The sequence below is a fragment of the Bacillus sp. N1(2025) genome, from assembly GCF_053470005.1.
This window is the reverse complement of the sequence record NZ_JBLTJB010000008.1, coordinates 1-230686: the sequence shown is the minus strand read 5'-3', so window position 1 is coordinate 230686 and position 230686 is coordinate 1. Positions and strand designations below refer to the sequence as shown.

The following is a 230686-nucleotide window of genomic DNA, read 5'->3' as shown; positions in this document are numbered from 1 at the left end:
CGTGGATACGGCGCATTTCCCCCTGAAAAGCTGGTTCCGCTGTGAGCATAAAGCAGCCGCCCGTTCATTTCATACACTCGGAGAACTCGTCCACCCGCAAGGTTTATATGAAGTCCGTGAAACAATTTCGCGGCTTATTTCCCTGACAAGGGGCGTTACATGCCGCCCGGAACAAATCGTGCTCGGGGCGGGCACGCAATTGCTGGTGCAGCTGCTGACGGAACTGCTGCCAAAAGACGCGCTCTACGCCATGGAGAACCCGGGATATATGAGGATGTACCGGCTGCTGCAAAACCTCGGGAAAAAGGTTGCGACGATCAGCCTTGATGAAAAAGGCATGTCCATGGACGAAATCGAAAAACGCCGGCCCTCTGTATTGATCACCACGCCTTCCCATCAATTCCCCTCAGGCGTGATCATGCCCGCTTCCCGGCGGATTCAGCTTTTAAACTGGGCCGCCGAACAGAACGGCCGCTTCATCATTGAAGATGATTATGACAGTGAATTTAAATATGACGCCGATACGATACCGGCGCTTCAAAGCCTTGACCGGTTTCAAAATGTCATCTACATGGGGACCTTTTCAAAATCCCTTTTCCCAGGTCTGCGCATCAGCTATATGGTTCTGCCGCCCGGGCTTTTGCGGACGTTCAAAGAGAGAACGTATGACCTGCATACGTGCAGCACGCTTGCCCAGCTCGCGCTGAAAGAATTTATCGAATCAGGTGAATATCAGAAACATATTAAAAAGATGAAGCAGCATTATAAGAACATGCGGGAACGCCTCATTTCGGCTTTGGAAGAAACATTCGGAGATAGAATCAGTGTAAAGGGCGCCAATGCGGGGCTTCATTTTGTCACTGAGTTTGACTGCGCCCGTTCAGAAAAAGAGATATTGGCACGGGCGGATGCAGAACAGCTCGATCTGTTTGCGATGAGCCGGTTCCGTCTGAAAACGGGAAGCGATTCAAATAAGCCGCAGCTCATTCTGGGATTCGCCCGCCTGAAGGAGAGCGATATTCAAGAAGGCGTCTACAGACTTTACCGGGCAGTTTTCGGCGCATAAAAAAACCCCCGGAATTCGGGGACTTATTTACCAGCGGTCCGGCTCTGTCTGCAAAATCGCCTCCAGCAGGCCGGGAAACGCCGCTTGTAAATCATCTTTGCGCAGGGAATAATAACGGTGCTTCCCGTCTATGCGCACTTGGGCGATCCCCGCTTCCCGCAGCACTTTGAAGTGATGGGACAGCGTTGATTTAGCGACCCGGACATCAGCGCAGGTTCCGCACGTTTTTTCTGTTGTTTCCGCCAATTGTTTGACCAGCTCTAAGCGGAGCGGATCACTCAGAGCATGAAGAACCTTTGTCAGCTGTAAGCGTTCGGTTTCAGGATGGTTTGGAATGTTCATGAGTCAAATGTAACACATAAAAGCGGCGGGTGACAATTTAGGCGGTGAGGGTTTTTCCTTTACCATTCGCAGCGAAACATGTTACAGTTAGTTCGATAATATTCGAACTATAACAAATTAACCCAATCAGGAGGAATAACAATGATCGTCTTACAGGCTTACATGAAAGTAAAAGCGGATAAACGCGAGGAATTTTTAGGAGAAGCGCAATCACTTGTTCAGCATTCACGCGCGGAAGAAGGAAATGTGCAATACGACCTTTTCGAAAAAGTCGGTGAGGAAAATACATTCGTCATGCTTGAGCAATGGAAAGATGAAGAAGCGATGAAATTCCACAACGCAACTGACCATTTCCAAGGATTTGTGGCAAAAGCAAAAGAACTGCTGAGTGCGCCGCTTGACGTCGTCCGCACAGAACTGTCAGAGTAACGAAAGGATGAATGACATGAACGAAGTCCTTCAATTATTAACAGACCACCGTTCCATCCGCAGCTACACAGATGAACCCGTATCGGATGAACAGCTGGACCTTATCATCCAAGCCGCTCAAGCAGCGCCGACTTCCATTAACGGCCAGCAATTTACCGTTATAGCGGTGAAAGATAAGGAACGGAAGAAAAAAATATCCGAATTGGCGGGCGGCCAGCCGTGGATTGACCAAGCGCCGGTTTTCCTTTTATTCTGCGCTGATTTTAACCGCGCCAAAATTGCGCTTGAAGAATATAATGATACACCGCTTGAGATCACGAACGGTTTAGAGTCCGTACTTGTCGGAGCCGTAGATGTCGGGATTGCGCTGGGTACGGCAACGGCTGCAGCTGAATCAATGGGACTCGGCACTGTGCCGATCGGCGCCGTGCGCGGCAAGCCGGACGAACTCATTGAATTGCTGAAACTTCCGAAATACGTTTTCCCGGTTTCCGGTCTCGTCATCGGCCATCCGGCAGACCGCTCCGCGAAAAAACCGCGTCTGCCGCAAGCAGCCGTTCTGCATCATGAAACGTATCAAGAAGAAGATGTAAGAACACATATCGAGGCCTATGACAAGCAGATGTCCGAATACATGAAAAAACGCACCGACGGACAGGAAACGAGAAACTGGTCACAAGGCATCACCTCCTACTATAAGCAGCTTTATTATCCTCACATTCGTGAAATGCTTGAAAAACAAGGATTTAAGACGGATAAATAAGCGGATCAGCCTGCCGGAACACTCCGGCAGGTTTTTTCTATTTCTCAAACAAAAGCGTTGACACTATGTAAAAATTTTTGTTAATATTTTCATCATATACTCATTGGTTTTCTGTGAACCGATGGGTTTTCTATTGTGACGAAAGAAGGAATCTGGGCTTATGAATGATAAGAAAACGGATATTCTGCTGGCGGCAAGAAAGCTTTTTTCCGGGAAAAGCTTTTCGTCAGTTTCGATGCAGGCGATCGCAGAGGAGTGCAAAGTCTCCAAAGCATCTTTATATAAGCTGTTTGAATCAAAGGAAGACCTGCTCCTGGAGCTGCTCGACTTTAACCAGAAACAGATGGTAGCCGCCGCTTCATTATTGAATGAAGAAACAAGCCTCTCCCCTGAGGAACGGTTTGCCAAAAAACTGATGGCTGAGCTTGAAGGCTTCAGGCGCAATCAGCAGTTTTTTAATATGCTGATGTACGGAAGCCCCTCTTCCATTAATGAGCGGGTAAAACGGCATATTCACAGGGCCCGCTCCACCTTTATCTGCTGGCATCGCGATTCACTGATTCAGACGTACGGCGAAGACATTATTCCTTATGTATGGGAGCTGGTCATCGTCCTGCAGGGGCTCCTGAGAGAATGCATCACGCTGATTAAGCTGGAAAAAGAACCGCTCGCCCTGGAGCCGCTCACGGAGTTTATCATCCGCCATCTCAATCTCATCGTCGAAAACAGGACAACCGAAACCGCTTTGCCTCAGGAGATGATTGACCTTTATATCGCCTCCGCTTCCTCATTTGAGCCGAAAGACAAAACCGTATTGCTGGCTGAAAGCCTGAAGGAACTGAAAGAAGCCGTCTCAGCCCTTCCGGAGGAAAAATATGACGCCGCAGGACTCGCTTCCGCGGCGGCTATGTTGGAGAAAGAATCAGCGGACAAACAGCCGCGGGATTTTCTCATCAAAGCGCTCATCGGTTATTTGGAGCAGGCCGGACCGCTGCACCAGCCGCTTGCAGCCGTTAAAACATTGCTCAAACTATAAAGAAAGAAGGAATCAGCTTGAATAAGAGTATTAAAACTGCACCATACAACCGCTCTGTCATTGTCGGGATTCTTTTGGCGGGTGCGTTCGTCGCCATTTTGAACCAGACACTGCTTATCACGGCGCTGCCGCACATTATGAATGACTTCAATATAGACGCCAACAAAGCGCAATGGCTGACAACGTCGTTTATGCTGACGAACGGGATTTTGATTCCGATTACCGCGTTTTTAATAGAGAAATTCACAAGCCGCACCCTCTTGATTTCCGCCATGAGTATTTTCACGGCGGGCACCATTGTCGGCGCATTCGCCCCGAATTTTCCGGTGCTCTTAACGGCCCGGATTATTCAGGCGGCCGGCGCTGGGATTATGCTGCCTCTCATGCAGACGGTATTTCTCACGATTTTCCCGATGGAAAAGCGCGGCCGCGCCATGGGTATGGTCGGCTTGGTTATTTCGTTCGCGCCGGCGATCGGCCCGACGCTTTCCGGATGGGCGGTCGAAGCATTCTCTTGGCGGTCTTTGTTTTATATCATCTTCCCGATCGCAGTCATCGATTTGCTTTTAGCGATTATTCTGATGAAAAACGTCACGACATTACGAGAAACACAGATTGATATTTTATCTGTGATCTTATCGACCCTCGGATTCGGCGGTCTGCTTTACGGCTTCTCAAGCGCCGGTTCATCAGGGTGGACCAGTACTGAAGTGCTGACTTCGCTGCTTGTCGGAGCGGTCGCGCTGATTTTCTTTATCTCAAGACAGATGAAGCTTAAAAAACCGATGCTGGAATTCCGCGTGTTTTCTTTCGGGATTTTCAGCCTGACCACCCTGCTCGGAACGCTTGTTTTCGCGCTGCTGATCGGAACGGAAACCATTCTCCCGCTTTACACGCAAAAAGTCCGGGGCGTATCCGCGTTTGATACCGGATTAATGCTTTTGCCGGGCGCGATTGTAATGGGGATGATGTCTCCGTTTATCGGCCGGGTGTTTGACAAAATCGGCGGAAAAGGCCTTGCGATGACCGGATTCTTCATCATCCTGCTCACGTCCCTGCCGTTTATGAATCTGACGGACTCGACGTCTCTCATTTGGATTGTCGTCGTTTATACCGCGCGGCTTTTGGGAACAGCCATGATTATGATGCCGGTGACGACAGCGGGAATCAACGCCCTGCCGCGCCACTTAATTCCGCACGGCACAGCCATGAACAATACCGTCCGCCAAGTCGGCGGTTCTATCGGTACGGCGCTGCTGGTTTCCGTGATGAGCAGCCAGGCCGCGCACGCAAATGCGTCAACTCCGGCAAACGCCGCCCTGCACGGCATGAATGCGGCATTTGTCGTAGCCGCCTGCATCGCGCTGGCCGGCTTCCTCCTATCTTTTATATTGAAGAAAAAACCGCGTCAGCCCGAGCAGCAGCAGGCCGTTACGCGGTAAATCAAAAAGAACCCGATCACGTATGTGACCGGGTTCTTTTTTTACTTCTCGATTCCGTCTTTTACTTCTTTCACCATTTGCGCCATGGATTCCAGGCCGCCTCCTGATAAATACCATGTAGCTGAATCAAGGTAGACAACATGGTTGTTTTTCACGGCTTTCACCGATTTTACATAATCATTTTCAACCACTTGTTTTGTTGAAGATTTTGTGCCGATCGCTGTTCCGCGGTCAACGACAAACATGTAATCAGGGTTTGTTTTTGCGATATATTCATAGGAAATGCTTTGTCCGTGCAGTGAGGCTTCAATGTTTTTGTCAGCCGGTTTGACGCCGAACACATCATGAATGAAGCCGTATCTTGATTTAGATCCGAACGCGCTGATTTTGCCGTCGTTCGCCATCACCACTAACCCGTTTTTATCCGTGCTGCTTGTCTTTTTCTTCAGATCGGCAATGGATTTGTCAATTTTCGCAAGCTTATCTTTCACTTCATTTTCTTTGTTAAAGATTTTGCCGATCACTTCGGTGTTGTGCTTGAATCTGTCAACGTAGTTTGTATAGTCATCATCAAGATAAATCGTCGGCGCGATTTTTGAGAACTCTTTATAAGAATCAGATTGTCTGTGGGCGATAATGATTAAATCCGGATCAATATCCGCGACTTTTTCAAAATCCGGTTCTTTTAAACCGCCGGTATTGGCGTATTTATCACTTTTATATGAAGATAAGTATTTTGGAAGGTTTTGTTTCGGAAGTCCCGCCACGTGATCCTGTAAACCGAGTTCATCCATCGTGTCCAGCATTCCGAAGTTGAATACGACGACTTTTTTCGGATTCTTCGGCACTTTGACTCCTTCTTTGTTCAGGTCATCTTTGATTGTGATTGTTTCTTTTGATTTGCCTGATGTTTTGTCCCCGTTTCCGCATGCAGAAACAACAAAAATCGTAACTAGCGCAATGAATAGCAATGCGATTTTTTTCATGATTTTCACCTCATCTGGTTTTTAAGAAAAGTACACACCGATCCGCTGACTGTCAATCTCTTGAATCGGGATGGTCATATCATAAATATCTTCAAGCACGGAGGTTTCAATGATCTCCTCCGCCGGCCCTTCTTTGACGATCCGGCCGTTTTTCAGTGCGACGATATGGTCTGAATATACGGATGCGAAGTTGATATCGTGAATCACTACGACGACCGTTTTTCCGAAGTCTTCCACGAGCCGCTTCAACAGCTTCATCATTTCAACGGAATGCTTCATATCTAAATTGTTCAGCGGCTCATCGAGAAAAATATAGTCGGTATCCTGAGCGATGATCATCGCGATAAATGCCCTCTGGCACTGGCCTCCGCTGAGCTGATCGAGGTATTTATCCTTTAAATCATCCAGCTTCATATAACTGAGGGCCTGGTTGATATGCACCCAATCTTCATCCGTCAGTTTCCCTTGGGAATACGGAAATCTGCCGAAGCTGACCAGGTCTTTAATTGTCAGTCTGATATTGATTTGGTTCGTCTGCTTCAAGATGCTGATTTTTTTCGCCAGATCGTTGCTTTTACAGGCCCCGATCTCTTGCCCGTCGACCGTGATTTCCCCGGAATCCGTCTTAATCAGCCGGCTCATGATAGACAGCAGCGTGCTTTTTCCCGCGCCGTTCGGACCGATAAATGAGGTGAGCCTGCCCTTTTGAATGGATAGAGACGTTTTCTCAAGGACGACTTTCCCTCCGTATTGTTTGCTTACATTTTTGACCTCTACCATGATTTATTCTCCTTTAACAGCAGATAGATAAAATAAATCCCGCCGGCAAAATTAATGATGACGCTCAGCGTCGTGGAAAACGTGAACACTTTCTCCACGACGAACTGGCCTCCGACGAGCGCGACGATGCTGATCAGGACAGAACCCGCGATTAAATACGTGTGCCTGTAGGTTTTTAAAAACTCTCTCGCCAGATTGACGACAAGCAGTCCTAAAAACATAATCGGCCCCACAAGAGCCGTAGAGACAGACACAAGAATGGCGACGACAATGAGCATCTGTTTCACAAGCTTATCGTAGTCAATCCCAAGGTTGACGGCATGCTCCCTGCCGAGGGACAGCACGTCAAAAAACCGCGTGAACCGCCAGACATAAATGCCCGTCAGAAGAAAGACAGCACCGGCAAACCATAAAAGATCGGTGTTGATATTGTTAAAGCTGGCAAACATTTTGTCCTGAACAACCTGGAATTCATTCGGATCAATCAGCATCTGCATAAAGGATGACAGACTGTTGAACAGCGTGCCGAACACGACGCCGACAAGCAGAAGGAAAAACACGTTCCGCCCCTCGCCTTTAAACATGAGCTGATACAAAACGAGTGACAAGAGCACCATCAGCCCGACGGAGATGACGAAATTAAGATTTTTGTTCATCATGACGATATTCATTGAACCGAACAGGAACACGATGACGGTCTGAATGAGCATATACAGGGAATCGAGGCCTAAAATGCCCGGTGTCAGTATGCGGTTATTTGTAATCGTCTGGAAGATGACCGTTGAAAACGCGATCGCTCCTCCGGTAAGCATCATGGCAAGCACTTTGAAGCATCGTCTCGGCAGGGAGTATTCCCAATTGCCCAGTCCGTAGAACAGGAAGAATCCGATACATATCATGGCGAGCGCCGCCAGCAGCGTAATTTTTTTATTATGACTCATATGCTTTTCTCCTTAACAGCATATACAGGAAGATGCCGCTGCCGATAACACCGACCATCAGGCCGATGGAAATTTCGTACGGGAAGATGATCACCCTTCCCAAAATGTCGCAAAACAGCACAAAAACAGCGCCCAGCAGAGCGGTGTGGGGCAAGCTGCTCCTCAGGTTGTCCCCTTTGTAAATCGACACCATATTGGGAATGATCAAACCGAGAAACGGCAGCATCCCGACGGTCAGGATCACCAGTGAAGCGATGAGCGACACGATAATCAGACCGATATTGACGACGCGTTTGTATTTCAGGCCGAGATTGACGGAAAAGCTCTCTCCCATTCCCGCCACCGTAAATTTATCCGCATACACATAAGCGATGATCACCAGCGGGATACTCAGATATAAAAGCTCATACCGGCCTTTGACGACCAGTGAAAAATCTCCCTGCAGCCAAGATGACAGGTTTTGGATCAGATCGTATTTATATGCGATAAACGTGGCGATTGAGCTGACGATGTTCCCAAGCATTAAACCGACGAGAGGAATAAAAATCGCATCATTGAACTTGATTCTCTCGAGGATTTTCATGAAAAGGAAATTTCCCGCCAACGCGAAAACGAAAGCGATAGACATTTTCACAAGCGGACTCGCTGACGTAAAAAGCATTAATGAAATCAAAATTCCGAGCCTTGCCCAGTCCATCGTTCCCGCAGTCGTCGGCGATACAAATTTATTCCGGCTGATCTGCTGCATGATTAATCCGCAGATGCTCAGGCTCATGCCGGCGATGATAATGCTCACCAAACGCGGCAGCCGGCTGTCAAATAATGTACCTGCCTGTTCTTTATTTAAATGAAAAATATCCAGCGGCGACAAATCTTCTACACCGATAAATATAGAAGTACACGCCAAAACCGCCAGTAGCAAAAGTAAGTAACGTAGCTTCATGCTGCCTCCCTGCACCCATCACAAACGGTATGACTGATTGCCAAACAACTCCCATATATCCCACTCGTAATGATTATCATTATCAACGACAATTATAATCTTATCATCTTTCCAAGCGCAGTCAATACAGTTTTGCTTTCAAAAGCGGTCATCCGCGGGCCGTACACTAAATTGTCTTACAATCAGTCTATCAAGAATTTGCAGGATTTTCTATAACCTTCATTTGGCTGCTTATCATTTTTTGCACATGATGACACGCTTGAGGGAAACAAATCTGACAAACAGCGGCAAAATTCCTCCATGAAAATACAAATGTTCTCCCCACGTAGAAAAAATCCTTGATTTACATGTTTGAAAGAGAGATAATAAAAATTAAATTTGTGAGAAAATTTAAATATTAGGGGATGTAAATCATGAAAGTTGTAAAATTCGGAGGCAGCTCTCTTGCGTCAGGAGCCCAGCTTGAGAAAGTGTTTCAAATCGTGACGGCTGATCCCGCGCGGAAAGCCGTCGTCGTATCGGCACCGGGAAAACGCTTCTCGTACGATACAAAGGTGACGGATCTGTTAATCCGCTGTGCGGAGCATTATTTGCAAAAAGGTGCAGCACCCGGGCTTGCCGAAACGGTCATTGAACGGTACGCAGCCATCGCGCGGGAGCTGAACCTGGATTTCTCTATTATAGAAAGAATCCGCAGTGACCTATTCGCTCTCTTAAACAGCTGTAAAACCAATCCCGAACAATATATGGATGCGGTGAAGGCGAGCGGCGAGGACAACAACGCGAAGCTGATCGCAGCCTACTTCCGGCGCCAGGGCGTTAAAGCGGAATATGTAAGTCCGAAAGAAGCGGGGCTGTTTGTGACGAATGAACCCGGAAGCGCGCAGGTGCTCCCTGAGTCTTATGATCATTTGTACCGTCTGAGAAACCGTGAAGGCTTGATCATTTTTCCGGGATTTTTCGGTTACACGAAGGAGCATGAGATTGTGACGTTTTCCCGGAGCGGTTCTGATATTACCGGCTCCATTCTCGCCAACGGCTTAAAAGCTGACCTGTACGAAAACTTTACTGATGTGGACGCCGTCTATTCCGTCAACCCGTCAATCGTGCGGCATCCGAAAGAAATTAACGAACTGACGTATCGGGAAATGCGTGAGCTCTCCTATGCCGGATTTTCCGTTTTTCATGATGAAGCGCTGATTCCCGCATTTCGGGCCGGCATCCCCGTTCAGATTAAGAATACGAATAATCCGGATGCGAAAGGAACACGCGTCGTCAGCAGCCGCGACAATACGAACGGGCCAGTCATCGGCATCGCAAGCGACACGGGCTTTTGCAGCATTTACATAAGCAAATATTTAATGAACCGGGAAATCGGTTTCGGCCGCAAAGCCCTTCACATTTTGGAGGAAGAAGGGTTGACGTATGAACACGTTCCATCCGGCATTGACGACATCACGATCATCCTTCGGCACAATCAGATGGACTCAGAACTGGAACACAGGCTCGTCACCCGTCTGAAGCAGGAACTTCAAGCAGATGAAGTCACAGTCAGGCACAATCTGGCGCTGATTATGGTCGTCGGGGAAGCGATGCGCCATAATGTCGGCACAACCGCCAGGGCATCCAAAGCACTGTCGGAAGCCGGCGTCAACATCGAGATGATCAATCAAGGGTCCTCGGAAGTCAGCATGATGTTCGGAGTGAAAGAAGAACAGGAAAAACACGCGGTGCGGGCGCTGTATGACGAATTTTTCGCCGGAGTTTTACTCTCATAGGACACCGCCTCTTTTTTCTCTTGTCCACTAATATCCCTTACAAAGCAGCTTCTTTTACATATTGTATGGTATAGACAATATGGAGGTGAAGCTCATGTCAGGATATTCAGGAGTCAGCTCTTTCGCTTTGATCGTTGTTTTATTTATCCTGTTGATTATTGTTGGTACTGCCTTCGTTGGCGGTTTCTAAGCATCACTCCGTCTATATGAGGACGCTGCGGGTTTTGACCTGCGGCGTTTTCTTTTGTTTTCCGCCGCTGTCCGAGCCCGGCCGCGCAAAAAAAAGACTGCCGGGAACATTCTCGGGCAGTCTTTTCCTTTGTTCAGGTTATTTTCTTCTCACGTCATTCCTCTTTCAGCTACATGGAATTCAGCCTGATCTGTCTGGCCTGCACCTGTCACTGTAAAAATCGCGGCGGCTGCTAAACAAATAACAAACCATTTAGATTTCAATTTCATACAAACCCTCACTCCTTTGTATTTGTTTCCTTGCCTCTTCGACTTTCAGAAAATAGTCAGAAGAAATTTTAAAGCAATTTTGTTCATAGTAATATTTAGCTGCTTCTAGTGCTAAATCCTCTATATCGGCGTATAAATTTTTATCTTCCAGGTAACGGAAACACGCGCTGATTGTTTCCTCATCCGGTTTCGCCTGATACAGAGCCTGCAGCCATTCGAATTTTACCGTGTAAACGGGATCGTCTGTTTCTTTAGCATATTCATATCCCCGCTTGTGATATTCCGACGCTTTTTCTTTTTTTCCGAGTTTAAAGTAAATGAGTGTGATTAGAAAATATGCTTGAGGAAGAGAATTGACGATTCTTTGTGATTCAAATGTATCGACCGCCCGTTCAAAGTACGGAATCGCTTCACCGATGCGGTCCTGATTGTAGTAGCACAGTCCGAGGTTATACAGCGCCCTCCCGACAAGCTGCGCTTTTTGTTCTTTTTCGGCCATTTGCAGAGCGTGCTGAAAATGTTTGGCCGCCTGTTCAAAGCGCCTTTCATCCATTAAATTGACGCCGAATACAAAATGGCATTGAATGATCCGGACGTTATATGTGTCCTGCTCTACGTAAATTTCATAAGCGTTTTTTATATGTATCAAAGAAAAATACGTTTGTTTCATATGATAATAAGCTTCGGCCACTTTAAAATAAAACTCCGCCCGTTCCACGTGGTCCGATACGAAGGCCAGTTTTTTCTCAGCTTGTTTATAATATGTAATCGCTGAGATAAATTCTCTTTTATCAAATTCAAACATGCCTTTGAAAAAGTTGACGTAATAATCGAGAAGCCCTTTGAGGCCGGCCTGGCTGTTATCAATGTTATCAAGAATTTCCGACAGGGTCGGCTGGTCTTCTATCTTCAGTTTTTCCAGCGGCTCCAAGTAGTCCAGCATCAGCTGATGGCGAAATTCCATGAGGGAATAATAAAGCACTAAGTTTGAATCAGGCTCCATACGGTCAAGCTCTTGTTTGATCTCGGCTTTCAAGATCTCCGCATCCGGCACGCTGAATGTTCTGATGTATCGATACCACTCGTTAATTTTCTGCCCGACTGCTGAAGAAGGAATTAACCCGCTCTTCATTCCTTCACCCTCCCCATCCAAGACCTGTTTACCAGTTATTTTATCACGTTTCCGTCTCTTTCCATCCCGAAAAACACGCAAACTTTGTTTCGGCAGAGCGCAATTTTCCGAGTGGAGTTAAAACAGACGGCGGCCAGACGAGACCGCCGGTTTCAAGATTATTCATTTTTCGTATTCAGCGGAAGGCGGATTGTAAAGGTCGTGCCTTTTCCTTTTTCGCTGTCAATATCTATCGTGCCCTTGTGCATTTCGACGAGCTGCCTGACGATGGACAGGCCGAGTCCGTATTCGCCGTATGCCGTATTCCTCCGGGACACGTCCGCCTTATAAAACCGCTCCCATATATGCTCAATTTCCTCTTTGGAGATGCCGATCCCGGTGTCTTCGATTTCAATCACCGTTTCTTTATAGCCTTCATACCCGCGCAGCGTGATGTCTCCCTTTTGCGTAAATTGTATGCTGTTTTTCGTGATGTTGACGAGAATCTGGATCAGCCTGTCATAATCGGCGAACACTTTGACGCCGTCCTCCACTTGAATCCGCAGCTGATTTTGTTTTTCCTCCGCCTGCTGATTGAGATGCTCTTTAATAATTTCAAACACCTCGATGAGCGGCAGGCTGAGCTTGTCCAGTTTGATTTGCTGGGATCTGATTTTTTCATAATCCAGGTTTTCTTTCACGAGCCTGAGCATCCGCTTCGTTTCTTCGCTGATCAGCGAGAAGCATTTCTCTTTATCTTTTTCCGGGATGGTGTTGCTGTTAAGCCCCTCCACAAGTCCGTTAATGGTCGTCAAAGGCGTTCTCAGCTCATGGGAGACATCGGCGATAAATTGGCGCCTCCGTTTTTCGAGGCGGTCAATCTGCTCTCTTGATTGCTTCAGATTTTTGGCCATGGTGTTGAAATCGGACGCCAGCATGCCGATTTCATCGCCGCCGCTGTTCTTGAGCGAAATATCGTAATCACCGGATGCCACTTTTCCGGTCGCATCCCGCAATGTCTGAATCCGCTTGACGTGAAATTTAGATAAAAGCCAGCTCAGCAGAATCGTGATGATAAGGGTGCTGATGATCGCGTAAATCATATAGCGGTTGACCTGGCTGATCATCTGCTCGACCCCTCTGACGGGAGACACGAGCAGCACCGCGCCTTTAAATTGATCGTTGATAAAAAGCGGTTTTGCGACAAGCGATACTTCCAAGCCTTCCGTATTAAAACGGTTCATTTCCGCTCTGATCTGAACGGTTTTCCCTTGCTTCAGCATGTGCCACTCTTTACTTTTCAGCTTCTCGCGCGGCGGCATATCGTCAGGAAAAAAGTAAGGCTGCTGATGTTCATCAAAAATAATAAATCTGGTCTCGCGCGTTTTTAACATGTCCTGATACGGATACAGGCGGCGCAGATCAAGATCGCGGCTGTTCAGCTCACTTGTGATCTGTTGGGCGTAAGATGACAGCTCATCCACTTTATTTTGATACGCAAAATCTTTCACAAAGTGCGAAAACAGGGAAATGATGATGAAAAAGGCCAAAATCAAAATGCTGACATGGCTTAACAGCAGCTGATATAAGTATTTAATCCTCATCAAATTTGTATCCTACCCCCCACACCGTGTATAAAAACGGTTTTTCGACACTGGACAGTTTTTTGCGCAGCCGTTTAATATGAACATCAACCGTACGTTCATCGCCGTAAAATTGATAGCCCCACACCTGCTCAAGCAGCTGCTCTCTCGAAAAAACCTGGCGCGGGTTTTGTGCGAGATAAAAGAGCAGATCGAATTCCTTCGGCGTCAGATTCTCGACAGGTTTTCCGTGCAGAAACACTTCCCGCGTCTTCTTATTGATTGAAAAACACGCCGTTTCGATCAAGTCGTCGCTTTTTACGGCCTGCCCCGTCGCCCGGTATCTTCTGATCACCGCTTTAATCCGCGCTACTAGTGTCAGCGGGCTGAACGGCTTGGTGACATAGTCGTCGGCCCCCATTTCAAACCCGATCACCTGATCAGACTCCGTGTCCTTTGCGGTCAGCATAATAATCGGCACACTGCTCGTCTCTCTTATTTTCCGGCAGATCGTCACTCCGTCCATGGATGGAAGCATAATGTCCAGAATGACCAAATCCCAGTCCTCTTCCGTGAACCGCTGATAGCCTTCCACTCCGTCATGGACAAATTCGGCTTCAAATCCTTCTTTAAAAAAGAACATTTCCGTCATGGTGCATACGCTTATATTATCTTCTATCATTAATATCTTCATTTGTTCCTCCGCTTATCTTGACGCTTTTTCTTATAATAGCACCATTTTACCCGGATGTTTTCGGGTTTCACAAATGTTAGTTTTTATTTCATCACCCGGAAATAGTTTGTTCATATTTTTTTCATACATTTCTCCTACTATATACATATCGGATGGCCGGTGCTAAAGGAGGCCGGTTTTACAAGATCTGACATCCATACGGAGGAACAGACATGAACTTTATAAAAAGAGCCTTTTGGAGCATGAAGGCTAAAAAGGGAAAAACATTTTTGCAGCTGGTTGTGTTTTCAGTGATTTGCATTTTTGTCCTGTCCGGTCTTGCGATCCAGTCAGCGGCAAAGAAATTAAGCGAACTGGCAAGGCAGCAGCTCGGCGGGAGCGTCACACTCCAGGCTGACCGCCAAAAGCAAATGGCGCAGCAGCAAAAAGACGGTGAAAAGAGGACGTTTGAATCAACACCGATTTCCGTCTCAGATGCCAAGAAGCTTACATCTTTACAGCATGTTAAAAATTACAATTTCCTCACGACAGCGTCAGCAAATGCAGAAAGCTTTGATGCGATAAAAAGCTCAGGCGAATCAGCCGATAACAGTTCCGGCGCCGGCCGTTTTCAAGGCGGCGGAAGACAGATGATTTCAGCGGATATCTCGATCGAAGGCGTGCTCTCTACGGCATTGCTTGGTGATTTCACGGACGGGAGCTCAAAAATCACTGACGGACGCGCCATCACAAAAACAGATGCGGACACAAAAGTCGCCGTGATTAATGAAACGCTGGCAGATCAAAACAAGCTGAAGGTCGGAGGCTCCATTACCGTTTCCTCAGCAGCGGCTGATTCTGTGAAAACGAAGCTTAAAATTGTGGGAATCTATAAAACAACATCATCAGGAGACGATCAGGCACAGCATTTTTCATTCTTAAATCCTGACAATAAAATCTATACGCCTTACACCGCCGCGGCGGCGTTAAAAGGGTCTGATAACAAAAACAAAATCAGCTCAGCCGTTTATTATATGGATGATGCCAAATATATTGACTCATTCGTTGCGGCTGCGAAAAAAACATCTATAGATGATAAAACCTACGCGCTGACGACAAATGATCAGGTGTATCAGCAAATGGTCGGCCCGATTGAAAATGTCGCGTCATTTTCTAAAAACGTGGTATACCTTGTATCCATCGCGGGCGCGGTCATTCTTGGGTTGATCGTGATGATGTCGATCAGGGAACGTAAGTATGAAATGGGTGTCTTGATGGCGATCGGCGAAAAGCGCTGGAAGCTCATCGGACAATTCTTAACGGAAATTCTGGTTGTCGCGGTTATCGCCATCGGGATCGCATCCGTCACGGGCAGCCTTGTGGCGAATCAGCTCGGAAATCAGCTTCTTTCCCAGCAGGTCAGCTCAGCCGGTGATTCGCAGCAAACAAGCGGCTGGGGCGGAGGAGAAATGCTGCGGGGAGGCGGCATGTTCGGTCAGCATTCATCCGGCGCGGATGTCATCAGTACAATGCAGGTAAACGTCTCGCTGAATGACCTTCTGATTCTTAGCGGAATCGGCGTCGCAATTGCCGTCATTGCCACATTACTGCCGTCTGTATCAGTCATGCGGCTTCACCCTAAAACGATCCTGACCAAGCAGGAATAAGAGGAGGCAGCATAATGAGCCTATTAACCTTTCAACAGACCGGCTACTGGTACCAAGACAAATCACAGCCGCTGTTTCAGGATATAACGATCAGCTTTGAAAAAGGGAAGTTTTATACAATTGTCGGCGCCTCCGGAACGGGAAAAACAACGTTTCTGTCTCTGGCGGGCGGCCTTGACACACCTAAAGAGGGAAGCATCCTTTATAACGGAGAAGACATCTCCAAAATCGGATTAACCAAATTCAGAAATCAATATGTCTCTATCGTCTTTCAATCTTATCATCTGATCCCGTATATGACGGCGCTCCAGAATGTCACAACGGCGATGGAGATCACCGGCTCTAAGGAGAACAACAAAGATGCGTTCGCGCTCAGCATGCTGAAAAAAGTCGGCTTCACCGAACAGCAGGCCCGTCAGCGGGTGCTGACATTAAGCGGCGGACAGCAGCAGCGCGTTTCAATTGCGCGGGCTTTCTGCTGTGACACGGATTTGATTTGCGCGGACGAGCCAACGGGAAATCTCGACGAGGATACGTCAAAGGAAATCGTCCGGCTCTTTCAGGACTTGGCGCATAAAGACGGCAAATGCGTCATCATGGTTACGCACGACGAACAAATTGCCAAAGTTTCGGATATCAACATCCGCTTATCAAGAGGAAGTTTCACGGTAAAAGAAAACGGCACGGCCGTTTCCTGATACCGCGCCCCTGCCAGCGCAGACAGGGGCGCACCCTATATCCCCCTATTCAATAGAAGTGAACGTAAAAAGAGCGAGGGCTGCATCCCCCCGCTCTTTTTATTTATATCAGCTGTAAATAACGGTCCATATTTGATTGTCCGGCTGCTTTGATCAATTCTTCCGCCTTTTCCTCTTCCCCCGGCAAAGCGAGCCGGAGTTTGTCTTCAATGTCTTTTTCAGAAAGGCCGTTTCCCGGCGCTCCCTTCGGACAGTCGATACGTGTTTCATAGACATGACCGCCGGAAGCCGTAACCCGTACAATTGTAAAACGGCCCTTCGGAACGGCGTTTTCAGCCGGCAGAATTTGGTCATCGGAGCTGCGGTGAATCCGCTCAAATCCTTTTTGAAAGGATTCCGGAATCGGCTCGGATGTGAAATGTTCAACTGAAAAATCCTTACCGTGCAAAGCTAAGGTGATCACATATTCCACGCTGAACCGTCCCGCTTCGCCTGTTTTCGGGCGCCGTTCTGTCAATGCGGCGTCCCCGCCCGGCGGATAAATCACGTCGATCCGTTCCGTTTGGCCGAAAGTGAGACCATGTTCGGCCTTCAGCTTGAGAATGGCGTCCGCCGCATGATGAGCCGCCGAGCAAAACGGATAAACCTTAAACCAAAGTCCCGGGCTCACAATCCGCCAAGGTTTTCCCCACCCGTTTACAAGCAGGGTTTCTGCCCGTTCAAGATCGCCGTACAGTCCGAAAAAACCTTTCTCCCCGTCGAGCGCATGAACTGAGCCGCCGAAACCGGCCTTTGCAAGCGTTACGGCGAACAACCCGGCTTGAGCAGCCAGTCCGGCGTGGAGCGGCTTCATTTCTGTCCCGAATTGCACTCTCATGCCTCCGGAGCGGGCAGCCGCAAACCCGATTGCTTTCTGCAATTGGGTTTGATTCAGATTCTCCGCGAATCCGACGGCGCATGCGGCCGCAATGGCACCTAACGTTCCTGTATTGTGCCAGCCTTTCTCGTAATGATGCCTTCCAGCTGACTCACCGAGCCGCGCCATCACTTCGATTCCCGTCACATAAGCACCGAGAAAACGGCTTTTGTCTATACGGCCGGCTGATGCGGCTGCAATCAAAGCCGGAAGGATGACTGCGCTCGGATGTCCTCTTACATCAGAATGAACATCATCAAAATCAAGCGCATGTGCGATGAAGCCGTTAATGAGCGCGGATTGGGACGGCGCGGTTTTTTGATTTCTGCCGATAAGCGGCGCTATCGGCACCCCGCCTTCTTCTTCGGCCAGTTTTACCAGCTTTTCAACTCCTTTATCCCGTCTCCCCGCAAAGGCTGCCGCTGTAAAATCAAGCAGTCCTTTGCGCGCTTCTTTCATCGCTTCAGCGGATGTTTCCGGCACAGACGACATGACGGCCTGAGCAAGCCCGGCCGTCAGATTTTCCGTATTCAATCCGTCTGCTCCAATACGTTGACGGTCAGCCGGGCGAAAAACTCAGCCGCTGCCGGGAGCGCTTTTTCGTCGAGTGTGAAGGCGGGATGGTGCCATTCTTCTGTTCCGTTTGTTCCCATCCAGACGAAGAAGCCGGGGATTTTTTCTTGATATAACGCGAAGTCTTCGCCGCCGGGCGACTGTTCTGCCCGAACGGTTTGAAGCCCGAGATCTTCAGCCGTTTGTTCCGCCGCCTGAATGAAACGGGCGTCGTTCATCACTGACGGAAGGTAAGGATACCAGCGGAATTCGGCTTCTGCCCCGAACCCTGCCGCGATTCCTTCGGCAACCCGCTTCATATGTTTCGGAACAGCGTCACGCGCTTCCTTTTGAAACGTCCGGACGGTGCCTTCCATTTCAACATGGTCCGGGATGACATTCCAAGAGCTGCCGCCCTGAACTCTTGTGATGCTGACGACGGCATTGTGAAGCGAGCTGATATTTCTGCTGACAACCGTTTGCAGGCCGCCGATGATCTGTCCTGCCGCCTGAATCGGATCAATGCTGTTATCAGGGATTCCGGCGTGGCCGCCTTTTCCTTTAACAGTGATTTCAAAGCGGTCGACACTCGCCATCAGCGGGCCTTCTTTCAGACCGACCGTGCCCACGGGGAGGTCAGGTTTGTTATGCATGCCGAATATCGCCGATACACCGTCAAGCGCGCCGGCTTCAATGACCTGTCTTGCTCCGGCGGCGATTTCTTCCGCGGGCTGAAAAATAAACCGCACCGTTCCTTTCAGCTCATACTTTCTCTCATTTAATAAAAAAGCCGTGCCGAGGATAGATGCAGTATGGAAATCATGGCCGCAGGCGTGCATCACGCCGCTGTTGCGCGAAGCAAACGGAAGGTTTGTTTTCTCTTCGATCGGCAATGCGTCGATGTCCGCTCTGACGGCGATGACGGGGCCGCTTTTGTCTCCTTTGATTTCAGCGATCACTCCGGTTTGAAGTTTCGGCACATCAAGAACCGTGATTCCTTCTTCCTCCAGCCAGCGGCGGATTTTATTCGTCGTTTCGTATTCCTCGCCTGACAGCTCAGGGTGTTCATGAAGGTCGCGGCGGATATTGATTAAACGTTTGTTTAATGATTCATACGTTTCATTTGCCATTTCTTCTTCTTCCCTTCTTAGACAAGTTCGGCGGGCTCTCCCACTTGCTTAATGAATTTTTTCGTCCGTTCGTTCTGCGGATTGTCAAACAGCTCTTCAGGCGTTCCCTGTTCGATGATGCGTCCGTCTGCCATAAAAATAACTTTGTCGGCCACTTCACGAGCAAAAGCCATCTCATGCGTGACGATGATCATGGTTGTCTGTTTTTCGGCAATTGATTTGATGACTTGGAGCACCCCGGCTACAAGCTCAGGGTCAAGGGCCGAAGTCGGTTCATCCAGTAAAATCGCGTGAGGATCAACGGCCAAGGCGCGCGCAATCCCGATCCGCTGCTGCTGCCCGCCTGACATCGTAATCGGGTAGCTGTCCGCTTTGTGTTCTAAACCGACTTGCCGCAGCAGATCCATACCGATCTGTTCCGCTTCTTTTTTCGGTTTCTTTTGCGCGGTGATCAGCGCCTCTGTCACATTTTGCAGGGCGGTTTTGTTTTTGAACAGGTTGTAATTCTGAAACACCATCGCCGTCTGCTGACGAAGCTTATGAACGTCTTTGCGCGAATAGGACGCTGCATTCAGTTTTGCATCACCGATTTCAATGATGCCGTCATCCGGGCGCTCCAGCAGATTCAAACAGCGGAGGAGCGTTGATTTTCCCGAGCCTGACGGGCCGATGATGGCCGTGACTTCGCCGCTTTTGATCTCAAGATCGATCCCGTCAAGTACGGTAAGGTCTTTAAATGCTTTTCGAATATGTCTGACTTGTATCATCCTGAGCCTCCTCCTATGTGCGATAAGGCTTGCTGATCGCCCGTTCGAGCAGATCCTGCAGCACACTGTAAATAATCGTAAGAATCCAGTACATGACCGCTACGGCTAAATACGTCTCAAAATATTTGAGGTTGCCTGATGCGTACATTTTTCCTTGGGCGAACATTTCCATCACTCCTAATGTAAAGGCGAGCGATGTTTCTTTTAACAGGCCGATAAACGTATTTCCCGTCGCGGGAAGCGCGTTTCTGACGGCTTGCGGGAAAATGATCCGTCTGTACGCCTGGGATTTTGTCATTCCGACAGACAGACAGGCTTCAAGCTGCCCCTCATCGACTGAGTTGAGCGCCGCGCGGAAGATTTCAGCCAAGTAGGCGGCATTCTTCAGGCTTAACCCGATAATCGCCGCAGTTAACGCCGTCATCTTGCTCATTCCGGGAAAGAGCTGAGGCAGGCCGTAATAAATTAAGAAAAGCTGCACGAGCGTCGGCACGCCCCGGAAAAATGAAATATACACCTTTGACAGCTGGTGAAGCACAGGAACACGATTTTTTGTGATAAGCGCTAATATAAGGCCGCCGATCACGGCAAATACCATGGCCGCGACGGCCATTAGTAATGTGATCGGCAAGGCTTCGATTAACGCGGGAAAAGCTGAAAACATAAATCCCCAATCAATGCTGTTCATTCTCGATTTTCACCGCCGTTTCTTAATGCTTTGCTTCCGTTGTGATGTCTTCTTTAAAGTACTTTTCAGACAGCTTTTTCAGCGTGCCGTCTTTCCGCAGGTCTTCAATGGCTTTGTTTACTTTTTTGCGGATTTTATCGTGAGCCGCATCTTTCGCAAACGGGAAAGCGACTTTTTCATAGACAATCGGGTCTCCTGCTAATTTCAGAGGCAGACCGGTCTTTTTGATCTGGGCGATCAGGACGCTGCGGCTGTTTACATAAGCGTCAACCCGTCCGTAAGCGACGTCTTTCAGCGTGCCTTCTTGTGTTTCATATGTTTTCATGTTGATTTTTTTATCCGGGTCCTTGCTCTCAAGGTTTTTCGCGTGGTTTGAGCCCAGAACGGCCGCCACTGTTTTTCCTTTTAGATCGTTGACTGATTTGATGTCTTTGTTATCGTTTTTGACGACGATTTGAGTGCCCGCATACGAATACGGTTCTGTGAAGTTATACGTTTTCTTGCGTTCGTCCGTGACAGCGACCTGGTTAGAGATGGTATCGAGTTTGCCGGTCTGGAGCTCTCCCATCAGACCGCTGAATTCAAGCAGCTTCCAGTCCAGTTTCATGTTGATTTTTTTCGCGACGGCTTCCATGACATCCACGTCAAAGCCGGTCAGCTTGCCGTTTTCTTTATATGCGAACGGATAGCTTTGTCCGGTGGCGCCTACATGCAGTACGTTATCGCCGCCTTCGCTTTCTTTTCCGTTTCCGCATGCTGATAAGACCGCCAAAAGCGCGGCAGACAGCAGCAAAGCCCATGTTTTCTTCTTCATTGAAATCCCGCCTTTTCCTATTAAAATGTTAATCCTGCAATTGTTTTTTTAAATAAATGGTGATGTGCCCTTTTCCTAAATCCTTTTCGCCTGCACGGACGTAGCCTTTTCGCTCGTACATGCCGATCAGCCACGGATGCTTGTCCGCTGTGCCCAGTGACACGAAAGGCGCTTTTAATGTATCGCGGAGCACTGTATTCTCCAGCCACTCCAGCATGTCCGAGCCCGTCCCTTTTTTTCCGGTTTCAGGATCGACGGCGAACCACCAAATATGAGGGACACCGTACGGCCCGGGATTCGGCCCCCACGGCATCCGCAGAGAAATCGTCGCCAGAATCCGTCCGTCTTCTTCCAAAACGTAACAGGCGTTTTTTTGTATGTTAGTTAAAACGAGTTCCTTATCCGCCGTGGCAGCGGCAAAGTTGATGCCGAGCTTGCGGATCGGTTCATACGCCCGCAGTGTCAGTGAAAGCAGCTCATCAGCGTCTGCCTCCGTTGCGAGCCGGTATTGTCTTGACATGATGAGCCCTCCTTTAGCCGGCATATCGGTTTGCCGGTTTTTCCAGTCCGAAATGTTCTCTGAGCGTCGTTCCTTCATACTCTTTTCTGAACACGCCGCGTTCTTGTAAAATCGGAATCACTTTGTCTACAAAAAGAGTGAGACCTTCAGGCAAAAGCGGCGGCATGATGTTAAAACCGTCACAAGCTTGTTTTCCGACCCATTCTTCCATCTTATCGGCAAGCTGTTCTGGCGTTCCGACAAAGATATGATGGCCTCTTGAACCCGCCACATATTTGTAAAGTTCGCGGATGGTCATGTTATCGCGTTTGGCCATCTCCTGAACGAGCTTGAACCGGCTTTTAACGGCATTCGACGCATCCGCATCCAATTCAGGCAGCGGGCCGTCAAGCGGGCAGGCGGAAAGGTCGACGCCGCCCAGATAGTTTTGCAGAATGTTCAGGCCGACAGACGGAATGATGAGGTCTTGGAGCTCTTCATATTTTGCCTGCGCTTCTTCTTCGGTATCGGCAATAACGGGAAAAATTCCCGGCATGATCGCGATTTTTTCAGGATCACGGCCGAAAGAAGCCGCTTGTTCTTTAATAGATTGATAGAATTCCTGCGCGGACTCCAAATGATTTTGCGCGGTGAAAATGACTTCCGCCGTTTTGGCGGCCAGCGCTTTTCCGTCTCCTGATGATCCGGCCTGAATAATGACCGGGCGCCCTTGAGGTGTGCGGGCGACATTTAACGGCCCTCTCACGGAGAAATATGTTCCTTTATGGTTCAATTCATGCATTTTGTCTTTATCGAAAAATGCTCCTGATTCTTTGTCACGGATAAAGGCGTCTTCCTCCCACGAATCCCATAATCCTTTGACGACTTCAACGAATTCTTCCGCGCGCTGATATCTGAGATGGTGCTCAAGATGCTTTTCGCCGCTGAAATTAAGCGCGGTCGATTCAATCGAAGATGTGACGACATTCCAGCCCGCGCGGCCGTTGGAAAGATGATCAAGCGATGCAAATTGTCTCGCGATATGGAACGGTTCGCTGTATGTGGTAGACGCGGTCGCCGTCAGACCGATGCGGGATGTGACCTGAGCGAGCGCCGACAGCAGCGTAAACGGCTCAAAGCGCGTCAGCACATTCGGATGTGATTTGCCGTCTATTGATAAACTGTCCGCCAAAAACAGCATGTCCAATTTCCCCCGCTCAGCCGTTTTCGCCAGTTCTTTGAAATAATCCAAATTCATGCTCGCGTCCGCCGGTGCCTGAGGATGTCTCCAAGAAGCGACATGATGGCCGGTGCCCGCGAGAAACACACCGAGTTTGATTTCTTTTTTCTTTGTCATGATGGATCTCCTTCTATTCTGAAATACGGTTCGGAAAATATTAACACCACTAAACCTATATTTCCTAGTAATTTTATAAGAATAAATCAAAATGTACAATTGTCAGGCAAGTTTGTCAATGCATTAAGACAAAAATCATGATATTTAAAAAAACCCGGCGCACCGGCCGGGTTATTTCTTCGAAACTGTATAGACGGTCCCTTTGACCTTTTTCTTAATAACGGCAATGATAAGCAGCAAAACGGGGAACAGCACTTGAAATGGAAGATGAATATAGATCGGCACAATGTTTAAGCCTTCATTCATGTGTTCCGAAAAATTGCTTGCGATGCTGATGGAGAGAATCAGCACCCCCAATCCGACCGGGAAGACCAGCTGGGACGGATTTTTTTCTTTAAACAGCGTGGACACGCCCACGACAACCGCATATGTAAAAAGGCTGACTTTGAAAAAACCGCCGATGACGAGCACGAGCATGAAAAAGACATCCAGCCGGTCTAAAAACTCTTCCACTTTAATTGTCTGTATGGTGCTCAGCAGCGGAAATTGAGAGCGGAGCATTAAGTTGACGTCCAGCACACAAATATTAATCGCCACTGACATTGCCAAAATCAGGCCGCTGATGATAATCGCCAGAAATCCGGTTTTCTTCACCTTTTTCCGATCTTTTAAATAAGGGAAAATCATGACAAACACGATTAATTCACCGAACGGGATGAACATCGTCTGTTTAAACACGGAATAAATGACCGTTCCTGCACCCTCCGCTAAAACGGGCTGGAGAAATCTGAGGTTTATCGTGCCTGAGCTGATAATGAGGATCAGCCCGACGGCTGTCAGGAAATACATAATGCCAAACAGCAGCTCGCCGGCTCTCGCTATCACTTCAATTCCCTTTCTGACCGCAAATATCGCGGCGATCATCAGCATGGCATTCACAATTAAAAGCGGCGTGTCCTGGTAGGCGAAGGTGACAAGCATTTCGCCAAAATCCCGCAATACGCGGGCCGCGATATAAGCAAAATAGAGAATATAAAGAAGGGAGACCGCCCAGCTCAGATGTCTGCCGATCAGTTCGTTCATGTAATCTCTCGGAGAAGACTCAGGAAAAAATTGATACAGCGCCTGATAAACGTAGAAAAGCCCGAGACCGATAACGCACCCGAGAAGCACGGACAGCCACGCATCCCGCCCGGCCATCGTTCCCGGCGGGATCAATAACGAACTGCCCAATTCAAACAAAATGATCATAATAAACAGCTGACGCGTGCCGATTTTCGCATTTTCCATACGCTTCGCTCCTTTCTCCTCAAATCAATCATGCTCAAGCTTGTCTGAGAGAGGATTATTCCGCAAGCCCGTTCTTCTGATAATGACTTCCGTTTTGACATCTACGGGGAGATTGGGGAAATATTCTTCATCCCACTTCCCTTTGAACTTTTTCCATTTGTCCGGATGCTTCCGATAGATCAGGTCTCCGAAGCCGACGAAGTCATTCTTATGGGCTTTTATATCTTCAATCGATTTGGTGATATCTTTCTCAAGCTGCACGCTGAGCGCCTTTTGCATCGTCATCAGCACTTGCGGATCAGACAGATGGAAAGGGTATCTGACAGCGTCCACCAGCCCCTCGACCTGAGCATGCACGTGAATATTCGGTTTTCCGTTCGGAAAAGTGGCCGTCACCTTTGTATTCTGGCGGGTGACCTGCAGACTGATTGCATGCTTCACGTTCTTCCAATCCGCATTGATGAACGTATGTTTGATCCTATTGAGCAGCCATACAGCCCCCACACTGTCGTCATCCTCAATCCAGTAATCCAGCCTCCCATCCTTTTTGAACACCGCCAGTCCGTCCGCTGACAGCACTGCTTTCGGTTCAGTTGTCTGCGTATTTTCCATCGTAGGACCGGCTTTATCGTCTCCGTGCATTTCATAACCAGGAATAAACGGCGACCCGGCCGGAGAAGCGAGATCAATCAGAACGTCCTGAAGGCTGGTTTTAATGACTCTTCCGTATTGTTCCTGCGTGAAGCTGAGCGTCTTGTTCACTTTATTGGAAGGGATTTTATCAATCGGCGTCAGCACTTTAATAATGTCTTCAGCCTTGCAATTATGCGCGATCACAACGGTTGCGGTCGTCCTGAATTCGGTGTCGCGGTCAAGATTGTCCAGAATAAAACTGAGCCCTTCCTCTTTCGCCAGTTTTTCACTGAACACCACGAGATTCGTATGGGCAAAATAGAGCCTTCTGGACACTTTCATCGAGCCTTTTCTCAAAGCTTCCGTCATATTGTCTCCGGACACCGAATAGACGGAAACCGGAGGCCGGTCTCCCGCTCCGCCGCCCTGCAGACCGCCGGCCACATTTCCCGGATTGATAATTTGGAAATGAAGGACGTATTTTCCCGTTTCGGTCCGGTCAATACCGATGGCGGAGATCACCGCTAAATCGGTCAGCTCCCTTTTATCCCAGCATCCGGATACAAACATAAGGGAAACCATCGTACAAAGGATAAGCATCCATTTACGTCTTTTCATTACCGTCGCCCTCTTCTACATCTTTATTAACCATTCCTCTGGATGTCTCCGGTTTCGGTCTTTGATGTTCCCCTTGGCGCCTGTTGTTTTCCTGCACGAGCAGTCCCGGCCTTTTTTCATCCGCCCATAACGGAGCGCGGAGGAGGGAATCCTTCAGTCCGCCCGGGGTTAAAGGAGCGAGCGGGGACATATACGGAAATCCGAATGAACGCAGGCCGCACAGATGGACAAACATCATGATAATGCCCAGAATCAGCCCGTAAAATCCCATAACCGCCGCCGACAGAATAAAGAGAAACCGGATCAGGCGCGCAGATATCGCCATGTCAAAAGCCGGGGTCGCAAAGCTGGCAATCGCCGTCAGCGCGACGACGATAACCATGGCCGGGGAGACGATGCCGGCCTGCACGGCGGCCTGGCCGATGACAAGCGCTCCGACGATGGAAACGGCGGAGCCGACAACTCTCGGAAGCCGGACACCCGCCTCCCTGAGAATCTCAAAGGCCACTTCCATCGTCAGCGCTTCAATCACGGCCGGGAACGGCACCGTCTCCCGCTGGGCCGCGATGACAATCAGCAGCTGCGTCGGAATCATTTCCTGGTGAAAGGTCGTCGCCGCCACATAAATCCCCGGCGCCACCAGTGAAATGAAGAAGATCAAAACCCGCAGCACCCTGATGCTGGTGGCGATATCAAATCGTGAATAATAATCCTCAACGGATTGAAAAAATTGAATAAATAAGGCCGGCGCGAGGAGAACGAACGGCGTTCCGTCCACGACAATCGCAAATCGTCCTTCCAGCAGATTCCCCGCCACGACGTCCGGCCGCTCCGTATGATATACGGTGGGGAACACAGAAAACGGCGCGTCTTCAATGAGCTGTTCAATGTAGCCGGATTCAAGAATGCTGTCGATGTCAATGTGCTTCAGCCGCTTGCGGACTTCCTTAATCAGCTTTTTATCACAAATTCCGTTAATATACATCAGCGCGACATCCGTATTCGTTTCGTGTCCGATCTCCATTTTTTCAACCCATACATCAGGCGTTTTTACATACCTGCGGATCATGGAAATATTGGTTTGCAGAGATTCAGTGAATCCCTGCCGCGGGCCGCGGAAAGAGACCTGGGTGCTCGGCTCTTGAATGGACCGGTGCTCTCCCCCTTCCGTGCTGGCGATCAGCGCCTTGTCAGCCCCGTCGACAAAAATGAGTGTGCTGCCCGCCACCAGCCCGGCATAAAGACTTTTCCATTTTTCTTCCTCTTTCACCCCGCCGATCGCAAGCGTTTTATCGTATATCAGGCAGACCGCTTGTTCCGGCTGAACGGACGGGATGTCGATTAAATCCTCCAGAAGGGATTGGCTGACAAGCTGTTCGTCTACCAAACCGGCGATATACACAATTGCGGCCGGAAGCTCTTCTTTTCCGATTTTCAGCCGGCGGATGACGACATCGGCACTGTTGCCGAACCTCTCAGACAGTTTCTTCATATTTTGCTTTAAGCTGAGGGAGATCGGCTCATCCCGCTCTTTGTCCGGCTGGCTGTCCGCTTCTTTTCTGCCTTCATTGTCACGGTCGTTTTGATCGGCTTTTTTTTGTTTCTTCTGCTTAAAAAATGGCGGCATATCGCAAAAAACCTTTCCTCGTTTTTTTCATATTCTTCCTGTACGGCAAAAGATTATGCACGGCGGAAAGTCTGTATAAGTTCTGCGTAATCGAAAAGGATAAAAAGGGAGAGTGATGCGCATGAAAATATTGGGGGTTTCATTTTTTTTGCTTGCTGCCTGTCTGATCATTTCAGTGACGATGGATATGCTGCAAGGTTTCAGTTTCTATGGAGCGGTCCAAAACAACCTGTCCGCTTTTAAATTGACCACCTTCTCAGAATGGCTGATGCTGTTTTTATTCGCCCTCTTTTTAATCAGAGAAATGATCGTTTTATATAAATCAGGTAAAAAAGATGCCTGACAGGCGCACGGCTGTATTGTGTCAAAAAAGAACACATCCCTCCTTCTTTCGGAGTTCATGTGTTCTTTTTATTTTTCCGATGCAGATTGTTTTCAGATGACGATATTTCCGCTGTCCGTATCTGTCGCGTGTTTCACAATGACGCCTTTGATAATGCGGTTGCCGATGATTTTAGTACTTGCGGAGGAATTGGTTTGGATGGCGGAAGCAGAAGCGGCGGAAAGGTTGTTGATGGTATTGCCCGACACGAGGGAATTTGAGGCTCCGTTCAGATAGATGCCGATCGGGCTGCCCGCCGTTCGGTTGATCGTGAGCGTATTGTCTATGACTTCATGCGTGCCTGAATTCAGATACACGGTAACGATAAGCGGTGATGATTCAAAGCGGTTGCTGATGACAGAGGTTCCCGAGGATGTTGAACTGAAAATGGGATAGTTTTTGTAGCTTTTGAAGAGATTTCCCTTGATGACAGCCCTGGCGTCATTTGTCACAGATACGGCATAGGACTCCGCGGCGCCCTGATACGCATTCGGAATGAGCGTATTTCCTTCAATAACGGCATTTCCGCCTGTGACCCATATGCCCCGGCTGAACGATTTCAGCACATTTTGTTTCACGATGATACTGCCGGCCGACATGGTGATTCCGTCTGTCACCTGATTCAGAGTGTTATTCGTAAAGACGGCGTTTTCGGACAGCGTCGCCCGCATCCCCGTGCTTCGTCTGGTTTCGGAACGTCCGTTTTCAATGACATTGCCGTCAACGGTTACATCTTCTGCCTGATAGACGGAAATGCCCGTATTTTCAAATTGATTGATTTTGTTATGGGTGACGAGGACGCTTTTTCCCCTTACATCTATTCCGGTGGAAAAACCGGTAATCAGATTGTTGGAAATAACGGCATTGCTGCTGTCCTGTCCTTGTGACACACCTTGTCCGGCGATTGCGGTCCTTGAACCTCCGTCTGACCGAAAGAAGACATTCCCTGAAATGACGGTATGTGCCCCATACCCGTAGCTGATCGTGTTATCGGAATGATTTCCTTCAATTAACACATTATATCCGTTAAAATTGGTGACTGAGCTTGCGGCGTTTCCGGAAAAGAAGTTGTTGCGGACTGTAATATGAAGAGCTTCTTCATAATCTATATCGCCTTCTCCGTACGATTCAATATCGATTCCGAATTTCGGAGCCGTTCCGTTCCCTTGCCCGGCGTCTTCAATCACACATTCTTCCACCGTAACGGTATTGCAGCCGGTGATTGAAATGTTGTTTCGCCTTGACTGCCTGATCTCACAGCGGCGGATGGTCACCTGTTCTGAAGTTTCGTAATCACTGTTTGTTTTTAACCCGAGCGGGCTGACAATAATGCCGTCTCCCGTAAAATCCGAAATCTTCACATTTTCGATCAGCACATTGCTGCTGCCTTCAATACAGATTCCAAACCCCCATTCATGGGTCGAACGCAAAGGGACATTGGTATACGTGTGTTCATCCCGTTCGCCGATGATCCGGCCGCCGGTGATGGTGACATTTTCACGCCTGCCTATATAGAAAGCCGAATAGCCCCAGGAGCTGTTCGGCGCCACTTTAATCGTGCATTCCGGATCTAAAACGATGGTGAGATGGCTCGGCACGTTAATCCCGGCGTTCCGAAACGGCTGGCTGCTGTCCCCGCCAAGCGTGCCGTTGATTTTATACGTTCCGGGCGGAAAAAACACCGTATGACAGCCTTCGCTTACGGCCCTGGCCAAGCATTGATTGATGGCGCCCGTCACGTCGGTTTTTCCGTCTGCCGCCACACCGCAATCCGTAATATCCAATATACGATTCGGCAAGTGATAATCTCCTCCTTCCTCTCTTATTGTCATCTTATTCCGCCATATCCCGCTCCGCCTGTACATACTTTAAATTTTATTAAAAAAGTTTATAAAGATAGTTTAGTCAGATAATATAACAAAATAAGTCATTGGAATTAGGAAAATTCGTCTATATTCAACGTTTTAATATCTTTTCATTCTGGAATTTTTTGAATTCAGTATAAATTATATTGACACAAGTATTATATAAGAATATGATTTTTGTAATACACTTTTTTAAGAAAGGGTTGGCTCAGGTGGCATCTATTGATAAGGACTCTATAACAGAAACTGTGCCGCAACGAGGCTTTTTCGGTCATCCCCGCGGCTTGTTCACACTGTTTTTCACCGAATTTTGGGAGCGTTTCTCCTACTATGGTATGAGAGCCATATTGCTTTACTATTTATACACGGAAGTCGCTCATGGCGGTCTCGGCTTTGATAAAACGACCGCAGTTGCCATCATGTCCATATACGGGTCTCTCGTATACATGTCGAGCGTCATCGGCGGATGGCTGGCCGACCGGGTATTCGGCACGGCAAACACCGTATTTTACGGCGGAATTTTAATTATGTTCGGGCACATCGCTCTTGCCTTCCCTGGCAGCACGGCGGCGTTTTTTACCAGCATGGCTCTGATCATTATCGGAACCGGCCTGCTTAAACCAAACGTATCCAGCGTTGTCGGAGATTTATATACGAAGGAAGACGAGCGCCGCGACTCAGGTTTCAGCATCTTTTACATGGGGATCAACCTCGGCGGATTGCTTGCGCCGCTAATTGTCGGAACACTCGGACAGAAGTACAACTACCACTTAGGCTTCGGATGCGCCGCGGCCGGTATGTTCCTCGGACTGATTGTTTTCGCTCTAACGAGAAAGAAATACCTCGGCAAAGCAGGCTCCAATGTACCGAATCCGATTTCTAAATCATCAGTGATCGGCACGGGAATCGGAGTGGTCATCGCAGCAGCCGTTATCATCGTTCTGATCCAAACCGGCTGGCTGACGATCCAGCGTGTGATTGACACCGTCAGTATCCTCGGCATTGTCATTCCGGTTATTTACTTTATCGTGATGTTCACAAGCAAAAAAGCGACGAAAACGGAAAAATCACGGCTTGCGGCTTATGTTCCGCTGTTTGTTGCAGCGGCAATGTTCTGGGCGATTCAGGAGCAGGGCGCGACGATTCTTGCTTTATATGCGGATCAGCGCACGAGACTTTCCTTTGCGGGCATGCATCTTGAGTCTTCATGGTTCCAGTCTCTGAACCCATTATTCATTGTTATTTTCGCGCCGGTGTTCGCCTGGATCTGGATGAAGCTCGGCAAACGCCAGCCTTCAACACCGATTAAATTCGCGATCGGCATTATCCTTGCCGGATTATCATTTTTAGTCATGGTGCTTCCGGTTATGGGCGGAAGCGGCGAGCTTGTGAGCCCGCTTTGGCTTGTGCTCAGCTTCCTTTTGGTTGTGCTTGGTGAGCTTTGCCTTTCACCGGTCGGTTTATCCGTCACAACAAAACTTGCGCCTGCCGCTTTCTCAGCGCAGACGATGAGCATGTGGTTTTTAACAAACGCCTGCGGTCAAGCCCTGAACGCAAAAGTAGTCGGTTTGTTTGATAAGATTTCTGAAGCGGCCTACTTCGGCTCAATCGGTCTTGTTTCGATCATTCTCGGTATTATTTTGATTCTTCTGTCTCCCGTCATTAAACGGGCGATGAAAGGCGTACAATAAAAGAAAAGCCTGCGGAATCGTCCGCAGGCTTTTTTTATGCGTCTATCGTTTTAACTCCTCAAGTGTTTCTCTCCATCTCTTCAAGACATCTTCCGGTTCGTGGAGCTGGATGGCCGGTCCGGATGTCAGATCCGCGTATTTCGCCCGATCTTCCTTGACGGTGATCACGCGGCAGCTGAACCGTTCCCGCTCGTGTTTCGCCTCTTTCAGCGGCGGAAGCGCCTCACATTCCAATGTGACGTAATATGCGGCTCCTCCGTGCCAGGCGATGAAAAGCGCTTGTCCCGAATGCAGCAGGCTGCTTACGGTCGTCGTGTTTTTCCATAAGGCGAGCCGGAGATTTGTTCTGCTCACGGCCACGATTTCACCGGCGCTGATCATGGCCGCGTGCGGACGGCCTTCTTTTGTCACGGATTGGAGCACAAATGCGTCGTGCTGCTTTTTTTCAAGCTCCGTTCCGTCTAAAAGCGTGTAAAGCGCCTCCGGCAGCTGCTCCGTCAGCATTACGCTTTTCTTTCCGGAACAGCGGGAACATGCGTGGCCGTCTCCGTTTCTTTCGGATCAATTTTAAATGCCGGGTTGAATGCCGCCGGATTCGTGATGCTTTCCGGTTCACAGGATCTCCATGTGAAAAAGCAGGTTTGGCATTGGTAAATTTCCCAAGCGCCTTTGACCGGCGATTGGCTGACAGTTTCTCCTTTTTTCAATTCACAGCGCGGGCATGTTTTCATTGCAACCTCATCCTTTCTTATTGATTCATTAAGTCCATCAGTTTTTGTTCCCACTCTTTCGTTGTCAGCGGAGAATCAAGCGGCTGAGAATAATGGCCTCTTGTTTCCGGCGCGACAGGCGTTGTGGCGTCAAGAATCATTTTGTGTGTCATCCCTGCCGGATCAGACCCCGGGTCAAGCGGAAGGACGGACAGGTCAGGAATGATGACTGCATCGTGTTTCGGATGCATTTTCGTTGAGAGCGCCCACATGACTTGCGGCAGGTTAAACGGATCGACATCCTCATCCACGACAATGACCATTTTGCAGTAGCCGAGTCCGTGCGGCGTGGTCAGAGCGCGCATGCCGACCGCCTTGGCAAAGCCGCCGTAGCGCGTTTTCGTGGAAATAATGGCGATCAGCCCGTGCGTATACATCGCGTTCACGGCGACAATTTCGTTCGGATAAGCTTCCTTGAGCTGCTGGTAAAGCGGCACGCACGTATTAATGCCGATCATATAATCGCACTCCGTCCACGGCATGCCTAAGTATAAATGTTCAAAAATCGGATTGTTTCTATGATATACCCGTTTGATTTTGATCACCGGCATGCTGCGGCCGCCTGAATAATGGCCCGTGAACTCACCGAAAGGTCCTTCGTATTCCCGTTCTCCCGCAAGGATCTCTCCTTCCAGAACGACTTCAGCGCCCCAAGGGATGTCTAAATCAGACAATTTAGATTTGACGATTCTGTAGGGCTCCCCTTGAATCGCGCCGGCCATTTCATACTCGGATTGATCGTATAACAGCGGAGTTGATGCAGCTGTCGTAATCACCGGCTCACAGCCGAGCGCGATCGTAACGGGAAGATTCACGCCGCGTTCTTCAGCTTGGCGAAGATGAATCGCAATATCATGCTGAGGCACGGGCTGAATGCCGAGGCGGTCTTTTCCCTTTACCTGCATTCTGTAAATGCCGACATTCTGCTTGCCGAAATTGTCCGGATCTTCAAGATCGCGGGAAATGACACACGCTTTATCCAAGTAATAGCCGCCGTCCCCCTGGTTGATTCTGAATAGCGGAAGGATGTCGAATAGATTGATATCTTCCATTATTTCATTTTCATGAAACGGCGCGGTTTCTTCCCGTTTGACCGGCACCGGAAATGCATCGTACCGTTTGGCAAACTCAAAGAATTGTTCTTTTACAGGCGTATCTTTCGGCATGCCGAGCATCATCGCGTGATTCGGCCACGAGCCGATGACATTCAGAGCCACCTGCGCATGGTGATGTCCGTAAATATTGTTAAACAAAAGCGCAGGGGTTTTATCCCCGAGATTGCTGGCTGCACGCGCGGCGGCACCCAGATCCGGCTCCGGTTTTACCTCTTCGTTGACTGTTAAGAGCTGCCCTTCTTTTTCAAGAGCGGCGAGAAATTCCCTAAAATCCTGATAGGCCATTATCAGATTCCTCCTTTTTGTTTTTCAATTCCGTACCACCGTTTCGCTTCCGGCAGACGGATGCCGAACTGATCGAGCGTCCGGAACACAATATGATCTATCAATTCATCCATGTCAGCCGGCTTGTTATAAAATGCCGGCATCGGCGGAAGAATGACGGAACCCATTTTTGTAAGCGCTAGCATATTTTCTAAATGGATTTGGCTGAGCGGCGTTTCTCTAGTCAGCAGCACAAGTTTTTTCCGCTCCTTCAGGATGACGTCAGCCGCCCTTGTCAGCAGATTGTCAGCCATTCCGGTGCGGATGCTTGCCAGTGATTTCATGCTGCACGGAGCGATGATCATCCCGTCCGTTTCAAACGAACCGCTTGAAATCGCCGCCGCCTGGTCTTTGTGAGAATACGTATAGGATGCGAGTTTCTCGACATCTTTTAACGTATAATCGGTTTCATGTGTAATGGTGACATTTGCCCAAGGAGACACGACAAGATGGGTTTCGATCTCCGCGGCTTTTAAATATTCTAAAAGCCTGATCCCGAATATGGCTCCCGTTGCCCCGGTCATTCCGATGACGAGCTTCATATTGACCCCTCCTTTACGCTTGAAATATGGTGTCAAAACCATCATACTCCTGATATATCCATATGAAAAATATTCGTTAAATCTATGTATCATACCTTAAAGGTATAAAAGAAAGGAGCGCGTTCTCATGGATATCCGGCAATTGCGTTATTTCATCACCATTGCCCAAGAGCAGAAAATCACGACGGCCGCCAAAAAGCTTCATATGGCACAGCCGCCTTTAAGCAGACAGCTGAAACAGCTCGAAGAAGAATTGGGCGTCATTCTGTTTGACCGCAATAAAAAGAAACAAATGACCCTTACATATGAAGGAAATGTCTTTTTGAAAAGAGCGAAAGAGATTCTTCATAAGTTTGAGGATGCCATTATCGAGGTACAAGAGCTGAAGGAGGAGGTGGCCGGGACACTTGCCGTCGGGTCAACCATTTACTGCGCAGCGCTCATGCTTGAGAAAGTGTCACAGATGAAAGAGCGGTTTCCGCATCTCACCTTTAACATTTGGGAAGATGAACCCGTCTCACTGCTTGAGCTTCTGGAAACCCGGCAGATTGACGCCGCCGTGACCACCACCTTGATTAAAAACGACGGCATTGAATCGAAGGAGCTTGAAGACATTCCGTGTGTATTGGTGCTGTCCGAGCATTCAAAACGACTGTGCGGTGAAACGATTAAACTGAATGACATCGCCTCTTTGCCTCTGATCCTTTTGCGCACCGTCAATGGAAGAGGTGTGTATGACCAAGTCCTCCAAGTTTGTGAACAGTACGGTCTCGACCTTCAGGTTGTCTGTGAATGTCATGACTCCGCGACGCTTTTGAGCCTCGTATCGTCAGGGTTCGGCGCCACGATTCTGCCTTTGACGATGATTCCCGTCCATATGCGCTCGCATGTCAAAACGGTTATCATCGAAGACAACCCGTTTGTCATGACACCGGCCGTCATTTGGAGGAAAGACAGCTACCTGCCGAAGCCCGTCAAACAGTTTTTGGAATTATTTTGATCTCGGAACACGAAGAATTCCCGCTTATGAAAACCAATTACTTGACTCATACTAAAAAAAAGTTATCCTTTACAATTGGGAGCTATTTTTTCTCAATAAAACTACTCAGAAAAGTGGGGAATAAAGAAGATGAAAAAAGCATTATTCGCTTTGTTCATGATGGTCAGCATCGCAATGCTTGCAGCCTGCGGAAACTCACAGGACAGCGGATCTAAGTCAAAAGACGGCGATCTTTGGGCTTCTGTCAAGAAAAAAGGCGTACTGACCGTCGGCACAGAAGGAACGTACGAACCGTTTACCTTCCATAATAAAAAGAGTGACAAACTGACCGGATATGATGTTGAAGTGATTCAAGAAGTCGCGAAACGCCTCGGTCTGAAAGCTGACTTCAAAGAAACGCAATGGGACAGCATGTTTGCCGGATTAAACGCGAAACGGTTTGACGTCGTCGCCAACCAAGTCGGCAAAACAGGCCGTGAGAACCAATATGATTTTTCTGATAAATACACAACGTCAAATGCAGTCGTCGTGACGAAAAAAGACAGCACGATTGCGAAAGAGGCTGATGTCAAAGGAAAAACAGCGGCTCAGTCATTAACAAGCAATTACAATAAATTAGCGAAAGAAGCCGGCGCGAAAATTGAAGGCGTTGAAGGCATGGCTCAATCCCTTCAGCTCATTCAGCAGGGCCGCGCTGATCTGACTTACAACGATAAACTTGCCGTACTGAACTACTTAAAAACGTCCGGCAATAAAAACGTGAAAATCGCGTTTGAAGCAGGCCAGCCGCAGCAGACGTATTTCGCATTCCGAAAAGGAAGCGGCGAACTTGTGACTCACGTCAACAAAGCGTTAAAAGAAATGAAAGAGGACGGGACTCTTTCTAAAATAGCGAAAAAATGGTTCGGCGAAGATGTTTCTAAGTAACATGCCGGAGCCCGTGATTGCAACAGCCATTCCATGGGATTTGGTGCAGCAGTCATTCTGGCCGATTCTTTCCGGGGGAATCTATTACTCGATTCCCCTTACCATTCTTTCCTTTATTTTCGGAATGATCATCGCGCTGATTACGGCGCTCGCCAGAATGTCAAATATGAAACCATTGAGATGGGTGTTCAGCGTATACGTATCAGCGGTGCGCGGCACTCCTCTTCTCGTTCAATTGTTCATCATTTTTTATCTGTTCCCGACATTTAATATTACGCTGGACCCTTTCCCAAGCGCAGTCATCGCGTTTTCATTAAACGTGGGCGCCTACGCTTCTGAAATCATCCGGGCATCTATTTCATCCGTGCCGAAAGGGCAATGGGAAGCCGGTTATACGATCGGCATGACCTATCGCAAGACATTGTTCCGCGTGATCCTGCCGCAGGCATTTCGCGTGTCCATTCCGCCATTATCAAATACATTTATCAGCCTGATCAAGGATACATCTCTCGCGTCACAGATTCTCGTCGCGGAGCTGTTCAGAAAAGCGCAGGAAATCGGCGCGCAAAACCTTGATCAAATCTTGGTCATCTATATTGAAGCCGCCTTTATTTATTGGATCATCTGCTTCTTGCTGTCAATCGTACAGCACGTGATCGAACGGCGACTCGACCGTTATGTGGCCAAATAAGGAGGTTTCGATATGCTTTCCGTCAAAGGATTAAATAAATCATTCGGACAGAATGAAATTTTAAAAAAGATAGATATGGAGATAGAAAAAGGGAAAGTCATCGCCATTCTGGGGCCGTCCGGTTCAGGAAAAACGACGCTTCTGCGCTGTCTGAACGCGCTTGAGATCCCCAATCGCGGCGAGCTGGCATTCTCAGATTTTGCAATAGATTTCTCCAAAAAAGTGAAGCAGGCTGATATTCTTCGCCTCCGCCGCAAATCAGGCATGGTCTTTCAGGCGTATCATCTGTTTCCTCACCGCACGGCGCTTGAAAACGTCATGGAAGGACCCATTCAAGTGCAAAAGCGCGACAAGGAGCAAGTCAGAAAAGAAGCGATGGAGCTTCTGGAAAAAGTCGGACTGAAAGACAAAATGGATTTATATCCGTTCCAGCTTTCCGGCGGTCAGCAGCAGCGGGTCGGCATCGCCCGCGCGCTTGCGATTCAGCCTGAGCTGATGCTGTTTGACGAACCGACATCAGCGCTTGATCCGGAGCTGGTCGGCGAGGTGCTCAAAGTGATTAAGGATCTGGCGAACGAAGGCTGGACGATGGTTGTCGTCACCCATGAAATCAAATTCGCGCAGGAAGTGGCCGATGAAGTCATCTTCATTGACGGCGGCGTCATTGTGGAACAAGGACCGCCGGCCCACATTTTTTCCGCGCCGAAAGAAGAACGCACGCAGCGGTTTTTAAATCGTATACTGAATCCTTTGTAGGAGCGGGAGAAGAAGCGAAACACTGATTTCGCTTCTTCTTTTTTTTGGCGGTTATGCTACAATGACAATTAATGAAATTTTATGAAAGAAGGGACCTCTTTGAAGCGGGAATTCTTGATGCGCTGGACGTTTTATTTTGCCGGTCTGTTGATTTTGTCTTTCGGGGTATCGTTAACCATTAAAGGAAAAGCTCTCGGCATCAGCCCTTGGGATGCCTTTCATTATGGGCTTTTTCAGCATTTCGGGCTTTCTGTCGGCCAATGGTCCATCGTGGTCGGCGCGGTCATCGTCGCTTTAACCTGCCTGTTCACGAGGACGTTCCCGAAAATCGGTGCTATCTTAAACATGGTGCTGATGGGAATGTTTATTGATTTCTTTTCGTTTCTGCTTCCTGAGGCGCACGCTTTTTCCTTAGCGGCCGTGTTCTTTTCTATCGGATTGCTGCTGATCGGCTGCGGCGTCGGTATTTACGTATCAGCAGGGCTCGGCGCGGGCCCCCGGGACTCTCTGATGATGCTGATATCTGAAAAAACGGGCTGGAACGTACAATGGGTGCGGAACGGCATTGAGCTGACGATTCTTGCCGCAGCCTGGATGATGGGCGGACCGATCGGCGCCGGAACCATTATTACGGCTGTTTTGACGGGGCTGATTCTGCGTTTTTCTTTGCCCCAGTCCTCTAAACTGTTAACATACGCGATCTCCGGGCGGGCAACGTCCGTTCATTAAAAACAAAGCCGAAACGGTTTTGTTTTTTTATTTTCGGACAGCTTTCGTCTAATATGATAGGATGGTTTTGACAATATTTTCAGACGGAGGATCTGGACATGAAGATTTACGGAGTATATATGGACCGCCCGCTTTCTGCAGAGGAAGAGGATCGGATGATGGCGGCCGTGTCCGCCGAAAAGCGGGAAAAATGCCGGCGCTTTTACCATAAGGAGGATGCTCACCGCACCTTGATCGGCGACATGCTGATCCGCACCGCTGCGGCGAAGGCTTACGGACTTGATCCGGCCGGGATTTCATTCAGCGTCCAGGAATACGGAAAGCCGTACATCCCCGCGCTTCCGGACATGCACTTTAATATTTCCCATTCCGGGCGCTGGATCGTGTGTGCTGTTGATTCAAAACCGATCGGCATTGATATTGAAAAAATGAAGCCCGGCACGATTGATATCGCCAAACGGTTTTTTTCACCGACGGAATACAGTGATCTGCAAGCGAAACACCCCGATCAGCAGACCGATTATTTTTACCACCTGTGGTCGATGAAAGAAAGCTTTATCAAGCAGGCCGGAAAAGGGCTTTCCCTGCCGCTTGATTCATTCAGCGTCCGCCTTAAAGACGACGGCCATGTGTCCATTGAGCTCCCGGACGGGCATGAACCTTGTTTCATCCGCACATATGAGGCGGACGAGGAGTATAAGCTGGCCGTTTGTGCGGCGCATCCCGATTTTTGTGACGGGATTGAGATGAAAACGTATGAAGAGCTGCTGTAAGCATAGAAAAAGGAGGGTGTCCCCCTCCTTTTTTGTCAGCCTGATATTTCCGCCTGTTTCTGCAGCTGCTTTGCTTCTTGATAAATTTCTTCGAACAGATCCGCGATGTGTTCTTCTTCAACACATGAAAATGCGATTCGCAAATCGGTTTCATTAATGGATATCGTTCCGATTCGCCGGCGTTTATGTCTTTCAGCCGGACACACATGAAATAACCCGAGTTAAACGGATAAGGCGTCCATACGTCTTCATAGTGCTTGTTTTCTGCAAGAACGGCTTTCACTTTGTCAGCCCGTTTTTTCATGATGTTATATTTCAGCGATTTTTCTTTCTCGTATTCCGGTGACTGCATCGCCCGCAGCATAAACGTTTGGGACGGGTGCGGGGCGCTTGAAATCGTTCCCCTGATAATCCCTTTTGTTTTTTCCTCGAGCACGCGCAGCGCTTTTTCGCTTTTTGTGCTTGTACGTAATAAAACCGACGCGGAAGCCCCACGCGTAATTTTCCTTCGTCGCGCCGTCTATTTTCACGCAAAGCACCCGGTCGTGCACTTGGGCGAGTTTGCTGAAGATGGATTCCTGAATGGCTGTTTCATCGTAAAACAGATTATAATACGCATCGTCTACGAGCACGACAATCTCTTTGCCGGCTTCTGCCGCCTCCAAGATCACGCTGACGATTTCTGCCGCTTCCTCTTCTCCCGGCGTGTAGCCTGTCGGATTATTCGGGAAATTCAGCACGACAATCGCCTTTTCTTCCTGCTTTTTCAGCAGCTCGGACAGCCCCGCCGCATTAAAACGCCCATCCTGCTGAAAAAGCGGGTACGTCTCAATGGATGCCTTGCGCCGGACACCGAAAATGAAATTGTAATTTCCCCAATATTTATCAGGCAGAAGCAGCGCATCCCCTTCATTGACGAACAAGTCGGCAGCAATGCTCAGTCCGTGTGTTAAAGCGTTTGTCACGATCGGCGTGCTGATGTCTTTGCCGGCTAATGAAGGATTTTCGAGACGCATTTTTTTCAGCCATTCCTGTCTGAGCGGCTCTTTTCCCTGCGGCGGAGCATAATCGTAGATATCATCGGGGTTATAGGCGGACAGTGTCTCTTGAATATGGGAAAAGTGCATGGACTCGCCTTGTGAGGTGGCGATTCCGATCGTGGCATTATACTTTCCGGCCTTGGCTTTCGCTTCCGCCGATTGTGTCAGCACCCCTTTCGGATAAAACAACTCTCTGCCCAAATCAGAAAGCATATGAAGCACGTGCGGGTTTTCTTCAGATAATGTTCTGTTCAGCTCTTTTGCTGCATCATTCATGTACGACAATCCCTTCAAAATTATATTCCATCAAATCATAACATAAAATTTTTGATAAATGAGAAAACTCACGGGCGGATTTTGTTACAAAAAACAGACAGCGAATGCTGTCTGTCATATCCTATAACAATTGGCCTGCAGTGCTCCTGTTAATAATCTCATAGATTCGTTCCGCCACTTTTTCAGTTTCACTTAATATGAACATGTGGCCGTCCGAAAACTCATGAAATACGGGATTGCCGGCCCATTTTTTCCATCCGTCCGCATCTTTGATACATTTTTTATCTTTCCGCCCGTTAAAAATATGGACGGGTGATTGAATGATGTGAGAATCAGACGGACGGAAGCTTTCAAGCGCGCGGTAGTCGGATCTGAAAGAAGGCAGGAAAAATGACATGACCTCCTTATTCTCCACTAACTCCTGCGGCATTCCGCCCAGTTCAATAATATGGGCGAGAAATTTTTCATCATCAAGATGAGACACTTTTTTCCTTTCCACATGCGGCGGCTGAATGGCTGAGATGATCACGGCCTGCGGGTAAATGCCCTCCCGCTCCAGCTTTTGCGCCAGCCTGAAAGCGACCATGCCTCCCATACTGTGGCCGAACAGCACAAACGGGCGGTCAGGATGGAGATTCAACTCCTGCTTGTATAAACTGACAAGCTGTTCAAAATCCTCAACGGCGGACATTTGATTTGTTCCGTGTCCCGGCGGTTCCGCGGCAAGCATCTCACACTCACCTTGAAGATAGGTGTGGAGCGGGCGGAATGATGCGGAATAGCCTCCTGCGAACGGAAAACAGATAAGCTGCGTTTTTTCCGTGGTATCGAACGATTTAAAGAGCTGGACCATTGGCGGGCTTCCTCCTTTTCTATCGTGAAGTTGTCAGCTTCGGATGTTCCTTCCTTAGGAATTCGAGCAAATATGCCGCATTCCTTTCGAGACATTCTCCCTGAAGCATTTCTGCGTGCGTGCCGCAGCCTTTTTTCACACGGCATTCACCTGTCGTGGCTTCCTCCCACGCAGCGAGCCACGGCGGCATCGCAAAGTCCGGTTCTGACGTTAATAGATCTATATCCGCATTAACCGTGCCGGTACTGACGGTATGCACGAAATAAGAATAAAACGCGTTTGTTTTTTTGGCGAGACCTTCTTTGACGGCTTCGTTATTCAGCGCTTCATTGTCCCGGTTTACCTTCATCAGCGCCTGGACATCACTTTCTACGGTGCGGCCTTCTAAGTCGCTGACGCCTTGTTTTTTATAGGAATCGACCATGATCAGCCGCTCCACTTTACGTCCTTCGGCTTCAAGCTGTTTGGCCGTTTCAAAGGCGAGCGTGCAGCCTGCCGAGTATCCGAACAGCTTGACCGGTCCTTCCGGCTGGAGCTGATTGATCAGCTCTGTGTAGCGTTCGATGCGGTTGTCTTCTTCGATAAAATCAAACGCGCAGATTCGATAGCCGGACAGCTGTTTTGCCAGCGGCTGGTACATCAGCCCGTAACCGAGAACCGGCGGGAACGCAAACAGTGTGTCAGACTGATTTTTATTCATGATGGTGAGATCTTTCATTCCTTTTTCTTCACCGTGAAGCAGATAACCGGCAATGTCTGCGATTGTCGTCGCTTCGAATAACAGCTGCACCGGAATGTCCGCACCGAGCTCTTTTTTAATGCGCGACGCTGCCGTCATTGCTTTTAAGGAATGGCCTCCGAGCGCGAAGAAATCATCATGAATCCCGATCTGCTGTCTGCCGAGAATGTCGGACCAGATGTGCGCAATTGTTTCTTCCGTCGCGTTTCGAGGCCCGATCCATTCTTTCGCCGCCTGAGCCTGATCCGGTTTCGGCAGCTGCCGTTTATTGACCTTCCCGTTTGTCGTTAACGGAAGCTCCTCTAAGAAAGTAAAGGTTTGCGGCACCATGTAAGCAGGAAGCTGTTTTTTCAAGTGCCTCTTTACGTCATCAGCTGAAAGCGGCGTCCGGTTCACGAGGTAGGCATTGATTGATGCATCTCCGGACTCATGGCGGTCTGCAACAACGACCGCATCTTTCACACCCGGGTATTCCTGCAGCTGCTTTTCGATTTCTTCAAGCTCAATCCGGTGTCCGCGTATTTTGACCTGGTCGTCAATACGCCCGGCGTATTCAATTGTTCCATCCGGCAGCCAGCGTGCTAAATCCCCTGTGCGGTAAAGCGTTTCTCCCGGCTTGAACGGATTTGGGATAAACGTTTGCTTCGTCAGGTCATGACGGTTCAGATACCCTTTTGATACACCCATTCCGCTGATGCACAGTTCACCGACAGCTCCGAACGGCTGAAGCTGATTTTGCCCGTTCAGAATATAAACACTGGCATTGCTGATCGGCTTTCCGATCGGCAATGAGGAAATGGAATCCGGGATATCATGCACGACGTGAGCTGTCGCAAACACCGTGCCCTCAGTCGGCCCGTAGCAATTAATCAGCTTGCCAGGCCCCATGATCTCAAGCGCTTTTCTGACGTGAGGCACAGAAGCGCGCTCACCCCCGAATAACACACAGCGGAGCCCCTTCAGCCACTCCTCTCCCGCATCGGTGAGAAGATTAAAAAGTGCGGTTGTCGCAAACATGACATTGACATTCTCCTGCCGGATCAGATCAGTGAGCCGTTCTGTATCAAGCAGTGTATGTTCATCTGCGATAATGAGCCGTGCCGCATTCAGTATTGATGCGTAGAAATCAAAGGTAAATGCGTCAAAGGCGTAATTGGAAACAGATAAGAACGTATCTTTTTCAGAAAATGCCATGTAATCTACATGCTTGACCAATCCTTGAATATTGGCATGAGTGGTGATATTGCCCTTCGGCTTTCCGGTTGTGCCGGACGTATACATAATATACGCAGGATCATCGGGATCAACTGCGGCTGCAGGATCGCTTGCCTGTTCCTCAAACCGTGCCCGATCATCGATGATGAGTGTTGTTCCTGTATACGGCAGCTGAGCCGCTTTTTCTTTCATCTCCTGATGTGTCAGCAGACAGGCTGCCGCACTGTCAGCCAGCATGTACGAGATTCGGTCCTCCGGCAGCTTCGGATCAACCGGCAGATAAGCCGCTCCTGCTTTTAATACACCGAGAATGCCGATCACCAGCTCAAGCGAGCGCTTCGTGTACAACGCGACAACGGAGCCTTTGCCCGCACCTTGCTTTTGCAAACGGCGCGCAAGACGGTTCGCTTCCTCATCTAATTCACGATAGGAAAGAGTCTGGCCGGAATACGTAAGCGCCGGCGCATCAGGATTTACATTCACCGCTTCCTTGAACCAATCCGTCAGAGGCTTCGCCTGATGAGTCTGAGCCGGCGGGTTTAAGCCGGTAAGCAGAAGCTCTCTTTCCTTTTCATCAACAAGTCTGATCGTATTGACAGGCTGATCCGGCTTCTGGATGAGCTGCTGAATCGCTGTGAGAAGCTGAGATTTTAAGCGCAGGATAAACGCCTCATCAAACACATTCCCGTTATAGGCAAGCTTAATCAGCATCTCATCACCTGGAGAAGCCATCAGGTTGAGATCATAATTCGATTTCTCAAAAACGTGTACATCCTCCATATCAAAGCCGTTTTCACTGTTCTCTTCATTTTTTGCATCCTGAAGCGGATAATTTTCAAACACAATGATGTGGTCAATCAGCTTTGGCTGATCGGCCTGGCTTTGGATGTCATAGAGCGGCACATATTGATGCGGCTCAGACTGCAGCGATTGCTCCTGCAGCTGCTTGAGCAAGCCGTTAAATGTGGTATCCCCAGACAGCTTCACCCGCCTCGGAACAGCATTGATAAACAGCCCGACCATATGTTCAACGCCTTTGATTTCTGCGGGGCGCCCGGAAACGACTGTGCCGAAGATCAAATCGCCGGACTGCTGGTAGCGGCTGATTAATACACTCCAAACCGCCTGCAGCGCCGTACTCAAAGTGGTATGCTGCGATTTTGCAAGCTCGGTAAATGCTTTTGTTTCCTCCTCCGGCAGTGAGAAGAGCAGCTCTTTCGGCTCATAGCCGTCCTTTTGTTTCTTTCTTTGCTCCGCAAATGTCGTTTGTCCTTCAAAATCTTCTAAGTACTCGCGCCAGTAATGCAGTGATGCTTGTTTATCCTGCTTTTCAAGCCACTTGATATAGTCTTTATACGGTTTGACCGGCGGCAGGCTGTACGGCTTTTGTTCGCGCAGGGCATTGTATACCTTAAACAGATCCTGCACGACGATGCCGAAGCACCAGCCGTCCAAAATGATGTGGTGGTAGCTCCACACCCATTCAAAGCTTTCTTCCGATTTTTTGAAAATGGCTGCCCGCATCGGAATATCCCGCGTCAAATCAAAGCCCTTGATCTTATCCTGTTCTTTGTATTCATTGATTTTGGCTGTTTGCTCGCTGTCCGTTACATGTGTCAGATCGATTTCTTCGATCTGAAACTGCCGTTTTTTCAATACGACTTGGACCGGCCTTTTTACTTTTTCGTGAATGAACACGGTACGAAATACATCGTACCGGTCCATGATCACATTCATGCTTTCTTCAAGGCATTTGATATTAAAGCCGCCTTTTACTTTCATTGTCATTTGTTCGATGTAAAAGCTTTGGCCGGGATTCAGGAGAGTATGAAACAGCATTCCCTCCTGCATCGGCGACAAATAATACATGTCCTGAACCTGATCTTTGCTGAATTGGCTCATCTGCTCCGCTCCCCCCTTCTGTGATCTGTTTTTGTCACGTTAAATTCTCCTCAAGCATGTCAAAGATGTCTCCCATTTCATCCATCTCAAGATCCTGCGCGCTGAAATCGCTCGGCGTAAATTCTTTCTCCTCTTTGGCCGTGCAATGGCGGATGATCATTAAGAGATTGTCTTTAAACCGCTGCATCTGTGTTTCGACGGTGCTTCTTTCATATTCTTCCTGATTGTATGAGCAGGAAATGACGAAGCGGCCGCCTGTAACCATCCCGCTGAAGCTCAGTGCGTATAACGCCTCTGACTCTTCGCTGACTTGACGTCCCATATCATATGGAGACGGCTCAAACCATTCCGTTTTCACTTCATTGTCAAACTGCCCTAAGTAGTTAAAACTGATTTCAGGCGCGGCGCCTTGTTCTGTTTCATCGGATGACAGATACCGGAGAATCCCGTATCCTACACCTTTATCAGGAACGCGCCGCACCGTCTCTTTTACCGTTTTAATGACGGAAGAGATGCCGTCTTCCTTGCTGATTTGCAGAATCAAAGGATATTGGGCAGTAAACCAGCCGACCGTCCGTGAAATATTGACATTCGGTATGATTTCTTCCCGGCCGTGTCCTTCTAAGTTGATGCCGACTTTGCCGTTTTCCGTCCATTCACCGATCGTTAAGCCGAGCGCGCTGAGCAGAATGTCGTTGATTTCCGTTCCGTACGGATGATGAACATCTGTAAGCAGCTGTGCCGTTTCTTCCTCAGTTAATTCACATTTCACGGCCGCCGTATGTTTGACGAGCCGTTTGTTCGGATCATGGTCTTTCGGCAGCGGCCGGAGTTCTTCCGCATCTGCCTGCGCCCAATAATCCGCCTGCTTTTTCAGCTCTTCTGATTGCGCAAATGTGTTCAGCGCCTCCGCCCAATCTTTAAAGGAGTGGGTTTTTTGCGGGAGGACGATGCTGTTTTGCTGCTGCGCCTGTTTATAACCTGAAGCGAAATCCTCAAGCAGAATTCTCCATGAAACCCCGTCCACGACGAGATGGTGAACCGCGATTAACAGATGATCGCCTTGTTCTGTCCGGTATTGCTCCGCTTTTAACAGCGGGCCGTTCTCCAGATCCAGACTTCCCTGAAGATGATCGGCAAGCCGCTGAATCTGGCTTTTCAGCATATCCTCGTCAGTTCCGTACAGATCAACGATGTCAAAGCTTGCCTTGCATTCTGTGACAGGGAGGTATGTCTGAATGATGCCGCCTTCCCTTTCTTCACGGTAAACCATGCGGAGCGCATCATGGTGTTCAATCAATGCTTGCAGGGTTTTTTCCACCAGGTCCGGATCAAAGCCGTCTTTCGCGTGAAGCATGACGGATTGATTCCAGTGGTGTTTGTCCGTGAAGTTTTTCTCAAAGAACCAGCGCTGGATCGGCGTTAACTCCGCTTCGCCTTCGACAGGGCCCTGGTCGGCCTGCTTGCCTTCCGTCCGCTCCACATAAGAGACGAGTTCTTCGATGGTCGGGTGCTGGAAGAGGTCTTTCATCTCCAATTTATACCCGTGCTGGTTCAGGCGGCTCGCCATTTGGATACCTTTGATCGAGTCGCCGCCGAGCGTGAAGAAATTATCGCTTACGCCGATCTGGTCAAGACCGAGCACTTCCTGCCAAATGTCGGAAAGCAGCGTCTCCATCTCCGTTTCCGGCGCTTTGTACGCGGCGCTTCCCGCTTCAATGTCAGGCGCCGGCAGGGCTTTTTTGTCAATCTTGCCGTTTGCCGTGACCGGAAGCTCGTCCATCTCCACCCAGAACGCCGGCACCATGTAGTCAGGCAGCGTGTCTTTCAGCGCGGCTTTGAGCGCTTCAATATCGTCCTGCTGAGGCGCGACATAGGCGCAAAGCGCGGTATTGCCCGCTTTGTCTTCCACGGCCGTCACCGCTGCGTCATGAACGTCCGCAAGCCGGGCGAGGCGGACTTCGATTTCTGAAAGCTCGATCCGGTAGCCCCGCACTTTGACCTGCTGGTCAATACGCCCGATGTATTCGATCCCGCACTGCGCGTTCCATTTGACGAGGTCGCCGGTCCGGTACATGCGCTCGCCGGGCACGAACGGATCTGCGGTAAACCGCTTCGCCGTTTCTTCTTCACGGTTCAGGTATCCGCGCGCAAGTCCGCGGCCGGCCACGCACAATTCACCGGCAATGCCTTCCGGCTGCACCTGATCTCCGTCGCCGAGAATATAAACTCTCGTATTGGCAATCGCCCGTCCGATCGAAAGCGACCCTTCCTCCGGATTGATGACGCCGCTTGTCGCGACGACGGTGTTTTCCGTCGGGCCGTAGTTGTTGACGATCGTGTACGGCTGTTTCACCGCCCGCTTCAGCTTATCGCCGCCGACGAGAAGCATGCGGAGAGAGGTATTTTCCAGCTCCATAAATTGTTCGGCGAGCTGCGTAGGCAGGAAGGTGATGGTCACGCCGTGCTCTTCGAAATAGTGATTTAAGCGGGTGATATCCAGCCGGATCGCTTCGTCAATGACGTGAAGCTCCGCGCCGATGGTCCATGTCGGGAACATCTCCCAGATGGAGGCGTCAAAACCGAAGCCCGCGTATTTGGCGCTTTTATCATCCGCCGTCATGGCGAATGCGTCGTGATGCCAGAAGCACAGGTTCACCAGCGCATGGTGTTCGACCATGACACCTTTCGGCTGTCCGGTCGTTCCTGACGTGTAAATCATATAAGCGAGATGATCCGCCGTTGTTTCCGTCTGCGGGTTCGCTTCATCGTTTTCATCAAGCGGCAGGCTCAGAATGGAGCGTCCGCCGTCAAGCAGAATCGTTTCTCCGTTGTAGCTGTCCGGCACGTCCAGCGCTTCCTGTGTGAGAAGAAGCTTGGCGCCGCTGTCCAGCAGAATGTAGCTGATCCGCTCTTCCGGGTAGTCGGGGTCAATCGGCACAAATGCCGCGCCCGCTTTCAAGACGCCGAGTACGCCCGCGGCCATTTCCAAGGACGGTTTCGTCAGGATGCCGACACGCTCGTCAGCCGTGACGCCGCAGTCCATGAGAATGCGCGCGATCCGGTTCGCCCTTGCGTTCAGCTCGCCGTACGTCCATTTCGCGCCGTTATATGCCGCGGCCGGCCGGTTCGCGTAGCGGGCGGCCGTTTCTTCAAAGAGACGGTGAACCGTTTTGTCCCGCGGCACAGAAATTGTTTTTCCTTTCCATTCGTCAAGGAGGGCTTGTTTTTCAGCATCGCTGATCAGTGAAATCTCAGGCAGCTTTCTGTCCGGACTTTCTGCCGCTTGCTTCAGAATCCGCAGGAACCCGGCGCTCCACTTTTCAATTGTTTCTTTTTTAAACAGATCAGCCGCATATTCAAACTGAAGGCCGAGACCTTCTTGATCCGTAAAGCCGCCGAGTGTCAGATCGAATTTCGCCGTGCCTTGGTTCGACTCATACGGAGTGATGCGCAGGTTCTCCAGTTCCAGTGTTTCTTTATCCGGATCTTCTGTCGTCACCATGACTTGGAACAACGGATTTCGGCTCATATCTCTCGGCAGGTCAAGCTTTCCGATCAGATCCTCAAACGGATAATCCTGATGCGCCAGCGCGTCGAGATTGGTTTGTTTCACCTGTTCGAGCAGCCCGGCGAAGGTTTGCTCTTTGCGCGTTTCATTGCGAAGCGCAAGCGTATTGACAAACATCCCCGGCATTTCCTGAACTTCGGCGCTCGTTCTTCCGGCGGTCACCGAGCCGATAATGATATCGCGCTGCCCCGTGATTTTGCTCAAAAAGACATGGAACGCGGCGTGAAGCACCATATGAAGAGTCGCTCCCGATGATTCCATTAATTCACGCACCGCTTTTTCCGTTTCACGCCCCGCTCTGAAACGGACGGATTGTCCTTTAAAACTTTGAACCGGCGGACGGGGGAAATCGGTCGGCAGATTCAATTCAGGAAGCTCGCCGGAAAATGCGGAGAGCCAATAACGCTCATGGTCTTTCATCCGTTCGGCCTGCTCAGGTTCATTCTGCCAGACGGCGAAGTCTTTATAGTGCAGGTTCGGCGACGGCAGGCTCCCGCCTTTGTAAAGATGAGCGAGCTCTTTGACCAGCATGCTTCTGGATACGCCGTCGGCAATAATATGATGCATATCCAGCAGCAGCAGGTGTTTCTTTTCATTCAGTCTGACAAGAGCGGCCCGAATGAGCGGAGCCGCGCTCAGATCAAACGGCTTAATGAATGCCTGAATGATAAGATCCGCTTTCTCCTCGTCTGCTGCTTCAAAGATGTGCAGGTCGATGTCAGCCTGTTCTGCGATCTGCTGCATCGGGCGGCCGTTTTGATCGATAAAGGACGTCCGCAAAGACTCGTGGCGATTGATCATCTGATTGAGCGCTTCCTGAAGCCTTGAAATATTGACTTCTCCTTCCATCAGAAGAACGGACGGCATATTATAGCTGATTGTCTCCCGGTCAAGCTGGTTCAGGACGTACATCCGTTTTTGGGCGGATGATAACGGGTACGCGTCTGCACTGTCTGCCGGTGAGATCATCCGATATCCCTCAGATACCGCTGATTTTTCGATATATACGGCAAGCAGGCGGACAGTCGGCTGTTCGAACAGCGCTTTTAACGGAACCGTTTTGTCCAGTTCAGCCTGAATATTGGCGAGGAGCATCATGCCTTTTAAAGAGTGCCCGCCGTAATCGAAGAAATTATCGTCGATGCCGAGCGTATCCGTACCGAGTGTCTGTTTCCAAATGCGGCACAGTTTTTCCTCCAATTCCGTTTCCGGCAAGGCTGAAGCTGTTTGCGCCGTTTGGCTGACGCCCGGTTTCGGGAGGGCGTTTTTATCGGTTTTTCCGTTGGCTGTGAGCGGAATGCGGTCTACTTGCACGAAATAGGCCGGGAGCATATGAGACGGCAGTGTTTCGGAAAGCCGTTTGCGAAGCTCAGAGCCTTTCAGCTCGCTGCCGGCTTTATAGTACGCGCACAGTTCCGGCAGCCCGCCTTCGCTGACTGCGAGAACGACCGCCTCCTGAATGCCGTTTACGCTTAACAGCACGGTTTCAACCTCTTTTAATTCAATGCGGTAGCCCCGGATTTTCACCTGATCATCCGCACGGCCGATAAATTCAATCGTCCCGTCAGAAAGCCTGCGGACGACATCTCCCGTTTTGTACATCAGGCTGTCCGGTGAAAAAGGATTTGAGAGAAATTTCTCCGCCGTCAGCTGCGGACGGTGAAGATATCCTCTGGCAAGCCCCCTTCCGGTAATATAAAGCTCGCCGCTTGCGCCCGGAGGCACGAGCTGCATTGCTCCGTCCAATACAAGCGCGCCGGTATTCGCGATCGGGCGGCCGATGACGGGACGCTGCTCATATTGATCAAGGCGCTCCATATTGATCCGTCCGGCAATGGCGCCGATCGTCGTTTCCGTCGGCCCGTAGTGATTGATGAAGTCGGTATGGGCGTATACGTCATGAAACTTGCGGACATCGGACGTGATGATCTTTTCTCCGCCGAGCACCACTAAACGAAGCGGGCTGAAACGGCGTTCTGACGTAAAACGGGCTGTATTGACGATCATATGGAACAATGACGGCGTCAATTTCATATACGTAATGCCGTTTTTCTGTATATACTCACCAAGCTGATCAGGCGCGGTGTACGTCTCTTTCGGCACAATGTGCAGCTCTCCGCCCGCCTGAAGAATCGGGAATATAGCCGTATAGCCGAGATCAAATGCGTAAGAAGACAGCAGCACAGATTTGTCAGCTTCAGTCAAACCGGCTTCACGGCTGAACCATGTGACATAATTGATTAGATTGCGGTGCTCCAGCTGGACGCCTTTCGGTTTGCCCGTTGTTCCCGAGGTATAAATGATATAGGCAAGCTGGTCGGCGCTGGGCTTCGTTTCAAGCCGGCCGGCGCTTTCGTTCTGCCATTCTCCGTCTTCCATTACGATCGTTTTTCCTTTATAAACGGCGGCCGCGGTCATGTTTCTCTCATTGACGACCAGAAGCTTCGTTCCGCTGTCTTCAAGAGAGTAGCGGATTCTCTCTTCAGGAGTCTCCGGATCAATCGGGAGAAATGCCGCTCCGGCTTTCATGACGCCGAGAATCGCGGGAATCAAGTCGGCCGAACGATCCATCATAATGGCCACGATGTCCTCACTGCCCGTTCCGCAAGACTGAAGGTGGCGGGCAAACCGGTTCGAGCGTTCATCAAGCTCACGATATGTCAGACTTATTCCGCCCGCAACCGCCGTGAGATCAGGCGTTTTTTGCGCTTGGCGTTCAAACAGCGAAACAAAAGTGCCCTCAGGCAGATCCGCTTCCGTACGTTTTTCATCAGAAAGGAGCGCTTCCCGTTCAGGAGCGGACAGCAGGCTTGCGTCGGACAGCTGAATATCCGGATTTTCAGCGCAGGCTTTAATCAGATTGACAAAATGAGCGCTCCAGCGGCGGATGGTTTCGTCCGCAAATAAGGCTTTCGCGTAATCAAAGCTCAATCCGACCTCTTCTCCGCGTTCAGCCGCTTCTAAGGAAAGATCAAATTTAGCGACATGATGATGCATGGAGTATGAAGAAATCTCCAAATCTCCGAGCCGCAGGGCCGGGATATCCATGTTCTGCATATTAAATAACACGCTGAACAGCGGACTCCGGCTTGTGTCCCTCGTTAACGGCAGTTTTTCAATTAATTCTTCAAGCGGATAGCTTTGATGCTCAAAAGCTTGAAGGCTCGCTGTTTTCACCTCATCCAGAAATTGTTTGAACGTTTTTTTGCCGGCAGGATGCGACCGAAGCGCAACTGTGTTGACAAACATGCCCGGCACGTCTTGGAGATCAGGATGCTGTCTTCCGGCCGCCGGAGACCCGACTACGATGTCTTCCTGCCCCGAATATTTGGACAGCAGCACTTGAAAAGCGGCTAACAAAAACATGTACATCGTCGTATCCGTATCAGCCAGCAGCTTCTTAATCTGCACCGTCACCTGTTTATCAAGCCCGAAGATGACGCGTTCCCCTTCAAAACTGCGCTCGGCAGGACGCGGGAAATCAAGCGGCAGATCCAGCACCGGCAGATCGCCTTTGAACGTCTCAAGCCAGTAGGCTTCGTGCTGATCGAGATTTGCTTTTTCACGCTGCCAGACTGAAAAATCCTTATAATGAATCTTTGGCAGCGCAAGCTCCGTGCCTTGATAAAGCTTCGCAAGATCACCGATGAAAATGCCCATTGAGCTTCCGTCCGTAATAATGTGGTGCATGTCAATCAGCAGAAGATGCCGGTCTTCTTCAAGCCGGATCAGCTTCGAACGGACAAGCGGCGCGCGGTTGAGCACAAACGGTCTGATAAAGGCTTTTGTCAGCTCTTCTGCATCTTCTTCCCGGCCCTCGGCGGTTTCCAGCTCAAACGACACATTTTTATGAATGGTCTGCACAACTTCTCCATCTGCCATGTCAAACGACGTACGCAGTGTCTCATGACGGTTGATTAATGCCTGCATGGCCTCCTCAAGACGCTTTTTGTCTACTGATCCTTCCAGCAAAAGTACAGCAGGGACGTTGTAGCTCGTGCTGGCCTGTCCGAGCTGATTAAGGATATACATCCTGCGCTGTGCTGAGGAAACAGGATAATGCTTCTGATAAGGCGCTTGTCGGATCGGTTCAAACTGCTGCTCCTCCTCGCTCTCATGCTGCAAATAATGCGCAAGCTCCTGAATGGTCGGCTTTTCAAATAACACTTTAATCGGCACTTCTTTTTGAAAGTGCTCCTGGATTTTAGCGGTCATCATCATGGCTTTTAAAGAATGTCCGCCAATCGTGAAGAAATTGTCAGTCACACCCGCTTTTACACCGAGAATGCCTTCCCAAATGTCCGCGAGTTTCTGCTCCGCTTCCGTTTTCGACGCTACGTATTCTTTTTGAACGGCTTCAGCCTGAGGCTCAGGCAGCGCTTTTTTATCAATCTTTCCGTTCGCCGTCAGCGGAAACTGATTCATCTGGATGAAGTGCGCCGGAATCATGTATTCCGGAAGTGATTCCGAAAGCGTTTTGCGCAGGTCTTCCGGCGAAAGGGCTTGGTCTGCGGTAAAGTAAGCGCAAATTTCATTTTCATCCGCTTTATTTTTCCGGATCACAGCCGCAGATTCCGTCACATTCTCCGCCTGGCTGATTTTCGCCTCGATTTCGCCGAGCTCGATTCTGAAACCGCGGACCTTTACTTGGTTGTCAATTCTGCCGAGAAACTCGATCGTGCCGTCCGGAAGCCATTTCGCCAAGTCCCCCGTCCGGTATATCATTTCATCCGGTCTGAACGGATCGCGTACAAACTGCTTCTCCGTTAATTCAGGCAGATTCACATAGCCTCTTGCCACTCCGCTTCCGCCGACGCACAGCTCACCCGGCGCGCCGATCGGCTGGAGGTTGCGGTTTTCATCCATAATGTACGCAGTGGAATTTCCGATCGGCTTCCCGATCGGGACCGAGCCGTCGTAGTCCTGATCAATTAGAAAACTCGTCGAAAACGTCGTATTCTCCGTCGGCCCGTAGCCGTTCCAAAGCGACAGCTCCGGTGATGCCTTCCTCACTTTGCTGACGATATGCGGCACAAGCGCATCACCGCCGATGATGAGGTGCCTGAGCGTGTTAAACATGCCGGCATCCTTTTGGGCAAGCTGATTAAACAGCGGAGACGTCAGCCACATGGTCGTGATCCGCTGCTCTTTCAGAAATTGGGCGAATTGTCCGGCGTCAAGCAGCGTCTCTTTTTTCACCGGGTGCAATGACGCTCCGTTCAGCAATGCGCCGAAGACTTCGAAGGTTCCGGCATCAAAGCTGACGGCTCCCGTTTGCGCCATCCGGTCTTCTTCATGAACCGGCACGTAATTCGAATGTTTGACGAGCCTGATGATATTTCTGTGTTCAATCATGACGCCTTTCGGTTTGCCGGTCGATCCGGATGTATACATGATATACGCCAAGTCGTTGCCGCCAGCGGGGAGATTCAAGTCTGTTCCGCTTACCGTTTCATCCGCGCTTTCATCCAGCATGACGACCGGGACTTGCAATGCGCCCGCTTGTTCTTGATAGTCCTGAACTGTCAGCACGAGCCGAATCGAGCTGTCTTCCGCCATAAAGCGGAGACGGTCCTCCGGAAAAGCCGGATCAATCGGCACATATGCGCCGCCTGCTTTTAAGACGGCAAGCATTCCGATAACGGTTTCCGCAGACCGGTCGTTCATAATAGCGGCGGTCCGGCCTTTTTCCAGCCCGCTCTTCACAAGGTGTTTCGCCAGGCGGTTGGCCGCTTCGTTCACTTCACGGTAGGTCCATTCGCGTCCCGCTCCTTTTATCGCGATACTTGCAGGCGTCCGGTTTGCCTGTGCTTCAAACAAACGGTGAACGGTCTCCTCTTCCGGAAGCGCCGTTTTCGTATCATTGAATACCTCAACAATCTGCCGCTCTTCTTCACCTGAAACAAGGCCGAGTTCCCGCACGGGCGCGTCAGGCGTTCCGACCGCCGCTTTCATCATGCGGGTCAGATGATGCGCCGTTCGTTCGATGGCATCATGGGCGAAAGCCGCTCCGTTGTATTTGATTTTGACAGTCCATGTTTTTCCCGGATACACGATGAGATTGAAATCAAAGCTCGTCTGCTCAAAAGCATGTTCCACTTTAATGGAAAAGCCGAGTCTTTCCTCCATGCCCCCGTTTTCCAGCTCTTTGTCCAGCGGATAGTTTTCAAACGCGACCAAATGATTCAAGAGGCTGCCGTCCAGAGCGGAGCGCTTTTGAATGTCATAGAGCGGCACATAATCATAGCGCTCGGCTTCCACGGCGTTTTTCTGAACTGCCGCCATCACGTCAGAAAAGGCTGCATCTTTGTCAATCTTGATTCTGACGGGAATCGTATTGATGAACAGCCCCGCCATCGTTTCAATGCCGTTGATTTCTGAAGGACGGCCTGATACGACGGTGCCGAACACCACATCGTCTGTATAGTTGTATTTGCTGAGCACCGCACCCCAAACAGCCTGAAACAGGTTAGGCCCCGTGACTTGATGCCGGTTGGCGGTCTGCTGAATCTGCGCGACCAGCTCTTCATCCCAGACAAAAGAATATTCTTCATTTTGGTAGTCTTTCTTTTCTGGTGCCAGACGGCCCGGGAGCAGGCTCGGCTGTTCGAAATCCGCCAGGCGGCTGCTCCAATATTGTTCCGCCTCCTCATAATCCCGGCCTCCGAGCCATTTGATATAGTCAGAGTAAGGTTTGCCCTGGCTTCCCCCGGCGGGCCGGCCGGCACGAAGCGCTTCATAGTTTTGGAACAGGCTTTTCATCAAAACGCCCATACTCCAGCCGTCCATGACGATATGATGATTGCTCCAGACGAGATACAGCTCCTTCTCACTGAGTCTGAACACCGCCGCTTTAAAGAGAATATCCTTCGCCAGATGAAAGCCCTGCTGCTGCACGCCGCGTTTATAGCGTTCAATATATTCGGTTTGGCGCGCTTCATCTAATTGACTGATATCTTCATAGTGCACCTTCGTCTTCCGCTCCGCCAATACGACTTGGCGCGGTTTTTGAAGCTGCTGGTGCACGAATACCGTACGCAGGATGTCATATGTCCGGATCAGCTCATTGACGCTTTTTTCAAAAAGCTCCAGCTGAAAGCTTCCGTGAATCCTAAGCTCTAATTGTGTGAAGTAGGAGGAAGAATGCGGATCAAGCAGCGCATGATACAGCATTCCCTCCTGCATCGGTGTGAGTGCATACACCTTTTGAATTGATTTTTTGCTCATATGTCACCTCTGTCTTTTCTGTTAGAGAATTTCCATTAATTTATCAAGTTCATCAAGCGTCAGATCATCATCGCCAAGATCGCTAGGCGTAAGCTCAGGTCCGTCTTGGGCCAGGCAGTGATCTATGATTTTCAAGAGGTGCCCTTTAAAGCTGTCACTGAACGATTGAATGGTTTTTTCATGAAATTCGAGAGAATGATAGGCAAACGTCATCGTCATCTTCCCATTTTCTATAAATCCGACAATATCAAGCGCATTCGGCTTCTCTGTGTCAGGGCTCAGCGATTGTCCTGACGGCATCCCGGATCTTGTAAATAAGCCGGAATCCGACATCTCATTAAACTGGCCTAAGTAGTTAAAGCTGATATCCGGATCAATCTCAAATGAAAGATTCTCTTTATGCTCGGGCGCCGTTACATAACGCAGAATGCCGTAGCCGACTCCTTTGTTCGGAATGTGTCTGATGTCTTCTTTCATTTGTTTCAGCTGATATGAAAGATCGTCGGCGTGCTTCATCTCAAGGATCATCGGATACATGCTCGTAAACCATCCGACCGTCCGGGTGATATTCAAGCCGTCAAGAATGTCTTCGCGCCCGTGGCCTTCCAAATGAACGCCGATCGTGTTTTCACCCGTCCACTCTTTCAGCGCCAATCCGAGCGCCGTGAGCAGGATGTCGTTCATTTCGGTGTGATAGGCTTCATGTACGTTTGTCGTCAGCTGTTCAGTTTGTTCAGGCGTCAGAGAGAAGCTGACCGTTCTCGTATGTTTCATGCGCTGATCACCAGACTGCCTGTCTTTCGGAAGCTGAGTGCACACCTCTTTTTCCTCAAGCTCTCTCCAGTAATCCGCTTCTTTCAGAAACGCCTTCGTATTTGCGTATTCTTTGATTCTCTCGGCAAATTCGGCGAATGAATGTGTTTTCGGCGGCAGCGCCGGTTCATTGCCTTGCTTCAGCTGCGTATAAACGGACGTGAAGTCCTCCAGTAAAATCCGCCAAGATACACCATCCACGACTAAGTGATGGATTGCGAGAAGAAGGTGGTCTCCATCTTCAGCCCGGAAGAGCCCGGCCTTCAGCAGATGTCCTGTTTCCAGTGAAATACTGCTTTGAAGACGGTCTGCTTCCCTTTCGATACGGTCCTCATGGTCTTCAGCAGGTCCGTTCAGCTCAAAGACGTTCAGTTCAACAGACACATCCTCAAGTCCTCTGTAATACGGTTTTTGTTCACGATAAATCATCCGGAGCGCATCATGGTGCACCGTCAGGACATGTAATGTTTTTTCTGTTATCTCCGGATCAAAGCCGTCTTTTGCATGAAGCATGACGGATTGATTCCAGTGGTGTTTGTCCGTGAAGTTTTTCTCAAAGAACCAGCGCTGGATCGGCGTTAAGTCCGCTTCACCTTCGACAGGGCCCTGGTCGGCCTGCTTTCCTTCCGTCCGCTCCACATAAGAGACGAGTTCTTCGATGGTCGGGTGCTGGAAGAGGTCTTTCATCTCCAATTTATACCCGTGCTGGTTCAGGCGGCTCGCCATTTGGATGCCTTTGATCGAGTCGCCGCCGAGCGTGAAGAAATTATCGCTTACGCCGATCTGGTCAAGACCGAGCACTTCCTGCCAAATGTCAGAAAGCAGCGTCTCCATCTCCGTTTCCGGCGCTTTGTACGCGGCGCTTCCCGCTTCAATGTCCGGTTCCGGCAGGGCTTTTTTATCAATCTTTCCGTTTGCGGTGACCGGAAGCTCGTCCATCTCCACCCAGAACGCCGGCACCATGTAGTCAGGCAGCGTGTCTTTCAGCGCGGCTTTGAGCGTTTCGATATCGTCCTGCTGAGGCGCGACATAGGCGCAAAGCGCGGTATTGCCCGCTTTGTCTTCCACTGTCGTCACCGCTGCGTCATGAACGTCCGCAAGCTGGGCGAGGCGGACTTCGATTTCTGATAGCTCGATCCGGTAGCCCCGCACTTTGACCTGCTGGTCGATACGCCCGATGTATTCGATGCCGCACTGCGCGTTCCATTTGACGAGGTCGCCGGTCCGGTACATGCGCTCGCCGGGCACGAACGGATCTGCGGTAAACCGCTTCGCCGTTTCTTCCTCACGGTTCAGGTATCCGCGCGCAAGACCGCGGCCGGCCACGCACAATTCACCGGCAATGCCTTCCGGCTGCACCTGATCGCCGTCGCCGAGAATATAAACTCTCGTATTGGCAATCGCCCGTCCGATCGAAAGCGATCCTTCCTCCGGATTGATGACGCCGCTTGTCGCGACGACGGTGTTTTCCGTCGGGCCGTAGTTGTTGACGATCGTGTACGGCTGTTTCACCGCCCGCTTCAGCTTGTCGCCGCCGACGAGAAGCATGCGGAGAGAGGTATTTTCCAGCTCCATAAATTGTTCGGCCAGCTGCGTCGGCAGGAAGGTGATGGTCACGCCGTTCTCCTCGAAATAGTGATTTAAGCGGGTGATATCCAGCCGGATCGCTTCGTCAATGACGTGAAGCTCCGCGCCGATGGTCCATGTCGGGAACATTTCCCAGATGGAGGCGTCAAAACCGAAGCCCGCGTATTTGGCGCTTTTATCATCCGCCGTCATGGCGAATGCGTCGTGATGCCAGAAGCACAGGTTCACCAGCGCATGGTGTTCGACCATGACACCCTTCGGCTGTCCGGTCGTTCCTGACGTGTAAATCATATAAGCGAGATGATCCGCCGTTGTTTCCGTCTGCGGGTTCGCTTCATCGTTTTCATCAAGCGGCAGGCTCAGAATGGAGCGTCCGCCGTCAAGCAGGATCGTTTCTCCGTTGTAGCTTTCCGGTACGTCCAGCGCTTCCTGTGTGAGAAGAAGCTTGGCGCCGCTGTCCTGCAGAATGTAGCTGATCCGCTCTTCCGGGTATTCGGGGTCAATCGGCACAAATGCCGCGCCCGCTTTCAAGACGCCGAGTACGCCCGCGGCCATTTCCAAGGACGGTTTCGTCAGGATGCCGACACGCTCGTCAGCCGTGACGCCGCAGTCCATGAGAATGCGCGCGATCCGGTTCGCCCTTGCGTTCAGCTCGCCGTACGTCCATTTCGCGCCGTTATATGCCGCGGCCGGCCGGTTCGCGTAGCGGGCGGCCGTTTCTTCAAAGAGACGGTGAACCGTTTTGTCCCGCGGCACAGAAATTGTTTTTCCTTTCCATGCGTCAAGGAGGGCTTGTTTTTCTGTTTTATTCACCAATGAAAGCTCAGAAAGCTTCGCGGCCGGATTTTCCGCTGCGGCTTCTAACAGTTGAAGCCAGTAATGCTTCCATGTCTCTGCCGTTTCCGGTTTAAACAGCGCGGTGTTATATTCAAGCACAAACGTTAAGCCTTCGTCTGTGTCCTCAGCCGTCATTGTCAGGTCAAACTTGGCTGTTTTTCTGTCAAACGGATGGTGCTTCAGCTCAATTCCTTCCATGACCAGATTTTCCGCATTTGCATTTTGCATTGAGAATACCGCATCAAACAGCGGATTTCTGCTCGTATCACGCTGCACCTCAACCTTTTGCAGAAGGTCTTCAAGCGGATAATCCTGCGCGTCAAATGCATGTAAAGCGGTTTGTTTCACTTCTTTAAGATAGTCCGTGAACGTTTTGTCCGCTTCCGGATACGTACGAAGCGCGAGTGTATTCACAAAAACACCGATGACGTTTGTGAGATCCGCATGTGACCGTCCCGCAACCGGCGAGCCGACAATGATGTCATGCTGTCCGCTCAGTTTTGAGAGAAAGGCGCTGTATGACGCCAGCAGCACCATGTACATGGTAGAATCCGTTTGTTTCGCAAGACTGCGAAGAGCCGACGTCTGTTCCTCAGTCAGAGAAAAGACCAGCTTGTCTCCTTCAAAGGTTTGCACGGCCGGACGGCTGTAATCAGCCGGCAGCGTCAATACCGGAAGCTCGCCGTCAAGCTCCCGAAGCCAATGCTCCTCCTGCTTGCGGTACTGCTCTGATTGAATAAATTTCTGCTGCCATACCGCATAGTCTTTATAATGAATCCGCAGCGGCTCAAGCGTTTCGCCGCCATACAATCGGGACAGTTCATCTATCAGCACGCCGACTGAAGCGCCGTCCGAAATGATATGGTGCATATCAAACAGCAGCAGGTGGTCATGTTCAGCCAGCTTGACCAGTCCCGTTCTGACGAGAGGAAGCTGATCCAGGCGGAACGGCCGGATAAAGCTCTGAATAATCCGTTCAGCATCTTCTTCAGAGGCTTCATAATATTCCATGTCGATATCAGCTTCCGCCCATATGCGCTGAACCGTTTCTCCATCCTTTATGTCAAATGTCGTTCTGAAGGCTTCATGGCGTTCTGTCAGCTGTTTCATGACGGATTTCAGCTTTTCTGCATCAAGCTTTCCTTTTAAGCGGAGCACAGACGGCATGTTATAGCTTGTTTCAGCGCCCTCCAGCTGCTGGAGCACGAACATCCGCTTCTGCGGTGAAGAAACCGGATACGTTTCCTGCTCGGCCGCCGGTGTGATGCTCTCAGCCGCCTTCCGCTCAGCCCCTTCAATCAGCTGCGCCAGCCCCGCAGCTGTCGGAGAAGTGAACAGATCCTTTAAGGTAAGCTGCACGCCGAATGTCTTCTGGATAAGGGCCAGCAGTTTCATCCCCGCTAACGAGTGGCCCCCGATCTCAAAGAACTGATCATGGACGCCGACACGTTCCATTTGCAGCACCTCAGCCCAAATATCCGCCAGTTTTTGTTCTGTTTCATTGCGCGGCGCCGTATATGCCACGGCATTCGCTGCGGTCACATCCGGCATCGGCAGCGCCCGTCTGTCGATTTTTCCGTTCCCTGTAAGAGGCAGTTCATCCAATTGAATAAAGACGGACGGAATCATATAAGCCGGAAGATCCTTCGCCGTATGCTCCCTCAGCTCCCGGGAAGAGATTTCTCGGAGGCCGACAACATACGCGCAAAGAAGTTTGTCACCCGCGCCCTGATCCACAGCGAGCACAATGCATTCCTGAATCTGGTCATGGCTTTGGAGCTGATGCTCAATTTCGCCAAGCTCAATCCGCTGACCGCGGATTTTCACCTGATGGTCGATACGTCCGATAAACTCGATATCGCCATTCGGCAGCCATCTGGCCAAGTCGCCCGTTTTATACATCCGTTCACCTTCCTTAAACGGATGCCTTACAAATTTTTCTTCCGTCAGTTCAGGACGGTTGTAGTACCCTTCTACGAGACCTTCCCCGCTGACGCACAGCTCTCCCGCGATACCCGCCGGCTGAATGCGTCCGGCTGAGTTCATAATAAAGACTTCCGTATTGCTGACCGGTTTCCCGATCGGAACGGAGAGCGTATCCTCTTCAATGACATCCACCGGATGGTATGTCGCAAACACCGTGCTTTCCGACGGGCCGTACATATGAAGCAGTCTTCCTTTTCCGACTGCCGCCAGCGCTTTTTTGACATGTTCTACAGACGCTCTTTCGCCCCCGAACATGATTTTCCGAAGCGTCGTCAGACAGGACGGCTCCATATCAACAAGCAGGTGGAACAGGGCCGTCGTAATCATCAGAATGCTGACGTTCTCCCGTTTGATCACACGGGACAGGCGTGACATATCCAGCACCGTATCTTTCGGGACGATCACAAGCTTTGCACCGTTTAACAGCGAACCGAACATATCAAACATAAAAGCGTCAAAGACGTAGTTTGACAGACCGAGCACTGTGTCCTCTTCAGAAACAGTCAAATAGTTCGTGTTTTTTACCGTCCGCAAAATGTTGGCATGTGTGACGATGTTTCCTTTCGGCGTTCCCGTCGTGCCTGATGTATAAGTGAGATTGGCAATCGTTTTGGAATCAAACGGCAATGCTGGATTGCGAGAGTCCTTTTCATAGCTCGCCTCATCATCAGCAAGCACAATGACGCCTTGAAAACCGGCCTTTTCCGCAAGCGGCTTGAGGCTTTGCTGAGTCATGAGCACATTCGCCCCGCTGTCGCGGAAGAAATGCTGAATCCGCTGAACCGGATGCTCAGGATCAATCGGCACATAGGCGGACCCCGCTTTTAACACAGCCATAATGGAAACAATCATATCCATTGACCGTTCACACAGAACAGCCGCGGTTTTTCCGCCGCCTCCGACCGAAAGAATATGCCGCGCAAGCCTGTTGGCGCGTTCATTCAGCTGCTGATACGACAGGGTTTCCCCTTCGAACTGAAGAGCCGTCCGGTCAGGGTTCTTTCGGGCTTGTTCTTCAAAGATCTGCACGATCGTTTGCTCTTTCGGGTATGCCGTGCGTTCCGGGTTGAACCGCTGTAATTGAGTCAAAGCCTCCCGTTCAGAAAGCAGATCATATTCGCTGATTTTCGCATCCGGCTGAGCTGCCGCTCTCTCCAGCAGACGGACATAGTGCGCAAGCATGCGATCCGCAGTTGAGCGCTTAAACAGCTTCGTGCAATAATCCAAATCAAGCGCAATGCCTTCCGCTGTTTCCCGGGCCTGCATGGTCAGGTCGAATTTGGCGATGTTGAAGTTTGTTTCATGAAGAGACAGCGTCAGATTACCGATCTCCGGAATTCCGTCCGAAGCATTTTGCAGACTGAACATCGTGTCAAATATCGGATGCCTGCTCATGTCCCGGGGCACGTTCAGTTCCTCGGTCAGCCACTCAAACGGATAATCCTGATGAGAAAACGCATCCAGCACCTGCTTGCGCACATGACCTAACAAGCCGGCAAATGTCTGATCCTGCTTCACGGAGCTTCGCAGCGCAAGCGTGTTGACAAACATCCCGATAAGCCCCTCGGTATCAGAGTGGTTTCTTCCCGCTGACGGTGTTCCCACGATGATGTCTTCCTGTCCTGAATACTTAGAAAGCAGCGTATAGTATGCCGATAACAGCACCATGTAAAGGGTGGCTCCGTTTTTCTCGGCAAGCTTCTGCAGCCGTTCCCGCAGCATTTTCGGCAGCTTGGCGGACACGCGGTCACCTTCAAAGCTTTGCACCTGCGGCCGCGGATAATCAGGGAGCAGCTGAAGCACCGGCAGTTCGCCGCTGAAGACTTCTTTCCAGTACGCCCGCTCCTTCTTGTAGCCTTCTTTCGCCCGTTCCGCCTGCCATACGGCATAATCTTTATATTGAATGCGCAATTCAGGCAGCTGATTTCCGCCGTAGATGTCAGCCAGTTCCTTCAGCATGATGGAAATAGACACCCCGTCAGAAATCAGGTGATGCATATCAAACAGCAGCAGATGGCGATTGTGACCGAGCGTTTGCAGGCCGATTCTGAACAGCGGCGCCTCAGATAAATCAAAACGGCGCACAAAGTCCTTCATGACCTGTTCATTCGTTCTTCCGCGCGCTTCGATCATTTCAATATGAAACGGAACATGCTCGCCAATCACTTGTCTCGGCGTGCCGTCCTCTGATTGAAACGATGTTCTGAGCGCTTCATGCCTGCTGATTAAGGCAGAAAATGCACGCTCAAGCTTTTCTCGGTCTAAAACGCCCTCAATCATGGCCGCAGCCGGCATGTTATATCCGACTCCCGCGTCTTCAAATTGGCTCGCGATATAAGTCCGCTGCTGAGCGAGCGAAAGCGGATAGCTCGCCTGCTTCTCAGCCGGCTCAATTGCATTGAATGCCGGTCCTTCGTTTCGGTTTTCCGCATAATCGGCAAGCGCCGCAATCGTCGGATGCTCAAACAAGTATTGCAGCGGAATTTCAACGCCCATTTGCTTATGAATTTTCGTCAGAAGCGTCATGGCCTTTAATGAATGACCGCCTGACTCGAAGAAATGATCATAAATGCCCGCCTTGTCCATTCCGAGGACTTCCTGCCAGATGACGGTGAGCATTTCCTCCGTTTCATTTCTCGGCGCGGCATATTCGGATGAGCTGACAGCCTGCACATCAAGCGCAAACAGCTTTTTGCGGTCCGCCTTCCCGCTCGGCGTGAGCGGAATTTCGTCCGTTTTTGTAAAGTAAGCGGGCACCATGTAATCAGGAAGGTGCTTGGACACATACTCCCTGTACTCGGCAGGGTGAAACTCGGTTCCTTTTTCCTGAACGATATATGCGCAGACATCTAAGCTGCCCTGCTGATCCGGCCGTGCCAGCACGACGGCCTGCGCCGTGCCCGGAGCTTTTCTGAGCACCGTTTCAATTTCTCCCAGCTCAATGCGGTAGCCGCGGACTTTCACCTGATCATCTTCACGGCCGATATATTCGATCGTCCCATCCGGCAGCCAGCGCGCCATATCACCCGTGCGGTACATGCGGCCGCTTCCGTTAAACGGGTCCTGCAAAAACTTCTCTGCGGTCAAATCCGGAAGATTTAAATAGCCGCGGCCTACACCGTCACCCGCGATATACAGCTCACCGGCCGTGCCGTCGGGCTGAAGCCGCTGGTGCTTATCCAATATATACAGACGGGCGTTGCCGAGCGGTTTTCCGATCGGAACGTACGCCGCCTGTTGATTCATTCCGTTATCGGCTGACACCTGATGCACGGACGCATCTACGCACGTTTCTGTCGGCCCGTATACATTCGTCAGACGCGGCGTCCTGCCCGATTGATGAAAGAGCGTCATCAGCTGTTCAGCAACAGCCGCGGACAGGCCCTCTCCCCCAATGAGCATGTGGCGCAATTCAATTCCGCTGACATCTCCCGCCGCAACCATCATCTGCAGATGTGCAGGCGTTCCGTCAGTGGCTTCAATCCGGTTTTGACGATAATAGTCCAGCAGTGCCGAGCCATTCGTCACAGTCGTTTTCGGCACGATATAAAGCGTCTGTCCCAAAAGAAGCGAAGCGAATATCTGTTTGACGGACGCATCAAAATGAAACGGAGCCAAAAGCGCCATTCTTAACGTCTGCTCACCGCATTGATAAATCTCCTGCTGCAGTGATTGCACCAGATGATGAACTTGCCGGTGCTCAATCATCACGCCTTTCGGCCGCCCCGTTGTACCTGACGTGTAGATGATGTAAGCCAGCCGGTCTGATTGTGTGCTGACACCGTCCGCAGCCGTCTCATACTGAACAGCCTCGTCAAAATCAATCCGTTCGGCATCCGCTGCAGGCGCCTGTATTCCGGCTTCCGTCAGAACAGCCTTCGCTCCGCTGTCCTCCAAAATGTACTGAATCCGATCCGCCGGAAAGTCAGGATCTATCGGCACATAGGCGCCGCCCGCTTTCAAAATTCCCAATATTGCCGCAATGACACGCTCAGAACGGCCAAGCAGCACCGCGACAGGAGAATCGGCTGATATCCCGGCTTGAAGAAGACGTCCGGCAATACGTCCTGACTGTTCATGCAATGTGCGATAGGACAATGTTCGGCCTTCATACACAACCGCGGGTTTGTCAGACAGTGACTTCACTTTCTCTTCAAACAGCCCCGGAATCGTCATCTCCTTGCGGTAATTCACCGGATTGCCGGAGGCCCGTTTCAGCAGCCGCTCTTTCTCGGATTCAGAAAGAAGAGTAAGTTCATCAATTATGCGATCAGGAGATGAAATCGCATCTTCAATCAGCGTGATCAAACGTTCAGAAACAGATTCAATCTCTTCCCCCTTGAAAATGTCGCTGCGATAGTCAAAATCAATTGTCAATTTCCCGGTGTCCCATCGTTCCTTCACATGAATTGAAATATCATTTGTACCGCTTCCGCTGAAAATAGGGTCTGTCAGGAAGGACAGATTCTCTTTTTTCTGCCACTGCATCACCTGGTACTCCAGAGCCACCGTAAACAATCTGCTCAGCGAACTTTTCGAAGCGCGCAAATCATTGACAAGCAGGTTATACGGATACTTTTGGTGGCGGAGAATTTTCATCAAATCCTTCATCCGGCCTTTAACGAATTCCAAGAACGACTGTCCTCCGTCAACGCTTGTCCGCACAGGCACCGTAGATACGAACATCCCGAGCATCTGCTTTTCTTTCGCATTCGTCCGGTTTCCCATAAACGTACCCGTGACAACGTCATCACGACCGGTCACTTTGTAGAGATAAGTGATCAGAGCTGACTGGAACAGAGACAGTACGCTTACTTTATGCTCCTCGCAGAATGAATGAATGCGGCCATATAAGTCGTGAGGAATTTCTTGAGAAAACCGTTTTGCATCAAGACCCGCATCTGCCTGGCTCCGTTTCAGGGACACAAGCTCCGGCACGGTCTCAAACTGCCCGTTCCAAAAATCCCGATCCTTTTTAAACCGCTTCGACTGCACATATTCCTGCTCTGTCAGCACATGCTCAATAAAAGAAGGAATCTCCGTCTGTTCCTCACTTGTCCCGCCTGAAAGCTCCAAATAAATATCAGTAATCGCATTGCCCAGAATCGTCATGGAAATCCCGTCTGAAATAATGTGATGCACATTAGCGTAAAACCAGACCTCATTTTCACTGATCGTGTGCACGGAAAAACGGAATAAATCCTGATCATATAACGCCAGAGGCTTGCCAGCTTCTTCACGCCCCCATTTGGACAGCTCGTCCGCAGAGCAGCCGGCTTGCCTGATATCCGTGTGCCCGATAGAGAGCGGACGGTATTCGCTCACATATTGAACGGGCTCCCCCTCATCATCAAGCCGCAGACGGATTCTCATCGACTCATACCGCCGGACGAATTCCTGTATCGCTTTCTCAACGTAATGAGCCTGTACGCCGTCTTCAGAAATGAGTTTCCCGAAGCCGGCTAGATTTGAAATGCTTGTGTTCGGATAGAATTTTTCTGTATACCAGATACGTTTTTGAGCATTTGTTAAAGGATAAAAAGTTATTTCCATATGTGTGCGCCTCCCCTTTTTAAGATAAAGTTGTCAATTCTCCCTTAGAAACAGCCTCCCTCTATGTCCCTAACTCATTCTCAAGCCAAAAGAACCACTTACCTCCAAAAACGATCCCGATTCAATCACCGCCGAAATCCGTCATCCGTTCACCCGCGCAGTCCGAAATGCGGCATCAAATTTATGAGAAATCAAGACAAAAAGCCATTGATTGTAAGCACGAAAGGTTTACCTATTTCTGCATGTATTTCTATATATCTACTTACGTTCACTTTATATGAAAATATTGTTTTTATCACCGAAAAATGGGTGAAAAGTTTCATGCGGCACACCGAAAAAAATCCGACGAATCCAGAGGGTATTTTGCGGCATCCCGCAATTTATTTTCAAAAATATTATTTACGTAAAATTAAAAATCTTTAAACTATAATGAAAATCTGTCGAATATCCAGTTATGGCAGAATGAAAAAAATTTACGTACGTAAGCTGACCCGGAAAAAACAGCGCAAGAACCGAAACAGACAGCCCGAATGTTCGCAATATGATTTCATTAAACCGCAAAAAAAGCACTCTATTTTACATAGAGCACTTCAAAAAGATTCCTTTATTGCAGTTTTATCAATGTTGATTAATTCCATATAATCTTTTCCCCACTTATACATGGCGTCCAGAATCGGCATAAGGCTTTCTCCTTGCGCCGTTAAAGAATACTCCACTTTCGGAGGAACGACAGGGTAAACTTCCCTGTGAACGATCAGATCCTGCTCCAGCTCCCTGAGCTGATTCACAAGAATTTTGTGCGTAATATCCGGAATTAAAGCTTTCAGCTCATTAAACCGCTTCGTCCCTTCTTTTCCCAAGTGCCACATAATCAGCATTTTCCACTTCCCGCCTATCACGGCAAGCGTCAATTCCTTTTCGCAATTAAACGTTTTCTCATCCATTCGGCTCACGGACAATTCTCCTTCCTCTTACTTTTTGTACGGTCATCATCTATTCATACACGCTTACTTTTTCACACAACTTTCGTCAGTTTATACTACCACGCAGTTTTGCTGAAACAAAGCGCATTGCCTGCGGGGACAGTATCCTCAAAGTAACTATTAGACTTCAAAGTGCGTACTTCTCAACATGCGGGGCACTCTATAGAATGGAAATACATGAAAAAGAGGAGTGGATATAAAGTGGAATTACAGCTGGCATTAGACTTAGTAAATATCCCGGAAGCAATTGAACTTGTGAAAGAGGTCGAACAATATATAGATGTTGTAGAAATCGGCACTCCCGTTGTCATTAATGAAGGACTGAAAGCCGTGCAGGAAATGAAAACAGCCTTTCCTCACTTGAAAGTGCTTGCCGATCTTAAAATCATGGATGCAGGCGGTTACGAGATTATGAAAGCGGCAGAAGCGGGAGCCGACATCATCACCGTTTTAGGAGCGACAGACGACTCAACGATCAAAGGGGCGGTTGCCGAAGCAAAAAAACAGCAGAAAAAAATCCTCGTCGACATGATTAACGTAAAAAACCTTGAAACACGGGCAAAAGAAATTGACCAACTCGGTGTTGATTATATTTGTGTTCACACAGGTTATGATCTTCAAGCAGAAGGAAAAAATTCATTCGAGGAACTGACGGCGATTAAAAAAGCGGTCAAGAGCGCTAAAACCGCAATTGCCGGAGGCATTAAACTTGATACGCTTCCTGAAGCCATCAAACAAAACCCAGATTTAATCATTGTCGGCGGAGGCATTACGGGAGCTGACAATAAAGCGGATGCTGCTGCTAAAATGAAACAGCTGATCACACAAGGATCATGAAAACGACTGAATACTTACATGAAATACTAAATGAAATATCCCGCACCGCAGCATTAATATCCGACAGTAAAGCTGACAAGCTTGCGGATCTGATTTTATCGGCAGATCAAATCTTCACGTCCGGAGCGGGACGTTCCGGCTTTATAGCTAAAGCGTTCGCCATGAGGATGATGCACATCGGCCTGAACGCTTACATCGTCGGTGAGACGCTTACCCCTCCCCTCCAAGAAGGCGGTCTCGTCATCATCGGCTCAGGCTCAGGCGAAACAAAAAGTCTGCTTCATACGGCTGAAAAAGCCAAAAACCTTAACGGCATCATCACTGCATTAACGATTAACCCCGCTTCAAGCCTCGGCAAACTTGCGGATCTTACAATAACGATTCCCGGCTCTCCTAAAGAAGAGACCGGCGGAGACAGAAAGACGATTCAGCCGATGGGTTCTTTATTCGAACAAACTCTTCTGCTGTTCTACGATGCGGTTATTCTAAAAATCATGGAGAAAAAAGAATTGAATTCAGCAGACATGTTTACAAAGCATGCGAATCTGGAATGATTTGCTGACGGCCTTCTTATCAGATGGCCGTCTTTTTATCGTCCTGTTTCGCACGACACTCGCAGACGAAGATACCTCGCCGGTGAGCTTATCGCTATAATAAGTCAATTGACGATACGGCCGCAACCGTTCATTTCTGAATAAGGAAACGGCAAAAAACACTTTCTGATCGAATTTTTAATGAATAAAGTTGATTTGTGCGGATGGTTTTACAGATATTCAGCTGAATTGCGGCTGAGAAATATATTTTAACAGCTTTACAGCCGGCCGATTCTGCTTTATTCTTGGACCAGCTTAACAGCAATTTAAAACTGGAGGTGATTGATACTCTTGAAAACATTAAAAGCACTGCTGCTTGTTCTTATCATCATTGCCGGAGCAGTCGCGGCCCTGATCAAGGGTGATCTTTTCTCAGATAACGAGCAGACCGTTCAGAAGAGTGATTACGACAAGGTAATCCTATTTCCGTCCGATCGATATCCGGAAACAGCAAAGCATATTAAGGACGCGATAAAAGAAGGACATTCCAGCATATGCACCATTGACAGAGACGGAGTACATAAGCGGCGTGAGCAATCTCTTAAACATGTGCCTGTCAAAACGGGATACGATAGGGATGAATGGCCGATGGCGGTTTGTAAACAGGGCGGAAATAATGCCTCCGTAGAATATATTTCTCCGGCAGACAACCGCGGAGCCGGCTCTTGGGTCGGACACCAGCTTACCAATGATCCCGACGGAACGAGAGTATTATTTAAAATCAAGTAAAAAACAGGAGGAACAGCGCATTGATTAAATCATGGAAACCGCAAGAACTAGCCATTTCTTATCATCAATTTACAATCTTCCAAAAAGATTCAGAACCGCCTGTTATCGATTGGACCGATGAAGCTATTGAAAAAGGATATGCGGAAGCTGACGGAGCTGTTTCATTTGAAGCAAGGAGAAATACGAGGGCATTTATCGTCCTCAGGCTTAACACAAGTGAACCGGTACCATCCTATGAGAAAAAAGCGACTGTTCCCTTTGAGGCTGTAAAAGATGGAATTGAGATTGAAAGCGTGATGTCAAAGCGGCTTTTCTTTCATATTCCGAAAGGCCGATACAGCCTTACCTGTTATTCAGTGCCTGCCGAAATATCCGATCTTCATGCGGATACGTATATTATTGATGCAGCCGCAATGTAAAAGAAATCCCTGAGAGAATCATATTTCTCTCAGGGAACTTTTATAAACTTTTACCGTTTGTTTCAATTACATTCTGATACCAATAAAAACTTTTTTTCCTGATCCGTTTCAAATCTTTTTCATCTTCTTCATCTCGATTGATATAGACAAAACCGTAGCGTTTTTGATAGCCGTTCAGCCAGCTTAACAGATCCGTGAATGACCAGCTGCAGTAGCCGATGAGATGAACTCCATCACTAATGGCCTCTCTGCACTGTTCAAGATGGGAGCGTAAATAGTCAATTCTGTAGTCATCCTGAATTGAGCCGTCTTCTTCTATTTTATCGAATTCCCCCAGCCCGTTTTCTGTTATAAAAACCGGCAGCTCATAGCGGCTCGTTATACGCCGGAGGCCGATGCGCAGACCTATCGGGTCAATCGTCCAATCCCAATTACTCGTCACGAGATTAGGATTCTTTTTCGTTTTAAACAGCCCCGGTATACCGGTATCCTGGTTTGTCCCTTTCTGACCAGTCGTGTTCATTTTCCCCTCCGATACACCGTCAAGAGGATTTCTTTCGTACGTAATCGTCTGATAATAATTAACACCGATAAAATCCGGCTTGCCTTTCGCAAGCAATTCCATATCCCCGGCTTCAATGGCGGGCGCCCAGCCCTTTTCCTTTAAATAATTGAAAGGAATTTGCGGATAAGTCCCCCGGCAATACATATCAAGCCACCAATGGTTCATAAATTCCTCTGCGTTTTCAAATGCAGTTATGTCTTCAGGGTGACTTGTAAGCGGATAAGCCGGTGAATAAGCGAAGCTCGGGCCGATCAAACCGTCAGGAACATATTGTCTGAAGGAGTCAATCGCTTTGGCATTAGCTAAAAATGCGATATGATTCGCTGCATAAAATCGTTTTCTGTCCTTTACGCCGGGCGGATGTGCAGCTGTTATAAACCCGTTATGAAAATTATAATTCTGCTCATTTAACGTGACCCAGTATTTCACCTTGCCGGCAAATCTTTTGTATAACGCAATGCAGTAATCATTGAAATCATCAATAATTTTTCTTGATTCAAAGCCGCCGTATTCATCCATCAGCGCCTGAGGCAAGTCCCAATGATAAAGAGTCAGCACCGGCTCAATATCGTTAGAAATCAATTCATCGATCAAGTCTTCGTAAAATGCGACCCCTGATTCGTTAATTTCCCCTCTGCCATTCGGAAAAATTCTCGGCCAGCTGACAGAAAATCGGTAAGCTTTCAAACCCATTTCTGCCATCAAGGCGATATCTTCTTTATAGCGCTCATAATGGCCGACTGCTGTATCACCATTTGAGCCTTTAAACGTTTTACCCGGTATTTTCGTGAATAAGTCCCATACTGAAGGTCCTTTACCGTCTTTATTCCAGGCTCCTTCAACCTGATAGGCAGCCGAGGCTGACCCCCATAGAAATGTATCAGGGAACAGGCCCTGTTTTTTATGTATCATGTGTTTCATCCTCCTGATGCGTATGATATTGATATCATACGTTATGAAACGCGTTTCAGAGCAATCCCGATAAAAACAAAAAAGCATCCGGCTTGCCGGATGCTTAAGAATGATGATGCCGCTTTTCCAATTTATGAGGCGGAGGCTTCGGGACAAACCCATTTTGTTTCATCATGTTAAAGCGCCTGTCCATATGCTGTTTAATATGTTCTGCTTTTTCTTTCGGCAGGACCCCGTACTCAACATATTTGGATATGACATGTTTTCGTTTTTCGAGCACTTCTTTTTCAAGTGATTCAATTTCTTTTTTCTGCTGTTCCGTGAGTGACATTGTTGAAGGCATTTTTGTTCCGGCGGCGTGTGCCGGCATTGTGAAAACCATTGCTGTAATGAAAAACGCAGCTAAAGACAATGCAGCTTTTTTCATGACTCTTTCCTCCTTTAACGTTTGTTATATGTTGCTCCCCCATCCATTTTTTATGCAAAAAAAGAGCGAAATTATTCGCTCTTTTCAATCGATTCGTCCGGCAGCGCGTATGTGACATACGTTCCTGCTACAAAATCGTGGATTGACCGTCTGTCTTCTCTCATTCCGACCATGAATGCGCTCACGATCACACCGATTCCAAACGTCACGCCATATATCAGGCCGCCCACAAGCACTCTCAAAATCATAGTGAGAAAGCCTACCTGAGTTCCGTCTTTTTTGACGATGCGGATACCGCAGATCTTTTTGCCGATAACATAACCGTTCCAGTATACAGGGAGCAAAATACCATAAAGAGTCAAAATGATGCTGATCATTGCGCTCTCATTCGGATCTTTTCCTGTTGCCAGCATAAAAATAATCGCCAAAGGCACTGAAGTAATTAAATAGTCGAGTACCACGGCTCCCAATCTGATCCAAAATCCCGCCGGTCTGTAAATATTCATCGTGTTTCTCCTCGCTATGGCTTCAAAATCACTTTAATGTTGCCATCTTCTTTTTTGTCAAATATATCATATGCAGCAGGAGCTTCCGCAAGACTCATTTTGTGTGTAATGATATCCGTCGGATCAATTTCATTTTGTTCGATCATTTGATACAGCATCGGCATCAGATGAATAACGGGTGCCTGGCCCATTTTTAAAGAAACGTTGCGTGTGAAAAAATCACCGAGCGGAAAGCCGTCCGCTTCAGAAATGTATGCGCCCGTGAGCTGCACGGTTCCGAACTTCTTAACGGCTTCTGCTGCTGTAAGAATCGGACTGATCGTTCCGAACTGATTCGGTTTTTGCTCTGTTTTTTCTTTTGAAAGCGGCGTGCCGTCCATTCCGACACAATCAATCACTACATCCGCGCCCCCTGACGTTTGTTCATGCAGCAGTTTCCCGATCTCATCATGTTCTGAAAAATTGAAGGTCTCTGCTCCGTTTATGCGTCTCGCATGTTCAAGGCGGTGCGGGACTTGATCAACTGCGATAACCCGTTTAGCTCCTTTTTTCCACGCGAATTTTTGCGCCATTAAGCCGATCGGACCTGATCCCAGAATCACGACTGTATCTCCTTTTTTCACTCCGCTGTGCTGGACGCTCCAAAAGGCGGTCGGCATGACATCTGACAGAAGCAGCACCTGCTCATCTTCAAGCTCACTGTCTGCCGGAACCAGAAAAGAAGAGAAATCAGCATAAGGAACACGTAAATATTCAGCCTGCCCGCCGGGATAATTACCGTTAAACTCCGAAAAACCGAATAAGCCGCCGGCATCTGTATGAGGATTTGGATTAGATTCATCACACTGGCTTTCCATCTGGTGCTTGCAATAATGACATTCTCCGCAGCCGATATTAAAAGGAATCACGACCCGGTCGCCTTTTTTCAGCTTTTTGACTTGACTGCCCGTTTCTTCAACGATTCCCATCGGCTCATGCCCGACGATATAACCCGGATCGGCGGGTATTCCGTTTTTATATAAATGAAGGTCTGAACCGCATATCCCGGTTGCGGTGATTCGAACGATGACATCTCTCTCATCTTGAATGGCGGGTGCCGGGACTTCTTTCACTTCCATATGTTCTTTTCCTTGGTATGTCAGTGCTTTCACACTTGGTCAGCTCCTTTTTCATCACTCCTTCCCTTTTCACCTGCTTCTAAACTTGGCCGGTATGTTATTCGGCCCGCTGAATATCCCATTGAAAAGGATCTTCAAGCTGCGACCAGTCGGAATCGAACTCAGACGGCGTGAGCAGGCACTGATCCAATTCCTTTGTAATGGCTGCTTCATCTAAATCTGTTCCGATAAACACCAGGTTCGTATGACGATCTCCGAATTGGTCGTCCCAATCTTCCAGAATCTCCGGTTCCTGCTGTTTGATCTGCTCCTGCTCAAGTTTCGGCATTGCCGCCACCCAATAAGAAACAGGCTCAATCGAAACCGCCGGACCCGCCTGAGACATCAGCAGCGCAAGGCTGTTGCGGGTTGCGCACCAAGCAATTCCTTTTGCGCGCACAATGTTGTCAGGCATTGATTGATGCAGCCAGCTGTCAAAACGAGCGGTATGAAACGGCAGACGCCGCGAGTACACAAACGAAGTGATGCCGTACTCTTCCGTTTCCGGAGTGTGCGCTTCATGACCTGCCGTCAGTTCCTTTATCCATCCTGCTGATGAACTCGCTTCCTCAAACTCAAATAAACCGGTATTCAATATGTATTCGGCGGGCACTTCTCCGCGGACGGACCGGATCAGTCTGGCACGGGGCTGTAATGCGCGAAGGACCGTTTCCAGCTGTTCAAGCTCTTTTTCGCCCACCATGTCGCATTTATTTAAAATGAGCACATCACAAAACTCGATTTGGTCAATTAATAAATCGGCAATCTCCCGTTCATCCTCTTCTCCCGCCGCTTCCTTCCGGTCAAGAAGGCTGTCACCGGACTGGAAATCATGCCAGAAGCGGTTTGCATCCACCACGGTCACCATTGTGTCCAGCCTGCAGAATGTTGTCAGATCAATGCCCATTTCTTCATCTATATAAGAAAATGTCTGGGCAACGGGAATCGGTTCGCTGATCCCTGTTGATTCAATCACAATATAATCAAATCTGCCGTCTTTCGCGAGTTTCTCAACTTCGACTAATAGATCCTCACGCAGCGTGCAGCAGATACAGCCGTTGGATAATTCTACGAGTTTCTCATCCGTCCTTGACAAGCCGCCTCCCTGCTTCACCAATCCCGCGTCTATATTTACTTCGCTCATGTCATTGACGATGACGGCAATTTTTAAACCGTTGCGGTTTTGTAAAATATGATTCAAAACGGTCGTCTTTCCGGCACCAAGATAGCCGCTCAATACTGTAACCGGAATTTTTTTCATATAAATAGCCTCCTGACAAAATAGAATGGTTACGATTTATATCCCGCACCTGCCTTATTTTCACCATAATGTACATGGTTATAAATCGTAATCGTTACTATTTATTCTGATGTATTCTCCGTTGAAAATCAAGTGAAAAATAATCAATCATAAAAAAGACACGCTGTCATACGTGTCTTCCGCCTAAACTTAAATATCCGCAGGACTGTTTTCAGCGCCATAGCTTTTTCTCCAATAATAGCCTGCGGCCAGAACAAGCACAAATGCGAGCAATGCGATACATGAAAAAGAGATAAAACCGATCGCATAAGTTCCCGTCATCTGCTTCAATGATCCTAAAATATTGGGAAGGAAAAAACCTCCTATGCCGCCGGCCGCTCCGACGATTCCCGTCACCATACCGATTTCTTTTGCAAAGTGCTGAGGGACAAGCTGAAATACTGCTCCGTTGCCCATACCGAGCGCCATCATTCCGATAAACAACAGAACGATCACCGTTGAAAGCGGAGGCAGGCTGCTGACTCCCGCCATACACAGAGCCGCGATGACAAACAGTACAGCGAGAACTTTCGCACCTCCCGCACGGTCTGAAATCCAGCCTCCTGCAGGGCGAAAGAAACTGCCCGCTGCAACACATATTGTGACGAAATCACCGGCATGGATTTTTGACAATTGATATTGATCAACGAAAAAAATCGCCAAAAAACTTGATAATCCCACAAAACCTCCGAAAGTGACGCCGTACAAAAGACAGAAACACCATGTCTCCTTCTGCCTGAAAACGTGAAGGTAGTTTTTAAGCGGCTGCGGTGCGGGTTGTGCAGGAGAGTCCTTCGCCATGACGGTAAACAGTATAAAAACGATCATCAACGGAAGAAGCGCAATTCCCATTACACTGTGCCACCCAAACTGTTCCGCAAGGCGGGGACCGAACAATGTCGCAAACAAAGTGCCGCTGTTGCCGGCACCTGCTATCCCCATCGCAAGCCCCTGCAAGTGAGGCGGATACCACCGGCTCGCCATCGGAAGCGCGACAGCAAAACTTGCGCCCGCCACGCCCAGCAGAATGCCGATCGCATACAGCTCAGTCAAAGAACGGCCGCCGAATGCCCCCCAAAGCAGCGGGATCATTGTAATCAGCATCCCGATCACGGCTGTTTTCTTCGGACCGATCCTGTCCGTTAACACGCCTAAAATGATCCGAAACACAGATCCTGATAAGATCGGCAGAGCCACGACAAACCCTTTTTCAAAAGAAGATAACCCGAAATCCTGAGAAATATAAACGCCGAGCGCCCCCAGCATGACCCAAATCATAAAACTCACATCAAAATATAAGAAGGAACAGAGCAGAGTGAGCGGATGGCCGCTTGTTTTTAATTCCGACAGCTTCATAACATTCTCCTTTCCGGTCTTCTATCATTTCAAATTGCTGAATCAAGAATATATGACCGGCATTCACCGGAAAAGACATGTGTAAGATAATGCGACACATTTAATGCGTTAATCAGGCAATGTGCCATAATTTCTCATAGAGAAGCAAAACTTACAGGCAGCTGCAAAGGAGGTTTGGCGAATGAAGAAACAACGATTAATTGCAGCAGGGAACGGAATGGCCGGAATCCGCTGTATTGAACACATTTTAAAGATGAACCGTGACATGTTTGAGATTGTTATTTTCGGAACCGAACCTCATCCCAATTACAATCGAATTCTCTTATCATCCGTTTTACAAGGTGAGGTTTCGCTTGATGACATTACGCTGAATAGCCGCGAATGGTACGAAAAAAACGGAATTACGCTTTACACGGGAGAAACGGTTGTACACATTGATACAGAACGGCAGGTTGTCACAACGGATCGGAAGCGCAGCATGACTTACGATCATTTCATCGCGGCAACTGGCTCCACTCCTTATATTCTCCCCATACCCGGAGCAGAGAAAGAAGGCGTCTGCGGCTTTCGGACAATAGAAGACTGCCAATCCCTTATCAATGCGGCCGGCCGGTATCAAAAGGCGGCGGTCATCGGCGCCGGTTTATTAGGTCTTGAAGCGGCCGTCGGCTTACGGCAGCTCGGCATGGACGTCAGCGTCATTCACCACTCTTCCGCCATTATGCAAAAACAGCTTGATCAAACGGCATCCCATCTGCTGCAGAAAGAACTGGAGCGAAAAGGCTTAGTCTTTCTTTTAGAGAAAGACACGGCATCCATTACAGGAAACTCACGGGCGGAAGGCATCCGTTTCAAAGACGGTTCTTCCATAGAAGCAGACCTGATTGTCATGGCCGCCGGTGTGAGGCCCAATATCCGATTGGCTGCATCTGCCGGACTTTCAGTGAACCGAGGAATCATCGTCAATCAATTCATGCAGACGAACAAACCGAATGTGTATGCCGTCGGTGAATGCGCGGAGCATGACGGGATTGTATACGGATTGGCTGCACCGCTTTATGAACAGGGAAAAGTGCTCGCACAGCATCTATGCGGCGTTCCGTGTGAAGGGTTTCAAGGCTTTGCACAATCTGCGGCCTTAAAAATAGCCGGTATTGATGTATGGTCGGCAGGAAAGGTGCACGAGGATGAACACACAGCCGGCATATTGTTCCATGACGATCATGCAGGCACCTACAAAAAAGCACTCTTTGAGGACGATAAACCGGCCGGCTTTATTTTATTCGGGGACACGCGCGGTAAACAGCGGCTTCTCGACAGTCTTGTGAAGCAAAGGGACATTTCCATCGTGAAAAAACAGCTCATGGAACCCGATCAAGGCGGTATATCCTTTGAATCCATGCCTCCCCATGAAACCATTTGCCAATGCAGCTCAGTGACCAAGGGCTCCATTGAAGAAGCGGTGAACAAATATGGCTTAAAAACCGCGGAGGAAGTGAAGCACATGACAAAAGCGTCCGGGTCTTGCGGAGGATGCAGGCCGCTCGTCGAAGACTTGCTGAAGTATATGGCAAGCGATGATTACACAAAACCTTCCCGCCAGCCTTCGTTTTGCGGCTGCACCGATTTGACGGAAGAAGAAGTCATCGCCGAACTTCGGCGCCGTCCATTCACTGATGCCGCCGAGGTGATGGAAGTGATCGGCTGGAAAACAGAAAACGGCTGCCGCATTTGTATTCCGGCGCTTCACTACTACCTGGAAAGGATGCGGCCTGATTTTATGCAGTTCAATGAAATATCGGCAGAAGAGACATGCACCCTGATTCCGCAAATGTACGGCGGACTGACAAGTGCGGGAGAGCTCAAAAACATCGCAAACGTCATTGAAACATACGGCATCCCCGGCGTTTCAATTACTGACAGTCACCGGCTGAAGCTTTCCGGAATCAGGCCAAATGACCTTGCAAGCATCAGAAAAGCACTGAACATGCCGGTTTTCTCCCCCCGGCACCGCTGGACGATTCAAATCAAAGCATGTACGTGCGGACAGCATCGCTCCTTTCAAGAGCTGGCAAGCAGGATTGAACGAGATACCGACATGCTTGCCGTCCCCGCTTATGTATCCGTCAGCTTGTCATGTGAAAACAATTGCACCGATGTTTACATTCAGGATATCGGCGCGCTTCAGACACAAGCTTGCTGGGAAATTTATATCGGGGGCGTCCGCGGAAAACAAGCCCGCGCCGGCAGCCTTTTTTGTGTGACGAATAACGAAGACAGTACCGCCGCTATGATGAAAGGCCTTATTCAATATTATCGCGAAACGGCTCACTACAACGAAGCGATTTATCAATGGGTTGACAGACTCGGCCTCGTCCATATCAGAGAAATGCTGTTTGAAGAAGATATGCGGACACAGCTTCTGAAAAATCTCCGTTCAGACATATCCCTGCTGCAAAACCAGTCTGCCGGGAAAACGCCATACGAAAGGATGAAGCTTTTTGACTGAACCGATGCTCCGTTATTTCCGTGACAAACTGCAAGATGTCCAATCGGAAAAAACATATGAGACGCAATGCCCGTTCTGCAGCATGCAATGCAAAATGCAGCTTACGGAACAAACCTTCGCGGCACGGAAGAAATACACTGCAATCGGCATTGATAATCCGACGACACATGGCCGTTTATGTACAAAAGGCATGAATGCCCATCAGCATGCCGTGCACTCTTCCCGCATTACACGCCCCCTGCTTAAAAAAAACGGTGAATTTGTGCCTGTCTCTTGGGCTGAAGCACTGAATCGCATAAAGGAACAAATCAATCTGATCCAAACTGAACACGGCAATGATGCGATGGCCGTCTATGGGAGCGCCTCAATTACAAATGAAGAAGCCTATCTGCTTGGAAAGTTCGCACGGGTCGGCTTACAGACGAAATACATCGATTACAACGGGCGGCTCTGTATGTCTGCCGCAGCAACGGCGGCCGGCCAGACATTCGGCGCGGACAGGGGCCTGACGAATCCATTATCGGACATTCCGCATACACGTGTCATCATCCTGGCAGGCACCAATATCGCGGAATGCCAGCCGACGATCATGCCGTATTTTGATAAAGCGAAAGAAAACGGGGCTTACATTATCGCCATTGATCCCCGGGAAACGGCGACGACCAAAATAGCCGATCTTCACCTGAAAATCAAGCCCGGCACAGACGCCGCCCTGGCAAACGGACTCGTCAAAATCTGCATTGACGAACAGCTTACAGACAAAGACTTTATCCGCACACGCACAAACGGATTCAATAAGCTCAAACGGCATACCGACGCTTTGGATCTGAAAGAGATTTCCGAGCAGACAAGTGTGCCTTTGGAGCATATGCGAAAGGCCGCCGTGAAGTTTGCCAAGGAAACATCCGGCATGCTGTTTACAGCGCGGGGGATCGAACAGCAGACTGACGGTACCGCGGCGGTGAAAGCTTTCTTAAATATGGTGCTGATCACCGGAAAAATCGGCAAGCCCTTCTCAGGTTACGGGGCGATTACCGGTCAAGGCAACGGACAAGGCGCGAGAGAACACGGCCAAAAAGCGGATCAGCTTCCGGGCTACCGTTCTATCGAAATTGAAGAACACCGGGCGCATATTGCGAAGGTGTGGGGGATTCATCAGGATGAGCTGCCGCGAAAAGGTGTCTCAGCCTATGAAATGATAGAAAAAATAGATAACGGCGACATCAAAGGACTGTTTCTCATGTGTTCCAATCCGGCTGTTTCCGGCCCAAATGCGAATTTCGTCAAGCAGGCAATCAAGAAACTGAGATTTTTTGTCGCAGTTGACTTATTTATTTCTGAGACCGCGGCATTCGCAGATGTGATTTTACCCGCCTCCTCTTATTTGGAAGACGAAGGCACGATGACAAACGCAGAAGGCCGCGTGACATTAAGAGAAGCGAGCCGCACCTGCCCCGGCGAAGCGAAGCATGATTGGCAGATCATTTGTGATCTCGCATCCGCTCTCGGCAAGGGCCGCTACTTTTCTTATACGTCAGCGGAGGATATTTTTAATGAATTGAGAGAAGCGAGCCGAGGCGGGGTTGCCGATTATTCAGGCATCTCATACGACAGGCTCAGACGTGAAGGCGGCATTCATTGGCCGTGTCCGGAATCTGATCATCCCGGAACCGGGCGCTTGTTTACAGAATCATTTGCTCATCCGGATCAAAAAGCGGCATTAAGTGTGATTCCAAACGAACCACCTGTTCCTAAAGAGAAGCCGACAGCCGATTATCCGCTTTATTTAACGACAGGCAGAGTCATGTCTCACTACTTAACAGGCGTCCAAACAAGAAAAAGCTCTGCCTTGGCTGCAAGACATTTCGAATCCTTTGTGGAAATCCACCCAAAAACGGCGGCCGACTATCATATCGAAGACCGTGTTCTCGTGAAGATAGAATCCCCCCGGGGCAGCATCACGGTGCGGAGCAGATGGTCGGAGAACGTACGAAAAGACACGTTGTTTGTCCCCATCCATTGGTCTGACACGCAAAACGTCAACGATTTAATTGGTGAAGCCTTGGACCCGGACTGTAAAATGCCCGGTTTTAAGATGTGCGCGGTACGAATCAGCCCTATATAATTTTTCATAAAATTTTTAGATTTTTTAGTATTTTTTGTTACATTTCATAACATGCATCTTAAATATTTGTTTTTGCTGTGCTACGCTAAAAAAAACAAAGATAAGGAGCGGATCATCTGATGGGAAAAAAACAGCTAGTCCTTGTTGGAAATGGAATGGCCGGGGTAAGAGCGATTGAAGAAATACTGCGTGTTTCAAAAGACGAATTTGAGATTACAATATTCGGGGCCGAACCTCATCCCAACTATAACCGAATCCTTCTGTCAAAAGTGCTGCAAGGCGATACCGACATTCAAGACATTACGTTAAACGATTGGAACTGGTACAAAGAAAACAACATTCAGCTGTATACCGGTGAAACAGTTATCAAAGTCGACACGGAAAACAAAACCGTCATCACCGATGCAGACAGAATCCAGCCTTACGATGAACTCATCCTGGCGACAGGCTCTGTCCCTTTTATCCTTCCGATTCCGGGCGCAGACAAACAAGGCGTCACGGCATTCCGGGACATAAAAGATACAGACACGATGCTCGCCGCGTCAAAACAATATAAAAAAGCAGCCGTCATCGGCGGAGGACTGCTGGGTTTGGAAGCCGCACGCGGACTGCTGAATCTCGGAATGGACGTGTCTGTCATCCACCTCGCCCCATTCCTGATGGAGCGCCAGCTTGACGCAGCGGCGGGACGCCTGCTGCAAAACGAATTAGAAAAACAAGGCATGACCTTTTTCCTTGAAAAGCAAACCGAAGAAATTCTCGGTACTGACCGTGTCGAAGGGGTACGCTTCAAAGACGGCACAAGCATCGAAGCTGACCTGGTCGTCATGGCGGTCGGCATCCGCCCGAATACACAGCTTGGCACAGAAAGCGGCATTCCGGTAAACCGCGGAATCATTGTCAACGACTATATGCAGACTGACATTCCGCACATTTACGCGGTCGGTGAATGTGCCGAGCACCGCGGAATCGCATACGGTCTTGTGGCGCCGCTCTATGAACAGGCAAAAGTGCTCGCAAAGCATATTTGCGGCATTGAAACAAAACCGTATGAAGGCTCCGTTCTCTCCACTCAATTAAAGGTATCAGGCGTCGAAGTCTTCTCTGCCGGTGACTTTAACGAATCAGAGGACAAAAAAGCGATTAAAGTGTTCGATGAGCAGGACGGCATTTATAAAAAAATCGTCCTGAGGGGCAATCAAATTGTCGGCGCTGTTTTGTTCGGAGACAGCAGCGAGGGCGGCCGCCTGTTTTCAATGATTCAAAAAGAAGCCGATATCTCTGAAACCTCCAAAATATCAATCTTACAGCCTCTTGATCAGGAAGCAGGCGCAAGCATGACCGCGGCGATGAGCGACGATGAAATCATCTGCGGATGCAACGGCGTTTCAAAAGGCGCGATTATTCAAGCCATTCAGGAAAAAGGTTGCACATCAACGGACGAAATCAAAGCATGCACCGGGGCATCCCGTTCCTGCGGAGGCTGTAAACCGCTCGTGGAAGACATTCTTCAATATACACTGGGCTCAGAATTTGACGCGTCCGCGCAAAAAGAAGCGATTTGCGGCTGCACCTCACTGTCGAGAGATGAAGTCGTAGAAGAAATCAGAGCCAAAGGGCTGTCCCATACAAGAGAAATCATGAACGTGCTCGGCTGGAAAACGCCGGAGGGCTGCTCCAAATGCCGTCCTGCCCTCAACTACTACTTAGGCATGATTAATCCGGCTACATACGAGGATGACAGAACATCCCGTTTTGTGAACGAACGGATGCACGCCAATATTCAAAAAGACGGAACATACTCAGTCGTTCCCCGGATGTACGGCGGCGTGACCAACTCTCAGGATCTCCGCAAGATCGCCGATGTCGTCGACAAATATGAGATCCCGCTCGTTAAAATGACCGGCGGCCAGCGAATTGATCTCATCGGCGTCAAAAAAGAAGACCTGCCGAAAGTATGGGCCGAGCTTGATATGCCGTCAGGCTACGCGTACGGAAAAACACTCCGCACGGTAAAAACGTGCGTAGGCGAACAATTCTGCCGCTTCGGCACGCAAGACTCCATGGCACTGGGCATTGCGCTTGAGAAAACATTCGAAGGGCTCAATACGCCTCATAAGGTTAAAATGGCCGTGTCCGCCTGCCCTCGGAACTGTGCGGAATCAGGCATTAAGGACCTTGGCGTTGTCGGCATCGACGGAGGCTGGGAGCTTTATGTCGGCGGAAACGGCGGAACCCATTTGCGCGCCGGTGATTTGCTGATGAAAGTAAAAACGAATGAAGAAGTCTTAGAATATGCGGGTGCTTACCTTCAGTACTACAGAGAAACGGCAAACTATCTGGAGCGGACATCCGCATGGCTTGAGCGCGTCGGTTTATCTCATGTCCAATCCGTATTAAACGATCCGGAAAAACGGCAGGAGCTCAACGACAGAATGAATGAAACACTCTCTGTCCACAAAGATCCGTGGCAATACTTCCTTAAAGATAAAAAAGCATCTAAAGATCTATTCGAAAATGTCGTCACGACTTCATAAAACAGTAAGGGGGAACGGACATGGTTAATAAAGATATGACAAAGGTTTGCATAGGCAAAGTAAACGAATTACCGGAGGAGTTAGGAAAAACCGTATATATAGAAGATAAAGAGCTTGCCGTATTTAAGCTTTCTGACGGGAGCGTCCGCGCCGTCGAAAACCGCTGTCCCCATAAAGGGGGCGTCCTGGCTGAAGGCATCGTCAGCGGAGAATACGTCTTCTGCCCGATGCATGACTGGAAAATCTCCTTAGAAGACGGAAAAGTCCAAGAGCCGGATCATGGCTGTGTCAAAACATACGAAACACTGATTGAAGGAGAGAATGTATACCTCCTGTATTGAGCAAAGACCGGATCACTTTTTCAAGTGGTCCTTCATTTTTTAAATTGCTGAAGGGATGACGCCATCATGAAAAACGGAATCGTATATTTTGTCGGTGCCGGCCCAGGAGACCCGGGGCTGATCACCGTAAAAGGAAAACAGGCTCTGGAGAAAGCGGATATTATTTTGTATGACCGGCTCGCAAACCCAAAGTTTCTTGAATATGCCTCACCGGACTGCCGGTTCATTTATTGCGGAAAGCTGCCCGACCGTCATTTTATGAAACAGTCTGAGATAAATGCCCTGCTGATTGAAAAAGCGGCGGAGGGCTGCACCGTCGTCCGCTTGAAAGGCGGAGACCCAAGTGTGTTCGGCAGAGTCGGCGAAGAAGCAGAGGCGCTTCATCAGCACGGCATCCGCTACGAAATGGTGCCCGGCATCACCTCGGGTATCGCAGCGCCGCTGTATGCGGGAGTCCCCGTCACCCATCGTGATTTCGCTTCGTCCTTCGCGATGATCACCGCTCATGATACATCATTGCAAGGCAGGCCGAATCTCGACTGGGAAGGGCTTGCCCGAAGCGTTCAAACGCTTGTGTTTTACATGGGCGTTAAAAATCTGTCATTTATATGCCGGCAGCTTACGGAGTACGGAAAATCCCCTTCCGTTCCCGTACTCGTCATTCAATGGGGGACGTGGGGGCGGCAGCGGAGCGTTAAAGGAACGCTTCAGGATATCCATGAAAAAGTTCAAAGCCAAAACATCACCAACCCTGCCATTATCGTCATCGGTGATATTGTCAATTTTCAAACACACAGCTGGTTTGAAAGCAAACCGTTCATCGGGCGGCATATCATGGTTGTCACTCATGGCGATGAAGAACATACATTGACAGACAAGCTGCGCGAGTATGGCGCCGATGTTATTGAATGGCCGAAGCGGATCGTTAAAAAAATGCCCGCAAACGAAAACATCCTGAAACAGATCAGCACCTTTGAACAACTATTTTTCACATCACGCCTTGCGGTATGCGAATTCTTTGACACACTGGCTTTCAAGCAGATCGACATCCGCCGGGTGACCGCAAGCCTGAATGCAGCGACTGAAGCCGCAAAGACGGAACTGACAAAACGGGGCTTTCTCCTATCCGAATGTCAAATTGATTCTCCGCATTCACTCATTGTAGGAAGCCGTCAAGCAGCAGAAAACTTGTCAGACTCAAAATCATGCCCGTTTTATATCACCCATGAGCATATCGCGGATGAGCGGTTCACTTCCATGATCGAACGCACGATCAGTGAGTCTCCTCTGCAAATGATTATCTGTACGGGCAAAGAATCCGCTCAGCATTTGATCAGCGCCGGAAAACAAATCGGCATATCACCGGATTCGTCAGCAAACCGCCCTCCCGTCATCTGCATGGGCGAAGACGTCCCCGCCGGCTGCGGGTTTACCGCCGTGAAAAACCAGGAGCAGTTATTTGCGTTTATACGAAATGAAATGAAAGACATGCTCGTTCACAGCTGATACGCCGGAATGCTTTTCTGACCCCCCAGACTCAACATCGGGGGTCAGCCTTTTTTATTGTGTCACCAATTTTTTATGGTGAGTCGAATACATCGCCATCTGATCCGCCTGCGGGTCCAAATAGGCTTTGGCGCTGTTCACGGCGGTCGGCCCCTCCGTGAAACCGCCTGCAATCAATCTGAGCTTGCTTTCATAATGGGCGGCGTCACCGGCGACAAACACGCCCGGAAGATTCGTCCGCATATGTCTGTCAGCTTTAATCCTGCCTTCTTCAATCTCAAGCCCCCAGTCCTTCATCGGGCCGAGATCAATTTTAAACCCGTGGTTGATAATGAGCTCATCAAGCTTGATGTCTTCACAAAGTCCGGACTCAGTTTGGCAAACGGTGACGCTCTCGATCCGTTCCCCGGTGCCGTTGAGATGCTTCAGACGATACGGCGCAAGCACCCGCACGGAAGACCGCTTCATTTTCGCCACGCTGCTTTCCAAACCGCCGAACTCCTCCCTGCGGTGCAAGACGGTAACAGACGCCGCAATCGGTTCCAGCTCATTCGCCCAGTCAACCGCGGTATCTCCCCCTCCGGAAATCACGACATGCTTATCTCGAAACGCATCAAGCTTCTCTACCTTATAATGAAGGTTCTTTCCTGAATACCGGCTCGCATCCGCGCTGTCAAGTTCATTGACCTCAAGCGTTCCCATGCCGACGGCCAAAATCACCGTGCGCGTATAGTGCTTTTCCCCTTTGGAACTTTCCAGCACAATGGTTCCGTCTTCCAGCCGTTCAAATCCGGTCACCCGCTGATTCAACACGATATCCGGCTTAAATGTCGCAGCCTGTTCCTTCAGCTGTTTAATCAGCTGTTCTCCGGCAATCCCGGGTATTCCGCCGATATCACGGATGATTTTTTCAGGGAAAAACATAGACACCTTCCCCCCGAGCCGCGGTAAAAACTCGATCACTTTCGTTTTCAGCTCCCGCATCCCGCAATAAAAAGCCGCAAACAGGCCGATCGGGCCTCCGCCTATAATCGTGACGTCATACACCTCATGATTTTCCGCCATCGTTCTGCCTCCCGTTTATATCTATACTTCATATATCTTTAATTGAGAATCAATATCAATGAAAGTATAACACATATTGAGGAGCAGTGTTTATTCATTTCTCATATTGCGGGAAAGGAGTGATTCAGAAGTGAGGTTCTGAGATTGATAAGCGGGAAGGTATTAAAACTGAAACCAGTACGGCGACTGGTTTCTTTTTTATCTCTTTTTCATCAGCATGATATCGAGATACAGCTGGCACCTTGTCCTGAAGTCGTTTAAATTAATTGATGTCATGTCAAGAATCTGTTTGATACGGTAGTTCAATGTGTTTTGATGAATAAAAAGCTGTTCTGCGGCTGGTTTTGTTTTGCAGTTATTGAGGAGATAGATTTCTAACGTTTTCAGCAGTTCTGTACTGCTTTCTCTGTCTTTGGCTTTTAATAACGCTAAATCATTGTTTACATATTCCAGTGAGGCGTTTTTTTCTTCGATGCTTTCAAGATAGCGGTAAATCCCGAGCTTACTGTATTCGTACGGGATATTTTCCTGGTTTCCGGTAATTTCGGCGGCCTTTATGACTTCAAGGGCCTCTATATAACTTTTGCCGAGCTTCAGGATGCTGCTGTATTCATTGCCGATTCCGATATAGATGGGAGTGGGGATCTTCTGAAAGTGAAAATGAGTCAGCAGTTTGTGGATGAATTCAGATGCTGCCGAAGTGCCGGAGCTTTTTTGCGAGAAGCTTGCGACGACGATGACAATATTGGAATCAATGGTTAAGACGTGACTGACTTTATCCCGCAAATTCAAGTACGATTTGATGTTTTCCTTCACATCTTCGACTGCCTCCCCATCCCCATTTGCGGCGTGCAGGACGACTACTGAAAAAACCGACGGCAGCACGGCGTTCATCTTTTCCGCTTCCCGCCTGAACTCCTTTTCAGAGGAGAATTGCTGAAAGATCGCCCGTTTCACCAGGTCTTCCGCTCTCTCTTCTTTTTCCTGTTTCAGCCGGTTCGTTTTATAGATGATTTTTCCGACATGGAATGAAGTTTCATATAAAAAATCGAGCTCCTCGTCCGTCAAGTTTCGGTCGAGCTCCTGAATCCAGATGTAGCCCATCACTTCCCCTTTATGTTTTGCGCTTACAACCACTCTCTGATTCAGTCCGATACTGTCTATTTTTTCGACACGGAACGGTTCAGGAACGGTTTTCAGCTTTTCGATCACCCCGTCCTTCAGAAACCTTTCAAAAATCTGCACGGGGCATTTTTTTGAAAATATCGTCTGCTGGTTGGCGGAGTCGAAGTGATTAATGTAATAAGAATTATAGGCAAGCAAAAAGAAATCCGCGCTTTCCAGAATAACGGGCTTCTGCAATTCATAACTGATGAAATCAATTAATTTATCAATGTCCGTAAATGAAAAAACTCTCTCTAAAAGCTCTTCCATACCTATTTCTCCTATGCTCTTTTTATCTTTATCATACTCTGCGGGGTGACTTTTTGTATAGAAAAAAATTCACATATTCCCAAAACGGAACGATCCGAAAGCCTGTATCGTGAAAAGAGGAAAAAGGGCGGTCCCTTCTTCCTCTCGTTCCTTGCTTTTATTGAGAAAGTGTATCACGGTAATCATGAAACTGATCTGTGACATCTTTTGACGGAGCCTGTGTCAATAAGCTGACGACAAATACAGCGGCAAGGCTTACAGCAAAGCCCGGAATGATTTCGTACAAAAAGTCTGAAAGACCGGCATTCGCCCAAATGATTACGGTAATCGCTCCCGCAATCATGCCGGCGAGTGCCCCCCATTTCGTCATCCGTTTCCAAAATAAACTGAGCAGTACGACCGGCCCGAATGACGCGCCGAATCCCGCCCATGCATAGCTGACAAGACCAAGTATCGTGTTGTTTTTCTCCCAGGCGAGCACCAAAGCGATGATTGACACCGCAAGCACTGCCATTCTCCCCAGAAATACGAGTTCCTTATCAGAAGCCGAACGCCTGAACATGGACTTATACAAATCCTCTACTAAAGAACTGGACGTAACGAGCAGCTGAGACGAAATCGTACTCATAATGGCCGCTAAAATCGCAGAAATGAGAAATCCCGTAATAATCGGGTGGAACAGAATGTTGCCGAGCTGAATAAAAATGGTTTCCGGATCAGCCAGCTTCAGTCCGTGCTGGTGGTAATACGCGATTCCCGCAAGACCCGTAAACAGCGCGCCTAGTGCAGACAAAATCATCCATCCCATTCCGATCCGTCTGGCGCGTTTGATTTCTTTCACAGATGTGATCGCCATAAAGCGCACAATAATATGCGGCTGCCCGAAATAGCCGAGCCCCCACGCAAATAAAGAAATAATGCCAAGGACGGTCGTCCCTTTGAACATATTAAACAGTTCCGGGTTGACGGAACGGATATCGGCAACGGTTTCCCCCGGTCCGCCCGTATGAAAAATCGTCACAATCGGCACGAGAATAAGCGCCGCAAACATAATGATCCCTTGGACAAAGTCCGTCCAGCTTACCGCCAAAAAGCCCCCGAACAAGGTGTAGGCGACAACGACGCCTGTCACGACCCACAGTCCCGTGTGGTAATTCAACCCTAAAATGCTGTTGAATAAGACGCCTCCGGATACCATGCCGGATGATACGTAAAATGTGAAAAAGACGAGAATGACAAGACCCGAAAACAGTCTGAGAAGCTTCGTATGATCACCGAAACGGTTTTCAAGGAAACCCGGAATGGTGATGGAATTCCCTGCTTTTTCGGTATACGTTCTCAGCCTCGGCGCCACGAAAAGCCAGTTCGCCCACGCCCCGAGCACAAGCCCGAGCACAATCCAAGCGCCGCTTAATCCTGTCGAGAACATGGCGCCCGGAAGCCCCATCAAGAGCCATCCGCTCATATCCGCCGCTCCCGCGCTGAGCGCTGTGACGGCAGGGCCTAAAGAACGCCCCCCGAGCATGTAATCCGTCAGATTTGACGTCCGTCTGTAGGCGAAATAACCGATAAACAGCATACCCGCCATATAAATACAAATGGAAATAATCAACTGAATGTTTGCTATGGCATTTCCTCCTCCACTTTATATGTTTATGGTGAAATGGACACCCCCCGCGAGGAGGATGCCCATTCAGTCCCTCTTAAAACATTTCACTGATTGTTTTCGCCTGCATGTGGAGGGCCAAATAATCCGGGCCGCCCGCTTTTGAATCAGTGCCGGACATTTTGAAGCCTCCGAACGGATGGTAGCCGACAATCGCTCCCGTACAATTGCGGTTGAAGTACAGGTTGCCGACATGGAATTCCTGTTTCGCCCGTTCAATATGTTTGCGGTTGTTTGTAATGACCGCGCCTGTCAGACCATATTCAGTATTATTTGCCACTTCTAAAGCTTCATCAAAGTTTGACACTTTAGAAAATGCAACGACAGGCCCGAAAATTTCTTCCTGCATGAGTCTGGCTTTCGGATCAAGGTCAGCGAAGATCGTCGGCTTAATAAAGTAGCCTTTTGAATCATCTCCGGTGCCGCCGCTTACTAAACGGCCTTCTTCTTTTCCGATTTCAATGTAGCTCATGATCTTGTCGTAAGAACCTTGGTCGATGACAGGTCCCATATACACGTCAGCGCTGTCAGGGCTTGCCGTCACTTTTGATTCAGTGATTTCGATGACGCGCTCTAATACTTGATCATACACTTTTTCATGGACAACTGCACGTGAACCTGCAGAACATTTTTGTCCCGCGAAGCCGAATGCTGATGTAAAGATGGATTGAGCCGCCAATTCAATGTCCGCATCTTCGTCAACGACAACCGTATCTTTACCGCCCATTTCTGCAATGACGCGTTTCAGATGCTGCTGTCCCGGCTGCACTTTCGCCGCGCGTTCGAAAATTCTCGTACCGACTTCACGTGATCCCGTAAACGTAATGATGCTTGTTTTCGGGTGATCGACAAGGTAGTCTCCCACTTCCGCTCCGCTTCCCGGCACAAAGTTGACAACGCCCTTCGGAAGACCTGATTCCTCAAGCACTTCTACGAATTTCGCCGCGATGACCGGTGTCGCGCTTGCCGGTTTAAGAACGACCGTGTTGCCCGTTACGATCGGTGCCACCGTCGTTCCCGCCATAATCGCAAAGAGGAAGTTCCATGGTGGAATGACGACCGTTACGCCGGTCGGTGTGTAGACATATTGGTTTTTCTCGCCTTCGCGGCTGTTGACCGGCTTGCCTTTTGCCAATTCAACCATTTGGCGCGCGTAGTATTCCATAAAGTCGATGGCTTCCGCCGTATCCGCATCAGCTTCGTTCCAAGGTTTTCCCGCTTCCTTGACGAGCAGGGCGGAGAATTCGTGCTTTCTGCGGCGGACTTTGGCAGCTGCGCGGAACAAAACGGCCGCTCTTTCTTCAGGGGAGGTGTATCTCCACTCTTCAAACGCTTTCGCAGCTGCTTCAATCGCTTGCTCAGCGTGCTCCTGGGACGCCTTTGACACTTTTCCGACGACTTCTTCTTTATCAGCCGGATTGATTGAAACGATTTTCGCTTCCGTCTCTACCTTTTCACCGTTGATGACGAGCGGATAATCTTTTCCCAGATACTCATTTACCGTCGCAAGCGCTTTCTTAAATTCTTCAACGTTCGATTGATCTTGGAAATTCGTGAATGGTTCGTGTTTATAAGGTGTAGTCATTGTCATCTCTCCCTTTTTTACTTCTTAGTCATTCCTTTAAAGGCGAATGCGATGTTTGAGGGGCGTTCGGCGAGCCGTCTCATGAAGTAGCCGTACCAGTCATCCCCGTAAGGCAGGTAGACTCTCATGCGGTATCCTTCCTCCACCAGGCTGAGCTGGGTTTGCGAGCGCATGCCGTACAGCATCTGAAACTCAAAACGGTCGTTTGGAATGCCGTGCTCTTTGGCAAGCTGTTTTGTAAACTCGATCATTTTGTCATCATGCGTGGCAACTGCCGTATAATGTCCTTTTAAAAGCTGTTTGCGGATGAGTCTTTTATAATTTTCATCGACGTCGCTTTTTTCAGGATAGGCCACCTTTTCCGATTCTTTATAGGCCCCTTTGACAAGCCGCAGAAACGGATTCAGCGGGCTGAGGTCATCAAGATCCTTCTCCGTTCTGTACAGATAAGCCTGCACCACGGTGCTTACATATTCATACCGGCTCCGGAAGTCTTTAAAGATATCCAGCGTCTTCTGGCATCTCGTTTCATCTTCCATGTCAATCGTCACCATGACTTTATGTTTTTCAGCCGTCTGGAGGATTTTCGTCATATTTTCATAGACAAGATCGAGATCTATATCAAGACCTAAAGACGTCATTTTTAATGACACTTGGGAATTCAGCTGTTCATCAGCGATTAAGGCGATGGTCTGCATGCACTCCTCGGTGCGTTCTTTCGCGACATCACCGCTGTTTACAAATTCCCCCAAATGATCGACAGTAACTGACAGCCCCTGGCTGTTCAAATGTCGGATTGTCGGGATAGAACTGCGGAAATCCATTCCTCCGATGATTTTGCCGGCTGCCACACGGCTTCCCCAGCTTCGCGCCATCTTATTGAGAAAGCTGCTCTTGGATAAAAATAAGAAAAAATCTCTTGTAATCACTTCCAACCTTAACACCCCGCAATCTAAGAAGTATTTGTATGAGTCTATTGTAAATGGACAAAACATCCTCTCACAATATTCTAAAAATACAAAGATTCTGATAAATTTTTGTGGTTTTACCACAATCAGCTTCTTAGATAGCAGGCGGATTATGCCGAAAAAAGGCGGACGGAAATGACGGCAATCGTCAATTTCCGCCTTTTTCCCCCCACGCCTCTTCGACGGTCTGAATCAATAGCCGATTCAATTCCTCCGTTATGTCAGGTTTCGGCGTTTTGATCGTTTTGACATAGTGCCCGATGCGTTCTATTTCTTCTTCTATAAATGCATGAATGATCGTATTTCTCGGTTCCGGAGCCAGCTCCTGACCGCTTTTTTTCCTTGTAAGCAGTGTATTGATTTCAGAAATGAGCGCTTCATCCGTCAATAAGGCATCGGCCAGTACGGGAAATGACATCGGCGGTACGGAGCCGAATGTTTCAATCCATCTGCAGGCAAGGAGAGGACGCAGAACGTAAAAATACTTTTTAATCTTCACTTCACTGCCCCGCAGTTCCGTTTTTTCATTCCGTTTTGCCATATTGAGATAATGATAGATGCCGGCTTCAGGCGAAAAGGCGCGGATTTTCAGTTTTCGAAGCTTTTCAGCCACTGAGAAAGCTTCATAATAGATCATCTCCGAAGAGAGCCATTCCAAAAGAGGCGGATTTGATTTTTTAAAAAGCCTAAGCGCTTTTCTCAGTTCCCACCCGCTGATGTCAAGCATGTCATGAATCGGCTCTTCTATGACATCCCTATGCGGTTCGATCGAAAAGTACCATTCTTTTTTCGGCACATAGAGAAACCGTACATCGTAGTCGCTGTCGCTTGACGGAAATCCCCATGCGCGGCTCCCTGATTCTACGGCGTAAAGCACCTTGACGCCGTGCTGTGCTTCAATTCGTTTTAATTCTTCGATGATCCTTTGTTCCATCTGTATCCGTCCTTTTCCGTGATCATTCCTGAAAAAAGCCCAATTACTTGGGCTTTTCGCTGCTGTCAGCCTTTCAGATGCGCTTTCAGAAAGGCCAGCTTTTCCGTATGGAAAGAAGGTATGTATTCATGTCCGAAATACCGGTAAACCTTCAATTCTTTTTCCGTTTCCAGATGATTGTAAGCGGCAAACACCGTCGACGGCGGGGTCACGCGGTCAATCAACCCGATGGACATGAGCACCGGAACTTTTACGCGGTCCGCCAGATTCATGATATCAAAATAGGCCAGTGTATTCATCGCGGCCTTCTCCGTTTCAGGGCTGCCGTTCTTTCTGAAAAAGGAGTTAATCTCAAGATACGGCTCATCAAGGGCGACATCAATGGCCCGCTCAAAATTACTTAAATAAGGATAATCGGCCGCAACCGCTCTCGGAATGTCAGATAGTGCCGCCGCGGCGATTGAAAGGCCGCCTCCCTGGCTCCCGCCGATGACGGCGATCCTCGTTTCATCCACTTCATCAAAGCCGCTGATGACTTCCAAAGCCCGGACGGCGTCTAAGTACACGCCGCGGTAATAATATGTATCTTTATCTAAAATCCCTTTCGTCATCCAGCCGGGAACGTGTCCGTGCGGTGAGACGCTTGTATCTGTGCTGCTGTGCTGACCGCGGACAAGCATGCCGAACGCGGCATATCCGTGAAGCGCCCAATTTACGATGTCATGTATATCCCCGTCATAGCTCGCGTTATAGCCGTGATATTTCACGATGGCCGGATGCGGTCCTTGCCGGTCGGGAACGGCGTACCATCCCTCAATTTCCGCCTTGCCGAAGCTACGGTATGTCAGCCGGAATACTTTCACGCCGTCAGCCGGGTAGCTTTCAGCCTTCAATTCAGGCTTTGCCTCTTCCTTTGCAAGCTCATGTAATGATGATGCCCAAAAATCCGAAAAGTCATGAGGAGCGGTTTTATTTGGTTTATAGGTTTGCAGTTGGTCGAGCGGCAAGTCGTATAATTGCATATCCGATTATTCTCCTTTGTTTTATAAGATTTAATTTTCTGACTCTATCTTAACACGATTTTACACTCATTTTCTAAACATTTTAATAAACGTTTGTTTAAAAACAAAAAAGCCGTGCGCTCACAGCGTCACGGCTCTTTTTACATCGGCTGATACAGGTCCCAGCCGATTTTTAACGTTTCTACGATATAATCGGCTATTTCTTCCGGTTCCAGATTATCCGTCGCCACTTTTGAATTATGTTTATCATAGATGCTTTGGCGCTCGTTAAAGAGCTGCTGCATTTCATCCATGGAACGGTTATGCAGAACGGGACGGCTTTCAATCAGCAGATCAGCCCGCTGCTTCCAATTCTCCCATGATAAATCAAGATGGAGCACGAGACAGTTTTCAAGGCAGCACTGTCTGATTTCCTCTTGTTTAAACGAACCGCCCCCAAGAGACACGATCTTGAATTTCGTATTGCGGCAGATATCTAATATATAGTCCTTTTCAGTCTGACGGAAAAAGGCTTCACCTTTTTTCTCAAACATTTCAGGGATGGACATATTGAAATCTTTCTCAATCTGCAGATCAATATCAATGAAGTCTCTGTATAATTTCTTAGCGACCAGCTGGCCGATTGTTGTCTTTCCGACACCCATGAATCCGATCAGTACGATATTTCTTTCTCTTACGGGAATGGCACGTTTTGCGTTCATCTTCGGCGAAATCCTCCTAAGAAATGAAAAAGTTATGTTTATTATATGATAACTCAATATTGAAATATAGAGATAATGCAATGAAAGAAAACCCATCCTTTATAAGAAGAGATGAGTTTTTCTTTCTATCGGAGCGTAATGCGTTCCACCTTTCCGACAATGAAAATATAAGAAAAAGCCCCGATAAATGCGACAGCGCCGACAAACAGAATCGCTCCGTTATATGAACCGGTCGCAGAAACGATAAACCCGATGATAAGCGGGGTGATAATACCGGCCATATTGGCGAAAAAGTTAAACACGCCTCCTGCCAATCCGATTGTTTCGCTTGGCGCCACCTCACTCAGCATCGTCCAGGAAATATTGGACATGCCCTGCGCAAAAGAAGCAATGGATAAGATCGTCAAAACCGCAGGAGCAGAATCCGTAACATTCGCGAGCACGATGGAGCCTGTCAGCAGAAGACCGAGGATGACGGGCGTTTTCCGGGCAACGTTCACCGAGACGCCCCGTTTCATCATTCCGTCAGACCAATATCCGCCGAACAATACGCCGAAAAAGGCGGCGATATACGGAATTGATGCGGCGAAGCCGACTTTTAAGAAAGCCATGTGCTTTGCCTCCGCCAGATAAGTCGGAAACCATGTCAAAAAGAAGAACAGCGTGGAGGCTACGGCGAATTGGCCGATATACAAGCCGACAAGCTTGCGGTATTTAAGAAGCTGGACGAAATCCGGCCACGTGATCCTGCCGGCTGATTCTGACACCTCTGTCAGTCCGCCGCCTTCTCTAATATAATCAAGCTCTTCCCGGTTCACTTTCCGGCACCGATTCGGCTCGTGATACATTTTGAACCAGAAAATGGAGAAAACAAGCCCGAGCACCCCTGAGGAAATAAAGACGGCGCGCCAGTCAAATGCCGTTAACACCCAGAATAAAACCGGTGTGGCGAACGCCAGCCCCACATATTCTCCCGCCGTATAAGCACCCGTCGCAAAGGCGCGTTCCCGCCTTGGAAACCATGTCGTGACAATCCGGTTGTTTGCCGGAAACGCAGGCGATTCAGCCAGCCCGATAATCAGGCGGCAGCCGAATAAAAATCCGAAACTGGCCGCAAAAGCCTGCACTCCGGTGAAAACCGACCAGATCAATAAAGAAACGCCGTACGTCCGTTTTGACCCGAATTTGTCCAAAATGAGCCCGCCGGGAATCTGCATTCCCGTATAAGTCCAGCTGAATGCGGAAAAGACGACGCCCAAAAGCGCGGGGCTTATGTTCAGCGATGTCTGAATGGACGGGGCGGCGATGGATACACTGGCACGGTCTATATAATTAATCGCAGTGATAAAAAACAAAAGAATCAGTATCACATAACGAGCGCGAGTCGGTTTATTGCGGACGGGACTGAAGTCCGTCAGCTCCGTTTCATTTTTCAATGGCTTCTCCCCCCTTACTCGAATGAAATTAATTGTACAACACTTCGGTCAATTATTTAATACTTTGACGCAAAAAAGCGCTAAACAATTTGTGTGCCGCACTGACCTGATGCAGACACACCCCGCTTATAAAAAAGTGTCTGCCCTTTTCACCTGTTTATCCGCATCGCACCCGGGGAAAAAGTACACATATGATAGACAGTTACGGGAGGATTACCGATGAAACTGAGTTTTTGCACGACAGGTTTTAAAAAAAAGCATATTCTCGACATCATTTCTTTCGCGAAGGAGCACTCCTTTGAGGGAATCGAACTGTGGTACGGACATGCTAAACAATATATAGAGGAAATCGGCCCGCTCGACAGGCTTGATCAGCAGCTTCAGGAGGAAGGCATCGGGGTGCCTGCCATCAGTTTGTACACTGACTTCGCCACTCAGGATGAAAGGCAGGCGTTAAAGGATGTTCAAAGGGCATTAAGCGCGGCACGACAGCTGCACAGTCCCTTGATCAGAGTCTTTGCCGGCAATCTTCCTTCGCATCGGACGTCACCGGAAAAGTGGCAGCGTGCGGTTGATCAATTTCAGCAGGCGGCACGGCTCGCAGATGACTATGAAGTCGATATCGGGCTTGAGATTCATTACGACACGTACGCGGATACACCGGAGGCGGCGCTGGCATTTTTGGAGGGTGTCGGACATCCGCGGGTCCGCACCATTTTTGACGGCTCCAACCTACACGTCAATCACGTTGACCAAATGCCCGCTTTAGAAAAACTGTATCATACCGTCAGCCACATTCATCTGAAAAACTATCACTGGAATTTTGACAACTGGTATCTCAGCAAGCCAACTCCGATTTTTCAAGGAGATCTCGATCAAAAAGCATTTTTAAAAGAGCTGATGAACAGACAATATGACGGTTTTGTTTCTCTTGAGTATTTTGGAGAACATGCCTTTACGCATATAAAGGAATCGCTCCGCGAATATACGTCTGTTTTTTCCTGCTGACTCTTCGATCGAAGGGTCTTTTTTTGTATCATATAGAAAAAGGGGGATACATGATGATCATTTGGATAAATGGGGCTTTCGGTTCCGGAAAAACACAAACAGCGTTTGAACTGCACAGAAGACTGAAACCGTCTTACGTATATGATCCTGAAAAGATGGGGTTTGCGATGCGTTCGATGATACCGCCGGATATCGCTGAAGATGACTTTCAAAGCTACCCTCTGTGGCGGGAATTCAATTACAGCATGCTTTCCTATTTGTCAGATACATATCAGGGCATCATCATTGTGCCCATGACCATTACGAACGATCAATACTTCCATGACATGATCAGCAGGCTGAGACAGGATGGCCGGACCATTCACCACTTTACCCTGCTGGCTTCAAAGGAAACATTGCTGAAACGCCTGCGCACCCGAGCGGAAGGAAAAAACTCCTGGGCCGCAAAACAAATCGACCGCTGCATCAACAGCCTGTCTCATAGCCTCTTCACAGAACATCTCCATACAGACCAAATGTCTATTCAGCAGGTCGCAGAAACGATCGCTGCCCAAGCAAATCTGCCTCTTGAGCCTGATTCGAGAGGCAGCCTTCGAAGATTCACCGACAGATTGATGGTGAAGCTGAATCATATCCGCATCAAATAAAAAAACGTTTTGAAAACATGTTCCTGACCCATGCAAATGGGTCAATAAACAAAAAGTCCCTCTTAAGGAATTTTTTTCAAATGAAGAAAAAAATTTTAGAAACATAGAAGGTATTTTATGGATAATCATCTAATTATTAACACTGTAATACATTTCATTTGAAAAGGGAGTGCTCGAAATGAAATTCAAAAAAGTGTTAACCGGTTCTGCGCTGTCTCTTGCCTTACTGATGTCTGCCGCTCCTGCCTTTGCCGCATCACCAACAGCATCCGTGGAAAATAGCCCAATCTCAACGAAAGCAGATGCAGGCATTAATGCCATCAAACTCGTTCAAAGCCCTAACGGCAACTTCGCTGCTTCTTTCGTTTTAGATGGAACAAAGTGGATTTTCAAAAGCAAATACTATGACAGCAGCAAAGGGTATTGGGTAGGGATTTATGAAAGTGTAGATAAATAAAAATGAGATAAACAAAAACCTCCCTTTCAAAAGGGAGGTTTTTTCATTCTATTTCCACCAATCATCAAACATTGATGCCGGCACCTGGCGCTTATGCTCCGTACTGAGGTAGCGTTTTTCCAGCGCCTCAATCACTTCGGAAGAAACGTCCTTGCCTTCTAAATAATCATCAATGTCATTGTATGTGATGCCGAGTTCGGTCTCATCAGTCTGCTGCGGTTTTTCATCAAGCAGATCGGCCGTCGGTAATTTCAAATACAGGCGTTCCGGCGCGCCGAGCTCTTCTAATAAACGTCTGCCCTGGCGTTTCGTTAATCCGGTCAGCGGCAGCAGATCAGCTCCGCCGTCACCGTATTTCGTGAAGAAACCTGTCACCGCCTCGGCCGCATGGTCGGTTCCGATGACAAGCAGCCCCTCTTGTCCGCCAATGGCATATTGAGCGATCATTCTCATTCTGGCCTTTACATTTCCTTTGTTAAAGTCAGACAGCTGATCGCCCGTGTCTTTTTTGTACTGATCGGCGAACGCGCTGACAGCGGACTTAATATCAAACGTCCAAGATTTATCAGGCTTAATGAATTTGAGCGCCATTTGGGCGTCATCCTCATCCTGCTGTGTGCCGTGCGGAAGGCGGACGGCGATAAATTCCGCGTTTCCGCCTTCTTCTCTGATGCTTTCAGCTGCCAATTGGGCGAGGCGTCCCGCAAGCGTGGAATCCTGCCCCCCGCTGATGCCGAGCACAAAGCCTTTGGCACCTGTTTTTTTCAAATATTGTTTCAGAAAGTTCACTCTGTCCTCAATTTCTTGTTTCGGATCAATTGAGGGCTTTACATGGAGATCATTCATAATTTGTTTCTGGATGCTCATCCCAATCACTCCTCCTGCATTGTTTCTTTATGATTCATTTCCCGTTCATGCTGAAAATGAATCATGCCACTATGTACGACTCTCTGTTAAATATAGCACAGGTGCGGATTTTAAGTGAATCAAATACACCGGGATCAGCTGATTTCCACCCGCAGCGCCGTGATGCTGTCTCCGTTGCATTTTCCTTTTTCGATCGGACAGGATGAAAACGCGACGAGGAGATCCATTTCCGCACGGAGCCGTACATAATCACCCGCGTCAGAAAGAGGCGTTTCGACTGATAAGTTCCCCTTCTCATCGAGCACCGTGTTCATAAAGATGGCAAATGGGTAATGCATATGCGGCCGCGGCACCCCGAACGGCTCAAGCGCCCCGCTCATATTGTCATAGCACGTATCCTGGAGCTCGTCTTTATGCTTTCCGTATAAAAGCCTGTTCATATCCGGACGGCAGGCGGGAAGCAGCAGGTCATGCTTGCCGACTGTGTCCTCAATCAGCGTCAGCATCGGCTTGTATAAATTTGAATAAATATGATCACCCGTTTTTACATGAATGGACTGGTTGGCATCAATCGTCGCGCCCTGATCAAGATGTTCATAAAAGTCCTTGGCATGATACGCCGTGAAGTCAGCCACCTGCTGTCCTTCCACATCGACAACTTTTATAATCTGCCCTTTGTGAACCTTTAGACCAAGCCCTTTTTTCGGCGGTACGATAAATTGCTGTGTCATCAGACTGCTCCTTTTTTTCTTCTATTATGAACTCCGGCCGTTTGTTTCATGTAAAGCAATTTATTGGATGTATATTCCCCTTCTGACGGCTGCAATCTAAGCTTTGATAAAGGGGTTGAACTTCATGAGTAAATCACAGGACCAGCCTAAAGGAAATCTCGCTTGGTGGCAGCTCTCCTTAATCGGCGTCGGCTGCACAATCGGGACGGGCTTTTTTCTCGGGTCCAGCATTGCTATTGTCAAAAGCGGATATTCCGCGCTGATCTCATTTCTTATTGCCGGGCTTGGCACCTATTTTGTCTTTGAGCAGCTTGCGAAGCTTTCGGCTAAACAGCCCGAAAAGGGGTCTTTTTGCGCTTATGCGAGAAAGGCTTTCGGCACTTGGGCCGGTTTCAGCAACGGATGGGTGTACTGGTCGTCCGAGATGCTGATCACGGGAAGCCAGCTGACAGCGATCTCGCTGTTTACGAAGCATTGGTTTCCGAATGTGCCGCTTTGGATTTTCGCCTCCATCTATGCGGTGCTCGGTCTTTTGATTATATTTACGGGGCTGTCCGTTTTTCAAAAAACGGAAAATGTGCTCGCTGTTGTCAAGACGGCGGCGATTTTTATGTTTATCGTGATCGCCATATTGGCGCTGTGCGGTATATTTTCTCATAAACCGGATGTGCAGGTGCCGAACGAATCAAAGGATTTGTTCCCGCACGGAGCGATGGGGTTATGGACGGGACTGATTTATGCGTTTTACGCCTTCGGAGGAATTGAAGTCTTGGGGCTGATGACCGTACACTTGAAAAAACCGGAGGAAGCCTCAAAATCAGGCCGGCTGATGCTTGCCGTACTTGCGGTCATTTACGTCATTTCTCTCGGCCTGGCGCTGCTGTTAGTGCCGCTGGGCAAATTCACCGAACAGGACAGCCCGTTTATTACATCGCTGAAGGGTTTTCATTTAGATATCATTCTTGATATTTTTAACGGGATTTTTATTATTGCGGGATTTTCCACGCTCGTCGCCTCGCTGTTTGCCGTGACGACATTGCTTTGTACAATGGCCGATGACGGGGATGCGCCGAAATGCTTCAGGTTAAAGGAAAACAAAAAAATCTGCTGGCCTGCGCTCGGATTGACGTTTGCCGGACTCATCGTCTCCATCATCCTGTCACTGGTGCTGCCAAAAAACATATATGAACACATGACAACCGCGGCGGGCCTCATGCTTCTTTATACGTGGCTGTTCATTTTGTTCTCGGGCAAGAAACTGCTCGAAACGACAAAGATGGGAACCGCACAGATTGTTATCGCCCTTATGCTGATCGTCGCGGCCGTCTCCGGGACGCTGTTTGAGAAATCGAGCCGGCCCGGTTTTCTGGTCAGCCTTTGTTTTCTCGCCGTCATTGCGATCGTGACATGGATCGTACAAAAAAAGCAGGGACACAGCCCTGCCGGATCATAGCTTATTTCGTCGGTTTAAACAGTCTTTTCAAATAAGAAAAGGGACACTTTGACACTTGCGTCTCATCATCACGGAGGAAATATTGCTTCCATTCGAAATTGTCTTTTCCTCCGTACCACCCCAATCGGGGATGAAGAGGGGCTTCATCATACGCCTCTAAGCGTTTTCTGATCAGCCGGCTCATGTTTCGTCCGAACGCGGTTGAATCATTTAATCCTTCGAAAATCCATCTCGGCTGAAACGCCAGCATAAAAAACGGGAAGCTTCTGCTTTGTCTCGCTTCATGCGCAGGCGTCGCGCACAGAATAAAATACGGCTCGCCGTCAAAGCAGAACTCCCATTTATAATGTTCAGGGTCTTCCGGCATATCTTCCGGCCAGTCATTCGGGTCGCAGCCGCTCAGCCGGTTTAAAAAAGACCAGAACAGCTCTTCATACGCCTCAATGGAATAATGCTCAGCTAAATCCTCAGGCGTATCAAAAATCACAAGCAGCGACGCGTATCTTCCGGTATCCCTTGAGATCTTTCCGTACTCTGACAGCAACATCCCCACTTCCTCCGGGGTTCCCTCTTCGCGGGGATCACCCGCAAAGGATATCCGGAGCTGATCTGTCAAAAATCCCTGACGTCCGGGAATGCACGGAAACGTATCCGCTTTATCGCCTACTTTTTCTGATAGAAGCTCAAAAGCGATTCTCTGCCAATTTGGCAGATCCAATAACTTTTCCTCAAGGCAACTTTTTGTGTACAGCCCGCTTGCCATCGGCCCACCTCCAGTATCGTCATGATACGTTATGACGGAGATAGGCGATGGGTGACTCTTCTATTTATGAGATGAGCATTTGAATCCCCTGCCATCCGAAATAAAACCCGAAAACGATTAAAGACACACCCGCCGCTCCCGTCAGCCAGCGGAGCGCTTTTTCATGAAGGAGATTTCTGAAAGTGCTCGCGGCGACCGCCATGCAGAAATCCCAGATCAAAATGCCGAGAAGAATGCCGGAGCTGTAAATCAAAAGCTGATTTGCATCGAAGGATTCAGCGGTTTTGGCGAGAATGCTCCCGTATATGCCGAGCCAGAATAAAATGCTCAGCGGATTGGAAAGAGAAATAAAAAATCCCGCGCCGAATGTTTTGTAAAAAGCCGGTTTTCCTTTTCCGCTTCTGACATTCATGGCTTCCCTGATATTTTTTAACGTTTCGACTCCCGTATAGGTCAGCACGAAAAAACCGAAGAGCCACAAAAACGTTTTTACAAAAGGAGCGGTCAAAAATTGAGACAGCCCGAAATAGATCAGAATCATATACAGCCCGTCCGCGGCCATGGCGCCAAGACCGAAAATCCATGCATGCCAAAAGCCGTTTTTGATGCCTTTGTCAATTTGCGCCGCATTGACCGGTCCGACAGGTGCTGACAATGACAGCCCGAGAACTATGTAGCTTAAAAAGATGTTCATTGGCTTCCCCCTCATTCATGCAACTTGTACAAGTTATTCATGAATGGGCCGTGCTATGATACATTATTTTAATTTCTCAAGCTCGTCTTCCATCATGTCCGTCGCTTTTCCTAAAAAATCGAATATCAGCTGCAGTTCTTCTTCTTTATATTGCCGGCAAAGGCTGATCGTAGACTGGGATAAGGAGCTGAACAATTGTTTCACATTCGCTTTTCCTGCTGTCAGCGGCACGATGATCACCCGCCGTTTGTCTTCGGGGTCTTTTTTCCTCATGACATATCCCGCTTTTTCGAGCCGGTCAATGAGCGCCGTTACCGAACCTGTGCTGAGGCCGGTTTTTTTCCCAAGCTCGCCTGCGGTCATCGGGCCTGCTTCATTTAAGATATCAGCTGATTTCAAATCGGTCGGAAACAGACCGAGAGATTGAGCGGCCGCCTGATGAAAAAGGATCGTCCTTGTGGCCATCTTCCGGAATAACTGTATGGCGGTTTCCTCCGTCTCGCTTCTGGTATTTCTTGTTGACAACTGACAGGCCTCCCTATAAAATCAATTTATCTTGACGATCAAGATAATTTTCGGCAAATCTAATATGATCATAGCAAATTTAATGATCAAAAGTAAGTATGGGAGGAAAAAGCATGGAACAAACAGCCACGAAGGACGCCTCGACGAAGTTTGTCGTCATCGGTCTTTTGCTGGGCATTTTAATGTCGGCTATGGATAATACAATCGTTGCCACTGCGATGGGAAATATCGTGGCGGACCTCGGAAGTTTCGATAAGTTCGCGTGGGTGACGGCATCATACATGGTAGCCGTTATGGCCGGTATGCCGATTTACGGAAAACTGTCCGATATGTACGGACGCAAACGTTTCTTTTTATTCGGTCTTATTCTTTTCTTAATCGGATCTGCATTATGCGGAATCGCCCAAACAATGGATCAGCTCATTATTTACCGCGTCATTCAGGGAATCGGCGGAGGCGCGCTGATGCCGATCGCCTTCACGATCATTTTTGATTTATTTCCGCCGGAAAAACGCGGAAAAATGTCGGGCATGTTCGGTGCCGTTTTCGGCCTGTCCAGCGTTCTCGGGCCGCTTTTAGGCGCGCTCATTACCGACTCCATCAGCTGGCACTGGGTGTTTTACATCAACGTGCCGATCGGTATTTTATCATTGTTTTTCATTCTGCGTTATTATAAAGAGTCCCTTGAACACAAGAAACAGAAAATCGACTGGGCCGGCGCAATCACGCTGGTGGTTTCCATTGTCGGTCTGATGTTCGCTCTTGAGCTCGGCGGAAAAACGTATGATTGGAACTCCGTGCAGATCATCGGTCTGTTCGCTGTATTCGCCGTGTTCTTTATCGCCTTTTTTATTGTGGAAAGAAAAGCGGAAGAACCGATTATCTCATTTTGGATGTTTAAAAACCGTTTATTTGCTACGGCACAGATTCTGGCGTTCCTTTACGGAGCCACGTTCGTCATTTTAGCGGTGTTTATCCCGATCTTCGTTCAGGCTGTGTACGGAAGCACCGCGACAAGCGCGGGCTTTATTTTGACGCCGATGATGATCGGTTCTGTTATCGGAAGTATGATCGGCGGAATTTTCCAGACGAAAGTGCGGTTCCGCAATTTAATGCTGATTTCCGTGGTCGCTTTCTTTATCGGAATGCTGCTGCTTTCCAATATGACACCGGATACGGCGCGTACGATGCTGACGGTATTCATGCTGATCTCAGGATTCGGCGTCGGCTTTAACTTCTCACTGCTGCCGGCCGCGTCCATGAACGATCTGGAGCCGCGTTACCGCGGAAGCGCCAACTCAACAAACTCGTTTTTGAGATCATTCGGCATGACACTCGGTGTGACGATTTTCGGAACCATCCAGACGAATGTGTTTACCAATAAGCTCACAGATTCATTCAGCGGCATGAAAGGAGCGGGCGGCGCGATGCAGAACATCGGAAATCCGCAGGAGATCTTCCAGGCCGGCACGCGCGCTCATATTCCGCCGTACATTCTGGATCGCATTATTGACGCCATGTCGCAAAGCATCACATATGTATTTACGCTTGCGCTGGCGCCGATCGTCATTGCGGCCGTTACCATTTTGTTTATGGGAAAAGCGAGAGTAAAAACCTCTCAGGAAATGGCGAAAAAAGCGAATTAAAAAAAGCAGTACATGGCGCTTGTCATGTACTGCTTTTTTGTTTACTCTGCGAAATGCGGAGCGAGAATATCTTTCAGCACGTTTGCGCTGCGGCTGAATTGAGCCTGTTCTGTTTCATTCAGCTCAAGTTCCGTCACACCTGCGATGCCGTTCCGATTGACGACGGCCGGAACGCCGATAAAGACGTCGTTTACACCGTATTGGCCGTCCAGATATGTGCTGACGGTTAAAATGCTGTTTTCATTACGCAAAATCGCTTTTGTGATGCGGGCGAGGCTCATCGCCACTCCGTAATATGTCGCGCCTTTTTTCTCGATAATATGGTAGGCCGCGTTTTTCACATCGTCAACGATCTGATCCAGCTCGTCCTGTTTGTAAGCTGCATTTTTCTCCAGCAATTGCTGCACCGGCACTCCGCCGATATTGGCGTGACTCCATACAGGAAGCTCGGTATCGCCGTGCTCGCCGATAATGTGGGCGTGTACGTTTTGCGGAGCGGCTCCGAAGTATTCACTCAGCATATAACGGAATCGCGCAGAATCCAGTGTCGTGCCGCTGCCGATGACGCGTTCTTTCGGCAGCCCGCTGAATGTCCATGTCGCATAAGTGAGAATGTCGACCGGGTTTGTGGCAACGAGGAAGATGCCGTCAAATCCGCTTGCCATTACTTCACCGACAATGCTTTTAAAAATGGCGAGATTTTTTTCGACCAGCTCAAGTCTCGTTTCGCCCGGTTTTTGATTGGCCCCTGCACAGATGCACACGATATCGGCATCCTTGCAATCCTCATATGTGCCGTAAGACGTTTTGACCGGATGAGGCGCAAATGCCTTTCCGTGATTTAAATCCATGACATCTCCCATGGCTTTTTCTCTATTTACATCAATGATCACAAGCTCATCTGTGATCCCTTGGTTAATTAACGCAAATGCATAACTGCTTCCAACAAAACCTGCTCCGATTAATGCTACTTTGTTCACTCGTTCGTTCATCATGTATGCTCATCCTCCAGTGTTTCGTGGTGTCTGTTTTTACCTTGTGAAGTATTTCACATTTATATTGTGCAACACTTCACAAACTTTTGCAAGAGAAAAGTTTGATTTTTGGACAAAAAAATACCGGTGATGGTTTCCAGATTGTTGACAACATCCTAAAACAGAACCGTTTTAGGATGTTGTCATCTTTTCAGCGTGATTGATTTCCTAACAGAAGCAAGGGTTTGATGTGATGATGTCTCTATTCATTAATGCGGAAGATAACCATTCAAACCAGAGTTGTTATATAAACCATTCTGCACATAATCAAAGCCGGGATGGTTCTGTCCGGGCACTTGGGCGCTGCCATTGTTAAAAATCACTTTGGCGTCGGCCGTATCCGCATTCGCAGGCAGCGTCAGCGTGTAAATTCCATCTGCATTCTTAGTCATGGCTTTCCCCGGCCACGATCCGGTTAATTCTATGGCCCCGCCTCCATCATGTTTGTATATATAAGCATTTACATTGCCCCAATGATCCGGATTTTGATAGCCAATGATGTTGGTTTGGGACGGGTCTTTTTTGACAAACGTGTATTCTTGGGTTCTCGATGCACCCTCGCCGTTCGTTCCGGTTAACTTGACGTTGTATGTCGTGCCGATTGGATCTTCTTTCCCGATCGTTAATCGGTCTCCATCCTTAAATGCTGTCTCCTGCCCATTATTGATTTGGTAAACGGCTTTTGCTGTTTTCGCATTTGCACGCAGGGTGACCGTCAGCTGATCATTGAAAGAATGGACTGCCTCTGTTTGGTAATTCTCAAGAAAGACATGAGGCGCATTTCCAATATCGTCAGGATAAAGGACAGCCGCGGATCTGGCATTGATGGTGCCTGTCAGTTTGCCGTTCGCTACTTGAAATGAACCGGCGCCGGCCCTATTATCATACCTGCCGTCAGGCAATTTCGTTGAAGTATTGATGGTGACAGAAGATGATCCTGCATTTGCCAGCACAACGCCTTTTGAGCCGCGCTGATTCATAAATATTTGATTGTTGCCATTCGGATTTGAGAGTTCCTCAGGCTGCCCGGCCATTTCATTGTGAAATTGATTGACCGCAGTGATCGCCTGATCTTTAAATAAGGCGCTCCCGCGATCTCCTATTTGACTTTTTCCGGGAAATCTTACACCATTTCCTCCGCCCTCAGGCCTGGAAAAGAAAAGAGGCGTGCTTCCTGAGCGCGAACCAATCACTGCCCAGCCTAAACGAATATCGTCATCACTCATCCATGTAGACTCTTCATCATCATTGGCATACGTATCATGTGATTCCACCCATGTGACTAACTTGTCCGCAGACACGTCAGATGCATAATGGGAGATATTCGACACACTCAGATTACGGTTCTTTAAAGCGGATCTGATGGAATGCCCGTAGTTAGAAGCCGTCACATTCATATAATTCGCATAAGCAGTATCTCTGGACGCGCTGTCTTGCAGGATTTCTCCGTATTGGAACTCCGCCGATGTATTTGTGATATTCGGCCAAAATTGGCTGCCGTAATTCCCATCATCCGGAAGCTCTATATGCTTGGCGGCATCATAGCGGAACCCGTCTGCTCCGTCATTCAATGCTCTTTCCAAGAAACCTTTCAGGTAGGCTTGCACCTCAGTATTCTGAGTATTCCAATCATACAGCCCAAGCAATGCATTTTGAGTGATGTCCCATCGGTCCGACCAATTTTTAATTTGTGTGTTTCCATGGGTCCAGTTTGGAATACGCTTAATCTCATCAGAAATCGCGCCATAATCGCTGGTGGTATGATTGACAACCGCATCGACAATGACTTTTACGCCATACTTTTCCGCGGCTGCACACATGTCCTTAAATTCTTGTTCAGTGCCTAAGTAACGGTTGCCGATTTGGTACGATGTCGGCTGATAGAGCCAGTACCAGTTCGACATGCTTTTATCTCCTTGGTTCCCTTCCTTTACTTGGTTAATCGGAGACGTCTGAATGGCTGCATAACCCGCATCACGAATCTCTTTCATATTTTGTGTTAACGTATTGAATGACCAATTCCATGCATGAAGGATGGTCCCGTTTTTGACCGATGAATCGGTCACCTCATTCGATTTGTTTGCAGTTTCAGCGTTTGCACCCGCCGGGCCTGACAAAACCAAATGAAACAGCAATAAAAATCCGGCGAATAACGGCAGTAAAGAGGTTTTGAATCGTTTTTTAAACATTTTTGACACTCCTTATTTGATTTTTGAAGACTGACTGCGGAGTCAAAAATTCCTCTTACTCTTTCTTCAGCTTCCTCCTTTCAATTGTTGTGAAGACTGGATAATTCTGTTAACGCTTACATTTGAACTTACCACACACTCTCTATCAAAGCAACGCGGCAGAGTGAATTCAAATCTATATTCCTATCAAATTAAAAGACTTTTCTCTTATAAACAAAAAAAGAAACCACCATCAAGATGATTTCTTTTTTATTTCTTTTATCGCTCTTCTGTAAGACAGCTTCACAATGACATACCGAAGCAGAAACAGAATGCCTCCGCAGACGATAAAAAGAAAGATCATTTTCAGCCAAGCAAAGAATGTATGGGGAAACCCCCTGTCGTACATCGTAAGCGCCGCTGCCGCAAAAGTGACCGCAATTGAATCTATCCGCTGCTGCTTCACCCGCTTTTGCAGTTCTTCTTTGGTGTCTATTCTCGGCATGAGCATTCCCGACGCTCCCGCCCTGATGCAATAATAAACAATTATAATGAAGAAAACCGCCAAGCTTCCGGCCCATTCCCTAAACGGACAGTTCAGAACAAGTCCGCGTACGATGATGTCAAGCAAAGACAGTGTGCCCACAAGCATTCCGACTTCTGACCAAATCATTCGTTCTTTCTCTTTCACACTCTCACTCTTTCCATTCACGTTTGAAAGTCCGTTCCGACGCTGATTCATGACTTCCTCCCGTACTATTAAGAATGGCTTACAACTCCCATTATATCTTGCCGATTCATAATGATAAACCGAAATATCATTGACAAAAATATTAATAAGGACCCCAATTGATCAGGACGCCTATGCAAATAAACACGAGGCCGATGACAAACCAAATCAGCGCCAGCGGAATCATGAAGCGAAGCCACTTTACGTACGGAATGCCGCTGGCAGCCAGTACGGCCATCAGCACGCCGGAAGTCGGATTGACACAGTTTACGACGCCTTCTCCGAGCATGACCGCTTCAACCGCGACCTGTCTCGTGATGCCCATCAGATCGGCAAGCGGCGCCAAGATCGGAATAAATACGACCGCCTCCCCTGAGCCCGATGAAATCAGAAAATGAAGCAGGGCGCTGGAAATATACATCCCGATTGCGCCTGCCATCGGGCTGAAACCGTGCAGCAGTGACGCAAGTCCATTGACTACCGTATCAAGCAGCTTTCCATGTTCCAGGATAACGGAAATGCTTCTCGCCATTCCGACGATCAGCGCGCCGTAAACGAGCCCCTGACAGCCTGTAATAAATGTTTTTGCGACATCATTTGCCGCCATTCCCGCAATCAGGCCGGACACGATTGAGATAAAAATGAACACGGCGGCCATCTCTGAATCAGACCAGCCAAGAGTAAGCGCACCGTATAAAAAGCCGGCAAGCGACAAAGCCGCGACAGCCAGAATCAATTTATGGCGGACGGTAAACGGGACATGCTTGTCCTCCGGCTCAGAAACCTGCGGGAGTGAACCTGCCGCCGGAAACCAATCGTTCCCCAGCAGACTGGCGTCCTTTGCTTTTCTGAGTTTTCTCGTATACCGATAAATATATAAAATAGATGATAACAGAAAACAAATGTAGACGGCAATCCGCAGGCCGATACCGGAAAACAGCGGCAGCTCCGCGATGCTTTGTGATAACCCGAGCGGTGAAGGCGATAAAATCGTCGCGTTAAACCCGGCATAACAGCCGATATAAATGACGGCCGCTCCGGCCACGGCGTCCCATTTCAGCGAACGGGCGACAATCAGGCCGATCGGAATAAAACCGATCACGGAATTAACGACGATGCCGGTTGTGCCGAGGATCGAAAATAGAGATCCGACAATCGCAATAAACAGCAGCTGTTTTGTGCGGAACGTACTGATGACATTACTGATCAATCCATTGATGGCGCCCGTTTTCTCCAAAATCGCAATGGTGCCGCCCGTAAACAGGATTAAAAAAATAATCGGCGCGGAACTTGTCATCCCTTCCTGAATCGCGGTAAAAAAAGCGATCGGGCTGACAGGAGACTGGTCTAAAGAATGATAGCTTCCCGGGACGGCGGACGTCACACTGCCCTTTGTCACCCTGTCAAATTCCCCCGCGGGAACGATGTACGACGCTATCGCGCATAGTAAAGCGGCAATGAACAGCAGCACATAAGCATCAGGCATCACAAACAATTTCTTCTTTTTCAATACAGGTTCGGCCTTGGGAACAGCCATACCATCACCATCCTGGTTTAAATTTATAAACTATTCAGAAAATACAGATATGTGTGCTATATTATATACAGACCGATTGCCTGTTTTCAATATCAAAAATAAAAAACAGACAGCTTTTGAAGGAGGACTTACGGCATGAACAGACTCACAGAGCATGAGAAGCAAGTCATTATGGATATTTTTGACCACCTGCACGCCAATCCCGAAGTAAGCTGGAAAGAATATCAAACAACTGAATATCTGACTGAAAAACTGAAAGAGGCCGGCTGCCGGACCCGCACGTTTGATGATTGTACCGGTGTTGTCGGCGAAATCGGAGAAGGCTCGCCCGTTGTGGCTGTCCGGGCGGATATTGACGCGCTGTGGCAGGAAGTGGACGGTGTCTTTCAGGCGAACCATTCATGCGGACATGATTCACATATGACGATGGCGCTCGGCACGATGATGCTTTTAAAGAGTCAGCCGAAACTTCCGAAGGGCACCATCCGCTTTATTTTTCAGCCGGCGGAAGAAAAAGGCGGCGGAGCGCTGAAAATGATTGAAAAAGGCGTACTGGATGATGTTGACTTCTTATACGGCGTGCACGTGCGCCCCGTACAGGAAACGGCAAACGGCCGATGCGCACCGTCCATTCTGCATGGCTCAAGCCAGCATATTGACGGCCTGATTATCGGAGAAGAAGCCCACGGCGCGAGACCGCATCTCGGCCTTAACAGTATCGAAATCGCCGCTCTTCTCGTCCAAAAACTCAGCTTCATTCATCTTGATCCCGGCATCCCGCATTCCGTGAAGATGACAAAGCTTCAGGCAGGCGGAGAGAGTTCCAATATCATTCCGGGAAAAGCATCGTTCAGCCTTGATCTCCGCGCACAGACCAATGCCGCCATGGAGAAATTAACCGCCGAAACCGAAAGAGCCTGCGAAGCGGCTGCTGCCGCATTCGGCGCAAAAATTGAACTACAAAAAGAACACAGCCTCCCGGCAGCCGAGCGAAACAAGGAGGCGGAAGCCATCATGGCATCTGCGATCAGCGGCATTCTCGGAGAAAAACATGTGGATGAACCTCTTGTGACAACCGGAGGAGAGGATTTTCACTTTTACGGGTTAAAGGTGCCGAACTTGAAAACGACGATGCTCGGCCTGGGATGCGGTCTGGAGCCGGGACTTCACCATCCGCATATGACATTTGACCGAAGCGCCATCTTTACTGGCGTTGAGATATTAACGGCCGCCGTCCTCAAATCGTTTGAAGCTTAAAAAAAAGCAGCCCGTTACAGGGCTGCTTTTCTTCATTACTTCTTCAAATCTTCAATTGAATTGACGTTTTTCATATACTGAGGAACGACCAGACCCATCTTGACGCCTGTCAGACTCGTTCCTACATCTTCATATTTGCCTTTATATTTAGACGCATATGCCTTATGGGTATTCGGAAGCCAAGCAGACAATGACGCATCCGCGCTGCCTGTCGCAATCGCAGTCCACATCGGTCCTGCCTCCACTTGCGTCAGCTTCACGTCATAGCCGAGGTCTTGAAATACTTTTCCGACCACGTTCGTACTTGCGATTTCACTGTCCCACGCCACATAAGCCAGGTTGATTTTATCCCCTTTGACTTTATGAGCGCCTTTTGTCCATTGAGCTACTTGATCTTTGTGTTTTTTCACATATTCAGCAGCGGCTTTGGCCGGCTTTTCGCCTTCCTCAACGGCAATCATGACTTCTCCCATATCGTCCTGCGTCCATTTGAACTGGCTGAGAACTTTGGCCGCGTTAGGCTGTTCCTTACTGAAGCCGGTTCTTGTAATCGTATGAATCTGCTCGGCAGTTCCGTACGTTTTTTTCGGATCATCAAGGAACTTCAGCTTGTATCTGGAGAACATCCAGTGCGGCGTCCAGCCCGTTACGATGATCGGCTTTTTCCGGTCATATGATTTCTTCAATGTCGCCGTCATGGCAGCACTTGACGCCGTGACGACATTCCAGTCTTTCAATCCGTAATCGTTCACGGCCTCATCCGTCAGGGCCATGATCCCCGATCCCGGATCAATACCGATAATGGTTTTGTTCACCTGGTCCGCAGCCGTTGCCTTACCATCAGTCTGCGAACCGCAGGCAGCCAAAGAAAGAGCCAGCGCAGCGGTAACGCCGACACCGATGATTTTCTTAAGCATCAGGCATTCCCCCTGCTCTTCTTCTTCACTTTAATGTTTTGCGTGATACGGTCGAGTGTAATCGCTACGATGACGATCGCGATACCCGCTTCCACTCCGACACCGGTTTTCAACTGTGTCACGGCGCTGTATACTTCAGAACCGAGGCCCGGCGCACCGACCATGGCCGCGATAACGACCATTGACAAAGCAAGCATGATGCTTTGGTTAATACCGGCAAGAATCGTTTTTGTGGCAAGCGGAAGCTGGACCTTGAACAGACGCTGAGACGTCGTTGAACCGAATGCTTCCGTCGCTTCGATCAAATCAGCCGGAACTTGTTTAATACCGAGAACCGTCATGCGGATCGTCGGAGGCATCGCGAAAATAACAGATGCTACGACGCCTGGCACAACCCCGATATTAAAGAAGAAAATTGCAGGCAGCAGATATACGAAAGCCGGCATGGTCTGCATTAAATCCAGAATCGGTGTGACAATGCGGCGGACCGTTTCTTTCTGAGACGCCCATATGCCGATCGGAACCCCGATAATAATGGAAATCAAAACAGATGTGACGACAAGCGCCAACGTTTGCAGCATCGGCGACCAATAGCCCAAATAATCAATAACAAGGAATCCGATTAACGTAAAGAGTGCAATTCCTCTCGTACTGATCCACCAAGCGAGAGCTGCAAAAATAACAGTCAATAAAATAGACGGGATGAAACCCAAACCGCTCACAATCGCGTTTACGAAAGCGGCCAAACCGTTTGAGATTCCGTCAAAGAAACCTCCGAACGTCATGGTAAGCCAGTCAACAAACCGGTCAACGATATCTGCTAACGGAATTCTAGGCAATCTGTCCATTTACTTCACCCCCTGAACAGAAGAATCCTGAGCTTGTTCAGCAGAATCTTCAACATTTATATAATCGTTATTTCCTGAAAGCGCGCCGATTAATGCGCCTTTCACGACAATGCCTTTCATGCGGTCCTTATCGTCCGTGACGGCGATCGGAATATTCGCATCAGACACGACATCGAAAATTTCCGTCAAGTACGTGCTTTCGTGCACAGTCGTAAATTCAGTATTTAAAATATCCTGAAGCGATAAGTCGGATTCCACCGCTTTTTTCGCATCCGCCGCGTGAATGACGCCGAGAAGCTGTTTCTGTTTATCAACGGCGTAAATAGAAGAAATACCGAGATTCTTCATGAGCTGCAGCGCTACACGAGGCCCTTTGTCAATCCGCACGGTTTCAGCGCGCTTCATGATGTGGCCCGCTGTCAGAACTTTGGATAAATCAACGTCCTCAACGAATTTCTCAACGTATTCATTGGACGGGCTCATCAGAATTTCTTCAGGCGTCCCGATCTGAACGATGTTACCGTCTTTCATCAGCACGATTCTGTCGCCGATGCGCAATGCTTCATCAAGATCATGCGTGATGAAGATGATCGTCTTGCCGACAGAGTCATGAAGGTCTAAAAGCTCATCCTGCATGTCTTTGCGGATCAGCGGATCAAGCGCACTGAAAGCTTCATCCATCAGAAGAATGTCAGGATCATTCGTCAATGCGCGGGCAAGTCCGACACGCTGCTGCATTCCTCCGCTGAGCTGATCTGGGAATTGGTGTTCAAAGCCTTCAAGACCGACAAGTTTAAGCGAATCAAGCGCTTTTTGCTCACGCTCTTTTTTGTCGACGCCTTGAAGCTCCAGGCCGTATTCCGTATTTTCAAGAATTGTTCTGTGCGGAAACAGTGCAAATTTTTGAAAGACCATGCTGATTTTTTTCCGGCGCACTTCCCGGAGCTGGTCTTTTGACATATTTGTTATCATGTCACCATCAATATAAATATTCCCGGCAGTCGGTTCAATAAGCCGGTTTAACAGCCGAACTAAAGTTGATTTACCGCTCCCCGATAGACCCATGATGACAAATATCTCCCCATCATATACATCAAAGTTTGCTTGATTGACACCAACGGTTGATCCGGTCGCTTTCAGGATCTCTTTTTTGTTTTTTCCGCTGGACAGCATCTGAATGGCTTTTTTTGTCTGTTTTCCGAAAACCTTAGATACATTTTCGACTTTTATCTTAATTGGTTTCTCATCCAAATTCATATTTTCCCTCCATAATAAGCAATCTTTAATACCGTAACACGTTTGTAATAAGTCAAACAAACATCATAATCCCTTTTATTTTGTATCATTACTTTAAAAACATCCCTGTGTCTTATTTTCCTCTGGTATGCTTCTAAATACTCTCTAATCCTCCTTATTGAGGATAAATTATAAAGGAAACCGGGCTTTTATCAGGCTTGAGAACGTTTCCATCGAATGTGCTGCAAACTGATTTCCTATCCTTTTTTTACAAATACAAGAATTTTTTTGCGACATTGTCCCAGAAAAAGAAGTTTTCGCCTCCTGAAAATAAGGAATTTTAAGGAAAAATATAGGTCTGCCAACAGACAGCTCACTAAAAAAAGCACCCCAAAAGGGTGCTCATTGCGCAAGCTCTGTCTGTTTCGTTTCTTTTCCGAGAATAATAATGGTGATGACGGCAATCAGGATGGCCGCACAAAAGACGGCGAAAATTGCTGTAAACGAAACGTTCCGGGCTGCAAGCGATCCGACGAGAAGCGGACCGAAAATGCCGCCGATTCTGCCGACCGCCGCCGTTGTTCCGGAACCGGTCGCACGGATCGCCGCAGGATACTGCTCCGGTGTATAGGCGTAAAGCACGCCCCATGCGCCGAGATTGAAGAAGGACAGCAGCATGCCGGCCGCGAGCAGCATGGCCAATGAATCCGCGGCACCGAAGAAATAAGCGCTGCCCGCCGTTCCGAGCAAATAGATGACTAAGATGGTCTTCCGCCCCGCTTTTTCGATCAGCCACGCCGCAGAGAAATATCCGGGAAGCTGAGCAAGTGTCATCAGAAGGACGTATTCGAAGCTCTCAATCATGCTGTAGCCTTTCATCAGCATCACGCTCGGCAGCCATAAAAACATGCCGTAATATGAAAAGACGACGCAGAACCAAACGACAGACAGCAGCACCGTCGGCCGGATATACGGTTTCGTCCAGACACTTCCCGCCTGCCCGCGTATGCTTTTTTTCTGCGGCAATGCCTGATGCGCCGGTGATTCCGGAAGGCTTTTCCGCAAGTACAGCGCATAAAATGCGGCCAGCGCCGTTAAGAGCAGCGCGGCCTGCCAGCCGAATGACGGTATGACAAAGTAGGAAATCACCGCCGCAAGAAGCCAGCCCGCGGCCCAAAAGCTCTCAAGCAGCACGATGATCCGTCCCCGCTTTTCGGGAGCGGACGCTTCTGACACGAGCGTCGAGGCGACAGGCAGTTCCCCGCCAAGCCCCATTCCGATCAGAAAACGCAATATGAGAAAAACCGTCAATCCCGTTGCGAAAGCGGATATGCCGCTTCCGACAGAAAAGAATAACAGCGTGATCATAAACACTTTTTTCCGGCCGATCCTGTCGGCCAGCATTCCGAATACAAAGGCGCCCGCTGCCATACCGATGGAATTGACGCTTCCGATCCATTTCATTTGATCGGGTGTTAAATTCCAATCAGTGTGAAGCGCGGCGATAATAAACGATAAAATTCCGACATCCATCGCATCAAACAGCCAGCCCATTCCGGCAATCGCCAGAAGTTTTCGCGGAGTGACGGCAGGTTGTTTGTTCATAAGCAGCACCTCAAATCGAAAATGATTACCGTATAAGTTTACACCTGTCTTTACACATTGTCATTATCTTTTTTCGCAAAAAAATCCCGCTTGCCGTAAGCAAGCGGGGTGTGTGTTAATTCTTTAAGACTGCGTTTTTAATATTATCCTGAAGCTGTTGAATCCGTTTCGCGCCGTCTTCTCTGATACGTCTGTTCTCTTCTTCGATCTGTTTCGTTTCCTGCATACCGCTGACAATCGTGTTCCAAGACGTTTCAATCGTCTCAATGTCAATGCTCGGACGGCCTGCCATACGGGCAATCTCCACGCTTTGGTTTGAAATATTTTCAGCGTTGCGCTTCAGCATTTCATTCGTGCGGCGGTCAAGCTCGCTCATTGAATCAGCCACAAGCTTTTGCCGTTTGACTGTGACAGCCTGAATGATGCCGTTTTTGAAAATCGGAATCGTAATGACGAAAGCGGAATTGATTTTCCCGATGAGCTTCGTATTTCCGCGCTGAAGGAGGCGGATCTGCGGCGCCGTTTGCAGCGCCACCATCCGCGCCATATCTAAATCATAGACACGTTCCTCAAGCGCCTGAAGCCCGTCACGAAGCGTATCGAGCTGCATTTGCGCAAGCTGGTTTCCGCCTGCCGCTTTTTCTTCATAAGAAGGAATGAGCGCCTGCATTTCCTCAAGCTTCATCTGCCCGGCAACGACATACTTTTCAAGCTCCATGTAGTAGTTAATGTTGTTTTCATACATCTCTTCTAGCGTATGGTTCGTCTTTGCCATTTCATCTTTGTATTTTGAAATTTCGACGTGGATTTTTTCAATTTCTCCGCCCAGGGTGCGGTACTTTTGAAAAATCTTTTCAATCATGCTGTTGCCGCGTTTGAACATTTTAGCGAGAAATCCTTTTGGTTCATCGAAATCATTTTTGTCGAAACGGTCCATGATTTTTCCGAGCTGCGTCAGCATTGTGCCTGAATCCGTGACACTTGTTGTTTTCATCATATTTAAGATGCGGTCGGAGAACTTCGAGATTTCAACTGCCGGTTCTTTTCCGTACTCCAGCAGCTCCATTTGGTTTTTCACATCAATCTGCTGCGAAATACGCTGCACCTCAGGGTCTTGGCGCAGCTGCACCCTGATGTCATCTGCTTTTTGTTCAGAAATCTCTTCATTTTTATCAAGAACAAGCGGATTTTGATTTTCTGTCATGTTTATTTACTCTCCCTGCTTTTGCGTAATGGTTCTAAACAGCTTTCTTACGAGTGACGGCTCCTTATATTCCTGCCGAAACACCATGTCCTCCAGCCAATGGACATCAAATTGGCTTTCTTCAATATAATGCTCAATGTCCTGATGGCCCGGCGGATTATACAAGATGATATCGACGCCGAATTTATTTAAAAACAACAGAGCGGCGGCGTCAGAACGTGTGAGTTCGCCATTTTGTTCCGTATGATATAAAACGAGTTTCGGAACGGTTTGGGCGTAATCAAACGTCTGAATCAATTGCAGCAGCGAAGCGGGCAGGTTCGTCGCCTGGCGGAACAAATAGATTGCGGCATCCCTTGCCTGCTCCCCGGGCAAAGCCTTCAGCCCTGGGTTTCTGCACATGTCAGAAATCACATTGGCGATGGCGCTCTGCACGCCTGAAGGCAGATGCTTGTACTGCCAGATGTTGCTTCTTTTCAGCCTTTCCGCGTCAATCGCTCCTTCTTCGTTCAAAACCTGACTGTAGTGATACTGGTAGTTGGCTTTCAGCTCTTCCGTAAACGGAAAACTGCGGATCATGTGTGTCTCCTGATAGTCTGCGGCGGTATGGAGTCTGTTCCAATATTCTTTCGTATCTTTGGAAACCCCCATCACTTTCGCAAAAAGGTTCGGAACGGCCACCCGCTCCCTGTCCGCTTTAAATTGCGGCCGGATAAACGCCCGCTCCTTCGCAATGAGAAATAACTCATCATACGTCGTTTTTAATGTCACGGACTGCGGGGTATGATCCCTGAACTGCCAAGGCTTATACATCATAGATTCCTCATGGTTCAGCACATGCTCAATTTCTTTCGTTGACCGGTAGGCCGTCGTGGACGTTCTGTCCGGCTTTTCTTTCGGGAATGGCTCAAGGCCGCCTGTTGCGGGGAGCTTTATCACAAAGCTGAGTTCCTCATCCGGATCAATCAAGCTGAACGGATCTTCCGCAGCCGGATGAAACAATAGGACGTCACAGCCGATCAGCATGAGATAATAGAGAAAATAGAGCTGGCTTTTGGTAGCGTCTCCATACCACACCACCTTCGGCATCTCACGCTCTATATCGGCTTGTTCGAGCCATGGATTCAGGTGGTTCAGCGAAAACTTTGACACATCCAAGAGCACACGCCGGAAATCGGGATGATTCAGCCCGTTTTCATGCCGGTCCGCAAAGGTTTCCAAAAGCGTCATAAACGCGGTTCTCAGCCGGCGGTGCATAAGCGGATCAGCGTGTTTGGCAAGCAGCCTGCCTCCATCGAGAAACGCGACAAACCTGGAAACCGAAAGCCCTTTCTCTTTTTGATTGACCGAATGGATGTGCTGGAGCGCCTGAAACGTTTCAGGAGCGATAGTCTTATCCAGCGTCTCGCTTAACACATGGATGTTTTCATGAGAAGACAGCTCGAAAAGCTTATTGTAATACTCCGTCTCATCATAAGGAGTGCCCAAAATCCGGACGGCAAGCCGGGTAAACGCCAGCCCGTTTTCCCGCTCGTAACCGGGACGTTCCGGCAGCGGCCGCATCAGAAACGTTTCCCAGTCACCGTTTTCCGGCTCGGCCTTTCGGATCACCAATTCTTCCTGCTTCATCATTTTCCTCCTTTCTCTTCATGATTATCGGTACAAAAAAGGAAGGAAATGAAACTCTCCCTCCTTTTTTGTTTTATTCTTCTTTAGATGCAGCCGTTTGCTCCTGAACCTGCTTTTGTTTGTTGAAATAGTGGATAATAAACGTTACCACAAACGCAGCGATGATGATTCCGAAGAACACCACGTGCGGCATTTCATAATCAAAGGCGCTCGCCGCCATTTTCACGGCGATGATCCCGATCAGCACGAAAGCCGTGTTTTCAAGCTCAGGGATTTTATCAATTAAAACAAGGAATACTTTTGCGACTGTACGCATCATGAGAATGCCGAGCATACCGCCGATCAAGAGCACCCACACTTTTTCCGATACCGCAAACGCGGCCAGAATGCTGTCAACAGAGAAGGCCAGATCCATTAACTCAACTGAAACGACAGTGGCCCAGAAAATTCCGAACGTACGGACCATCCATGAATTTTTCTTCATGCCTTCCGTATCGTCATCACCTTCTCCGATCCAGAAATGCTTAATGACGAGCCAAGCCAGGTACAGCGCGCCAAGCACTTTGATCCACCAGAACTTAATGAGCAGCATTCCGATCCCGATAAAGATAAAACGGAAAATATATGCCCCGAACAATCCGTATGTTAATGCTTTCTTCCGCTGTTTTTCAGGCAGATGCCTTACCATCACCGCAAGCACTAACGCATTGTCGGCCGACAGCAGCCCTTCCAGCAGAACCAAGGAACCGATCAGCCCCCATGATACAGGGTCAGTCAGCACCTCACCCCACATTTTCCAATCAAAAAAGGAAGCGTAGGTCGACATAATATGATGTAGAAAATCCAAGTTTTTTCCTCCTATTTAGTAAAACGGTAATTTCCTGCTTACACCTGCAAGCCGTAATTCCGGCAAAGTGATGCCAGACCGCCGGAAAACCCGCTGCCGATGGCGTTAAACTTCCACTCAGCCCCATGGCGGTAAAGCTCACAAACGACAACCGCCGTTTCAATCGAGAAGTCTTCCCCTAAATCGAAACGAAGCAGTTCATTCTGGCTGTTTTCATCGACGACGCGCACGAACGCGTTAGACACTTGTCCGAAATTTTGGCCGCGCGCTTCCGCATCATGAATCGTGACGGTGATGCCGATCTTTTCAATATTTGCGGGTATTTTTGAGAAGTCGACGATAATTTGTTCATCGTCTCCCTCGCCCTCGCCCGTCCGGTTGTCTCCCGTATGGATGACGCCCCCGCTCGGGTGTTCCAGGTTATTGTAGAAAACAAAATCAAGATCATTTACACAGTTGTCATGGGCATCGACAAGAAAAGCCGACGCGTCAAGGTCAAAGTCATGCCCTCCGGAGTACTTGTTCGTATCCCAGCCTAAACCGATCACCGCTTTTGTAAGACCGGGGTTCGTTTTTGTCAGATCAACACGCTGTCCTTTCGCCAATTGAATAGCCATGTGCTGTCTCTCCCTTCTGTGTTTGATATGGTTCAGCCGATTTGCAGGCCGTAATCTGTCGCAATACGGGCCAGTCCGCCTTGGTAGCCTGAGCCGATCGCGGAAAATTTCCATTCGCCGTTATGTCTGTAAAGCTCCCCTGCGATAATGGCTGTTTCAATTGAGAAATCTTCAGCCAGATCGTAGCGGATCAGCTCTTCATTTGTCTCTTCATTGACAATGCGCACGAACGCGTTGGAAACTTGTCCGAAGTTTTGGCCGCGGGCTTCCGCTTCATGAATCGTGATGACGAATGAAATTTTGTCAATAGCGGCAGGCACCGCGCTCAGGTTGACCCTTACGCTTTCGTCATCGCCTTCGCCCTGGCCTGTCAGGTTGTCGCCTGAATGTGCGACAGAGCCGTTTCCGCCTTCAAGCTGATTATAGAAAATGAAATCATCGGGCGACGCGCATCTTCCTGCTTCATTTAATAGAAAGACGCTGGAATCTAAATCAAAATCATGTCCGCCGTCGTATTTGTTTGTATCCCAGCCAAGGCCGACAACGACTTTAGAAAGACCCGGATTTGTTTTAGTCAAATCTACTTTTTGTCCTTTTGCCAATGAAATTGCCATGAGTGCACTCTCCTTTTTATCGTTTAGGCGTATCGGTTAACGATATCGCCGATTTTTGTATCGTTTGTGCCTTCTCCTACTGCGGCGAATTTCCACTCGCCGTCCTGGCGGTAGATTTCCGCCGCGATCAGGCTCGTTCTGCCTGAATAGTTATCTCTTAAATTGTAAGTCACCAGTTCTTCGCGATTAGCCTGATCAACAACGCGGATGATCGCGTTTTGAATCATGCCGAAGTCCTGTTTTCGTCTGACGCAGTCGTAAATATTGACGACAAACACAAGTTTATTAATCTGAGCGGGCACTTTCGCTAAATCGATGAGAATTTGTTCATCATCGCCGTCGCCTTCACCCGTCAGGTTGTCACCCGTATGTACGACACCGCCGCACCGGCTTTTCAGATTGCCGAAATAGATGACGTTTTTGCTGTCTGTCATTTTATCATTTTCAAGCATCAGTACGGAAGCGTCACAGTCGATATTGGCACCGCCTCCGCCGAACAGCTTTCCGAAAAAGCCCCCGGATGATACAGGGTCCCAGCCGAGTCCGACCAGCAGTTTTGACAGGCCGGCTTTTCCTTTTGTTAAATCAATCCGCTGTCCTTTTTGTAAAGAGATCGCCATATGATTCACTCCTATTCTGTAAGGGTGCCGCTAAGCACGCCGCAAGTGCGCATTTTTACTAAATTCCGGGACAAGAATCCCGGTGTTTATTAAGATATACGTCTTTTATTATATCAAAGTTTCATAAAACATAAGAATTTTTGGCGAAAAACGGCGAAAAATTACTTCCTATATTCTCCTTCGTTCCGGAGAGAATAGAGAAAACAAAGAAATTGACGGGGACTGAACATTTTTCCTATCCTTGTAACAATACATGTCAGGAAAGGGGCAGACGAGTGATTGATTTAAGCATACTTGATCAGGCGCCCGTATCCAAAGGAAACGGGCCGCACGAGACGCTCCGCCGTTCAGCGGAGCTCGCCCGCCTCAGTGAAGGGTGGGGCTATAAGCGGTACTGGTTTGCCGAGCATCACGGCACAAGAGGGCTCGCAAGCGTTTCGCCGGAAATTATGATCGCTCATACCGCCGCAGCCACAACGTCCATCCGTGTCGGATCAGGCGGCGTGCTGCTGCCGCAGTACAGCCCCTATAAAGTCGCGGAAACTTTCCGTCAGCTTGAGGCGCTGCATCCGAACCGGATTGACCTCGGGGTCGGACGCTCACCGGGCGGCACAACGAAAATCCGGCTCGCCCTCACAGACGGGGTAAAGAAAAGCATGACCGAATTTAACAGGCAGCTTGAGGATTTATCATCCTTTCTGACAGATTCGATTCCCTCGAACCATGCTTATGCAGGAATAAAAACAGCGCCTTTGATTGAAACAGCCCCGCAGCTTTGGGTGCTCGGCCTCGGGGAAAACAGCGCCAGACGCGCCGCTCTTCAAGGTGCGGGCTATGTCTTCGGCCATTTCATTAATCCGGAACGCGGGGAAAAAGCTTTTCAGATCTATCGGGACCATTTCCGGGCCTCCGCCCATTTTTCCGCTCCCGCCTCGCTCTGTGCCATTTTCGTCATATGCGCGGCTACGGATGAGAAAGCGGAAGAACTCGCGTTAAGCCAGGATTTATGGCTTCTTCGTGTCGGAAAAGGCGCCGACAGCCGCGTGCCGAGTGTGGAAGAAGCGAAGGCTTATCCGTATTCGCCGGAGGATCGTAAACAGATAGAAGAAAACAGGAAGCGGATGGTGATCGGCTCTCCTGCCGCAGTGAAACGCCGTCTGCTTGAACTTTCCGAGCGGTATCAGACAAAAGAGATGATGGTGCTGTGCAACGTCTTTGATTTCGAAGCAAAAAAAGAGTCATATGAGCGTCTTGCTGATATATTTCTGTAAAAAAAAGCCGTCAAACGGAGCAGCAGATGAGACTGCTGCACCGCTTAACGGCGATTTTTTCGTTCTTTTCCTTTTTTAAACGCATTCCAAATCCCCTGCAGCGTAAACCCGAGCAGAAGCAGAATGATTAACAGTAAAGTGATTGACGGCCCCGGAGGCGTTCCGAGCTGGTACGAAGACGTCAGCCCCATGAACACACTGAAAAGAGAAATAATAATGGCCGCCGCAAACACCCATTTAAACCCTTTGGCAATACGGATTGCAAAAGCCGCGGGCAGTACGAGGAGCGCGGAAACGAGCAGCACGCCGATAATCGGAATAATGACCGAAATCGCCAGCCCCGTCACGATGCTGAATGACATTGACAGGAGGTTTGTGTTAATGCCTGATGTCTTCGCCGTCGCCTCGTCAAAGGTAAGCAGATAGAGCGGTCTGTTTAATATAATGAAATAAAGCAGAATCAGCAGGGTAATGCCTCCGATAATATAGACCTGCTGCTGGCTGACCGTGACAAGCGATCCAAATAAATATTGATCGATGCTCATCGATGCGCCGCCTTTTGACAGGCTGATCAGAAACATCGCAAACGACAGCCCGGCCGCCATTAAGATTGCGATAGATACCTCTGAATATGTACGGTACGCCCGCCGCATGTATTCAATGCCGATCGCTCCGATCGTGACGACAACAATGCTCGCCGCTGTAATATTGGTACTGAGAAAAAAACCGATGGCCACGCCCGACAATGAAATATGAGACAGCGTATCCGCCATCAGCGCCTGTCTTCTCAGCACGAGATATACGCCTAATATCGGCGCCATAATTCCGATCATGCTTCCCGCTAGAAAAGCTCGTCGCATGAATTCCAAGTCAAACATTTCCATCCGCCTTTTTCCCCCCTCTCAAGCCGTATAACTTTATCCAGATACTGCTGTACTTCGTTTTGTTCGTGTGTCACCATGACGACGGTGCGGTTGTGATTTTTCACTTGATGGTGCATAAATTCGTAGAAACCCTGTCTGCTTTCATAATCAACCGCTGTTGTCGGCTCATCAAGCATCAGCAGGTCCGGATTGCTCGCAAGCATTCTCGCAATGCAGATTTTCTGCTTCTGTCCGCCGGATAAATCGCCGATTTTCCGGTGGCGGAAATCCCACATTTCCACCATCTTCAGCGCGTTTTCCACCTCGTGGTGATCCGTTTCGTTCAATCGTTTAAACCATTTTCCTTTCGTATAACGGCCTGATTGCACAAGCTCCAGAACAGTGCTTGGGAATCCTGCGTTAAATGAAGAAATCTGCTGCGGAACATAGCCGATTGTCAGGCGTTTTCCGGCTGCATTTTTTTTACTGATCTCGGCCGTTCCTTCCCAAGGTCTGAGCATGCCAAGCATGACTTTCATGAGCGTCGATTTTGACGCGCCGTTCGGTCCTGTAATGCCGACGAATTCGCCGCTTTTGATTTCCAGCGACACGCCGTCAAGCACCGGTGTATGCGAATAACCAAAAACGATATCTTTTAATGTAACGAGATTCATGCTGACCTTCCTTTCCCGCATAGAAATAGTGTGCACCCCGCGGCGCACACTATGTTATTTAACCAATAGCGAATCTTTCAGTGCATCAAGGTTTTTCTCCATAATGTCGATATAACCGATGCCTTTATCCCGTTCTTTTTGGCTTAAACCTTCCAGTGTATTGAGCACTTCCGTTTTCGCGCCGATTTCACCGGCAAGTGTATCTGCAACTTTAGGCGATGCAACTTCTTCAAAGTAGATGATCTTCACATCATGCTTTTTGGCAAACGTTTTGAGATCCGCCAGTTTGGCCGCACTCGGCTCTTCTTCAGGAGAAAGGCCTGCAATCGCGACTTGTTTTAAGCCGTATTCTTTGGCGAGATAGCTGAATGCCGCGTGCTGTGTGATCAATTCTTTTTTCGCCGCTTTATTTAATGTTGTACGGTATAGTTTATCAAGATCCTGCAGTTTTGCAATATATTCTTTACTATTTTTCTCATAGTATGCTTTATTCTTCGGGTCCTGTTTTACGATCTGCGCCGTAATGGTTTTGACCTCTTTTTGCGCAAGAACCGGGCTGAGCCACACGTGAGGGTCCATGCTGTGGCTGTGGTCATGACCGCCGTGTCCATGTTCCTCTTCCTCTTCATCCGAACCTTCGAGTAAGTCAATTCCTTTTGACGCCTTTACAAACTTCGCATGATCAGAGCTCATGCTTTTTTCCGCTGAAGGAACCCATGTCTCCATATATTCGCTGTTGTATACGAAAAGATCGGCGTTTTGAATGCCGGCGATATCTTTCGGCGTCGGCTCCCAATCATGGGGTTCGACCGAAGACGGGATGAGAATGTCTACATCGCCTTTGTCTTTGACAATTTGTTTCGTGAATTCGTACATAGGATAAAAGGTCGTCACGACGTGCAGTTTGCCGCTTTTCGAAGAACCTGACGAACCTTTTGAAGATGAATTGCCGCAGCCCGCCGCGATTAAAAAGCATGCCGCAATGACAATGATTCCGCTCCATTTTTTAAACAAGCCGTTTCCCCCTGTTCTGTAAATCAGAATGATGACGATTTCCAAAGCGTACTTTCTCTTTCATTTGTTACCTATACCATAATAAAACGAAGTAATTACGTTTTGCAAGATATTTTTTTCTAAATTGATATCCGATTTACCTAAAAAGCCCCCGCCATGTATGGACGGGGGCGTCGTATCACATATCAGGCAAGCAGATAAACTCTTGTTTCATAAGGGCGGAATGTGATGCGGGATTCCGTGCCGCCGTCATTTTCATAGTTGCTGAGAAGCAGCTCGGCCCTTTCAGGTTCGGAGCCGTCCGGCCAATAAAAGGCGGCTTCTTCTTTCGATACGTTGCTGATGGACATGAGTTTTTGTCCGTTTGCCTGTCTTTCATACACAAACAGCTGCGGGTCATCAGGAAGCAGCAGGGTGTAGCTGCCTTTTATGATATCAGCATACTGTTTTCTCAGGCGGATCAGTTTTTTGTAAAAGTTCAATATAGAATCGGGATCATCCTGAGCCTCGGCCGCATTGACGGTTTTGTAATCGGGATTGACCTTCAGCCACGGTTCGCCCTCCGTAAATCCGGCATTCTTGCTGCCGTCCCACTGCATCGGTGTACGGGCATGGTCCCGGCTTTTCGCCATAATGGACGCCATGACTTCTTCTCTGTTGCGGCCCATTTCAAATACCCTTTTATGATACATATTGACGGTCTGAATATCTTGATAATCCTCTATTCTGTCAAACGGAGCGTTTGTCATGCCGATTTCTTCTCCCTGGTAAATGTACGGCGTGCCTTTCATGAAATAAAGCAGGGCGGCAAGCATTTTGGCGGATGCTTTGCGGTATGTGCTTTCGTCTCCGAAACGGGATACGATCCGGGGCTGGTCATGATTGCACCAATACAGCGTATTCCAGCCTTGATGTTCCAGTTTTTCCTGCCAGTCTGTGAGCACTTTCTTTAAATCGGACAGCTCAAGCGGTTTTACATCCCAATGCTCTTGGCCCGGCTTTTGATCAAGCTCCATATGCTGAAAATGAAAAATCATATTCAGTTCATGCTCATCGGTTCCCGTGTAGACGAGCCCTTCCTCAGGCGTCACTGATCCGGCCTCGCCGACTGACATCACGTCATATTTGGAAAATACCTCTTTCGTCATTTCTTTTAAGTAATCATGTATCCGTGCCCCGTTTGGCCGGAAAGGCTTCGGATCGGCCCGGCGGGCGATGTAATCTTCATATGGCGGCAAATATTCTTTTTTTGACAGAAGATGAAGCTGGTCTATTCGCAATCCGTCCACGCCTTTATCGAGCCAAAATCTCATCATCTCGTATACTGATTGCCGAACCTCGGGATTTTCCCAATTCAGATCGGCTTGTTTGACGGCGTTCATATGCAGATAATATTCGCCCGTATGTTCTTCGTACTGCCAGACGGATTGTCCGTAATCCGACACCCAATCGGTCGGCGGGCCGTCCGCGGTGCCCGGCCGCCAAATATAATAATCGCGGTATTTGCTGTCCGGATTCATTTCCGCCTCTTTGAACCAAGGATGCTCCGTGGAGGTATGATTTAAGACGAAATCCATCACAAGCTTTAATCCGCGGCTGCGGCATTCTGTAAGCAGATCGTGAAAATCCTCCATCGTTCCGTAGGATTCCATAACCGCTTGATGATCCGTCACATCGTAGCCGTTATCAACGTTTGGCGACGGGTAAATCGGGCAGATCCATATCACATCAGCGCCAAGTTCTTTTATATAATCGAGACGCGCGATAATCCCCCGCAGGTCGCCTATGCCGTCGCCGTTCGTATCTTGAAAGCTTCGCGGATAGATTTGATAGACAACGGCGTCTTTCCACCAGTCACTTGCCATAAAGTTTAATCTCCTTTATTTTTAATAGATGATTTCCTTGTTTTTATTAAATGTAAACAAGGTCTTCCCTATATTCCCCAAACGCAATATGACCACTTGAGCCACAGACCGAAAAATAAAAAAATCCAATTATTACAAGATATATTTACAAAATTGCAATAATTGGTTATTATTTGATTATTCTGAGTTATGAGAAGGCACTGCCTCAATTGAAGCAAAAAGCGCCAAAGACTTACTGGAAGAAATAGGGGACAATTACGAAGTTACGATTGAGTAGAGAAATCGAGAAGAACTTAGCTGTCCTAAGTTCTTCTCTTTATTGTATTTAACATTATCGGAAAGGATTAAATCATGATTAAAAACAGAGCGCTTCTTTTTGTTGTCAGCAGTAATTTTATACACAAATTAACTGAAAATATATATGACCTCGTTCTCCCCTTATTAATACTTTATTTCACAAACTCTCCAATTTTAATGGGGGTTTGCTACGCTTTAGGTTTTTTGGCGGATTTTCTTGCAGCATATTTTGGCGGTGCCGTTATAGATTCATATAATAGAAAAAAGGTACTTATCTTCATTTCAATATCCCAGGCATTCCTCATTTCTTTCATTCCGATCTTCCATGAATTTCAGATCCTAACGGCACCCCTTGTCTTATTTATTGCTTTTTTTATTGATCTGCTGATCGCGATGTATGGTTTAACTGACATATCTATCATTCCTGAAATCGTGAAAAAGAGTGATCTGCCCTCAGCTAATTCTTTTTCTCAGATCGCTTTATCAATAGCTACTTCAATCGGCCCTTCAATAGCCGGTTTATCATTAACCATATTTGGTTTATTTAACAGCCTATGGTTTACGTTTTCAGGTTTTTTGATCCTTATCTTCTCGCTTAGATTAATAAACTACTCAGATAAAGAGATAACAGCTGCTGCAACTCCTAAGGAAATTCTCAGGAAAAGTTTTGAGGGTCTTAAATATACCCTCTCGATTAAAGTCTACAAGCTGCTGACGTTATGGAACCTATTTATAAATTTAGGGTTAACAGGTGCGGTTCTCATGATTATGTTCAAACTCAAAGAAGAGCTTCATATCACGGAAACACAAATCGGTTTCATTTATACGCTAAGTGCTGCAGGCGGAATCATTAGCGGTCTTATTCTTCCCTACGTGCACCGTTTTTTCAAGTCAGCACATGCATTGTTTATTTCATCTTTCATGACTGCATTGTCTTTACTGATTCTTGCACACAGCGATCATTGGCTGACAATCGGAATTCTTAATTCCATTTTAATGGGGAGCATAGGTTTGAATTCCAGACTTGTAAGTTTGCTTTTTCAGACTCATGTCCCTGCTGATTATTTAGGACGAGTTTTTAGCGGTTCAAGGCTTATCTCAACATTACTGGCTCCCCTTAGCGTTTTAGCCGCAGGCTATTTTTCTCATAAACTTGGTACTTTGCATGTGTTCCAGGCAGGCTCATTTATTATAATATTGACAAATATTGTTTTTCTGTTCACTTCACTTCGACACGAAGACTGGCGTCTCCTAAAGGAAGAAAGTGACGTTAAAAATGAGAAATTAGTATAATTTTCACTCCAGCTGAGACGGATAAAGCGTCATGCCTCCGTCGACGAAAAGTGTCGTTCCGGTCACGTAACTCGCTTCTTCCGACACCATCCATGCGGCGGCCGCGGCGACTTCTTCCGGTTTGCCGAAGGCGTTCATCGGAATTTTTTTCAGCTGGGCCTGTTTATGTGTTTCATCTTCCAGATCCTTATTGGACTCCGTGGCGATCGTGCCGGGAGCGATGGCATTCACCCGGATGCCTTTGTCTGCGTAATTGAGCGCCATCGTTTCCGTCATCATTTTGATTCCGCCCTTGGATGCCGAGTACTGCACGTTTTCAGGGCGGGGTATTTGCTGATGAACGCTCGATATGTTTAAGACCGTTCCTTTTTTGCCGCGCTCGAGCATATGTTTCAGTGCCGCTTTCGCCCCCAAAAAGGTGCCGGTCACGTTGACGTCGATGACCCTTTGCCAATCCTCCAGGCTCATTTCATGGGGCATCGCTTCGGCTCCGTTAAAGCCCGAATTGTTGACCATCACGTCCACGCCCCCGAAATGCTCCTGCGCGGCATGAAACAGCGCCTGAATCCCTTCTTCTGAGGATACATCGGCTTTTACGGTGACGGCTCGGCCTCCCGCTTTCTCAATGATGTCCGCCGCTTCTTCCGCTCCGGAGGAATCACCGAGGTAGTTCACAACCACATTCATCCGCTCCTTGCCGAAGCGTTCGGCAATGGCCTTTCCGATTCCTTTCGAAGAACCTGTTACGATTGCTGTTTTTCCCTGTAAATCCTGATACATTGTCTCATTTCCTCCCTGATGTTAATACAGAGCATGTACCCGGTTTTGATCGGCTGAAAACAAAAGGGATCATAAAAAGAACGATGAAACCGAAGCTCCCCCGTTCTTTTTTCATTATGCGTAGTTGTTCATTTGCAGCCTTTTTTGCACGCCGACAAGCCTGCTGAAAAAATAAGATGCCGCTTTGTAGTTCTCCCGTTTATGAAAGAAATGAGCCGCGTCCTGAAGCAGTTCCTCTGTGTCAGCCAACAGCTCTTTTGATTCCAGAATGTCAAAATACTCTTTGAGCGAATCCTGTCCGCCTTCCCCCTTATAAAGCTCTTTAATCAGACGGAATTTCGTCAGATAGATCTCATCTTCCCATTCCGCCGCGCTTCTCATGCCCCGCGCGCAGCTGGCGGCGGCTTCACTGTATTTTTCCGTTTTAAAGTAGATATGCGTGAGTGAAAAAACAGCCTGGATGACCTGCCGGAAGCTGTGTGCTTCAAATCCGGCGGCCGCCCGTTCAAAATCCTCCGCCGCCTTGCAAAAGTCACCCAGACTGTACATACAGTGCCCGATATTATAATAGGCCGCAGCAATCATATATTGATCATCAAGCCGCTCCGCGTGCTCCAAGGCGCATTCGAGGTATTCCAGCGCTTTTTTATGCTGCTGGGCGTCCATCAGATTTCCGGCAATGATAAATTTGCACTGCACCCTTCTCATTCCGTACAATTCATATTTCTTGTAAATATCAAGCGCCTGTCCTGCGTAATTCATCGAAAAGAAAGTCTGCTTGATATGATAGTACACCTCAGAAATTTTATACAAAAACTCGGCTTTCTCTATGTCATCTTCCACATATTCAAGCTTTTCCTCAGCCCGCTTATAATGAGAAATCGCTGAGATGAAGTTTTTCTGCTTAAATTCATACATTCCCCTGAAATAGTAAAAATAATATTCCAGTAAGCCGGTCAGCTTTTGCTGGTTCATCTCAATCTCAGTGAGCATTTCAGAGAACGGAGGCTGGCAGTCGCCGTCTTTCATGGGTTTTAATTTATCCAGCATGATGCGGTGCCGAAATTCCATCAATGAAAAATACAACAATAAATCCTGGTTCTCTTCCATATCTTCGAGTTCATATTGAATCTCCCGCTTCAGCGCTTCAGCTTTATCGGCTTCAAACGCGCGGATCAGCTTATACCATTCATTCATCTTTACGGCCACTTCTTCAGATGGAATCTTGGATTTCATAGATTTGCCTCCTTCCTCCGACTACTAATTATGTTATATTTTATCATAGCAAATTTATGGCAGTGAGCAAACAAAGATTTTAACCAATTAAAGAAAGAGAGAATTCACCATGAAACTATCAGTCAGAATTGCGCTGCTTTTGATCCTCTTCTTTTCCGCAGACCTATGTTTTTCCTATGTGCAGAAAGAATTGAGGCCGCAGACGGCATTACAAGACAGAGCCATTCCAAACGCTCTTCATCCGCTCGTGAAACAGAATGCGGAGCTATTGCAGACGGCCGCTCTGAAAAAAGGCATCACCGTCGTTATCACAGAGGGTTTCAGATCAATTGAGGAACAAAACGAATTGTACCGTCAAGGACGTTCAAAAAAAGGAAATATCGTCACCTACGCAAAAGGCGGGGAATCTTACCACAATTACGGCCTTGCGATCGACTTCGCCCTGCAAAAAAAGGATGGAAGCCTGATTTGGGATATGACGTACGACGGAAACCGAAACGGCACGCCCGATTGGCTTGAGGTCGTATCGATTGCCAAAAAGCTCGGTTTTGATTGGGGAGGCGATTGGAGAGGCTTTAAAGATTATCCTCATTTACAAATGATCCCTGGCTAATAAAACCTTTTCTTTTTTCGCTTTTGCGCATCAATGTACGGAGGATAGACAGGCCTGTACACAAGCTTATATCCTTCATTGCCGGACGGCGTAAAATCGCGCTGCCACTCCAGCCGCAGATGGAAATCGGATAAAAAAGCGGCCTTTGCTTCTTCGGGAGTAACGGCCGGCACCGGATTGATCTTCTCCAGCTGCTCCGGGTCAATGTCAGGCGCCATGTAAGCTTCCACAAGCCCCGTTACGGGACTGACAAGTATTCTCGCAGCGCCGAACCGCAGCGGAATATCCTGATGCCATATGGAAAAATGGAAGCGGAACCTGCCCCTTCCGTCCGTTTTCACCGGGTTCATTTTAAAAAACTCGTCCGCTCTCGGATAAAGCTTGTATAAAAATTGAAGCGCGACGGCCTCACACTCTTCCGCAGAATAAAAGGCCGGGCCCTGATGCTCAATAAAAGATTTAAAGGCTGTCATTTTCCCTGTCTTTTTGTCCGTTTTCATCTTCATTGTATTTTTGTTGCTGCTTTCAAAATAGCTTTCGATACTCAAATCTTTCCGTTCCGGAACCGATCCTTTCCGCCATGTTGTTCCGATCTCATCCCCGAGATCGCGCCGGCGCGTCTGAACCATATCCGCGGTAAACCCCATTAATTCATCCAGGCTGATTTCCCGTTTATGTTCAAACGCGGGAAGCGGTTTTGCCGGCTCATTCCTGTCTTCGCAAAGCTGCTGATCCGGCACGATATCATCTTCACCGGCCGGATAGCTGTAAGCCGGCAGAATCGGTTCATAGACGAGACGCGGTATTTTCTCAAAATTGACCACATCATAGACGAGACTGAATGTCAGCACACTCATATAATGCGAGACGACTTTTTCCCGATCGACGAATGTTTCCGGGACGGGCGCTTCACCCTTATCCCCGTAATAGATAAACTGCACGACGAAGCCGCTCCTGGTTACATCAACGAAAAAACCTGAATCGGGAAGCGGCCGGCCGAGCACTTTTTTTGTATAGATAAATCGGATGCACCCATTGCGTTCTTCCTTCGCCTGAAAGATGAAATTCATAAAAGTAAGCGGGCGGTGTCTCGCCGCAAACCGAAGAGCCGTCAGCTTTAATTCGGCGTCTGACAGCTGCATGTCTGAACCCGGACAGTCGTTGCGTGAATAAGTAAGCAAAGATCCGTCGTCGCCCAGCTCAATCGTGACCGTTTTATCCGGCTGGTTACGATCTTTCCATATATAATAGGCTTTCGTTTTTTGTTTTTCATCATAATCTTCTATTTCAAGCTCATAGTGCGGCGGTATGTTCCCGATTTCCAGCGCTTTTTTTCTCAGATGTTCTTTCAGCAATGGGGTCATCCTTTCAGAAGAGTGTATAAAAAAGAACTGTTTTTTATTATATAAAAACGTCCTTATCCTTTTAAAGGGAAGAAAGTGCCTTTTATGTGTCTATTTTTAGCAAAGAGGGAAAAGAGCCGTATTCAGAGCGGCTCTTTTTCATACAAATGTCACATTCCCCGTGAAAGACCCGGGACGAACGCCCATGACCTTCAGCCTATTAAACTCGTGATCGCTTCTCCCGTATGAGCCTCAATAAACCGTGGGAAAACCGGCTTGTATACGAGCCTGTACACTTTTCCGCAGCTGTCGTCATCGTAACAATGGTCCCAAGCGAGCTCTGCTTTGATGGCCCGGCGGATCGCATCCTTCGCCTCTTCCATTGTCAATGAAGGAACGGGATCGATTTCCTGGAGCTCTTTCGGATCAATTTCCGGCGGCATATAAAAAGTGACAAGACCCGTCTTTTTGCTGACACAGATTCTCCCCTCTCCGAATCGCAAATCAACGCCGCCCGAACAAGCCTTATATGTAAGTCCCACGTTTTCTCCTTCATCATCCGGCTCATCATATTGAACCCGGAAATACTGATCCGCTTCCGGAAACATGGCGAATAAAAAGCGGATGGCCGTGTGATGGCATTCTTCCTCGGAAAACACCGGTTCGCCTTCAACTTTTATAAATGACATCACCCCGGTGAGCCGGTCCGATTCTTTATCATACCTTGTTTTCAATACGTGTTCATTCCGTTCTTTAAACAGACTTTCAAAGCTTTTATCTTCCCGTACGGATTTTGTTTTTTCAGGACGCCAGGCAATGCCGATACAGCCCTCTCCAAGATCGCTTTCCCTCTCTTTATAAAAACCGTCGTGCAGCCCGATCATGTCATTGATGCTCATTTTTTCCGCTTCAGGTGCAGGGCGTGAAATCGGGACATACGGCCGCGTGTCGTCTTCCAGCTCTTCATATTCGTCTATTTCTGCATTCTCTTCCTTCAGGTCGGCCGATATCGGCCGCGTCGGAGACACGATTTCATAGACGAGATGGGGCTTGTCATCCCCCTGCACATAGACGGACTGATGCAGTACGGTGAACAACAGCTCTGCTTCAATATGTTTGACAAAGTGAGCCAATGCTTCCCGCTTGTCCGCAATTGTTCCGGGTCTTACAAGATTATCGGCCTTCCCATGGTAAGAAAAGCCGGTTACTTCCCCTGTCAAAGACAGATCGACGTAAAACCCGGTCAGCGGGAGCGGCAGACCGTCAGCCATCTGAACATAGGAATATCTCACATCGCCATCATTGGCGGAGCCGCTGTTTTCCAATTCGAACTCAGCCAATGCCCCAGGACGATGGGTTTCTAAAAACGCCCGCATCCGTTTTTCTATGTCCGATTCCGAAAGAGGCGGCAGATCAGTCCGGAAAGCCGGACGGGATAAGTATTTCAGTTTTCCGTCCCGGTCTAATTCGACCATGATGCCGGCTTCCGGATCATTCTTATCTTCCCACCAAAACAGAACCTCATCTTCCTGGTATTCTTCCACATTACTCTCATAGCGGGCAGGTACGTTTCCGATTCGGAGAGCCAGCTGTTTCAACTCTTCTTTTTTCATCATAACACTTCCTTTTCTTCCAAAAAGATTGATGATTACCAAGACTCTTTTATACAAAACTAGTATAATTAACCTGTCTGTCTTCATGACTATCGAATTAATAACAACAGGGGGTAAACCAGATGTCCATCAAAAAAATGAGCGCCGTGTTTTTCATTCTGCTTCTCACGGCATTTACCGCCGCATGCAGCAGCGAAACGAGCGGCGGCCAGGAAAGCAGCACGGCGAAAGTGAAAATAAAAGAGACGGCATGGGCCGCTTCAGACGATACTGAACATCCGGCCGCGCTGAAAGTAACGGTCACCGTCAAAAATACGGGCAAAGACCCGCTTACCGTCAAAAGCAGCGACTTCTCGCTTTATCAGGATGACGCAAAAACAGCCAAGGCCGATAAGGAAGACTTGTTGCAGAGCGGCACGCTTCATGCGGGTAAGACAGTGACGGGCAATCTGTACTTCACGGCTGACGAAGGCAAATCCTATGAATTGGTATATCAGCCGCAGGCAAAAGACGCGAAGCCTTTATCTTATAAACTGAAAGTCAAAGGCACAGCCTCAAACGCAAAACCTGACCCGGCGGACGCATTATCCGCCTACATTGATGTGATGCTGTACGGCAAGCACAATAAAGATTTCACCCGCCTGACCGGTGTAAATGAAAAAATGACGGCCGCCGCATATCAGGAATCGGCGAAAGCCAGCTTTATCACCTCAGCAGGCATTTCACAAGAACAGGCGGATTCAAAAGCCATTACCGCTATTATTGACGCCATGTCATCAGCGCTTCGGGATAACACGGAGCTCAAGGTGCATACCAAATCCATGTCAGGCAAAAAAGCCGTCCTTGAAGCAAAAGTGACGCCGCTTGATATGTCTCCGCTTGCGGGCCAGCTGCAAGACCGCGTGCAAGACTATGCCGGAAAGCACCCTGATGCTGATGAAAACGAAATTGTCAGCCACCTTCTTTCTGTCTATCCGGAAGAGTTTATGCGCCTGAAACCGGCTTCTTCTTCCGTTACAAGAGAAATCGAGATGAAGAAAAACGCCCGCGGCCAGTGGTATCTGGATACAGACGCCGATCTGGAAGGATTGACAGAAGCGTTTTTGAAAACGTCCTGACAACAAGAAAGGAAATAGCGCAGGCTATTTCCTTTTTTTATTTTCACTTAAAGATGTCACTGATAAATTGAACCTCATCCTCGGTTAACTGCACATGAAGCGCGTCCAGATTGTGTTTCAGCTGGTCGGGGCGTTTGGCTCCGGGAATGATCGCATCCACCGCCGGCTGCGACAGAAGCCATGCGAGTGCGATATGCGCTGTCTGCGCCCCTTTTTCTTCCGCAACGGCCCGAAGCTTATCCACTCGCTCCAGGTTTTGGTGAAAAGCTTCTCCCTGAAACGGCGGCCTGTTCTTTCGGCTGTCCTCAAAGACTGTGTCTTTTGTAAACTTTCCCGTCAGCAAGCCGGAAGCAAGCGGAAAATAAGGAATAAAGGAAATGCCGTTCTTTTCACAATAAGGCAGCAGATCGTGCTCCGCCTCACGCTGAATCAGTGAATATTCCGATTGAAAAACCTCTAAATAGCCGTCGGCGTTAAACTCCTGCAATTGCCGGAAGCTGAGATTGGACGCGCCGATTGCTCTGATTTTCCCTTCGTCCTTCAGTTCTTTTAACGTGCCCGCCACTTCGGAGAGCGGTGTTTTGCCGTCAGGGAAGTGGACGTAATACAAATCAATCACGTCTGTTTTCAGCCGCTTCAGGCTGTTTTCCGCCTCACTCCGGAGAAATTCACGGCTGTTGTCCAGCTCGATCTGTCCGTTGACCTCTTTGTGCGCGCCTTTTGACGCAATCACGAGGCTGTCCCGCACGCCGCGCTCTGCGACAACTTCACCGATTAACTCTTCGGAACGCCCCAAACCGTATATAAACGCCGTATCAATAAAATTGACGCCGCCGTCCAGCGCTGTGCGGATGAGTTCTTTTCCCGTTTCATCATTAAGATTCGGAAACAGATTATGTCCTCCGACCGCATTAGCGCCAAAGCCGATACGCTTTACCCGTAAATCCGTCCTGCCCAGCGTACGTGTCTCATCCATGGCTCAGGCTCCCTTCCTTTTATCGCTCTGTTTAGTATTAGATAACCGGTAAGAATTATCCTGCCTGAGAGCCTATCTATAGAAAAAACCTTGAAAAGCGTTTGCCCTTCAAGGTTTTTTTGCTGTGTATTAAGATGTCAGAGCTGCGGCGAAGCGTTCGGCTTCATCCGTGAGAGCACCCTCGATTTCCTTATAGCGGCTGGAAATCGTTGAGGCGCTGACGCCGTACTTCTTCGCCAGCTTGGCTTGAGAAACGGACGCGCCGTTCAGAGAAATGCTGTTCACGTAATATTCGACCGCCGCTGCGAAAGCTTCAGGCTTTCTGATCGTCGGTGTTTTTTTGACACAGAACGTTTTCCACAGATCAATCACGGCCGGAACCAGCTCAGCCGGGTATTCATCCCCGCTCAGGCCTTTTTCAATGGCGTCTGCCGTTTCCTTCTCCATGTCGTTGGCCCACTCTGTCTGTTTTTCTTCAGCAGCCTGCTCAGGCTCTTCCGCCGTTGTTAAAAGAGCGGCCAGCACAGTGTCGAAGTTTTCCTGCATAAAGCGCTCAGGCGATTTTCCTTCCGCAAGGGCCGGGGCCGCCGCCTTTTTCACTTTGCTGATTAGAGCTTCGGTCCGCTTCACAGGGAAGATCGTAAATTGCATGAAGAACTCCGCTTTTTCCGCTTCGTGGATCGGATAGCCTAGAATCAGGCTTCCCGCCGGCGGAAGATCCTGCTGGCTGACGTCCATTTCCACTTTGAATTGTTTCTTCGTCATCACATCTTCAAAGTGAATCATTCCTTCTTTCACATCTTCAAGCACCATAACGGCAGGTGTCATGCTTGTCCATGATTCAACGATTTCCCGTGTTTTCGGGCGGTTGATGCCGCCGGCTTTTTTCTGAAGATATTCTTCAAAAATCGTCTTGCCGCCTGCCAGCGGACGGAAGAAAATTCCCCAGATACCGAGGTTGAAGACTCCGATGTCTTTTGTCTGTCTGTCCAGCTCCGTAATGAACGCGTGCTGGTTAATAAATGATGATATGCCGTCTCTATGTGCTGTAAAGGCGTACTCCATTAGGCTTTCCTGAATCTGTTTCGCTTCTTTTGCCGCGATGTCTGCCGGAATGGCAGCTTCTTTGCTTCCGCAGCATTTTTTATATTTCTTCCCACTGCCGCATGGGCAAGGGGCATTTCTTTTCACTTTTCCCACAATAAACCCTCCGAATTCTGATATAACTTTATTATTTTAACAAAAATAACTTCAGAGGGCTTGGTTTACGGCGAAAAAAGAATATGGAAGAAAAAAAAGACCCCGGGATATTCTCATTCTCCGGGGCTTTGAAACTGTTAATTTGTATTTTGTCCGCCGCCGTTCAGACCTTCTTTAATCAGCCCGTTTACTTGGCTGTTCATCAAAAGTCCGATGTGTCCGACACCGTGAATCTGCACGTTTTTCCCGCCGATCAGCCGTGACAGCGGGTTCAGGACGATTAAGTCCGCTGAGCTGTAAATCGATGTATATAAAATCTTTTGGTTCGGATCAGTCCCCGGAAGCGCCCGGTTGGTCACAAGGCCGTTCGCTCCGCCCAGTGTTACGACGTTTGCGATTTTGTCTCCGCCGTCAAGATTTTTAATGTAATAGAGCGTGTTGGCGCCCCCCATGCTGTGCGCGACGATATCGACTTTTTTCGCACCTGTTTCGCTGAGCACTTTTTTCACGTAATTGGACAGTCTCGGCGCATTGTGTCTGTTGTTTCCGGTTTTGTCTAAGAAATCGATGGCGTACATCTCTTTTCTTGACCAGCCTTGAGATGCCAAGTATGTTTTGATTCCCGCGAAGTTAAAGGACGCCCCGCCGATTCCGTGGACCATGACAACAGGGTTATGCCCTGAGGAGGCTTTCGATACGGTCGGCTGGAAGGCAAATACGGAAATGACGGACAGCATACAAACTGTAAGGATGACTAGGATTTTATTTTTTATATGTTTCATGAACTTTCCTCCTGCTATGTAATATTTTTGCAGTTTTCATTCTATTAGAGGAGAAAAGGAAAAAATAGTGTATTTTTTACTGTTTTCAACAATTAAAAAAAGAGCGGAAAAATGAGAAAGACGCCCCTTTCCCGAAAGCACGCTTATGCTTTAATACGGCATACCGAAAAAGGAGAGAACACCCGGTTCTCTACTCCTAGTACTCATTGAAATAGGTTTGAATCCGCTTAGGATCATGCGTTTTTGTCAGCGCAAGCATCAGCAGAATCCGCGCTTTTTGAGGGTTGAGAGAGTTTGAAGCTGTCAAATGGTCTTTTTCATACTCTCGATTAGGTGTTACCGTTCCGTTTCCCGTCCTTGTGGAGCGGACGACCGCCAGCCCGCTTTTGACCGACTTTACGGCGCCTTTTTGGGCCTCATCAGACATTGAGCCGTTTCCCGGGCCTGCAAAAATAATGCCTTGCGCTCCTGATTTTACGGCGGCTTCAAAGAGATAGCTTCCGTCATTTTGATAGCCGTATATAATATCGACCTGCGGCAGTTTATCAAGTTTATCTATCTTGAAATCTGTATCCTTCGTATGCTTTCGGGTCATGATGTTATTAAAATAGACGTCATCAGCAATTGTTCCGATATAACCCATTTCTTCCGATTTGAATGTGTCGGCCGCGGTTGTATTGGTTTTTGTCACATAGCGCGCCGAAGCGATTCTGTCATTTAATACGACAAGCGTCCCCTTGCCTTTCGCATCAGGCGCAGCCGCTGTTTTTACAGCGTTATATAAGTTGGACGGCCCGTCCGCTCCGAGCGCCGTGGACGGCCTCATTGACCCGGCGACAACAACGGGCTTGTCACTTTTGACCGTCAGATTGAGAAAGTAGGCGGTTTCCTCAAGTGTGTCTGTTCCATGTGTAATGACAATGCCGTCTGTATCATCAGACTTGAGCAGCTTGTTTACCCGTTTTGCAAGTTTGAGCAGTGTCTCGTTATTCATATTCTGGCTGCCGATATTCACAACCTGTTCTCCGCTCACATGCGCGACCTCTTTTATCTCCGGAACGGCCTGAATCAGGGCATCAACTCCGATTGCTCCCGCCGTGTACTCCGTAGCGGACGTCTTTGAAGGAGCAGCGCCTGCAATTGTGCCGCCGGCGGCAAGAATTTTAATATTCGGAAGTCCGTCTTTTTTCGCTGGGGCTGCGGCTGCCATCCGGGGCGGTGTTTCTTTCGCTTGAGGAGATTGGGAGCAGCCGGCCGCGATGAAGAGCAGAGCCGTGATAAATGTAATGAAGGGCATGAATTGTTTTTTCATTCTTTTCTCTCCTTTTCTTTATTTATGAAGTTTTTCCTCTCACCGGTCAACGCGCTTGTCAGGCATTCTTCCGAAGAAAATAACCGTTAAAAAACCTTGACACCGTCATGCGAAATCAAGATAATAGACCAGTCACTATATTTTAAATTTGTCAAAAATCAGTAAGGTGGGAACATTATGAGCTATGGAGATTCTCGTGAAAAAATCCTCGCCGCGGCAACCAGGCTGTTTCAGCTTCAGGGGTATTACGGCACGGGGCTGAATCAGATTATTAAAGAAAGCGGTGCGCCGAAAGGTTCTCTTTACTATCATTTTCCGGACGGCAAAGAGCAGCTCGCCATTGAGGCTGTCAATGAAATGAGCCATTATATCCGTATGAAAATAAAAGAAAGCCTTGATGCCCATCCTGATCCTGCGGAAAGCATTCAAGCGTTTTTACAGGACTTATCAAGCCAATTCACATGTCCGGAGAACTTTGAAGGGTTTCCTGTCGGTTTACTGGCTGCCGAGACGGCTTTAAAGAGCGAAAAGCTCCGGCAGGCCTGTCAAAGCGCTTATCAGGAATGGGAGAATCTGTTCGCGGGCAAATTGAGATCAGCCGGTTTTTCTGATGAGAAAGCGGCGGAAATCAGCACTGTTTTAAATGCCATGATAGAAGGCGGCATCATTGTGTCCTTAGCCAAAAAAGACAAAATGCCGATCCTCCATATTTCTAAACAAATCCCGAACCTGCTGAAGACATAAAATACGAGAGACATGTACGTATAGAAAGAGAGGAGAATGATTTTGGAAAACGCTCAGCCTTCCAAACAATATAAAGTCATGCCGATCATGATTTCTTTACTGACGGCAGGGTTTATCGGCATGTTCAGTGAAACGGCGCTGAATATCGCCCTGACTGACCTGATGAAGGAGTTACATATCACTCCTGCGACCGTCCAGTGGCTGACGACGGGCTATCTGCTCGTTCTCGGTATTCTTGTCCCGGTATCGGGTCTGCTTTTGCAATGGTTTACGACGAGACAGCTGTTTATCGTTTCACTCGCTTTTTCCATTATCGGCACGCTGATTGCAGCGCTTGCGCCGAGCTTTCCGTTTCTTTTGGCGGCAAGAATCGTGCAGGCTTTAGGAACCGGGCTGCTGCTGCCGCTGATGTTTAATACAATCCTCGTCATCTTCCCGCCGCATAAGCGCGGAGCGGCGATGGGGACGATCGGGCTTGTCATCATGTTCGCTCCTGCGATCGGTCCGACGTTTTCAGGGCTTGTGTTAGAGCATTTGAACTGGCATTGGATTTTCTGGATTTCCCTGCCGTTTCTTGTGTTGGCTCTTTTATTCGGCATCGCCTACATGCAGAACGTGTCTGACATAACAAAACCGAAAATTGACGTGCTTTCCATTATTCTGTCTACGATCGGGTTTGGCGGCATCGTATTCGGATTCAGCAATGCCGGCGAAGGATCAGACGGCTGGTCAAGCCCGACGGTTATCGGTTCGCTCACTGTCGGTGCGATCGCGCTCATCTTATTTTCCATCAGGCAGCTGACAATGAAACAGCCGATGATGAATCTGCGCGCTTTCCGCTATCCGATGTTTATCCTCGGTGTCGTGATTGTATTTATCTGTATGATGGTTATCTTATCGACAATGCTCCTATTGCCTATGTATTTACAAAGCGGACTGATGCTGACGGCGTTTACGTCCGGGCTCATCCTGCTGCCGGGCGGTATTTTAAACGGCTTTATGTCTCCGGTGACGGGGCGCCTGTTTGATAAATACGGACCGAAGTGGCTTGTCATTCCCGGGTTTGTCATCACAGCCGCCGTACTTTGGTTTTTCTCAAACATTACCGGCGCTTCAACGGCCATTCTCATCGTCGTGCTCCACACATGCCTGATGATCGGCATTTCCATGATCATGATGCCGGCGCAAACGAATGGCTTAAACCAGCTGCCGCCGGAATTTTATCCGGACGGAACGGCCATTATGAATACGCTCCAGCAGATGGCCGGCGCAATCGGCACTGCGGTGGCGGTCAGCATCATGGCAGCCGGGCAGAAGAATTATATGAGCACCGTGAAAAACCCGAATGATCCTTCCGCATACTCTCACGCGCTGATTGCGGGCGTCCAGCACGCCTTTATCTTCGCAATGATTGTCGCCGTTATCGGTTTGATCAGCGCTTTCTTTATGAAACGGGTCAAAGTGAATCACTCATAAGAAAACAGCAGGCTCCCCGTGAGCCTGCTGTTTTTTATATACCGCGCGCTTCAGCCAGTTCATCAATCGCATAGATCAGATCATCGGCCGTGTTATAGAAATGAGGCGCCAGCCGGATGATTTGTCCGCTGGGTGCGCATACGATGTTTTTCCGCCTCAACAGCGCAGCCGTTTCCGCCGCTTTTTCATCCCGTATGGAAATCATGCCGGGTCTGTCATCGGCAGACGGCGGCCCTGTGAGATTCAGTCCTTTTTCAGAAGCGTATTCATACGCAAATGCGCTGAGTTTTTTTACTTCTTGGTGAATGCGGTCTGTGCCGGCATCGTTTACTAGAGATAAAGCCGCCTGTGCCGCATATATGCTGATAAATGCCGGGGTTCCGGTCTCAAAGCGTTTGGCTCCGTCCGCATAAGAAAAACGGGTTAAATCCAGCATCGACGCCCGCTGCTGCCCGAACCACCCGGTGACTTTCGGCTTCAGCCGTTCGGCAAGTTCCTTTCTGACATAAAGAAACGCCGTTCCCGGTATGCCGAGCATATACTTTCTCGCACCCGCGGCCAGCATATCAACTCCCCATTCTTTTACATCAATCGGGATGTGCCCCGCCGATTGATAAGCATCGACAAAAAGAAGCGATCCCTTCTTTGCGGATATCTCGGCAATGCGCTTCATATCCTGGACAAAACCGGACGTATATGACACATGGGGCACACAGGTGAAAAGCGTCTGTTCCGATATGTACGTCTCATACCGCTCTAACGGGATCATTCCATCTTCAGACGGCACGACTGAAAGCTCCATCTCAGTCTGTGCCTTCAAAATGTGGGCGATCGCCGGAAAATCCAATTCCGTATACACCGCCTGTTTCTTTCGGCAATCCGATAAAGCAGAAACGACGGCAGAGACAGCAGCCGTTACTGAAGGTAAAACGGCGATTTCTTCAGGATGGGCGCCGATCAATTTCGCAAATTCACACCTTGCCTGCTCCGTTCGTCCAATGGCTTCTTCCCAGTTTCTGCCATGCTGAAGCAGGCTTTCCTGGTAGTCATTAATCGCTTTTGAAACCGGCAGGGCAAGAGCGCTTTGAGAGCAGCTGGCGAGCATCGTATGTGTGCGGAGCGCCGGAAATAAAGATCGGTATTGCATCAGAGGCGAATTCAAGACATGTTTCCCCCTTCGGCAGGAATATATGTCCATTATAGAGTATGGTAAAAAGAAAAGGAGGGTTTTATATGGAGAAAAAAGTATTGCTGACAGGCTTTGACCCCTTTGGCGGGGAAACGGTCAATCCTTCATGGGAAGCGGTCAAACGGCTGAACGGTGCCGCTGAGGGCTCCGCCTCTATCGTATCCGAACAAGTGCCGACCGTTTTTTATAAGTCTCTTGCCGTGCTGCGCGAGGCGATCAAAAAGCATCAGCCTGACATTATCATCTGTGTCGGACAGGCAGGCGGCAGAATGCAGATCACGCCGGAACGGGTCGCGATCAATCTCAATGAGGCGCGCATACCGGATAACGAAGGAAACCAGCCTGTCGGGGAAAACATTTCTCAAGACGGTCCCGCGGCCTATTGGACCGGCCTTCCGATCAAACGGATCGTTGAGGAAATCAAAAAGGAAGGCATTCCCGCGGCTGTATCCTACACGGCGGGGACGTTTGTATGCAATCACCTCTTTTACGGCCTGATGGATGAAATCGCCTGCCATCATCCCCACATCCGCGGCGGGTTTATACACATCCCGTACATTCCGGAGCAAACCTTGCAGAAGTCTGCGCCGAGCCTCAGCCTGGATCTCGTGACAAAAGCGCTCAAAATCGCCGCGGTGACCGCCGCGGCGCATGAGGACGATATTGAGACCGGCGGAGGCGAACTTCACTAAGCTGCAGACGGCGCCTCGGCCCATTTCTTCCGGTAAACGATGCGGGACAGCGTCACACTGATTTCATAGAGGACGAGCAGCGGAATCATGACGAGAAAGTCAGACATAAAATCCGGAGGCGTAATCAGCACAGAGACGACGATCAGCACAAAATACGAAAGCTTCCGCGCCTTTGCCAGCCGGGTTGGATTCACGATTCCGAGCCGTGTCAGAAACATGACGGCCAGAGGCATTTCAAATAAAAATCCGAACGGCAATGTAAGATTCAGCATAAAGGTAAAATACTTGTCCGCCGTAAATACCATGTCAAAATGGCCGGCGGATAATTGTGTTAAAAATCCGAGCACAATCGGAAACAGCACAAAATACCCGAAGGAAATTCCGATAATAAACAAAACGGACAGCCCCGGAATGTAAAGCAAAGCGGCGCGGCGTTCAAACGGGGTCAAGGCCGGCGCCGTAAAACGCCAGAGCTGAAAGGCCGCAACCGGAATCGCTGCCGTAAGGGCGCATATTCCCGCAATCATCATATACACCCATAAAATCTCGCTCGGCCCTAAAACGGCCAGTCTTCCATGCAAATCCTTGATCAGCCAGTCATAAATATCCTGCACAAACCAGCAGGCGCCGATAAAACACACGAGAAAGGCGATAACGGTTTTAATGAGACGCTGCCGGACTTCCTCTAAATGCCCGATCAAGTGGGTTTCTTTTTTATCCAATCGTACATCCTCCTTATAGAGAAAGAGGCAGAAGCGGATTCGTCTGCCCCCATGTCAGGATTCAGCCTGCCGTTTTGTCTTTCTCAGCTGTCTGCTTGTCCGGCTCTTCATTTGAGACCAATGTTTTTGCGGCGCTTTTAAATTCAAGCAGCGTGCGGCCGGCGGCACGGCCGATCTCCGGAAGCTTTGAAGGTCCGAAAATGATGAGAGCGATGACGAAGATCAGGATCAACCCGGGAATGCCGATATTTGAAAACATGAGTGTGCCTCCTTATTGTGAGATTTTGGCCCGTTTCTTTCTCATTTGCTTTTCATGCGCATTGTTATGGGCGAAGAAACGATCCTCTTCCACCTCGTTTGACTGCTTTAAACCGCCTGCAACCGCAGCTTGAGAGACCTTCCGAATCCCCGTCTGGTCTTTCTGATAAATGAATGAAGCCCGCGTGGATACCTCAGCCCCCGGCTCCGTCACGTACGGCACCACTCTGTAATCCGCTCTCCATTGGGCAGGGGTCACCGTACAGCGGACATAGCCGCGGTAATCGTTGAAAAACTTAATATGCGGGTTTTGTTTTAAGATCTGATCCGTATCGGCCCGTTTATCCGCTCCGTTTCCTCCAGATGTAATGGAAGTCCCGACGAATTCGGCTCCGAAAATCTTTGAATTCGTTTGGTTAAAATCGGTATGCAGGTTTGACGCCCAGCTTGCGTGAACATCACCCGTCAGCACGATGACATTGTTCAGGTTTTTGCTTTTTATAAAATTGATGACCCGCTCCCGCTGCGCCGGGTAGCCGTCCCATGAATCCATGCTGTATATCGGATTGGCGGTTGTTCCGAAATTCCATTGCGCGAAAAAGATTTGCTGCGCCAGCACATTCCACTTCGCTTTTGAGGCGGCTAAATTGCCGAAGAGCCATTGCTCCTGTTCTGTCCCCATCAATGTACGCTTCGGGTCTCTCCACTCATCAGAAGGCGGCTTATTCCCGTCGCCGTTGGCCTGATCATCTCTGTACTGTCTTGTATCAAGCACATTGAACGATGCCAAATTGCCATAAGAAAATTGCCTGTACAGCCGCATATCAGGACCGTTCGGCAATGACATGCGCCTGAGCGGCATGTGTTCATAATAAGCCTGATAAGCGGCGGCCCTCCTGAGCACAAACGCTTCAACGGATTGGCCTTTTTCAGGGATAACATTGGCATAATTGTTTTCCACCTCATGATCGTCCCACGTCACGACCCACGGAAATGCGGCGTGGGCGGCTTTCAGATTGGCATCAGAGCGGTATTGGGCATGACGGTTGCGGTAATCTGACAGTGTATACACTTCAGCGCTGCTGTGCGTCCTGACATTTCCCGTTTTTGACACATATTCGTTCGGTCCGTATTCATAAATGTAATCTCCGAGATGGAACACGAGATCAAGCTTTTCCTTCGCCATATGTTTATACGCCGTATAATAGCCGTGTTCATACTGCTGGCATGAGGCAAATGCAAACGTCATGGCGGATACGTCAGCGCCGGGAGCGGGCAGCGTTTTCGTCCGGCCGACGGGACTGAGCTCATGCCCGCTTTTAAACCGGTAATAGTACACTTTATTGGGCTTGAGCCCGTCCGCCTCGACATGGACGGAGTGTCCGAGATTCGGCTTGGCCATTTCCGTTCCGCGTTTGACGATGTGACGGAAATGTTCATCAGTAGCGATTTCCCATTTTACCGGCACGGCCTGCTTCGGCATGCCGCCCCCATTCAGCGGGTCCGGGGCAAGACGCGTCCAGAGAATGACGCTGTCAGACAGCGGGTCGCCGGAGGCTACGCCGAGGGTGAACGGATAGTTTGAAAATTTCGGAGCGGCATTCACTTCAAACGCGCCGATGGATTGCGCGATCGCTAACCCGAGGGAAAGACCGGCGATTTTCCCGGCGCCTTGTATAAATGCGCGGCGGTCAAACGTATTGTTCTGAAAGCTTTTGTTCTCCAATTCCTTGATCCATTCATCTAAACGGCCGTCATGTGTCATGTCAGTTCCCCTTTCGTCTCATTGATCGCCCTTATTATAAAAAAGAAATGTTAAACCGCTATGAAGAAGTGTGAAGGGTTTGTAAGGCTGAAAAATGGACGGCGGGAGACATTTTTCACATTGTTTCGACAAACCTTGCCCCGCCGGGAGAAAACCCCCTCTGTTTCTTTTTGGCTTGTCATCCGTCAAGCGCACTTTTTTCCTATTTTTCTTCACAAAAAATTAAAAAAACACCGTTCATTCTAAGAACGGTGCCCCCGGGATTAAAATGTATTGTACACGTTTTCGCACGTCTCACCTGTCGGCTGATAGAAGCAGTGGGATCTGAATCTGGCGACAAACGGCTGGCCATACCAAGTCTGCGGGCAGTTGCCCGGCGGCTTAAAATACCACAGGCTGAATTTAGCCGGCCAAAACCGTTCTCCGTTAATCGTCCGGCGGGCAAGCCTCCGCTCAGATTCACGCGGTCTCTGGTAAAAGTATCCGTGAGTCACCGCTTCAAACGCGTGCGGCTGAAACACCATCTGCCTGATGGTGCGCAGGCCTTTAAAATCAGAACAATTCGCCCGCACCCTATTGATTCCCACATTGCCGACCAAAAGCATTCCCTGCTTCCCTTCGCCTTCCGCTTCCGCCCTGAGCAGCCTTGCCATTAGATCGACATCGGCGCTCGACGCTTTTACGACTGCCATCATGACACCTCCCGTATTTTCTCCTTTCATCATATTCAGCAGCGGCCCAGTGATGACAGCCAAAAGCCAGAAAACAAATGTTCACGAAAAAAGGGTTTATATTTCACGTTATGAGGAAACATACTAACATGATTTCCATAAGGAGGAATTCGCATGGAACACATTAAAGCGCTTGCCATTAAAGGCATTATGACCATCATTATTCTGTATCTGATACTCGGCTTAGGTTTTCGCTTTACATTCGGCGACGTGCTGCTGATGACCATTGTGCTGGGGGCCGTTTCCTACTTTACGGGCGACCTGTACGTGCTTCCGAGATGGAATAATATCACGGCGGCGTCCGCTGATTTCGGAATCGCGTTTCTTGTTGTCTGGCTGATGGGAATGCCGCTGTCCATGGGCATTTCCGGAGGAAGACTGGCGTTTGCCGCTCTTATTTCCGCCGTCATCATCGCCGTCGGAGAATATTTTTTCCATATTTATCTGATGAGAAAAGACTTGGGCGGGCCCCGTTTTTTAGAACCCCGGTCCGAATAACGTAAAAAAGGCCGGATAACGGCCTTTTTCGTTTGATTTCACTGATCAATATGCTTTCTGATAAAATGCAGCAGCGTATTTCCTTGAGCGGTCAATATGACGCCCTTCGCGCCGCACTTCGGACAGGGCGTCCCTTCCTGCTCCTGGCCGGTTCCTTCACAATGCGGACACGTGAGCTCAAGATCGTCGGTTGCGATCACCATGAATATCCCTCCTTTTTTGATTGTCTGTCCGTCTCCAGTCACTTTCCATGGCCATCACCTCCTTAACAACACAAAAAAACCCCGTCCATCAAAGGACGAGGTTTTCGCGGTGCCACCTTTATTAACGGCTGAAGAGCCATTCTCTCAAAAAGTACAGAAACACACGGTTTCAATACTCCTTTCTTGATAACGGGGAAAGAATCCCGGCACCGCCTACTGTCATTTCAGCGCAGCAATTCAGAAGCCCATTCGGCACCGGACGGGGATCGGTTCACAGCGGCCACCGACTCTCTGAACCCCGCGCGCTGATGCGTACTTACTCTTCCTCAGCATTGTTCATCCGTTCTTTTATTTTAAAATGTATCATACGCTGTCATCCGGCGGAAGTCAATAACCTTTCGGATCGGACAGGCCGAGCATGTCCCGCGCCATTTGCATATGCTCCTCTTGCCCCGTCTGAAGCGCGAATTTCGCCGTTTCCACGGGATAAGCGGCCTGCCATTCTGTCACATGCTCCTGCATTTTCGGCCAGACGCGCCCGCCTTCAGCTTCGTAGCTCTTCATCAGCCGTTTTGTTTCTTTTTCTCCTAATATCACTTGATAAAGGACAAAATCCTTGGCCGGATCGGCAACCTTTGCCTCCGTCCAATCGAGGAGACCCGTCACACGCTGATTTTCGCCGATCAAAATATGCGGAGGATGCAAGTCGCCATGGATCAGCGCGGAAAAATCAGGCCAGTACGAACTGTCATTTATCCACGTTTGCCATCTTTTCCAAAGCGGCTCTGAGACCCCGATTTCTTTTTTTATGTGATCCATTGATTCCGCCGCCCTTTGCCTGACGTCATCCGGTTTTATGATTTCAATTCCGGATCTGGAGGCCGCATCCGGGTCTGCCCCGTGCAGCTCGGCTAATGCCGCGGCAAGCGAGCCGACAAAACCGTCTGAAGGCGGCTCGTGTTCCATATTCCAGACATACTGTTTCTTATCCAGATCAATTGCGGCAGCTGGTATTCCGTCCAGTTTCGGATAAGCGATCAGTTCCGGTGTATGAATCCGCCAATCGGGCACTGCTACCGCGGCATGGCTGCGGAGAAACGCGAGAACGCCGCTTTCTGCAGCCGCTCTTTCGATAACATCGGGACGGCGCGGCTTTCGGAGCACCCATGTCATGCCGCTGTCATCTTCAGCAAATACGACTTGGAAGTCCATACCCGTTTCATTTATGTCCGCCCCTTCATACTTTAACCGTAAGCCATTTTCCTTTGCGATGTTCAGAACGGTTTCTATTTCCCTTTGTTTTGTCATTTCGTTTCCCCATTTCCCTTATTTACTGACACAGAGCTTCGCCTGAGGCGGGGGAGAAAGAGATATGTGAAGACGCCAAAAAGAGGGCGGCATAATCGCCGCCCCCTCACTATTACTTCAGGTTCCTTTATTCAGGCAGACAATCCCGGTTTCCTCCGCGCTCAAGGCAGAGACATTGACACTATTTTATTAGTGCGAAAACCGGATTTTGACTTGCCATCAGGACCCCTCCGTTCTTTCTTAGTTAACATTATTTTACACAAAAACCCTATATATGTACACCCTATTTATCAGCTTACCGGCTGCCTCCGCTGACAAATTTTGATCCTTCGCGTAAATCTTTCGCCTCCAAAAAGAAGACGTGAATGAATTTTTTCATATTCACTTTAACCGGAGAAAGCGGCACGGTTTCCTTAGCCTGCATTTCTTTCATTCTCTTGCTGACAGCGGGGAAATCAAAGAATTTCGAGGCGTAATATTCAAATTTGGGGTTTGAAAAATCAGTTGTGCCCAATGAAGCGAAATGGTTTAACGAATGAATGACGGCCCTTCTGATCCGCTGTTCCGAGGCTTTGATTTCTCTGTTAACCTCGGCTTGTGCCGCCGCAGGCCCCAGCTTCCGGATGGCGACGTTTGTAAACATCTGCTTTAAAGACGGGATGTTTCTTTCCGCCTGTTCATCCTCAAATAAATAGTGAAGGACGGCCATGAGGTCATGCGCCCCGCTTTCTCCCACGATGCCTAATTCCGATAAAAGAAATTTTCCTGTTTCTTTGATTGATTTCTCGTGCATCCCCCCCGGTCCGCTTTTTTTCGGCTCATTCCGCTGAATAAGACGGCTTAACGAGTGTTGGATGTCGCCGATCGAGGTTTCCAGTTCAATCCGCTCTTTTACTTTTCGCAAAACGGTGACGATCTCGATTTTGTTGATCGGTTTGTGGATAAAGTATTCGATGCCGAGAGAATAAGCTTCTCCCACCATTTCCTTTGCCTCCACCTGCGATATCATCACCGCTTTTCCGTTGTACGATCCCTGAAGATGCCGGATCGTCTCAATCCCGTCCCGACCCGGCATCAGCAGATCAATTAATAAAATATCGACTTGTTTAAAATGGAGATAATGCCCTTCAATCTGGCTTCCGTCCTCTGCCTCACCGACGACTTCGCCTAAGTCCTCGTCCTCGATCATCTGTTTTAAAATGGAACGGATCGCCCGGTCATCATCAGCTATAAAAAAACGCATATTATGAGTTCATCCTTTCTGCAATCAAATGCTTCACCGGCAGTTTAATCGTAAATATGACGCCTTTTGGCTTGTTATGAAAGGAAATGTCTCCGTCAAGTTCAGTTACGATTTCCTTCACGTAAGTAAGCCCGATGCCCGTTGAAGGTGTGCCGAATTCATCGTATTTGGACGTAAACCCGGGATCATAAACGACCTCTCCGATTTTTTCCGGAATGCCGGGACCGTCATCTTCCGCCTCAAATTCGGCCATCTCCCCCTCCGCCCTGCGCAGCGCGAGGCGGATCTCACCCCTGTCTCCCATGGCTTCGACGGCATTGGCGGTCAGATTATTTAAGATCGACAGGACGGTAAAGACGTGATAATCGGGATGTTCTCCTTCAATCACGCTCCGGAATTGAATGTCCTTGCCTAAAGATTCGGCGTATTTTTCATTGATTCGGATGACGATGCCGACCAGAGCGGCGGCATTCATGTAATCCCGGAATCTCTCATTGGAAATCAGCTTCGACAGGCCGGCGAATATTCGCTGATTGTCTTTTTTCACTTCATGAATTTCTCCCGCAAGGCGCAGCATTCGGCTCCCGAGCTCCCGGTCGTTCCCGCTCATTTCCCGATATAGCTGATAGGATTCTTTCGTCACATGCTCCGTCGTTTTCAGCGTTTTTTTCAAATGAATCGTTTCTTCATATAAGTTAGACACAATCATCAGCATGTGCTCATGCTGCTTTCTCGTTTGTTTTTCCCTGACCTGAGATTCGTGCAGCTTCATCACGTTGAAAAAACTCAGCACAATAAATGTGTGAGAAACAGCGATAACCGCAATATCCGCCAGCTTGTCCGGCATCATAATCTGCCGGCCGCCGGAAAACTGAACCGTCATTTCAACGGCATCGGACGCAATTTCAATGAGAAAACCGAGAAACCCGATCATCAGCGGCCGATCCCAAAAAAGCCTGACCTTCAGCACATAAAACAAGCAGGCATATGTAAAGTAAAAAAAGAAACTGGGATATTGGCTGAAAAAAGCCTCCGTAAAGCCGGCATGCTCTCCTCCCCAGCACGCCAGGCCGATCCGGAAGGCCACAACGGCTGCACCTGTCAACAGCCCTGACAATACTGCCGGCACATGCCGAAGCAGCAGCAGAAAAAAGAAAAAAGCCGGGGCGCCGAAGCTGATCCGATATACCTCATTCAGGGGGTAAAATTTCAGTTCCCCCGCCAGCGGCACGGTGATCAGCATAAGGGCGAAAAGATAGCCGTCTTTTTTCAGTAAATAGTCGAGCCTGATCATAATCACTTCCTTCTTCTGTCTATTTTGAACAAGACCGATACAGTCCGCAAATTTCTTTAGACCCGAATGGCGGGACACTCCGGCTGATTTATAAATCTATCGGCTTATTTTAAGAATGATTTTGTCGTATTTTGTATGATTCTGTAGATGTCATTATACATTAACATGGAACACGCTATTTTTGAAAACGTTTTCCAAGACCGGTTTCCGCTTCGGACAGGCTTGCAATAGAGGAGGAATGTTATGAAAGATATGGTCAGAGAGCGCCTTGAAAAAGAGGAACTGGCTTCACTTTTACAAGATTGGGTCGAGCATTACCGACCGTTTTCCGTCAATGGAAAAAGCGCAAATTATATACCCGCCCTCGGAGAAATCAACGACTCTCAGCTGGGCATTTGCATATTAGAGCCGGATGGCTCAATGATTCATGCCGGTGAATGGAATGTCCCGTTCACATTGCAGAGCATCTCAAAAGTCATCAGCTTTATTGCCGCCTGCATGAACAGAGGCATTTCTTACGTGCTGGATCGTGTGGACGTGGAACCGACGGGTGATGCGTTTAATTCTATCATCCGGCTTGAAATCCATAAACCCGGGAAGCCCTTCAACCCGATGATCAATGCCGGCGCCATTACCGTCGCCTCGCTGCTTCCGGGTGAAACGGCGCATGATAAATTAGAATATCTCTTTTCCGTTTTTGAAAAATTAATAGGAAAACGGCCTCACGTTCACGAGGAGGTCTTCCGTTCTGAATGGCAGACCGCGCATCGGAACCGAGCGCTCGCCTACTATTTAAAAGAAACGAACTTTCTCGAAGCGGATGTGGAAGAAACGCTTGAAGTCTATTTAAAGCAGTGCGCCATGGAGGGTACAACCGAGGACATCGCTTTAATCGGATTGATACTTGCGCATGACGGCTACCATCCGATCCGACGGGAACAGGTCATTCCGAAAGATGTCGCGAAACTCGCCAAAGCCCTGATGCTGACGTGCGGGATGTACAATGCGTCAGGCAAATATGCGGCTTTCGTCGGCGTCCCCGCCAAAAGCGGGGTATCCGGCGGCATTATGGCATTGGTTCCCCCAAGCGCCAGAAGAGAACAGCCTTTTCATAACGGCTGCGGCATCGGCATTTACGGTCCGGCCATTGATGAATACGGCAACAGCCTGACCGGCGGCATGCTGCTGAAACATATCGCACAGGAGTGGGAGCTCAGTATTTTTTAATCAAACGAACCAAGAGGTGATTGGATGCAGGAATTCCTTGAAAATGTAATCGGCTCGGCAAATGATTTTTTATGGTCAAAACTGTTAATCGTACTGCTTCTTTCTCTGGGACTGTTTTTTACATTCAGATCAAAGGGTCTGCAAGTCCGCATGCTGAAGGAAATGATCCGGGTTTTGAAGGAAGGCGCGGCCGCCCGGACAAAAAACAGCATTTCCCCGTTTCAGGCATTTTGCATCAGTATGGCGGCGCGTGTCGGAACCGGGAATATTACCGGAATCGCCATTGCGATCGCACTCGGCGGTCCGGGCGCTATTTTCTGGATGTGGATTATCGCAGTCATCGGTTCGGCTTCAAGCTTTGTTGAAAGCACGCTGGCCCAAATTTATAAAGTAAAAGATCAAAACGGATTCCGCGGGGGCCCGGCCTATTACATGGAAAAGGGCCTGAAGAAACGCTGGATGGGCGCGCTGTTCGCCGTATTAATCACACTGTCATTCGGGGTTGTTTTTAATTCCGTTCAATCCAATACGATCAGCGTCGCCTTTCAAAACGCGTTCGGCACCAGCCGGCTTTCATTGGGCATTATGTTAATCTTGGTTTTCGGCGGCGTAATCTTCGGCGGCGTCAAACGAATTGCGAAAATGGCGGAATACATCGTAGTCGTTTTGGCCGTTTTATATATCGGTGTCGCTTTCTTTGTCATTCTGACGAACATCACCCAATTGCCCGGCGTTCTGTCCCTAATCGTAAAAAATGCGTTCGGCATTGATCAAGCAGCGGGCGGCGCTTTAGGTGCGGCCTTGATGCAAGGTGTAAGACGCGGGATTTTCTCAAATGAAGCGGGTATGGGAAGCGCTCCGAACGCGGCGGCGACAGCTACGACGAGCCACCCGGTGAAACAGGGGCTCATTCAGGCATTCGGCGTCCTGACGGATACGCTTGTCATTTGTACAAGCACGGCGCTTATCATTTTATTTTCAGACGCTTATCAGCAGCCGGGACTGAGCGGCATCGCGCTTTCTCAGGCCGCCTTGAGCGACCATGTCGGCGCGTGGGCGTCAGGTTTCCTTGCCGTCTTAATGCTTTTGTTCGGCTTCAGCGCTCTGATGGGCAACTATTATTACGGTGAAACCAATATCGGATTTTTAAGCCAGAACAAAAAATGGCTGTTCATTTACCGCATCTGCGTGCTCGGAATGGTACTGTTCGGCTGTATTTCCAAAGTCCAGCTTGTGTGGGATATGGCTGACTTGTTCATGGGCTTAATGGTGGTCGTGAACTTAATCGCGATTTTCCTTCTGTCGAAAAAAGCGTTTGCCGCTTTGAGCGATTATGTCCGGCAAAAGAAAGCCGGAAAGGACCCCGTCTTTTACAGAGATGTGCTCCCTGATGATGATGGGATCGAATGCTGGGAGTATTCAGACATCGCGAAAAGTGCGAAAGGCAAACACATTTCCTAAACAAAAGGTGTTCGGGCAGCGTCCTGAACACCTTTTTTCTGCCGGTTCATTGACAAAGAGAAAAGCGTCCATTACCCTTTTTATATATTTTCAGTAAAGTCAGAAAGGAAGGCCTATGAATCCCATTACACAAATATTAAATGAATACCCGGTGATGATCATAGACGGCGCGATGGCAACCGAGCTTGAGCGGATGGGCTGTGATTTACATGACGATCTGTGGTCGGCCAAAATTCTTTTGGAGAGACCAGAACTGATCAAACAGGTGCATGCAGAATATTTTGCCGCCGGCGCTGATTGCGCGATCACCGCCAGTTATCAATCGACAATCGAAGGATTTGCAGCGCGCGGCATCCCGGAAACCGATGCGATACGTCTCATTCAGACATCTGTTGAACTTGCCGCACAAGCACGCGATGAATTTTGGGCGCATGAAGAAAACCGTTTACACCGGCCCAAACCTTTGGTCGCCGCTTCTATCGGACCTTACGGCGCGAGCCTCGCTGACGGCTCAGAATATCGCGGGCATTACGGACTGACGGAGGATGAGCTGATCAGCTTTCACCGCCCCCGGATGAAAGCCCTCATAGAATCCGGCGCCGATCTTTTGGCCTGCGAGACCATTCCGTGCCTGTCAGAAGCAAAAGCGATCACAAGGCTGCTGGAGGAATTCCCCGGCACTTATGCATGGATCAGCTTCAGCGCCAAAGACGGACGGCATATCAGCGAAGACACGCCTATTTCCGAATGCGCGGCCCTGCTTGACTCCTGCAGCCAAATCGCAGCGATCGGCATCAACTGCACACCGATCGAACATATTCCGCAGCTGGTACAAGAAATCAAACGGGCAACGTCCAAACCGATTATCGCCTATCCGAACTCCGGCGAACAATATGACCCAGTGACAAAAACCTGGAAAGGCGCAGCGTGCGAAAACCATTTCGGAAAAAGCGCGCAAAGCTGGTACGAAAACGGCGTGAGCCTGATCGGAGGCTGCTGCCGGACGAAACCTGCGGACATTCAGGCCATTGCCGATTGGGCCAAGACCTTAAAAACAACTTGACTAATCGGAATAGTTTGTATATTCTATTCAAAAAGCCGGTTCGCCGGAATCTCGTGCCGTTCGCCGGCATGAGATTTTTTATTAGAACGGCCCTCGCAGAAAGTTGGAAAACAATGAACAACAAGAACGAGACGAATTTTCAGAGAAGTATGAAAAGCAGACACCTCTTTATGCTATCACTCGGAGGTGTGATCGGAACGGGGCTGTTTTTAAGCTCTGGGTATACCATTCATCAGGCGGGTCCGGCGGGCACCATTTTCGCTTACCTTTTGGGCGCGGGCATCGTCTATCTTGTCATGCTTTGCCTCGGCGAACTGTCAGTGGCCATGCCGGTGACGGGCGCATTCCACACCTATGCGAAAACCTATATCGGGCCGGCGACGGGCTTTACGGTCGCATGGCTGTACTGGCTGACGTGGGCGGTGGCGCTGGGCTCTGAATTCACGGCGGCCGGGCTTTTCATGCAGCGCTGGTTCCCGCATACTTCAGTTTGGATGTGGAGTGCGGTATTCGCTCTTCTCATCTTTTTATTAAACGCCTTCTCCGTGAAATTTTTTGCTGAATCGGAGTTTTGGTTCTCAAGCATTAAAGTCTTAGCCATCTTACTGTTTATTTTATTGGGCGGAGCGGCGATGTTCGGCATCGTCCCGATGAAAAGCGGTGAGGCCGCACCTATGCTGTCGAACTTTACGGATGGCGGCAGCCTTTTTCCAAATGGCTTTTTCCCGATACTGATGACGATGCTTTCAGTAAACTTCGCTTTTTCAGGGACGGAATTGATCGGAATCGCCGCAGGGGAAAGCGCCGATCCGGAAAAAACCGTTCCGCGCGCCATTAAAACCACAGTCTGGCGGCTGGCGCTTTTCTTTATCGGAACGATTTTTGTGCTGTCAGGGATGATCTCCATCAAGGAAGCCGGTGTGATTGAAAGCCCGTTCGTCACGGTATTTGACAGAGTCGGCGTGCCTTATGCGGCCGATCTGATGAATTTCGTCATTTTAACAGCGCTTCTGTCTGCAGCCAATTCAGGGCTGTACGCGTCATCACGTATGCTGTGGTCCCTGTCTAAAGAAGGGGAGCTTCATCCCGCCTTTGCCAGACTGACTTCTAGAGGCATTCCTTTTAACGCTCTGATCTTCAGTATGATCGGCGGCATTCTGTCGTTGTTGTCAAGCGTACTTGCAGCGGATACAGTCTATCTTGTTCTCGTCTCCGTCTCAGGATTTGCGGTAGTGGCTGTGTGGATGAGCATCGCCGCATCGCAATTTTTGTTCAGAAGACGGTTTCTTACAGAAGGGCACCAGCTTTCAGACTTGAAATACAGGACGCCGGGATATCCGGCCGTACCGATAGCGGCCTTTCTCCTGTGCCTCGCCTCCTGTATCGGCATCGCTTTTGATCCGAACCAGGCCATCGCCCTTTATTGCGGGATTGCATTTATGGCCGTTTGCTACAGCGCTTATTACTTGAAAAACCGGAAAAGCAGAGCCCGCGTGCAAGCCGTAAAATCCCAATAACCAAAAAAAGAACCCTGCAGCGCAAGGGTTCTTTTTTCATTTATACTTCAACCACCCATCTGAACGAATCCCGCACCTTCCCGACTTGGATGCCGGCAATCGTTTCATAGAGCCTTTCTGACACTTCACCGATCAAACCGTTATTCAGCTCAATCGTTTCTCCGTGAATGTGCAGCGCGCCGACCGGCGAGATGACGGCCGCGGTTCCCGTACCGAATACCTCTGACACCTCGCCTCTCATCGCAGCCTCATAGATGTCATCAATGGCGACCTGTTCTTCCCTGACACGGATGCCCCAGCTTTTTAACAGCTCTATCACAGATGCGCGTGTGATGCCCCCGAGAATGCTTCCGTTTAATGACGGCGTTACGGCCTCTCCGTTTATGATGAAAAAGATATTCATACTTCCTACCTCTTCGGCATATTTCTTTTCCACCCCGTCGAGCCAAAGCACCTGATCATACCCCAGTTCTTCGGCTTTCCGCTGAGCCTGTAAGCTGGCCGCATAATTTCCGGACGTTTTGACGTCGCCCACTCCGCCGGTGACGGCACGCACATACTCATCCTCCACATAAATACGGATCGGTTTCAGCTGATCGCCGTAGTACGAACCGACAGGCGTCAGAACAACCATGAACTTGTAACGCTTTGAAGGCCGGACGCCTAAAGAAGGCTCAGTCGCAATCACAAACGGTCGGATATATAAAGAGGTTCCTTTTTCTATCGGTATCCATTCCTGCTCCAGCTCCACCAATTGTATCAATGCTTCCAGCGCCAGCTTCTCGTCAAGAGGCGGCATGCTCATCCGCCGTAACGATTTATTCAGCCGTTTTATATTTTGGTCAGGACGGAACATCAACACCCGGCCGTCTTCTGACCTGTAAGCCTTCAGCCCTTCAAATACGGCCTGCCCGTAATGGAAAACCGATGCGGAAGGGTCAAGGCGGACCGGTTCATAAGGGGTGATTCTCGGATCATGCCAGCCTCTCTCCTCTTCGTAATCCATGACAAACATGTAATCAGTAAAGTACTTGCCAAATCCCAATGAAGCGGAATCCGGTTTTTCTTTTCTTGCTGTGACCTTACGTCTTTCAATCAGTTGATTCAACAAAAGCACACCTTTCTTGTAATTGTTTAAATTTTCAGTCTTTTATAAGCTGCCTGTTTTCTCTGTCCCGAATCTTGTATGCACAGATATATGAGAATGCAGTTGACCGTATCATATCAAATATACCACTTATAAGAGGATAATTATCACAATTTTTGATATTTTCAAGCGAAAATCTAACTTTATTTTATTCTCCTTCATTTTTTTCAATGCGGACTTTCTGTCATATTAAATGATTGCGCTTACATAATGTAAAGCAATCCTTTCTTTCGCACAGTCAATAATGTGACAAATTTATGGCGGATAGGAAGGTGGTTGCCGCCTGCTTCACGAATTACGTATGAAATGCGCAAGTAAAAGGGGGATTCGCTTGAAAAAATTTATCGCATTCCAGATTTTGATCGCTTTAGCCATCGGAGCATTGATCGGCCATTTCTTCCCGGATTTCGGGATGGCGCTGCGGCCCGTCGGAGACGGATTTATCCGCCTGATTAAAATGATTGTCGTGCCGATCGTGTTTTCGACCATTGTCATCGGAGCCGCCGGCAGCGGCAGTATGAAAAAAATGGGCAGTCTCGGCATCAAAACGATTATTTGGTTCGAAGTGATTACGACGCTTGTTCTGGCGCTCGGTCTGTTATTGGCGAACGTGCTGAAGCCGGGAGTCGGACTTAACCTCTCTCATCTTGCTAAAAAAGATATTCACGAGCTTTCCGGCTATACGGAAAAAGTAGTCGACCTGAAACAAATGCTTCTTGATATTATCCCCGTTAACATCATTGACGTCATGGCGAAAAACGATCTTCTCGCCGTCATTTTTTTCGCGATTTTATTCGGTGTTGCCGCAGCCGGCATCGGCAAAGCCTCCGCACCTGTCATGAGTTTCTTCGAATCCACGGCAAATATTATGTTCAAACTGACGCAGATGGTGATGGTCACCGCTCCGATCGGCGTTCTCGCCCTGATGGCCGCCTCCGTCGGGCAATTCGGAATCGCGCTTTTGCTTCCGATGCTGAAGCTGATCGGCACTGTGTTCCTCGGGCTGTTCCTGATACTCTTCGTTCTGTTTCCGATCGTGGGGCTTATCTTTAAAATCAAGTACTTTGAAGTGCTGAAAATGATTTGGGATCTGTTTTTGATCGCTTTCTCCACGACAAGCACAGAAACCATTCTGCCTCAGCTGATGGATCGGATGGAAAAATACGGCTGTCCGAAGCGGGTCGTCTCCTTTGTGGTTCCGTCAGGTTTATCGCTGAACTGTGACGGCTCAAGCCTCTATTTATCGGTGTCCTGTATTTTCCTGGCGCAGGCGTTTCATGTGGAAATGCCGCTTTCTCAGCAGCTTCTGATGATGCTTGTCCTCGTGATGACAAGCAAAGGCATTGCCGCCGTCCCGTCAGGCTCACTCGTCGTGCTTCTGGCGACAGCGAATGCCGTCGGTCTCCCCGCGGAAGGTGTCGCCATCATTGCCGGTGTCGACCGCGTCATGGACATGGCGCGGACCGGCGTCAACGTGCCCGGCCATGCGGTCGCCTGCATCGTCGTGTCCAAGTGGGAAAAAGCATTCAAATATAAAGGACCCATCACTGCAGACCAGACCGCCCGGACAGAAAGTATATAAACACAAAAAAGACCACCTCATTGGTGGTCTTTTCTATTAATCAATCGCCGCATGATCCTCTTTTTCAATCAAAGCAAGGCGTTCATTGATTTCTTCCTGAGTCATTTCGTGCTCTTTCACATACATGTTGCGTTCGTTCGTACGGCATTCGTGACTGCAGCTGCGCATGTATTTGTATTCATTCTCAGGTGTGCAGATCATTTTTTTATTACATGCCGGATTTGCGCAGTTCACATAACGCTCGCACGGCTCGCCCGTGAAATAATCTTTTCCGATGATAACGTGCTCTACGCGGTTGACCGGTACGCTGATTCTTTCGTCAAACACGTAGCACTGTCCGTCCCACAGCTGCCCTTGCACTTCAGGATCTTTACCGTAAGTGACGATACCGCCGTCAAGCTGGGACACGTCTTCAAAGCCCTTTTTCAGCAGCCAGCCGGAAAATTTTTCACAGCGTACACCGCCTGTGCAGTACGTGAGGATTTTTTTGCCTTCAAGCATGTCTTTGTGCTCTTCAATCCAGTCCGGCAGCTCACGGAACGCCTCAATATCAGGTCTGACCGCTCCGCGGAAATGACCGAGATCATACTCATAGTCGTTTCTGGCGTCGATCACGATCGTGTCAGGGTCCTGCATTTGCTCATAAAAATCTTTCGGTTTCAAATGCTTGCCCGTCGTGACATTCGGATCAACATCATCTTCGAGACGAAGCGTCACCAATTCTTTTTTATGGCGCACAAACATTTTGCGGAATGCATGTCCGTCAGCCTCGTCAATTTTGATCGGCATGTCGGCAAAGCGCGGATCAGCTTTCAGCGCATTCATGTATTGATCCGTCTGTTCAACCGTTCCGGACACCGTACCGTTAATGCCTTCCTCAGAAATCAAAATACGGCCTAACAGACCGAGCTCCTTACAAAACTTCAAATGCTGAGCCGTGAACTCCTCAGGCTCATCAATCTTTACATATTTATAATAAAGTAAAACTCTATATTGTTTTTCCATGATTTATACACCCTGTTCAATTATATTAATGATCGCACACTCTACTATATCATACAGGAAAACGGGCGAAAGATGAACATTTCCGTCCGTACTCTTTCTTCCAGTCACGCTTCGCCTTTTAAAACCTGCTGAAAATAAAACCGATACGTATTGCGCAAAAAGGTCTCAAGCGAAAGGCCGGCCGCGGTCTGATACTTGCCGATAATAAACGGAAAACGGTCACGGCCTTTTGCCCGCAGAAGATCGGCGCTGTCTTCAGCCAGTTCTGAGATGAGCGCCTCAACGACAGGCCGGCATGCGTCCCGCACGGCTTCAAGAATTTGCTGATCGCCTGTATGCTGGTACTGTTCTATCAGCTTTGCCAAATCCTTTTCTTCCATAATGTTCACTTCCTTACACCATATAAAAAAGAGGAGCAGCTTTTATAAAGCGGAAGCCTCCTCCTGTGACTCCGCATAACCGATGATCTGGCCGACCTGTAATTCACGGCCTTCAGTCAGGTTATCCGAAGGGGTAAACATATCTTTCTCGAATACTAAAATAACGGTCGATCCAAATGAAAAATAGCCCAGCTCTTCCCCCGTCTCAAGCCTGTTTCCGGTGTTTGTCTGAACGATCGAGTTAATATTCATCGCACCTACCGGAATCATGAGCATCTGCTGATCAGCACGGGTCAGCTCGTACACATAACGGTAATTTTTTGAGAGCACATCTTTCCCGTACTTTAACCCCATCGTATTAACGGGATAGGAGCGTTTCCCCAGCTCGGCCAGCTTCTGATACGTGCAGCTGACGGGAGAATGGAAGCGGTGGTAATGTCTCGGGCTAAGGTAAAGCACGGCAAAACACCCGCCGTTATACTTGTGATCGGCGCTTTTAAACCCCGTCAGTTCGGCGAACGAGTAATCCTTCCCTTTTACCATGAAAGTTTGATTGGGATTAATCATGCCCACCGTCTGAACGACGCCGTCCACCGGGCTGACGATGGCGTTCTTCTCTTTTGCCACGGGGCGGAGATTCAAATTAATATCACGAATGAAAAATGACGCCAGTGAATCAAAGTCAGAAGCCGTGCGTTCCGTTTCATTCCAATTGATGCGATAGTGTCTGGAAAACAGCGGAATCATCGGCTTGCTCAATTTCGATTCACAGAAGTTTTTAATGAGATAAGACGTCAATCGATTATTAGTCAGTTCAATCAATGAACGGTAAAGAACTTTAGCGGCAGTATTAAACATTGATTACTCCTATGAATTTTCCTATAGTAATAAAAATAAAACACCATAAAAACGCTCCGATGGCGGCGAAGCATAAGTAGGTTTTGAATTCCATTCTGCCGATTCCGGAAAAGTAGCAGGTCACGTGTCTGATGCCGGGGATGAAATAACCTAAAATAATGGTGTACGGCCCGTACTTCTTCATCCACCTGTCTACTTTCTCCATCCTCTTTTCCTTCAGGCCGACCCATTTCCCGAACTTATTAATAAACGGCCGGCCGGCTTTTCTGCCGATGAAGTAGCTGATAATCATCCCAAGGAGCGCTCCGATAAAGCTGATCAGAATGGAGAGCCCGTAATTCAGCACGTTTAAATGAGCGAAGTAGCCCACAAGCGTCATCATGACTTCATCCGGAATAGGCAATCCGATAATACCGAGTGTCAGCATAAGAAAAATTGCGATATATCCGTAATCGGATATTAATTGCTGTACTAATTCCATCTTCTGCTCTCCAGGTTTTCAGGCGCCTGTTTTTTAAAGTGCGGAAATTTAATGTTGCTGACCATTAAATAACCGAGCGCGATCGTTCCCGCCCCCAGAAGAAAAGCGTTATTGATAAAGCTCAAAATGACAAGACACATACCCGCAAACGGAATCGGCATCCCGATAAACGTCGGCAGCTTGCTTTGTTCAATATTAAATCTGGAAAGACGGATCATCCCGCAGATGCTGTAGGAAAGCGCGATTAAAATTCCGATGAACGGAATCGTATATAGTGAAACACTGTAAGCGAGCATGGACGGCGCTACGCCGAACGTCACGAGATCAGCAAAGGAGTCAAGCTCTCTTCCCATCTCCGATACCGCGTTCAGCTTACGGGCGGCCAAACCGTCAAAGAAATCAAGAAACATCCCGGTGAAAATAAAGATCACCGCAGAGTGTATATTATGATACAAAAGGGAATGAATCGATAAGAGCCCGCAAATAAAATTTCCAATTGTAATCATACTAGGTATATAATTCACAGTTTACACAAACCTCCAATTAAAACCATATCAAATCGGACTGCGTATGAATAAAGAATTCATTTTACGGAAACATAAAATGGAATTCTTTCAATGCTATCATTCAAATTCTTTTATTATACAGCATTTGGTGTTATTTGAACAATCTAATCTGGTGTTTTTTGTTTTTTCGCCGTTCATATTAAGGTAAGCAATCATGGTTTCCTCTATTCCGGATTACCCTGCTTAAATATTCCATGCCGCGATCCGGATTGTCCGTTCTTGATGAATGAAAAGCCGTATGATGTATTGTTATTTCCTTCTCAGTGAAATGAGAACATTACATATAACGATTGCGGACATAAAAAGTTTCAAGAGTTGAAAAGTCTGACTGATACAAAGCGGCCCATACATTATCTCACAACCCCGTTTTCCAGTATATAGTCTGTCCAAACAAAAAAGGCGCCTTACCATTACGGTAAAAACGCCTTTTAAGATCATTTTATGTAATTGATAAATGACTGAGTGCTTCGGCCGCTCTTTCTCTGGCCTCTTCAACGGTCCCGGCTGCAGAAAGCGCAACCGCCATACGGCGTCCAACTTTCGTGACGGGTTTACCGAATACGCGGACCTGAGTGCTTTTTACCGCCAAAGCCTTCTCCAAACCTTCAACCGCATAATCAGCAAGCTCTTTTGGCGCCTTCAGCGGACGGCTTGCCCCCGGCGACAGCTGAGTGATTTCCGGAATCGGGAATCCCAATACCGCGCGGACATGCAGCGCAAACTCCGACAAATTTTGCGTCACAAGCGTAACGAGTCCCGTATCATGCGGACGGGGAGACACCTCGCTGAAATATACTTTATCTTCAGTAAGGAAAAGCTCCACCCCGAACAAACCGTATCCGCCGAGCTCGTCCGTAATGCTTTTCGCAATGTGTTTCGCCTCTTCAATCTGCTGTTCCGTCATATGATGAGGCTGCCATGATTCAATATAGTCACCGTCTTTTTGTTCATGTCCGATCGGCGCGCAAAAGGACGTACCGTTCGCCGCGCGCACTGTCAGAAGAGTGATTTCTGATTCAAACGGAATGAATTCCTCAACGATGACCCGGCCGTTTTTCACCCGGCCGCCTTCCATCGCCATGTCCCAGCAGCTTTTCAGCCCGGAAGCCGAGCGGCACACGCTTTGCCCTTTTCCGGAAGAGCTCATCAGCGGCTTTACCACGCACGGAAAGCCGATTGTTTCCGCCGCTTCTTTAAATTCTTCATATGTATTCGCGAATTCATAGCCGGCAGTCGGAAGATGAAGCGTCTCTGCCGCAAGCCGTCTGATGCCTTCACGGTCCATCGTCAGCTTTGCCGCACGCGCATTCGGAATGACGTGAAAACCTTCTTCCTCAAGCTGCAGCAGCTCATCCGTCGCAATGGCTTCCACTTCCGGCACGATCAAGTCCGGTTTTTCTTTCTCAATGACTTCTCTGACCTGCGCTTTATCAAGCATATCAATCACATAGCTTTTGTGCGCGGCCTGCATGGCGGGAGCATGCTCATAGCTGTCAACGGCTACAGTGACAACCCCGAGCCGCTGCGCTTCAATGACGACTTCTTTCCCCAGCTCGCCTGATCCTAATAACAACATCTTCTTCGCCTGATACATGTCCTTTGGCCCCTCCCTTTCTATACCCCACTCATTATAACGGAAATATTCAAAAAATAAAGACAAGATAGATGACAAGCTCTATCCTGTCTTTTGCGCTGATTCGAGCGATTCAATCGCAGCTGACACGTCCTTCTCGCGATATTGCCCCATTAAACATAACGATTCTTCCGCCCGGCAGGCGTGAGAAGCAATACGGCGCTTGGCTTCCTCATGGTTGTCAAGGATGCCGAGATCACAGAGGCTGACAGGGAAACCGAGCCGGCGGTAAAACGGAAGCAGCTCCTCAATCTCAGGTCTCCGATTCTCGAGCGCGAGCTGCACCAATATGCCGTAAGCAACCTTCTGGCCATGCAGCACCTGATGTGTCTCCTGGAGAAAACTGAGTCCGTTGTGGACCGCATGCGCCCCTGCCATCCTGCACAAACGGCCGCCATACCCGCCGACCGTTCCCGCAAGCATAATGATCGTTTCCGCCGTATGGATGAACGGCACGGACAGCTCGCCTTTCTCCATGCTTCCGACGGCCGCTTCACTGTAACGCAATAACAGATTACGGATATATTCCGCCTGTCTCAGCCCCGCCTGCGCCATCAGCGGCGCCGCCTCCTCCGTATTTCTGATGACCGCCTCAGCCTCATACCATTTCGCCAGCGTATCACCGATCCCGCTTTTCATATATTCAATGGGAGAGGAAAGTAAAAACAGCGGATCAACAAGCGTCAAATAGCTTGAACGCTTATGATAATCCACTCTGATAAAATTGCCGCTCTCATCATACATGACACTTAACGGCGTACTTGCCGCACACGTCCCCGCAATGGAAGGAACCATCACAGCCTCTATATCAAGCCGGTCTGCCGCCGCTTTTGCCAAATCCAAAATCGTGCCGCCTCCGATACCGATGATCACATCCGCGTCTTCCGCCTGCTCACAGACCTTACGCACCGCCTCAGGTGAACAGTATCCTTTATGCTGAATCACATCCCAGGAAGAACCGCCGCTGTAATCGGAGAACGCCTGATAGGATTTGATTCCGGCCACAATAACGGGTTTTCTGAATGTCTCCAGCAGCCCCGGAAGTTCTTTTGCGATTCCTTCCTTGCATATGTACTGATTCGGGCCGCTTCGGACGATATCTTCAGGCTTCATTCGAATCTCTCCTTTGGCTGGAATTTATATATATTTTCCCACTTGTCAGAAAATACATCAACCGGAGGTGCTCAGCGCTTCGCTTCTTCCGCCTCCAAAAACAGCTCATCAAGCCGTTCTAAAGCCTCTGCCTTTTCAAAACTGCTGAACCACAGATCATCATAGGAATCAAGGATGCGGTAATGGTGGGAAATCAAATGCTGCTGCAAGCGGAACTCGCCTTTTTTCTCGATGGCTTTCCACCACACCTTGCCGCCCATCGTCTTCCCCTTCGGCCTGTCAATTGTGCGGTGAGCAACCGTTTCAATGACCTCCAGCGGATCATCTCCTAATACGGATTGCAGTGTTTCACTTGATCTGAAAAGCGCGCAAACCGCCACAACGTGCGGCCATTCCGCAAGCGCCCGCCCTTTCTCAATCTGCACCAGCGACTTTTTAGAAAGGCCGATCACATCCGCCATTTTCTCCTGTGTGTAGCCTCTCTCCGACCGGATTTTCTTCAGCTGGACTGAGACAAGCTCAGTCATATAATCTTGATCCATCTCAACCTCCATATTTATCAATATAGCCATTTTACACCGCGGCACGCCTTTTTTATATCAGAACATTTTCAAACGAATCAAAAGAACCCGGGATTTGGCTTATCATTGAAGCGATGTACCTTTCCGCATAATCCAGAATGATGCGGTGAATACAAACGTACGCCCGAAGAGACAGGTGCGGGCTCCCTGGCGGTTGAGCTCCGGAGAAAATAAAAAGCTGCCGCAGCTGCAGCAGCTAAAACTTTATAGACCGGAAAATCGGCATTATGAAGCGAATACAATCCATCTTGCACTATAATTGACACGTTTTTTCGAACCCTGATTGACCATTTTAAATCTGTATGAATCCCCTTTTTTTAACGAAGGTGTTTCAAAATAAGTCGTTCCATTTTTCTTTGCATTGGCGGTTTTGATTGTTTTCCAGGCACCTTTGCCGTTGACTTGCTTTTGGACGTATATTTTATACGTACCCTTCCCTTTACTGTTGGATTTAAAAGTCACGGCTCTCAAGCTGTACTTTTTTGTCGTTTTAGTGAATTTAGGGTGATATGTATTGATCACATAGTTAGTGAAATACCCGCTTTTATAAGTATGAAGCCAGTCTTTAGCCTCTGCTTTTTGCGGAGAAGAAAAAGCCATAAAACCAATTCCGCTGATTAAAAGAGTAAAAATAATGATGAGCGACTTAAAAATCTTTTTGCTTTTCATCGAGAAAATCCTTCCTTCCTGTAACTATTTACCCTATTTATGTTAATGACAATATAGCCAATCATAAATCCGTCCAACTAACCATTTTGACCGCAGGAAGAGATGTGAACAGTCCTTAAAATGACTATATGACTACTACTTATGATTCTTGTTATTTTTGATTAAGTGATAAAGTTACTTTAAACCGCTATTCATTTTGTTGTTTTTGTATCAATTGTCATAGCGAGGTCTTTTCCTATCAATGCCTCTTTCGGCGTTTGTGCTGCGGCTGTATGATGGGGCTGTCCCTGCTTGAACAAACTCATAAACCCATGACAAGCTGTCATACGTTTGCCACCTATGAATGAACGCACACTACACGTAATGGAGGGATTGCAATGGACGAAATGGTCCTGGAAACACAACAATGGCTGAATGAGACGTACAAAGGCAGACACGGGTACAACAAGGTGCCGGAAAATGGAAAAACGGGCTGGGATACCATTTACGGTCTGACACGGGCGCTTCAAATTGAGCTTGGTATTTCAGAACCTGCCGATAACTTCGGACCGACGACACAAAGATTGTTTAAACCGTTGAAAAAGCAGGCTCCCGATTCTAAGCCGACAAACATGAATTACATTCTGCAAGGGGCGCTGTGGTGTAAAGGTTTTAACCCCGGCGGATTTTCAGGCGTTTTCTATGAAAATACCGAAAGCGCTGTAAAAGAGTTTCAAAAAGCGGCCGGGCTCACTAAGCAAGACGGCATCGTCACGGCACTCATTATGAAAGCCTTGCTGGATATGAGCGCTTTTCGGTTAGTAGAGGGAGGCGACAAAAGAATCCGCCAAATCCAGCAGAACCTGAACCGGGATTACAATGACTACATCGGCTTGATGCCTTGTGACGGCTTATATGCCCGCGGTACAAACAAGGCTCTCATTTATGCTCTGCAAAAAGAAGAAGGCATGAGCACAAGCGTCGCCAATGGATTTTTCGGGAACGGAACGACCAGCTTATGCCCTACCTTGACTCCCGGCGATTCACGGACAGGCTTTGTTTTGATTGTTCAATACGCGCTTTACTGTAATGGGGAAGCGTTTGATCCCGGTGAATTCGACGGGAAATACGGCGTCGGAGTTGTATCGGCAGTGAAAGCTTTCCAAAAGTTTATGTGCCTGCCGCAGACTGGTTATGCGGACATGCCGACGATTAAAGCTTTATTATCAAGCTCAGGCGACACAACCCGTGCTGCTTCAGCTTGTGACACCGCTGCCATTTTGACGGCAGATACGGCTAAAACTTTGCGTGAGAATGGCTATAAGATCGTGGGAAGATATCTGACCGGGAATGTGCGGACAAGCAGCGGACTGACATCGAAAGCGTTAACGAAAAAAGAACTTTCCACGATTTTCAATGCCGGCTTAAGCGTGTTTCCGATTTATCAGGACGGCGGCTATGAATCTTCTTATTTTGTAAAAGACCAAGGAACGAGAGATGCGTACAGCGCTGCATCAGCCGCCCGAAGATTAGGCTTTCCGTCAGGAACGACCATTTACTTTGCCGTCGATTTCGATGCGTATGATTATGAAGTCACAGATAAAATCATCCCTTACTTTCAAGAAATCAAGTCAGCTTTTATGAAAATGCAGGCGTTCTCAACTGCGCCGAAATATGAAATCGGGGTATACGGACCGAGAAACATTTGTATCCGGACGTCAGAAGCAGGTCTGACCAAATATAGCTTTACGGCTAACATGTCGACCGGATTCAGCGGCAACCTCGGATACCCGATGCCGAAAAACTGGGCTTTTGATCAATTTTATGAAGGAACGATCGGAAGCGGAGCGGGAAAAGTCGCCATTGACAAAGACGGATACTCCGGAAAAGACTCGGGTGCAAGCAGCGTCCATCCGCCTTCTGATCCTGTGTATGATGCAAGATTAAACACATTAACCAATATCCTGTCAACAATTCCAGATTTAGAGAATGCATCCGGTCTTGCCAATATGATGTTCGAATTCGGTACAACCGAAACCATTTTAGCCTCTCCAACTTTAGATATCTTATTGTCTACTTCAATTCTGTATACGATCCCAAGTGAGGGGTCTGCTAATACAATGACAATAACGAATGGAAAGCCCGGCGCTTATGTTACTGGTTTACTGGGAGATACACAAACAATACTTACGGCTTCAGACATCCGTTCTTATCAAAATTTATTAGACAATCTGAGCCTATCTGTAAGAAACGGTTATCTGGAAATGGCAGTGACCCCATCTGCTCAATCATTAGATGTTTCAATTAAAATCTATACACCTGACATTCCAGTTGCCGATGGGTCCACAACTGGACTTACGACCATGTTTACGTTTAGAATTAAAACGTATAAAGGTGTACCGGTTTCAGCTGCAGAAAGTGAATTAGCGAAGGACTGGGATCTTCTCCCTTCAGGCCTCGTTATTGTTGCAGGCCTGTCTGCTTTCTATTTTACCTCTAAAATCCTTACAGTTGAAAAACCGACTGGGGATAAAACTGTAGAAACGGTAACTGAATTTGCCGTATTTTTGTTAGCTCTTTACGCTTATATGACTGATCTCTACTAATCAAAGAAAAACTGCATGAATATCTCATTCATGCAGTTTTATTCCTATTATTTTTTTGGAGGTTTCACTCATTGAATGAAAATCAATCTGCATTTAACACAGCAAAGCAAACCGCACAAAGATTGTTAAAATGTAAGAATGAACAAGAAATGATGGACTTTTTAGCTGAACAGGATGTACATACGCTCAGTCTTTTAAAGTACTATTACTCTGCTCCGGCTCTTCCTTTTCAAATGCTCATGAAGATTGCTTTTTGCTGTATAGTGATGGCGTTGATCTTCACTTCATTCTTGTTTATTCAAGTCAAAACACTCATACCTATTCCCATTTTATCTGATCTGTTGCCGGCAGTGTTTTCACTGTTTACAATCGGATGTATTGTCGCGTTTTATATGTTTTTTTCGCGCGAAAAGAAAGACCGGTTACCTGACAGCCGCTTAAGAAGAAACACTTACTCCTTCCGGGTTATAAATATGATAAATACAAATCTGGAAAAGAAATATCGTACACTGGCTTCTTTAGCGGGCGGTAAACAAAGTGATGATACACTCGAAGAAAGCATGAAGCAGATTAGCTCTTGTAAAAATGATGAAGAACTGATGAAATGTCTTGAAGAACAAGAAACTGAGAAGTTATTCAAGCTGAAAAATCAGTTTTCCAAACCTGACTCCTCATTATTTGATTTTATGAAATGGATTTTTATCGGAAGCGTTATTGCTATGTTTCTGACTGCACTTTTCTCAGGTCAAGTCAGCTATGTTCATGTTCCCCGCCTGCTTCCGTATCTCCTGCTTTTTTTATTCGCCAGGGGCTTAATATATCTAATAAAACTGCTGAAACTGTACCAAAAAGGGCCTTTGCACTCCATTCCTCACTTTACAAAGAACGCTGAAAACACCCGTATCACCGGAATGATAGACTTTGTCCTCGAACAACGATACAAAGACATGATCAGTTAAAAACCCCTCTGCTTAAGGGGTTTTTTTATGATGCAATCCCTTCACCCCCCTTATCAAAAAAGGCTCTTCCCCTTTGGAAATAACCGGAACACCCAATTTCGTTTTCAATATAATGAGGTAGTGGATCTGCAAAGAAAGAAGGGCGACATGATGGGTATCATTAATGGCAAAATGTTCATTGACCGATTAAATCAGCTTGGAAATGAGATTTGGCTTGATGGTGAGAAGATCGAGGGACAGATTTCTGAACATCCCGCATTTAAGGGCCTTCTGGAAACGAAGCGCTCTCTTTATGATTTGCAAACGAAACCGGACATGAAAGATCAAATGACTTACAGTCTTCCCGGTAAAAAAGAACGGGCCGGGCTTTCATACCTGCAGCCGAAAACGAAAGAAGACGTAAAAAGAAGAAGAAACATGTTCGAACATTGGGCCAGACACACGCACGGAATGATGGGACGAAGCCCGGATTATATGAATACCGTGCTGATGAGCTTCGCCTCCTCCGCCGCGCTTTTGAAAGACCGCGATCATTGTTTTCCGGAACATGTTCAAGCGCTGTACGAACGCGCTGCTGCTCAGGATCTTTCTTTTACGCACACGTTTATCACCCCTCAGGTGAATCGTTCACAAATGGGTGTAAACGTATCGCCGACACCTATCTCGGCAAAAGTCGTCGATAAAAATGAAAAAGGCCTCATCATACACGGCGCCCGGATTTTAGCCACACAAGGCGGCCTGACGGATGAAGTGCTCGTGGTTTCTCTGCCTAAAATGTATTTTGAATCGGATGAAGCGTTCGCTTTTTCAATCCCTTCCAATACAAAGGGAGTAAAATTCATCTGCAGGGAATCTTTCGTACTCGGAAAATCATCGTTTGATTATCCGCTCAGCTCAAGATATGAAGAAATGGATTCTATCGTTGTATTTGATCACGTTTTGGTCCCTTGGGAACGCGTATTTTTTTATAATAATTACGAGGCGGCTTTTGATTTTAATATGAAAAGTTCTTTTAACGCCTTCGCATTTCATCAAGTTATCACGAGACAAATTGTAAAGACGGAGTTTCTCCTGGGCCTCGCCCAAACGCTTGTCGAAGCGATAGATGTGGGCGAATATCAGCATATTCAGGCTAAGATGGCTGAAATCATCACCGGTCTGGAAACGATGAAAGCCCTTCTGGAAAAGTCGGAGAATGATGCGGAAACAGATGAATGGGGTTATATGCGTCCGAGTGTCACTCCGCTTCGTGTGGTCAGCGCGATTTTTCCCGACATCTACCCGCGCTTCACGGAAATCATTCAGCTGATCGGGGCAAGCGGAATGGTGACTTTGCCGACTGAAAAAGCGTTCCGTTCTGACATCAGAGGAGACCTTGACCAATATTTGCAGGCGGCCGAATTGAACGCCGAAGACCGGGTAAAAGTGTTCCGCCTCGCATGGGATTTGACCATGAGCCCCTTCGGAACAAGACAGACACAATATGAGCGGTACTTCTTCGGTGACCCCGTCCGCTTAACCAGCCATCTGTACAGAAGCTATCCGAAAGAAGAACAGACCGCGGTCATCAAGGAATTCCTGCACATTCATAAATAAAACAAAGCAGAGAGCGCATCTCTGCTTATGATAGCTGGATCGGCTGCCGCCGATCCTATTTTTTATTTTGGCTGATCACCACCATCGTAATATGCGATAACGCGAAAGAGACAAGCGTATACACAACGGCCCACCCGATAAACGAGACATTCAATACGGTAAATGTGCATATAAGGCAAACGGCTAAAGCGGCAGCCGGCATAATGAACGCGTTTTTAAACAAATACGTTCCGGCGACTGACAAGATGATGATACAAAGCGGCAGAACACCGAACGCAAAATCCAATTCATCAATCAACAGATGCACTCCCTTCGCTTTTCTTAGTTCGGCCTAACACATCTTATGCCTGAGTACAAAATCGAGTACTTCAAATCTTTCGCGCTCCGGCTGATATTCCCTCCGGTTATTTATTCAAAAAAATGAAAACTTTCCTTAAAGCGTTTACATTCACGTCAGACTGTGATAATTTAAGAAAGCGCTATCATACACAAGTTAATGATTTTTGGATGGAGATGAGGAGAACCAGGAAACCCCGCCCTTTCACAAGGGTGATTTCTGGTTCTTTTTGTCATTTTCAAGGAAAGGAGTCATACATACATCATGATAGACGTTCAGCAAAGGGGAGGATATGATGTTTCAATTGTTTAAGCCGGCTCCGCATATTGAGAGATTGGATGATTCAAAGACGGATGCGGCCTATAAACGGCTCAGGCTGCAAGTATTTTTGGGGATTTTCATCGGGTATGCCGGGTATTATTTACTTCGCAAAAACTTTGCCTTCGCTATTCCTTATTTTCAGGAACAAGGGTTTTCAAAAGGGGAACTCGGCTTGGTGCTTGCGGCCGTATCAATCGCTTACGGCTTCAGTAAATTTATTATGGGGATGGTGTCTGACCGCTGCAACCCGAGGTATTTCCTTGCGACAGGTCTGTTTTTGTCAGGTGTCGTAAACATTTTATTTGTTTCCATGCCATGGGTCACGTCAAGCGTGACGATTATGTTCATTTTTATGTTTATTAACGGATGGTTTCAAGGGATGGGCTGGCCGCCTTGCGGACGGACGATGGCTCATTGGTTTTCCATCAGTGAACGCGGAACGAAAATGTCGATATGGAATGTCGCCCATAACATAGGCGGAGGTATTCTCGCCCCGCTCGTGACTCTCGGCATCGCCATGTTTGTTACTTGGAAAAGCGTATTTTTCTTTCCGGCGATTATCGCCATCGTCATTTCATTTGTGATTGTTCTTCTCGTTCGGGACACGCCGCAATCCTGCGGGCTTCCGCCGATTGAAGAATACCGGAATGACTATCCGAAACATGCGTTCAAAGACCAGGAAAAAGAGATGACGACCAAAGAAATTCTTTTCAAATACGTGCTGAATAATAAATTTCTGTGGTATATCGCATTTGCCAATGTCTTTGTTTATTTCGTGCGTTACGGTGTCGTTGACTGGGCGCCGACTTATTTGACGGAAGCGAAAGGGTTCTCTCCTGAAGACTCCAGATGGTCTTATTTCCTTTATGAATATGCGGGAATTCCGGGAACGATTTTGTGCGGCTGGATCAGCGACCGATTTTTCAAAAGCCGCCGCGCACCGGCCGGCGTGCTGTTCATGGCCGGCGTATTTATCGCTGTATTGGTCTACTGGCTTAACCCTGCCGGTCATCCGCTCATCGATAATATCGCGCTGATCAGCATCGGCTTCTTAATCTATGGACCTGTCATGCTGATCGGGCTTCAGGCCATTGACCTTGCGCCTAAAAAAGCGGCGGGAACGGCAGCCGGCTTAACCGGGTTTTTCGGCTACATCGGAGGCTCTGCTTTCGCCAACGCCATCATGGGTTATGTCGTAGACCGCTTTGACTGGAACGGCGGCTTTATCATGCTTATCTCCTCATGCGTGCTGTCCATCGTCTTCTTGGCTATGACGTGGAATACGGGCAAGCGGGCGGAGCATGTGTAAGAAAACAACATAAAAGATTAATATTTTTGCAGTACAGCATTTACAACGATTTTCTACACTAGAGACAGATATTGATTTTTAAGGGGGAAGAAAACATGCGGAAACATAAGTTGTTTGCTTTGGTATTGCTTTCATTCGGTTTATTGTCATTCATCGTCACGCCTGTATCGGCGGCGGGAAAAGGAAACCTCTTGTCTCCTGACAGAATTTTAACCATTGCCCATCGCGGTGCTTCGGGGTATGTCCCGGAGCACACGATCCTTTCTTATGAAACTGCGCAAAAAATGAAGGCTGACTATATTGAGTTGGATTTACAAATGACAAAAGACGGCAAGCTGATCGTCATGCATGATGAAAAGCTGGACCGCACCACAAACGGACAAGGCTGGGTGAAGGATCATACATTAGCCGAGATTCAAAAGCTCGACGCCGGTTCTTGGTTCAATAAGGCCTATCCGGAAAAAGCAAAACCGCAATACGCCGGACTTCGCGTTCCCACACTTGATGACGTGTTAAAACGGTTCGGCAGACATGCAAACTATTATATTGAAACAAAGGCGCCCGAAACATATCCGGGTATGGAAGAAAAACTGATCGCTTCACTGAAAAAATATAAATTGGCAGGAAAGCATGCGAAACTTGGACAAGTTATCATTCAGTCTTTCAGCAGGGACAGCCTTCTGAAAATCAAACAGCTCGATCCGAAACTTCCCGCCGTCCAATTGCTTGAAGCGGAACAGATGACGTCAATGACTGACGCAGATTTAACGGACATCAAAACATATGCCGTCGGAATCGGACCGGATTACAAAGCGCTGAACGCTCAAAATGTCCGAAACATTCGCAGCCACGGCCTACTGCTTCACCCTTACACCGTGAACAGCGAGACGGACATGCGCCGTCTGCTGAATTGGGGCGTAACCGGTGTGTTTACCAACTATGCGGATATATTCCAAAAGGTCAAAAAAGAATACAAATCATAAAGCCAGCATGGGTTCGGGGATGATGCCGAACCCATGTTTTTTTGCCTGATAATGCAAACGCCATCATGGGTTATGTAGCGGGCGGGGCATGTTATTAAAAGGCTGAGATTCACCTTAATTGTAAAAAGGTATCACAGTAATGATGAATTACTTGTGATACCTTTTTAATCAAAGGAATATAATTATTTATTTCTATTATCTATTTTCTTTCTTATACTATTTGTAATAGACGATAATACAAGTGATACTAAACCATAGACAACCACCCATCCCCAGAAGGATAGATTAAAAACAGTGAACATTAATATGACTGAAACAACTATACTGACAAGCGGCATTATATACACTTTTTTGAAAATATAAGTGAATATAATCGATAAGACGATAATAGAAAGTGGTAAAATACCAAAAGCAAGATCTAGCTCATCCATTATTATTCTCCTTTGTGAATTTAATTTCCCCTTAAGTATACTCACTCAGCTGTCTAGCCATTTATATCTAATCACTCCATACTTCTTTGTTTTTCTTAATCATAAAAAAGTCATATTCAGAAACATGGGTATTGTTAATAATTTTTTCAAGTCCTCTGATAGGAGTAGATTTTAATTTTTTTCCGTTTTTATAAGAGTAAGAATTAATCACATATTTCCCGCCCTTGCTTATTTCTAACAAGAAAATTTTAGACTCGTCAAAATAAGTGAATTTTGCTTGGTTTTCAAATTTTGTCGACCTATTTAACGGGATTTTTTTTCCCGGCTTCATACTTTTCAGATCGAAAGTATAAAGTATTGAATTAGCTGCCAAATGATATAAAGTGTCATTTTTCACAAAAAAGTTATTAGTGGAAAGAGGAATTGCCAGTTGAGAAATTTCCTCAGGGATATTATAGCTGCCTAAAGGAAAAGCCCCTTTGTACTTATTATGTTTTAAATCAATTTCTGCTACTTTGAATTGTACTTTGTTTGATTTATCCGTTTGGTTATATAGTATAAAAAAGGCTGAGCTTTTTTTAACTATTATCTGTAAATAAACACTCCAATTTTCTTCATTTAATATAGGAATTGTTGTTCCTTTCCCTACTGTAACTTTATCTTTATCTATTTTAATACCCTGAAAAGTCGGTGTTTTGATTGAAGAATCTTCATTTATCACGTAAATATATTCACCGTCATTACCGGTACTTGTATAGAAACCCGGAATAATCTTTTCATGAAATCCACTGCCGTTACCCCATCTGATTAAACTATTATAATGGTTTTCACCGACTCCTTGATTATTCAAAAAATAAAAGATATTTTCTTTTATTAAATGGCCTGATGATTGCCCATAACTTGTATGTACTTGATGTTGCATCGGGAATTTTTTAAAGTTACCGCCTATCATATAAACTTCTTTTTTGTCCTGTCTAACTATGTTTTTTTCATCTTGTGCAATGGTTCCAACTTCAATAGCATCTCCTTTTACAGCTGTTGCTTTTCCTGTTTCATCAATATATACAGTATAACTCCCATCTTTAGGGTAATCTATTGTAGCTGAATAATATATAGCTGCAATTTTATCATTCAAGAAATTCTTTTCTTTTTCTGTTTCAGTTTGTTTAACATCAGAAACTGTATTAGTATATTTAAAAGTTCCGATACATATAAATATACCTATTAATACTATGACCGCAATTATAATTAACCACTTAATTTTGTTCAAATATAATCTCACTCCTTAAAATAATAATGACTCCCTAAATAAACTTAGGGAGTGAAAATAATTCATCTAATTGTTTTAATAGTTTTTGTATAATCGGAATCTCTGATGTCTCTTGGATAGACGCCCATACCTTTATCTTTATCCATATCTATACCAGCCTTTAGCTTAAAAGCTGACCATAATAGTTTTGAACAGTTTTTATCACCATAATGGCTCGATTTTCTATTTGTTGCAAAATTGTATGAATAACTATCCTTCCCAACCCTGCTGTAACCCCAATTTACTGAATTATTTTTTTAGAACTAGAAACTTTTACATTTTGAATTACAGCGTTTTTTTCGACCTTACGTTTCGAGGAAGCTATTGCACGAACACCTTTTTTAGGAACCGATTCGACAATTTGATTTCCCTTATAGTACATACCGACATGTCCATGCGGAAGCCCAAAAGTAGATGCAGGTGTATAGTAAACATTACCTTTGGAGCTGGATCCTATAATTTTTGATCCGCTATTCTTGCCCATTGTTATCTAGCTTTTCTTGCTTCTTGATTCAATTAATTCTTTTTTCGACAGATTCGGATTCATTTTCAATATGTAGTTTACTGTTTCTGAATTATACGAGTCCACAGCCTTAACACTCGTAAAACCTCCAAACACTAAGGGAGTAACGATGCTTAATGTTGCAAAAAATCTTCGCGTTTTCATACTTATTACCCCTAACTATTTACTTTCCCACATTTTAATTTATTATACAATTATTGCAAACACAACTTACGTACTGTATTTTCTCTGTGGTTAATTATTTGTTTTGTCTCTAAAACTTTGACTTGAAGTACAGGAAAAAGGATGAGCATGGAGAAGAAGGAAACACATAAAAGATTAATAGTTGCCCAACATATCTTTTACATTCATTGTTTAATATGGAAGACAGTTATTGATAAGGCGGAGAAATCATGAGAAAAAAAGAATACTGGCCTTGGTTGTCCTGTCGTTAGGCTTGCTCATTCATCGTCACGTCTGTATCGAACCCATGTTTTTTCGTCCGATCAAAAAACCTTGCGGGAACTTACCGCAAGGTTTTTATCAATCATTACTCTTTTCCGGCAGCGGCTTCCGCCTGTCCGCCTTTTAATTGATCGTTGATTGCTTTGGCGTCTTTCAAATACTCAGTCTTGAATCCGCTCTTCAGCGCCCACGCATAGAAGGCAAGGGCAACGATTGCGATCAGCCCCATATCCCAGCCGTACGGAATGATGTTCAGACCGCCGAATTTTTCACTTCCGAGCCATGAAATGACCATCATGCTGAGCAGATAGACAACCATCCAGACGCCGCCTTTAAAGTTTCTGCAGAATCCTTTCCACTTCGCTTTCGCTTGGTAGTAGAAATAAATCGGAAGGCCGATCAAAATGATAAACAGCACCTGCCCTGTTAACGGCCAGCGCGCCCAATACAGCACGAGAGACGCGAACACGAAGCCGAGCGGTGCAACCACGCTGAGGCCTTTCAGACGGAGAGGCCGGTACAAATCCGCCGCCGTCCGCCGCAGCGTCATCACCGTCACGGGACCCGTGATATAAGAAATCAGCGTCGCAACGGAAATGATTTCAGCAAGCACGCCCCATCCTCTGAATAAAAACAAAAAGATAAACGATACGATCAGATTGAAAATCATCGCTTGGCGCGGCACGCCGTACAGCGGATGAAGCTTTCCGAAAATGCTCGGCATATATTTATTTTTTTCCATGCCGTAAATCATGCGTGACGTCGTAGCGGTATAAGTGATACCCGTTCCTGACGGAGAAACGAACGCGTCCGCATAAAGAATAATGACAAGCCAGTTGATATTCAATGCGATCGCCAAATCGGCAAATGGAGAGTTGAAGTTCAGGTGACTCCAGCCGTGAACGATCATGGAAGGTTCAACCGCACCGATAAATGCGATTTGCAATAGGACGTAAATGACGGTTGCGACCAGCAGCGAACCGACAACCGCAATCGGAATCGATTTGCCGGGATTTTTTGCTTCTCCGGCCATGTTAATCGGGCTTTGAAACCCGTTAAACGCAAATACGATACCCGATGTAGCCACCGCCGTCAGCACGCTTGCCCAGCCGTTCGGCGCAATGCTTGAACCGGATGTGAAGTTTCCGCCGTGAAAACCGGTAAACAGCAGCGCTCCGATTGTCAGCCCCGGAATAATGATTTTAAATATGGTAATCAATGAATTCGCTTTTGAAAATAAGTTAACTGTCCAAAAATTCAGTAAAAAGTAAATAATCAGTAATACGGATGCGAAGCCGAGCCCCTCTCCCGTAAGAGTGCCGTTGTGAACGAGATTGCTTGTCCATTTTGCCCATTCCCACGGCCATGAGCTCATATATTGAACAGACGCAACCGCCTCCACCGGAATAACGGAAACAATCGCAATCCAGTTTGCCCATCCTGCGATAAATCCAATAAATGATCCGTGAGAATATTGAGTATATTTTACCATTCCCCCGGCTTCCGGGAACATTGAACCCAATTCACTGTAAGAAAGTGCGATAAACAAAATAACGATCATACCGATAATCCAGGAAATAATTGCGGCAGGTCCCGCAATCTGAGCCGCCCGCCACGCCCCGAATAACCAGCCGGAGCCAATCATCGACCCAAGTCCGACCATCATGAGTGCAAACGTTCCCATTCTGCGATGTAATTGATTCATAAAGTTAACACCTTTCAATTAAAATATGACTCCAGCGCTATCATATATTTATAATATTATTCTGAAAATAGATTTGTCAATCTTTATCGCATTAAAGCGGCAAGCCAAAATTAACCTTCCGATGTTTAAACAGCCGTTAAGCGGGAATAACTACTGCAAGCCAGAAATAGAAAGGAGTTTTTATCGTGAAACAAAAACTGCTCATTTCAGGACTTGCCGTGTCGACTGTCGGAGTGACTTCCTACCTGCTCAAAGATAAATCAAACCGCCAAAAGGTGATGAACTTTATCCGCAATATGAAAACATCGCTCTCCGGGAAGCAGGATATTGAATCATTCCCCGTCAACAAAGCAGGCAACCCGCATCCCGAAGATATTGAAGATAACAAAATGGTATCCGAAGGCTCCATGTACCCGGTTCAATATTATGATGACAAGAAGAAATAATCTGTTCCCGGGCTGCCCGGCCGTATCAAACGGCGGCAGCTTTTTTATGCAGACGGCGTTTTATAGGTCCGCCAATATTGGCGCGATCCTTTCTCCCGCACAGTAATGCCCAGTTTGGATATTTCCGCTTTCAGCTCTTTCGCATCAGCCTTTTCCTCCTCTTTCAGCGCCTTTTCTCTCGCTTTTAAAAGAGCATTTGCCCCCGGCTCCAAATCCGGCGTGTCCGGCACCCACCGTTTGTATTCTTCTTTAAAAGGATCTTCCGTCCCCAGCCAGACATACCCATGCGCGCGAAACGCATCAGCCGCTTTTTCAACCGCCGGCTCAAGCTTCTCCCGAAAAAGCTCCTGTCCTTCAGTGCCTAATAAGACAAGATGCTTCTCATCCGTAAACACACCGGAAATGCTGTCTTTCGAAAACACGCTTTCTTCATTATATATGGTTAAGGACACCTCGCTGTCCGTCACGACCGCCGTAAGACATTCTTTAAAAACAGTCCGCGTCAGCCACATTCCCCCGATTAAGCCGATAACGGCGATGACAGCCGCAGCCTTCCATCCGTGAAAAGAAGCGATCATTTCCAGCGGCCCGATAACAGGCAGCCAATCCAATGTTACGGCCCACTTCGCAATGACCGGCAGAAACCATCCGATGACCAGCCCCAATAATGGCGGCACCAGAAAAACCAAAGCTTTTTCAACCGATGATAACTCAAGAACCGTCTGTTTTTTTATTTCGTTCATGTTTCTCCTCCGTCTGTTTTTTTCACAACTATCCATTATACAAAGAGTTGGATGATTCTGTAAACTGTTTCCGAAACAATAAAAGCCTCCCGACCGCCGGGAGGCTTTTTAAAACAGGAGCTCATATACTTCATTCAATTCCATCGTGCGCTTCTCATCCTGCTCGTTCTCAGCATATTTGATTTCCTTTTCAAGCACCTGATTCAGCGCATCCATTTCCAAATCATTTAGATCTTTCACAAACTCGCCCTCATTTTCATAATGCTTCACCTGAAGCTTTTTATAAATCCCTCGGCACACATCATGCTCCAAGTGGTTCGAAAGCGACTCGCGCAAATATCCGAGTGTCCTGTCCATCATGTAAGCCCTCCCTTTTCTTTAGGAATAGCTTCCCGGAAAGAGAGAAAAACTATACATGAAAGCACCGGGCGGCTGTTTTAACTCTGTACCTGAATGGAGAAAAATCCGCTGCTTAACGGTGTGTACGGCCCGTTCAGCCCCGTTGCGGAGAAAGAGAACGTTCCTGAACTGACATAAGAAAGAGGAACACTGTAATATTTAATATAGCCTGTAACAATATTGCCGTTTTTCGTATATTCATCTTCCAGAGCTTTTGACGTAAGATTTGTAATATTCGTTCCGTTGTTAAACGCCTGGATCGTGTTATTGTTCGGATACCCTTGGAAATATACGGCTAAATAACCCGTTGTACCCTTCATCGGTTTTGATGCGCTGATTTGGTTCGGCCCGATATTTTCCCATTGGTAACTCTGACCGTCAGACGTCACACCGATAATACGGATTTGTGTTAAAGCAGGAGCCGGCGCCGCAGACGCTGATGGAGCCCACAACCCGCTCACAAGCAACAAAACAGCGGCGGCTGCCGCGAATAGCATAACGAGTCTCTTTTTCATGTTTTTTCCCCCTCTTATTCTTTTCGTAGAATCCTATACTATTTTACACGATTTACAAGGAAAAAGATTACATTTTACAAAAGAGTCCGGAACACTTTGTGAACTAGATATGAAACGCTCTTGAAACGCCGTTGATCATGAGAAAGATGCCGCAGATTCTTAACACGACTCTCGAACTTCTGTCATCTTTACCGAAAAAGGTTTTTCCGAGCCTCCCGATCCATACATTCATTGCGGCTCCCGCGAGCAATTCTATGATTCCGATCATTTCTGCCATATAAAAAGCAGCCACCCTTCTAACCATTTTTTTTCATATGACGGTTTATCATATAAAGTGATAAGACTAATGACGCTGCACCGGCAGCAAGAAACAGGCTCAGCGGCACGATCTGCATGCTGCCTCCGCCATTGTTTTGAAATGCGCCGATCGCCCATTTTTCAGGAGTAAACAACGACAGCATCCGCATGTACTCCGGAGCCGCGTCTAAAGTGAAGAAAGCCCCTCCCAATAAACCCGTGACAGCTATAAAAACGGAAGCAAGCGACGTGAATTGCTTCTGGCTCTTCATGAACGGTATCACAGCCATCGTTACAGCAGTCAGCGCAAACGAGCAGGCCGCAAGCACCGCTCCCGCAGCAAAAACATGATCAGCAAAACGGATATGCAGCATGAATGTTCCGGCAGCGAGGATCACGATAATATGGAGAAGTCCGAAAAGATACGCCGCCGCAAACTTAGAGATTGCATATGCCGTATAGGAAACGGGCGTGCTCAGCAATCTGTCATATGTATGATTTTCTTGTTCATCTATAAATGATCGCAGGCTTTGGACTGCAACGAACCAGATAAACATCACTAAAAATCCGATAAGTCTGTCGGCTGCCTGTCCGCCTTCATAAACGTGATGGCGGTCAACATAGACGGTGGAATGACCCTGAATATCCTTCAAGAGATCAGCTGCCGCCTGCTTCCCGTCGGTGTGCAGCGTGCGGGATATCACTTTTGCATCGCGGACTATTTTTTTCAGCGCGCCCGCCTGCTGCGCAATCAGCTGCTCTGTCAAAACAGCATCACCCTTTTCTTCATTCTGAATAAATGAAACGTTCAATTCATCTCCGGAAAATAATTTTTCTTCAAAATGAGAGCCGATCAGCAATCCGAAGGAAATATCCTGATGATTAACCTTTGTTTTTAATACGTCCTCCGTGACCTTCGTGATTTTTATATGGCCGGCTGTCTGAATCATTTTCATAAATTGCGCTGAATAGGCGCTCTGATCCTCATCAGCTACATATACTTCCTTCTGCTGACTGCCTTCCGCAGAAAAGGAAAAGAAATATGTGAGAAGGAGCGGGGCGGAAATCGTCGCAAAGATGGCAGCCCGATTTTGCAGCATCAGTTTCAGCTGATGTCTGATCATGAATAACAGCTGCGTCATGAAACAGCCTCCTTCCGTTTAAACACCCAGATGGTCAAACATAAAAACACGGCGCCGATGGCGGCAAGCTCTGCCAAATCCGTCGAAATACCGCTCAGACCGGCATGCTGCGTGACACTGACATAGCTGTTGATCGCTTTGCCGTTCGGTATCAGCTCCTGCACGATTTTCAAACTGTCAGGCAAGCTGTCTTTTGCGATAAAGCTTCCGCCTAAAAAACTGAATCCGTATAAAATGGGAGCCGCCATGCTTGAGACGGTCTCGTGGTTTTTTGCAGCAACCCCCCAAAGAAGCACGATACTGCCGATCGCAAATGAATAAACAATCGTAACCAGCAATATTTCAAACAAATTGCCCCATTTTACCTGATACAAGATGCTGCTTGCGATGATGACGGCAGCCATTTGCATAAGGATGGCAAGCATGATTCCCAAAAGCTTACCCGCCACATACTGGATACGTAAAACAGGCATTGATTTGATTCTGAATAACGTGTGCTGCTGTCTCTCTTCCACTATCCCGTGAATGAGCGCAAACGCGGTCATAATGGAGAACATGACGACCATTGCGATTGAATAATACTGCATCGCATCAATCGGAGCCGCGTGATTGCCGGCCGACTGTTTCGGAATGGTGACAGCCTGTTCACGTTCACCCGAAAGGCCGCTGATGATTTTGCTGGCATCTCCCTTTGACAGATGTCCCGACTTCTTCAGCACCGCTTTTTCTTCACTGATCTCCGCTTTTACTCTGGTGACAAACGAATCAGCCATCATTTCCACAATGTCTCCGTTTACAGAGCCTTGTTGGTCCGAGATGACTTTGATACTTGTTTTCTCATTATGTTCTGCCGCTTTTGCAAAGCCTTTCGGCACGTATACAAAAACGGAGACTTTGCCGCTTTCGACAAGCTGTTTCCCTTCTTGGTAACTGCCTATGTCTTTTACCCGGATGAGATCAGTTTGTTTCAGCACGTCATTTTTTAATACGTCGCCTAAAGAACTCTCCGCGTGATCCGCATTATAAAACGCGGTCTGAAATGGCTTCACTTTCGAATCACCGTGAAAAACCGTTCCTAAAATAAAAATCATCAGCGCCGGAAACAGAATCAGTTTTATATAGAAAGACTTTGCTCCGGCCAATAACCGAAAATCTAATAAGATCAGCCTGAATAATATTTTCATGACGCCCCCTATGAATCCCGCAGCGTTTTGCCGGTGAGCCGGAGGAAAATGCTTTCCAGATTGGCTTCCTCGAAATGAATGCCCTTAATGGTGATACCGGTTTTCCTGATATCATCCGCAATATCAAGGATATTGCGATCTGCCGCAGAGACGAGCATCGTAATGGTCTGCTGGCTGACAGCAGCCTCGGCAACACCGGGAATGCGGCGGATTTTTTTAACGGCATCATCATTCAGCCCCTCTGCATTCACGATCAAGGTATCAGAGGCTTTGGCTGACTGCTTCAATTCGTCTTTCGTCCCGCAGGCAATGATTGAGCCGTGATCCATGATCGCCGCTTTTTCACAGAGGTATTCGACCTCTTCCATGTAATGACTCGTGTAGATGACGGTCATCCCTTTTTCTTGATTTAACGTCTTCACGGTTTCAAGAATATGATGTCTGGATTGCGGATCAATTCCGACAGTCGGTTCATCTAAAATGAATAGTTTCGGTTCATTCATTAGCGCGGCACCGATATTCACCCGTCTTTTCATGCCGCCTGAAAATTCAGATACCCTTTGGTTTCGCTGTTCCTTTAATTGGATGATGTCCAGCACTTCATCAACCCGTTTACAAAGTTCCTTACCGGACAGTCCGTACAGACTCCCGAAAAAAGCCAAATTATCCTTTGCGCTTAACGCTTGATATAAAGCGATTTCCTGCGGGACGACTCCCATCACTTTTTTTATGGCCGCAGGCTGTTCGTGTAATGAAGTTCCGTCAATGCAGATTGTTCCGCCCGTCGGCGGGAGCACAGTGCTGATCATCGACACCGTTGTTGATTTACCGGCGCCGTTTGGTCCCAGCAGACCGAATATCTCTCCTTTTTCGACGCGCAGTGATATATGATTGACAGCGGTAAAATCGCCGTACTTCTTTGTCAAATCCGTTAATTCGAGCATTCGTGCAGCACTCCTTGTGTCATGTCTGCACTTATTCTACTCTCGGCAATCCTTGTTTTCTATTCACTTTCGTACTCGATATGGATATTACTTTCGTCATATGTTTAGTGATAAAAAGGAAGAGAGGAGGGTGAAGCGGGGTTATACCAATTTTTGCAAATATAAAGTAAGCTCGGTTCTGTTTGACACTTCAAGTTTATCGAGGATTCTGGATACATAGTTTTTCACAGTGCCTTCAGTCAGAAATAAGTCTGCGGCAATGCGTTTATTGCTTTTGCCTTCCATAATGTGTTTCGCCACATCAAGCTCTCTCGGCGTGAGAATCTCCGTCAGCTTTGACTGCGGCTCTTCCTGCACCGCAGGGATCTCCATATTGTTCAGCGCTTTTACGACGGAAACCGTGATTTTGGGATTCAGCATCATCTTCCCTTCATAAACGGCTTGAAGGGAGGCGATAATTTCATCTGAATCAGCATCCTTCAAGAGATAGCCGTCGGCTCCGCTTTTCAGCCCGGCAAAAATATAGTGATCATCTTCAAACGTTGTCAGAATGATGACTTTTACGGACGGATATCGCGCTTTTACCGCTTTTGTCGTTTCGATTCCGTCCATACCGGGCATTCTGATATCCATCAAAATCACATCAGTTTCGGATTGAGAAAGCAGCCGGAGCACCTCTTCGCCGCAAGAAGCCTCTCCCGATATTTGAATTCCTTCGTGAAGACTCAGAATCATTTTCAGCCCCTCTCTCACAATGGACTGGTCGTCTGCAATCATGACATTCACTTGATTAATCCTCCTTGCACGGAATCCTTATTTTCACGTCAAAACCCGTTTCCTTCCCAGACGAGAAAACAGCCTCTCCGCCAAGTGCGGCTGCTCTTTTCTCAATTCCTTTCAGACCATTTGATTTTATGATCGTTCCGCAGGCTGAGCCGTTATTATGAATATGCGCCAATATCATGTTTCGGTTTTTTTGAATCCGGACAGAAACATATGAAGCATGTCCATGCTTTATCGCATTCGTAATCGTTTCCTGAACGGATTGATAAAGACAATGCTTCACATCCGGCTGTTCCGCTTCTATGGCCGCATCCATCTCCAGCTCGAAGCGTATGCCTCCCGCCTCTTGAAAATGGCTGAAAATGTCACGAAGCTCTTGCTCAAATCCCCGCCCCGGCAAAGAGCCCTGCAGCAGCATAACGGCCTGGCGAAGCTTTAAAATGGATTCTTTCGTAAGATCATGCGCCTTATGAATGATCTGCTTCACTTTGTCCGGCTGATGCCCGGCTGTCTTCCCGGCAAATTCCAAATTCATTTTCAGAGCAGCCAGATAATGACCGAGAGAATCATGCAGCTCCTGCGCAATTCTTGTTCTTTCTTTCGTAACGGCCAGTTCCTCAATCCGGTCTGAATATTCCTTCAGTGTATCATTAGCGATCTTCAGCTCTCGGTTCAGCAATTCAACCTTCGACTTCTCCTGCAGGTTTTTCCTATATAAATAAATCACCGCAAACATGATGAAGTATGGCGGCACGATATCACTGACACCCGCTCCGCCGGCGTATAAAGCTGCGGCAAATGCGGCGGCATTCATCGTTAACAAAACAGCCGAAATCTGCTTATCAGTAATAAGCACCTCCGCCAATAAAAGCACCATTACGGCCTGTGTCCCCACACTATAGACATTGTACAAAAGAACTCCCGCGATAACGCTGCTCAGGAGAAAAGAGCCTTGATATATAGCCGGTCTTCTCTTCATATACAGCGGCCGCAGGCAGTCATTAGCCGTCAGCATCATCACGAGCACAGACAAAAAAACCTTCAGCTCCCCCCGGCCGGGAGGAAGCTGAAGAATCGCATGAAAGATTGATAGTAATGCAAAACCCCTGATCAGTAACTTCGTATGTGCAATCTTCATCGTATTCTCCTTACAAATGAGCGGCGGCTTTCCGCTCCACGTTCAGCACATCATACAGCTCATCAAGCGAATGAATCTCGTATGTCGGGATGATTCCGGACTCATTTGCTTTCTTTCCGGGATTAAACCAGCACGTATCAATTCCCGCCATCTGACCGCCTTTTATGTCCGCGCTCAGTGAATCGCCGATAATAAGTCCGCCCTCGGCAGAAAAACCGGGAATTCTCGCAAACACGTAATCAAAGTATTCCTTCATCGGCTTTTGAAAACCCGTGTCCTCAGATACAAACACATCTTTAAAGAACGGATACAGACCGGAGTCGCCCAGCCGCTTATATTGTGATCTTGAGACGCCGTTCGTCACGATGTATAAATCAAATAAAGGACTCAGCCGTTCAATCAGCTCATAAGCTCCGTCTATCATCTGGTGCCCTTCTTCTAAGTATTGGCGGTACGCCTGATTCAACAGCACGCCGTCGGCTTCGAGGCCGTATTCTTTAAACAAAAGGGCAAACCGTGTATTCACCACTTCATCGCGGGTCATTTCCCCCTCTTCAAACGCTTTCCACAGCCCCTGATTTAACGCTTTATAACGGGCTTCCACCTCTGCCGTCAGCTCCAGCTTTGAACCTTGAAACAATTTTTGAAGAGCATCGGTTTCTGAAGCGGTAAAATCCAGCAGCGTATTGTCTATATCAAATAATAACGTACGGTAATGACTCATCGATGTTTCCCCCGGTTCTGCTTTTTTTAACCAGTATACCACTCGCGGACAAGCCGAAAAAGACACCCCTGTAAGAGAGTGTCTTTTTGAATTATACAGCGTCTTCTATTTTCGATTTTTCACCAGGCACGCGCTTGCCGATACCGAACGCATAATAGCTGACCGTCACAATCGCCAGGAAAATCACCCCGACAACCAAAGAAATCCGCGTATCTTTGTTAAACCACATGCCGATCAATACCATGAGTAAGAAAGCGATCGTCAAATAGTTTGTAAACGGCGCAAAAGGCATTTTAAACGGATGCTTATCAAGCTCAGCGCCCTTCGCTCTTCTGAAACCGAGATGGCTGATTAAAATGACGAACCACGGAATCATTCCCGGCAGCACACTCGCGCTGTACACATAGACAAAAATTTTCGGAGGCGCGATGTAGTTCAGCACGACACCGATCACAAGTCCGATTAATACGGCAAACGTACCGAATATCGGCACACCGCTCGAAGAAACTTTCTTAAAGAATTTCGGGGCCTGTCCGTTCACGCCCAATGTATAAAGCATGCGTCCCGCACTGAATATCCCGCTGTTGCATCCGGACATCGCAGCGGTAATCACAACAAAGTTAATCAAACCGGCCGCCGCCGTAATCCCGACTTTCGCAAATGTCGAAACAAACGGACTGCCGAGTGAGTGAAGCTCATTCCACGGATATACGGTAACGATTACGAAAATCGCACCGATGTAGAAAATTAAAATCCGCCAAATAATACTCTGAATCGCGCTTCGCAGCGTTTTTTGCGGGTCCTTCGCTTCCCCTGCCGTAATCCCGATCAGTTCGACCCCTTGATAGGCCGCAACGACCAAAGACAAGGCAAAGAAAAATCCTGAAAAACCATTCGTAAAGAAACCGCCGTGCGACCATAAATTAGATAATCCGATCGCATGCCCTCCGTTACCGAAACCGAAGAAAATAATTCCGATTCCGGCCACAATCATCAGAATAATGGTGACGATTTTGATCATGGCAAACCAAAATTCAAACTCACCGAAAGATTTTACCGAAATTAAATTCGCCGCACCGAGAATGGCCATGGCGATAATGCCGGGAATCCATGCCGGCAGATCAGGAAACCAATATTTCATATACGAACCGACGGCGATAATTTCAGACATCCCGACGATCACCCATTGAAACCAGTTGCTCCACGCCGTCATATAGCCGGCTAACGGATGTATATACTTATGGCCGAATGTCGCAAACGACCCTGTACTCGGCTCTACATAGAGCATTTCGCCCATCGCACGCATGATAAAAAAGATAAAGATACCTGAGATCGCATAAGCCAGCAGGACAGACGGCCCGGTCCATCCGATCGTGCTGGATGACCCCATGAATAAACCGACACCGATCGTGCCGCCCAGCGCAATCATCTGTATATGACGCGCGCCTAAGCCTCTCTTTAATTCTTTGTTTGCCACTTCGCTTCCTCCTCTTAACAGCTCTGATATATGTGAAATAATGAAGCAGAAGGTGCACCTGTTGAACCTAACTCACTCTTCATTTCCCGCAATATTAGAAATATTCTATCTTTCTATTGTTATATAATCTCCAATTTCCTTATTCCATCATAATAAATTTTCGTGGAAAATACAATTGTTTTTTTCAGGTAAACACCTTGCACCCTAAACCAACAGACTAAAAATAAAGCGCTTTCATTTTTATTGAATTATGAATATTGAGATAATAAATGCCGCAGCCTCCGGGAAACAGGATGTCCCTGGAGAAACATGTTCCGCCCCCTATTCAATATTATTTTTGCTAAGCAGAATGGCGTAAAGTCTTACTCTCTTCCATTCTCCCTTGTATACGCCATAATCCTGCTTAACCGGCAAAAATCATACATTAATCGATAAATGCCTCATTCAGCCGCAGCAAAAGCCGGCCGAACATTTCTTTTTCATCGCCTGACCAATCGTCAAGCATATGTCGGTATCGATCAAGACGCATCTTTTTATCAGCTTTTAACCTCTGTTTGCCAAGCTTCGTAATCGCAAACAGACTGACCCGCCCGTCAGAAGGATCGGAAAAACGCTGGATCAGCTCTTTCGACTCCAAGGCCGCGGCCTGGCGAGACAATGTGGAAATATCCAGCTTAAAAGATTCGGCTAATTCCTTTACACGCGCCGGTCCGAATTCATCCAGCTGCCGTAATAACAAATACGCAGCCCTTTCCAGATGTCCGATTTTACGGTCGGAGTTATCAAGATAAACAGCTCTCCTGATAAAAGTGGTGAGCTCATATTCAATTAATTCAATCGGATCTTGTTTTGACAACAGCCTCACTCCTTACAATTGACAACAGCAATATTAGTTGTATAATACAAACATATGCACATTTACTCAGAAAACATATAGAAAGATTTTGCATACATATATTTGTATAGTACAAATATATGCGCAAAAAGTAAAGAAACATATCGAAGCATCAAGAAAGGGGGAAGCTGCTCTTCTCCAAAGAACAGCATTGTCGTGAAAGTCATACGCATCATCTTGCAAATCATTATTTTATTCGCATTTTCCTTTATCGGGGGAGCCGTTCAGCAGTTCTTTCACCTGCCCATTCCCGGAAGTATCATCGGTTTGATCCTGCTGATCATATGTTTATCGGTTAAGATCATTCCCGTCAAAATGATTGAAGACGGAGCCGGATTTTTGCTGTCTTTTCTTCCGCTGTTATTCATTCCGGCCATGACGGGCGTCATCAATTACCCGTCACTGTTTTCCGCCAGCGGGGCTGCTCTGTTTTTAATCATCGTGCTGAGCACCATCGTCACAATGATCGCCGCAGGGTACGCCAGCCAGCTGTTAGAGCACAAAGCCAATCAGAGAAAGGAGAAAAAGAAGTGCAGCAAGCATGTATCGCAATCCTTATAATTTTGTTCACGGCCGCCGCCTATCTGGCTATGGTGAAATTATATGTGCGCTTTCCATATCCCTTTCTCATACCGGTTTTGACGACTACGATTTTCATTATCGCCGTGCTGCTTGTTTTTCATATTTCGTATAAAGACTATATGATCGGCGGACAATGGATCAATTCACTGCTCGGCCCCGCCGTGGTGGCTTTGGCATACCCGCTTTATAAGCAGCGCCGGGTGTTAATCAAGTATATGTTTCCGATCATCGGCGGCGTGTTGGCCGGTTTATTCTCCGGAATGGTCAGCGGCCTGCTATTTGCAGAGCTGTTCGGCATCAGCCGGAGTTTGATTTTGTCAATTATCCCAAAATCAATTACGACGCCTGTCGCCATACAGATTGCGTCCGGTATCGGCGGTGTCCCTTCCATGACAGTCGTGTTCGTCATGATCGCAGGGTTTTCCGGCGTTATCTTAGGACCGCTGCTTCTCAAGTGGATCCGCATCCGCAGCTCACTCGGGAAAGGAATTGCATTCGGGAGCGCTTCCCATGCGCTCGGCACCTCAAAAGCAATGGAGTACGGAGAATTAACGGTCTCCATGAGTTCTGTTTCCATGACGCTCTGCGCCGTGTTAGGGTCGGTCTTCGGCCCCGTCGTAGCATGGATGTTTCAAATTTAAAGCTGACGGTTCTCCGTCAGCTTTTTTCATGTGCGGATCATCTCATTTCCTTCCGTTATTATGTTTCATTTGTAAGAATAATGGTAAAGTAGAAAACAAGGAGGGATTTAATGATGACTGGGACAATTCCGCAAAAGAAACTGCTGGATGGGACAAGCATTCCCGCGATCGGCTTCGGTACATACGCTCTTAATGGAAACAATGGCGTTCATGCCATTACCAGCGCCATTGATATCGGCTACCGTCTGATTGACACCGCTTATAACTATGAAAATGAAGGGACGGTCGGAGAAGCCATCCGCAGAAGCTCTGTTCCGAGAGAACAGCTATACGTGACGTCCAAGCTGCCCGGACGCTACCATGACTATGACAAAGCTGTACAAACCATCCAAGAATCTTTATACCGCGCCGGTCTGGACTACTATGACCTGTATCTCGTCCATTGGCCGAATCCGAAACAAGACCGCTACACGGAAGCATGGCAGGCACTGATTGATGCGAAAAAATGGGGCCTGATCCGATCCATCGGCGTCTGCAATTTCCTGCCTGAGCATATCGAACGGCTCGAACGTGAAACCGGCGTAAAGCCAGGCATCAACCAAATTGAACTGCATCCCGCTTTTAATCAGCAGCAGCAGCGCCAATGGCACGAAGAACAGGGCATCGTGACAGAATCATGGAGTCCGTTATCCCGCGCCGGTGAAGTATTGAACGATCAAAAACTCGGACAGATTGCGGACAAATACGGCAAAACCATTTCTCAAGTCATTTTACGCTGGCATATCCAGCTGGGCGCCATCCCGATTCCAAAATCAGCATCGCCCGAGCGCCAGCTTGAAAACATCTCCGTTTTTGATTTCTCTCTTGATGAAAACGACATGAACATCATCGACTCGCTTACCCGCCCCGACGGACGCATAAACGGCCAAGACCCGGCGGAGTATGAGGAGTTTTAAGAAAAGACATAAAGAAAAGCTGACGGCATCATTTGTCAGCTTTTTTCTCAATTTATATACGCACACCCAGCTCCCGTTTCCATTCAGAAAGCCAACCTGTATCTCCAGATCCGTATTGCCTGCTTTGGCCGACATCACGCAGAGATCCGTTTTTATACTCAATGGACAGCACCAAATCAGGAATGGCATCATAACCCGTTCTCGCAAGCTTCGTGAGCGCCTGTCCGTAATGGGCGGCCGCTTCTGCCGCCGTATGTTTCAACAAAGGATCGAGCTGCAGCGCTTCCTTATAGACGTCTAAAAGGTCACGGCCGTCTTCTGTGACGTACTTTCCGTCCACGATCTGCAAGTCTTTCAGATGATAGCCGGTCACCTCATACATTTCCCGAATGACTTGATATTTCTCATATGCTTCCGGCGTAAACTGCGAGGAGTCATCACTCCGGCTGCGAATGATGTGCGCAAACAGCTCTTTGCTGTTTTCCCCGGAGTTTAAGACGGCTTCAATCTGCTGAGTGAGCTCTTTATCGTCAGTCCCGCTCACTTTTAACAGATAATCAATCGGTGATATCGTAAATGTAAGATTCGCACCCTCCGGCATCTGAATATGATTCCGATGAAAAAGCATATCTATCTGCTGATTCACCTGCGCCCGCTGAAACACCCTTTCATTTTCGACTTGAATCTCTCCGTTGAGCGTTTCACCCCGAAACGCCGCATCACGGAAATCATAGCTCTGGGCTTTCCCCTTAAACAGCCATTCCGTTTCGTTATGATAAGCGGCCTGACGCTCTGATTCTGATAAATCACTCCTGAAATAAGGTGAATCGGCACGCTGGTATTTGTCCTTAATATAACGCAAAGGATCTGATTTTCGTTTATTGATTTCATTGATACGGCTGTATTTCTCATCAAGAATCCTGCTCGCAATATCACTCTCAGACTCATACGGATTATCAGCGTCTATTACCGTCTCATTCCCATTATCCGTAATCGTTTTCTGATTTGCAGATTGATATAAACGGGACAGGCTGCTCCCTTTCTCAGTGACACCGCTCCTTGAATAATTCATCTGGCTCAGATCGCGGGTCCCGCTTGCCTGAATCAATAAGCTGTCCGGCCCTTTTGCCGCATCTTTCCCATTTGTTTTGGAAGAATACCGCTGAAGCACTTGCTGAGCCATTATTTGATTTTTTATATAACGAGCGTTTAGGCGCATGTTTTTAACCTCCGCTTGAGATGATGTTCTAGTGTTTGTATCGGCTGTTTTCCAGTTGATTTTAACCTAAAATAACAAATGTTTACATCATGAGGGTTTTTATGTATGATGTAGTCAAAAAGGGGGATTTTTCCATGAAAAAGTATGTATCTATGCTATTTGTCAGTGCAATCGTATTATCAGGCGTATTGATTGCACCTTCAGCCTCAGCCTCTGCGTCTCAAAAGAACTCATCACAAATAAGCGCTATTACAGGAAATCACTCATTTGAAACTGCCAATCCAGTAGGCTACTGGAAATATAAAAATATTGATACAGCCGTATTGCCGGAAGGGGAAAAAGAATCGTACTTCACTTTCACGGCAAATAAGGGAGAAAGACTCTATGTCAGGAGCTCAACAAGAAGTGAATACAAGGGAATGAGCATTGAAATTTATAATAAAAACAAAGTGCTGATCAGTAAAGGCACAGAAGTGATAAACCCTGATACGCCGCTTCCTTTTATCTATGCCATTACAGATGCGAAAGAAAACAACGAGACGTTCTACGTGAAAGTGTCCCGCGGCTCATACACTGACGATATATACTTTACACTCTCCATTTACGATCGAATCAAAACCGGAAGCGAGACCTTCTCATTCAGCGGCACGGCTGAAAATAAAGGAAATACAAGCCTCAGTTCGAATGGATCAGATTCAACTGTTCTCAGGCTCGACTTAACCAAACAAACAAGCATTCCAAAAGACGCCATAGTGAAAAGAATCAGTACCGCCGCGACTCAAACACCAAGCCAAGGAAACACAAGACACTGCATAATGTCTGAAGAAAATAAAGTGTGGCACCGCGCACTCGCAAACAGCTCCACTCAAGGAAATTACGATATCACACTGGATGATAACCTCTCAGTCTCAAGCATCTGGAATTTTAAATACAACACACTCGCAACAGCAAAATCGACTATGAAAAATGTAAAATTGAAGATTGATTATGAGTACGATGTGACAACGCAGTTTTAATTAGAAGAACAGCCGCCCATTATGCGGGCGGCTGTCTGCTTGAAGTTTAAGTGAATTTATGAGCCCGTTCCTTGCCTTATCCTGTTGTAAATTCTTTTTTATGATAGATAGCCGCAGCAATGAAAAATGAAATGATATATAAGATAACGCCGATCATGAGATATATAATCGGAACATATAAAGAAGGATTTATGTGCAAAAATGACAGCGGTACTTGTTCTGCTGCATACCCAACGACACTTTGCAATCCAAAGGTAGCAAAAAGTCCCCCCATTGCACCTCCAATCACGATAGCATCGGATTTTTCCGGGCCTATCATGTAGAGAAGAGGATAAACGATTGCACCGGCAAAGAGAACGATGAACGTTCCAAAAGAGACAATATTCAATATGCCGTCAATTGGTTCATCAGAACCCAGGCTGTATACAAGGAAAATACCATAAGATATTACAGCTCCGATCACAACAATCAAAAGATAAAAGACATAGTGACTTTGAACAATATTTGTTCTGCTGACCGGTAAAGTCAGGACATACCTGTCATAGCCAGACTTGCTCTCATACTTTATAACCTCAAGTGCGGGCATGACGACAAACAAAATAATCAGCATAGCAACAAAACGATGCATTGAAGCATCCCCAAAATAAAAAATGACTGCTGATACCAATATGGCCAACCCCGTGTATGCAAAGAAACTCCGATAAACCAAGTAATAGTTAGTCAGTAACAGACCTCTCAATGTTTTCACTCCTCGTTAAAAAGACGCTGATTTCTTCTATGGAAATGGTGTTGGCCGTTACGCCATTCGGCAATTTCTGTTGATCCGATACAAGCACACTCCAATAAGATCCATGATTCCTTTTTGCTAGAACGATATCTTCGTCAAGCTCAGCCAATTGGCCTTCATCAACGTCTATAACAGTATAGCTTTCAAGAACCTTGTCTTTCTCTTCATTTAATAAAATTTCGCCATCTTTCATCATAATGATATGGCTGGCTATCTTCTCGACATCAGTCATAATGTGCGATGAAAGTAAAATACCGCCGTTGCTTTTACTCACAAAGCTTTTTAATTCATTTAACAGAGCATCTCTTGAAGAGGGATCAAGCCCTCCCGTTGCTTCATCCAGGAGTAATAATTTTGCATTATGCGACAAAGCAACAGCTACTGATAACTTCATTGACATGCCGCGCGAGAATGTATTCACTTTTTTGTCCATAGGTAAAGAGAAAGAATGAACCAACCGATAAAAATGATCTTGGTCCCAAGCACCGAATAGTTTTTTAAATACATGATTCAGCTGTTTTATCGTAAGATGCGCGGGCAGATTCATCGCATCAAATACGACCCCTATATCTTCTTTGAACTTTATATGTTTATCCAGATTCTCTTTACCAAAGATTTTCACTTTACCTCTATCCTGAGAGATTAACCCTAATATCGTTTTAAATGTTGTTGACTTGCCTGCGCCGTTATCACCGATAAAACCGACAATGGATCCGGCAGGCACATTGAATGTAACATCCTTTAAAACAACTTTATGACCAAAAGATTTGCTGATGTTTCTGATTTCTAAAAGGTTTGACATCATTCCACTCCTATCATTGTTGTCAGGACTTTTTTAAGAATTGAACCGGATTATTCAAAAAATGTTGTTATTTTCATATCTAGTCGAGGTATTCATAATGGATCAGGAGTCGGCAAATACAACAGGGATTTTAAAGTCTTTTTTAATCATAATTTGGATGTGTAATCGATTGATTACGTTTATATAATGGATATTCATGATGGAAAATACTAGAGGTGATTACTTTCCGATGAGGCATGCACAAAACGATTTACTAATGATTACATTTATGGATGTTAACCGGAATGCATCTCGTATTATAAAGCAGGTGTTAATCCTTTTCAATATATAAAAGGGGATTTCTTTACAATCGCCAAGAGTATGTATTTCTAATTTCTGCATTAAAAAACCCCTCTGGCTAATAATGCAGCTTTCGAATAAAGTTCAATTAAAAGCATTTTGCAAACGTTGATTTTATAATAGAAGAAACCCACACATTTTGAACAAAGTTTGATCAAAATGCGTGGGTTTGATTTTTGTGTGGAGTTTGGTTTTATAAAAAAGATTGATTGAAATATCAATTTCCCACTATGTATATATCATTAAATAAATTCAAAGCAATCATTTAGTTAACACTTTGGTTAATTTCTTTTATAAAAGCTGTATAGTCAGATGCTTTTAGGTCACTTAAATTAGTATTGTTCCAATCACTTATATCAGATAAAAATTCACTGACGTTATTTGTGATACTCTTTATTCTTTTTAACTCCTGTAAAGGTTCAATCTTATTTGTATCTTGAGTTATTTTCTGAATCATTTCCGAGTATGCCTTCTCTTTCTCTTCCCAATAAGATATATATCCTATCCTTTGCTCAAAAGAATATATATTAGCTGCAATTGTAGTCGGTATCTCTGAAAGTGAAGGTACAAATTCTTTATCAGAATCTTTTAGTATAACTAATAACATTTTCTCTTTATATTCACGCGAACGCATAACTTCAGATATCTCATACATACAATTTACTGATTTTAAATATTGATCACTAATAATACTAATAACAAAATCGTGTTTCCCAATAGTTTTCATGAAATCTTTAATACTATCTTTAAACTCAATGTTTCGAACATCTCTAGTTAAAGTATAACCCATATTTTTGAAATCATTATCAATTAAATCAGCAAATGCTACATCATTCCAACAATATGAAATAAATATCTTCTGGTTCTTCATCTGTTCAGCCACTTCACTATCACCAATTTTATAAATAGTTTTATTTACTGTTACTAATTCCTCTGCTTTATTAATAGAAATATAATATAGCTTAATGCCTTTTAATGTAAAGTACTCACTTTTAATATTTATAATACCCTCTATCAAATTTTGAACTCTCTCCAAATCAAATCTAAAGGGAAAATTCTTTATTTCTAATCTTTTTCCATCATCTCGTATTCCAAAGACTATATCTCCACCGTTACTGTTCGAGTATGCAACAATTAATTTTGCTATTTCTTCATGACTCGCAATTGGGTGTATATATGTTGTATTCTGTCTATTATTTGTACTTATTTTGTTTTCAATATCTTTAATTGTTCTAAACACTAAAAAGTACCTCTCTTATAACTTAGTCAATGGAATTTTAGATATACCTGTTGTTTTAAGCAAATCACCTAAAGTAACCATTCGTTGTACTTCTCCATCATCCGTCCACAATTGATAGTTGACATCATCTAAAGCCTCTAATTCTTCATCATAATAAAATATTATTTTTTGATAATCACTTGGACGAATAATGATTCTAAAATCATTTCCGTTATACTTAGCCGGAAATACCGTATCAGAATACTTTTCATTCATCCATTCTTCTAAAGTTGCCGGAAGTGTATAATCTTTAAGTCTGCTTAAATATTTAAAAATATTTTCTGTGCTTCTATGTAGTAAATTCTCAACATAGCGTTTCATTTCTTCGGATGAGGTAATAACATGTTTTAATTGATTGATAATATCTTCTTTACTCAGTTCAGAGTTAGTTATAATCTCCATTATTTTATCTCGATTATTAATAATTTCATCTAATTCTTCATACTTAATGTTATTTTCCTCTATTTTTTCCGCTATTCTATATCTTCTCAGATTTTCTTCTGGAGAAGATAACATCATTCTCTTTGAATATAAATTCCCAAACCATTTTTTTGATTTTTCAGGATTTGATAGGAACCAATTAGTTAATCTATTAAAGATTTTTTGGGTAGATTTATTTCTTTCTATCCTGTCAATAGTTTCCTCACTTAGAAGTTTTGATACTTTGAGCTCTATTTGATCAGAGCATATTTCATTAGTCTTAATTTTTTTGGGGTGTTCTTCGAAATAGTGTTCAAATGAAATAATATCTAGTTTCAATAACTGTCCTTCAATTTTCTCACCCAATAATGTTAAGATCTGTTTTAGTTCTTGATCTATATTTTTATCAAGATAAATACAGGCGAACTGTACAAATTCATTAATTTGATTCGGTACAAATGCCGATTCTACAACTTCATCAACACCTGCATCCTTAATCCAAAGAGAAAAAAATGCATTTACCCACTCTGCAAATAGAGTCTTATCATTCAAACAAGCAACTAATTTATCAATATTTGAATCTTTAAAAATATCGTTTATCCAAGAGAATCCAACATTCTCTCCAAAAACCTCAGCCCAGCCTAAGTAAGTATCTTTAGTTGGTATCGATACTCCGTTATAATTAGATAAAATATCCCAAAGTAAGTCCTTATGTGTGCTTTTTTTGTTTTTGGTATGCCTATTGTCACGTTACCATTATTATCTTTAAATGCTAATCGTTTTAAATCTTCCAAATGATTATGAATAGGAACAATTGGACTCTTCTCAATATGCTCTTTAATTTCTTTATAGCTATAAGCCTGAATACTTGATGAAGTAGAGGGTTTTAAAATGCAAATATTAAATTCATTTCTTGTCCCTTTACTTTCTGAACAATAATCTATTAATTCCTTGTATAAAGAGACAGCTACCTTTATTAATTCATTATTCACTGGATTGCTATCTCTAATAGCATTTCTGTCCCTTTCTACTTCAAATAATCCTGAATTAACTACTATAGGAAAACTAAATTCTTCAGTTCCTAATAGAGGAAATTCACAGAAGATCCTTGGCATAGCATCAGGAATTGGTAAGAAATATATTTTCTTGTCTTTACGTTCGATAGCACAACCAATAGTTACATTATTTTCATTTAATATTAGCAACTCTTTAATACTATCAGAAACGTTAATTTGAACAGCTTTTAGCTTCTTATTTGAACGTGAAGTTTCTACTTTCTCCTTTTTGTAACAATCACCATTGTATGTAATAGAGTTGATATTCTCATTAAAAGTTAATACATAAGGAATAGTCTCTTTTAGATCTTCTATCCCTTCCTCTACTGCTTCTTTTATGTCATCATCCTGTATTGAATAAACAAATTTTGTATCCTCATACTCTTCTTGTAATTCCTCTTGATTTCTGCTTACAAGATCTAATTGTTCTAGCATAATTTTTGTTTTATTCTTAATATCGCTATAATCATCTCCTGATCTATCAACAATGAACTCAAATTTTGTATACCTACTATCTTCTTGGCTAAACGACCCTTCAATTCGTACAACCTCTGATAATAAATGAGTCGACATAAAACCTGTTCCAAATTTTCCTGTTTTCTTTTCTTCTGAACTTTGCTTAGATGAGATTTGTGTGATTAAATCTAATAAATTTTCATACGAAAATGGCAGCCCATTATGACTAAATATGATTTGATTATTAGAGTAATCAATTTTAATATCTATTTTCTTACCTTTAGGTGTACAGTCAGATGCATTTTGAATTAGTTCCCATATCCATCTACGCCTAATAGTCTTTTTTTCTATTTCTGAAGACTCTCTTATCTTTTTCAATTCATCCCAAATTGTATTAGAACTCGCATCTAAAACTTTATTTAATAAAACCTCTTCATTAGACATAGTAATAATCAATCCTCTTTTTCGCTGTATTTTTCTGAATTCCCGGGTATTAATTTCTTTATTTATTTTCGGCATTATAAGATTTGATGAACTTCTATATTATTCATTTAAATATCCTTTACGAATTCTCCAACTCTCTTGTCTCTTGATTTAAATAAAGATGATAATATGTTACCTAGATCTCGAATAGGTTTAAACTACTTCAAAAACATTAACTGATATTTCTCAGTATAATGATTTTGTACAACCTTCTAACCAATATTTATTCGTCTCCCTAAACCATTATCATAACAATGTGTTCTTTTGTTTTAAGAACTGTATGAAGGTTTATTTCTAACTCATCTGCAACCTTTCATTGACAATATAATCTAATGATTACCATGTATGTTAATACTATTTTCTAAATATTCAGTTAACAGTTATAATTATTGTTTTATATCAGATAGAAGACTCCTACTATCTTCCTTATTCAATTTATTATAAACGATGAGCATCCTTATTGAAGTTAAAACTTGAATGTTTAGCTCCAGTTTATGTATTTTTTAGATCCTATACCTTTTTCAATCAATTTTTCTACTTAGTTTTCTGTTTAGACATGAAAATACCCCTTTAGATGAGTATATCTAAAGGGGTAGAACGGTGCAACTTTTTCCAAGAACAATACAAACTTTGAATTTAAAACAACATACTGTTTTCTTTCCTTGTCAAATCCTACTCCACCGTAACACTCTTCGCAAGGTTGCGCGGTTTATCAACGTCACAGCCGCGGTGCAGTGCAGCGTAGTAAGCGATCAGCTGCAATGGCACAACAGAAACCAGCGGAGCAAGCGCAGGGTTGACTTCCGGCAGGATGTATCTGTCGTCTGCGTCTTCTAAGCCTTTCAGCGAGATGATGCAAGTGTTGGCGCCGCGGGCTGCGACTTCCTTCACGTTTCCGCGGATGCTCAGGTTGACGTGTTCTTGTGTCGCAAGCGCAAAGACCGGTGTTCCTTCTTCAATCAGAGCGATTGTTCCATGCTTCAGCTCGCCGCCGGCGAAGCCTTCCGCCTGGATGTAAGAAATCTCTTTCAGCTTCAGGGCGCCTTCGACACACACGAAGTAGTCAAGGCCGCGGCCGATGAAGAAAGCGTTTCTTGAAACAGTCAGGTACTCACGTGCGATCATTTCCATTTCGTCCTTCTGGTCGCAGAGGGCTTCCATGGCGTTTGCCGCGATACCTAATTCTTTGACCAAATCAAAACCGATATCAACGCCGTTGCGTTCTGCTGCAACGGACGCAACGATCGCGAGGACGGCAATCTGAGCCGTATACGCTTTTGTTGATGCAACAGCGATCTCAGGACCTGCGTGCAGAAGCAATGTGTAATCCGCTTCACGGGAAAGCGTTGATCCCGGAACGTTTGTAATCGTCAGCGCTTTGTGACCCAGCGCTTTGACTTGAACAAGCACAGCGCGGCTGTCCGCTGTTTCTCCGCTTTGAGAAAGGAAGATAAAGAGCGGCTTCTTAGACAGAAGCGGCATGTTATAAGAGAATTCACTCGCTACATGCACTTCAACCGGTACGTTTGCCCACATTTCAATATATTGTTTCCCGACAAGACCGGCATGGTAGCTCGTTCCGCAAGCCACGATATATATGCGGTCCGCTTCCGCCACGGCGTCAGCGACATCGCCGGCCACGGCCAGTCTGCCGTTTTCGTCCTGATACGTTTGGATGATTTTGCGCATAACAAGCGGCTGCTCATCCGTTTCTTTTAACATGTAGTGAGGGTATGTGCCTTTTTCGATATCACTGGCGTCAAGCTCAGCGATATAAGACGCACGTGTCATGACTTCACCGTCTAGGTTTTTAATCACGGCTTCGTCTTTTGTCACGATCACCATTTCTTTGTCCAAAAGCTCAACGTATTCATTCGTTACTTGAAGCATAGCCATCGCGTCAGACGCCACGACGTTAAACGTATCTCCAAGGCCGATTAACAGAGGGCTTTTGTTTTTTGCAACGTAAATGGTGTCTGTGTTTTCACCGTCAAATAATGCAATTGCGTAAGAACCTTTTAACAGAGTCAGTGTTTTGCGGAACGCTTCTTCTGTGCTAAGTCCTCCCGCCACAAATTGCTCGATCATTTGAACGACTACTTCAGTGTCCGTGTCGCTTTTCAGTTCAACGTTTTCAAGATATTCGCGCTTCAGCTGAACATAGTTCTCGATCACACCGTTGTGAACAAGTGTAAAGCGGCCGAGTGTGCTTTGATGCGGGTGAGCATTCAGGAAGCTTGGTTCGCCGTGAGTCGCCCAGCGTGTATGGCCGATTCCCGCTTGAGATTCAACCGTGTGATCCACCACTTCACGAAGGTCGGCGATGCGGCCTTTTTCTTTGTACACATGCACGCCCTGCTCATTCGCCACAGCGATACCTGCAGAGTCATAACCGCGGTACTCAAGCTTCTCTAATCCTTTTAACAAAATCTCTTTCGCATCAAGCTGACCGATATAACCTACAATTCCACACATATTTTCTTCCTCCTAAAGGTGCAAAAGGAGACGAAGAAAGTCAAATTACAAGGGGACTTTCAATCGTCCCCTCCCACATGTTTTTTTGGAAGATCATGTGATTTCCCTTTGTTCGGAGAGTCGCCCCTCCGGTTTGAAGAAATCCTTACGGCTGTGATCTAAATGAATCAGCCGGGAGGCATCCGCCGAAAATTCGATAACCTCCATCCTCGTCAACTAAGCCGTTTTTCGGGCGCTTAGTTCGGGCGCTGTAATTATAAAAGATGCAAACAATCCCGCCTTTCCTGCAAGTGAAAAACAAAGGCTGAACAAGCTTGATTTTACAGCATGTGCCAAGGACGGTCAATTATTTTTTGCCGCCCCGGCATCATGTTTACTATCATATTATGCTGATCGCACTTGTCTTGTTCGCTCTCTGCTTATAAACTTCGCTACTCCGCTCCCATTTCTGTCCGCACGACATCCACGATTTTTGTGACATATTCGTCACAAAGCTCTTTTGTTCTCGCTTCGGCCATCACGCGGACGAGCGGTTCGGTGCCTGACGGGCGCACTAAAATCCGGCCGTCTCCGTTCATTTCTGTTTCCACTTCAGAAATAACGGCCTTCACCTTAGCGTTTTCTTCTACCTTATATTTATCCGTCACTTTCACGTTCACTAAGAGCTGCGGGAATTTTTTCATTTCATCCGCAAGTTCTGAAAGGGTTTTGCCGGACGCCTTCAGCGTATTTACAAGCATGATCGCGGACAAGAGACCGTCGCCGGTAGTGTTGTAATCAAGGAAAATAAGGTGCCCCGACTGTTCGCCGCCGACATTATAGCCGTCTTTTTTCATCGCTTCTACGACATAGCGGTCGCCGACTGCCGTTTGAACGCTTTTGATTTCTTCTTTTTCAAGCGCTTTGTAGAAACCGAGGTTGCTCATCACGGTCGATACGACGGTATCATCCTTCAGACGGCCTTCTGATTTCAAATACTTCGCGCATATGTACATGATTTGATCACCGTCGACGATGTTTCCTTTTTCATCAACGGCAATGAGGCGGTCGCCGTCTCCGTCAAACGCAAGGCCGATATCGGCGTTTTTTTCTTTGACGAAAGCACTCAGCGCTTCCGGGTGTGTAGAACCGACGCCATCATTAATGTTTAATCCGTTCGGAGACGTCCCCATTGTAGATACGTCAGCATCGAGATCGGCAAAAAGGTGCGTCGCAATGGAAGATGTCGCACCATGGGCGCAGTCAAGCGCTACATGAATGCCTGTGAAATCTTCGTCCGCCGTCTGCTTTAAAAATTGCAGATACTTTTGAACGCCTTCAAAATAATCGTTCACAAGCCCGAGGTCCGCGCCTGTCGGTCTCGGCAGCTTATCTTCCGGTTCATCCATAAGACGTTCAATCTCGGCCTCCTGCTCATCAGAAAGCTTAAAGCCGTCCCCTCCGAAAAATTTAATTCCGTTATCCTGTACGGGGTTGTGAGAAGCGGAGATCATGACGCCCGCCTCAGCATCCATGGCTTTCGTTAAATAGGATACCCCCGGCGTAGAAATAACGCCGAGGCGCATCACTTCAGCTCCGATCGATAAAAGTCCGGCGACAAGGGCTCCCTCCAGCATATGTCCGGAGATACGTGTATCACGGCCGATCAGCACTTTCGGGCGCTGCTTATCTTTGGTCAGGACATAACCGCCAAAACGCCCAACTTTAAAGGCCAGCTCTGGCGTAAGCTCGCTGTTGGCAACACCTCTTACACCATCTGTTCCAAAATACTTGCCCATTTTGTATCGCTCCTTTTTCATTCTGTTGAAGAAGAATCAGCGCTTGATCCGTCTTCATCCTGGTCTTGATTTTGATCCTGGTTTTGACTTTTATTCTGATCGCTGTCAGTGTCGTCTTCCCGGTTCTTGTTCTTGTCTTTGTCTGCGTCTCCGCTTGTGCCGTTCTTATTGCCGGAATCAGCGGAACCGCCGTTATTTTTATTTGAACTTGTGTTTTTCTTAGAAGTCAGCTTGATCTTAACCGTGTCTTTTGACAGGGACCATGTGACGTTTTGCGGGCCGTTTACTTCAAGCTTTACAGAGTGCTCTCCGTCATCCAAGTCCGAGACATTGGCATACAGTTCAATGTCTGACTTTTTCAGCGCCTTAATGTTGGCGGGAGAGCCTTTGGCCGTAATATTTATCGCCTGCGATTCAGGATCGAGAAACTCAATCTGCTGTGAGCCTCCCAGTCCGACCGTCTTGATTCCGACATTGTCAAAATCCTTTTTGTCTTCGCTGTCCACTTTAACATGAAGCGTGATTTTTTCCGGTGATACCTTAGTGACACCCTTAGGAAGCGGGATATCGGCATTGATATCGGTATCTTTATCAATTTTGCCTAAATCAAGAGATACGCCGTCAATAAATTCCAGTGAATCCAGCACATCCTGCGGGCCGTAAACCGTCACCTCACTCGGATTCGAGTCAATGCTCGCAACGCTCACCCCGTCCGGAAGACTTCCCTTCCTTTCGATTTTGAAAGGAAGCTTTTTGCTCGGACTGGCTACGGGAACTGTCACTTTAATGACTGACGGTTCAACATCAACAGGAAGTGCGTTGCCGTCTTTGTCATAGACGGTCACCTTCACTTCCTTTTCAATGGTCTCATTTGCATTTTCAAGGTTCACGGATGCTTTGACAAGTGAAATGTTATCAATCACATTTTTCGAACCTGTAATCTGCACGTTTTTCGGGCTGATAATCGGCTGCTGAGGGGTGTATCCCTTTTTCATTTTGCTTTTATTGTAGTATTCAACTTCCACGGGAAAACTCTCAGCCGTTTTTTCCTGAATCGTAACCGTCGTGACTGACGGGTTAATGGAGATCGTCAGTCCGTCCGATACGTTTTTCGCCTTCAATTCGACCTTATGAGTCCCGGTCTTCAGCTTATTCATATCGGCGTATATCTCAAAATTCTTCGTCTGTCTCGCCTTTTTCACCGCACTTGTCGAGCCTTTAATCGTGACATTTACGGTCTGGGGCACGCCGGTGACGACATAGTTCGCTTCATCATAGTATGCTTTTACAGGAATATCAGTAAGCGTAGCCTCGTCAGTCGTTGATGTCGGAAAAAAGGATTCCCCCGGCTTTTTCGGAGTCGGCGCCTGGTTGTTGTTAACCGCAACGTAAAGCAGCAGCGCAAAGAGCAATGCAATGATCTTTACAGCCCAGCGGTTGTTTAAGAATTTATCCATTTTTCTTGCCCCTCCAGTACCAGCGGTTAGAAGAAGTATCTCTGGCGTTCTTCTTAAACTCGGCTTCAAGCATTTCTTTCAGTGCTTCTTCCGTCAATTCTCTGTGAAGGTCTCCGTTTTTGGCCACACTGATGGCGCCCGTCTCTTCAGATACAATAATGGTTAAGCTGTCCGTCACTTCACTGATGCCGACAGCCGCTCTGTGACGCGTCCCCAGCTCCTTTGAAATAAACGGGCTTTCAGAAAGCGGCAGATAACAGGCAGCCGCCGCAATCTCGTTATTTTTCATAATGACCGCTCCATCATGCAGCGGTGTATTCGGGATGAAGATATTAATCAAAAGCTCCGAGCTGACCTGCGCATTAAGCGGGATGCCCGTCTCAATATAATCGCCCATTCCCGTATCGCGCTCAATCGCGATGAGTGCGCCGATGCGGCGTTTCGCCATGTAGCTGATCGATTTTGTAATCGCTTCAATTGTCTTATGCTGCGCTTCCTCCACGGGGGTTCCGCTCCTGGAAAAGAACCGGCCCCGTCCGAGCTGTTCAAGCGCCCGTCTCAGCTCAGGCTGGAATATAATGATGATCGCTAAAAATCCCCATGTTATCGCTTGGTCCATCAGCCACTGAAGCGTGCTGAGTCCCAAATATGAACTGGCCATCCGGACCAATACGATGACGACGATTCCTTTTAAAAGCTGAACCGCCTTCGTCCCGCGTATGACCATGATTAATTTATATATCACATACCAAACAAGGAGAATATCAACGGCATTGCCGAGGTATTGCAAAAATGGGATGTCCTCAAAAGCCATTTCCTCGTCCTCCAAGAATTCAGTCATTTCGTTTTTCTGTTATGAATTGTGCTGCATGAGCAATATGTACATCATATAGCGTGCTCATTATACCACATTTTGATTTCTCAAGTGAAATGAGCCAGCGCGGCGATGCACAAAAAAGAGTAAAGCGATTATACGCTTTACTCATCTTCATTCGGGTCCAAAGCGCTCACGACGCCCTGGCCCGCCGATTTCAGTTCGTACCAGACCCAGTCAAACAATTGGTTAATCTCTTCAATCTGCCCGGTGACTTGTCCGGCTGAGGCCATGTATTTTTCTCCGTTGACGACGGTCACATTGCCGTCGACTTTTCCTTCAATGAACAGCTTGCCGTTTTTTACTGTGACATCGCCCTTTACGGTCTCGCCTTCAGGGACGGTGACCGTGTGATTCTGCACGACAAGGTTCGGCTGTTTGGACACACTGAAATTGTGGTCATTATGCCAGCTGTTGAAAAAACCGCCGCCCATTAAAATCACAAAAACCGCTGCGGCTGCAATCATCGGATGAGTTTTGATCCATCGTTTTACAGAAGCGCGTTTTTTCTCTTTTGGAAGATTCGCCATAACTTTGGCAGTAAAATCAGCAGGGGCCGTGACATGCGATGTGCTTCGGACGAGTGCTACGGATTTCTCCATTTCATGAAAATGCCGTTTGCAATTCCCGCATGACTGCAAATGTTGTTTTAATACGTTTTCATCTTCAGGAAGGATATCTCCATCAAGATGCTTATGCATAAGCTGCACGATCTGTTCAGGACAGCTCATTTCATCACCCCACTTAAAGATCCCTCAATTGTTTTCTAAGAGCCTCTCTGCCTCTGTGTATCCTTGTCTTGACGGTGCCGACAGGGATATTCAGAATCTCCCCGATTTCAATTAAAGAGAGTTCGTCAATATACTTTAATACAATAACCGTTCTGTACTTGTCAGGCAGCTTTAAAATCTTTTTCTGAATTGTGTCCGACAGCTCCAATGACAATACGGCGTCTTCAGGGAGAACCCCGTCCGCGGCGATCTGCGAATACATCGTCAGCCCTTCTGCTCCCGCTACTTCTGCGTCCAGATAGTAATCAGGCTTTTTCTTGCGGATGCGGTCAATGGTCAGGTTGGTCGCAATTCTGTAAAGCCACGTTGAAAACTTTCTGTTGATATCGAAACTGTCGATATTGACATACGCTCTGATAAAAGCTTCCTGCGCAATATCTTCCGCTTCGTGAACATTGCCGAGCATGCGGTAGCAAAGCTGGTAAATCTTATCTTTATAAAGGTCAACGATTTCTGCAAACGCATTTTGATCGCCTTTTTTGACTTGCTTGATTCTTTTTTTAATCAGGTTTTCCATGTTTTATCTTACCTCTGCCCTTCACCGGTCTGTATCTATACGTTGATTGTTTTAAAAGGTTTCATTTTTTTATTACATTTATTTTACCAAATTTCAGGCAGGGTGTAGATGGAAAATACAGAATATACTGCCTTAACAGCAGCTTAAAAATAGTATATCTGATGAACAATCAGAAATCGAAACAAAATGCTGATAAAAAAAGACACCTTTATGCAAAAGGTGTCTGATACTGGGCTAGCTGGATTCGAACCAACGCATGACGGAGTCAAAGTCCGTTGCCTTACCGCTTGGCTATAGCCCAAAAATGGTGGAGGGGGGCAGATTCGAACTGCCGAACCCTGAGGGAGCGGATTTACAGTCCGCCGCGTTTAGCCACTTCGCTACCCCTCCGTATTTTTTTGAAAAACAGTGCCGGCCAGAGGACTTGAACCCCCAACCTACTGATTACAAGTCAGTTGCTCTACCAATTGAGCTAGGCCGGCAAATATGGTGGAGGATGACGGGCTCGAACCGCCGACCCTCTGCTTGTAAGGCAGATGCTCTCCCAGCTGAGCTAATCCTCCATATGACCCGTACGGGATTCGAACCCGTGTTACCGCCGTGAAAGGGCGGTGTCTTAACCGCTTGACCAACGGGCCGTTATGTCCGCGTCGAGCTGACAAAAGTTATTATATACAGGTTGTACCCCATTTGTAAAGAGAAAAATTATTTTTTTTATTTTCAAACTTTTTTACCCGTTTTTTAACTGAAAAACTCATCCCTCCTCTCTTATTTCATTTATGATGAAAGTATCAAAATATTGAAGGGAATGGACACAGATGATCTTAGTCAGCTCTTGTCTCGGCGGTATCGAATGCAGGTATAACGGCTCTCACGCCGCTTCGGAAAAAATCCGCAGACTCGTAGAAGAAAAGAAAGCTGTTATGGTCTGCCCCGAACTTTTGGGCGGCTTCACCACTCCCCGCGAACCGGCGGAAATCATCGGCGGCACGGGCGAAGACGTGCTGAACGGAACAGCAAAAATCGTAACGGCATCAGGCGAAGACGTTACGGCTTTATATATGGACGGCGCGGAAAAAACGTTAGCATACGCAAAAGAAATAGGCGCCGCAACGGTCATCCTTAAAGAAAACAGCCCGTCCTGCGGCAGCAGCTTTATCTATGACGGCACTTTCTCAGGAAAAAAAATACTCGGAGACGGCATCACTTCCGCTCTTTTAAAACGGGCAGGCTGCCGTGTTCTATCAGAAGATGAATTGGATCAATTATAAAAAAGGAGAGTAGATATCATGGATGTAGCCCTGTCCTTTTATAAACCGGAGCATGCAGACGGGCTTAACGGGTTTGTGCTGAGTGAAGAAGATAAAAAGTTCACAGCTCTGCCGATAGATGTCCTGCCGCAGGCTCTTGTCATCCGGGATCGCTACCCGACAGTCATTTTAAAAGAAGACCGCCCCGTCGGTTTTTTTATTTTACATACCTCAAAAGAAACCATTGCCCCGTATTCGAACAATGTGTCTGCCATTTTGCTGAGTGCGCTGTCCTTACATGCACCGCATCAGGGAAAAGGTTATGCCAAACAAGCGATGCTGCAGCTCCCCGCTTTTGTCGCAAATTACTTTCCTTGGTGTGATGAAATCGTGCTTGCAGTAAACCATCGCAATCATCGTGCAAAGAACCTGTACCGGTCTTCCGGTTTTATTGATAAAGGGCGGCGCAGGATCGGCCCGATCGGTGAACAGCACATTCTGCATCATTTTTTGTGAAAGCGCTTGATTATCCATCTCATCCCTGCCGATTTTTCTTGAAACATCTATTCAGAAGCCCATATACTTCAAGTATTAACGACTTGGGAGGGTACAATCATGACAGACCGGCTTAACATTCACAGATTGACCACAGAAACCAGAAATCCGCAGACCGCTTCAATCCATCAAGCAGACACGATGGAAATTCTCCGCATCATTAACGAAGAGGATTTCAAAGTGGCTGAAGCCGTTCAGCAGGTGCTGCCCGATATTCAGATTGCCGTTCAATTCGCCCATCAGTCCTTACGGCGAAACGGCAGGCTGATTTATGCGGGAGCGGGCACAAGCGGCAGGCTCGGTGTACTGGATGCGGTTGAATGCCCGCCTACATACAGCGTAAGTCCCGACACCGTCATCGGTCTGATGGCCGGAGGGGCAGACGCCTTTTTGCAAGCGGCTGAAGGTATAGAAGACAGCGAGGAAACCGGCGCTCTCGATCTCAAAACGATCGGACTTACCTCAGAAGACACCGTGATCGCCATCGCGGCAAGCGGGCGCACGCCGTATGCGGCCGGTGCGCTGAAATACGCAAAAACAATCGGCGCCAAAACTGTCGCGCTCACATGCAATAAACACTCATTGATCAGCACTTATGCCGATCACAGCATCGAAGTCGTCGTCGGCCCCGAAGTGATTACAGGGTCAACACGAATGAAAGCGGCGACGGCACATAAAATGATTCTGAACATGATTTCCACGGCCGTGATGATCAAAAGCGGCAAAGTGTACGAAAATTTAATGGTGGACGTTCATGTCAGCAACGAAAAATTGAAAGAACGCGCAATCGGCATTATCCAAAGCATCACGGGCGTTCCGTACGACAAGGCAAAAGAAACGCTTGAGGCCGCAGGCAGCCATGTCAAAACGGCAATCGTCATGCTGAAGACGAATTCGGACGAAACACACGCGAAGGCACTGCTCAAAGAATCAGACGGCTTCATTGACAAAGCCATTGAACAGCACGTTTCAAAAGAAAAAGAACGCTGATCGTTCTTTGGTGGAAATAATGTGCTTTTACGAGCCCGCGCCGTTTTCATAATCGGCGCAGGCGCTTTTAGGACGCGTTTCAGGCACAGCTCCCCGGGAAAAATCGCACGGACAAAGGAGGATCTCCATGAGCAAAGAGGCATTTTATCAATCACTGGCCAAAGATGTCCTGGACAATTGCGGCGGTTCATCGAATATTTCAGGCTTTACCCACTGTATGACACGCCTGAGGATTACACCTTTAGATCAGGACAAAACGGATATTGAAGCACTGAAACAGCTTGACGGGGTAATAGGCGTCGTCGAAGCCGAAACACTGCAGATCATTCTCGGCACGGGTGTCGTCAATCATGTCGCCGACGCTTTCGCAAAACTTATGTCATCCGGAAAAAACATTGATTTAAAAGAAGCCGCCTCACGGAAAAAAGCCGATCTCAACAGAAAAAACACCACACCCATCACACGGTTTCTGAGAAAAATATCAAGCATCTTCATCCCCCTTATTCCCGCACTCATTGCATCAGGTTTAATCACCGGTATTACGAAAGCCGTCATTCAGGCCGGCTGGCTCCCGAAAGAATCCCAAATCGCACTTATTTTAACGGTTATCGGTTCAGGCTTGTTCACTTACCTCGGCGTCCTTGTCGGCATCAATGCGGCGAAGGAATTCGGCGGGACACCCGCGATGGGCGGCCTTGCGGGCATATTGATCCTTAACCCTGAGATCGCCAATATCAGTTTGTTCGGAGAGAATCTGCTCCCGGGCAGGGGAGGATTAATCGGCGTTCTTTTCGCTGCGGTTTTTATCGCTTATACCGAACGGTTTATCAGAAAGTACGTCCATCAATCCATCGACATTATCGTCACGCCTACATTGTCTTTACTTATCACCGGGCTGGTGACATATGTCGTGTTTATCCCTGCAGGCGGTTTTATTTCTGATCTGATTACATCAGGTTTATTGTCACTGCTGAATGTCGGGGGAGTGCTCTCAGGGTTTGTACTGGGAGCCGCCTTCCTGCCGCTTGTCGTCACCGGCCTGCATCAAGGCTTGACCCCCGTACATTTGGAATTAATCCGATCAATCGGAGATGACCCGCTTCTTCCGATTCTCGCGATGGGAGGCGCGGGTCAAGTAGGGGCGGCCTTCGCCATCTTTATGAAAACAAAAAAAGCCTCATTGAAAAGAGCGATCGGCGGAGGACTTCCATCCGGTCTGCTCGGAATCGGAGAGCCGCTCATCTTCGGCGTCACGCTCCCGCTCGGCCGGCCGTTTTTGACGGCGTGTTTAGGGGCGGGAATCGGCGGCGCCTTTCAAGCCCATTTTCAGGTGGCTACTTTTTCAATCGGTGTCTCCGGCCTTCCGCTCTCGTTTCTCGTACAGCCGGCTCAAATCGTTTTGTATATCATCGGTCTCTTCATCTCTTACGCGGCGGGCTTTGTGTTTACTTATGCGTTCGGATTTAAGGATGACATGGCTGCTGAATTTGAATAAACCGGGAGGGATCAGAATATGAAAACACTGACAGCCGCCATACTCACAATGGTCATCAGCCTCTCTTTTCTGCCGCAGCACAAAGCCGAAGCCCAATCCAAATTATACGACGCAGCAAAGCTCAGAAAGGTTGATCAAATGATTGAAAAAGACATCGCAGCTGGATTCCCCGGAGCCGTCCTCGTCGTCGTAAAGGACGGACGGGTGATCAAAAAGAAAGCATACGGCTACAGCAAAAAATATGACGGGAACACCCTTTTGACCCGTCCGAAAAAAATGAAAACATCAACCATGTTTGATCTAGCTTCCAATACAAAAATGTACGCGGCCAATTTTGCATTACAGCGACTCGTCAGCCAGGGAAAGCTTGATGTGTATCAAAAAGTCTCGGCTTACCTTCCTGATTTCAAAGACAGAAAAGGCGATCCGATTCAAGAAAAAGACCGCATTCGCGTCATCGATGTGCTCCAGCACCAATCCGGTCTGCCGGCAAGCTTTTATTTCTATCAGCCGGACACCGCAGGCCCTTTGTATTCACAAGAACGGGATAAAACGATCCGTTTTCTCACCCAAATCCCGCTTGAATACAAACCGGGAACAAAACACGTATACAGCGATATCGGTTACATGCTTCTCGGCTGCATCATTGAAAACATAACCGGAAAAACCCTTGATGCCTATGCGGAACAAGAACTGTACAAACCGCTGAAACTGACGCACACACTGTTCAATCCGCTGCAAAAAGGCTTTAAAGAAAAAGCATTCGCAGCTACTGAACGTTTAGGCAACACACGTGACGGAGTCATCCATTTCCCTCACATCAGGACGTATACGCTGCAGGGGGAAGTTCACGATGAAAAAGCATTTTACTCCATGGGAGGGGTGTCCGGTCACGCCGGGCTGTTTTCCAGAGCTGATGATATGGCCGTCCTTCTTCAAGTCATGCTGAACGGCGGCAGTTATAAACACGTTTCTCTCTTCAATAAAAGAACGGCCGATTTGTTCACAACGGCGGCATCCTCTGATCCGACTTTTGCTCTCGGCTGGCGGAAAAACGGCAGCCCGGATATGAAGTGGATGTTCGGCCCTTATGCAAGCAGGCAGGCATACGGCCATACGGGATGGACCGGCACCGTCACGATTATTGATCCCGCTTATAAGCTGGGGATCGCACTTTTGACCAATAAAAAGCATTCCCCCGTCGTCAGTCCCGGTGAAAACCCGAATGTTTTTGAAGGGGATCATTTCCCGACCGGAAGCTACGGCAGCGTCATAAAAACGATTTATGAAGCCATTGAATGATAACCCATGTCTTTTGTCCAAACTATGACGGCAGGAGGGCACCATCATGAAACTTGTCATCTCAGCTGTATTACTGTTGTTCATTGTTTTCGGCACGCATCATGCATCGACAAAACCGGACATTCCGTCACAGGCGGAACAAGCGGTATCCCGTATGACATTAGATGAAAAATTAGGGCAGATGCTCATGCCTGATTTTCGCAATTGGCAAAAAAAGGGGCAGTCATCACCTGAGGCTCTTACCCAAATGAATGACGAAGTCGCAGGGCTTATTCAAAAGTACCGGTTCGGCGGCGTTATCTTATTTGCAGAAAATGTAAAAAACACTGAGCAAACGGTACGCCTGACAGATGCCTTTCAAAAGGCGAGCCCTGATATTCCGCTATTATTAAGCATTGATCAGGAGGGCGGCATCGTAACTAGACTTGGTGAAGGCACTCATTTCCCAGGCAATATGGCGCTCGGAGCCGCTAGAAAAACAGCCTACGCGTCCCAGACCGGCGCCATTATCGGGAAAGAACTGAAAGCACTGGGCATTAATACGAATTTCGCTCCCGTTCTCGATATCAATAATAATCCCGGAAACCCTGTCATCGGCGTCAGGTCGTTCAGTTCAGACCGAGATCTGACAGCTTCACTCGGCCTTGCCTCAATGAAGGCTCAGCAAAAGCAGGATGTCGCTGCCGCCGTCAAACATTTCCCGGGACACGGCGACACGGATGTCGACAGCCACTACGGCCTTCCGCTTGTCACCCACAATCAAGAAAGGCTGCGTCAGATTGAACTTTATCCGTTCCGGAAGGCCATTCAGGCCGGAGCTGATATGATCATGACAGCCCATGTGCAATTTCCCGCTTTTGACGATACAACCTATAAAAGCAAGCTGGACGGTTCAGACATCCTCGTACCCGCCACACTCTCGAAAAAAGTGATGACTCATCTTCTCCGTGAGGAAATGGGATTTAACGGCGTCATCGTTACGGATGCATTAAATATGAAAGCCATAGCCGATCATTTCGGCCAAGAAGAGGCGGTCGTCATGGCAGTAAAAGCAGGAGTCGATATTGCCCTGATGCCGGCCCAAGTGACATCGTTGCAAACGGAAAACCGCTTTGCCCGGGTTCATTCCGCTTTAAAAAAGGCGGTACAAAAAGGGGAAATTCCGCTTCAGCAAATTAACAAATCGGTGAAACGCATCATTTCCCTGAAAATAAAAAGAGGGATATATCCCGCACCGAAAGAGACAAATCTGAAAAAGAAGATTTCAAAAGCAAAGAAAACCGTCGGCAGCAAAAATCACCTGAAAGCTGAAAAACAAATCGCGGAAAGGTCCGTCACCGTCTTACAAAACAAAAACCGCACGCTCCCATTCAAACCGAAAAAGAACAGCCGCGTTCTCATTGCCGCTCCTTATGAAGATCAAACAGCGTCAATGGAACAAACCATTCGGCAGCTCATCAAGAAGAAAAAAATCCGGCCGGTAACCATCAGTAAAATGAACTTCGCCGAGCGCACTTTTCATGATGAGCACAAAAAGCTGGTATCCGACGCGGATTACGTGATTACAGGCTCCTATGTCGTGAAAAATGACCCTGTCGTAAACGACGGCGTGATTGATGATTCCGTCACAGATCCCGGCAAGTGGACGACTGCATTTCCGCGGGCCGTCATGAAAGCCGCACAATCGAACCAAAAACCCTTTGTGCTGATGAGCCTGCGTAATCCATATGACGCTGCGAACTTTGAAGAAGCTGAAGCCCTTATCGCAGTCTACGGCTTTAAAGGATATACAGATGGACAATTTCTCCAGCCAAACATTCCGGCAGGCATTGAAGCGATATTCGGACAGACAAAACCGCAAGGCAGGCTGCCCGCTGACATTCCTTCCGTCACTCATCCGGGAACGACACTCTATCCTTATGGTTTCGGTATCAATCTGAAGACCGGAAAACCGCTTTAAAAAGGAGGACTGATCATGAAAAAACAAACGGCTGCGCTTCTTGCCGGATTAGTCGTCATCAGTGCCATGACGGCAGTCTCGGCGGCTTCTGACAGAAACCTTCATACCGCCAAGAAACCAAGCATCCAAACAGGCATCGACCGCCTGCTGAAAGATTATAAACAGGAACTGAAGGGAAAAAGGGTCGGGCTGATCACCAACCCGACCGGTGTGAACAATTCATTGAAAAGCAGCGTTGACGTGCTGTATGAGGCACCAGACATCCAATTGACGGCATTATTCGGACCGGAGCACGGTGTCCGCGGCGATGCTCAGGCCGGAGACAAAGTCACATCCTATATAGACGAAAAAACAGGACTTCCCGTCTACAGCCTGTACGGGGAAACGAGGAAACCGACGCCTGACATGCTGAAAGATACAGATGTGCTGATTTTCGATATTCAGGATGTCGGAACGCGATACTACACCTATATTTATACAATGGCCTATGCCATGGAAGCGGCCAAAGAAAAAGGCATTCCTTTTTATGTATTGGACCGGCCGAATCCGCAAGGCGGACGAAATCCGGACGGTCCGGTTCTTGAACCGGATTACGCATCATTTGTCGGACTGTATCCGATCCCGCTGAAGCACGGCATGACGATCGGTGAGCTTGCTCTTTTATTCAATAAAGAGTTTCATATTGGCGCCGACCTCACCGTCGTAAAAATGAAGCGCTGGAAGCGGACGATGACGATTGAAGATACCGGCCTGCCGTTCGTCCTCCCTTCGCCTAATATCCCGACCCCGGACAGCATATTCGCATATTCGGCGACAGGACTAATCGAAGGCACAAACGTATCCGAAGGAAGGGGCACGACAAAGCCGTTTGAACTGATCGGCGCGCCTTATATGAAAAGCACCGAGCTCGAAGAACGCCTGAACAGTCTCAAGCTTCCGGGCGTCACCTTCAGAGCCGCATCATTTATCCCCAGCTTCTCCAAGCACCAGGGCAAGCTGTGCCACGGCGTACAAGTCTACGTAACAAACAGAAACACATTTGAAGCGGCAAAAACAGGGCTTTCCATTCTGAAAACCATGCATGACTTATATCCGAATGACTTTTCGTTCTTGCCGACAGGCTCTTTTGACAAGCTGATCGGTAATGGCTGGGTACGCAAAAAAATAGAAAAAGGCGCTTCCATTGAAGACATCACCGGCACATATCAACGCCGGCTGGACCAATTCAAAACTCTAAGAAAACAATACCTCATATACTGACAAAATTCGTGTTACACGTGTAACATTTTGACGCATTTCACATTTCCGCTTTTTATAGGAAAACATTCATTTATTTGGTACAATTTCATTGATAACAGTTATCATTTAAATGAATGTTTCCTAAAAGGTGGTTTCTCATGAAAAACACATTATTCTTTCAGCCCATTGATATCATCTCCGTAAAAAAAACAGCCGACCTTCTGTCAGAGCATCAGCTCACTGATTCCCCCGTATTGGTCTTTCATGTGAAAGGCGAGGGACAAATTGATATCGGAACAGACAGCTTTCCGCTGCAGAAGGAAACGCTCTACATCTGTCCTTGTGATGAGACATTCAATATTGCCCCTATATCGTCAGGCGGCATCCATTTGTATATCGTCAGACTCCGTGTTTTCTCCTATTCATCAGATGATGAAGCGATGCTTCCGGATAACGGGGAAGACATCTTCCACGGACTTCAGCAAATGAATATACAAACGGTTGATCATTTGACAAGCCGGCTTCAGTCACTTTCTGAAAACGTGCGATCGGCGGATGCATTGCAGAAAATGAAATATACAGCCGACTTTCAGCAGCTGATGTACGACCTTTATGCCGCAAAAGTATGCCATCAAAATAATACGAAAGCGGCGATCGAACAGACAAAACAATTCATACATGCTCAGTCCGACACAAAAATCACGCTCACCCAGCTCGCTCATATGGCGGGAATCAGTCCCAAGCATTACAGTGAAACCTTTAAAAAACTATACGGGCAGAGCGTAACTGAATATATCACAGACATCCGCATAACCAATGCGAAAAAACTGATGGCCAAGGCAAACTGCAAACTGCGGGAAATCGCTCATCAAATCGGCTACCAGGACGAATTTTATTTCAGCCGCATCTTTAAAAAACATACCGGCAGCTCACCTACAAGCTATATGAAAAAAAGGCGCATAAAAATGGCCGCGTACGGAAAAGAAACGATGGGACATCTGATTCCTCTGCATCACGTGCCTTACGCTGCGGCGCTGCACCCGAAATGGACGGCCTATTATTACAAACAATTCTCTTCCGATATTCCGGTTCACCTGAGTGCTTACCGTTATAATGCAAATTGGGAAGAGAACCTGCACACGCTGTCCCAAGCTGCTCCGGACATCATTTTCAGTCTTGATTCTGTCAGTGAAGAAGAAAAACAGCGCCTGAATGACATCACTGACGTTTTTTACCTTCCGGCTCAAGAGAATTGGAGAGACCAGTTTCTTCGCACAGCCGCATATTTGAATGAAGAGCAGGAAGCGCGGCACTGGCTTAAAGCTTATCAAAGTCTCGCCCATTCAGCGAAAGATGCTCTTAAACACGTGCGGCATCAGCGGTTCTTATTTGTCCGTGTATATAAAGAAAATATGTACATCGCCCATAACAACAGTATTGAGGATGTCTTCTTCGGTGATTTAGGCTTTGCCTCCGCAAAACCGGAATCTTTTGCTCCTGACGAAAAGATTTCCTTGGAAATGCTGGCGGATTGCCAAGCTGACTGCATCATGCTTTTCACTTGTAAAGAACCGGAAACGCTTCGTTATTTTCAGCGGATTCAGCAGACCGGGATATGGCAGAACCTTAGAGCCGTCAGCAATAAACGCGTGTTTCCCATTTCATCTGACCCGTGGATTGAATATTCTCCAAGCGGACATCAGCGGATGATCGAGCAAAGCATTTCCATTTTATCCGAAGATCGTCCATGGTAATGCCGGAAATTATCCATGGTCTTATCCCAATTCATTCTCTATAATTCCAATTGATAATAGTTATCAATTGAACAGGAGGAACAATAGATGAAGAAATTGGCATTCGCTTTCATGATTTTGCTTTTGGCTTTCACGGCCGCGGCTTGCGGAAGCTCAGAAACATCCGATACAGCAAGTAAAGGAAAGGACGCTTCTTCAGATAAAAAGAAAATCGAATATCTAGGAAAAACATATGAAGTCAAAGCGCCGACTGACAAAATCGCCATTACAGGCAGCGTAGAATCAATGGAAGACGCCAAATTGCTTGACGTTCATCCGGCAGGAGCAATTTCTTTCTCCGGCAAATTCCCGGAACTGTTTAAAGATATTACAGATAAATCCGTATCAACGGGAGAAAAAATGCAGCCGAACATGGAAAAAATTCTTGAGCTGCAGCCGGACGTCATTCTGGCATCAACCAAATTCCCGGAAAAAACGTTGAAAAAATTGAGCGGCACCGCTGAAACGATCCCTGTCTCTCATATCTCATCAAACTGGAAAGAAAACATGATGCTGCTCGCCCAGCTTACAGATAAAGAGAAAAAAGCGAAAAAAATCATCGCAGATTACGAACAGGACCTGAAAAAGACAAAAACAAAGATCAACAGCAAAGCGAAACAGTCAAACGCGCTGGTCATCAGAATCAGACAAGGCAATATTTATATTTATCCTGAACAAGTATATTTCAACTCCACGCTTTACGGTGATTTAGGCCTGAAGGCGCCGGACGAAGTCAAAGCGGCGAAAGCGCAGGAACTGATTTCTCTTGAAAAATTAAGCGAAATGAACCCTGACCATATCTTCGTACAATTCTCTGATGACGAAAACGCAGATAAGCCGGACGCTTTGAAAGACTTAGAGAAAAATCCGATCTGGAAGAGCCTGAAGGCAGTCAAAAAAGACCATGTATACGTCAATACGATTGACCCATTAGCCCAAGGCGGAACCGCATGGAGTAAAATCAGCTTCTTACAGGTTGCGGCTGACAAATTGACTCAAGACTAATAAAGAGTAGGTTTTTCACATGTATGCAAAACGGCGGACACACATTATTATCATTGCTTCACCGATTGCCATTGTTCTGTCACTGCTGCTTTCCGTTTTATACGGCGCAAAGCAGCTTGACTTCCATACCGTGTTCTCCGCATTGCTGCACTTTAATCCGGAGAATACCGACCATCAGATCATATGGCATTCAAGAATCCCGAGGGCTGCCGGCGCTATGTTTATCGGCGCCGCCCTTGCTGTTTCCGGAGCGCTCATGCAGGGAATCACACGGAACTATCTGGCCTCGCCTTCGATCATGGGTGTGTCGGACGGCTCCGCTTTTATCATCACCCTTTGCATGGTATTGCTCCCTCAATCGACATCCATTGAAATGATCATATACTCGTTTATCGGTTCCGCATTCGGCGCCGCTCTTGTTTTCGGGCTGGCCTCCATTCTTCCCGGCGGTTTTACCCCGGTGCAGCTTGCCATTATCGGAACGGTGACCAGTATGCTTCTCAGCAGTCTGTCGGCTGCGCTTTCGATTTATTTTCAAATTTCGCAGGATCTCAGTTTTTGGTACAGTGCGAGACTGCATCAAATGAACCCTGATTTTTTGAAACTGGCCGTCCCGTTTTTTGCGATCGGAATCATCACGGCCATGATTCTCAGCAAAAAGGTCACTGCCGTATCATTAGGAGACGACATTTCAAAAAGTCTGGGACAGCAGAAAAGAACCATCAAACTCATGGCGATGGCGGCCGTTGTCATATTGACCGGAAGCTCGGTGGCACTCGCCGGAAAAATTGCCTTTGTCGGTTTGGTCGTTCCGCACATCACACGTTTTCTCGTCGGATCGGACTACAGCAGGCTGATCCCATGCGCGTGCATCATCGGCGGCGTCTTCCTGACCCTTTGCGACCTTGCCAGCCGATTCATCAATTATCCGTTTGAGACGCCTATTGAAGTTGTCACTTCTATCATCGGTGTTCCTTTCTTTCTTTATTTGATTAAAAGAAAAGGAGGGGATCAGCGTGGTGCGTAAAATGGCCGGAATTTATATCATTCTGATTGCTCTCATATTGCTCGTAAGCTATTTCAGCATGACAAGCGGTTCTTTTTCCGCAAAGCCGGGTGAACTGCTCAGTACGCTTTTCCGCATCCATCCGAATCCGCAATATGACATTTTGCTGTTTCAGCTGAGGCTGCCGCGCATTGTCATGGCTGCTGCCATCGGGCTCGGATTGGGGATAGCCGGAGCCGTTATTCAGGCCATTACCAAAAACGGGCTTGCCGATCCCGGTATTCTGGGTATTAATGCAGGAGCCGGAGCGGGAATCGTCGCGTTTATGCTTCTGTTTCAGGGACAATCTGAAGCGACGGCACTTGCCTCTGCGATGGGTATGCCTGTCTTCGGCCTCATCGGAGGATTGATGGCGGCCGTGCTGATCTATATTTTCGCCTGGCACCGGGGGCATCTGGAATCGGGCAGAATTATTCTCGTCGGGATCGCCATGAATTCAGGATTCAGCGCGCTGTCTTTATTTCTTTCATTAAAAATGGACCCGCAGGATTATGAGATGGCGATGGTTTGGAAAAACGGCAGCATCTGGTCGGCAAACTGGATGACCATTACGGCGATCCTTCCGTGGCTGATCTTGTTCATTCCTCTTCTTATGGCGAAAACGTCATTGCTGGATACCATTCGTTTCGATGAGGACACGGTGAAAAGTCTCGGTGTTTCAACCAATAAAGAAAAAACGATTTTACTCATTGCCTGCATCGCTTTGATCAGCGCATGTGTAACCGCAGCGGGCAGCATGGCATTTGTCGGGCTGATCGCGCCCCATATTTCCCGCAGGCTCGCCGGGATTGAGCACAGATACTCATTACCGGTCAGCGGATTGGTCGGTATGCTCCTCGTCATATCCGCCGACTTTGCGGGCAAATTATTCTTTCAGCCTTCAGAAGTGCCGGCGGGAATTATTCTTGCGATTCTCGGCGTTCCTTATTTCTTTTTTCTTCTGTTTAAGCAAAAGAAGGGGCTGGATGCATGAGGGGCACACTTACAGCACACCGGATAAACGGAAAGGAATGCACTGTGTATCTTCCTCCCTCCTATTCGGTTCAAACAGGGGCTTTACCCTGTGTGTACGTACTGGACGGGGGTTCTTTGTTTTTAGAACAGATGGATAAGCTTGAATCCCAATTTGCGAACGGAACACTTCCCGAATTGATTTTTGCCGGCATCAAACCGGCTGACAGGCTCGATGAGTACACACCGTGGCCCGCGCCTTCCCTGAGCCCTGCATTTCATGATTTCGGCGGCAAAGGGAGGCTCTTTCTCGAGGAGCTGACAGATGCCATCATTCCAACTGTAGAAGATATGCATCACATTTCTGCACATCCGGAAACAAGAGGACTGATCGGCGCGTCATTAGGCGGACTGTTTTCGATATACGCGATGCTACAAAAGCCTGTAATATTCGGCAGAATCGGCTGTATTTCCGGTTCCTTCTGGTATGAAAAATCAGCAGATTATGTCCGCTCCGCATCTTTGCGTCCGGCACGGCGGCGTATCTATATGTCTGTAGGCAGCCGCGAAGCTGAGCATAAAAACAACATCCAAAACACCATGATCCGACAAAATAAAGACGTGCATGAAAGCCTGAGGCAAAAAAGCTTTTCTCAATCTCAGCTCTCTTTCACTGTTGAAGAAGGCGCCGTGCACCATCAAGAAGCATTCAAACGACAATTCAATGCAGCACTAAGCTGGCTGTACGGAAAAAACCGCTCACGTAGCTGAGCGGTTTTTTTCATACTTCATCACGACCGGCTTAAGTTCAAAGCGTCTCAGCAAATAGCCGAACAAAGCGGCAAGGATTTGCTGAAAGAGCATCCCGATGACGACCGGAACCGCCACTTGAGACGGAAAGAAAGACACGGCGAGAACGGCTCCGGCGCTGATATTGCGCATGCCCCCTGTATAAATCAGAGACACGATTTCATCCTGGCTCCGCTTCATCAGTCTTCCGATCAGCCAAGCCACGGCATAACCCGTCATGGCAATAAAAAATACCATGCCTGCGATGCCCGCAAATTTGATATCCACGTGCGTGACATACGGCGCGATTTCCGAACTGTTAATGGCAATGACAATCATCAGACAGATTTTTGAAAAAGGAGACAGCGACCGGCTTATCGCCTGAGTCCTTACCGGCGGGGAAAACTGGTTGACCATCATCCCTGCGATGGACGGAATCACCACCATCTCCGCCAGCCCTTTCATCATTCCCCACACATCCATCTGAACATTCGCCCCGGCCAGGACAGACAGGCTTAACGGTACGATAAAAGGAGAAAGCACGGTATCAACCAGGATAATAGACAGCGTCAATCCGACATTTCCCTTATACATCGCAGCCCAAATCAAACTCGTAATTCCGGTCGGAATCACCACACCCATAATCAGCCCCGTCACAGTTAAAGGGTCACCGCTGAAAATCAGATGGCCGCTTCCCCATGCAAAAACAGGCATGAAAATATGCAGAACAAACAATGCCATGATCATCGGGAGCGGCTTCTCGATACTGCGCTTCAGCGATTGAAAATTGGCACTCAGACTGCCCGTAAATGTAATAAATGCAAATATCCACGGCACAGCGCCGGCCATCCAGCTGATATGCTGAGATAACAGCACACCCGCCGCCACACTTGACGGAGTCAAAAGCGGCATGATTCTTCCCAACACTTGGTTCAACTTCTGAAGCCACATCATATGCAAGTCTCCTATATACGGTTTTCAAATCTCATTCATTATAACAATGCAAACCCACAAATTTAACCGAAAAAAAGCCCGGATATATTCATCCGGACTTCACAAATTCTATGCCATTTGTTTCATTAAATCTCGGCTTTTTTGATTCAATCCCTTTAATTCAGCCTCAATTCCGTATTCTTTACATTTGGCGACAATTTTCTCAAGAGCCGCCGCTCCCGAATCATCCCACACGTGGGCATCGGTCAAATCAATGACAATCCGCTTCACGTCTTCATCATAAACGATGGCATTCATCAGTTCAGACACGGAAGCAAAAAAGATTTGTCCCGTTACCTTATATGTTCTGACATCTTTCTGTTCGGAATGTGACACAATCTTCAGCTTAGAAATTTTAGCCGTAAAAAAGATCGCGCTTAGCAGCACACCCGCGAAGACACCCTTTGATAAATCATTTGTCAGGACGACCGTCACGACGGTAATAACCATAACGATCGAATCAGTAAGGGGCGCTTTCCGTAAACCTTTAATCGATGACCAGTCGAACGTGCCGATGGACACCATAACCATCACGGCCACCAGCGCAGCCATCGGAATTTTCATGACGATACCGCTTAATACGGCAATTAAAAACATTAAAAACGCGCCGGCCGTAAAAGCCGATAACCGGCCGCGTCCGCCGGCTTTCGTATTAATGACAGACTGGCCGATCATGGCGCATCCGGCCATGCCTCCGAAAAATCCGTTCACAATATTGGCGATGCCTTGTCCGCGGCTTTCTTTGTTCTTATCACTATCCGTATCCGTCATTTCATCAATGATCTGGGCTGTCAGCAATGACTCGAGCAATCCGACGAATGCAAGCGCCAGTGAATACGGGAAAATAATCCGCAATGTCTCAAACGTCCACGGAACATCCGGTATCAAGAAATGCGGAAGTGAACTTGTAATCCCGCCCATATCACCGACCGTGCGGACATCCGCATGGAAGACCACCGCCATGATCGTCATGACAATAATCGCCACCAGCGGAGACGGCACAGCCGTCGTAACCTTCGGCAATAGATATATGATAGCCAGTGATCCGGCAAGCATGGCGTACATGACCCATGAAGCTCCTTTGAACTGCGGCAGCTGCGCAGAAAAAATCAAGATCGCCAAAGCATTCACAAATCCGATCATGACCGAACGCGGAATAAATTTCATCAATTTCGCTATCTTACTGACACCAAGAATAAATTGAATAATACCTGTCAAAATGGTTGCCGCAAACAAATACTGCAGCCCGTAATCAGCCACCAATGTCACCATGACAACCGCCATTGAACCCGTAGCGGCTGAAATCATTCCCGGTCTGCCGCCGAAGATAGAAATAATAATCGCGATACAAAATGATGCATAAAGGCCGACCATCGGATCGACACCTGCAATAATTGAAAATCCGATCGCCTCAGGGATCAGAGCGAGAGCAACCAGAATACCGGCCAGAATGTCTTTACGTACATTCCCGAACCATTGCTGCTGTAACGTATAATCTTTCAAATGATAACGACTCCTTTTCACTGTAAATATCCGCACCCTATCAGTTGGAAACATTGATTTTCATCTGGGGAATATGAGGCAGGCTTACGGGGAAAAAGAGGACACGCTCAGAGTATAATGTCATTGAGGAAAGGAATTGTTAACAAAGAGTATCATATTAAACTTTAAAGAAATGTGCAAGACCGTATAAATAAGAAAAGAAAACGACTCTCACTGGAGCCGTTTCCGCTTTTATAAAAGTTCCGGATCAGACACAAGAATCGTTTTTATTGCGCTGATATCCTTTCTTTCTTTTGTCACCGGGTCGATGCCCATGAGATGATCAATGGCTTCTTCATAATTCTTCAGTTCCGTCTTTTCCGTAATAAAATCATAGAGCTGCGGAAGGTCGGACGCGCATGCTAACGCGGCCTCCATGATCTGGCGGGCTTCACCTGTGCCTACAATCGTCACGCCGTTTGACAGCAGCTGGTACGGCCTGACCGTCATTTCATACGTATCATCAAAGCCCATCGGCACGATTCTGCCTCCCTTTTCAATAAAAGGATAAGCCCAATCAAGCTGATTGCCGATCGCGTCAAAAATCACATCAAATTTTCTTCCTTGATTAATCCGTTTCACTTCATCCACGGTTAATGCTTCAGGGTGGTAGACATAATCCGATATCCGGCTCGCCGCCTCGCTTCGGAAACTGCCTATTTCAGTCGCAACCGTCAATCGCGCCAGTTTTTTCACCATCATTTGCACAAGCAATCCGATTGGTCCCGACCCCAAAACCAAGACCGAGTCCTCCGGCTGAATCGAAGCCTTGTCCACAACATTCAGCACACAAGAGAGAGGCTCAACCAATGTGGCCCGCTCCCATTCCATTGAATCCGGAATTCTGTACATGAACCTGTCTTCCCCCACGTAATATTCCGCAAACGTTCCGTGCGCCCCGATTCCGAGCTGCCAATCCTCGAAGGTTTCGCAATAACACGTCAGCCCTCTCCGGCAATAATGACATTTCCCGCAAAACTGCGTAGGATCTATCACGACGCGGTCTCCGACTTTTACATTTGTCACGTCCGGTCCGATTTCCACGACCGCTCCCACCGATTCATGCCCCATAATCATATGATGGGTTGCATTCATTTTTCCTTTCAGCACATTTAAGTCCGTTCCGCAGATACCGGTTCCGAAAATTTTCACTTTCACATCATTGGATTTCCGAATTTGAGGCTCGTCCACCTCTTGATATTCAAGCTTATCATTAGGAGTCCAGACCAACGCCTTCATATTTCTCTTCCTTTCTGCCCCAGCGGATTTGGTCTAACAATGTTTGATGAAGCTCCTTCGTTGATGCCGCAATACATGATTGCTGATTCTGATAACTTAAATCTGTCAGAAGCGTTTCGTCCAAAGACCGGCCGTATGCATCCGTAATGACCACTCCCGCCTTCTTCGCCAAAAAGACGCTTGCGGCAATATCATAAGGAAACAAATGCAGCACCTGCCCGTTCCCGACCTGCTGAAAATCTGAAAGCAGCTTCGGATCATCTTTCAGCAGACGATTGCCGATATCCACATAAGCATCCATCTGCCCCGTGATAATTCGCGAAATCGAATAAGAAGCGCTGTTGAAAACAAAAACCCCGCCATTATTGGCCGACTGGTCAATCAGATGGCCGTATGCGTCCGTCATCAGCTGCGCCGGATGCCCGTTAAATTCAAGGCTCCAAAACATATTTTTAATATCCCGCACTCCGCTCAAATTCGGCAATTCTCCATGATACCCTTCAAAATGAATCGCATCGCTGTATATATCACCGTACATATAAGCGCCTGATTTCAATTCAAGTAAAAAAGCAAATTCGATATCCTTAATCTTTGCGTTTGGCTTATACGAAGCAAGCGCAATCGAAATACACGACATTTCAAGCCCCGCGGCGGCCGGGCGCGTTCCGTCTATCGGATCTACAATTAAAATATATTGCGGATCTTCTCCAATCAGCTTCAGGCCGCCATCCTCCGTGTAAAAAGCAACCGGATGGCCCTTTTCTTGAATATAATCCAGCACCGCCTCCTCAGCAGCGGCGTCTATGTTAAATTGGGCGTCGCCTCCCGGAGAATAGCCGTTTACGAGCCGGTTTTTCAGCGTGCCTTTTTGATTTTTCACCTTTTGATAAACAAATTGTCCAAGCCCAATGATATAATCTCTCACTTGATTTCCTCCAATAGCTTGCGAAGTCTGTAGCAGAGCACTTCGGCTTCACTAAGTGTAATGGTTAAAGGCGGACGGATTTTAAATACATTTCCGAATCCGTAACGGGATGTCCGGAGAATCAGCCCGTAATCCATTGCCCGTTTAGCAATATAATTGGTCAGCTCCACATCCGGTTCATTGTTCTCTTTAACAATCTCCACACCGATCATAAGACCGACGCCTCTTACCTCAGAAATAAAAGCGAAATCCTCTTTCATTGTTTCTAAGCGATCCATAATATAATGACCGACCGTCGTTACATTTTCCAAAAATCCCGGGCGCTGCATAATATCTATGGTTTTACACGCGGCAGCGGCGGCCATCACATTTGAGCCGTACGTGAAGGAGTGCGTATACCCCGGAAGCCCGGTATACTTGTCCTCCGTCAGAGTGGCGGCGACTTGGAAGCCTGTGCCCCCGAGCCCTTTTGCTACCGTCATCATATTAGGTTTCACATCGAAGTGGTCCGCGGCAAACATTTTGCCCGTCCGTCCGAACCCGGTCTGAATTTCATCAAAAATCAGGGCGATATCATGTTCATCACAAAGCTTTCTCAGCTGTTTAAAATACTCTTTAGGCGGAACGACGTTTCCACCGTTTCCGGATATCGGTTCAATAATCATGGCGGCAATTTTTCCATTGCTCGCATACTCAATAAAATCATTAATTCTTTCTACGCACAGCATACCGCATGAATCAGGTTTCTGATTATAAAAACAGCGGCTGCAATACGGATCGGGGACTTGCAGGCCAAAAGAAATTTGCGGCGGGAAAGGTTCTTTTCTGAATGAGTTGCCGGACAAAGCGGAAGTCATATACGTTTGTCCGAGGTGGCTTCGAAATAAGGAGATGACATCGGTTTTTCCGGAGTAATACTGAGCCATTTTAATAGCTCCTTCATTTGCACCGGAACCGCTGCTGACTTTAGGGTGTACTTTTGTGAGATTATCGGGGGCGATTTCTACTAGTTTTTCTGCCAGTTTATTTACGGCGTCTGTTTGAAAGGATGATGTCACATGGATCAGCTTATCGGCTTGTTCTTTAACCGTATCAATGACTTCTTTGTTACCGTATCCTAAATTCAAGTTAAATGTGGCAGAAGCGCAATCAATGTACTCATTTCCCTCTTGATCGTACAGGTAAATCCCTTCTCCGCGCTCCATTACTACATCGTCAACACTGTAATACAAGCTGTCTGGATTCGTGATTTCCTTCGTTCCCACAAATACCACCCCTATGAAATTATTAGAATTTCGCTTTTTATCGTATAAATTATTGAAAATAATGTCAACGATCTTTCTTGTAAAAAATGTTAACAATTTGTTAACGTTACCATAAGGGATGTAAGAGAAAAAGTTATGTGATATAGTAACAATACTTGGATTTTTTGTAAAAAAATCATGGTCATACGAGTAGAGAGAAATATTATTTTACCAATAAGGAGATAAAATGATGAAAACTCGTCTGCTGTGGATAAGCTGTTTTTCTTATGGATCGATTGCTTTTACACTTGTTATTCTGGGAGCCGTACTGCCTGAGTTACTCACACATTATTCACAAAGCTACAGTAATGGCGGAGTATTGGTATTCTCTCAGTTCATGGGCTTTCTCATCGGTGTCATCGGAATGCCATACATGGTGAAAAAGCTTGGGCGCAAAAACGTCGTTATCTTTGGCCTGGCACTCATCAGCTGTGAAATGTTCATCACCTTCCTGCCGCCCTGGCCGCTGCTCTTTCTTCTCGTCAGCATCGCAGGGCTTGGCGCCGGACTGGTGGAATCCTGCGTAGGCACGATCATCCTCACCGCTATTAAAGAAAGACAGGCTGTGGCCATGAGCAAGATGGAAGTGGCCTACGGATTAGGTGCGCTTTTCATGCCTCTGCTCTCAGGCTTTCTTATCAACAACCACATGTGGACAATTGCTTTTTTAGTATTAGGGTTATCCAGTTTTGCACTTTTAATCGCATGGAAGCAGATGAGTTTCGGCAGTATTGATCAGCTTCTCATCCGCAAAGAGGTCTCTTCTGCTGACACTCAAAAAGAAAGCACCGGTTATCGGTCACACGGATTGCTGTTTATTGCCTTGGCGGGTGCTTACTTCTTCTTTTACGGCGGCAGTGAAGTTTCAATTGTCCATTTTATCCCCTCCATTTTCGCTGAGAAATGGGATATCCCCAACTCTTTGGCAACGATAACAGTTACAGTGTATTGGACGGGTATGATCATCGGAAGGTTATTAACAGGTCCGGTATCAGAAAAGCTGACATATCACCGTTATCTTCGTCTCATAAGCATTGGCGGTCTGGCAGCACTTACCGTATTAGCATTAAGTAAAAACGTATGGTTCGGTTTTGCCCTTTGCTTCTTTTTAGGACTGTTCATGGCAGGCATGTTTGCAATAGCCCTAATCATCACGAATCATTTTTATCCAGGAAAGACAGAAACAACTACCAGTATTCTGCTCGCTTCAAACGGATTTGGAGGTTCACTCCTTCCGATCGCCGTCGGCTGGAGCTTAGATGAATATCCCGCACAAACTGCATTCTGGCTGTTTACTGCACTGATGCTCCTTATGCTGCTGATTGTGTTCAGTTTAAGAATGCTCGAGACAATAAAATCAAACAATCTTCAACATCACAACAGCAAAGCAAAATCAATGTAAACAAAAAAGCTAATGCCTTTGAAAGGCATTAGCTTTATATATCTATGTGATCTTCCATATAAAAAACCCAGTTCATCATGAACTGGGTTAAGTTA

General features: G+C 47.5%; 196 protein-coding genes, 5 tRNA genes, 1 pseudogene and 1 other annotated feature (1 of these 203 cut by a window edge). Of the genes and pseudogenes, 68 read left to right on the top strand and 134 right to left on the bottom strand.

From position 1 onward, the window contains the following. Nucleotides 1-1066, top strand: the 3' portion of a protein-coding gene (gene gabR, locus ACNFN4_RS17400) for a MocR-like transcriptional regulator GabR (protein ID WP_448200349.1). The gene continues 344 nt to the left of window position 1, outside the view; the window shows 1066 of its 1410 coding nt (coding positions 345-1410); its start codon lies off the left edge, out of view; it ends in the stop codon at nt 1064-1066. A gap of 27 nt (nt 1067-1093) precedes the next feature. Here the strand turns inward: gabR and ACNFN4_RS17395 are convergent, their stop codons facing one another. Continuing rightward, entirely contained in the window at nt 1094-1408 is a 315-nt protein-coding gene (locus ACNFN4_RS17395; RefSeq protein WP_012116810.1) for an ArsR/SmtB family transcription factor, read from the bottom strand. A 141-nt stretch (nt 1409-1549) separates the two neighbouring features. On the opposite strand from ACNFN4_RS17395, the gene ACNFN4_RS17390 reads away from it, so the two are divergent. The 4 genes from ACNFN4_RS17390 to ACNFN4_RS17375 all read left to right on the top strand — a co-directional run bounded on the left by ACNFN4_RS17390 (nt 1550) and on the right by ACNFN4_RS17375 (nt 5078). Next, on the top strand, nt 1550-1837 hold the full coding sequence (locus tag ACNFN4_RS17390) for a putative quinol monooxygenase (protein ID WP_014416909.1): 288 nt from the start codon (nt 1550-1552) through the stop codon (nt 1835-1837). 16 nt (nt 1838-1853) lie between these two features. Next, a complete protein-coding gene (nfsA, locus tag ACNFN4_RS17385) occupies nt 1854-2600 on the top strand; it encodes an oxygen-insensitive NADPH nitroreductase (RefSeq protein ID WP_014416908.1) in 747 nt (248 codons plus the stop codon). 160 nt (nt 2601-2760) lie between these two features. After that, on the top strand, nt 2761-3636 hold the full coding sequence (locus ACNFN4_RS17380; RefSeq protein WP_015239157.1) for a TetR/AcrR family transcriptional regulator: 876 nt from the start codon (nt 2761-2763) through the stop codon (nt 3634-3636). A gap of 17 nt (nt 3637-3653) precedes the next feature. Continuing rightward, nucleotides 3654-5078, top strand: a complete 1425-nt coding sequence (locus ACNFN4_RS17375; RefSeq protein WP_103527148.1) for an MDR family MFS transporter — start codon at nt 3654-3656, stop codon at nt 5076-5078. Nucleotides 5079-5119: 41 nt separating this feature from the next. Here the strand turns inward: ACNFN4_RS17375 and ACNFN4_RS17370 are convergent, their stop codons facing one another. The 4 genes from ACNFN4_RS17370 to ACNFN4_RS17355 are packed head-to-tail and all read right to left on the bottom strand — an operon-like array spanning nt 5120 to nt 8728. Beyond that, nucleotides 5120-6064, bottom strand: a complete 945-nt coding sequence (locus ACNFN4_RS17370; protein ID WP_021495116.1) for a siderophore ABC transporter substrate-binding protein — start codon at nt 6062-6064, stop codon at nt 5120-5122. A gap of 21 nt (nt 6065-6085) precedes the next feature. Continuing rightward, entirely contained in the window at nt 6086-6844 is a 759-nt protein-coding gene (locus ACNFN4_RS17365) for an iron ABC transporter ATP-binding protein (protein ID WP_022552588.1), read from the bottom strand. After that, complete coding sequence (locus ACNFN4_RS17360) at nt 6838-7785, bottom strand: iron chelate uptake ABC transporter family permease subunit (RefSeq protein ID WP_014416905.1); 948 nt, start codon at nt 7783-7785, stop codon at nt 6838-6840. Before ACNFN4_RS17360 ends, ACNFN4_RS17365 begins: the two co-directional genes overlap by 7 nt. Further along, on the bottom strand, nt 7775-8728 hold the full coding sequence (locus ACNFN4_RS17355) for an ABC transporter permease (protein ID WP_015239156.1): 954 nt from the start codon (nt 8726-8728) through the stop codon (nt 7775-7777). Before ACNFN4_RS17355 ends, ACNFN4_RS17360 begins: the two co-directional genes overlap by 11 nt. Before the next feature lie 413 nt (nt 8729-9141). On the opposite strand from ACNFN4_RS17355, the gene ACNFN4_RS17350 reads away from it, so the two are divergent. Then, nucleotides 9142-10506: an aspartate kinase gene (locus tag ACNFN4_RS17350; protein WP_448200348.1), complete on the top strand. Its 1365-nt coding sequence runs from the start codon at nt 9142-9144 to the stop codon at nt 10504-10506. A gap of 79 nt (nt 10507-10585) precedes the next feature. Next, a complete protein-coding gene (locus ACNFN4_RS17345) occupies nt 10586-10696 on the top strand; it encodes a YjcZ family sporulation protein (protein ID WP_369878517.1) in 111 nt (36 codons plus the stop codon). Between the two features lie 149 nt (nt 10697-10845). On the opposite strand, the gene ACNFN4_RS17340 is transcribed toward ACNFN4_RS17345, so the two are convergent. From ACNFN4_RS17340 to ACNFN4_RS17325, 4 genes are all read right to left on the bottom strand, one after another. Further along, nucleotides 10846-10965, bottom strand: coding sequence for a PhrC/PhrF family phosphatase-inhibitory pheromone (locus ACNFN4_RS17340; RefSeq protein WP_003156334.1), 120 nt, complete (start codon nt 10963-10965; stop codon nt 10846-10848). Further along, nucleotides 10949-12097: a Rap family tetratricopeptide repeat protein gene (locus ACNFN4_RS17335; protein WP_014304340.1), complete on the bottom strand. Its 1149-nt coding sequence runs from the start codon at nt 12095-12097 to the stop codon at nt 10949-10951. Before ACNFN4_RS17335 ends, ACNFN4_RS17340 begins: the two co-directional genes overlap by 17 nt. 158 nt (nt 12098-12255) lie before the next feature. Then, nucleotides 12256-13683, bottom strand: a complete 1428-nt coding sequence (locus tag ACNFN4_RS17330) for a sensor histidine kinase (RefSeq protein WP_103527150.1) — start codon at nt 13681-13683, stop codon at nt 12256-12258. Next, the gene (locus tag ACNFN4_RS17325; RefSeq protein WP_022552587.1) at nt 13670-14353 is read right to left on the bottom strand and encodes a response regulator transcription factor; all 684 of its coding nucleotides are present in this window, start codon (nt 14351-14353) and stop codon (nt 13670-13672) included. The genes ACNFN4_RS17330 and ACNFN4_RS17325 overlap by 14 nt, the downstream gene beginning before the upstream one ends. A gap of 212 nt (nt 14354-14565) precedes the next feature. Here ACNFN4_RS17325 and ACNFN4_RS17320 point away from each other — a divergent pair, with 212 nt between their 5' ends. Together ACNFN4_RS17320 and ACNFN4_RS17315 are read left to right on the top strand one after the other, a co-directional pair. Continuing rightward, nucleotides 14566-15999: an ABC transporter permease gene (locus tag ACNFN4_RS17320; RefSeq protein WP_448200347.1), complete on the top strand. Its 1434-nt coding sequence runs from the start codon at nt 14566-14568 to the stop codon at nt 15997-15999. Between the two features lie 14 nt (nt 16000-16013). Beyond that, nucleotides 16014-16697 carry an ABC transporter ATP-binding protein gene (locus ACNFN4_RS17315; RefSeq protein ID WP_071181529.1) on the top strand — a complete coding sequence of 228 codons (684 nt, stop codon included), beginning with the start codon at nt 16014-16016 and terminating at the stop codon, nt 16695-16697. A 103-nt stretch (nt 16698-16800) separates the two neighbouring features. On the opposite strand, the gene ACNFN4_RS17310 is transcribed toward ACNFN4_RS17315, so the two are convergent. The 10 genes from ACNFN4_RS17310 to gerKA form a co-directional block, all read right to left on the bottom strand. Next, nucleotides 16801-18147, bottom strand: coding sequence for an MmgE/PrpD family protein (locus tag ACNFN4_RS17310; RefSeq protein WP_109566693.1), 1347 nt, complete (start codon nt 18145-18147; stop codon nt 16801-16803). After that, the gene (locus tag ACNFN4_RS17305) at nt 18144-19295 is read right to left on the bottom strand and encodes a M20 peptidase aminoacylase family protein (RefSeq protein ID WP_448200346.1); all 1152 of its coding nucleotides are present in this window, start codon (nt 19293-19295) and stop codon (nt 18144-18146) included. The genes ACNFN4_RS17310 and ACNFN4_RS17305 overlap by 4 nt, the downstream gene beginning before the upstream one ends. A 17-nt stretch (nt 19296-19312) precedes the next feature. Next, nucleotides 19313-20062: an amino acid ABC transporter ATP-binding protein gene (locus tag ACNFN4_RS17300; RefSeq protein ID WP_003156349.1), complete on the bottom strand. Its 750-nt coding sequence runs from the start codon at nt 20060-20062 to the stop codon at nt 19313-19315. Between the two features lie 13 nt (nt 20063-20075). Further along, nucleotides 20076-20750, bottom strand: a complete 675-nt coding sequence (locus tag ACNFN4_RS17295) for an amino acid ABC transporter permease (RefSeq protein ID WP_007410261.1) — start codon at nt 20748-20750, stop codon at nt 20076-20078. A 22-nt stretch (nt 20751-20772) separates the two neighbouring features. Beyond that, nucleotides 20773-21564, bottom strand: coding sequence for an amino acid ABC transporter substrate-binding protein (locus tag ACNFN4_RS17290; protein WP_012116791.1), 792 nt, complete (start codon nt 21562-21564; stop codon nt 20773-20775). A gap of 28 nt (nt 21565-21592) precedes the next feature. After that, a complete protein-coding gene (locus ACNFN4_RS17285; RefSeq protein WP_015388710.1) occupies nt 21593-22084 on the bottom strand; it encodes a GNAT family N-acetyltransferase in 492 nt (163 codons plus the stop codon). A 13-nt stretch (nt 22085-22097) separates the two neighbouring features. After that, a complete protein-coding gene (locus ACNFN4_RS17280) occupies nt 22098-23423 on the bottom strand; it encodes an LLM class flavin-dependent oxidoreductase (protein WP_172869109.1) in 1326 nt (441 codons plus the stop codon). 168 nt (nt 23424-23591) lie between these two features. Continuing rightward, entirely contained in the window at nt 23592-24710 is a 1119-nt protein-coding gene (locus tag ACNFN4_RS17275; protein ID WP_053285474.1) for a GerAB/ArcD/ProY family transporter, read from the bottom strand. A 24-nt stretch (nt 24711-24734) separates the two neighbouring features. Beyond that, a complete protein-coding gene (locus tag ACNFN4_RS17270; protein ID WP_072177348.1) occupies nt 24735-25961 on the bottom strand; it encodes a Ger(x)C family spore germination protein in 1227 nt (408 codons plus the stop codon). Further along, on the bottom strand, nt 25948-27588 hold the full coding sequence (gerKA, locus tag ACNFN4_RS17265; RefSeq protein ID WP_014416889.1) for a spore germination protein GerKA: 1641 nt from the start codon (nt 27586-27588) through the stop codon (nt 25948-25950). Before gerKA ends, ACNFN4_RS17270 begins: the two co-directional genes overlap by 14 nt. A gap of 121 nt (nt 27589-27709) precedes the next feature. Here gerKA and ACNFN4_RS17260 point away from each other — a divergent pair, with 121 nt between their 5' ends. Beyond that, complete coding sequence (locus tag ACNFN4_RS17260) at nt 27710-27931, top strand: hypothetical protein (protein WP_014720711.1); 222 nt, start codon at nt 27710-27712, stop codon at nt 27929-27931. 92 nt (nt 27932-28023) lie between these two features. On the opposite strand, the gene ACNFN4_RS17255 is transcribed toward ACNFN4_RS17260, so the two are convergent. Continuing rightward, a complete protein-coding gene (locus tag ACNFN4_RS17255) occupies nt 28024-29769 on the bottom strand; it encodes a right-handed parallel beta-helix repeat-containing protein (protein WP_448200345.1) in 1746 nt (581 codons plus the stop codon). A gap of 278 nt (nt 29770-30047) precedes the next feature. Here ACNFN4_RS17255 and ACNFN4_RS17250 point away from each other — a divergent pair, with 278 nt between their 5' ends. Beyond that, nucleotides 30048-31526 (top strand): peptide MFS transporter, encoded by a 1479-nt coding sequence (locus tag ACNFN4_RS17250; protein ID WP_012116786.1) that lies wholly within the window; start codon nt 30048-30050, stop codon nt 31524-31526. A gap of 42 nt (nt 31527-31568) precedes the next feature. On the opposite strand, the gene ACNFN4_RS17245 is transcribed toward ACNFN4_RS17250, so the two are convergent. Genes ACNFN4_RS17245 through ACNFN4_RS17230 form a run of 4 tightly spaced genes read right to left on the bottom strand, consistent with a single transcriptional unit; the run spans nt 31569 to nt 34319 of the window. Next, nucleotides 31569-32030, bottom strand: a complete 462-nt coding sequence (locus ACNFN4_RS17245; RefSeq protein ID WP_021495129.1) for a hypothetical protein — start codon at nt 32028-32030, stop codon at nt 31569-31571. Further along, nucleotides 32030-32257: a non-oxidative hydroxyarylic acid decarboxylases subunit D gene (locus tag ACNFN4_RS17240; protein WP_448200344.1), complete on the bottom strand. Its 228-nt coding sequence runs from the start codon at nt 32255-32257 to the stop codon at nt 32030-32032. Before ACNFN4_RS17240 ends, ACNFN4_RS17245 begins: the two co-directional genes overlap by 1 nt. Before the next feature lie 17 nt (nt 32258-32274). After that, nucleotides 32275-33696 (bottom strand): phenolic acid decarboxylase BsdC, encoded by a 1422-nt coding sequence (bsdC, locus tag ACNFN4_RS17235; protein WP_022552576.1) that lies wholly within the window; start codon nt 33694-33696, stop codon nt 32275-32277. Between the two features lie 2 nt (nt 33697-33698). Next, on the bottom strand, nt 33699-34319 hold the full coding sequence (locus ACNFN4_RS17230) for a non-oxidative hydroxyarylic acid decarboxylases subunit B (RefSeq protein WP_031304492.1): 621 nt from the start codon (nt 34317-34319) through the stop codon (nt 33699-33701). Nucleotides 34320-34404: 85 nt separating this feature from the next. Here ACNFN4_RS17230 and ACNFN4_RS17225 point away from each other — a divergent pair, with 85 nt between their 5' ends. From ACNFN4_RS17225 to ACNFN4_RS17200, 6 genes are all read left to right on the top strand, one after another. Continuing rightward, nucleotides 34405-35277 (top strand): LysR family transcriptional regulator, encoded by an 873-nt coding sequence (locus tag ACNFN4_RS17225; RefSeq protein WP_063637000.1) that lies wholly within the window; start codon nt 34405-34407, stop codon nt 35275-35277. Nucleotides 35278-35406: 129 nt separating this feature from the next. Beyond that, on the top strand, nt 35407-36204 hold the full coding sequence (tcyA, locus tag ACNFN4_RS17220; protein ID WP_134986373.1) for a cystine ABC transporter substrate-binding lipoprotein TcyA: 798 nt from the start codon (nt 35407-35409) through the stop codon (nt 36202-36204). Further along, nucleotides 36191-36895, top strand: coding sequence for an amino acid ABC transporter permease (locus tag ACNFN4_RS17215; protein ID WP_003156375.1), 705 nt, complete (start codon nt 36191-36193; stop codon nt 36893-36895). Before tcyA ends, ACNFN4_RS17215 begins: the two co-directional genes overlap by 14 nt. A gap of 12 nt (nt 36896-36907) precedes the next feature. Then, nucleotides 36908-37651, top strand: coding sequence for a cystine ABC transporter ATP-binding protein TcyC (tcyC, locus tag ACNFN4_RS17210; RefSeq protein ID WP_021495131.1), 744 nt, complete (start codon nt 36908-36910; stop codon nt 37649-37651). A gap of 117 nt (nt 37652-37768) precedes the next feature. Next, entirely contained in the window at nt 37769-38380 is a 612-nt protein-coding gene (locus ACNFN4_RS17205; protein WP_442319875.1) for a YczE/YyaS/YitT family protein, read from the top strand. Between the two features lie 98 nt (nt 38381-38478). Beyond that, nucleotides 38479-39153 (top strand): 4'-phosphopantetheinyl transferase family protein, encoded by a 675-nt coding sequence (locus tag ACNFN4_RS17200; protein WP_021495133.1) that lies wholly within the window; start codon nt 38479-38481, stop codon nt 39151-39153. A 35-nt stretch (nt 39154-39188) separates the two neighbouring features. On the opposite strand, the pseudogene ACNFN4_RS17195 reads toward ACNFN4_RS17200, so the two are convergent. From ACNFN4_RS17195 to ACNFN4_RS17170, 6 genes and pseudogenes are all read right to left on the bottom strand, one after another. Beyond that, nucleotides 39189-40469: pseudogene (locus tag ACNFN4_RS17195) on the bottom strand (aminotransferase class I/II-fold pyridoxal phosphate-dependent enzyme). Between the two features lie 121 nt (nt 40470-40590). Continuing rightward, on the bottom strand, nt 40591-41322 hold the full coding sequence (srfAD, locus tag ACNFN4_RS17190; protein WP_115940425.1) for a surfactin biosynthesis thioesterase SrfAD: 732 nt from the start codon (nt 41320-41322) through the stop codon (nt 40591-40593). A gap of 19 nt (nt 41323-41341) precedes the next feature. Then, nucleotides 41342-45178, bottom strand: a complete 3837-nt coding sequence (srfAC, locus tag ACNFN4_RS17185; RefSeq protein ID WP_448200343.1) for a surfactin non-ribosomal peptide synthetase SrfAC — start codon at nt 45176-45178, stop codon at nt 41342-41344. Between the two features lie 34 nt (nt 45179-45212). Further along, nucleotides 45213-55976: a surfactin non-ribosomal peptide synthetase SrfAB gene (srfAB, locus tag ACNFN4_RS17180; RefSeq protein WP_448200342.1), complete on the bottom strand. Its 10764-nt coding sequence runs from the start codon at nt 55974-55976 to the stop codon at nt 45213-45215. A 21-nt stretch (nt 55977-55997) separates the two neighbouring features. Next, nucleotides 55998-66752: a surfactin non-ribosomal peptide synthetase SrfAA gene (gene srfAA / locus ACNFN4_RS17175; RefSeq protein ID WP_448200341.1), complete on the bottom strand. Its 10755-nt coding sequence runs from the start codon at nt 66750-66752 to the stop codon at nt 55998-56000. Nucleotides 66753-67342: 590 nt separating this feature from the next. Then, on the bottom strand, nt 67343-67705 hold the full coding sequence (locus tag ACNFN4_RS17170; RefSeq protein ID WP_007409352.1) for a winged helix-turn-helix transcriptional regulator: 363 nt from the start codon (nt 67703-67705) through the stop codon (nt 67343-67345). Between the two features lie 231 nt (nt 67706-67936). Here ACNFN4_RS17170 and hxlA point away from each other — a divergent pair, with 231 nt between their 5' ends. The 4 genes from hxlA (at nt 67937) to comJ (ending at nt 70313) form a co-directional block, all read left to right on the top strand. Next, nucleotides 67937-68572: a 3-hexulose-6-phosphate synthase gene (gene hxlA / locus ACNFN4_RS17165; protein WP_014416875.1), complete on the top strand. Its 636-nt coding sequence runs from the start codon at nt 67937-67939 to the stop codon at nt 68570-68572. Further along, entirely contained in the window at nt 68569-69126 is a 558-nt protein-coding gene (gene hxlB, locus ACNFN4_RS17160) for a 6-phospho-3-hexuloisomerase (protein ID WP_448200340.1), read from the top strand. Before hxlA ends, hxlB begins: the two co-directional genes overlap by 4 nt. Before the next feature lie 330 nt (nt 69127-69456). Beyond that, complete coding sequence (locus ACNFN4_RS17155) at nt 69457-69894, top strand: NucA/NucB deoxyribonuclease domain-containing protein (protein WP_003156588.1); 438 nt, start codon at nt 69457-69459, stop codon at nt 69892-69894. Between the two features lie 20 nt (nt 69895-69914). Then, the gene (gene comJ, locus ACNFN4_RS17150; RefSeq protein WP_007609299.1) at nt 69915-70313 is read left to right on the top strand and encodes a competence protein ComJ; all 399 of its coding nucleotides are present in this window, start codon (nt 69915-69917) and stop codon (nt 70311-70313) included. A 40-nt stretch (nt 70314-70353) separates the two neighbouring features. Here the strand turns inward: comJ and ACNFN4_RS17145 are convergent, their stop codons facing one another. The 6 genes from ACNFN4_RS17145 to ACNFN4_RS17120 all read right to left on the bottom strand — a co-directional run bounded on the left by ACNFN4_RS17145 (nt 70354) and on the right by ACNFN4_RS17120 (nt 76536). Next, nucleotides 70354-71790 carry a glycoside hydrolase family 1 protein gene (locus ACNFN4_RS17145; RefSeq protein WP_072177592.1) on the bottom strand — a complete coding sequence of 479 codons (1437 nt, stop codon included), beginning with the start codon at nt 71788-71790 and terminating at the stop codon, nt 70354-70356. Nucleotides 71791-71893: 103 nt separating this feature from the next. After that, nucleotides 71894-72172: a YckD family protein gene (locus ACNFN4_RS17140; protein WP_263612330.1), complete on the bottom strand. Its 279-nt coding sequence runs from the start codon at nt 72170-72172 to the stop codon at nt 71894-71896. Nucleotides 72173-72288: 116 nt separating this feature from the next. Continuing rightward, nucleotides 72289-72723, bottom strand: a complete 435-nt coding sequence (locus ACNFN4_RS17135; protein ID WP_014416871.1) for an RDD family protein — start codon at nt 72721-72723, stop codon at nt 72289-72291. Nucleotides 72724-72737: 14 nt separating this feature from the next. After that, nucleotides 72738-73874, bottom strand: coding sequence for a zinc-dependent alcohol dehydrogenase (locus tag ACNFN4_RS17130; RefSeq protein WP_094296367.1), 1137 nt, complete (start codon nt 73872-73874; stop codon nt 72738-72740). Between the two features lie 64 nt (nt 73875-73938). Then, nucleotides 73939-75141, bottom strand: a complete 1203-nt coding sequence (locus tag ACNFN4_RS17125; RefSeq protein ID WP_021494201.1) for a GTP-binding protein — start codon at nt 75139-75141, stop codon at nt 73939-73941. Nucleotides 75142-75330: 189 nt separating this feature from the next. After that, nucleotides 75331-76536, bottom strand: coding sequence for an MFS transporter (locus ACNFN4_RS17120; RefSeq protein WP_448200339.1), 1206 nt, complete (start codon nt 76534-76536; stop codon nt 75331-75333). 181 nt (nt 76537-76717) lie between these two features. Here ACNFN4_RS17120 and nirB point away from each other — a divergent pair, with 181 nt between their 5' ends. From nirB to cobA, 5 genes are all read left to right on the top strand, one after another. Then, nucleotides 76718-79045 (top strand): nitrite reductase large subunit NirB, encoded by a 2328-nt coding sequence (gene nirB / locus ACNFN4_RS17115; RefSeq protein WP_448200338.1) that lies wholly within the window; start codon nt 76718-76720, stop codon nt 79043-79045. After that, nucleotides 79038-81170 carry an assimilatory nitrate reductase catalytic subunit NasC gene (gene nasC, locus ACNFN4_RS17110; RefSeq protein ID WP_448200337.1) on the top strand — a complete coding sequence of 711 codons (2133 nt, stop codon included), beginning with the start codon at nt 79038-79040 and terminating at the stop codon, nt 81168-81170. Before nirB ends, nasC begins: the two co-directional genes overlap by 8 nt. Nucleotides 81171-81289: 119 nt before the next feature. After that, nucleotides 81290-83707: an NADPH-nitrite reductase gene (gene nasD / locus ACNFN4_RS17105; protein ID WP_182072277.1), complete on the top strand. Its 2418-nt coding sequence runs from the start codon at nt 81290-81292 to the stop codon at nt 83705-83707. Between the two features lie 20 nt (nt 83708-83727). Further along, nucleotides 83728-84048 (top strand): nitrite reductase small subunit NirD, encoded by a 321-nt coding sequence (gene nirD, locus ACNFN4_RS17100; RefSeq protein WP_007409365.1) that lies wholly within the window; start codon nt 83728-83730, stop codon nt 84046-84048. 66 nt (nt 84049-84114) lie between these two features. Next, nucleotides 84115-85554 carry a uroporphyrinogen-III C-methyltransferase gene (gene cobA, locus ACNFN4_RS17095; protein WP_061861829.1) on the top strand — a complete coding sequence of 480 codons (1440 nt, stop codon included), beginning with the start codon at nt 84115-84117 and terminating at the stop codon, nt 85552-85554. 54 nt (nt 85555-85608) lie between these two features. Here the strand turns inward: cobA and ACNFN4_RS17090 are convergent, their stop codons facing one another. The 9 genes from ACNFN4_RS17090 to ACNFN4_RS17050 all read right to left on the bottom strand — a co-directional run bounded on the left by ACNFN4_RS17090 (nt 85609) and on the right by ACNFN4_RS17050 (nt 96365). Beyond that, a complete protein-coding gene (locus ACNFN4_RS17090; RefSeq protein ID WP_095273262.1) occupies nt 85609-86619 on the bottom strand; it encodes an NAD(P)/FAD-dependent oxidoreductase in 1011 nt (336 codons plus the stop codon). Between the two features lie 198 nt (nt 86620-86817). Beyond that, entirely contained in the window at nt 86818-88053 is a 1236-nt protein-coding gene (locus tag ACNFN4_RS17085; protein ID WP_021494194.1) for a PucR family transcriptional regulator, read from the bottom strand. Between the two features lie 157 nt (nt 88054-88210). After that, nucleotides 88211-89665 carry a sodium/proline symporter PutP gene (putP, locus tag ACNFN4_RS17080; RefSeq protein ID WP_014416862.1) on the bottom strand — a complete coding sequence of 485 codons (1455 nt, stop codon included), beginning with the start codon at nt 89663-89665 and terminating at the stop codon, nt 88211-88213. Between the two features lie 91 nt (nt 89666-89756). After that, nucleotides 89757-91304, bottom strand: coding sequence for an L-glutamate gamma-semialdehyde dehydrogenase (gene pruA / locus ACNFN4_RS17075; RefSeq protein ID WP_003156602.1), 1548 nt, complete (start codon nt 91302-91304; stop codon nt 89757-89759). 17 nt (nt 91305-91321) lie between these two features. Further along, a complete protein-coding gene (locus ACNFN4_RS17070; RefSeq protein ID WP_087920787.1) occupies nt 91322-92233 on the bottom strand; it encodes a proline dehydrogenase family protein in 912 nt (303 codons plus the stop codon). A 187-nt stretch (nt 92234-92420) separates the two neighbouring features. Next, a complete protein-coding gene (locus ACNFN4_RS17065; protein ID WP_448200336.1) occupies nt 92421-93206 on the bottom strand; it encodes a nucleotidyltransferase domain-containing protein in 786 nt (261 codons plus the stop codon). A 65-nt stretch (nt 93207-93271) separates the two neighbouring features. Next, nucleotides 93272-94228, bottom strand: a complete 957-nt coding sequence (cah, locus tag ACNFN4_RS17060) for a cephalosporin C deacetylase (protein WP_007409374.1) — start codon at nt 94226-94228, stop codon at nt 93272-93274. Nucleotides 94229-94368: 140 nt separating this feature from the next. Continuing rightward, nucleotides 94369-94929, bottom strand: a complete 561-nt coding sequence (locus ACNFN4_RS17055; protein WP_003156609.1) for a shikimate kinase — start codon at nt 94927-94929, stop codon at nt 94369-94371. 125 nt (nt 94930-95054) lie between these two features. Next, nucleotides 95055-96365, bottom strand: a complete 1311-nt coding sequence (locus ACNFN4_RS17050) for an MFS transporter (RefSeq protein ID WP_007609271.1) — start codon at nt 96363-96365, stop codon at nt 95055-95057. Nucleotides 96366-96584: 219 nt separating this feature from the next. Between ACNFN4_RS17050 and ACNFN4_RS17045 the strand changes: the two genes are divergently transcribed. The 3 genes from ACNFN4_RS17045 (at nt 96585) to ACNFN4_RS17035 (ending at nt 98477) form a co-directional block, all read left to right on the top strand. Then, the gene (locus ACNFN4_RS17045) at nt 96585-97373 is read left to right on the top strand and encodes a sugar phosphate isomerase/epimerase family protein (protein ID WP_448200335.1); all 789 of its coding nucleotides are present in this window, start codon (nt 96585-96587) and stop codon (nt 97371-97373) included. 53 nt (nt 97374-97426) lie between these two features. After that, nucleotides 97427-98020, top strand: a complete 594-nt coding sequence (gene tmrB / locus ACNFN4_RS17040; RefSeq protein WP_061861825.1) for a tunicamycin resistance ATP-binding TmrB — start codon at nt 97427-97429, stop codon at nt 98018-98020. A 178-nt stretch (nt 98021-98198) separates the two neighbouring features. Next, entirely contained in the window at nt 98199-98477 is a 279-nt protein-coding gene (locus ACNFN4_RS17035) for an antimicrobial peptide LCI (protein ID WP_007609269.1), read from the top strand. 48 nt (nt 98478-98525) lie between these two features. On the opposite strand, the gene nadE is transcribed toward ACNFN4_RS17035, so the two are convergent. Continuing rightward, a complete protein-coding gene (gene nadE, locus ACNFN4_RS17030) occupies nt 98526-99344 on the bottom strand; it encodes an ammonia-dependent NAD(+) synthetase (protein WP_014416856.1) in 819 nt (272 codons plus the stop codon). Between the two features lie 134 nt (nt 99345-99478). Beyond that, entirely contained in the window at nt 99479-100075 is a 597-nt protein-coding gene (locus ACNFN4_RS17025; protein WP_014416855.1) for a DUF1989 domain-containing protein, read from the bottom strand. 124 nt (nt 100076-100199) lie between these two features. Here ACNFN4_RS17025 and ACNFN4_RS17020 point away from each other — a divergent pair, with 124 nt between their 5' ends. Further along, complete coding sequence (locus tag ACNFN4_RS17020) at nt 100200-101528, top strand: amino acid permease (protein WP_448200334.1); 1329 nt, start codon at nt 100200-100202, stop codon at nt 101526-101528. Nucleotide 101529: 1 nt separating this feature from the next. On the opposite strand, the gene ACNFN4_RS17015 is transcribed toward ACNFN4_RS17020, so the two are convergent. The 3 genes from ACNFN4_RS17015 to ACNFN4_RS17005 all read right to left on the bottom strand — a co-directional run bounded on the left by ACNFN4_RS17015 (nt 101530) and on the right by ACNFN4_RS17005 (nt 103510). Further along, complete coding sequence (locus tag ACNFN4_RS17015) at nt 101530-102291, bottom strand: YqcI/YcgG family protein (protein ID WP_265988126.1); 762 nt, start codon at nt 102289-102291, stop codon at nt 101530-101532. Between the two features lie 64 nt (nt 102292-102355). Further along, entirely contained in the window at nt 102356-102985 is a 630-nt protein-coding gene (locus ACNFN4_RS17010; protein ID WP_007409057.1) for a LysE family translocator, read from the bottom strand. Between the two features lie 63 nt (nt 102986-103048). Next, complete coding sequence (locus ACNFN4_RS17005) at nt 103049-103510, bottom strand: MarR family transcriptional regulator (protein ID WP_032872770.1); 462 nt, start codon at nt 103508-103510, stop codon at nt 103049-103051. Between the two features lie 113 nt (nt 103511-103623). Between ACNFN4_RS17005 and ACNFN4_RS17000 the strand changes: the two genes are divergently transcribed. Next, nucleotides 103624-105156: an MDR family MFS transporter gene (locus ACNFN4_RS17000; RefSeq protein ID WP_448200333.1), complete on the top strand. Its 1533-nt coding sequence runs from the start codon at nt 103624-103626 to the stop codon at nt 105154-105156. A 41-nt stretch (nt 105157-105197) separates the two neighbouring features. On the opposite strand, the gene ACNFN4_RS16995 is transcribed toward ACNFN4_RS17000, so the two are convergent. The 4 genes from ACNFN4_RS16995 to ACNFN4_RS16980 all read right to left on the bottom strand — a co-directional run bounded on the left by ACNFN4_RS16995 (nt 105198) and on the right by ACNFN4_RS16980 (nt 110625). Beyond that, entirely contained in the window at nt 105198-106151 is a 954-nt protein-coding gene (locus tag ACNFN4_RS16995) for an L-lactate dehydrogenase (protein WP_014416851.1), read from the bottom strand. Nucleotides 106152-106399: 248 nt separating this feature from the next. Next, nucleotides 106400-108379 (bottom strand): alpha-amylase, encoded by a 1980-nt coding sequence (gene amyE, locus ACNFN4_RS16990; protein WP_352436794.1) that lies wholly within the window; start codon nt 108377-108379, stop codon nt 106400-106402. Between the two features lie 232 nt (nt 108380-108611). Continuing rightward, nucleotides 108612-109100 (bottom strand): DUF6773 family protein, encoded by a 489-nt coding sequence (locus ACNFN4_RS16985; protein WP_029973922.1) that lies wholly within the window; start codon nt 109098-109100, stop codon nt 108612-108614. Nucleotides 109101-109191: 91 nt separating this feature from the next. After that, on the bottom strand, nt 109192-110625 hold the full coding sequence (locus ACNFN4_RS16980; RefSeq protein ID WP_029973923.1) for a YfcC family protein: 1434 nt from the start codon (nt 110623-110625) through the stop codon (nt 109192-109194). Between the two features lie 135 nt (nt 110626-110760). Here ACNFN4_RS16980 and ACNFN4_RS16975 point away from each other — a divergent pair, with 135 nt between their 5' ends. Continuing rightward, the gene (locus ACNFN4_RS16975; RefSeq protein ID WP_128496421.1) at nt 110761-111882 is read left to right on the top strand and encodes a M20 peptidase aminoacylase family protein; all 1122 of its coding nucleotides are present in this window, start codon (nt 110761-110763) and stop codon (nt 111880-111882) included. A gap of 35 nt (nt 111883-111917) precedes the next feature. Here the strand turns inward: ACNFN4_RS16975 and ACNFN4_RS16970 are convergent, their stop codons facing one another. The 10 genes from ACNFN4_RS16970 to ACNFN4_RS16925 form a co-directional block, all read right to left on the bottom strand. Continuing rightward, nucleotides 111918-112799 (bottom strand): glycine betaine ABC transporter substrate-binding protein, encoded by an 882-nt coding sequence (locus ACNFN4_RS16970; RefSeq protein WP_014416846.1) that lies wholly within the window; start codon nt 112797-112799, stop codon nt 111918-111920. Beyond that, nucleotides 112799-113647, bottom strand: coding sequence for a glycine/proline betaine ABC transporter permease subunit OpuAB (gene opuAB, locus ACNFN4_RS16965; RefSeq protein WP_003156639.1), 849 nt, complete (start codon nt 113645-113647; stop codon nt 112799-112801). The genes ACNFN4_RS16970 and opuAB overlap by 1 nt, the downstream gene beginning before the upstream one ends. Beyond that, the gene (gene opuAA / locus ACNFN4_RS16960) at nt 113648-114904 is read right to left on the bottom strand and encodes a glycine/proline betaine ABC transporter ATP-binding protein OpuAA (protein ID WP_003156640.1); all 1257 of its coding nucleotides are present in this window, start codon (nt 114902-114904) and stop codon (nt 113648-113650) included. Between the two features lie 381 nt (nt 114905-115285). Beyond that, nucleotides 115286-116488 (bottom strand): MFS transporter, encoded by a 1203-nt coding sequence (locus ACNFN4_RS16955; protein ID WP_137988013.1) that lies wholly within the window; start codon nt 116486-116488, stop codon nt 115286-115288. Between the two features lie 115 nt (nt 116489-116603). After that, a complete protein-coding gene (locus ACNFN4_RS16950) occupies nt 116604-117692 on the bottom strand; it encodes a toxic anion resistance protein (RefSeq protein WP_007609246.1) in 1089 nt (362 codons plus the stop codon). 6 nt (nt 117693-117698) lie between these two features. Further along, nucleotides 117699-119321: a YceG family protein gene (locus ACNFN4_RS16945; protein ID WP_448200332.1), complete on the bottom strand. Its 1623-nt coding sequence runs from the start codon at nt 119319-119321 to the stop codon at nt 117699-117701. Between the two features lie 73 nt (nt 119322-119394). Beyond that, entirely contained in the window at nt 119395-120168 is a 774-nt protein-coding gene (locus ACNFN4_RS16940) for a TerC family protein (RefSeq protein WP_003156644.1), read from the bottom strand. 38 nt (nt 120169-120206) lie between these two features. After that, nucleotides 120207-120785 (bottom strand): TerD family protein, encoded by a 579-nt coding sequence (locus ACNFN4_RS16935; RefSeq protein WP_003156645.1) that lies wholly within the window; start codon nt 120783-120785, stop codon nt 120207-120209. Nucleotides 120786-120817: 32 nt separating this feature from the next. Next, nucleotides 120818-121399 (bottom strand): TerD family protein, encoded by a 582-nt coding sequence (locus tag ACNFN4_RS16930; protein WP_003156648.1) that lies wholly within the window; start codon nt 121397-121399, stop codon nt 120818-120820. A gap of 23 nt (nt 121400-121422) precedes the next feature. After that, complete coding sequence (locus ACNFN4_RS16925) at nt 121423-122019, bottom strand: TerD family protein (RefSeq protein WP_448200331.1); 597 nt, start codon at nt 122017-122019, stop codon at nt 121423-121425. A gap of 275 nt (nt 122020-122294) precedes the next feature. Between ACNFN4_RS16925 and ACNFN4_RS16920 the strand changes: the two genes are divergently transcribed. Then, entirely contained in the window at nt 122295-123290 is a 996-nt protein-coding gene (locus ACNFN4_RS16920; RefSeq protein WP_263121578.1) for an LLM class flavin-dependent oxidoreductase, read from the top strand. A gap of 44 nt (nt 123291-123334) precedes the next feature. On the opposite strand, the gene ACNFN4_RS16915 is transcribed toward ACNFN4_RS16920, so the two are convergent. The 4 genes from ACNFN4_RS16915 to ACNFN4_RS16900 form a co-directional block, all read right to left on the bottom strand. After that, nucleotides 123335-124174, bottom strand: a complete 840-nt coding sequence (locus ACNFN4_RS16915) for a metal ABC transporter permease (RefSeq protein WP_007409044.1) — start codon at nt 124172-124174, stop codon at nt 123335-123337. Further along, a complete protein-coding gene (locus ACNFN4_RS16910; RefSeq protein ID WP_021495283.1) occupies nt 124132-124827 on the bottom strand; it encodes a metal ABC transporter ATP-binding protein in 696 nt (231 codons plus the stop codon). The genes ACNFN4_RS16915 and ACNFN4_RS16910 overlap by 43 nt, the downstream gene beginning before the upstream one ends. A gap of 54 nt (nt 124828-124881) precedes the next feature. Then, nucleotides 124882-125841 (bottom strand): metal ABC transporter substrate-binding protein, encoded by a 960-nt coding sequence (locus tag ACNFN4_RS16905; RefSeq protein WP_029973931.1) that lies wholly within the window; start codon nt 125839-125841, stop codon nt 124882-124884. A 185-nt stretch (nt 125842-126026) separates the two neighbouring features. Then, complete coding sequence (locus ACNFN4_RS16900; protein WP_448200330.1) at nt 126027-127706, bottom strand: glycoside hydrolase family 13 protein; 1680 nt, start codon at nt 127704-127706, stop codon at nt 126027-126029. Between the two features lie 351 nt (nt 127707-128057). Between ACNFN4_RS16900 and ACNFN4_RS16895 the strand changes: the two genes are divergently transcribed. Continuing rightward, nucleotides 128058-129296, top strand: a complete 1239-nt coding sequence (locus ACNFN4_RS16895; RefSeq protein WP_017419352.1) for an MFS transporter — start codon at nt 128058-128060, stop codon at nt 129294-129296. Between the two features lie 3 nt (nt 129297-129299). Here the strand turns inward: ACNFN4_RS16895 and ACNFN4_RS16890 are convergent, their stop codons facing one another. Together ACNFN4_RS16890 and ACNFN4_RS16885 are read right to left on the bottom strand one after the other, a co-directional pair. After that, on the bottom strand, nt 129300-130076 hold the full coding sequence (locus tag ACNFN4_RS16890) for a glucose 1-dehydrogenase (protein WP_110124498.1): 777 nt from the start codon (nt 130074-130076) through the stop codon (nt 129300-129302). Between the two features lie 114 nt (nt 130077-130190). Beyond that, on the bottom strand, nt 130191-131312 hold the full coding sequence (locus ACNFN4_RS16885) for a response regulator aspartate phosphatase (protein ID WP_095061492.1): 1122 nt from the start codon (nt 131310-131312) through the stop codon (nt 130191-130193). A 109-nt stretch (nt 131313-131421) separates the two neighbouring features. Between ACNFN4_RS16885 and ACNFN4_RS16880 the strand changes: the two genes are divergently transcribed. Continuing rightward, on the top strand, nt 131422-131925 hold the full coding sequence (locus ACNFN4_RS16880; protein WP_326353198.1) for a M15 family metallopeptidase: 504 nt from the start codon (nt 131422-131424) through the stop codon (nt 131923-131925). Here the strand turns inward: ACNFN4_RS16880 and ACNFN4_RS16875 are convergent. Together ACNFN4_RS16875 and ACNFN4_RS16870 are read right to left on the bottom strand one after the other, a co-directional pair. Next, entirely contained in the window at nt 131922-133280 is a 1359-nt protein-coding gene (locus ACNFN4_RS16875) for a YcdB/YcdC domain-containing protein (RefSeq protein WP_029973934.1), read from the bottom strand. The genes ACNFN4_RS16880 and ACNFN4_RS16875 overlap by 4 nt on opposite strands. A gap of 200 nt (nt 133281-133480) precedes the next feature. Further along, nucleotides 133481-134881 (bottom strand): YcdB/YcdC domain-containing protein, encoded by a 1401-nt coding sequence (locus ACNFN4_RS16870; RefSeq protein WP_448200329.1) that lies wholly within the window; start codon nt 134879-134881, stop codon nt 133481-133483. A gap of 122 nt (nt 134882-135003) precedes the next feature. Between ACNFN4_RS16870 and ACNFN4_RS16865 the strand changes: the two genes are divergently transcribed. Beyond that, nucleotides 135004-135999 carry a DUF5105 domain-containing protein gene (locus ACNFN4_RS16865; RefSeq protein WP_215797323.1) on the top strand — a complete coding sequence of 332 codons (996 nt, stop codon included), beginning with the start codon at nt 135004-135006 and terminating at the stop codon, nt 135997-135999. A 43-nt stretch (nt 136000-136042) separates the two neighbouring features. On the opposite strand, the gene ACNFN4_RS16860 is transcribed toward ACNFN4_RS16865, so the two are convergent. The 4 genes from ACNFN4_RS16860 to ACNFN4_RS16845 form a co-directional block, all read right to left on the bottom strand. Next, a complete protein-coding gene (locus tag ACNFN4_RS16860) occupies nt 136043-136975 on the bottom strand; it encodes an aldo/keto reductase (protein WP_014416832.1) in 933 nt (310 codons plus the stop codon). 129 nt (nt 136976-137104) lie between these two features. After that, nucleotides 137105-138175 carry a helix-turn-helix domain-containing protein gene (locus ACNFN4_RS16855; RefSeq protein WP_095061498.1) on the bottom strand — a complete coding sequence of 357 codons (1071 nt, stop codon included), beginning with the start codon at nt 138173-138175 and terminating at the stop codon, nt 137105-137107. A 137-nt stretch (nt 138176-138312) separates the two neighbouring features. Further along, nucleotides 138313-138957 carry an esterase/lipase family protein gene (locus ACNFN4_RS16850; RefSeq protein ID WP_022552536.1) on the bottom strand — a complete coding sequence of 215 codons (645 nt, stop codon included), beginning with the start codon at nt 138955-138957 and terminating at the stop codon, nt 138313-138315. Nucleotides 138958-139153: 196 nt separating this feature from the next. After that, complete coding sequence (locus tag ACNFN4_RS16845; RefSeq protein WP_072177568.1) at nt 139154-140269, bottom strand: type II asparaginase; 1116 nt, start codon at nt 140267-140269, stop codon at nt 139154-139156. Between the two features lie 177 nt (nt 140270-140446). On the opposite strand from ACNFN4_RS16845, the gene ACNFN4_RS16840 reads away from it, so the two are divergent. Both ACNFN4_RS16840 and lmr(B) read left to right on the top strand, forming a co-directional pair. Beyond that, nucleotides 140447-141013, top strand: a complete 567-nt coding sequence (locus ACNFN4_RS16840; protein WP_015416737.1) for a TetR/AcrR family transcriptional regulator — start codon at nt 140447-140449, stop codon at nt 141011-141013. A gap of 36 nt (nt 141014-141049) precedes the next feature. Then, nucleotides 141050-142489, top strand: a complete 1440-nt coding sequence (lmr(B), locus tag ACNFN4_RS16835) for a lincomycin efflux MFS transporter Lmr(B) (protein ID WP_061861808.1) — start codon at nt 141050-141052, stop codon at nt 142487-142489. 34 nt (nt 142490-142523) lie between these two features. Here lmr(B) and ACNFN4_RS16830 read toward each other — a convergent pair whose 3' ends face one another. Beyond that, a complete protein-coding gene (locus ACNFN4_RS16830; protein WP_448200328.1) occupies nt 142524-143651 on the bottom strand; it encodes an aminotransferase class V-fold PLP-dependent enzyme in 1128 nt (375 codons plus the stop codon). A 71-nt stretch (nt 143652-143722) separates the two neighbouring features. On the opposite strand from ACNFN4_RS16830, the gene pcp reads away from it, so the two are divergent. Next, nucleotides 143723-144370 carry a pyroglutamyl-peptidase I gene (gene pcp / locus ACNFN4_RS16825; RefSeq protein ID WP_095061504.1) on the top strand — a complete coding sequence of 216 codons (648 nt, stop codon included), beginning with the start codon at nt 143723-143725 and terminating at the stop codon, nt 144368-144370. Here pcp and tatC read toward each other — a convergent pair. From tatC to ACNFN4_RS16805, 4 genes are all read right to left on the bottom strand, one after another. After that, nucleotides 144367-145092 carry a twin-arginine translocase subunit TatC gene (tatC, locus tag ACNFN4_RS16820; RefSeq protein WP_448200327.1) on the bottom strand — a complete coding sequence of 242 codons (726 nt, stop codon included), beginning with the start codon at nt 145090-145092 and terminating at the stop codon, nt 144367-144369. The two genes, pcp and tatC, sit on opposite strands and share 4 nt — an antisense overlap. Nucleotides 145093-145153: 61 nt before the next feature. Continuing rightward, nucleotides 145154-145351: a twin-arginine translocase TatA/TatE family subunit gene (locus tag ACNFN4_RS16815; RefSeq protein ID WP_003156681.1), complete on the bottom strand. Its 198-nt coding sequence runs from the start codon at nt 145349-145351 to the stop codon at nt 145154-145156. A 12-nt stretch (nt 145352-145363) separates the two neighbouring features. Further along, nucleotides 145364-147115, bottom strand: a complete 1752-nt coding sequence (locus ACNFN4_RS16810; RefSeq protein WP_014416824.1) for an alkaline phosphatase D family protein — start codon at nt 147113-147115, stop codon at nt 145364-145366. Nucleotides 147116-147378: 263 nt separating this feature from the next. Further along, complete coding sequence (locus ACNFN4_RS16805; protein WP_021495299.1) at nt 147379-147807, bottom strand: cell wall hydrolase; 429 nt, start codon at nt 147805-147807, stop codon at nt 147379-147381. A 153-nt stretch (nt 147808-147960) separates the two neighbouring features. On the opposite strand from ACNFN4_RS16805, the gene ACNFN4_RS16800 reads away from it, so the two are divergent. After that, the gene (locus ACNFN4_RS16800) at nt 147961-148344 is read left to right on the top strand and encodes a DUF2512 family protein (protein WP_448200326.1); all 384 of its coding nucleotides are present in this window, start codon (nt 147961-147963) and stop codon (nt 148342-148344) included. 38 nt (nt 148345-148382) lie between these two features. On the opposite strand, the gene ACNFN4_RS16795 is transcribed toward ACNFN4_RS16800, so the two are convergent. The 4 genes from ACNFN4_RS16795 to ACNFN4_RS16780 all read right to left on the bottom strand — a co-directional run bounded on the left by ACNFN4_RS16795 (nt 148383) and on the right by ACNFN4_RS16780 (nt 152392). Continuing rightward, nucleotides 148383-148547 carry a tryptophan RNA-binding attenuator protein inhibitory protein gene (locus ACNFN4_RS16795; protein ID WP_021495300.1) on the bottom strand — a complete coding sequence of 55 codons (165 nt, stop codon included), beginning with the start codon at nt 148545-148547 and terminating at the stop codon, nt 148383-148385. A gap of 88 nt (nt 148548-148635) precedes the next feature. Continuing rightward, nucleotides 148636-148886, bottom strand: a binding site (T-box leader). A 48-nt stretch (nt 148887-148934) separates the two neighbouring features. Then, nucleotides 148935-149855, bottom strand: a complete 921-nt coding sequence (locus ACNFN4_RS16790; protein ID WP_095061510.1) for a macrolide 2'-phosphotransferase — start codon at nt 149853-149855, stop codon at nt 148935-148937. Between the two features lie 295 nt (nt 149856-150150). After that, the gene (locus ACNFN4_RS16785) at nt 150151-151098 is read right to left on the bottom strand and encodes a DNA-binding domain-containing protein (protein WP_007409014.1); all 948 of its coding nucleotides are present in this window, start codon (nt 151096-151098) and stop codon (nt 150151-150153) included. Nucleotide 151099: 1 nt separating this feature from the next. Further along, nucleotides 151100-152392 carry a sensor histidine kinase gene (locus tag ACNFN4_RS16780; protein ID WP_021495302.1) on the bottom strand — a complete coding sequence of 431 codons (1293 nt, stop codon included), beginning with the start codon at nt 152390-152392 and terminating at the stop codon, nt 151100-151102. Nucleotides 152393-152635: 243 nt separating this feature from the next. Between ACNFN4_RS16780 and ACNFN4_RS16775 the strand changes: the two genes are divergently transcribed. The 4 genes from ACNFN4_RS16775 (at nt 152636) to ACNFN4_RS16760 (ending at nt 157660) form a co-directional block, all read left to right on the top strand. After that, on the top strand, nt 152636-153619 hold the full coding sequence (locus tag ACNFN4_RS16775) for a glutaminase (protein WP_014416818.1): 984 nt from the start codon (nt 152636-152638) through the stop codon (nt 153617-153619). A 24-nt stretch (nt 153620-153643) separates the two neighbouring features. Continuing rightward, the gene (locus tag ACNFN4_RS16770; protein ID WP_014416817.1) at nt 153644-155080 is read left to right on the top strand and encodes an alanine/glycine:cation symporter family protein; all 1437 of its coding nucleotides are present in this window, start codon (nt 153644-153646) and stop codon (nt 155078-155080) included. Nucleotides 155081-155195: 115 nt separating this feature from the next. Further along, nucleotides 155196-156143, top strand: a complete 948-nt coding sequence (mmuM, locus tag ACNFN4_RS16765; protein WP_160182350.1) for a homocysteine S-methyltransferase — start codon at nt 155196-155198, stop codon at nt 156141-156143. Nucleotides 156144-156256: 113 nt separating this feature from the next. After that, nucleotides 156257-157660, top strand: a complete 1404-nt coding sequence (locus ACNFN4_RS16760) for an amino acid permease (RefSeq protein ID WP_424938522.1) — start codon at nt 156257-156259, stop codon at nt 157658-157660. Between the two features lie 40 nt (nt 157661-157700). Here the strand turns inward: ACNFN4_RS16760 and ACNFN4_RS16755 are convergent, their stop codons facing one another. Further along, nucleotides 157701-158768, bottom strand: a complete 1068-nt coding sequence (locus tag ACNFN4_RS16755) for a branched-chain amino acid aminotransferase (protein ID WP_015239080.1) — start codon at nt 158766-158768, stop codon at nt 157701-157703. Nucleotides 158769-159138: 370 nt separating this feature from the next. On the opposite strand from ACNFN4_RS16755, the gene gltP reads away from it, so the two are divergent. Then, the gene (gene gltP, locus ACNFN4_RS16750; RefSeq protein WP_438312562.1) at nt 159139-160389 is read left to right on the top strand and encodes a glutamate-aspartate/proton symporter GltP; all 1251 of its coding nucleotides are present in this window, start codon (nt 159139-159141) and stop codon (nt 160387-160389) included. Between the two features lie 36 nt (nt 160390-160425). Here gltP and trhO read toward each other — a convergent pair whose 3' ends face one another. The 10 genes from trhO to ACNFN4_RS16700 all read right to left on the bottom strand — a co-directional run bounded on the left by trhO (nt 160426) and on the right by ACNFN4_RS16700 (nt 168001). Continuing rightward, on the bottom strand, nt 160426-161394 hold the full coding sequence (gene trhO, locus ACNFN4_RS16745) for an oxygen-dependent tRNA uridine(34) hydroxylase TrhO (protein ID WP_061861803.1): 969 nt from the start codon (nt 161392-161394) through the stop codon (nt 160426-160428). Between the two features lie 104 nt (nt 161395-161498). After that, entirely contained in the window at nt 161499-161774 is a 276-nt protein-coding gene (locus ACNFN4_RS16740) for a hypothetical protein (RefSeq protein ID WP_007409004.1), read from the bottom strand. A gap of 42 nt (nt 161775-161816) precedes the next feature. After that, nucleotides 161817-162632, bottom strand: a complete 816-nt coding sequence (locus ACNFN4_RS16735) for a phosphatidylserine decarboxylase (protein WP_095061518.1) — start codon at nt 162630-162632, stop codon at nt 161817-161819. Next, nucleotides 162625-163113 carry a DedA family protein gene (locus tag ACNFN4_RS16730; RefSeq protein WP_003156711.1) on the bottom strand — a complete coding sequence of 163 codons (489 nt, stop codon included), beginning with the start codon at nt 163111-163113 and terminating at the stop codon, nt 162625-162627. Before ACNFN4_RS16730 ends, ACNFN4_RS16735 begins: the two co-directional genes overlap by 8 nt. Continuing rightward, the gene (pssA, locus tag ACNFN4_RS16725) at nt 163104-163637 is read right to left on the bottom strand and encodes a CDP-diacylglycerol--serine O-phosphatidyltransferase (RefSeq protein WP_007409002.1); all 534 of its coding nucleotides are present in this window, start codon (nt 163635-163637) and stop codon (nt 163104-163106) included. The genes ACNFN4_RS16730 and pssA overlap by 10 nt, the downstream gene beginning before the upstream one ends. Before the next feature lie 481 nt (nt 163638-164118). Next, entirely contained in the window at nt 164119-165273 is a 1155-nt protein-coding gene (purT, locus tag ACNFN4_RS16720) for a phosphoribosylglycinamide formyltransferase 2 (protein ID WP_053285450.1), read from the bottom strand. Between the two features lie 81 nt (nt 165274-165354). Further along, nucleotides 165355-166425 carry an iron-containing alcohol dehydrogenase family protein gene (locus tag ACNFN4_RS16715; protein ID WP_160216704.1) on the bottom strand — a complete coding sequence of 357 codons (1071 nt, stop codon included), beginning with the start codon at nt 166423-166425 and terminating at the stop codon, nt 165355-165357. A 71-nt stretch (nt 166426-166496) separates the two neighbouring features. Beyond that, entirely contained in the window at nt 166497-166967 is a 471-nt protein-coding gene (locus ACNFN4_RS16710; RefSeq protein WP_003156718.1) for a helix-turn-helix transcriptional regulator, read from the bottom strand. 264 nt (nt 166968-167231) lie between these two features. Further along, nucleotides 167232-167675: a Ser-Thr-rich GPI-anchored membrane family protein gene (locus ACNFN4_RS16705; RefSeq protein WP_061861119.1), complete on the bottom strand. Its 444-nt coding sequence runs from the start codon at nt 167673-167675 to the stop codon at nt 167232-167234. A 191-nt stretch (nt 167676-167866) separates the two neighbouring features. After that, nucleotides 167867-168001 carry a hypothetical protein gene (locus tag ACNFN4_RS16700; RefSeq protein ID WP_021495310.1) on the bottom strand — a complete coding sequence of 45 codons (135 nt, stop codon included), beginning with the start codon at nt 167999-168001 and terminating at the stop codon, nt 167867-167869. A gap of 51 nt (nt 168002-168052) precedes the next feature. Between ACNFN4_RS16700 and ACNFN4_RS16695 the strand changes: the two genes are divergently transcribed. The 3 genes from ACNFN4_RS16695 to hpaB all read left to right on the top strand — a co-directional run bounded on the left by ACNFN4_RS16695 (nt 168053) and on the right by hpaB (nt 172815). Then, the gene (locus tag ACNFN4_RS16695; RefSeq protein ID WP_072177562.1) at nt 168053-170260 is read left to right on the top strand and encodes a glycoside hydrolase domain-containing protein; all 2208 of its coding nucleotides are present in this window, start codon (nt 168053-168055) and stop codon (nt 170258-170260) included. Between the two features lie 71 nt (nt 170261-170331). Then, the gene (locus ACNFN4_RS16690; RefSeq protein ID WP_448200325.1) at nt 170332-171219 is read left to right on the top strand and encodes a hypothetical protein; all 888 of its coding nucleotides are present in this window, start codon (nt 170332-170334) and stop codon (nt 171217-171219) included. Between the two features lie 150 nt (nt 171220-171369). After that, nucleotides 171370-172815 carry a 4-hydroxyphenylacetate 3-monooxygenase, oxygenase component gene (hpaB, locus tag ACNFN4_RS16685; RefSeq protein ID WP_025284162.1) on the top strand — a complete coding sequence of 482 codons (1446 nt, stop codon included), beginning with the start codon at nt 171370-171372 and terminating at the stop codon, nt 172813-172815. A gap of 55 nt (nt 172816-172870) precedes the next feature. Here hpaB and ACNFN4_RS16680 read toward each other — a convergent pair whose 3' ends face one another. After that, entirely contained in the window at nt 172871-173113 is a 243-nt protein-coding gene (locus tag ACNFN4_RS16680; protein WP_109566659.1) for a DUF2651 family protein, read from the bottom strand. Nucleotides 173114-173447: 334 nt separating this feature from the next. On the opposite strand from ACNFN4_RS16680, the gene glpT reads away from it, so the two are divergent. Next, a complete protein-coding gene (gene glpT, locus ACNFN4_RS16675; RefSeq protein ID WP_003156725.1) occupies nt 173448-174782 on the top strand; it encodes a glycerol-3-phosphate transporter in 1335 nt (444 codons plus the stop codon). A 95-nt stretch (nt 174783-174877) separates the two neighbouring features. Next, nucleotides 174878-175765 carry a glycerophosphodiester phosphodiesterase gene (locus ACNFN4_RS16670; RefSeq protein ID WP_063174902.1) on the top strand — a complete coding sequence of 296 codons (888 nt, stop codon included), beginning with the start codon at nt 174878-174880 and terminating at the stop codon, nt 175763-175765. 182 nt (nt 175766-175947) lie between these two features. Here the strand turns inward: ACNFN4_RS16670 and ACNFN4_RS16665 are convergent, their stop codons facing one another. The 3 genes from ACNFN4_RS16665 to ACNFN4_RS16655 all read right to left on the bottom strand — a co-directional run bounded on the left by ACNFN4_RS16665 (nt 175948) and on the right by ACNFN4_RS16655 (nt 180177). Next, on the bottom strand, nt 175948-176196 hold the full coding sequence (locus ACNFN4_RS16665; protein ID WP_014720665.1) for a DUF2651 family protein: 249 nt from the start codon (nt 176194-176196) through the stop codon (nt 175948-175950). Between the two features lie 67 nt (nt 176197-176263). Next, the gene (locus tag ACNFN4_RS16660) at nt 176264-177466 is read right to left on the bottom strand and encodes a hypothetical protein (protein ID WP_448200324.1); all 1203 of its coding nucleotides are present in this window, start codon (nt 177464-177466) and stop codon (nt 176264-176266) included. 1091 nt (nt 177467-178557) lie between these two features. After that, the gene (locus ACNFN4_RS16655; protein ID WP_448200323.1) at nt 178558-180177 is read right to left on the bottom strand and encodes an APC family permease; all 1620 of its coding nucleotides are present in this window, start codon (nt 180175-180177) and stop codon (nt 178558-178560) included. A gap of 185 nt (nt 180178-180362) precedes the next feature. On the opposite strand from ACNFN4_RS16655, the gene ACNFN4_RS16650 reads away from it, so the two are divergent. Further along, entirely contained in the window at nt 180363-180623 is a 261-nt protein-coding gene (locus ACNFN4_RS16650) for a hypothetical protein (RefSeq protein ID WP_003156732.1), read from the top strand. A gap of 44 nt (nt 180624-180667) precedes the next feature. On the opposite strand, the gene ACNFN4_RS16645 is transcribed toward ACNFN4_RS16650, so the two are convergent. The 12 genes from ACNFN4_RS16645 to ACNFN4_RS16590 all read right to left on the bottom strand — a co-directional run bounded on the left by ACNFN4_RS16645 (nt 180668) and on the right by ACNFN4_RS16590 (nt 190825). Next, the gene (locus tag ACNFN4_RS16645; protein ID WP_053285454.1) at nt 180668-181366 is read right to left on the bottom strand and encodes a YqeB family protein; all 699 of its coding nucleotides are present in this window, start codon (nt 181364-181366) and stop codon (nt 180668-180670) included. A gap of 108 nt (nt 181367-181474) precedes the next feature. Continuing rightward, nucleotides 181475-181723 carry a sigma-G-dependent sporulation-specific acid-soluble spore protein CsgA gene (locus ACNFN4_RS16640; protein WP_029974790.1) on the bottom strand — a complete coding sequence of 83 codons (249 nt, stop codon included), beginning with the start codon at nt 181721-181723 and terminating at the stop codon, nt 181475-181477. Nucleotides 181724-181803: 80 nt separating this feature from the next. Continuing rightward, nucleotides 181804-182280: a DUF4879 domain-containing protein gene (locus tag ACNFN4_RS16635; RefSeq protein ID WP_007408988.1), complete on the bottom strand. Its 477-nt coding sequence runs from the start codon at nt 182278-182280 to the stop codon at nt 181804-181806. A 103-nt stretch (nt 182281-182383) separates the two neighbouring features. After that, on the bottom strand, nt 182384-182557 hold the full coding sequence (locus tag ACNFN4_RS16630; protein ID WP_007609118.1) for a hypothetical protein: 174 nt from the start codon (nt 182555-182557) through the stop codon (nt 182384-182386). A gap of 19 nt (nt 182558-182576) precedes the next feature. Continuing rightward, complete coding sequence (locus ACNFN4_RS16625; protein WP_249685132.1) at nt 182577-183719, bottom strand: ABC transporter permease; 1143 nt, start codon at nt 183717-183719, stop codon at nt 182577-182579. Next, nucleotides 183716-184903 (bottom strand): ABC transporter permease, encoded by a 1188-nt coding sequence (locus ACNFN4_RS16620; protein ID WP_053285456.1) that lies wholly within the window; start codon nt 184901-184903, stop codon nt 183716-183718. Before ACNFN4_RS16620 ends, ACNFN4_RS16625 begins: the two co-directional genes overlap by 4 nt. 8 nt (nt 184904-184911) lie before the next feature. Then, complete coding sequence (locus ACNFN4_RS16615; protein ID WP_191389421.1) at nt 184912-185847, bottom strand: ABC transporter ATP-binding protein; 936 nt, start codon at nt 185845-185847, stop codon at nt 184912-184914. 141 nt (nt 185848-185988) lie between these two features. Next, nucleotides 185989-186633 (bottom strand): response regulator, encoded by a 645-nt coding sequence (locus ACNFN4_RS16610; protein WP_448200322.1) that lies wholly within the window; start codon nt 186631-186633, stop codon nt 185989-185991. Between the two features lie 4 nt (nt 186634-186637). Continuing rightward, entirely contained in the window at nt 186638-187768 is a 1131-nt protein-coding gene (locus tag ACNFN4_RS16605) for a sensor histidine kinase (RefSeq protein ID WP_232489370.1), read from the bottom strand. Nucleotides 187769-187778: 10 nt separating this feature from the next. After that, nucleotides 187779-188492, bottom strand: coding sequence for a YjjG family noncanonical pyrimidine nucleotidase (locus tag ACNFN4_RS16600; RefSeq protein WP_021495325.1), 714 nt, complete (start codon nt 188490-188492; stop codon nt 187779-187781). Between the two features lie 91 nt (nt 188493-188583). Beyond that, nucleotides 188584-189969 carry an amino acid permease gene (locus ACNFN4_RS16595; protein WP_042634757.1) on the bottom strand — a complete coding sequence of 462 codons (1386 nt, stop codon included), beginning with the start codon at nt 189967-189969 and terminating at the stop codon, nt 188584-188586. Between the two features lie 424 nt (nt 189970-190393). Beyond that, complete coding sequence (locus tag ACNFN4_RS16590; protein WP_014416787.1) at nt 190394-190825, bottom strand: MarR family winged helix-turn-helix transcriptional regulator; 432 nt, start codon at nt 190823-190825, stop codon at nt 190394-190396. A gap of 195 nt (nt 190826-191020) precedes the next feature. Between ACNFN4_RS16590 and ACNFN4_RS16585 the strand changes: the two genes are divergently transcribed. From ACNFN4_RS16585 to ACNFN4_RS16575, 3 genes are all read left to right on the top strand, one after another. Further along, nucleotides 191021-191425 carry a CidA/LrgA family holin-like protein gene (locus ACNFN4_RS16585; protein WP_003156751.1) on the top strand — a complete coding sequence of 135 codons (405 nt, stop codon included), beginning with the start codon at nt 191021-191023 and terminating at the stop codon, nt 191423-191425. Continuing rightward, on the top strand, nt 191395-192087 hold the full coding sequence (locus ACNFN4_RS16580; RefSeq protein WP_007408978.1) for an LrgB family protein: 693 nt from the start codon (nt 191395-191397) through the stop codon (nt 192085-192087). The genes ACNFN4_RS16585 and ACNFN4_RS16580 overlap by 31 nt, the downstream gene beginning before the upstream one ends. Before the next feature lie 110 nt (nt 192088-192197). Beyond that, nucleotides 192198-193043: an aldo/keto reductase gene (locus ACNFN4_RS16575; protein WP_079890943.1), complete on the top strand. Its 846-nt coding sequence runs from the start codon at nt 192198-192200 to the stop codon at nt 193041-193043. Nucleotides 193044-193095: 52 nt separating this feature from the next. Here ACNFN4_RS16575 and ACNFN4_RS16570 read toward each other — a convergent pair whose 3' ends face one another. Further along, nucleotides 193096-194262: a DUF4885 family protein gene (locus ACNFN4_RS16570; protein WP_053285461.1), complete on the bottom strand. Its 1167-nt coding sequence runs from the start codon at nt 194260-194262 to the stop codon at nt 193096-193098. Between the two features lie 134 nt (nt 194263-194396). Here ACNFN4_RS16570 and ACNFN4_RS16565 point away from each other — a divergent pair, with 134 nt between their 5' ends. Further along, complete coding sequence (locus tag ACNFN4_RS16565) at nt 194397-195278, top strand: hypothetical protein (protein WP_104679039.1); 882 nt, start codon at nt 194397-194399, stop codon at nt 195276-195278. A gap of 76 nt (nt 195279-195354) precedes the next feature. Here ACNFN4_RS16565 and ACNFN4_RS16560 read toward each other — a convergent pair whose 3' ends face one another. From ACNFN4_RS16560 to ACNFN4_RS16485, 16 genes are all read right to left on the bottom strand, one after another. Then, nucleotides 195355-196017, bottom strand: a complete 663-nt coding sequence (locus ACNFN4_RS16560) for an ABC-2 transporter permease (protein WP_014416781.1) — start codon at nt 196015-196017, stop codon at nt 195355-195357. Further along, a complete protein-coding gene (locus tag ACNFN4_RS16555; RefSeq protein WP_104679040.1) occupies nt 195995-196867 on the bottom strand; it encodes an ABC transporter ATP-binding protein in 873 nt (290 codons plus the stop codon). Before ACNFN4_RS16555 ends, ACNFN4_RS16560 begins: the two co-directional genes overlap by 23 nt. Nucleotides 196868-197471: 604 nt before the next feature. Beyond that, the gene (locus ACNFN4_RS16550) at nt 197472-198446 is read right to left on the bottom strand and encodes a TIR domain-containing protein (protein ID WP_215797335.1); all 975 of its coding nucleotides are present in this window, start codon (nt 198444-198446) and stop codon (nt 197472-197474) included. A gap of 15 nt (nt 198447-198461) precedes the next feature. Next, nucleotides 198462-199457, bottom strand: coding sequence for a hypothetical protein (locus ACNFN4_RS16545; protein ID WP_448200321.1), 996 nt, complete (start codon nt 199455-199457; stop codon nt 198462-198464). An 89-nt stretch (nt 199458-199546) separates the two neighbouring features. Beyond that, nucleotides 199547-200860, bottom strand: coding sequence for an ATP-binding protein (locus tag ACNFN4_RS16540; protein WP_448200320.1), 1314 nt, complete (start codon nt 200858-200860; stop codon nt 199547-199549). 711 nt (nt 200861-201571) lie between these two features. After that, nucleotides 201572-203374, bottom strand: a complete 1803-nt coding sequence (gene glmS / locus ACNFN4_RS16535; protein ID WP_215797337.1) for a glutamine--fructose-6-phosphate transaminase (isomerizing) — start codon at nt 203372-203374, stop codon at nt 201572-201574. Between the two features lie 431 nt (nt 203375-203805). After that, the gene (gene glmM, locus ACNFN4_RS16530) at nt 203806-205152 is read right to left on the bottom strand and encodes a phosphoglucosamine mutase (RefSeq protein WP_014416778.1); all 1347 of its coding nucleotides are present in this window, start codon (nt 205150-205152) and stop codon (nt 203806-203808) included. Nucleotides 205153-205169: 17 nt separating this feature from the next. Beyond that, nucleotides 205170-206609 (bottom strand): CdaR family protein, encoded by a 1440-nt coding sequence (locus tag ACNFN4_RS16525; protein WP_021495334.1) that lies wholly within the window; start codon nt 206607-206609, stop codon nt 205170-205172. Further along, nucleotides 206602-207423, bottom strand: coding sequence for a diadenylate cyclase CdaA (cdaA, locus tag ACNFN4_RS16520; protein ID WP_003156763.1), 822 nt, complete (start codon nt 207421-207423; stop codon nt 206602-206604). The genes ACNFN4_RS16525 and cdaA overlap by 8 nt, the downstream gene beginning before the upstream one ends. Before the next feature lie 164 nt (nt 207424-207587). Then, nucleotides 207588-208214, bottom strand: coding sequence for an anti-sigma-W factor RsiW (gene rsiW / locus ACNFN4_RS16515; RefSeq protein ID WP_003156765.1), 627 nt, complete (start codon nt 208212-208214; stop codon nt 207588-207590). A gap of 13 nt (nt 208215-208227) precedes the next feature. After that, nucleotides 208228-208791 (bottom strand): RNA polymerase sigma factor SigW, encoded by a 564-nt coding sequence (gene sigW / locus ACNFN4_RS16510; protein ID WP_003156766.1) that lies wholly within the window; start codon nt 208789-208791, stop codon nt 208228-208230. A gap of 229 nt (nt 208792-209020) precedes the next feature. Beyond that, nucleotides 209021-209092 (bottom strand) — tRNA-Gln (locus ACNFN4_RS16505). Nucleotides 209093-209096: 4 nt separating this feature from the next. After that, nucleotides 209097-209181: transfer RNA gene (locus ACNFN4_RS16500), tRNA-Tyr, on the bottom strand. A 19-nt stretch (nt 209182-209200) separates the two neighbouring features. Beyond that, nucleotides 209201-209273: transfer RNA gene (locus ACNFN4_RS16495), tRNA-Thr, on the bottom strand. Between the two features lie 5 nt (nt 209274-209278). After that, nucleotides 209279-209354: transfer RNA gene (locus ACNFN4_RS16490), tRNA-Val, on the bottom strand. Nucleotides 209355-209357: 3 nt separating this feature from the next. After that, nucleotides 209358-209429, bottom strand: a tRNA-Glu gene (locus ACNFN4_RS16485). A 180-nt stretch (nt 209430-209609) separates the two neighbouring features. Between ACNFN4_RS16485 and ACNFN4_RS16480 the strand changes: the two genes are divergently transcribed. From ACNFN4_RS16480 to ACNFN4_RS16425, 12 genes are all read left to right on the top strand, one after another. Further along, nucleotides 209610-210062, top strand: coding sequence for a DUF523 domain-containing protein (locus ACNFN4_RS16480; RefSeq protein WP_014416775.1), 453 nt, complete (start codon nt 209610-209612; stop codon nt 210060-210062). Between the two features lie 18 nt (nt 210063-210080). Then, nucleotides 210081-210557 (top strand): GNAT family N-acetyltransferase, encoded by a 477-nt coding sequence (locus ACNFN4_RS16475; RefSeq protein WP_007408015.1) that lies wholly within the window; start codon nt 210081-210083, stop codon nt 210555-210557. 99 nt (nt 210558-210656) lie between these two features. Continuing rightward, the gene (gene murQ / locus ACNFN4_RS16470) at nt 210657-211586 is read left to right on the top strand and encodes an N-acetylmuramic acid 6-phosphate etherase (protein WP_061861787.1); all 930 of its coding nucleotides are present in this window, start codon (nt 210657-210659) and stop codon (nt 211584-211586) included. Nucleotides 211587-211713: 127 nt separating this feature from the next. Next, nucleotides 211714-213081 carry a PTS transporter subunit EIIC gene (locus ACNFN4_RS16465; RefSeq protein ID WP_448200319.1) on the top strand — a complete coding sequence of 456 codons (1368 nt, stop codon included), beginning with the start codon at nt 211714-211716 and terminating at the stop codon, nt 213079-213081. An 18-nt stretch (nt 213082-213099) separates the two neighbouring features. Then, the gene (gene pbp4b / locus ACNFN4_RS16460; RefSeq protein WP_448200318.1) at nt 213100-214383 is read left to right on the top strand and encodes a penicillin binding protein PBP4B; all 1284 of its coding nucleotides are present in this window, start codon (nt 213100-213102) and stop codon (nt 214381-214383) included. 46 nt (nt 214384-214429) lie between these two features. Further along, nucleotides 214430-216343, top strand: a complete 1914-nt coding sequence (locus ACNFN4_RS16455; protein ID WP_448200317.1) for a glycoside hydrolase family 3 N-terminal domain-containing protein — start codon at nt 214430-214432, stop codon at nt 216341-216343. A 15-nt stretch (nt 216344-216358) separates the two neighbouring features. Further along, entirely contained in the window at nt 216359-217603 is a 1245-nt protein-coding gene (locus tag ACNFN4_RS16450) for an exo-beta-N-acetylmuramidase NamZ family protein (protein ID WP_017419292.1), read from the top strand. Nucleotides 217604-217740: 137 nt separating this feature from the next. Continuing rightward, complete coding sequence (gene btr, locus ACNFN4_RS16445; protein ID WP_121984588.1) at nt 217741-219336, top strand: bacillibactin transport transcriptional regulator Btr; 1596 nt, start codon at nt 217741-217743, stop codon at nt 219334-219336. A gap of 87 nt (nt 219337-219423) precedes the next feature. Beyond that, nucleotides 219424-220380: an ABC transporter substrate-binding protein gene (locus ACNFN4_RS16440; RefSeq protein ID WP_003156778.1), complete on the top strand. Its 957-nt coding sequence runs from the start codon at nt 219424-219426 to the stop codon at nt 220378-220380. 19 nt (nt 220381-220399) lie between these two features. After that, nucleotides 220400-221407 carry a FecCD family ABC transporter permease gene (locus ACNFN4_RS16435; RefSeq protein ID WP_007609051.1) on the top strand — a complete coding sequence of 336 codons (1008 nt, stop codon included), beginning with the start codon at nt 220400-220402 and terminating at the stop codon, nt 221405-221407. A 1-nt stretch (nt 221408) separates the two neighbouring features. Beyond that, complete coding sequence (gene feuC / locus ACNFN4_RS16430; protein WP_038461736.1) at nt 221409-222419, top strand: iron ABC transporter permease FeuC; 1011 nt, start codon at nt 221409-221411, stop codon at nt 222417-222419. Further along, nucleotides 222416-223168: an alpha/beta hydrolase gene (locus ACNFN4_RS16425; RefSeq protein WP_448200316.1), complete on the top strand. Its 753-nt coding sequence runs from the start codon at nt 222416-222418 to the stop codon at nt 223166-223168. The genes feuC and ACNFN4_RS16425 overlap by 4 nt, the downstream gene beginning before the upstream one ends. Here ACNFN4_RS16425 and ACNFN4_RS16420 read toward each other — a convergent pair. The 5 genes from ACNFN4_RS16420 to ACNFN4_RS16400 form a co-directional block, all read right to left on the bottom strand. Further along, on the bottom strand, nt 223157-224098 hold the full coding sequence (locus ACNFN4_RS16420; RefSeq protein WP_088056555.1) for a bile acid:sodium symporter family protein: 942 nt from the start codon (nt 224096-224098) through the stop codon (nt 223157-223159). The genes ACNFN4_RS16425 and ACNFN4_RS16420 overlap by 12 nt on opposite strands. Nucleotides 224099-224248: 150 nt before the next feature. Further along, entirely contained in the window at nt 224249-225682 is a 1434-nt protein-coding gene (locus tag ACNFN4_RS16415) for a SulP family inorganic anion transporter (RefSeq protein WP_448200315.1), read from the bottom strand. Between the two features lie 231 nt (nt 225683-225913). Then, nucleotides 225914-226960 carry a zinc-dependent alcohol dehydrogenase gene (locus ACNFN4_RS16410; RefSeq protein ID WP_003156784.1) on the bottom strand — a complete coding sequence of 349 codons (1047 nt, stop codon included), beginning with the start codon at nt 226958-226960 and terminating at the stop codon, nt 225914-225916. Next, on the bottom strand, nt 226935-227885 hold the full coding sequence (locus ACNFN4_RS16405; protein WP_014416764.1) for an inositol monophosphatase family protein: 951 nt from the start codon (nt 227883-227885) through the stop codon (nt 226935-226937). The genes ACNFN4_RS16410 and ACNFN4_RS16405 overlap by 26 nt, the downstream gene beginning before the upstream one ends. Next, nucleotides 227882-229150 carry an aspartate aminotransferase family protein gene (locus ACNFN4_RS16400; protein WP_007408029.1) on the bottom strand — a complete coding sequence of 423 codons (1269 nt, stop codon included), beginning with the start codon at nt 229148-229150 and terminating at the stop codon, nt 227882-227884. Before ACNFN4_RS16400 ends, ACNFN4_RS16405 begins: the two co-directional genes overlap by 4 nt. A 229-nt stretch (nt 229151-229379) precedes the next feature. On the opposite strand from ACNFN4_RS16400, the gene ACNFN4_RS16395 reads away from it, so the two are divergent. Then, a complete protein-coding gene (locus ACNFN4_RS16395; protein ID WP_448200314.1) occupies nt 229380-230591 on the top strand; it encodes an MFS transporter in 1212 nt (403 codons plus the stop codon). The last annotated feature ends 95 nt before the right edge of the window (nt 230592-230686 follow it).

Excerpts from the sequence above, each read along its gene's own strand:
- ACNFN4_RS16780 (WP_021495302.1), bottom strand. The coding sequence starts at position 152,392 with ATGATCAGGCTCGACTATTTACTGAAAAAAGACGGCTATCTTTTCGCC.
- ACNFN4_RS16410 (WP_003156784.1), bottom strand. The coding sequence starts at position 226,960 with ATGAAGGCGTTGGTCTGGACTCCTAATGATAAGCTTGAATATCAAGAG.
- ACNFN4_RS16705 (WP_061861119.1), bottom strand. The coding sequence starts at position 167,675 with ATGAAAAGCAAAAAGATTTTTAAGTCGCTCATCATTATTTTTACTCTT.
- ACNFN4_RS16800 (WP_448200326.1), top strand. The coding sequence starts at position 147,961 with ATGGAACACATTAAAGCGCTTGCCATTAAAGGCATTATGACCATCATT.
- ACNFN4_RS17230 (WP_031304492.1), bottom strand. The coding sequence starts at position 34,319 with ATGGTTTTGACACCATATTTCAAGCGTAAAGGAGGGGTCAATATGAAG.
- nasD (WP_182072277.1), top strand. The coding sequence starts at position 81,290 with ATGGGAAAAAAACAGCTAGTCCTTGTTGGAAATGGAATGGCCGGGGTA.
- ACNFN4_RS16985 (WP_029973922.1), bottom strand. The coding sequence starts at position 109,100 with ATGAATCAGCGTCGGAACGGACTTTCAAACGTGAATGGAAAGAGTGAG.
- ACNFN4_RS17215 (WP_003156375.1), top strand. The coding sequence starts at position 36,191 with ATGTTTCTAAGTAACATGCCGGAGCCCGTGATTGCAACAGCCATTCCA.
- ACNFN4_RS17090 (WP_095273262.1), bottom strand. The coding sequence starts at position 86,619 with ATGGCGGAAAATCATGAGGTGTATGACGTCACGATTATAGGCGGAGGC.
- purT (WP_053285450.1), bottom strand. The coding sequence starts at position 165,273 with ATGTATCAGGCGAAGAAGATGTTGTTATTAGGATCAGGCGAGCTGGGG.
- ACNFN4_RS17290 (WP_012116791.1), bottom strand. The coding sequence starts at position 21,564 with ATGAAGAAGAAAACATGGGCTTTGCTGCTGTCTGCCGCGCTTTTGGCG.
- ACNFN4_RS17245 (WP_021495129.1), bottom strand. The coding sequence starts at position 32,030 with ATGCTGACGGAGCAGCTGCCGGAGGCGCTTTACACGCTTTTAGACGGA.
- ACNFN4_RS16475 (WP_007408015.1), top strand. The coding sequence starts at position 210,081 with ATGGATGTAGCCCTGTCCTTTTATAAACCGGAGCATGCAGACGGGCTT.
- ACNFN4_RS16565 (WP_104679039.1), top strand. The coding sequence starts at position 194,397 with ATGAAAAAGTATGTATCTATGCTATTTGTCAGTGCAATCGTATTATCA.
- ACNFN4_RS16465 (WP_448200319.1), top strand. The coding sequence starts at position 211,714 with ATGAGCAAAGAGGCATTTTATCAATCACTGGCCAAAGATGTCCTGGAC.
- sigW (WP_003156766.1), bottom strand. The coding sequence starts at position 208,791 with ATGGAAAACCTGATTAAAAAAAGAATCAAGCAAGTCAAAAAAGGCGAT.
- ACNFN4_RS16900 (WP_448200330.1), bottom strand. The coding sequence starts at position 127,706 with ATGGCAAGTGACTGGTGGAAAGACGCCGTTGTCTATCAAATCTATCCG.
- ACNFN4_RS17335 (WP_014304340.1), bottom strand. The coding sequence starts at position 12,097 with ATGAAGAGCGGGTTAATTCCTTCTTCAGCAGTCGGGCAGAAAATTAAC.
- ACNFN4_RS17275 (WP_053285474.1), bottom strand. The coding sequence starts at position 24,710 with ATGGAAAATGCGAAAATCGGCACGCGTCAGCTGTTTATTATGATCATT.
- ACNFN4_RS17010 (WP_007409057.1), bottom strand. The coding sequence starts at position 102,985 with ATGAACATCTTTTTAAGCTACATAGTTCTCGGGCTGTCATTGTCAGCA.
- pcp (WP_095061504.1), top strand. The coding sequence starts at position 143,723 with ATGGAGAAAAAAGTATTGCTGACAGGCTTTGACCCCTTTGGCGGGGAA.
- ACNFN4_RS16670 (WP_063174902.1), top strand. The coding sequence starts at position 174,878 with ATGCGGAAACATAAGTTGTTTGCTTTGGTATTGCTTTCATTCGGTTTA.
- ACNFN4_RS16455 (WP_448200317.1), top strand. The coding sequence starts at position 214,430 with ATGAAACTTGTCATCTCAGCTGTATTACTGTTGTTCATTGTTTTCGGC.
- nadE (WP_014416856.1), bottom strand. The coding sequence starts at position 99,344 with ATGAGCATCCAGAAACAAATTATGAATGATCTCCATGTAAAGCCCTCA.
- ACNFN4_RS17320 (WP_448200347.1), top strand. The coding sequence starts at position 14,566 with ATGAACTTTATAAAAAGAGCCTTTTGGAGCATGAAGGCTAAAAAGGGA.
- ACNFN4_RS16970 (WP_014416846.1), bottom strand. The coding sequence starts at position 112,799 with ATGCTTAAGAAAATCATCGGTGTCGGCGTTACCGCTGCGCTGGCTCTT.
- ACNFN4_RS17360 (WP_014416905.1), bottom strand. The coding sequence starts at position 7,785 with ATGAGTCATAATAAAAAAATTACGCTGCTGGCGGCGCTCGCCATGATA.
- nirB (WP_448200338.1), top strand. The coding sequence starts at position 76,718 with ATGAAGAAACAACGATTAATTGCAGCAGGGAACGGAATGGCCGGAATC.
- ACNFN4_RS17000 (WP_448200333.1), top strand. The coding sequence starts at position 103,624 with ATGGAACAAACAGCCACGAAGGACGCCTCGACGAAGTTTGTCGTCATC.
- ACNFN4_RS17140 (WP_263612330.1), bottom strand. The coding sequence starts at position 72,172 with ATGGTTTTCACAATGCCGGCACACGCCGCCGGAACAAAAATGCCTTCA.
- ACNFN4_RS16790 (WP_095061510.1), bottom strand. The coding sequence starts at position 149,855 with ATGACAAAACAAAGGGAAATAGAAACCGTTCTGAACATCGCAAAGGAA.
- ACNFN4_RS16575 (WP_079890943.1), top strand. The coding sequence starts at position 192,198 with ATGATGACTGGGACAATTCCGCAAAAGAAACTGCTGGATGGGACAAGC.
- ACNFN4_RS16600 (WP_021495325.1), bottom strand. The coding sequence starts at position 188,492 with ATGAGTCATTACCGTACGTTATTATTTGATATAGACAATACGCTGCTG.
- ACNFN4_RS17240 (WP_448200344.1), bottom strand. The coding sequence starts at position 32,257 with ATGAAAACATGCCCGCGCTGTGAATTGAAAAAAGGAGAAACTGTCAGC.
- ACNFN4_RS16695 (WP_072177562.1), top strand. The coding sequence starts at position 168,053 with ATGGACGAAATGGTCCTGGAAACACAACAATGGCTGAATGAGACGTAC.
- ACNFN4_RS16775 (WP_014416818.1), top strand. The coding sequence starts at position 152,636 with ATGAAAGATATGGTCAGAGAGCGCCTTGAAAAAGAGGAACTGGCTTCA.
- ACNFN4_RS16760 (WP_424938522.1), top strand. The coding sequence starts at position 156,257 with ATGAACAACAAGAACGAGACGAATTTTCAGAGAAGTATGAAAAGCAGA.
- srfAA (WP_448200341.1), bottom strand. The coding sequence starts at position 66,752 with ATGGAAATAACTTTTTATCCTTTAACAAATGCTCAAAAACGTATCTGG.
- cah (WP_007409374.1), bottom strand. The coding sequence starts at position 94,228 with ATGCAATTATACGACTTGCCGCTCGACCAACTGCAAACCTATAAACCA.
- ACNFN4_RS16665 (WP_014720665.1), bottom strand. The coding sequence starts at position 176,196 with ATGGATGAGCTAGATCTTGCTTTTGGTATTTTACCACTTTCTATTATC.
- ACNFN4_RS16975 (WP_128496421.1), top strand. The coding sequence starts at position 110,761 with ATGAACAGACTCACAGAGCATGAGAAGCAAGTCATTATGGATATTTTT.
- btr (WP_121984588.1), top strand. The coding sequence starts at position 217,741 with ATGAAAAACACATTATTCTTTCAGCCCATTGATATCATCTCCGTAAAA.
- ACNFN4_RS16865 (WP_215797323.1), top strand. The coding sequence starts at position 135,004 with ATGTCCATCAAAAAAATGAGCGCCGTGTTTTTCATTCTGCTTCTCACG.
- ACNFN4_RS17145 (WP_072177592.1), bottom strand. The coding sequence starts at position 71,790 with ATGATACATAAAAAACAGGGCCTGTTCCCTGATACATTTCTATGGGGG.
- ACNFN4_RS17055 (WP_003156609.1), bottom strand. The coding sequence starts at position 94,929 with ATGAACGCAAAACGTGCCATTCCCGTAAGAGAAAGAAATATCGTACTG.
- ACNFN4_RS16480 (WP_014416775.1), top strand. The coding sequence starts at position 209,610 with ATGATCTTAGTCAGCTCTTGTCTCGGCGGTATCGAATGCAGGTATAAC.
- srfAC (WP_448200343.1), bottom strand. The coding sequence starts at position 45,178 with ATGAGCCAATTCAGCAAAGATCAGGTTCAGGACATGTATTATTTGTCG.
- ACNFN4_RS17305 (WP_448200346.1), bottom strand. The coding sequence starts at position 19,295 with ATGGCAAATGAAACGTATGAATCATTAAACAAACGTTTAATCAATATC.
- cdaA (WP_003156763.1), bottom strand. The coding sequence starts at position 207,423 with ATGGCTTTTGAGGACATCCCATTTTTGCAATACCTCGGCAATGCCGTT.
- ACNFN4_RS16845 (WP_072177568.1), bottom strand. The coding sequence starts at position 140,269 with ATGAAAAAACAATTCATGCCCTTCATTACATTTATCACGGCTCTGCTC.
- ACNFN4_RS16795 (WP_021495300.1), bottom strand. The coding sequence starts at position 148,547 with ATGGTGATCGCAACCGACGATCTTGAGCTCACGTGTCCGCATTGTGAA.
- gerKA (WP_014416889.1), bottom strand. The coding sequence starts at position 27,588 with ATGCCGCCATTTTTTAAGCAGAAGAAACAAAAAAAAGCCGATCAAAAC.
- ACNFN4_RS16850 (WP_022552536.1), bottom strand. The coding sequence starts at position 138,957 with ATGAAACATATAAAAAATAAAATCCTAGTCATCCTTACAGTTTGTATG.
- ACNFN4_RS16805 (WP_021495299.1), bottom strand. The coding sequence starts at position 147,807 with ATGGCAGTCGTAAAAGCGTCGAGCGCCGATGTCGATCTAATGGCAAGG.
- trhO (WP_061861803.1), bottom strand. The coding sequence starts at position 161,394 with ATGGAAAAACAATATAGAGTTTTACTTTATTATAAATATGTAAAGATT.
- tcyA (WP_134986373.1), top strand. The coding sequence starts at position 35,407 with ATGAAAAAAGCATTATTCGCTTTGTTCATGATGGTCAGCATCGCAATG.
- ACNFN4_RS16895 (WP_017419352.1), top strand. The coding sequence starts at position 128,058 with ATGATTAAAAACAGAGCGCTTCTTTTTGTTGTCAGCAGTAATTTTATA.
- tmrB (WP_061861825.1), top strand. The coding sequence starts at position 97,427 with ATGATCATTTGGATAAATGGGGCTTTCGGTTCCGGAAAAACACAAACA.
- mmuM (WP_160182350.1), top strand. The coding sequence starts at position 155,196 with ATGAATCCCATTACACAAATATTAAATGAATACCCGGTGATGATCATA.
- ACNFN4_RS16715 (WP_160216704.1), bottom strand. The coding sequence starts at position 166,425 with ATGAAGCCTGAAGATATCGTCCGAAGCGGCCCGAATCAGTACATATGC.
- ACNFN4_RS16810 (WP_014416824.1), bottom strand. The coding sequence starts at position 147,115 with ATGACACATGACGGCCGTTTAGATGAATGGATCAAGGAATTGGAGAAC.
- ACNFN4_RS16655 (WP_448200323.1), bottom strand. The coding sequence starts at position 180,177 with ATGAATCAATTACATCGCAGAATGGGAACGTTTGCACTCATGATGGTC.
- ACNFN4_RS17020 (WP_448200334.1), top strand. The coding sequence starts at position 100,200 with ATGAGTAAATCACAGGACCAGCCTAAAGGAAATCTCGCTTGGTGGCAG.
- opuAA (WP_003156640.1), bottom strand. The coding sequence starts at position 114,904 with ATGAATTTGGATGAGAAACCAATTAAGATAAAAGTCGAAAATGTATCT.
- ACNFN4_RS16710 (WP_003156718.1), bottom strand. The coding sequence starts at position 166,967 with ATGGATCAAGATTATATGACTGAGCTTGTCTCAGTCCAGCTGAAGAAA.
- ACNFN4_RS16615 (WP_191389421.1), bottom strand. The coding sequence starts at position 185,847 with ATGCTCGAATTAACGGATTTGACAAAGAAGTACGGCGATTTTACCGCT.
- srfAD (WP_115940425.1), bottom strand. The coding sequence starts at position 41,322 with ATGGTCCAGCTCTTTAAATCGTTCGATACCACGGAAAAAACGCAGCTT.
- opuAB (WP_003156639.1), bottom strand. The coding sequence starts at position 113,647 with ATGGACAGATTGCCTAGAATTCCGTTAGCAGATATCGTTGACCGGTTT.
- ACNFN4_RS17120 (WP_448200339.1), bottom strand. The coding sequence starts at position 76,536 with ATGAAGCTGTCGGAATTAAAAACAAGCGGCCATCCGCTCACTCTGCTC.
- ACNFN4_RS16730 (WP_003156711.1), bottom strand. The coding sequence starts at position 163,113 with ATGGAATTAGTACAGCAATTAATATCCGATTACGGATATATCGCAATT.
- tcyC (WP_021495131.1), top strand. The coding sequence starts at position 36,908 with ATGCTTTCCGTCAAAGGATTAAATAAATCATTCGGACAGAATGAAATT.
- ACNFN4_RS17325 (WP_022552587.1), bottom strand. The coding sequence starts at position 14,353 with ATGAAGATATTAATGATAGAAGATAATATAAGCGTATGCACCATGACG.
- amyE (WP_352436794.1), bottom strand. The coding sequence starts at position 108,379 with ATGTTTAAAAAACGATTCAAAACCTCTTTACTGCCGTTATTCGCCGGA.
- ACNFN4_RS17260 (WP_014720711.1), top strand. The coding sequence starts at position 27,710 with ATGAAAATATTGGGGGTTTCATTTTTTTTGCTTGCTGCCTGTCTGATC.
- ACNFN4_RS16785 (WP_007409014.1), bottom strand. The coding sequence starts at position 151,098 with ATGCGTTTTTTTATAGCTGATGATGACCGGGCGATCCGTTCCATTTTA.
- ACNFN4_RS16435 (WP_007609051.1), top strand. The coding sequence starts at position 220,400 with ATGTATGCAAAACGGCGGACACACATTATTATCATTGCTTCACCGATT.
- ACNFN4_RS17295 (WP_007410261.1), bottom strand. The coding sequence starts at position 20,750 with ATGAACAGCATTGATTGGGGATTTATGTTTTCAGCTTTTCCCGCGTTA.
- ACNFN4_RS17365 (WP_022552588.1), bottom strand. The coding sequence starts at position 6,844 with ATGGTAGAGGTCAAAAATGTAAGCAAACAATACGGAGGGAAAGTCGTC.
- ACNFN4_RS16620 (WP_053285456.1), bottom strand. The coding sequence starts at position 184,903 with ATGAAAATATTATTCAGGCTGATCTTATTAGATTTTCGGTTATTGGCC.
- ACNFN4_RS16440 (WP_003156778.1), top strand. The coding sequence starts at position 219,424 with ATGAAGAAATTGGCATTCGCTTTCATGATTTTGCTTTTGGCTTTCACG.
- ACNFN4_RS16630 (WP_007609118.1), bottom strand. The coding sequence starts at position 182,557 with ATGGCAGAAATGATCGGAATCATAGAATTGCTCGCGGGAGCCGCAATG.
- ACNFN4_RS16450 (WP_017419292.1), top strand. The coding sequence starts at position 216,359 with ATGAAAAAACAAACGGCTGCGCTTCTTGCCGGATTAGTCGTCATCAGT.
- ACNFN4_RS16840 (WP_015416737.1), top strand. The coding sequence starts at position 140,447 with ATGAGCTATGGAGATTCTCGTGAAAAAATCCTCGCCGCGGCAACCAGG.
- ACNFN4_RS17045 (WP_448200335.1), top strand. The coding sequence starts at position 96,585 with ATGAAACTGAGTTTTTGCACGACAGGTTTTAAAAAAAAGCATATTCTC.
- ACNFN4_RS16860 (WP_014416832.1), bottom strand. The coding sequence starts at position 136,975 with ATGGATGAGACACGTACGCTGGGCAGGACGGATTTACGGGTAAAGCGT.
- ACNFN4_RS16935 (WP_003156645.1), bottom strand. The coding sequence starts at position 120,785 with ATGGCTATTCAATTGGCGAAAGGACAGCGTGTTGATCTGACAAAAACG.
- hxlB (WP_448200340.1), top strand. The coding sequence starts at position 68,569 with ATGAAAACGACTGAATACTTACATGAAATACTAAATGAAATATCCCGC.
- ACNFN4_RS16770 (WP_014416817.1), top strand. The coding sequence starts at position 153,644 with ATGCAGGAATTCCTTGAAAATGTAATCGGCTCGGCAAATGATTTTTTA.
- nirD (WP_007409365.1), top strand. The coding sequence starts at position 83,728 with ATGGTTAATAAAGATATGACAAAGGTTTGCATAGGCAAAGTAAACGAA.
- ACNFN4_RS17345 (WP_369878517.1), top strand. The coding sequence starts at position 10,586 with ATGGAGGTGAAGCTCATGTCAGGATATTCAGGAGTCAGCTCTTTCGCT.
- ACNFN4_RS17315 (WP_071181529.1), top strand. The coding sequence starts at position 16,014 with ATGAGCCTATTAACCTTTCAACAGACCGGCTACTGGTACCAAGACAAA.
- hpaB (WP_025284162.1), top strand. The coding sequence starts at position 171,370 with ATGGGTATCATTAATGGCAAAATGTTCATTGACCGATTAAATCAGCTT.
- ACNFN4_RS16420 (WP_088056555.1), bottom strand. The coding sequence starts at position 224,098 with ATGCCGCTTTTGACTCCGTCAAGTGTGGCGGCGGGTGTGCTGTTATCT.
- rsiW (WP_003156765.1), bottom strand. The coding sequence starts at position 208,214 with ATGAGCTGTCCTGAACAGATCGTGCAGCTTATGCATAAGCATCTTGAT.
- pruA (WP_003156602.1), bottom strand. The coding sequence starts at position 91,304 with ATGACTACACCTTATAAACACGAACCATTCACGAATTTCCAAGATCAA.
- ACNFN4_RS16980 (WP_029973923.1), bottom strand. The coding sequence starts at position 110,625 with ATGGCTGTTCCCAAGGCCGAACCTGTATTGAAAAAGAAGAAATTGTTT.
- ACNFN4_RS16605 (WP_232489370.1), bottom strand. The coding sequence starts at position 187,768 with ATGAAGATTGCACATACGAAGTTACTGATCAGGGGTTTTGCATTACTA.
- ACNFN4_RS17300 (WP_003156349.1), bottom strand. The coding sequence starts at position 20,062 with ATGATACAAGTCAGACATATTCGAAAAGCATTTAAAGACCTTACCGTA.
- ACNFN4_RS16880 (WP_326353198.1), top strand. The coding sequence starts at position 131,422 with ATGAAACTATCAGTCAGAATTGCGCTGCTTTTGATCCTCTTCTTTTCC.
- ACNFN4_RS16925 (WP_448200331.1), bottom strand. The coding sequence starts at position 122,019 with ATGGCGATCTCTTTACAAAAAGGACAGCGGATTGATTTAACAAAAGGA.
- ACNFN4_RS16540 (WP_448200320.1), bottom strand. The coding sequence starts at position 200,860 with ATGTCTAATGAAGAGGTTTTATTAAATAAAGTTTTAGATGCGAGTTCT.
- ACNFN4_RS16395 (WP_448200314.1), top strand. The coding sequence starts at position 229,380 with ATGAAAACTCGTCTGCTGTGGATAAGCTGTTTTTCTTATGGATCGATT.
- glmS (WP_215797337.1), bottom strand. The coding sequence starts at position 203,374 with ATGTGTGGAATTGTAGGTTATATCGGTCAGCTTGATGCGAAAGAGATT.
- ACNFN4_RS17025 (WP_014416855.1), bottom strand. The coding sequence starts at position 100,075 with ATGACACAGCAATTTATCGTACCGCCGAAAAAAGGGCTTGGTCTAAAG.
- ACNFN4_RS16815 (WP_003156681.1), bottom strand. The coding sequence starts at position 145,351 with ATGTTTTCAAATATCGGCATTCCCGGGTTGATCCTGATCTTCGTCATC.
- ACNFN4_RS17015 (WP_265988126.1), bottom strand. The coding sequence starts at position 102,291 with ATGGCAAGCGGGCTGTACACAAAAAGTTGCCTTGAGGAAAAGTTATTG.
- ACNFN4_RS16910 (WP_021495283.1), bottom strand. The coding sequence starts at position 124,827 with ATGAATCTCGTTACATTAAAAGATATCGTTTTTGGTTATTCGCATACA.
- murQ (WP_061861787.1), top strand. The coding sequence starts at position 210,657 with ATGACAGACCGGCTTAACATTCACAGATTGACCACAGAAACCAGAAAT.
- ACNFN4_RS16930 (WP_003156648.1), bottom strand. The coding sequence starts at position 121,399 with ATGGCAATTTCATTGGCAAAAGGACAAAAAGTAGATTTGACTAAAACA.
- ACNFN4_RS16915 (WP_007409044.1), bottom strand. The coding sequence starts at position 124,174 with ATGGAAATGTTTGACTTGGAATTCATGCGACGAGCTTTTCTAGCGGGA.
- ACNFN4_RS16740 (WP_007409004.1), bottom strand. The coding sequence starts at position 161,774 with ATGGAAGAAAAGGATTTGGCAAAGCTGATAGAACAGTACCAGCATACA.
- ACNFN4_RS17355 (WP_015239156.1), bottom strand. The coding sequence starts at position 8,728 with ATGAAGCTACGTTACTTACTTTTGCTACTGGCGGTTTTGGCGTGTACT.
- ACNFN4_RS16870 (WP_448200329.1), bottom strand. The coding sequence starts at position 134,881 with ATGAAAAAAGAAGAGTTGAAACAGCTGGCTCTCCGAATCGGAAACGTA.
- ACNFN4_RS16555 (WP_104679040.1), bottom strand. The coding sequence starts at position 196,867 with ATGTCAAACCTTTTAGAAATCAGAAACATCAGCAAATCTTTTGGTCAT.
- ACNFN4_RS16955 (WP_137988013.1), bottom strand. The coding sequence starts at position 116,488 with ATGAACAAACAACCTGCCGTCACTCCGCGAAAACTTCTGGCGATTGCC.
- ACNFN4_RS17380 (WP_015239157.1), top strand. The coding sequence starts at position 2,761 with ATGAATGATAAGAAAACGGATATTCTGCTGGCGGCAAGAAAGCTTTTT.
- ACNFN4_RS17035 (WP_007609269.1), top strand. The coding sequence starts at position 98,199 with ATGAAATTCAAAAAAGTGTTAACCGGTTCTGCGCTGTCTCTTGCCTTA.
- bsdC (WP_022552576.1), bottom strand. The coding sequence starts at position 33,696 with ATGGCCTATCAGGATTTTAGGGAATTTCTCGCCGCTCTTGAAAAAGAA.
- ACNFN4_RS16950 (WP_007609246.1), bottom strand. The coding sequence starts at position 117,692 with ATGACAGAAAATCAAAATCCGCTTGTTCTTGATAAAAATGAAGAGATT.
- ACNFN4_RS16570 (WP_053285461.1), bottom strand. The coding sequence starts at position 194,262 with ATGCGCCTAAACGCTCGTTATATAAAAAATCAAATAATGGCTCAGCAA.
- ACNFN4_RS17085 (WP_021494194.1), bottom strand. The coding sequence starts at position 88,053 with ATGGAAGAGCTTTTAGAGAGAGTTTTTTCATTTACGGACATTGATAAA.
- ACNFN4_RS16890 (WP_110124498.1), bottom strand. The coding sequence starts at position 130,076 with ATGTATCAGGATTTACAGGGAAAAACAGCAATCGTAACAGGTTCTTCG.
- srfAB (WP_448200342.1), bottom strand. The coding sequence starts at position 55,976 with ATGAGCAAAAAATCAATTCAAAAGGTGTATGCACTCACACCGATGCAG.
- ACNFN4_RS17065 (WP_448200336.1), bottom strand. The coding sequence starts at position 93,206 with ATGGAACAAAGGATCATCGAAGAATTAAAACGAATTGAAGCACAGCAC.
- ACNFN4_RS16425 (WP_448200316.1), top strand. The coding sequence starts at position 222,416 with ATGAGGGGCACACTTACAGCACACCGGATAAACGGAAAGGAATGCACT.
- nfsA (WP_014416908.1), top strand. The coding sequence starts at position 1,854 with ATGAACGAAGTCCTTCAATTATTAACAGACCACCGTTCCATCCGCAGC.
- feuC (WP_038461736.1), top strand. The coding sequence starts at position 221,409 with ATGGCCGGAATTTATATCATTCTGATTGCTCTCATATTGCTCGTAAGC.
- glmM (WP_014416778.1), bottom strand. The coding sequence starts at position 205,152 with ATGGGCAAGTATTTTGGAACAGATGGTGTAAGAGGTGTTGCCAACAGC.
- ACNFN4_RS16995 (WP_014416851.1), bottom strand. The coding sequence starts at position 106,151 with ATGATGAACGAACGAGTGAACAAAGTAGCATTAATCGGAGCAGGTTTT.
- ACNFN4_RS16645 (WP_053285454.1), bottom strand. The coding sequence starts at position 181,366 with ATGAACGAAATAAAAAAACAGACGGTTCTTGAGTTATCATCGGTTGAA.
- ACNFN4_RS17270 (WP_072177348.1), bottom strand. The coding sequence starts at position 25,961 with ATGAAAAGACGTAAATGGATGCTTATCCTTTGTACGATGGTTTCCCTT.
- ACNFN4_RS17225 (WP_063637000.1), top strand. The coding sequence starts at position 34,405 with ATGGATATCCGGCAATTGCGTTATTTCATCACCATTGCCCAAGAGCAG.
- ACNFN4_RS17390 (WP_014416909.1), top strand. The coding sequence starts at position 1,550 with ATGATCGTCTTACAGGCTTACATGAAAGTAAAAGCGGATAAACGCGAG.
- glpT (WP_003156725.1), top strand. The coding sequence starts at position 173,448 with ATGTTTCAATTGTTTAAGCCGGCTCCGCATATTGAGAGATTGGATGAT.
- ACNFN4_RS17135 (WP_014416871.1), bottom strand. The coding sequence starts at position 72,723 with ATGAATATTTACAGACCGGCGGGATTTTGGATCAGATTGGGAGCCGTG.
- ACNFN4_RS17350 (WP_448200348.1), top strand. The coding sequence starts at position 9,142 with ATGAAAGTTGTAAAATTCGGAGGCAGCTCTCTTGCGTCAGGAGCCCAG.
- ACNFN4_RS16525 (WP_021495334.1), bottom strand. The coding sequence starts at position 206,609 with ATGGATAAATTCTTAAACAACCGCTGGGCTGTAAAGATCATTGCATTG.
- ACNFN4_RS17125 (WP_021494201.1), bottom strand. The coding sequence starts at position 75,141 with ATGAAAAAAATTCCGGTTACAGTATTGAGCGGCTATCTTGGTGCCGGA.
- ACNFN4_RS17370 (WP_021495116.1), bottom strand. The coding sequence starts at position 6,064 with ATGAAAAAAATCGCATTGCTATTCATTGCGCTAGTTACGATTTTTGTT.
- ACNFN4_RS16635 (WP_007408988.1), bottom strand. The coding sequence starts at position 182,280 with ATGAAAAAGAGACTCGTTATGCTATTCGCGGCAGCCGCCGCTGTTTTG.
- ACNFN4_RS16945 (WP_448200332.1), bottom strand. The coding sequence starts at position 119,321 with ATGAAGCAGGAAGAATTGGTGATCCGAAAGGCCGAGCCGGAAAACGGT.
- ACNFN4_RS16640 (WP_029974790.1), bottom strand. The coding sequence starts at position 181,723 with ATGGACAGGACACTCGGATATTTGCGCGAGTCGCTTTCGAACCACTTG.
- ACNFN4_RS17395 (WP_012116810.1), bottom strand. The coding sequence starts at position 1,408 with ATGAACATTCCAAACCATCCTGAAACCGAACGCTTACAGCTGACAAAG.
- ACNFN4_RS16735 (WP_095061518.1), bottom strand. The coding sequence starts at position 162,632 with ATGTTTAATACTGCCGCTAAAGTTCTTTACCGTTCATTGATTGAACTG.
- cobA (WP_061861829.1), top strand. The coding sequence starts at position 84,115 with ATGAAAAACGGAATCGTATATTTTGTCGGTGCCGGCCCAGGAGACCCG.
- ACNFN4_RS17285 (WP_015388710.1), bottom strand. The coding sequence starts at position 22,084 with ATGTCAAGACAATACCGGCTCGCAACGGAGGCAGACGCTGATGAGCTG.
- pbp4b (WP_448200318.1), top strand. The coding sequence starts at position 213,100 with ATGAAAACACTGACAGCCGCCATACTCACAATGGTCATCAGCCTCTCT.
- ACNFN4_RS16700 (WP_021495310.1), bottom strand. The coding sequence starts at position 168,001 with ATGACAGCTTGTCATGGGTTTATGAGTTTGTTCAAGCAGGGACAGCCC.
- ACNFN4_RS16885 (WP_095061492.1), bottom strand. The coding sequence starts at position 131,312 with ATGAAATCCAAGATTCCATCTGAAGAAGTGGCCGTAAAGATGAATGAA.
- ACNFN4_RS17200 (WP_021495133.1), top strand. The coding sequence starts at position 38,479 with ATGAAGATTTACGGAGTATATATGGACCGCCCGCTTTCTGCAGAGGAA.
- ACNFN4_RS17340 (WP_003156334.1), bottom strand. The coding sequence starts at position 10,965 with ATGAAATTGAAATCTAAATGGTTTGTTATTTGTTTAGCAGCCGCCGCG.
- ACNFN4_RS17205 (WP_442319875.1), top strand. The coding sequence starts at position 37,769 with ATGCGCTGGACGTTTTATTTTGCCGGTCTGTTGATTTTGTCTTTCGGG.
- ACNFN4_RS16625 (WP_249685132.1), bottom strand. The coding sequence starts at position 183,719 with ATGACGCAGCTGTTATTCATGATCAGACATCAGCTGAAACTGATGCTG.